This window comes from Pseudomonas sp. stari2, from assembly GCF_040760005.1.
GTDB lineage: Bacteria > Pseudomonadota > Gammaproteobacteria > Pseudomonadales > Pseudomonadaceae > Aquipseudomonas.
Genome location: NZ_CP099760.1, coordinates 2,691,995 through 2,922,680 on the forward strand (window position 1 = coordinate 2,691,995; position 230,686 = coordinate 2,922,680).

Annotated in this window: 168 protein-coding genes and 1 pseudogene (1 of these 169 only partly in view); 90 read left to right on the forward strand and 79 right to left on the reverse strand. The window is 61.3% G+C overall.

All coding sequences use genetic code 11. The features are described 5' to 3' along the window. Positions 1-188: 188 nt before the first annotated feature. The gene (locus tag NH234_RS12320; protein ID WP_367256709.1) at positions 189-1,253 is read left to right on the forward strand and encodes a hypothetical protein; all 1,065 of its coding nucleotides are present in this window, start codon (positions 189-191) and stop codon (positions 1,251-1,253) included. Between the two features lie 18 nt (positions 1,254-1,271). After that, a complete protein-coding gene (locus NH234_RS12325) occupies positions 1,272-1,625 on the forward strand; it encodes a DUF1428 domain-containing protein (protein WP_367256711.1) in 354 nt (117 codons plus the stop codon). Positions 1,626-1,640: 15 nt separating this feature from the next. On the opposite strand, the gene NH234_RS12330 is transcribed toward NH234_RS12325, so the two are convergent. Continuing rightward, positions 1,641-1,835, reverse strand: a complete 195-nt coding sequence (locus NH234_RS12330) for a hypothetical protein (RefSeq protein ID WP_007957125.1) — start codon at positions 1,833-1,835, stop codon at positions 1,641-1,643. A gap of 107 nt (positions 1,836-1,942) precedes the next feature. Here NH234_RS12330 and thpR point away from each other — a divergent pair, with 107 nt between their 5' ends. Further along, on the forward strand, positions 1,943-2,482 hold the full coding sequence (thpR, locus tag NH234_RS12335) for an RNA 2',3'-cyclic phosphodiesterase (RefSeq protein ID WP_367256713.1): 540 nt from the start codon (positions 1,943-1,945) through the stop codon (positions 2,480-2,482). A gap of 124 nt (positions 2,483-2,606) precedes the next feature. On the opposite strand, the gene NH234_RS12340 is transcribed toward thpR, so the two are convergent. From NH234_RS12340 to NH234_RS12360, 5 genes are all read right to left on the reverse strand, one after another. After that, positions 2,607-3,704 (reverse strand): polyamine ABC transporter substrate-binding protein, encoded by a 1,098-nt coding sequence (locus tag NH234_RS12340; RefSeq protein WP_367256715.1) that lies wholly within the window; start codon positions 3,702-3,704, stop codon positions 2,607-2,609. 102 nt (positions 3,705-3,806) lie between these two features. After that, positions 3,807-4,691 (reverse strand): ABC transporter permease subunit, encoded by an 885-nt coding sequence (locus NH234_RS12345; RefSeq protein WP_367256717.1) that lies wholly within the window; start codon positions 4,689-4,691, stop codon positions 3,807-3,809. Further along, a complete protein-coding gene (locus NH234_RS12350) occupies positions 4,688-5,602 on the reverse strand; it encodes an ABC transporter permease subunit (protein WP_085708654.1) in 915 nt (304 codons plus the stop codon). Before NH234_RS12350 ends, NH234_RS12345 begins: the two co-directional genes overlap by 4 nt. Continuing rightward, positions 5,599-6,741, reverse strand: a complete 1,143-nt coding sequence (gene potA / locus NH234_RS12355) for a polyamine ABC transporter ATP-binding protein (protein ID WP_007957110.1) — start codon at positions 6,739-6,741, stop codon at positions 5,599-5,601. Before potA ends, NH234_RS12350 begins: the two co-directional genes overlap by 4 nt. A gap of 219 nt (positions 6,742-6,960) precedes the next feature. Continuing rightward, complete coding sequence (locus tag NH234_RS12360) at positions 6,961-7,722, reverse strand: gamma-glutamyl-gamma-aminobutyrate hydrolase family protein (RefSeq protein ID WP_085686390.1); 762 nt, start codon at positions 7,720-7,722, stop codon at positions 6,961-6,963. A gap of 281 nt (positions 7,723-8,003) precedes the next feature. Here NH234_RS12360 and NH234_RS12365 point away from each other — a divergent pair, with 281 nt between their 5' ends. From NH234_RS12365 to NH234_RS12380, 4 genes are all read left to right on the forward strand, one after another. After that, positions 8,004-9,380 carry a glutamine synthetase family protein gene (locus NH234_RS12365; RefSeq protein ID WP_085698734.1) on the forward strand — a complete coding sequence of 459 codons (1,377 nt, stop codon included), beginning with the start codon at positions 8,004-8,006 and terminating at the stop codon, positions 9,378-9,380. A 78-nt stretch (positions 9,381-9,458) separates the two neighbouring features. Continuing rightward, the gene (locus tag NH234_RS12370; RefSeq protein ID WP_367256719.1) at positions 9,459-10,949 is read left to right on the forward strand and encodes an aldehyde dehydrogenase; all 1,491 of its coding nucleotides are present in this window, start codon (positions 9,459-9,461) and stop codon (positions 10,947-10,949) included. Positions 10,950-11,001: 52 nt separating this feature from the next. After that, the gene (locus NH234_RS12375) at positions 11,002-12,285 is read left to right on the forward strand and encodes an FAD-binding oxidoreductase (protein WP_085733123.1); all 1,284 of its coding nucleotides are present in this window, start codon (positions 11,002-11,004) and stop codon (positions 12,283-12,285) included. A gap of 205 nt (positions 12,286-12,490) precedes the next feature. Continuing rightward, the gene (locus NH234_RS12380; protein ID WP_011333561.1) at positions 12,491-13,039 is read left to right on the forward strand and encodes a cupin domain-containing protein; all 549 of its coding nucleotides are present in this window, start codon (positions 12,491-12,493) and stop codon (positions 13,037-13,039) included. 137 nt (positions 13,040-13,176) lie between these two features. Here NH234_RS12380 and NH234_RS12385 read toward each other — a convergent pair whose 3' ends face one another. Both NH234_RS12385 and NH234_RS12390 read right to left on the reverse strand, forming a co-directional pair. After that, positions 13,177-13,539, reverse strand: a complete 363-nt coding sequence (locus tag NH234_RS12385) for a hypothetical protein (protein WP_367256721.1) — start codon at positions 13,537-13,539, stop codon at positions 13,177-13,179. A gap of 265 nt (positions 13,540-13,804) precedes the next feature. After that, positions 13,805-14,092, reverse strand: coding sequence for a fructose-bisphosphate aldolase (locus NH234_RS12390; protein ID WP_367256722.1), 288 nt, complete (start codon positions 14,090-14,092; stop codon positions 13,805-13,807). A 593-nt stretch (positions 14,093-14,685) separates the two neighbouring features. Here NH234_RS12390 and NH234_RS12395 point away from each other — a divergent pair. Further along, a complete protein-coding gene (locus NH234_RS12395) occupies positions 14,686-15,117 on the forward strand; it encodes a hypothetical protein (protein WP_367256724.1) in 432 nt (143 codons plus the stop codon). A gap of 70 nt (positions 15,118-15,187) precedes the next feature. Here NH234_RS12395 and NH234_RS12400 read toward each other — a convergent pair whose 3' ends face one another. Further along, positions 15,188-15,808: a hypothetical protein gene (locus NH234_RS12400; RefSeq protein WP_367256725.1), complete on the reverse strand. Its 621-nt coding sequence runs from the start codon at positions 15,806-15,808 to the stop codon at positions 15,188-15,190. A gap of 298 nt (positions 15,809-16,106) precedes the next feature. Between NH234_RS12400 and NH234_RS12405 the strand changes: the two genes are divergently transcribed. The 3 genes from NH234_RS12405 to NH234_RS12415 are packed head-to-tail and all read left to right on the forward strand — an operon-like array spanning position 16,107 to position 17,982. Further along, complete coding sequence (locus NH234_RS12405; RefSeq protein ID WP_367256727.1) at positions 16,107-16,496, forward strand: hypothetical protein; 390 nt, start codon at positions 16,107-16,109, stop codon at positions 16,494-16,496. A gap of 15 nt (positions 16,497-16,511) precedes the next feature. Then, positions 16,512-16,934 (forward strand): HD domain-containing protein, encoded by a 423-nt coding sequence (locus NH234_RS12410; protein WP_260523093.1) that lies wholly within the window; start codon positions 16,512-16,514, stop codon positions 16,932-16,934. A gap of 28 nt (positions 16,935-16,962) precedes the next feature. Continuing rightward, positions 16,963-17,982, forward strand: a complete 1,020-nt coding sequence (locus NH234_RS12415; RefSeq protein ID WP_367256728.1) for an AbrB family transcriptional regulator — start codon at positions 16,963-16,965, stop codon at positions 17,980-17,982. Between the two features lie 18 nt (positions 17,983-18,000). Here the strand turns inward: NH234_RS12415 and NH234_RS12420 are convergent, their stop codons facing one another. Genes NH234_RS12420 through NH234_RS12430 form a run of 3 tightly spaced genes read right to left on the reverse strand, consistent with a single transcriptional unit; the run spans position 18,001 to position 21,659 of the window. Then, positions 18,001-19,026, reverse strand: a complete 1,026-nt coding sequence (locus tag NH234_RS12420) for a DUF2955 domain-containing protein (RefSeq protein WP_367256729.1) — start codon at positions 19,024-19,026, stop codon at positions 18,001-18,003. Next, entirely contained in the window at positions 19,016-20,113 is a 1,098-nt protein-coding gene (locus tag NH234_RS12425; RefSeq protein WP_367256730.1) for an HlyD family secretion protein, read from the reverse strand. The genes NH234_RS12420 and NH234_RS12425 overlap by 11 nt, the downstream gene beginning before the upstream one ends. Continuing rightward, a complete protein-coding gene (locus NH234_RS12430) occupies positions 20,106-21,659 on the reverse strand; it encodes an efflux transporter outer membrane subunit (RefSeq protein WP_367256731.1) in 1,554 nt (517 codons plus the stop codon). Before NH234_RS12430 ends, NH234_RS12425 begins: the two co-directional genes overlap by 8 nt. 133 nt (positions 21,660-21,792) lie before the next feature. Between NH234_RS12430 and NH234_RS12435 the strand changes: the two genes are divergently transcribed. Together NH234_RS12435 and NH234_RS12440 are read left to right on the forward strand one after the other, a co-directional pair. Then, on the forward strand, positions 21,793-22,308 hold the full coding sequence (locus NH234_RS12435; RefSeq protein ID WP_249490231.1) for a transporter suffix domain-containing protein: 516 nt from the start codon (positions 21,793-21,795) through the stop codon (positions 22,306-22,308). 272 nt (positions 22,309-22,580) lie between these two features. Then, positions 22,581-23,366 carry a DeoR/GlpR family DNA-binding transcription regulator gene (locus NH234_RS12440; protein ID WP_085733116.1) on the forward strand — a complete coding sequence of 262 codons (786 nt, stop codon included), beginning with the start codon at positions 22,581-22,583 and terminating at the stop codon, positions 23,364-23,366. Positions 23,367-23,417: 51 nt separating this feature from the next. Here the strand turns inward: NH234_RS12440 and NH234_RS12445 are convergent, their stop codons facing one another. The 7 genes from NH234_RS12445 to NH234_RS12475 all read right to left on the reverse strand — a co-directional run bounded on the left by NH234_RS12445 (position 23,418) and on the right by NH234_RS12475 (position 29,723). Then, positions 23,418-24,701 carry an NAD(P)/FAD-dependent oxidoreductase gene (locus NH234_RS12445; protein WP_367256733.1) on the reverse strand — a complete coding sequence of 428 codons (1,284 nt, stop codon included), beginning with the start codon at positions 24,699-24,701 and terminating at the stop codon, positions 23,418-23,420. 33 nt (positions 24,702-24,734) lie between these two features. After that, the gene (locus tag NH234_RS12450) at positions 24,735-26,099 is read right to left on the reverse strand and encodes a glutamine synthetase family protein (protein ID WP_367256734.1); all 1,365 of its coding nucleotides are present in this window, start codon (positions 26,097-26,099) and stop codon (positions 24,735-24,737) included. A gap of 527 nt (positions 26,100-26,626) precedes the next feature. Next, complete coding sequence (gene moaE / locus NH234_RS12455; protein ID WP_367256735.1) at positions 26,627-27,088, reverse strand: molybdopterin synthase catalytic subunit MoaE; 462 nt, start codon at positions 27,086-27,088, stop codon at positions 26,627-26,629. A 3-nt stretch (positions 27,089-27,091) separates the two neighbouring features. Beyond that, the gene (locus tag NH234_RS12460) at positions 27,092-27,343 is read right to left on the reverse strand and encodes a MoaD/ThiS family protein (protein ID WP_085733112.1); all 252 of its coding nucleotides are present in this window, start codon (positions 27,341-27,343) and stop codon (positions 27,092-27,094) included. After that, positions 27,340-27,825 (reverse strand): cyclic pyranopterin monophosphate synthase MoaC, encoded by a 486-nt coding sequence (gene moaC, locus NH234_RS12465; RefSeq protein WP_367256736.1) that lies wholly within the window; start codon positions 27,823-27,825, stop codon positions 27,340-27,342. Before moaC ends, NH234_RS12460 begins: the two co-directional genes overlap by 4 nt. Beyond that, entirely contained in the window at positions 27,822-28,664 is an 843-nt protein-coding gene (fdhD, locus tag NH234_RS12470; RefSeq protein ID WP_367256737.1) for a formate dehydrogenase accessory sulfurtransferase FdhD, read from the reverse strand. Before fdhD ends, moaC begins: the two co-directional genes overlap by 4 nt. 159 nt (positions 28,665-28,823) lie before the next feature. Further along, the gene (locus NH234_RS12475; RefSeq protein WP_085733109.1) at positions 28,824-29,723 is read right to left on the reverse strand and encodes a LysR family transcriptional regulator; all 900 of its coding nucleotides are present in this window, start codon (positions 29,721-29,723) and stop codon (positions 28,824-28,826) included. A 299-nt stretch (positions 29,724-30,022) separates the two neighbouring features. On the opposite strand from NH234_RS12475, the gene moaB reads away from it, so the two are divergent. Together moaB and glp are read left to right on the forward strand one after the other, a co-directional pair. Then, entirely contained in the window at positions 30,023-30,562 is a 540-nt protein-coding gene (gene moaB / locus NH234_RS12480; RefSeq protein WP_065260324.1) for a molybdenum cofactor biosynthesis protein B, read from the forward strand. Beyond that, positions 30,559-31,764 carry a gephyrin-like molybdotransferase Glp gene (glp, locus tag NH234_RS12485; RefSeq protein WP_367256738.1) on the forward strand — a complete coding sequence of 402 codons (1,206 nt, stop codon included), beginning with the start codon at positions 30,559-30,561 and terminating at the stop codon, positions 31,762-31,764. Before moaB ends, glp begins: the two co-directional genes overlap by 4 nt. A gap of 6 nt (positions 31,765-31,770) precedes the next feature. Here the strand turns inward: glp and NH234_RS12490 are convergent. Both NH234_RS12490 and NH234_RS12495 read right to left on the reverse strand, forming a co-directional pair. Further along, positions 31,771-32,568 (reverse strand): annotated as a pseudogene (locus tag NH234_RS12490) (MipA/OmpV family protein). Between the two features lie 100 nt (positions 32,569-32,668). Next, positions 32,669-33,157, reverse strand: coding sequence for a GFA family protein (locus NH234_RS12495; protein WP_367256739.1), 489 nt, complete (start codon positions 33,155-33,157; stop codon positions 32,669-32,671). Between the two features lie 136 nt (positions 33,158-33,293). Between NH234_RS12495 and NH234_RS12500 the strand changes: the two genes are divergently transcribed. The 3 genes from NH234_RS12500 to NH234_RS12510 all read left to right on the forward strand — a co-directional run bounded on the left by NH234_RS12500 (position 33,294) and on the right by NH234_RS12510 (position 36,493). Further along, complete coding sequence (locus NH234_RS12500; RefSeq protein ID WP_367256740.1) at positions 33,294-34,178, forward strand: LysR substrate-binding domain-containing protein; 885 nt, start codon at positions 33,294-33,296, stop codon at positions 34,176-34,178. Positions 34,179-34,277: 99 nt separating this feature from the next. Further along, positions 34,278-35,393 carry an agmatine deiminase gene (gene aguA / locus NH234_RS12505; RefSeq protein WP_367256741.1) on the forward strand — a complete coding sequence of 372 codons (1,116 nt, stop codon included), beginning with the start codon at positions 34,278-34,280 and terminating at the stop codon, positions 35,391-35,393. A gap of 2 nt (positions 35,394-35,395) precedes the next feature. Then, positions 35,396-36,493, forward strand: coding sequence for an extracellular solute-binding protein (locus tag NH234_RS12510; protein WP_367256742.1), 1,098 nt, complete (start codon positions 35,396-35,398; stop codon positions 36,491-36,493). Positions 36,494-36,507: 14 nt separating this feature from the next. On the opposite strand, the gene NH234_RS12515 is transcribed toward NH234_RS12510, so the two are convergent. Together NH234_RS12515 and NH234_RS12520 are read right to left on the reverse strand one after the other, a co-directional pair. Next, positions 36,508-37,134: a DNA-3-methyladenine glycosylase gene (locus NH234_RS12515; RefSeq protein WP_367256743.1), complete on the reverse strand. Its 627-nt coding sequence runs from the start codon at positions 37,132-37,134 to the stop codon at positions 36,508-36,510. 56 nt (positions 37,135-37,190) lie between these two features. Continuing rightward, positions 37,191-38,273 (reverse strand): bifunctional transcriptional activator/DNA repair enzyme AdaA, encoded by a 1,083-nt coding sequence (locus NH234_RS12520; RefSeq protein WP_367256745.1) that lies wholly within the window; start codon positions 38,271-38,273, stop codon positions 37,191-37,193. A gap of 109 nt (positions 38,274-38,382) precedes the next feature. Here NH234_RS12520 and NH234_RS12525 point away from each other — a divergent pair, with 109 nt between their 5' ends. After that, positions 38,383-38,796: a VOC family protein gene (locus tag NH234_RS12525; protein WP_367256747.1), complete on the forward strand. Its 414-nt coding sequence runs from the start codon at positions 38,383-38,385 to the stop codon at positions 38,794-38,796. Here NH234_RS12525 and NH234_RS12530 read toward each other — a convergent pair. After that, positions 38,793-39,413 carry a LysE family translocator gene (locus NH234_RS12530; RefSeq protein ID WP_085733098.1) on the reverse strand — a complete coding sequence of 207 codons (621 nt, stop codon included), beginning with the start codon at positions 39,411-39,413 and terminating at the stop codon, positions 38,793-38,795. The genes NH234_RS12525 and NH234_RS12530 overlap by 4 nt on opposite strands. Positions 39,414-39,686: 273 nt before the next feature. Here NH234_RS12530 and NH234_RS12535 point away from each other — a divergent pair, with 273 nt between their 5' ends. Together NH234_RS12535 and NH234_RS12540 are read left to right on the forward strand one after the other, a co-directional pair. Further along, positions 39,687-40,292, forward strand: coding sequence for a biliverdin-producing heme oxygenase (locus NH234_RS12535; RefSeq protein ID WP_367256749.1), 606 nt, complete (start codon positions 39,687-39,689; stop codon positions 40,290-40,292). Beyond that, positions 40,289-42,526 (forward strand): ATP-binding protein, encoded by a 2,238-nt coding sequence (locus NH234_RS12540; protein ID WP_367256751.1) that lies wholly within the window; start codon positions 40,289-40,291, stop codon positions 42,524-42,526. Before NH234_RS12535 ends, NH234_RS12540 begins: the two co-directional genes overlap by 4 nt. Here the strand turns inward: NH234_RS12540 and NH234_RS12545 are convergent. Further along, positions 42,504-43,289, reverse strand: coding sequence for a type 1 glutamine amidotransferase domain-containing protein (locus NH234_RS12545; RefSeq protein ID WP_367256753.1), 786 nt, complete (start codon positions 43,287-43,289; stop codon positions 42,504-42,506). The genes NH234_RS12540 and NH234_RS12545 overlap by 23 nt on opposite strands. Positions 43,290-43,431: 142 nt before the next feature. Here NH234_RS12545 and NH234_RS12550 point away from each other — a divergent pair, with 142 nt between their 5' ends. Continuing rightward, positions 43,432-44,019 (forward strand): LysE family translocator, encoded by a 588-nt coding sequence (locus NH234_RS12550; protein ID WP_085733094.1) that lies wholly within the window; start codon positions 43,432-43,434, stop codon positions 44,017-44,019. A 357-nt stretch (positions 44,020-44,376) separates the two neighbouring features. Next, positions 44,377-44,748: a DUF6124 family protein gene (locus NH234_RS12555; RefSeq protein WP_085733093.1), complete on the forward strand. Its 372-nt coding sequence runs from the start codon at positions 44,377-44,379 to the stop codon at positions 44,746-44,748. Between the two features lie 41 nt (positions 44,749-44,789). Here the strand turns inward: NH234_RS12555 and NH234_RS12560 are convergent, their stop codons facing one another. Continuing rightward, on the reverse strand, positions 44,790-45,620 hold the full coding sequence (locus NH234_RS12560; protein ID WP_367256755.1) for a helix-turn-helix domain-containing protein: 831 nt from the start codon (positions 45,618-45,620) through the stop codon (positions 44,790-44,792). 35 nt (positions 45,621-45,655) lie between these two features. Beyond that, positions 45,656-46,159, reverse strand: a complete 504-nt coding sequence (locus NH234_RS12565; protein ID WP_085733091.1) for a VOC family protein — start codon at positions 46,157-46,159, stop codon at positions 45,656-45,658. 262 nt (positions 46,160-46,421) lie between these two features. On the opposite strand from NH234_RS12565, the gene NH234_RS12570 reads away from it, so the two are divergent. Both NH234_RS12570 and NH234_RS12575 read left to right on the forward strand, forming a co-directional pair. Beyond that, complete coding sequence (locus NH234_RS12570; protein ID WP_085733090.1) at positions 46,422-46,670, forward strand: transmembrane sensor/regulator PpyR; 249 nt, start codon at positions 46,422-46,424, stop codon at positions 46,668-46,670. A 1-nt stretch (position 46,671) separates the two neighbouring features. Next, positions 46,672-47,826, forward strand: a complete 1,155-nt coding sequence (locus tag NH234_RS12575) for an NnrS family protein (protein WP_367256757.1) — start codon at positions 46,672-46,674, stop codon at positions 47,824-47,826. 5 nt (positions 47,827-47,831) lie between these two features. Here NH234_RS12575 and NH234_RS12580 read toward each other — a convergent pair whose 3' ends face one another. Both NH234_RS12580 and NH234_RS12585 read right to left on the reverse strand, forming a co-directional pair. Then, positions 47,832-48,503: a class I SAM-dependent methyltransferase gene (locus NH234_RS12580; RefSeq protein WP_367256758.1), complete on the reverse strand. Its 672-nt coding sequence runs from the start codon at positions 48,501-48,503 to the stop codon at positions 47,832-47,834. Between the two features lie 38 nt (positions 48,504-48,541). Continuing rightward, positions 48,542-49,690 (reverse strand): GGDEF domain-containing protein, encoded by a 1,149-nt coding sequence (locus tag NH234_RS12585; protein WP_367256760.1) that lies wholly within the window; start codon positions 49,688-49,690, stop codon positions 48,542-48,544. A 108-nt stretch (positions 49,691-49,798) separates the two neighbouring features. Between NH234_RS12585 and NH234_RS12590 the strand changes: the two genes are divergently transcribed. Then, on the forward strand, positions 49,799-50,215 hold the full coding sequence (locus NH234_RS12590) for a GFA family protein (RefSeq protein ID WP_367256762.1): 417 nt from the start codon (positions 49,799-49,801) through the stop codon (positions 50,213-50,215). Positions 50,216-50,230: 15 nt separating this feature from the next. Here NH234_RS12590 and NH234_RS12595 read toward each other — a convergent pair whose 3' ends face one another. Continuing rightward, complete coding sequence (locus NH234_RS12595) at positions 50,231-51,061, reverse strand: alpha/beta hydrolase (protein ID WP_085733085.1); 831 nt, start codon at positions 51,059-51,061, stop codon at positions 50,231-50,233. 227 nt (positions 51,062-51,288) lie between these two features. Between NH234_RS12595 and NH234_RS12600 the strand changes: the two genes are divergently transcribed. The 6 genes from NH234_RS12600 (at position 51,289) to NH234_RS12625 (ending at position 57,281) form a co-directional block, all read left to right on the forward strand. Next, on the forward strand, positions 51,289-52,221 hold the full coding sequence (locus NH234_RS12600) for an acetoacetate decarboxylase (protein WP_367256764.1): 933 nt from the start codon (positions 51,289-51,291) through the stop codon (positions 52,219-52,221). Continuing rightward, positions 52,218-52,901 (forward strand): type 1 glutamine amidotransferase domain-containing protein, encoded by a 684-nt coding sequence (locus NH234_RS12605; protein WP_367256765.1) that lies wholly within the window; start codon positions 52,218-52,220, stop codon positions 52,899-52,901. Before NH234_RS12600 ends, NH234_RS12605 begins: the two co-directional genes overlap by 4 nt. Positions 52,902-53,037: 136 nt before the next feature. Then, positions 53,038-53,493 carry a (2Fe-2S)-binding protein gene (locus tag NH234_RS12610; protein ID WP_010459764.1) on the forward strand — a complete coding sequence of 152 codons (456 nt, stop codon included), beginning with the start codon at positions 53,038-53,040 and terminating at the stop codon, positions 53,491-53,493. Positions 53,494-53,510: 17 nt separating this feature from the next. Beyond that, positions 53,511-55,673, forward strand: coding sequence for a molybdopterin cofactor-binding domain-containing protein (locus NH234_RS12615; protein WP_367256767.1), 2,163 nt, complete (start codon positions 53,511-53,513; stop codon positions 55,671-55,673). Between the two features lies 1 nt (position 55,674). Beyond that, entirely contained in the window at positions 55,675-56,253 is a 579-nt protein-coding gene (locus NH234_RS12620; RefSeq protein WP_367256769.1) for a hypothetical protein, read from the forward strand. Between the two features lie 62 nt (positions 56,254-56,315). After that, positions 56,316-57,281 (forward strand): sensor domain-containing diguanylate cyclase, encoded by a 966-nt coding sequence (locus tag NH234_RS12625; protein ID WP_085733081.1) that lies wholly within the window; start codon positions 56,316-56,318, stop codon positions 57,279-57,281. Between the two features lie 3 nt (positions 57,282-57,284). Here the strand turns inward: NH234_RS12625 and NH234_RS12630 are convergent, their stop codons facing one another. Continuing rightward, positions 57,285-57,710: a VOC family protein gene (locus NH234_RS12630; protein ID WP_085733080.1), complete on the reverse strand. Its 426-nt coding sequence runs from the start codon at positions 57,708-57,710 to the stop codon at positions 57,285-57,287. A 114-nt stretch (positions 57,711-57,824) separates the two neighbouring features. Between NH234_RS12630 and NH234_RS12635 the strand changes: the two genes are divergently transcribed. Beyond that, entirely contained in the window at positions 57,825-58,688 is an 864-nt protein-coding gene (locus tag NH234_RS12635) for a LysR family transcriptional regulator (protein ID WP_367256771.1), read from the forward strand. A gap of 43 nt (positions 58,689-58,731) precedes the next feature. Here NH234_RS12635 and fabI read toward each other — a convergent pair whose 3' ends face one another. From fabI to gloB, 8 genes are all read right to left on the reverse strand, one after another. Then, a complete protein-coding gene (fabI, locus tag NH234_RS12640; RefSeq protein WP_085733078.1) occupies positions 58,732-59,526 on the reverse strand; it encodes an enoyl-ACP reductase FabI in 795 nt (264 codons plus the stop codon). 19 nt (positions 59,527-59,545) lie between these two features. After that, a complete protein-coding gene (locus NH234_RS12645) occupies positions 59,546-61,156 on the reverse strand; it encodes an ABC transporter ATP-binding protein (RefSeq protein WP_367256773.1) in 1,611 nt (536 codons plus the stop codon). Between the two features lies 1 nt (position 61,157). Further along, complete coding sequence (locus NH234_RS12650) at positions 61,158-62,177, reverse strand: ABC transporter permease (RefSeq protein WP_085698849.1); 1,020 nt, start codon at positions 62,175-62,177, stop codon at positions 61,158-61,160. A 1-nt stretch (position 62,178) separates the two neighbouring features. Continuing rightward, positions 62,179-63,252 carry a microcin C ABC transporter permease YejB gene (locus NH234_RS12655; protein ID WP_367256774.1) on the reverse strand — a complete coding sequence of 358 codons (1,074 nt, stop codon included), beginning with the start codon at positions 63,250-63,252 and terminating at the stop codon, positions 62,179-62,181. A gap of 4 nt (positions 63,253-63,256) precedes the next feature. Continuing rightward, complete coding sequence (locus NH234_RS12660; protein WP_367256776.1) at positions 63,257-65,098, reverse strand: extracellular solute-binding protein; 1,842 nt, start codon at positions 65,096-65,098, stop codon at positions 63,257-63,259. Further along, positions 65,095-66,927: an extracellular solute-binding protein gene (locus NH234_RS12665; RefSeq protein WP_367256777.1), complete on the reverse strand. Its 1,833-nt coding sequence runs from the start codon at positions 66,925-66,927 to the stop codon at positions 65,095-65,097. Before NH234_RS12665 ends, NH234_RS12660 begins: the two co-directional genes overlap by 4 nt. A gap of 165 nt (positions 66,928-67,092) precedes the next feature. After that, entirely contained in the window at positions 67,093-68,562 is a 1,470-nt protein-coding gene (locus tag NH234_RS12670; protein WP_085733073.1) for a LysM peptidoglycan-binding domain-containing protein, read from the reverse strand. A 99-nt stretch (positions 68,563-68,661) separates the two neighbouring features. Then, positions 68,662-69,429: a hydroxyacylglutathione hydrolase gene (gene gloB / locus NH234_RS12675; RefSeq protein ID WP_367256779.1), complete on the reverse strand. Its 768-nt coding sequence runs from the start codon at positions 69,427-69,429 to the stop codon at positions 68,662-68,664. A gap of 65 nt (positions 69,430-69,494) precedes the next feature. Here gloB and NH234_RS12680 point away from each other — a divergent pair, with 65 nt between their 5' ends. Continuing rightward, positions 69,495-70,253, forward strand: a complete 759-nt coding sequence (locus NH234_RS12680) for a methyltransferase domain-containing protein (RefSeq protein WP_085708596.1) — start codon at positions 69,495-69,497, stop codon at positions 70,251-70,253. Between the two features lie 90 nt (positions 70,254-70,343). Continuing rightward, complete coding sequence (gene rnhA / locus NH234_RS12685) at positions 70,344-70,805, forward strand: ribonuclease HI (protein ID WP_367256781.1); 462 nt, start codon at positions 70,344-70,346, stop codon at positions 70,803-70,805. Here rnhA and NH234_RS12690 read toward each other — a convergent pair whose 3' ends face one another. Further along, the gene (locus NH234_RS12690) at positions 70,806-71,111 is read right to left on the reverse strand and encodes a DUF2388 domain-containing protein (protein ID WP_367256783.1); all 306 of its coding nucleotides are present in this window, start codon (positions 71,109-71,111) and stop codon (positions 70,806-70,808) included. Positions 71,112-71,299: 188 nt separating this feature from the next. On the opposite strand from NH234_RS12690, the gene dnaQ reads away from it, so the two are divergent. The 3 genes from dnaQ to NH234_RS12705 all read left to right on the forward strand — a co-directional run bounded on the left by dnaQ (position 71,300) and on the right by NH234_RS12705 (position 75,097). Further along, positions 71,300-72,058: a DNA polymerase III subunit epsilon gene (dnaQ, locus tag NH234_RS12695; protein ID WP_085733070.1), complete on the forward strand. Its 759-nt coding sequence runs from the start codon at positions 71,300-71,302 to the stop codon at positions 72,056-72,058. 154 nt (positions 72,059-72,212) lie between these two features. Next, positions 72,213-74,468: an Orn/Lys/Arg decarboxylase N-terminal domain-containing protein gene (locus NH234_RS12700; RefSeq protein ID WP_367256785.1), complete on the forward strand. Its 2,256-nt coding sequence runs from the start codon at positions 72,213-72,215 to the stop codon at positions 74,466-74,468. A 14-nt stretch (positions 74,469-74,482) separates the two neighbouring features. Continuing rightward, positions 74,483-75,097, forward strand: a complete 615-nt coding sequence (locus NH234_RS12705; RefSeq protein WP_085733068.1) for a GNAT family N-acetyltransferase — start codon at positions 74,483-74,485, stop codon at positions 75,095-75,097. Here the strand turns inward: NH234_RS12705 and NH234_RS12710 are convergent. Next, complete coding sequence (locus NH234_RS12710) at positions 75,063-75,956, reverse strand: LysR family transcriptional regulator (RefSeq protein WP_367256786.1); 894 nt, start codon at positions 75,954-75,956, stop codon at positions 75,063-75,065. The two genes, NH234_RS12705 and NH234_RS12710, sit on opposite strands and share 35 nt — an antisense overlap. Positions 75,957-76,041: 85 nt before the next feature. Next, positions 76,042-76,278 carry a hypothetical protein gene (locus NH234_RS12715; RefSeq protein WP_085733066.1) on the reverse strand — a complete coding sequence of 79 codons (237 nt, stop codon included), beginning with the start codon at positions 76,276-76,278 and terminating at the stop codon, positions 76,042-76,044. A gap of 185 nt (positions 76,279-76,463) precedes the next feature. Between NH234_RS12715 and NH234_RS12720 the strand changes: the two genes are divergently transcribed. After that, positions 76,464-77,021 carry an NADPH-dependent FMN reductase gene (locus NH234_RS12720; protein WP_085708589.1) on the forward strand — a complete coding sequence of 186 codons (558 nt, stop codon included), beginning with the start codon at positions 76,464-76,466 and terminating at the stop codon, positions 77,019-77,021. A gap of 99 nt (positions 77,022-77,120) precedes the next feature. Then, entirely contained in the window at positions 77,121-78,404 is a 1,284-nt protein-coding gene (locus tag NH234_RS12725; protein ID WP_085733065.1) for an arsenic transporter, read from the forward strand. On the opposite strand, the gene NH234_RS12730 is transcribed toward NH234_RS12725, so the two are convergent. Beyond that, positions 78,401-79,351, reverse strand: a complete 951-nt coding sequence (locus tag NH234_RS12730) for a DUF1853 family protein (protein ID WP_367256788.1) — start codon at positions 79,349-79,351, stop codon at positions 78,401-78,403. The genes NH234_RS12725 and NH234_RS12730 overlap by 4 nt on opposite strands. Before the next feature lie 115 nt (positions 79,352-79,466). On the opposite strand from NH234_RS12730, the gene NH234_RS12735 reads away from it, so the two are divergent. Genes NH234_RS12735 through pepN form a run of 6 tightly spaced genes read left to right on the forward strand, consistent with a single transcriptional unit; the run spans position 79,467 to position 85,979 of the window. Further along, positions 79,467-80,357, forward strand: coding sequence for an NAD(+) kinase (locus NH234_RS12735; protein WP_085733063.1), 891 nt, complete (start codon positions 79,467-79,469; stop codon positions 80,355-80,357). Next, positions 80,357-81,328, forward strand: a complete 972-nt coding sequence (locus NH234_RS12740) for a metallophosphoesterase (protein ID WP_085733062.1) — start codon at positions 80,357-80,359, stop codon at positions 81,326-81,328. The genes NH234_RS12735 and NH234_RS12740 overlap by 1 nt, the downstream gene beginning before the upstream one ends. Then, entirely contained in the window at positions 81,325-82,194 is an 870-nt protein-coding gene (locus tag NH234_RS12745) for a rhomboid family intramembrane serine protease (protein ID WP_085733061.1), read from the forward strand. The genes NH234_RS12740 and NH234_RS12745 overlap by 4 nt, the downstream gene beginning before the upstream one ends. Positions 82,195-82,223: 29 nt before the next feature. Further along, on the forward strand, positions 82,224-82,484 hold the full coding sequence (locus NH234_RS12750) for a DUF1315 family protein (protein ID WP_085698878.1): 261 nt from the start codon (positions 82,224-82,226) through the stop codon (positions 82,482-82,484). Further along, the gene (locus tag NH234_RS12755) at positions 82,481-83,311 is read left to right on the forward strand and encodes a DUF2797 domain-containing protein (RefSeq protein ID WP_085733060.1); all 831 of its coding nucleotides are present in this window, start codon (positions 82,481-82,483) and stop codon (positions 83,309-83,311) included. The genes NH234_RS12750 and NH234_RS12755 overlap by 4 nt, the downstream gene beginning before the upstream one ends. 10 nt (positions 83,312-83,321) lie before the next feature. Then, positions 83,322-85,979: an aminopeptidase N gene (gene pepN, locus NH234_RS12760; RefSeq protein WP_367256789.1), complete on the forward strand. Its 2,658-nt coding sequence runs from the start codon at positions 83,322-83,324 to the stop codon at positions 85,977-85,979. 67 nt (positions 85,980-86,046) lie between these two features. On the opposite strand, the gene katG is transcribed toward pepN, so the two are convergent. Then, a complete protein-coding gene (gene katG, locus NH234_RS12765) occupies positions 86,047-88,320 on the reverse strand; it encodes a catalase/peroxidase HPI (RefSeq protein WP_367256790.1) in 2,274 nt (757 codons plus the stop codon). A 359-nt stretch (positions 88,321-88,679) separates the two neighbouring features. Between katG and NH234_RS12770 the strand changes: the two genes are divergently transcribed. Next, positions 88,680-90,710 (forward strand): TonB-dependent receptor, encoded by a 2,031-nt coding sequence (locus NH234_RS12770; RefSeq protein ID WP_367256791.1) that lies wholly within the window; start codon positions 88,680-88,682, stop codon positions 90,708-90,710. Positions 90,711-90,758: 48 nt separating this feature from the next. On the opposite strand, the gene NH234_RS12775 is transcribed toward NH234_RS12770, so the two are convergent. Continuing rightward, complete coding sequence (locus NH234_RS12775) at positions 90,759-92,969, reverse strand: LTA synthase family protein (RefSeq protein WP_367256792.1); 2,211 nt, start codon at positions 92,967-92,969, stop codon at positions 90,759-90,761. 400 nt (positions 92,970-93,369) lie between these two features. On the opposite strand from NH234_RS12775, the gene NH234_RS12780 reads away from it, so the two are divergent. Further along, positions 93,370-93,891: a hypothetical protein gene (locus tag NH234_RS12780; RefSeq protein WP_367256794.1), complete on the forward strand. Its 522-nt coding sequence runs from the start codon at positions 93,370-93,372 to the stop codon at positions 93,889-93,891. A gap of 6 nt (positions 93,892-93,897) precedes the next feature. Here NH234_RS12780 and NH234_RS12785 read toward each other — a convergent pair whose 3' ends face one another. Continuing rightward, a complete protein-coding gene (locus NH234_RS12785) occupies positions 93,898-94,101 on the reverse strand; it encodes a helix-turn-helix transcriptional regulator (protein ID WP_367257164.1) in 204 nt (67 codons plus the stop codon). A gap of 348 nt (positions 94,102-94,449) precedes the next feature. On the opposite strand from NH234_RS12785, the gene NH234_RS12790 reads away from it, so the two are divergent. Further along, positions 94,450-94,866, forward strand: coding sequence for an organic hydroperoxide resistance protein (locus NH234_RS12790; protein WP_085733053.1), 417 nt, complete (start codon positions 94,450-94,452; stop codon positions 94,864-94,866). Positions 94,867-94,949: 83 nt separating this feature from the next. On the opposite strand, the gene NH234_RS12795 is transcribed toward NH234_RS12790, so the two are convergent. The 4 genes from NH234_RS12795 to NH234_RS12810 form a co-directional block, all read right to left on the reverse strand. Further along, positions 94,950-95,429, reverse strand: a complete 480-nt coding sequence (locus NH234_RS12795; protein WP_085733052.1) for a copper chaperone PCu(A)C — start codon at positions 95,427-95,429, stop codon at positions 94,950-94,952. Further along, entirely contained in the window at positions 95,429-96,034 is a 606-nt protein-coding gene (locus NH234_RS12800) for an SCO family protein (RefSeq protein WP_085708575.1), read from the reverse strand. The genes NH234_RS12795 and NH234_RS12800 overlap by 1 nt, the downstream gene beginning before the upstream one ends. A gap of 156 nt (positions 96,035-96,190) precedes the next feature. Beyond that, entirely contained in the window at positions 96,191-97,603 is a 1,413-nt protein-coding gene (locus NH234_RS12805; RefSeq protein ID WP_085733051.1) for an efflux transporter outer membrane subunit, read from the reverse strand. Positions 97,604-97,663: 60 nt separating this feature from the next. Beyond that, positions 97,664-98,458, reverse strand: coding sequence for a helix-turn-helix transcriptional regulator (locus tag NH234_RS12810; RefSeq protein WP_085733050.1), 795 nt, complete (start codon positions 98,456-98,458; stop codon positions 97,664-97,666). Between the two features lie 493 nt (positions 98,459-98,951). Between NH234_RS12810 and NH234_RS12815 the strand changes: the two genes are divergently transcribed. The 5 genes from NH234_RS12815 (at position 98,952) to NH234_RS12835 (ending at position 139,637) form a co-directional block, all read left to right on the forward strand. Further along, entirely contained in the window at positions 98,952-105,362 is a 6,411-nt protein-coding gene (locus NH234_RS12815) for an amino acid adenylation domain-containing protein (protein WP_367256796.1), read from the forward strand. A 185-nt stretch (positions 105,363-105,547) separates the two neighbouring features. After that, positions 105,548-121,816 carry an amino acid adenylation domain-containing protein gene (locus tag NH234_RS12820; RefSeq protein ID WP_367256797.1) on the forward strand — a complete coding sequence of 5,423 codons (16,269 nt, stop codon included), beginning with the start codon at positions 105,548-105,550 and terminating at the stop codon, positions 121,814-121,816. Further along, entirely contained in the window at positions 121,813-136,461 is a 14,649-nt protein-coding gene (locus NH234_RS12825) for an amino acid adenylation domain-containing protein (protein ID WP_367256798.1), read from the forward strand. The genes NH234_RS12820 and NH234_RS12825 overlap by 4 nt, the downstream gene beginning before the upstream one ends. Before the next feature lie 66 nt (positions 136,462-136,527). Continuing rightward, positions 136,528-137,676, forward strand: coding sequence for a macrolide transporter subunit MacA (macA, locus tag NH234_RS12830; RefSeq protein ID WP_085733046.1), 1,149 nt, complete (start codon positions 136,528-136,530; stop codon positions 137,674-137,676). A 2-nt stretch (positions 137,677-137,678) separates the two neighbouring features. Continuing rightward, positions 137,679-139,637: a MacB family efflux pump subunit gene (locus NH234_RS12835; protein WP_367256800.1), complete on the forward strand. Its 1,959-nt coding sequence runs from the start codon at positions 137,679-137,681 to the stop codon at positions 139,635-139,637. A 63-nt stretch (positions 139,638-139,700) separates the two neighbouring features. Here NH234_RS12835 and NH234_RS12840 read toward each other — a convergent pair whose 3' ends face one another. From NH234_RS12840 to NH234_RS12870, 7 genes are all read right to left on the reverse strand, one after another. Next, the gene (locus NH234_RS12840; protein ID WP_367256801.1) at positions 139,701-140,474 is read right to left on the reverse strand and encodes a helix-turn-helix transcriptional regulator; all 774 of its coding nucleotides are present in this window, start codon (positions 140,472-140,474) and stop codon (positions 139,701-139,703) included. Positions 140,475-141,389: 915 nt separating this feature from the next. Beyond that, positions 141,390-142,622 carry a glycolate oxidase subunit GlcF gene (glcF, locus tag NH234_RS12845; protein WP_367256803.1) on the reverse strand — a complete coding sequence of 411 codons (1,233 nt, stop codon included), beginning with the start codon at positions 142,620-142,622 and terminating at the stop codon, positions 141,390-141,392. A 3-nt stretch (positions 142,623-142,625) separates the two neighbouring features. Continuing rightward, a complete protein-coding gene (glcE, locus tag NH234_RS12850; protein WP_367256805.1) occupies positions 142,626-143,690 on the reverse strand; it encodes a glycolate oxidase subunit GlcE in 1,065 nt (354 codons plus the stop codon). Further along, positions 143,690-145,189, reverse strand: a complete 1,500-nt coding sequence (gene glcD, locus NH234_RS12855) for a glycolate oxidase subunit GlcD (protein WP_367256807.1) — start codon at positions 145,187-145,189, stop codon at positions 143,690-143,692. The genes glcE and glcD overlap by 1 nt, the downstream gene beginning before the upstream one ends. Positions 145,190-145,227: 38 nt before the next feature. Continuing rightward, a complete protein-coding gene (gene yghU, locus NH234_RS12860) occupies positions 145,228-146,067 on the reverse strand; it encodes a glutathione-dependent disulfide-bond oxidoreductase (protein WP_367256809.1) in 840 nt (279 codons plus the stop codon). A 129-nt stretch (positions 146,068-146,196) separates the two neighbouring features. Continuing rightward, positions 146,197-147,696, reverse strand: coding sequence for a glycine betaine/L-proline transporter ProP (gene proP / locus NH234_RS12865; RefSeq protein WP_367256811.1), 1,500 nt, complete (start codon positions 147,694-147,696; stop codon positions 146,197-146,199). A gap of 142 nt (positions 147,697-147,838) precedes the next feature. Continuing rightward, positions 147,839-148,684, reverse strand: coding sequence for a helix-turn-helix transcriptional regulator (locus NH234_RS12870; protein ID WP_367256812.1), 846 nt, complete (start codon positions 148,682-148,684; stop codon positions 147,839-147,841). 95 nt (positions 148,685-148,779) lie between these two features. On the opposite strand from NH234_RS12870, the gene NH234_RS12875 reads away from it, so the two are divergent. From NH234_RS12875 to NH234_RS12885, 3 genes are all read left to right on the forward strand, one after another. Beyond that, complete coding sequence (locus NH234_RS12875; RefSeq protein ID WP_367256814.1) at positions 148,780-149,736, forward strand: threonine dehydratase; 957 nt, start codon at positions 148,780-148,782, stop codon at positions 149,734-149,736. A 102-nt stretch (positions 149,737-149,838) separates the two neighbouring features. Then, on the forward strand, positions 149,839-151,383 hold the full coding sequence (locus NH234_RS12880; RefSeq protein WP_367256815.1) for a methyltransferase regulatory domain-containing protein: 1,545 nt from the start codon (positions 149,839-149,841) through the stop codon (positions 151,381-151,383). Between the two features lie 198 nt (positions 151,384-151,581). After that, positions 151,582-153,117: a diguanylate cyclase gene (locus tag NH234_RS12885; RefSeq protein ID WP_367256817.1), complete on the forward strand. Its 1,536-nt coding sequence runs from the start codon at positions 151,582-151,584 to the stop codon at positions 153,115-153,117. A 48-nt stretch (positions 153,118-153,165) separates the two neighbouring features. On the opposite strand, the gene NH234_RS12890 is transcribed toward NH234_RS12885, so the two are convergent. Together NH234_RS12890 and NH234_RS12895 are read right to left on the reverse strand one after the other, a co-directional pair. Then, positions 153,166-154,287, reverse strand: a complete 1,122-nt coding sequence (locus NH234_RS12890; RefSeq protein WP_367256819.1) for an alkene reductase — start codon at positions 154,285-154,287, stop codon at positions 153,166-153,168. Positions 154,288-154,396: 109 nt separating this feature from the next. Then, entirely contained in the window at positions 154,397-155,074 is a 678-nt protein-coding gene (locus tag NH234_RS12895; protein ID WP_367256821.1) for a type 1 glutamine amidotransferase domain-containing protein, read from the reverse strand. A 211-nt stretch (positions 155,075-155,285) separates the two neighbouring features. On the opposite strand from NH234_RS12895, the gene NH234_RS12900 reads away from it, so the two are divergent. Beyond that, entirely contained in the window at positions 155,286-155,870 is a 585-nt protein-coding gene (locus NH234_RS12900; RefSeq protein WP_085733036.1) for a TetR/AcrR family transcriptional regulator, read from the forward strand. Positions 155,871-155,874: 4 nt separating this feature from the next. Here the strand turns inward: NH234_RS12900 and NH234_RS12905 are convergent, their stop codons facing one another. Further along, positions 155,875-157,131 (reverse strand): PucR family transcriptional regulator, encoded by a 1,257-nt coding sequence (locus NH234_RS12905; protein WP_367256823.1) that lies wholly within the window; start codon positions 157,129-157,131, stop codon positions 155,875-155,877. A gap of 248 nt (positions 157,132-157,379) precedes the next feature. Between NH234_RS12905 and NH234_RS12910 the strand changes: the two genes are divergently transcribed. Genes NH234_RS12910 through NH234_RS12920 form a run of 3 tightly spaced genes read left to right on the forward strand, consistent with a single transcriptional unit; the run spans position 157,380 to position 160,717 of the window. Continuing rightward, positions 157,380-157,649 (forward strand): YtcA family lipoprotein, encoded by a 270-nt coding sequence (locus NH234_RS12910; protein ID WP_367256824.1) that lies wholly within the window; start codon positions 157,380-157,382, stop codon positions 157,647-157,649. Between the two features lie 9 nt (positions 157,650-157,658). Continuing rightward, on the forward strand, positions 157,659-158,711 hold the full coding sequence (gene mdtN, locus NH234_RS12915) for a multidrug transporter subunit MdtN (RefSeq protein WP_367256826.1): 1,053 nt from the start codon (positions 157,659-157,661) through the stop codon (positions 158,709-158,711). Further along, on the forward strand, positions 158,708-160,717 hold the full coding sequence (locus NH234_RS12920; RefSeq protein ID WP_367256828.1) for an FUSC family protein: 2,010 nt from the start codon (positions 158,708-158,710) through the stop codon (positions 160,715-160,717). The genes mdtN and NH234_RS12920 overlap by 4 nt, the downstream gene beginning before the upstream one ends. Here NH234_RS12920 and NH234_RS12925 read toward each other — a convergent pair. Both NH234_RS12925 and NH234_RS12930 read right to left on the reverse strand, forming a co-directional pair. Then, entirely contained in the window at positions 160,714-161,652 is a 939-nt protein-coding gene (locus NH234_RS12925; protein ID WP_367256830.1) for an AraC family transcriptional regulator N-terminal domain-containing protein, read from the reverse strand. The two genes, NH234_RS12920 and NH234_RS12925, sit on opposite strands and share 4 nt — an antisense overlap. Positions 161,653-161,673: 21 nt before the next feature. Beyond that, positions 161,674-162,507 carry an oxidoreductase gene (locus tag NH234_RS12930; RefSeq protein WP_367256832.1) on the reverse strand — a complete coding sequence of 278 codons (834 nt, stop codon included), beginning with the start codon at positions 162,505-162,507 and terminating at the stop codon, positions 161,674-161,676. Between the two features lie 189 nt (positions 162,508-162,696). On the opposite strand from NH234_RS12930, the gene NH234_RS12935 reads away from it, so the two are divergent. The 6 genes from NH234_RS12935 (at position 162,697) to NH234_RS12960 (ending at position 168,464) form a co-directional block, all read left to right on the forward strand. After that, positions 162,697-163,140, forward strand: a complete 444-nt coding sequence (locus NH234_RS12935) for a TspO/MBR family protein (protein ID WP_119426627.1) — start codon at positions 162,697-162,699, stop codon at positions 163,138-163,140. Between the two features lie 10 nt (positions 163,141-163,150). After that, the gene (locus tag NH234_RS12940) at positions 163,151-164,119 is read left to right on the forward strand and encodes an alpha/beta hydrolase (RefSeq protein ID WP_367256834.1); all 969 of its coding nucleotides are present in this window, start codon (positions 163,151-163,153) and stop codon (positions 164,117-164,119) included. 202 nt (positions 164,120-164,321) lie between these two features. Next, positions 164,322-165,488, forward strand: a complete 1,167-nt coding sequence (locus NH234_RS12945; RefSeq protein ID WP_367256836.1) for a restriction endonuclease — start codon at positions 164,322-164,324, stop codon at positions 165,486-165,488. 128 nt (positions 165,489-165,616) lie between these two features. Beyond that, positions 165,617-166,963 carry an AAA family ATPase gene (locus NH234_RS12950; protein WP_367256838.1) on the forward strand — a complete coding sequence of 449 codons (1,347 nt, stop codon included), beginning with the start codon at positions 165,617-165,619 and terminating at the stop codon, positions 166,961-166,963. 2 nt (positions 166,964-166,965) lie between these two features. Beyond that, entirely contained in the window at positions 166,966-167,613 is a 648-nt protein-coding gene (locus NH234_RS12955) for an HNH endonuclease (RefSeq protein ID WP_367256840.1), read from the forward strand. Between the two features lie 251 nt (positions 167,614-167,864). Beyond that, complete coding sequence (locus NH234_RS12960) at positions 167,865-168,464, forward strand: hypothetical protein (protein ID WP_367256841.1); 600 nt, start codon at positions 167,865-167,867, stop codon at positions 168,462-168,464. Between the two features lie 83 nt (positions 168,465-168,547). Here NH234_RS12960 and NH234_RS12965 read toward each other — a convergent pair whose 3' ends face one another. Beyond that, positions 168,548-170,563, reverse strand: a complete 2,016-nt coding sequence (locus tag NH234_RS12965) for an ATP-binding protein (protein WP_367256842.1) — start codon at positions 170,561-170,563, stop codon at positions 168,548-168,550. Between the two features lie 532 nt (positions 170,564-171,095). Here NH234_RS12965 and NH234_RS12970 point away from each other — a divergent pair. Further along, the gene (locus NH234_RS12970) at positions 171,096-171,458 is read left to right on the forward strand and encodes a hypothetical protein (protein ID WP_085701843.1); all 363 of its coding nucleotides are present in this window, start codon (positions 171,096-171,098) and stop codon (positions 171,456-171,458) included. Between the two features lie 139 nt (positions 171,459-171,597). Here NH234_RS12970 and NH234_RS12975 read toward each other — a convergent pair whose 3' ends face one another. After that, on the reverse strand, positions 171,598-172,554 hold the full coding sequence (locus NH234_RS12975) for a GlxA family transcriptional regulator (RefSeq protein WP_367256844.1): 957 nt from the start codon (positions 172,552-172,554) through the stop codon (positions 171,598-171,600). 106 nt (positions 172,555-172,660) lie between these two features. Here NH234_RS12975 and NH234_RS12980 point away from each other — a divergent pair, with 106 nt between their 5' ends. Then, the gene (locus tag NH234_RS12980; RefSeq protein ID WP_367256846.1) at positions 172,661-173,455 is read left to right on the forward strand and encodes an SDR family NAD(P)-dependent oxidoreductase; all 795 of its coding nucleotides are present in this window, start codon (positions 172,661-172,663) and stop codon (positions 173,453-173,455) included. A 189-nt stretch (positions 173,456-173,644) separates the two neighbouring features. Then, positions 173,645-176,527, forward strand: coding sequence for a winged helix-turn-helix domain-containing protein (locus tag NH234_RS12985; protein ID WP_367256847.1), 2,883 nt, complete (start codon positions 173,645-173,647; stop codon positions 176,525-176,527). Here NH234_RS12985 and NH234_RS12990 read toward each other — a convergent pair. The 3 genes from NH234_RS12990 to NH234_RS13000 form a co-directional block, all read right to left on the reverse strand. Beyond that, positions 176,514-177,128, reverse strand: a complete 615-nt coding sequence (locus NH234_RS12990; RefSeq protein WP_085733929.1) for a response regulator — start codon at positions 177,126-177,128, stop codon at positions 176,514-176,516. The two genes, NH234_RS12985 and NH234_RS12990, sit on opposite strands and share 14 nt — an antisense overlap. Positions 177,129-177,205: 77 nt before the next feature. Then, positions 177,206-177,577, reverse strand: a complete 372-nt coding sequence (locus NH234_RS12995) for a response regulator (RefSeq protein ID WP_085733930.1) — start codon at positions 177,575-177,577, stop codon at positions 177,206-177,208. Then, on the reverse strand, positions 177,577-179,163 hold the full coding sequence (locus tag NH234_RS13000; protein WP_367256849.1) for a PAS domain-containing protein: 1,587 nt from the start codon (positions 179,161-179,163) through the stop codon (positions 177,577-177,579). The genes NH234_RS12995 and NH234_RS13000 overlap by 1 nt, the downstream gene beginning before the upstream one ends. 343 nt (positions 179,164-179,506) lie before the next feature. Here NH234_RS13000 and NH234_RS13005 point away from each other — a divergent pair, with 343 nt between their 5' ends. After that, the gene (locus NH234_RS13005; protein ID WP_367256851.1) at positions 179,507-180,472 is read left to right on the forward strand and encodes a quinone oxidoreductase; all 966 of its coding nucleotides are present in this window, start codon (positions 179,507-179,509) and stop codon (positions 180,470-180,472) included. Here the strand turns inward: NH234_RS13005 and NH234_RS13010 are convergent. After that, on the reverse strand, positions 180,459-181,688 hold the full coding sequence (locus tag NH234_RS13010) for an MFS transporter (RefSeq protein WP_367256852.1): 1,230 nt from the start codon (positions 181,686-181,688) through the stop codon (positions 180,459-180,461). The two genes, NH234_RS13005 and NH234_RS13010, sit on opposite strands and share 14 nt — an antisense overlap. 216 nt (positions 181,689-181,904) lie before the next feature. Here NH234_RS13010 and NH234_RS13015 point away from each other — a divergent pair, with 216 nt between their 5' ends. The 4 genes from NH234_RS13015 (at position 181,905) to NH234_RS13030 (ending at position 185,715) form a co-directional block, all read left to right on the forward strand. Then, positions 181,905-183,251, forward strand: a complete 1,347-nt coding sequence (locus NH234_RS13015; RefSeq protein ID WP_367256854.1) for an epoxide hydrolase family protein — start codon at positions 181,905-181,907, stop codon at positions 183,249-183,251. An 85-nt stretch (positions 183,252-183,336) separates the two neighbouring features. Next, positions 183,337-184,380: an alpha/beta fold hydrolase gene (locus NH234_RS13020; protein WP_367256856.1), complete on the forward strand. Its 1,044-nt coding sequence runs from the start codon at positions 183,337-183,339 to the stop codon at positions 184,378-184,380. Between the two features lie 24 nt (positions 184,381-184,404). Then, complete coding sequence (locus tag NH234_RS13025) at positions 184,405-184,914, forward strand: cytochrome P460 family protein (RefSeq protein ID WP_260523188.1); 510 nt, start codon at positions 184,405-184,407, stop codon at positions 184,912-184,914. 24 nt (positions 184,915-184,938) lie between these two features. Beyond that, positions 184,939-185,715, forward strand: a complete 777-nt coding sequence (locus tag NH234_RS13030) for an alpha/beta fold hydrolase (RefSeq protein ID WP_367256858.1) — start codon at positions 184,939-184,941, stop codon at positions 185,713-185,715. Between the two features lie 46 nt (positions 185,716-185,761). Here the strand turns inward: NH234_RS13030 and NH234_RS13035 are convergent, their stop codons facing one another. Beyond that, complete coding sequence (locus NH234_RS13035; RefSeq protein ID WP_367256860.1) at positions 185,762-186,976, reverse strand: CynX/NimT family MFS transporter; 1,215 nt, start codon at positions 186,974-186,976, stop codon at positions 185,762-185,764. Between the two features lie 134 nt (positions 186,977-187,110). Here NH234_RS13035 and NH234_RS13040 point away from each other — a divergent pair, with 134 nt between their 5' ends. Beyond that, positions 187,111-187,926 (forward strand): helix-turn-helix transcriptional regulator, encoded by an 816-nt coding sequence (locus NH234_RS13040; protein WP_085733938.1) that lies wholly within the window; start codon positions 187,111-187,113, stop codon positions 187,924-187,926. Between the two features lie 134 nt (positions 187,927-188,060). Continuing rightward, a complete protein-coding gene (locus NH234_RS13045; RefSeq protein ID WP_367256861.1) occupies positions 188,061-188,810 on the forward strand; it encodes a creatininase family protein in 750 nt (249 codons plus the stop codon). Positions 188,811-188,872: 62 nt separating this feature from the next. On the opposite strand, the gene NH234_RS13050 is transcribed toward NH234_RS13045, so the two are convergent. The 3 genes from NH234_RS13050 to NH234_RS13060 form a co-directional block, all read right to left on the reverse strand. Next, a complete protein-coding gene (locus tag NH234_RS13050) occupies positions 188,873-190,306 on the reverse strand; it encodes a catalase (protein WP_367256863.1) in 1,434 nt (477 codons plus the stop codon). 141 nt (positions 190,307-190,447) lie between these two features. Further along, positions 190,448-190,864, reverse strand: coding sequence for an organic hydroperoxide resistance protein (locus tag NH234_RS13055; protein ID WP_367256864.1), 417 nt, complete (start codon positions 190,862-190,864; stop codon positions 190,448-190,450). A gap of 21 nt (positions 190,865-190,885) precedes the next feature. Next, a complete protein-coding gene (locus NH234_RS13060; RefSeq protein ID WP_085733942.1) occupies positions 190,886-191,311 on the reverse strand; it encodes a hypothetical protein in 426 nt (141 codons plus the stop codon). 815 nt (positions 191,312-192,126) lie between these two features. On the opposite strand from NH234_RS13060, the gene NH234_RS13065 reads away from it, so the two are divergent. From NH234_RS13065 to NH234_RS13090, 6 genes are read left to right on the forward strand one after another with little or no spacing between them, the layout of a single operon-like run. Further along, entirely contained in the window at positions 192,127-201,135 is a 9,009-nt protein-coding gene (locus NH234_RS13065) for an amino acid adenylation domain-containing protein (protein ID WP_367256866.1), read from the forward strand. Further along, on the forward strand, positions 201,132-205,244 hold the full coding sequence (locus NH234_RS13070) for an amino acid adenylation domain-containing protein (RefSeq protein WP_367256868.1): 4,113 nt from the start codon (positions 201,132-201,134) through the stop codon (positions 205,242-205,244). Before NH234_RS13065 ends, NH234_RS13070 begins: the two co-directional genes overlap by 4 nt. Continuing rightward, a complete protein-coding gene (locus tag NH234_RS13075; protein WP_367256870.1) occupies positions 205,241-214,336 on the forward strand; it encodes an amino acid adenylation domain-containing protein in 9,096 nt (3,031 codons plus the stop codon). The genes NH234_RS13070 and NH234_RS13075 overlap by 4 nt, the downstream gene beginning before the upstream one ends. Positions 214,337-214,350: 14 nt before the next feature. Further along, the gene (locus NH234_RS13080; RefSeq protein ID WP_367256871.1) at positions 214,351-215,007 is read left to right on the forward strand and encodes a hypothetical protein; all 657 of its coding nucleotides are present in this window, start codon (positions 214,351-214,353) and stop codon (positions 215,005-215,007) included. After that, entirely contained in the window at positions 215,004-215,210 is a 207-nt protein-coding gene (locus NH234_RS13085) for an MbtH family NRPS accessory protein (protein ID WP_085733946.1), read from the forward strand. Before NH234_RS13080 ends, NH234_RS13085 begins: the two co-directional genes overlap by 4 nt. Positions 215,211-215,225: 15 nt before the next feature. Next, positions 215,226-216,095 carry a TauD/TfdA family dioxygenase gene (locus NH234_RS13090; RefSeq protein WP_085733947.1) on the forward strand — a complete coding sequence of 290 codons (870 nt, stop codon included), beginning with the start codon at positions 215,226-215,228 and terminating at the stop codon, positions 216,093-216,095. Between the two features lie 34 nt (positions 216,096-216,129). Here NH234_RS13090 and NH234_RS13095 read toward each other — a convergent pair whose 3' ends face one another. The 5 genes from NH234_RS13095 to NH234_RS13115 all read right to left on the reverse strand — a co-directional run bounded on the left by NH234_RS13095 (position 216,130) and on the right by NH234_RS13115 (position 220,679). Beyond that, positions 216,130-216,819: a hypothetical protein gene (locus tag NH234_RS13095; protein WP_367256873.1), complete on the reverse strand. Its 690-nt coding sequence runs from the start codon at positions 216,817-216,819 to the stop codon at positions 216,130-216,132. Further along, complete coding sequence (locus NH234_RS13100; RefSeq protein WP_367256875.1) at positions 216,788-217,822, reverse strand: GSCFA domain-containing protein; 1,035 nt, start codon at positions 217,820-217,822, stop codon at positions 216,788-216,790. Before NH234_RS13100 ends, NH234_RS13095 begins: the two co-directional genes overlap by 32 nt. Positions 217,823-217,860: 38 nt before the next feature. After that, complete coding sequence (locus tag NH234_RS13105) at positions 217,861-218,376, reverse strand: GNAT family N-acetyltransferase (protein WP_085733950.1); 516 nt, start codon at positions 218,374-218,376, stop codon at positions 217,861-217,863. Between the two features lie 237 nt (positions 218,377-218,613). Next, positions 218,614-219,663, reverse strand: coding sequence for an NAD(P)-dependent alcohol dehydrogenase (locus tag NH234_RS13110; protein WP_367256877.1), 1,050 nt, complete (start codon positions 219,661-219,663; stop codon positions 218,614-218,616). A 98-nt stretch (positions 219,664-219,761) separates the two neighbouring features. Beyond that, complete coding sequence (locus NH234_RS13115; protein WP_085708517.1) at positions 219,762-220,679, reverse strand: LysR family transcriptional regulator; 918 nt, start codon at positions 220,677-220,679, stop codon at positions 219,762-219,764. 125 nt (positions 220,680-220,804) lie between these two features. On the opposite strand from NH234_RS13115, the gene NH234_RS13120 reads away from it, so the two are divergent. From NH234_RS13120 to NH234_RS13150, 7 genes are all read left to right on the forward strand, one after another. Further along, on the forward strand, positions 220,805-221,563 hold the full coding sequence (locus NH234_RS13120; protein WP_367256878.1) for a 5-oxoprolinase subunit PxpA: 759 nt from the start codon (positions 220,805-220,807) through the stop codon (positions 221,561-221,563). A gap of 85 nt (positions 221,564-221,648) precedes the next feature. Next, positions 221,649-221,894 carry an acetyl-CoA carboxylase gene (locus NH234_RS13125; protein ID WP_367256879.1) on the forward strand — a complete coding sequence of 82 codons (246 nt, stop codon included), beginning with the start codon at positions 221,649-221,651 and terminating at the stop codon, positions 221,892-221,894. 10 nt (positions 221,895-221,904) lie between these two features. Then, a complete protein-coding gene (locus NH234_RS13130; RefSeq protein ID WP_367256880.1) occupies positions 221,905-223,278 on the forward strand; it encodes an acetyl-CoA carboxylase biotin carboxylase subunit in 1,374 nt (457 codons plus the stop codon). Next, positions 223,275-224,147: an allophanate hydrolase subunit 1 gene (locus NH234_RS13135; RefSeq protein ID WP_367256881.1), complete on the forward strand. Its 873-nt coding sequence runs from the start codon at positions 223,275-223,277 to the stop codon at positions 224,145-224,147. The genes NH234_RS13130 and NH234_RS13135 overlap by 4 nt, the downstream gene beginning before the upstream one ends. Beyond that, entirely contained in the window at positions 224,144-225,118 is a 975-nt protein-coding gene (locus tag NH234_RS13140) for a biotin-dependent carboxyltransferase family protein (RefSeq protein WP_367256882.1), read from the forward strand. The genes NH234_RS13135 and NH234_RS13140 overlap by 4 nt, the downstream gene beginning before the upstream one ends. A 183-nt stretch (positions 225,119-225,301) precedes the next feature. Further along, entirely contained in the window at positions 225,302-226,552 is a 1,251-nt protein-coding gene (locus tag NH234_RS13145; RefSeq protein WP_367256883.1) for a cytosine permease, read from the forward strand. A 521-nt stretch (positions 226,553-227,073) separates the two neighbouring features. Beyond that, positions 227,074-228,915 (forward strand): potassium transporter Kup, encoded by a 1,842-nt coding sequence (locus NH234_RS13150; RefSeq protein WP_367256884.1) that lies wholly within the window; start codon positions 227,074-227,076, stop codon positions 228,913-228,915. A gap of 14 nt (positions 228,916-228,929) precedes the next feature. Here NH234_RS13150 and NH234_RS13155 read toward each other — a convergent pair whose 3' ends face one another. Together NH234_RS13155 and NH234_RS13160 are read right to left on the reverse strand one after the other, a co-directional pair. Further along, the gene (locus NH234_RS13155) at positions 228,930-230,279 is read right to left on the reverse strand and encodes an ATP-binding protein (protein ID WP_367256885.1); all 1,350 of its coding nucleotides are present in this window, start codon (positions 230,277-230,279) and stop codon (positions 228,930-228,932) included. Next, positions 230,255-230,686: the 3' portion of a response regulator transcription factor gene (locus NH234_RS13160; RefSeq protein ID WP_085733959.1), read on the reverse strand. The gene runs 234 nt beyond the window's last position; the window shows 432 of its 666 coding nt (coding positions 235-666); its start codon lies off the right edge, out of view; its stop codon occupies positions 230,255-230,257. Before NH234_RS13160 ends, NH234_RS13155 begins: the two co-directional genes overlap by 25 nt.

Here is a 230,686-nt window from a genome sequence, read left to right on the forward strand (position 1 = left end):
TCCTGCGCCGGACGCGTTTGATGCGGAAGGCAATCGTCGTAATGGTGATCATCGACGTCAGTGATGGTTGGAACAAAAGCTGAAATCCCGCGCCCGGATCGAGGATCGATACAACCGGACAAACGGCTGAAACCCGCACCTATACTCAAATCGTTACCTCCAGATCTGACCCAAAGGACACCGCCACCGTGAACCTGCGTGCGCTGATCGTCGCCGCACTGATGTTGCTGGCCGGTTGCGCGACGACGGCGCGAGGCCCGGCGAGCGCGCCGCCGGTGGTGGTTTCACCGGCTACGTGGCAGCAGATCGACCGGGACATCGTTACGGCGTCCCGCCAGTCCACCGAGCAGGTCAAGGTTTTTGCCCGCGGCTCGATGGAACATTGGCGCATTCGCGTCTATGAGCAAACTGAAGAAAAATTCATCCCGTGGTTCAGCAGTTACTGGACCCAGGAATGGCTGTCGATGAAGGTCAGTTGGTACACCATCAGCGCAGGCGGCGAGCAGGATGCTTCGTCCAAACGCCTGGCCGCGTATTTGCTGGAGCAATATCAGGAGCGAGTCCTGGCGCCGGTGGCGGTGGAGATCGATCCGGACGCGATCCTCGCGCAGTCCACCGGTTATTACGCGCAACTGATGGCACAGCAGATGCCGGTCATCGCCCAGCGCTACGGTGTGCCCATCGCCCAGTTCAATGGGCACTTGCAGAAAATCCCCGCCATTGCCCTTGGCCCGCCGCCGGCCCGGGATGCCTCGCTGTACCAGATCGTCAGCACGGAACCGTTGAACACCTTGCCAGCCTACGCGGCGTTGATCGATAAAATCCACACCGACGGCGGCGCCAAGGGCATTGCCTCGACCGACGCGGGCATGGCTCCGGTGGCCAAGCGTGCCAGCCAGCGCATGGAAGCGGAGATGGCCCCACGCGGTGCCGCCAGTGCGGTGGCTGCTGCCGCCGGCAAACTCGTCGGCGGACTGATTTCGGTGGGCGTGGCGGGCATCCGCGCCATCATCCAGGCCAGCGACCGCCCCGACAGCGAGGCACTGATCCGAAGCAGTCTGGGCAACACCTTTGACAAGGCGTGGCTGAAACTGGTGCAGAACCCGACGACCGGGGTGATGGCGGGCACGCTGCACATGGCGGCGCAGGTCGAAGGCAATCTGGGCGGGGGTGATGAACCGTCGGTCGGCCAGGGCGCCACTCCTGTCGAATGGCGGCCGCCTGAGTCGACTACTCAGCAGATCGACCCCTAAACCCGCAGGAGAACGACCATGGCTTACATCGATGTTTTTGTCGCACCCGTGCCGAGCGCCAATCGTGAACAGTATAAAAAACACTGCGAAATCGCCGAGAAACTGTTCAAGGAGTACGGCGCCCTGGAGGTGGTTCAAGGCTGGGGCGATGACGTGCCGGACGGCAAGGTCACCTCATTCCCGATGGCCGTAAAACTCAAAGAGGGCGAAACCGTGTCGGCCGGTTGGCTGGTCTGGCCGGACAAGGCCACTCGCGACGCCGGCATGGGGAAAATGATGGAAGACCCGCGTATGCAGCCGGACGTCAATCCGATGCCGTTCGATGGGCAGCGGATGATCTTCGGTGGCTTCAAGAACATTCTCGAGTCTTGAGGCCGAACTGCCGGATCACTCCGCCGACGGTGTGATCCGGCAGCCTTTGCGGTTGCGAATCTGTTCGTCCGTCGGCCGCTCGCGCACGAATTCGAAACGCGGCTCGCCCTCGCTGTAATGCACCAGCCAGCCCCATTCCAGCTCGCTCTCATCTTGTCCGGGATTCGGCGGTCGAGCCCACCAGGGTTCTTTGCTGAGGATTTCGCGCATGACGTCCTCCGGTTGATGGCAATCGTTGAACTATAAACCCCATGCCGAGAGTCGCCAGGAATGGCCGTGTAGAATCGACGGATCGACATCGACAAGGGAGCGGGGCCATGACGGATGACAAGCACGGCGAACAACCGTTCAAGCGGCTGTTCTTCGCCCTGGACTGCCCGCCTGCACAGCGCAAGGCGATTGCTCAGTGGCGTAGTGAACTGGGTTTGCGTACCGGCAAACCGGTGCCGGCGGACAATTTTCATCTGACGCTGCTGTTTCTCGGCGCGGTGCCGTTGGCGCAGATCGGTGAAGTCTGCGAGGCGGCATCCAAAGTAAGTACGCCGGGCGAGGCGCTGAGAATTTCGCTGGATCGCTTGCAGGTCTGGCGCCGCGCCGGGGTGTTGTCGCTGGCGCCTGAACAGGCACCGCAGGGATTGCTGCGACTGGTCTATGCGCTGGAGCAGGCGATGTTGCCGTTCGGTTTTGAAGAATCGACGCGTGAGTATCGTCCACACCTGACACTGGCTCGGGACTATCGCGCTCCGGAGCCGGAATCCGCCACGCTGCCGGAGTTCTTCCTGCGGGCCGAGCGCTTTGCGTTGTTCGAATCCCACAAGGGCCGTTATCGGATTGTTCAGGATTGGCCGCTGACCTGAGCCCACAAAAAAAGGCGCCCGAGGGCGCCTGAATTCACCTGAACCGAGGGAGGCCAGGTGAGGCCGTTCAGAGCGAGGGTGCAGCGGTGGTAAGGCGCTGCGTGAACGGGAAATCGATGTGTGTTTACTTGCCGAGTTTCACCCGGGTCCAGCCCCGGGTCATGATTCGTTGCGTGGCAATCGGCTGATCCGGCACCGCATACAGCGTGGCCATCACTTCCTGCGACGGGTACGAGCCCGGGTCGTTGCGGATCGCTTCGTCCACCAGTGGCGTGGCGGCGGCGTTGGCGTTGCTGTAGCCGTTGCTGTTGGTGATCTCGGCGATGATGTCCGGACGCATCAGGAAGTCCATGAACAAGTAAGCGTTCTCGACGTTCGCCGCATCGCGGGGGATGGCGACCATGTCGTAGAAGCTGCCGGCACCTTCTTTGGGAATGCTGTAGTCGATCACCACGTTGTTGCCCGATTCCACCGCGCGGGCCTTGGCCTGCAGCACGTCACCGGAGTAACCGACCGCCACGCAGATGTTGCCGTTGGCCAGGTCAGAGATGTATTTCGACGAGTGGAAGTACGCCACGTTCGGGCGAATCTTCATGAACAGCGCCTCGGCTTCCTTGATGTGCGCGGTGTCCTTGTCGTTCACCGGATAGCCCAGGTAGTGCAGGGCAGCCGGGATCATTTCGGTCGGCGAGTCGAGGAAACTGATGCCGCAAGCCTTCAGCTTCTCGGCGTTTTCCGGTTTGAACAGCAGGTCCCAGGAGTTGGTCGGCGCATTCTTGCCGAGCGCTTCACGCACCTTGTCCGGGTTGAAACCGATGCCGATCGAGCCCCACATGTACGGGAACGCGTGAGCGTTGCCCGGATCACTGGCGGAGGCGTTTTTCAGCAGCACCGGGTTGAGATTCTTCCAGTTCGGCAGCTTCGATTTGTCCAGGGTCTGATAGACCCCGGCCTTGATCTGCTTGGCCAGGAAACTGTTGGACGGCACCACGATGTCGTAGCCGGATTTACCCGCGAGCAGACGCGCTTCGAGGGTTTCATTGCTGTCGAACACATCGTAGGTCACGCGGATGCCGGTCTCGTCCTCGAACTTCTTGACGGTGTCCGGGGCGATGTAGTCCGACCAGTTGTAAACGCGCAGCACCTTGTCGTTGGCCTGGACGCCCGTGGCGATTGCGCCCACTAAGGACAGTGTCAGCAGAGTCCTGCCAAACATTTTCATCGGTACAACTCCATTCTTTTTATTCAAAAGCTTTATTCAAAAACACAAAGCGGAATTTCAGTGAATCGGTGGCGAGGGAGAGCCTCCCTCGCCACCCGGTACTCAGGCTGTCGCTGCCACTCGTTGAGGTTGCGGTTGCTGCCACGATTCGTTGGCGGTCTGATCCATCGCTTCCTGAATCGCACGCTTGCGGTTGGCTTCTGCCTTGCGGCCGAAGTACCAGACCAGGAAGGTCACCAGCGACACCGCCAGCAGAATCAGGCTGGCCACGGCGTTGATCTCGGGCTTCACGCCCAGACGCACGGCCGAGAACACTTCCATCGGCAGGGTGGTGGAACCCGGACCGGACACGAAGCTCGCCAGCACCAGGTCATCCAGCGACAGGGCGAACGACATCATGCCGCCCGCCGCCAGCGACGGCGCGATCATCGGGATGGTGATCAGGAAAAACACCTTGAACGGTTTCGCGCCCAGATCCATCGCCGCTTCTTCGATCGACAGGTCCAGCTCGCGCAAGCGGGCGGAGACTACCACCGCCACATAAGCGGCACAAAACGTGGTGTGGGCGATCCAGATCGTGACGATGCCACGCTCCTGCGGCCAGCCGATCAACTGCGCCATCGCCACGAACAGCAGCAACAGCGACAGACCGGTAATTACCTCAGGCATAACGAGCGGCGCGGTCACCAGACCACCGAACAGCGTACGACCCTTGAAGCGTGTCACGCGGGTCAGCACGAACGCGGCGAGGGTGCCCAGTGCCACCGCTGCAACAGCGGTGTAGCAGGCAATTTCCAGCGAGCGCACCACCGAGCCCATCAGTTGGGTGTTGTCGAGCAGGCCGACGTACCACTTGATCGACCAGCCGCCCCAGACCGTTACCAGTTTGGAGGCGTTGAACGAGTAGATCACCAGAATCAGCATCGGCAGATAAATGAACAGCAGGCCGAAGATCAGCATGAACTTTGAAAATCCGAAGCGTTTCATCCCCGTCCCTCCATCTCTTTGGCCTGGCTGCGGTTGAACAGCAGAATCGGCACAATCAGGATCAACAGCATCACCACCGCCAGAGCAGACGCCACCGGCCAGTCGCGGTTATTGAAGAACTCTTGCCACAGCACGCGACCGATCATCAGGGTCTCCGGGCCACCCAGCAGTTCCGGAATCACGAACTCGCCCACCACCGGAATGAACACCAGCATGCAGCCGGCGATGATGCCGTTCTTGGCCAGCGGCACGGTGATTTTCCAGAAGTTGTTGAAGTTGCTCGAACCCAGATCCTGCGCGGCTTCCAGCAGGCTGCCGTCGTGCTTCACCAGGTTGGCGTAGAGCGGCAGTACCATGAATGGCAGATAGGCATACACGACCCCAATGTAGACGGCGGTGTTGGTGTTGAGGATCTCGATCGGGTGATCGGTGAGCCCGGTCCACATCAGGAACGCATTGAGCAGACCGTTGTTGCTGAGGATACCCATCCACGCATACACGCGGATCAGGATCGCGGTCCAGGTCGGCATCATGATCAACAGCAGCAGGACATTTTGCGCTTCCTTGCTGGCTTTGGTGATTGCGTAAGCCATCGGGAAACCGATCACCAGGCACATCATCGTGCTCAGTGCCGCGACCTTCAGCGAACCGAGGTAGGCCGACAGGTACAGCTCGTCTTCGCCGAGCATGGTGTAGTTGCCGATGTTCAGGAACAGCTGGAATTTCTGTTCGGCGTAAGTGTAGATCTCCGAGTACGGCGGGATCGACAGTGCGGCTTCCGAGAAGCTGATCTTCATCACCAGGAAGAACGGCAGCATGAAGAACAGGAACAGCCAGATGAACGGGATGCCGATGACGAACTTTCGCCCGCTGGGCACCAGGCGCAGGAATTGCTGATTGAAGGTTCTCATGAGCGCAGTACCACGCCGCTGTCGTCTTCCCACCAGACGTAGACCTTGTCGTCCCAGGTCGGCCGCGCGCCACGGCGTTCGGCGTTGGCCATGAACGACTGGACGATCTTGCCGCTCGGCAACTCGACGTAGAACACCGAGTGGCCGCCGAGGTAGGCGATGTCATGCACCTTGCCTTCGGACCAGTTGTAGCGGGTCTCCGGCTTGATCGTGCTGACCAGCATTTTTTCCGGGCGGATCGCGTAGGTGATCGACTTGTCCTGCACCGAAGTGCTGACGCCATGACCGACGTAGATCTTTTGCTGCAAGTCCGGGCTGTGAATGATCGCGTGACCTTCAAGGTCCTCGACCACGGTGCCGTCGAAGGCGTTCACGTTGCCGATGAATTCGCAGACCATGCGGCTGACCGGTGCTTCATAGATGTCGACCGGGCTGCCGATCTGGGCGATCCAGCCCAGGTGCATGATCGCGATGCGCTCGGCCATGGTCATGGCCTCTTCCTGGTCGTGGGTCACCATCACGCAAGTCACGCCGACGCGCTCGATGATCTCAACCAGCTCAAGCTGCATCTGCGAACGCAGCTTTTTATCCAGCGCGCCCATCGGTTCGTCGAGCAGCAACAGCTTCGGACGCTTGGCCAGGGAGCGGGCGAGGGCCACGCGCTGACGCTGACCGCCGGACAGTTGATGCGGGCGGCGTTTGGCGTATTGGGTCATGTGGACGAGGCGCAGCATCTCTTCGACGCGAGCGTCGATTTCGCTGGCCGGCAAACGGTCCTGCTTGAGGCCGAAGGCGATGTTCTGCGCAACCGTCATGTGCGGGAACAGGGCGTAGGACTGGAACATCATGTTGATCGGCCGCTCGTACGGCGGCATGTCGGTGATGTCGACACCGTCGAGCAGAATGCGTCCTTCAGTCGGCCGTTCGAAACCGGCGAGCATGCGCAGCAGGGTCGATTTGCCCGAGCCGGAGCCGCCGAGCAGGGCGAAGATTTCGCCCTGGTGGATCTCCAGGGACACATCGTCCACCGCAGTGGTTTCGTCGAACTTCTTGGTGACTCGATCGACTTTCACCAGAACCTTTTTCGGTTGCTGATGACCTTCAAGAGCCTTCCTGTAAGTGCTGGAGGCGTTTGCCATGTGAAACTCCCAACAGGTTTCAGTCGCCGGGCCAACGCGGCCTGGCTTAAGAGTGGATTGCAGACCCGCACCGTGCGGGTTGTTCGGCGCCGCCGTCCTGGCTGCCGGGTGGTGCTTTTTGTTTTCGCGGTGTGTTGCTGATCGCGGATGACGGATGCGCAAACGCGCAGCCGCCGACCCCGCGGGGGCAGTAAATGGTTTTGCAATCGTTGGGTGGCGTCAGCGCTGGTTGCGTCGCGCCGCACGCTGGCGGCAAGCCTCACCGAACGCCTGGAAGATCCGCAGGTAATTCGGGTTGTCCAGTACCTGCCATTCCGGGTGCCATTGCACGCCGAGGGCGAAGGTCGGGCTGTGCTCCACCGAGACCGCCTCGATCAGGCCATCCGGCGCCACGGCTTCGGCGCGCAGGCCGGGAGCGAGGCGGTCGATGCCCTGACTGTGAATCGAGTTGACCTGGAATTCACCCGGCAGCTCCAGCGCTTCGAACACGCCGCCGGGCAGCACCGACACGGCATGAGCCGGGGCGTATTGCACGGCGACATCCGGGCTGTCGGCTTCGCGGTGATCGAGCATGCCCGGCAACTCATGCACCTTCTGGTGCAGGCTGCCGCCGAACGCCACGTTCATTTCCTGGAAACCCCGGCAGATGCCAAGTACCGGAACGCCCGCCGCGATGGCTGCGCGCAATAGAGGAAGGGTAGTGGCATCCCGGGCCGGATCGTGATCCGTGCCGGGAGCGCTGTCCGGGCCCTGATAGTGGAAGGGTTCCACGTTGGACGGCGAGCCGGTCAGCAACAGACCGTCGAGCTGACCCAGCAGGTCTTCGATTTCAGTCAGTTTGCCAAGGGAAGGAATGACGACAGGCAACCCCAGCGCCGCAACGCTGACAGCACGAACGTATTTGTCGCCGCTGATGTGGTAGGGGTGCAGGCCAATCTGTTTGACGCACGCAGTAACGCCGATCAATGGCTTGAATGCCATTTTTATTCACCTCGAAGTTTGACACTTGAACGAGCTTTTCCGGAGCTTAGCCTCGTTGATTTTAATTAACAACTCCCATGTAAAAAATTCTAAACGCCGTTCATCAAATCGTCACCAAGACCGGGGCTCTGGCGTCTGTGTTGGCACGAGAGTGTTAAAAAAGCCCGAAAAATAAACGCTGAACGGCCATGTGTTCGCTATTGACTTCACTTTGCCGTTCGGGTTGACTGGCTCCGCGAAACAGCAGTGAACATAATAATTAACAGCTAAATAGGTGCATCATGTCGGTCCCTCTGCGTGCCGTTCAACTCAACGAAGCAAACGCATTCCTTAAGAAACATCCTGAGGTTTTGTACGTCGACCTTCTGATTGCAGACATGAACGGTGTGGTGCGCGGCAAGCGCATCGAGCGCACCAGTCTTCATAAGGTTTACGAGAAAGGCATCAACTTGCCGGCCTCGCTTTTCGCCCTCGACATCAATGGTTCCACGGTGGAAAGCACCGGCCTGGGCCTGGACATCGGCGACGCCGACCGAATCTGCTACCCGATCCCGGGCACCCTGAGCATCGAGCCCTGGCAGAAGCGTCCGACCGCTCAACTGCTGATGACCATGCACGAACTGGAAGGCGAGCCGTTCTTCGCCGACCCGCGTGAAGTGCTGGCCAACGTGGTGCGCAAGTTCGACGCGCTGGGCCTGACCATCTGCGCCGCGTTCGAACTCGAGTTTTATCTGATCGACCAGGACAACGTGAACGGCCGTCCGCAATCGCCACGTTCGCCGGTTTCGGGCAAGCGTCCGGTATCGACTCAGGTTTACCTGATCGACGATCTCGACGAGTACGTCGACTGCCTGCAAGACATCCTCGAAGGTGCGAAAGAGCAGGGCATTCCTGCAGATGCGATCGTCAAGGAAAGTGCCCCGGCGCAGTTCGAAGTCAACCTGCATCACGTGTCCGACCCGATCAAGGCTTGCGAATACGCGATCCTGCTCAAGCGTCTGGTGAAGAACATCGCCTACGACCACGAGATGGACACCACCTTCATGGCCAAGCCGTATCCGGGCCAGGCGGGCAATGGTTTGCACGTGCACATTTCGATCCTGGATAAAGAAGGCAACAACATCTTCGCCAGCGAGGATCCCGAGCAGAACGCCGCGCTACGCCACGCGATCGGCGGTGTGCTGGAGACCCTGCCTGCGCAAATGGCCTTCCTGTGCCCGAACGTCAACTCGTATCGTCGTTTCGGCGCACAGTTCTACGTGCCGAACTCGCCGAGTTGGGGTATCGACAACCGCACCGTGGCCGTCCGCGTACCGACCGGTTCGCCGGATGCCGTGCGCATCGAGCACCGTGTCGCTGGTGCCGACGCCAACCCGTACCTGCTGATGGCTTCCGTGCTGGCGGGTATCCACCACGGCCTGACCAACGAAATCGAGCCGGGCGCCCCGGTTGAAGGCAACAGCTACGAGCAGAATGAACAGAGCCTGCCGAACAACCTGCGCGACGCCTTGCGCGTGCTGGACGACAGTGAAGTCATGGCGAAATACATCGACCCGATGTACATCGACGTGTTCGTCGCGTGCAAGGAAAGCGAGCTGGCCGAGTTCGAAAACTCGATCTCTGACCTTGAGTACAACTGGTATCTGCATACCGTCTGACGCTCAAGCGCTTACCTCGCAAGCACCGCCGCTCCCATGTGAGCGGCGGTCACCTCTTTCTCTGTGTGAGTCACCCCCATGACCATGACCCGCAACGACTGGGAACAACGCTTCCAGTCCCTGACCCTCGAATCCCGCGCCTTCATCAACGGCGAATACCGCCCGGCCATCAGCGGCGAAACCTTCGAATGCCTGAGCCCCGTCGACGGCCGTTTCCTGGCCTCCGTCGCCAGCACCGATGAAGCCGACGCGAACCTCGCCGTCGAGGTCGCACGCCAATCCTTCAACTCCGGCGTGTGGGCCAACAAGCCCCCGGCCGAGCGCAAGCGCATCCTGATCCGCTTCGCCGACCTGATCCTGCAACACCAGGAAGAACTGGCGCTGCTCGAAACCCTCGACATGGGCAAACCGATCAGCGACTCGATGAGCATCGACATCCCGGCGACCGCCAACGCGATCCGCTGGAGCGCCGAGGCCATTGACAAGATCTACGACGAAGTCGCCGCCACTCCGCACGATCAACTCGGCCTGGTGACTCGTGAGCCATCGGGCGTGGTCGCGGCCATCGTGCCGTGGAACTTCCCGCTGATCATGGCCAGCTGGAAATTCGCCCCGGCGCTGGCGGCAGGTAACTCGTTCATCCTCAAGCCTTCGGAAAAATCCCCGCTGACTGCGATCCGCATTGCCCAACTGGCGCTGGATGCGGGTATTCCGAAAGGCGTGTTCAACGTCCTGCCAGGCTTCGGCCACACTGTCGGCAAGGCGCTGGCGCTGCACATGGACGTCGACGTGCTGGCCTTCACCGGCTCCACGGCGATTGCCAAGCAACTGATGATTTATGCCGGCCAAAGCAACATGAAACGCGTCTGGCTCGAAGCAGGGGGCAAGAGCCCGAACGTGGTGTTTGCCGATGCACCGGACTTGCGTGCGGCAGCACAAGCGGCGGCCGGCGCCATTGCGTTCAACCAGGGCGAGGTCTGCACCGCCGGCTCGCGCCTGCTGGTGGAGCGTTCGATCCGCGAGCAATTCATCCCGCTGCTGGTGGAAGCGTTGCAGGCATGGAAACCGGGTCACGCCCTCGACCCGTCGACCACCGTCGGCGCCGTGGTCGATCAGCGTCAACTGGACAACGTGCTGCGCTACATCAGCATCGGTCGGGAGCAGGGCGCGGAGCTGATCGCCGGCGGCCGCCGCACCCTGGAAGAAACCGGTGGCACCTACGTCGAGCCGACGATTTTCGACGGCGTGACCAACGCGATGACCATCGCCAAGGAAGAAATCTTCGGCCCGGTGCTGTCGCTGATCACCTTCGACACCGTTGAAGAAGCGCTGCAGATCGCCAACGACAGCATCTTCGGCCTCGCCGCCGGGGTCTGGACCAGCAACCTGAGCAAGGCCCACACCTTCGCCCGTGGCCTGCGCGCCGGCAGTGTGTGGGTCAACCAGTACGACGGCGGCGACATGACCGCGCCGTTCGGTGGCTTCAAACAGTCGGGCAACGGTCGCGACAAATCGCTGCACGCATTCGACAAGTACACCGAGCTGAAAGCGACCTGGATCAAGCTCTGACTCTTTTACAGCGGTGGTCGCCTGCAACCGGCGACCCTCGGAGAATAAAAAAATGAAACAGCAACACGTGAACAGCTACTACGCCGCCACCCGCAACGAAGTCATCGACTTCCCGACGCTTGAAGAGTCGGTGGACTGCGATGTGTGCATTATCGGCGCCGGCTACACCGGTCTGTCTTCGGCGCTGTTCCTGACCGAAGCCGGCTACAAGGTGACGGTGCTGGAAGCGGCGAAAGTCGGCTACGGCGCCAGCGGTCGCAACGGCGGCCAATTGGTCAACTCCTACAGCCGCGACGTCGACGTGATTGAAGAGCGCTACGGCGACAAGACCGCGGAAATCCTCGGCAGCATGATCTTCGAAGGCGCCGACATCATCCGTTCGCGGATCAAGGAATACGACATCAAGTGCGACTATCGCCCGGGCGGGATTTTCGCGGCGATGAACAACAAGCAGCTCAAGGGGCTCGCAGAGCAAAAGCGTAGCTGGGAACGTTACGGCAATAAAAACCTGAAGATGCTCGACGCCGCGGACATCCGCCGCGAAGTCGGTTCCGACGCCTACGTCGGCGGTCTGCTGGACATGCAGGGCGGCCACATCCACCCGCTGAACCTGGCTCTCGGTGAAGCCGCGGCCATCGTGCGTCTGGGCGGCAAGATCTATGAGCAATCCGCTGCGGTGGAGATCAAGTACGGCGAGCCCAACGTCGTGCGCACCGCCAAAGGCCAAGTCCGCGCCAAGTACCTGTTGATCGCCGGCAACGCCTACCTGCCGCAAGGCCTCGACAACCGCGTGACGGCCAAGAGCATGCCGTGCGGCTCGCAGATCTGCGTCACCGAACCGTTGACCGAGAAGCAGGCCCGCAGCCTGATCACCAATAACTATTGCGTCGAAGACTGCAACTACCTGCTCGACTACTACCGCCTCACCGCCGACAACCGTCTGCTCTACGGCGGCGGTGTGGTGTACGGCGCCCGTGAACCGGACGACATCGAAACCCTGATCCGCCCGAAAATGCTCAAGACTTTCCCGCAGCTCAAGGACGTGAAAATCGACTACCGCTGGACCGGCAACTTCCTGCTGACCATGTCGCGCATGCCGCAATTCGGCCGCATCGAGAAAAACGCCTACTACATGCAGGGCTACAGCGGCCACGGCGTCACCTGCTCGCACCTTGCCGGCAAGCTGATCTCGGAAATGATCCGCGGCGACGCCGAGCGCTTCGACGCCTTCGCCTCGCTGCCACACATGCCGATGATCGGCGGCCGCACCTTCTCGGCCCCGCTGACCGCCCTCGGCGCGGTGTATTACTCGCTGCGCGACCGTTTCGGCATCTGATTTACCTCGCCGGCGGCGCCCTCAAAAAGGGCGCTGCCGGCTTTTTCATGTGCCGTCCATCGAACCTGCTGAGCAACACCGACAAACGTGATTTAATAGCCGCCTTTCACGGTTCCGGGACACGGGAGCAACGTGATCCGCGCGCCTTGCGCGGCACCCGCCACCCACCCCCATTACCCTTAAGTCGTTCTCACATAAGGCTGTCATGGATACGGGTTCTCGACTCAAACTAGTACGCGAAAGCTACAAACTCTCCCAGCGCGAGCTGGCCCGGCGTAGCGGCGTGACCAATGCCACCATCTCCCTGATCGAACAGAATCGTGTCAGTCCTTCCGTCAGCTCACTGAAAAAGCTGCTCGAAGGCATCCCGATGTCCCTGGCCGACTTCTTCACCTTCGACCAGCCCCCACGCGAACATCAATACGTCTTCCGCGCCAACGAACAACCCGACCTCGGCCGCCACGGCCTGCGCCTGCTCTTGATCGGCGCCTCGGTCCCAAGCCGCCAGATGCGCTTGCTGCGCGAGCAATACGCACCGGGCGCGAGTTCCGGGGAAGAGCCGATTGTTCACGCAGAAGGCGAAGAGTGTGGGTTGGTGACGCGCGGCACGGTCGAGTTGACGGTGGACGGGCAGGTGAGCGTGTTGAGTGCGGGGGACGGGTATTACTTTCCGACGACGTTGCCGCACAAATTTCGGAATATCGGGGCGGATGAGGCTGAGATTATTAGTGCGAATACGCCGGCGAATTTTTGATGTATCGCTGCGCGTTATGCATGCTCTATTGTTGTCGGTTTTACTCAAAGCCATACCTATCATGTCAAGGGATGGCTTTGATTAATTGTTTGTGATTAGTGGGCTGACGGTCCGAATTTTTCTAGGTTCTGACTTGCTTATTCGCCCCAATTTAGCTCCGCTGCCGTTACCCTTTGTGGCGTGTTTGACTCTTTGAAAAACTCCATCTGAGCATAACCAGCGCCATTTAGAATGGCAGTCCAATTGTTAAAGGATGGCGCGCCGCCGACGTAGTCCGCCTCCCATCTCCAGGAACCATGTGAAGTATTGAATAGAAGTACTGTTTCATCTTGACCTCCCCCGTAGAAGTGGTAGCCGCCTGTCACTTGTTCCCACTTGTTTGTCTGAGCGTCGTGGAAGTAGCCGCTGCACGAACCGGTTGATTCGTTGAATTTTTCAATCACAAGACGGTATATGTTCCCGCTTCCGCCATCATAGTTTCCATTTAGTGGGTATGTCATTTCAATCTCCAGTTTCGAAATGGGCATAGTTTTCGGAATGCATGTTTCTGTGGGTTGATAGTGTCTGAGGTTAGAGGTGTTGTCACCTGTAATAAATGACAGGTTTTAATAACTTTAAATAATGTTAATTATTCCGCTTGGTGCTTATTCAGCGCTTTAAAGCGCAATATGCGCGGCAAGTCTTAAATCGAGCATGAAAAAGCATAAAAGGTGACCATGAAAAGGTGACTGATTTATTTGTGTAAGTCCGTCACCTTCAATCGCTCTAGTCAAGAATATCAAACCGTCGTTGCTCTATAACTCGAAACACATCACTCACGTCCTGAACCAAGATTCTGGCGATGGTACTGATGGTGTTGATGTCATGCTCGGCGTGATCGGGGAGGTGGATGCAGGCCATCAGGTCCAAGTATTTCAGAACAGCATCGAGCCGTTCCCCGAGGCAGGCGTGAAGGTTGCTCAGTGTGGCGTCGGCGTCGATAAGCAGGACAGGGCGGTCAGTAGCGGGGTGGGACATGTTCGCATGGCGGTGGAGCGGCGTTTTGATCGTCATATGGAAAGGTCTCTTGGAGAAAATGAGCCACCTTTCTGCTACGAAACAAAATGGGTGGCAGATGTGTGCGGGTTCGCAGACCGAGGAAGAGACCAAACCCGGCAGACCCGAAAGTCTCCCGCACACAGCTGCCGTAAAACGTAATGCTGGCGAATTTTGCCAGAATTGTAGTTTGACGGTGTTGGTCAATTTTCCTTAGGGCTGCGAAACCCTATCGCCAAATTCGTTCGGCGACAGACCCACTCTAGGCACCGCTCCCCACTGTCGCAATCAGCCTGTAGGACGTGAAATCACCACTCGTGGTCAGAGAGTTCACTCCTGTTCGGCGGCGCGAAAGGCGTAAATCAAGGGCTACAGCGTGTCAGGGAAAAATGACTTGCCTGGTTTCGGCCCTCTTCGCAGCCCCGCAAGAACAAGCTCCCTCACCACGCGGAGTGATTTCCTACGGCGTTTTCAGATCAAAAAAATCCTCACACATTCCACCCCCGGAACTTTCCCCAAAACCGATGTCAATTTGATGGCGTGTCTCGAAGCTAATGTAAATCGGATTGAACAGTCCCAGTCTGCTGACGGGTAAACCAAGGAAGCGTGTGATGAAGAAAATACTTGCAATGCTGTTGATGTTTGCTTTCGCCGGCCATGCCTTCGCTGGCTGCACGGGCATCAACGATCAGGATCAGCGCATATATTGCGAAGCCAAATCCGGCAGCGGCAATTGCAGCGGGATCGGCAATCAGGATTTGCGCAGGATGTGCGAGGCAGAAACCGGCCACGGCAACTGCAGTGGGATCTCTGATCAGGATCAGCGCCGTTATTGCGAAGCCAAGTCAGGCAGCGGTAATTGCAGCGGTATTGGCAGTCAGGATCTTCGAAGGATGTGCGAGGCAGAAACCGGCCATGGCAATTGCAGCGGTATCGATAATCAGGACCAGCGCCGTTTCTGTGAAGCCAAGACCGGAAACGGCAATTGCAGCGGCATTGGTGATCAAGACCTGCGCCGTCAGTGCGAAGCCATGAAGCGCTGATCCATCGGCCTGAGTCCAAACGCAGAAAGGGACACCAACGATGTCCCTTTTTGTAGGCGAAACGTTCGGTTCACTCGTCGCCGTACATTAATTCAAGTCTTTCAATCCACTCACTAGTTGCGTGAAATTTGGAATAGTAGGACTGTTTTTCAGTTTCACTCAGTTGAGTAAAAAAACTGAAAAAGTAGTTGTTGTCGTAATATTCTTGAACACCTTGCATGCTGCCTCCCCACCAAGAAGGCTCGTAGCCTTCAAAAGCAAACCATGGCGGAGGAACCGCAAATTTTTTGCGGTTAAGCATCATTAGGAAGTCGACACTGTTTGTTATCAAACGAATCGTGACGGAGTTGAACTCTCTAGTCGATGCGAAGAATATCAGTCGGTCTCCGCTCAATGCGCTTTCGTATTCAAATACCGGAAGATCATTTAAGGTTCTTTCAATGTTTTTTCTGAAATTGGATTCAACGAGCGATTCAAATTCAACCAAGTCTTCTGGGTCGATAAGGAACTGCGAAAAAAATGCCGAGATTTCAGCATTTTGCAGTGACGTAGTGGGTGGCTGAGTGGGGGCGATGGTATCGGCCAAAGGGCGAGAAAATCGACTCTTCAGCTCCCACATGCTGTAGCCAGCTATTTGTTCTTGCTCAGACGCCGGCTTCATCAACGCCATAATTCTATTGATAAAGCTCATACCGCGCTCACTTTTGCATATATTCATTCGGTCAAACTGCGTCCAGCTCCCCGGCTGTGCCAAGGGCAGCTTCTAAAACGCTACCTCTCGTCCCGAGTCCGCCTGCAGCCAGTTACCATGTCAACTCTGGTGCCTATGATGCCCGTCTTTTGTGAGTTCCTGAAAGATAGCTCCCGGACTCCGCAGTCAAACTTTTCACTCGCCGCAACCCGACTCATCACCAAAGGTTCCCCCCATCCGCACCACGTCGTAGACTGCGAAACAAGTTGTAACGCCTCTCCCACGGACGGAACCGCGCATGATTCACATCGGCAGCCGCAACAACGCCCCCACGCCGCAGCACAAAACCCAAGATATCTACATCTTCAGCATCGACCTGTCGCGCCCGGCGACGCCGTTCTGCTTCGAGCAATCGATCGGCGGCGGGCATGTCGAGCAGGGCGGTGCGCGGTGGTTGGCGCTGGATGAGCTGGATGACTGGCCCGGTGAATGGCGTGAGCATTTGAAGAAGGCCAATTGCGCCTGGGTGGCCGAACTGGTGGACGCGCATGCCGGGGAGGATCAGGCGTCTGTGGTCTCGCTGATTCTTCAGCGATACGCAGAGCCGGTGCAGCCAACCGGGCGTTTGCAGGCGATTGGGCGCTGGTTCAAGCGCCATTTCTATATTGGCGGCCGGTACGGCGTCTGACCCGAGGAAACGCCCATGACTCAGACTCTGGAACGCGCCATCGCGATTGCCGCCACAGCCCACGCGGGGCAGGTGGACAAGGGTGGTGCGCCGTACATTTTGCATCCGCTGAAGGTCATGTTGCGCATGAGTAGCCTGGAAGAACGCATCGTCGCGGTGCTGCACGATGTGGTCGAGGATTGCGGCATCAGCCTGGAGGATTTGCGCAAGGAAGGTTTCAGCGAAGAAGTTCTGTCAGCCATCGAATCGGTGACCAAAGTGCCCGGCGAATCCTACGAGGACTTCGTCGAGCGCGCGGCGCAGAACCCCATCGGGCGGGTGGTGAAGCTGGCGGATCTGGAAGAGAACAGCGACCTGTCGCGGATTGCCTCGCCAAGTTGGGAGGATCTGGAGCGGATCGAAAAATATCGTCGGGCGATTGGACGGCTGCGCGCCTAACGTCATTTGAATAGCCAGGAAGGCGACCATGAAATCCATTCTTTGTCTGTTGATCGCTGCCGGATTCGGCGCGCTGTTGCAGTTCGAAGGCGTGCCCCACGGTTTGCTGTTGGGCTCGATTCTTGTCACTGCACTTGTCGTTACCAAATTCGGCTTCGCACCTAAAACTCCCTACGGCCTGGGTTACATTCAGGTCACGCTGGGCATTGCCACCGGGTTGATGTTCGAAGCATGGGACAGCGCGACTGTTTCGACGATGTTGCCGAGCCTTGGCGTGTTGCTGTTGTGTCTGGCGGTGCAAGTCGCGCTTTCCGCGCTGTGGCTGTCGCGCGGCGCAGGATGGAATCGCACGGACGCGCTGCTGGCGGTATATCCGGGCGCGTTGGCGGCGGTGTTCGATTTGCTGGAATCGCATCAGGCATCGAGCAAGGTGATCATCGTGCACTTGATGCGCCTGCTGCTGATCACGGTGCTGGTGAGTTTGCTGATTCCCGGATCGGCGCCGGTTGACGTGACCGAGGTCCCGCCGCTGTCGACGGGCATGGCGTTGATCGTGCTGTCGGTGATCGGTTTGAGCGTGGTGGTCGGGCGCTTGCTGCTCGCCGTCGGTGTGCCGGCGCCGTTCATGCTGACGGCAATCATCATCACCGCCGTGTTCGTGAAATCAGGATGGCTGCAGGGCTTTCACATGCCGGACTGGAGTTTGAATCTAGCGGCGCTGATTCTCGGTGCGCGGATCGGCTCCCGTTTTCAGGGATTGGGCCTCGCGGAACTGGGACGTCATGGCCGCACGGCGCTGGTGTCGGTCGGTTTGATGATTCTGGTCGCGGCGATTTTTGCATTGGCGGCGGCGCGGTTGCTGGGCAGCGATGCGTTGTCGCTGTGGCTCGCCTACATGCCGGGGGCCATCGAAACCATCGCGATCGTCGCATTCGCTGGCGGGCTGAACGTGGTGTTTATCCTCACTCACCATCTGGCGCGAATGGTGGTGCTGCACTTTGCACCGGCATTGTTGGTGCAGGTACGGCGGGTGCGAGAAGACGCTTGATGATTCCGCGCACGGTCGTCAGGTCACATCCTGACGACTCTCCCGGTGCGACTCCAGCAAATGCATCATCACCCCGGCATAAACAGTCACCAGAACAAACAACCCCATCCGCACCGCAAATGCTGTGTAAACATCCTTGCCCGCCGCGCTGTCCTCCACCGACTGCCCGAGCAGAATAATCATGGTGATCAAAGTATTGAGCCAGAACCCCGGCGTCAGTTGCGTCGGGTGCATCCGATACAGCTTGCGCGCCACAAGCAGCCCGAACAGCAGCATCCACAGAAAGAACATCCACAGGTGCACGAACAGGCTCAACGCACACCAGAACAGCACCGCCAACAGCCCGCCGAGCAAGGTCGAACCAAGCAGTTCGCGCCCGGCGTGATGGGTGCGGGTGGTGGTGCTTTGCTGGCCGAGGCTGACAGCTTTTAGGATGATCGGCAGGTAGCTCGCCGGGTCGATCAACACCAACAGGAAGGTCGGCAGCACGATCAGCGTTGCGCGCATCGCTACGCGGGGCACGTCTTCGGCGGGCAGGGCGGGAGCGGGGGGCGGCGCGGGGCTGTTGACCGGTTCCGGAAACAGGGCGTGGCTCAGACCCACAATGACGACGGCCAGCAACAGGCCTTTGACCAGCGCGCCGATCACCGCCATGGCCAGCTCGAATGACGCGAAACCGGCGGCGGAGATCATGGTCATGCCAATGACCAAAAACGTCATGATCAGCACGTTGCCGCCGCGCAAGCCGTAGGTGAACACCAGAAACAGACCGACGCCGATCAGCAGCACGCCGCATACCGGGTAATACCGCAGCAACGGCACCAGCAACAGGCCGAAACTGGTGGTGAGTGCGGCGACCAATGTCAGCACCAGCGCAGTTTTGACTGGCAATGGCCGGGGCATGCTGGCCAGCAGCAACACCGCGAGCACCGGCGACAGAAACGACAGCGGCAAGGCGAGGCCATAACTGGCGGCAGTACACAACGCCGTGCCGCAAGCCAGGCGCAAGGCTCGTTGCGCCGGCACGCTGCGCTCAATAGGCATACGACAGCCAGCTCATCAGCCAGACAAACACCCGACCCAGCGGATTGAGCAGACTGCCCTCGCTGGGAAACGCCATGACTTCCGCCTGCCCGCCGGCACGAATCGAACGACTATCGAACAGACGCTTTTTTGCCTCGTCGCTGAACTCGACGATCACCGGAAATCGCTGCGCCGGACGCAGCCAGTCGCGGCTGTTCTGGATCGTTGGCAAGGTGCCGGGCGGCGGAGTCTGGCCGACGCTGACGCCATAACCGACGCTGCGCACCCGGCCTTCGAGTACTTCGCCGGGCAGGGCGTCGAGGATGATCGACACCGGCGTGCCGGGCTTGATCCGGCCGAGGTTGTTTTCGGTGAGGTCGGCGCTGACCCACACGTCCTGGATCGTGATCAGCGTCATCACCGGGCTGCCGGCAGCGGCGAACTGGCCGACGTCGGTGCGCAGGTCGGTGATCAGTCCCGCGGAGCGGGCGCGGATGCGGGTGTTGGCGAGATCCAGTTCAGCCTTGGCCAATGTGGCGGAGGCGCTGAGCAATTTGGCGTTGGTGTCGCTGTTGCCGCCTTCCTGCTCCTGCGCTCGCACCACTTCTGCCCGAGCGGCGGCAACCTGGCTGACAGCGGCTTCGCGGTTGGCGCGCGAGACTTCCAGAAGCCGCACGGAAACGGTGCCGGGATCCTGTTTGTACAAGCCTTCGAGCCGTTGATTGTCCTGGCGCGCCTTGAGTTCGTTGGCCTGAGCCGCGCGCAACGAGGCCTGCGCCGAAGCAATGCCGGCGGTGCTGGCGCCGACTGTGCGACGGGTGTTCTCAAGGTCGGCGCGGGCCCGGTCGACGGCGATTTGCAGCGGCTGCGGATCAAGCTCGAAGAGGATATCGCCGGCCTGCACATCCTGATTGTTGCGCACGTTGACCTTGATCACCCGGCCTGCGACTTCCGAGGCCACCGGGATCACGAACGCGCCGACCCGCGCTTGCTGGGTGTACGGCGTGATTCGGTCGGCCAGCAGATACCAGATCAGGCTGAGCACAATCACCAGCAGCACCCAGCGGATGCTTTTTTTCGTCGGATCCGGCGGCGCTTCATCACTCATGGCGGTCTACCTGCGAGGGAATCGGATAAGTCGGTTGTGGCGGCGGGGCGGTCAGCAGTTCACCCCAATCGGTGCGCTGCTGCATCTGCTGCCGGGTCGGTTGATCGATCTGCGGTCCGGTGCTTTGCCAGCCGCCACCGAGGGACTTGTACAGCGCGATCAGGTTGCTCACGGCATTGCTGCGACTGACCAGATAGTTGTCCTGCAACTCCAGCAACGCACGTTGCGCATCGAGCACCCGCTGAAAGTCCGAATAGCCTTCGCGGTATTGGGTGTTGGCCAACACCAGTGAACGCCGCGCGGCGGCTTCGGCTTCACCGAGAATCCGTTCGCCTTCCAGTGCTTTGGTCAGTCCGCTGGCGGCGTCGTCGGCCTCGCGGGCGGCCTGGCGGACTTTGTCCCGGTAGGCTTCGATCAGTTGCTGCAACCGCGCATCTTGCACACGGATGTTGTTGTGGATGCGACCGTAATCGAACAGGTTCCAGCGCAGGCTCGGGCCGCCGATCAGGTCGAGACTGCGCGGGGTGGCGCCGAGGGTGTCGCTGGACCAGACGATGCTGCCGAGCAAGGTCAGCGACGGATACAGATCGGTTTCCGCCACACCGACCAGCGCCGATTGCGCGGCCACGTTCAGTTCCGCAGCACGCACATCGGGACGGCGCAGCAGCAGATTGGCCGGGACATCCTGCAACACGGCACGATCCAGCAGCGGGATCAGCCCAGTCTGCTCTGCGATCATCGTCGCACCACCGGGCGGCTGGCCGACCAGCACCGCCAGCGCGTTGCGAGTACGCAGCAATTGGTCTTCGAACACTGGAATAGTGCTCAGCGTGCCGAGGTATTGAGTCCTGGCCTGTTGCAGGTCGAGTTCGGCGGTCTGGCCGCTGCGGAAGAGTTTTTCGGTGATCTCGAAATTGCGTTTTTGCTGGACGGCGTTTTCCCGGGCGACCCGCAGCCGGGCTTCCGTGGTGCGCAGGGAAAAATAGGTGTCGGCGACTTGAGCGCGCAACAGCACGAGAGCGTCTTCGTAGTTGGCCTGGGCGGCGAAGTAGCTGGCGTCTGCGGATTCGATGGCGCGGCTGAAACGGCCCCAGAAATCCAGTTCCCAGCCGACGTCGAATGCGGCGCTGTGCTGCCAGAAGTGCAAGTCCTGCGGGTTGTTGCCGCCGGACTGGTGGCGGTCGATGTACAGGCTGTCGGCGCTGGCCTGTTGCAGTTGCGGATAACGGCCGCTGTCGGCGATGCCCAGTTGCGCCCGGGATTCCAGGACCCGCAGGCCGGCGATTTTCAGGCTGCTGTTGTGGGCTTCGGCTTCGCTGATCAAACGGTCGAGTATCGGATCGCCAAACACCTGCCACCACTGGCGCAGATCCGGCACCGCACCGCGCTTGCTGGCCTGTGCCAACGCGGCGCTGTGCCACTGCTTGCTCCAGGCCTCGGCCGGTGGCTGAAAGTCCGGGCCCAGGCGCATACAGCCGCCAAGGCTCAAAGCCGCAAACAGCAGCAGCGGGCCGGGTCGGGTCAGCAGGGCTGTCGTTTCAGGCATACCGTTTGGCCCCAGCGGGGAATTTCACTGGAGCATAGACGGCAGATCGCGGGTTGATGGCGTCAATCAGCTGCTACGCTTTTTCTGGCGACGCCAACCGATCCGCGCGCCCTGACGAAAAGGTAGGAAAACCATGGACACTCCTCAAGATCCGGTTGCACCGACCAGCGCTACCTGGCGCTTCAAGGTCGGTGTGGCGATTATTTGCCTGATGCTCGGTTCATGGCTGATGGTGCCGATTGCCGCGGCACTCGGTGTGCCCGGCTCGAAAGTTGCGGCGTTGACCGGCGTGTTGTTCATCAGCAACAAGGTGCTGTTGCTGTTGGTGATCGCGGTGATGGGCAAGGCCGGGTTCGCTGAACTGAAGCGCACGATTGGCCGGCATGTCTCGGGGATGATTCCGACGCCGGTGGCTGAGGTCTCGCCGATGCGGCATCGGGTGGGCGTGGTGATGTTTTGCCTGCCGCTGCTCAGCGCCTTTCTGGAACCTTATTTCGACAACTTCTGGCCAGGCCTGCGGCCGAATCTGTGGCAGATGCAACTGCTCGGTGACCTGATGTTCATCGGCAGTTTCTTTGTGCTGGGCAGCAATTTCTGGGAGAAGGCCCACGCGTTGTTCGTGCGCAAGGCGCGGGTGGTGACGGATTGAAACAAGAAGGACAGTGCCCCCTGTATCACGCGTGTCCCAGGGCTATCGCAAACGACACGACGATCATGCACGCGAACGCGAAATTGAGATTCATGGGGTGTTCATCCTGAGCCTTATTGAAGTGCTGCCATTGTGAACAGGCCGGATGCAAAGAAAAAATTCGGCTTCATGATTTCAAAGATCGAAACAATTGATATCAGCCGGTTTGTGTTTGGCAGATGCATTGGTTAGGCTCGCCAAACCTGCAACTACAAGCACAAACAGGCAAAACCATGCACGATCATTCCGCTTCCGAGCTTCCCTCCCTGCGTCGGCAGAAAATCCTGCTGATCCTCGAACGAGACGGCAAGGTCATGGCCTCCGAGTTGAGCCAGCATTTTGCGGTGTCCGAAGACACCATCCGCCGCGATCTGGCCGAACTGGACAATGCGGGGCTGGTGCAACGGGTACATGGCGGGGCGTTGCCGCGACCGAAGGACACCGGCAAGGATTACTTCACGCGGATCAGTGAAACCGACGAGGTAAAGACCAGCCTTGCGCAGCTCGCGGCGGGGCGAGTGAAGGACGGGCAGATCGTGCTGTTCGATTCCGGCACCACCACCTTGCAGATCGCCCGTTCGTTGCCTTCGGATATCTCGATCACCGCCGTGACCACGTCACCGATGACGGCGATCACCCTGGCTGAATACAAGGGGATCAAGGTGATTCTGGCGGGCGGCCAGTTGAATCTGGCGACGATGTCGGTCAGTGGCCACGAGACCGTGCGACTGCTGCAAAGTATCAAGGCTGACCTGTTGTTCACCGGGGTTTGCGCGATTCATCCGGAAGTGGGGTTGAGTTCGCTGTATTTCGATGAAGTGCCGGTGAAACAGGCGTTGTTCGACAGTGCGGCGCAGGTGATCGCCGTGACCACGGCGGACAAGCTGGGGGCGGTGGAGCCGTTTGTGGTGGCGCCGTGCAGCCGGGTGCATACGTTGATTACCGAGCGGCATATGGCGTCGGGGAATGCCGAGGATTATCGGCGGTTGGGGATTGAGGTCGAACAGTTGCAGGACTGACGTTTTGGAGCGAAACAAAAGGCCCCACCGCTCGCGATGGGGCCTGTTCGGTCAGCGCAGTTTTTCCAGCATCTGGTAGTACCACATGCCCGCTGCCAGCATCGGATTCCCCAGCAGATCCCCCATTGGCACGCGAATGTGTGAGCACGCGGCAAACGTGTCGAACTGCTGCATCTGCCCGGTGATTGCCCGGCTCATGATTTCGCCCATGATGTGGGTCGTGGCGATGCCGTGACCGGAGTAGCCCTGACAATACCAGACGTTGTCCGAGAGCTTGCCCAGTTGCGGGATGCGGTTGATGACGATGCCCATCGCGCAGCTCCACTGGTAGTCGATCTTCACCCCTTTGAGCGCCGGGAAGGTCTGTTCGATGCACGGGCGCAGTTCGCCGGCGATGTCCCGTGAGTCCTTGCCGCTGTAGTTGGCGCCGCCGCCGAACAGCAGGCGGCCGTCGGCGGTGAGGCGGTAGTAGTCGAGGACAAAGCGGCAGTCGTAAACGGCGAGGTCTTCGGGGTTGATCTGCTTTGCCAGATCGCCCAGCGGCTCGGTGGTGACGATGCCGCCCATGGCCGGGAAGATCTTGCCTTTGAGCTGGCCAGGTTCGAGCTTGTGGTAGACATCACCGGCCAGCAGCACCTGATTGGCGTCGATCCGGCCGTGAGCAGTGCGCACGCCGGGACTGTCGCCGTGGATGATCTCCAGCACTTCGCTGTTTTCGAAGATCAACGCGCCAAGGCTTTCCGCCGCCCGCGCCTCGCCGATACACAGGTTGAGCGGATGCAAATGCATGTTGCGGGTGTTCTTGATCGCGCCGTGATAGAGGTCGCTTTGCAGCAGGTCGCGCACCTGGCTGCGGTCGAGCAGGCTGACTTCATCGCCCATGCCGCGACGCACGGCTTCGTCATAATCACTGCGCAAACCGGCCATGTGGCTCGGCTTGTAGGCCGCGTGCAAGTGGCCGTGTTTCAGGTCGCACTCGATCCCGTATTTCTCGACGCGCTGTTTGATGATTTCGTGGCCGCGCCAGCGCAGATGCCAGATGAAATCGTCGACCTCATCGCCCAATGTGTTGCGCATCTGCTTACGCATCGCGCCGTCGCCGGACAGGCTGCCGGTGACCTGACCGCCATTGCGTCCGGTGGCGCCCCAGCCGATTTTGTGGCTTTCGACGATGGCAACTTTCAGGCCTTTTTCGGCCAGTTCGACGGCGGTGGCGACGCCGGTGAAACCGCCGCCGATGATCACCACATCGACCTTGTGCCGGCCTTGCAGGGCCGGGTAGTCGGTGTCGCGGTTGAGGGTCGCGGTGTAGTAGGAATTGCTGCGTTCAGTCATGTCAGTGTCCAAGGCAAAAAAAGGAAAAAAGGATCAGGCTTCGGTCAGGTACCAACGCCAGTCCTGCTCACCCACTTCGGCCATGAACAGCCGGTATTCCGCACGCTTCACCGCCAGATACACCCCGAGAAATTCCTGCCCCAAGGCGTCCCGCGCCCACACCGATTTTTCCAGTGCCGTAAGCGAAGTCAGCCAGTCCGTCGGTAGCAATTCCTTCGCCTGCGCATAGCCGTTGCCTTGCACCGGTTCGCCCGGATCGATGTCTTCTTTTATGCCGCGATGAATGCCCGCGAGAATTGCCGCCGCTGCCAGATACGGGTTGGCATCGGCGCCGCAGATGCGGTGTTCGATGTGCCGGGTGTTGGCCGGGCCGCCGGGTACGCGCAGGCTGACGGTGCGGTTGTCGACCCCCCAGGTCGGCGCCAGTGGCGCATAGCTGTTGGCCTGGAAACGGCGGTAGGAGTTGGCGTTGGGGCAGAACAGCAGCAGCGAATCCAGCAACGAGGCGAGCATCCCGCCAATCGCGGTACGCAGCAGCGGCGTGCCGGCCGGATTCTCGGAGGCAAACAGATTGCGCCCATCGGCATCGGCGAGACTGACATGCATGTGCATGCCGGTGCCGGCCAGATCATCGAAGGGTTTGGCCATGAAGGTCGCTTGCATTCCGTGCTTGTGCGCCACGGCTTTGACCAGCCGTTTGTAGCGCACGGCCTGGTCCATCGCCTCCAGCGCATCGCCGTGTTCAAGGGTGATTTCCACCTGGCCCGGCGCGTATTCCGAGATGGCCGTGCGCGCCGGAATACCGTGCAGTTTGCAGGCGCTGTAGAGGTCGGCGAGGAACGGTTCGATCTGCTCCAGCTCACGCAAACCATAGACCTGGGTGTGCCTCGGTCGGCCGCCGTCGGCATCCAGCGCTGGTTGCGGGCGACCGTTGTGATCGCGTTTGGCGTCGAGCAGATAGAACTCCAGCTCGCAGGCCATCACCGGGTGATAACCCTCGGCTTTCAAGCGGTCGATGACCTTGATCAACAAATGACGCGGATCGGCAATGCTCGCCGGCATGCCTTGTTCCGGGTGCATGCTGACTTGCACCGCCGCAGTCGGAATCTGCCGCCATGGCAGGCGTACCAGACTGCCTTCCAGCGGGTAGGCGCGGCAGTCGATGTCGCCGACGTCCCACACCAGCCCGGAGTTTTCCACGTCCTCGCCGTGCACGGTCAGGCCGAGGATGGTGCTTGGCAGCGGGCGACCGCTTTCGTACACGGCGAGCAGTTCTTCGCGGTGCAACAACTTGCCGCGCGGCACGCCGTTGGCGTCGAGGATGAACAGCTCGATCATGTCGATGTCGGGGTTCTGATCCAGAAAATTGCGTGCGTCTTCAATGGCTGCGAATTTCATAATCAATCACTCACGATGGCGCCGCACAGGCGCGCAGATTCGGGCCGGACGCAGCTCGGCAAAAGGCGCGGGCGTCCTGGCAGGGATATCGAAAAAGAGGGGGAACTGTCGCGATTTTTACCGGCGCGATCAGACGGGCAGGCAGATATCCGGCGGGCGTGCGGAGTGACGCAGCTTGGAACGGCTCAGGGCCATGGGGAGATTGACGATGCGATTCATGCGCGGCCCCTGTGAAGGAGGGCGCACAGTGCAGAGACGTTCAACGATTCTGATTGTTGTAGTGACGTGCTCATGACGCGTGTTTCCGTTGGCGGAAAACGTCGGCGGCGGGAGTGTCCCGCCATGCCGGTGTGGCTGGATAGTAAGGGGGAAGTCCGGGATAAGTAAACGCCTGATTCCGATGCGCGCGGCAAGTCACCGGCTCAGCGCAACAGATGAAACCCCATCCCGACGAGGGCGCAAACGATCAACACCTCGATCACCCCGCGCTAGAAAACAAACAGCCCGAGGCAGCCGACAGTGCTCTGTCAGGCATGCGCCAGACTCCAGCGAAACACGGCATTCTGATCACTCTCCCGAGCTTCAACCCAGTGCGAACCCTCAGGTGTGGTCTCACGTTTCCAGAACGGTGCACGCGTCTTCAGCACATCCATGATGAAGGCGCAGGCCTCGAAGGCTGCATGCCGGTGTTTGCTGCTGACGCCGACGAACACGATCGGTTCGGTCACCGACAGTGCGCCGACACGGTGCACGATCTCCACCGCCAGCAACGGCCAGCGCTCGCGGGCCTGTTCGGTTATCTGTTCCAAAGCCTTCTCGGTCATGCCCGGATAGTGTTCGAGGTACAGTTCGTTAACCGTTTGGCCGACATTCAGATCCCGCACATAACCAACGAAATTCACCACCGAGCCCACCCGTGGGTTGCGCGCATGTAAATCCGCAATCAACTGACCGGCATCGAAGCCTTTCCGCTGGACTCGAACGCCCATGCCTCAACCCCCTGTAACCGGTGGGAAAAACGCGATCTCGTCGAAATCCTCGATGGCCTGATCCGGCTGGCACAACTCCTGATTCACCGCACACATCAGGTTGCCGGCGCCGAGGACTTCACGCCACAGATCGCCACGCTGCATCAGCATCTGCCGCACGTCCTCGACACAAGCGAGGGTGTCGCTGGCCGGAATTTTTTCACCGCCCAGATTGAGCCGGTCACGGTAGCTGGCGAAGTAGTTGATCAGAATCATTGCGGGTTCTCCCATTGAAAGTGGCCGGAGCGGCCGCCCTGTTTGCTGAGCAGACGGATGTCACCGATGACCATCGCCCGGTCCACGGCTTTGCACATGTCGTAGATCGTCAGCGCGGCGACACTGGCGGCGGTCAGGGCTTCGAGTTCGACGCCGGTCTGACCGGTGAGGCGGCAGGTGCTGGTGATCTGCACACGGTCCGGCGCGCAGGCCTTGAGTTCGACGTGGATCGAACTGAGCAGCAGCGCGTGACACAGCGGAATCAGTTCGTGGGTGCGTTTGGCCGCCTGAATCCCGGCGATCCGCGCCACGGCGAAGACATCGCCCTTGGGGTGGCCGTTGGACTGGATCATTTGCAGGGTTTGCGGACGCATCTGCACCCAGGCTTGCGCGGTGGCTTCGCGGCGGGTCGCGGCTTTGTCGCTGACGTCGACCATGTTGGCGCGGCCCTGATCGTCGAGGTGGGTGAGGGTGTCGCTCATTCGGTTGGCTCCTGGATCGGGCTGTAGATTCGGGGGGCGTTGCGGTGCGGGACGTGGATCAGGTTCAGGCGGTGCTTGAGCGCCCAACGCACGGTCAATGCAGTGGGCGCAGACAGGCTGACGAGGGTGCCAAGCCGGGCGCGCACCGCTTTGTGAATCAGTTCAAGACTGCAACGGCTGGTGACTACGACGAAGCCCTGACGCGCATCGAGGCCTTCGAACTTGAGGGCGCCGATCAGCTTGTCGAGGGCGTTGTGGCGGCCGATGTCTTCGCGGCACAGCAGCGCTTCGCCGTCGGCGTCGAAGTACAGCGCCGCGTGCAGGGCACCACTGCTGCGGGCCAGTTGCTGGGCCTGTTCGATGCGCTGGCGGATACCGTCGAAATGCGCGGCCGGTGGCAGCGGCGTCGGCGTCAGGATCTCCAGTTGCGGCAGCGCCTGTTCAAGGGCTTCCACACCGCAGAGGCCGCAACCGCTGGTGCCCGCCATCTGCCGCCGGTGATCCTTCAGGACCCAGAATGCACGGCTGGAAATCTGCACATCGGCCTGGCAGGCCTGGTCAAAGTGAGTCAGACGGATGTCATGGATATCGTCGAGACTGTCGACGATGGAGTTGCTCAGGCTGAAGCCGCGAATGAAGTCCTCGATGTTGCCCGGCGAGACCATCATCACGGCCTGATTCAAGCCGTTGTAGCTGATGGCCAGGGCGATTTCCGCCGCCAGCGCCGCGTGGGACACAGGCGCGTCGTCGAGGTATTCGCGGTAGGCCACTTGCGCCGGTTGTGGCGCGGGGGCGTTGGCGTCGCCCGGCTCGATGAGTTGTTCAACTTGGCACAGCATCTTGAAAGTCCCCGAAGCGCTGAAGTGAGTTCAGGCTACGGGGCAGCGAAAAGTGCGTCCAATCGCTTGTTCCGATGCAGTGATTGGATTGGTCGATCACTGCTGGCGAAGTTGAAAGCGTTGCACCGGAGTGCAACGTTTCAGGCAACTTGGGGAGGGTTAAACGGCGGGTGCTTCGACACCAAACATCTTGCGCGCCTCGGCAAAGCACTTCTCGGCAATCGCCGAACGCGGTTCGGTCTTGCGCATCACCAGCCCCAACGGCGCGAGTACGCTGGCGTCCGGCAAATTGATGAAGGCCAGGTGTTCGATCGGTTCTTCCAGACCGCTGTCCAGCGGCATGATCGAGCAGCAGAAGCCCTGGTGGATCGCCTGCAGCAGTTGATAGGTCGAATCGCTTTCCATGATCGGCTGCGGATTCAACCCGCGACTGCGGAAACTCAGATCGATGGATTTGCGGTAATGCATGCCGGTGGTGATCATCCCCAGCGGCAGTTCGGCGGCGTCTTCCCAGCTCATCTCCGGGCCTTCGAAATGGAAGTGGCGAGTGTCGTAGAGCAGACCGACGCGGGTCTCGCCGATCTCGAAGAAATCGAAATAGTTCGGGTTGACGTGGTCCAGATAACACACGCCGAGGTCCAGCTGATTGTTGCCCAGGCCTTCGATGATCTCGTTGGAACTCAGCGACGAAAGGCTGTATTTCAGCTCCGGATAGATCGCGGACAACCCCTGAATGTAATTGACCGGGTTGAAGTTGCTCAGCGGCACCAGCCCCAGGCGCAGGCTGCCGACCAGTTGCCCGCGGCAGGCTGCGGCTTCGGCAAACAACCCGTCGTGGGCGGCCAGCAGCGTGCGGGCCCAGGCCAGTACGCGTTCGCCGGCCTGGGTGAAGCCTTCGAAGCGCTGGCCGCGATTGACCAGCACCAGATCCAGCTCGTCTTCCAGATTGCGCAGGCGCATCGACAGGGTCGGCTGGGTGATGTGGCAGCGCGCGGCGGCCTGGCCGAAGTGACGGGTTTCGTCCAGCGCGATCAGAAACTTGAGTTGTTTGATGTCCACGATGGCACCTGCTCGATTGAGAATTTTGATTGAGTATTGACGCAGATGCGTACGGCGCACGGAAAGCGCAGGCGGTGACGATCCCACTGATCGCGTTTTACGTCCAATCGGAAGCGTTTAAGAGGCTATCGAGGGCTTCGATGATGGCCGGTTTCATTGGCTCCATCAGTGACCGGAGTTTGATAAAAAGGAGCCGATAGAGCGGGTCGATAATGCGGTTGGTTAGAGTGATTAGACAGTCTTCATAAGTGGCACTTAGGCTCTGGCGCTAATTGAATTGACGACGGCCGGAGTGTGCCATGAGTGTTAAAGCGGATGCCTTGTTTGTTCCCTTGAATATTGCCGTGCTGACGGTCAGCGATACCCGTGATTACGCCAGCGATACCTCCGGTCAGTTGCTGGTCAGCCGTTTGCTCGAAGCGGGTCACACTTTGAGCGAGCGCAACCTGCTCAAGGACGACTTGTACAAGATCCGCGCCCAGGTCGCGCACTGGATCGCTGACGACAATATCCAGGTGGTGCTGATCACCGGCGGCACCGGCTTCACCGGGCGTGACAGTACCCCGGAAGCGGTGGCTTGCCTGCTGGACAAGCAGATCGACGGCTTCGGCGAGTTGTTCCGCGCCATCTCGATACTCGACATCGGCACCTCGACCGTACAAAGCCGTGCGTTGGCAGGCCTGTCCAACGGCACGCTGGTGTGCTGCCTGCCGGGCTCCACCGGCGCGTGCCGCACGGCGTGGGAAGGCATCCTCGCCGAACAACTGGATAACCGTCACCGCCCGTGCAACTTCGTCCCGCACCTCAAACCGGTGCAAGCCTGCGGGCCACGGGGATGAGCAAGGCTGCATTGATGCCGGTCGAGGAAGCGCTCGACCAACTGTTGGCGATGGCCAATGAACGACGCCTGCCGGACAGCGAATCGGTGCCACTCAATGAGGCACGCGGACGAGTATTGGCCAGCGATCTGGTCGCCACCCTCGATCTGCCGCCGTGGCCGAACAGTGCCATGGACGGCTACGCCTTGAACCTTTCCGACTTGCATCGGCAGCCGTTGCGCGTGTCGCAGCGGGTCTACGCCGGACTAGTGCCGGACGCCTTGCTGCCTGGTACCTGCGCGCGAATTTTTACCGGCGCACCGTTGCTGCCGGGCGCCAATTGCGTGGAGATGCAGGAAAACGTCGAAGTGCTGGAAGATGGCCGAATACGTTTCCTGCAGCCGTTGAAGGTCGGCCAGAACATCCGTGCCCAAGGCCAGGAGAACCGCGTCGGCGACACCTTGCTGCGCGCCGGCAAACGCCTCGGCCCGTTCGAACTGGCGGTGGCTGCGGGGCAGGGCATGACCCATCTGCCGGTGGTGCGTCGTCCGCGCGTGGCATTGCTGTCGACCGGTGATGAGCTGGTGGAACCGGGGCAACCACTGCGTCCCGGCAGCATCTACAACAGCAATCGCACCTTGCTCGACCACTGGTTGCGCGAACTGGGTTGCGAGGTGATCGACGCCGGTATCCTGCCGGATCGCCCGGCGCAAACCCGGCTCAAGCTTGAGCAGTTGCAGGTGGCGGCCGATCTGATTCTGACCACCGGCGGCGTGTCTGCCGGTGATGCCGATTGCCTCGGCCAGGTGCTGCGCGACAACGGCAAACCGCTGCTGTGGAAACTCGCGATCAAACCCGGCAAACCGCTGACGGTAGGCCATTTCGGCACGGTGCCGGTTATCGGTTTGCCGGGCAATCCGACCTCGGCGCTGGTGACCTTCGGCCTGCTGGCGCGCCCGTACCTGCTGCGCATTCAAGGCGTGGAAGAGGTGATGCCGTTGAGCTTTACCGTCAAAGCCGGGTTCGACTGGCCGAAACCCGGCAGCCGTCGCGAGTACCTGCGGGGGCGTCTTGAGGGCGGGCAGGCGGCGCTGTATCCGAACCAGAGTTCCGGCGTATTGCTCGGCGCCACCTGGGCCGACGGGCTGGTGGAAATCCCGGAGAACAGCACGTTGCGAATGGGCGATCCACTGCGCTTCATTCCGTTCAGCGAGCTGTTCTGAGCACGATCAAAAGGTGTAGACCACTTGCCCGGCAAGGGACGTCTGCAGCCGACGTTCGACAATCGGGCTGTCGACGGCTTCGTGGTTCAGGTACTGCAGTGCCAGCACCGTCGACACGCTCCATTGTTTGTCCAGCGGCAATGACCACGTCAGGTCTGCACCACGGCTGATCAACCCGGCCCGGGCCTTGTACGCCCGGAACTGGCTGCGCGAAGCCTGGGCATCGCTGACGCCGTACCAGGTGCGCATGTAGTTGCTGTCACCGAACTGGCTGTTGAGACCGCCGGTCACCTTGCCGAAACGTCCTTCGTAGAGCGGCGCGCTGATGCTCAGCTTGAGACGGTTCCAGGACGAGCCGGTGTCGTGGTCATCGTCGTCCTTTTCCAGCGCATGTTCGAAACTCGCGCCGAGAATGAGCGGGCCGAGGTGATACGTCCCGTCGAGGCCGATCACCGGGCGCGACTTGATCGAACCCATGCCGTTGAGTTCGTCCGAGCCCTTGTAGCCGGCCTTGCGATCCTTGCGCACGTCGCTGGCGCCGATGTAGACGCTGAGGCCGAAATCCTCTTCATCGAAACCTCAGCCCAGGCCTCGGCTAGTGTCGAGGAACACGCCGTAGGGGCTGACGATTTCGACACCCACCAATGGCGCCACTACCCGCTCGTCACTGCCGCTGTAGCGCGGCGCACTGGCGGCCCCGGCGCGCAGGGTGGTGTGCCAGTCCTCTGCGCGCAGCGAGTCGCCGGGCAACAGCAGGCAAAGGGAGGTCAGGGACAGCGAAAACGTACGCAGCGAAACCGGCATGGGGCACCCGATTAGGAATATGGATGCACCATGCTAGGCGGGGGGCGGCCGGCAATCTTTGGCAGCTTTGTCGGGAAACTGTCAAAGACTGTGAAGGCCGCTATCGGCTCAATCCCAGCCGTTCGTGCCATTGGGCGATGGATTCTTCGGGGTAGACCTCGAATTGCCGGTCCTTCGCGCTCGCCTGCACTTCGACCCATGGCGCTTTCGAGCCGAGCATCAGGTGAGTGTGTTCCGGCGGCACCGGCAACGGTGTGTCGATGGCCGAGGCGAACGGGTGGATCAGTTCCGGCCATTCCGGGCTGAACAGCCACAGGCCGCTGCCGCACAACGAACAGAAGTGTCGTTCGGCGGTGCTGCGATGGGCGCGTTTGTCGCCATCGTCTTTCATCTTCGCGTGGTAGATCGTGATGTGTTTGCGCCCGCGTACCTTGAGGCTGGCCGCGTCGCCGCCGAGGTTGATCGCATAGCCGCCACCGCCCTGGGTCTTGCGGCAGATCGAGCAGTAGCAGCGCTGATAAGGGTAGGGGTGGGCGCTGTCGAGGGTGAATGAAACCGCGCCGCAGTGGCAGGAGCCTTCGAGGTGCATGGTGGCCTCCGGTTTGGCGTTGTCGATGCGGTTCAGCCTAGAAGAGATGTTGCGCCTGTGCCGCCGCTACCGCGGTGCAACTGGACGCCTGCGAAAAGCCCGGTCAGCATGTCCGCAAAAAAAGGGACCCAAATCCATGCGCCGACTACCTTCCCTGGCCGCCCTGCGAACCTTCGAATGCGCCGCCCGTCACGCGCATTTCGGCAGGGCCGCCGCCGAGCTGTGCGTCACCGACAGCGCCGTCAGCCATCAGATCCGCCAGCTCGAAGAGCAACTGGGCATGTCGCTGTTCATCCGCGAGGGCCGGCAGATCCGCCCGACCATCGCCGCCGGACGCTTGATGCAGAGCCTGCAACAGGCCTTCGAACTGATCGGCGATGCCTGCGACGAGTTGCGCGATCCGTCCTCGCTCGCCGTGTTGCGGTTGGCGGTGACGGCGGAGCTGGCGCAGAAGTGGCTGATGAACCGTCTGACCGATTTCTACGCGCGTTATCCGCACATCACCTTGCACCTCTACGAGCAACCGATCGACGCCGCCGCACCCGGCGAAGACATCGATCTGGCGATCACCTACGGCACCGGCCCGGTGGACAGCAGCGCGTATTTCGTCCGCCCGTTGCCGGCGTTGCAGTTCTTCCCGGTATGCAGCCCCGGCCTGTTCAATCAGGGCAACCTGAAAACCCCGAAGGACCTGGCCCGGCATTGCCTGCTGCATGACGATCAGGACGGCAAGACCTGGACCGCCTGGCTCACTAGCCATGCCGGCGACTTGCGCCCGGAGCGCCAGTTGTATTTCGCCCACGCCGGCCTGGCGCTGGAAGCGGCGGCGCAAGGGCAGGGCGTGGCGATGGGCGACAACCTCACGGCGCAGGAGGATTTGCAGAACGGGCGTCTGGTGCGGCCGTTCACCTCCAGCATGACCGCGTTGGGCCAATACGCACTGGTCTGCGAGCGGGTACGGCTGGAGCGTCCGGCGGTGGCACAGATGTTGGAGTGGTTCAACGATCAGCTGGCGGATTGATGAGTTGAATTCAACTGTTCCGAAATAATCATCGTTGGCGGCGCGACGGCCCGCGACCGTAGCCTGAGGTCATTCCCATCCCGATGACGAGGTTTGACCATGGCACGTTTGCTCGACACCACCCCGAAACAGGACGGCTTCCGTCTGCCCGGCGAATTCGAAGCCAAGTCCGGTTGCTGGCTCGGCTGGCCGGAGCGCACCGACGTCTGGCGCAACGGCGCCAAGCCAGCGCAGAAAGTCTGGGCGCAGATCGTCACCGCAATCTCCCACAGTGAACCGGTGACGGTCTGCGCCTCGGCGGCCCAGTTCGCCACCGCCCGCCGCCAGTTGCCGCCGCAAGTGCGCGTGGTGGAGATGACCTGCAACGACACCTGGTTCCGCGACAGCGGCCCGTGCTTCGTGGTTAACGACCAGAGCGGTGAAGTACGTGGCGTCGACTTTGAATTCAACGCCTACGGCGGCCTCGATGGCGGGCTTTACTACCCATGGGACAAGGACGACCAGATCGCCAGCAAGATCCTTGAAATCGAACGTTTCGACCGCTATCGCGCGCCGTTGATCGCCGAACTCGGCGGCATCCAGAGCGACGGACAGGGCAGCATCCTCACCACCGAGCAATGCCTGCTCAACCGCAATCGCAACCAGCACCTGGGCAAGGACGAAGTCACCCGCCGCCTGACCGATTACCTCGGCGCCGAACAAGTGATCTGGCTGCCGCGCGGTTGCAAGTTCGACGAAACCGATGGCCATGTCGACGACCTCGCGTGTTTCGTGCGCCCCGGCGAAGTGGTGCTGCAATGGACCGACAACCGTGACGATCCGCAGTGGGAAATCTATCAGGAGGCCTACGACATTCTGCGCAGTACCCGCGACAGCCGTGGCCGCGAACTGATCGTGCACAAGCTGCCGCAGCCAGACGTGCTGGAGTGGACCGCCGAAGAAGCCGAAGGCCTCGATCAGCAAGACAGCACCCACACCCGTCAGGCCGGCACCAAAATCTGTGCCTCTTACATCAACTATTACGCCGGCAACAGCTCGATCGTGGTGCCGCTGTTCGGTGATCGCAACGACCAGGTGGCGCTGGCGACCCTCGCCGAACTGTTCCCGCAACACAAGATCGTCGGCATCGAAAACTCCCGAGAAATCCTGCTCGGTGGCGGCAACGTCGCGTGCATCACCATGCCGCAATACGCCGGCCAGAAAAAAGGAGCCTGACCATGGGCCTGCACAAACTGAGTAAAGCGTTATTGCTGGTGCTTGCACCCCTGTGTGTGCAGGCTGCCGAAACGGCGAAACCGGTGGTCAACCTGTACATCTGGGGCGAGTACCTGGCCCCGGATACCCTGAAGAATTTCGAGGCGAAAACCGGAATTCGGGTGGTCGCCGATCACTTTGATTCGCTGGAAACCGTCGAGACCAAACTGCTCACCGGCCGCAGCGGCTACGACCTGGTGCTGACCGCCGGCCAGCACTTGTCGCGGGCTATCGAGAGCGGCGCGATCCAGACCCTGAACAAGCAGCAGCTCCCGCACTTTGCCGGGGTCGGCGACGAGTTCCGTCAGCACATGGCAGTCTTCGATCCAGGCAACCGCTACGCCGGGATCTATGCCTGGGGCACTACCGGCGTCGGCTATCAGGAGGAGGCCGTGAAGCAGCGTCTGCCGGACGCGCCACGGGACAGTTGGGCGATGCTGTTCGATCCGGCCGTGGTGTCGAAATTCGCCGATTGCGGGGTGAGCCTGCTCAACGATCCGAACGAAGTGTTCGCGGCGGTCATGAAGTACATGGGCCTGGACATCAACCGCCAGAGCCTGGATGACCTGAAACTCGCCGAGCAGCAACTGGCGAAGATCCGCCCGTACATCCGCTACTTCGACAACGACCTGAACATCAGCGACCTGGCCAACGGCAACACCTGCGTGGCGATGTCGTGGAACGGCAACGTTGCCATTGCGGCGGGGCAGGCCGAAGCGGCCCACAAGCCGTTCAAGTTGAATTACCGGATTCCGAAGGAGGGCACGCTGATCTGGTTCGACGCCATGGTCATTCCCAAGGACGCACCACACCCCGAGGCCGGGCTGGCATTGATGGATTACCTGATGACGCCTGAGGTGATCGCGCCGATCACCGACACCATTCACTACGCCAATGCGATCACGGCGGCGGACGGGTTGATCGATCCGGCGATTCGTAATGATCCGGGGACTTATCCGCCTGAGGCGGTGAGGGCTTCGTTGTATAGCAAGAATGACAATGGCAAGGCGTTCAACCGGGCTTTGATTCGGGCGTTCAGTCGGTTGAAATCGGGCCTTTGAAAAGCCGCCCTCACTTACGGTGAGGGCGCTTTTGGTACCCGCCACAAATACCAGGCCGCCACGGTGCGATACGGACTCCACCCCAACCCGATCTCAATCATCTGCTTGCGCGTAGGCTGCCTCTCCAACCCTTTCAACCGCCGATACCCCTCGCGCACGCCAAAGTCATCCGCCGGCAGAATATCCGGCCGCTCCAGGCTGTAGATCAGCAACATCTCTACAGTCCAGCGCCCAACCCCGCGCAGGCTGACCAACCGCTCGATCAGCGCTTCATCCTCCATCGCCAGCGCAGTCGAGTAATCCGGCACCACGCCATCCAGGGTCGCCTGGGCAATCCCCTGAATCGTCGTAATCTTGCCTGCCGAAAACCCGCAACTGCGCAACCGGTCGAAATCCGTCGCCAGAATCTGCTCGGGACGCGGAAACGACTGCCCGGGAAACAGCCCCACCAACCGACCGACAATCGCGTCGCCCGCCTTGGCGTGCAGTTGCTGATAGGCAATCGCCCGCACCAGCGATTCATAAGGATCGCGCGCCGGGTGCGGCTGATGCAGGCAAGGGCCGACGGCAGCAATGTGGCGCTGCCAGTCGGCGTCGAGGCTGGCCAGAAACTCGCTGGCCGGTTGGTAGGGATCGGGCATCAGCAACTTCAATGATCCGTTGATTTGAACGCCGGGAGGGCGTGGGGGGTGGTTTGTCAGAACGCCAGTTGTTGCGTCATCTGCACGGCAGCGTTTTCCAGCCTGAGCAGAAACGCCTTGCGCGGTTGCCCACCACCATAGCCGGTCAGCGAGCCGTCCGCACCGATCACTCGGTGGCATGGCACCACGATCGACAGCCGATTGTGCCCGTTGGCCAGGCCCACGGCGCGACTGGCGCCAGGTTTGCCCAGCCGCGCGGCAATGGTGCCGTAAGTGCTGGTGTGGCCGTAGGGGATTTGCCGCAGTTCGGCCCAGACCTGACGGGCAAAGTCGCTGCCGGGCAGATGCAATGGCACGCTGAATTCGCTGAGCTTGCCGGCGAAGTACAGCGCCAGTTCGTTTTCGATCAGCTGCAAATGCGCATTGTGTCCCGGCGCGACGACGTAGCCGTAGCGGTTCTGCAGTTCTTCGACTTCGCGGGTCAGCGCCGGGCGGTCGAGAAACTCCAGCAGCACCAGTCCGCGTCGCTCGGCCATGGCGATCATCGGCCCCAGCGGCGTGGTCAGGCGGGTGAACAGCAGCGGTTCGCTGGCCGCCGCACGGCCCGGCGTGATGTGAAACGACTTCTGGAATGCATCGCGAAAACCACTGAGGGATTCATAGCCGGAGTCGAACGCCGCATGATCGATGGACGTGCCTTGCTTGATCCCGCCCAGCGCCACGCCGAGCCGGCGGGTGCGCAGCCAGGCGTGGAAGGTCATGCCGAAATGCTGCTTGAACCAGCGCCGCAGTTTCAGCGGTTCGATGCCTTCTGCGAGCAATTGCGCGTCGCTCCAACGCAACTCCGGATCGGCGTCGACGGCTTTCAACAGCCGTTGCACCCAGTCCGGGGCGATGGCTGCGGCGTCCAGCGGTTTGCAGCGCAAACAGGCGCGATAACCGGCGGACAGGCAGTCGTCAGCGTGGGCGAAGAACTCGACGTTTTCCGGTTTCGGCTTGCGCGCCGTGCAGGTCGGGCGGCAAAAGATCCCGGTGGTTTTCACCGCCGTGAAGAACACGCCTTCATAGGCGGTGTCGCTTGCGAGCATGGCGCGAACCATTTCAGCGTGAGGGGGCAGGACAGCGGTCTGTATGTTCATGGGCCGAGGATAAAACCAGTTATTCGATGGCTCCACCGAAAAATCGACAGTGAATTTTCGGGCCGCTGCACTACAGTGACCGGGTCGCTACAACTCGGGAAATGAAGGTATGCCACCGTTCACGATTCACCACATCGATCACATCGTGCTGCGCGTTGCGGATCTGCAACGCAGCATTGATTTCTACGACCGGGTCTTCGGTGCCGAAGTGGTCAAGCGCAACGAAAAATTCGGTCTGGTGCACCTTAGCGCCGGCACGTCGATGATTGATCTGGTCGACCTCGACGGCGAAATCGGTCGTAAGGGCGGCGCCGCTGCCGGCAGCGAGCGGCGCAATGTCGATCACTTCTGCCTGCGCATCGAGCCGTTCGATGAAGCGGCGCTGATCAGCCATTTGCAATCCTGCGGCCTGACCGTCGACAAGGCGGCTACCCGCTTTGGCGCGGAGGGCAACGGCCTGTCGCTGTACTGCTTTGATCCGGACGGCAATCAGGTCGAACTCAAAGGCCCGTCCGAAGCTTAGGCCCGCTTGGCCATCAGCAACACCGAAGCCGCCGCCGACAACAGTCCCGCACAGCAACGGTTGAAAATCCGCTTGCCGCGCGGCTCGGCGAACCAGCGGCGCATGTGCAGGCCCATATAGGCGTAGGCGCTGATGGCGATCCATTCCAGCAACAGGAACAGCACCCCCAGCAACATGAACTGCGGGGTGATGGCACGGTTCGGGTCGACGAACTGCGGCAGGAATGCAGTGAAGATGAGAATGGCCTTGGGATTACCTGCGGCCACCAGAAACTCCTGACGCGCCAGGGCCAGCAGCCCGTTCGCCGGCGCCGTAACGGCGTCTTCGGCAGTCGGATTGGCCCGCCACAGCTGCCATGCCAGGTACAACAGATACCCCGCGCCGACAATCTTGATCCCGTAGAACAACAGCTCGGACGTTTGCAGCACCACCGCCAGCCCCGCCGCCGCGAGGGCGATCATCCCGGCGAACGCCAGCAGCCGACCGACCCCGGCCACGCAGGCGCGACGATAGCCGTAGCGGGTGGCGTTGCTGACCGACAGCAGGTTGTTCGGGCCGGGCGCCATGTTCAAGGCGAAACAGGCGGGCAGAAACAGGGAAAGGGTGGCGAGATCCATGGCACGGGCTCCGGTGGCGGGACGGCTATTTTTATCACGCTGGCGGCAGGCCGGAACCGTACAGTAAGGCTGCAGAGTCGCGGTACAGCGATTGTCGGGCGTGAATCCGTTCGAACTTTCCGCCGCCCCGTCAACTCTGAATCCCTCACAGGGTGATGAATCCGCCAGAAAAAATTATCTGCCGGGTCAGAAAGGACAATTGCCGTGTAAGCTTTCGCGCCATGCGTTTCCATTCCCCAATGGCCCCAGGCGGCCCACTCTACGAGCGACTACATGCAAGCAAAGGCCCGCGAGGTTCATGTGCCACCGGTGTTGCAGGATCTGCGCGCCGGCACCGCCGAACTGCACATCGCACTGGAAAAACGCCTTCCTTACTTCTCCGACACCCTTGATCTGCGCGCTTTCGAGCGATTGATGCGCGCCTATTACGGTTTCTATCAGCCGCTGGAAGCCGCGTTGCAGGACAGCGGCGCGATCCCCGCCGATTTTGATCTGGTCTCGCGCCTCAAGGCGCCGACCCTGAAACGGGATCTGCACGCGTTGGGCGCAAGTGGCGGGGATTTTTCGCTCTGCCGTCAGTTGCCCGACATCAACTCCGCCGCCGCCTGCCTGGGCGTGCTGTACGTGCTGGAAGGCGCGACCCTCGGCGGGCAGATCCTGCGCCGGGAAATCGCCACACGCCTGAGCCTGGGCGCGGACAACGGCGCAGCGTTTCTGGACATCTACGGCGCCGCCACCGGCCGGCGCTGGCGCGACTTCATCGAATACCTGGGCAGCCGCCCGATGGACGCCGACGAGCGTGAAGCCGTCGTGGCGGCCGCTCACACCACATTCAGCTGTTTCGAGCGTTGGCTCGAAAGCCAGGAGGTTCTGGTATGACCCCGCAAGACAAAGAAGCCTTTGAAGAGTTGCTGGCCAACTGCGCCGACGAGCCGATCCGTTTTCCCGGCGCCATCCAGCCCCACGGTCTGCTGCTGACCCTGAGCGAGCCCGAGCTTTCGATCATCCAGATCAGCGCCAACGTCGAGACCTTGCTCGCGCGCCCGGCACAGGAACTGATCGGTCAGCCATTGCAAAGCCTGATCGGTGATGCCCACGCCGCGCAGGTTCGCGAGGCCTTGCAACAGCCGATCTTGTCCGATGCGCCGCCGTTGCACTTTCGCCTTAATGGCACCGCGTTCGAAGGCTTGCTGCACCGCCATCAGGATTTGCTGATCCTGGAGCTGGAAATCCACGTCGAAAACTTCCAGCCGCGCAACGTTGCCGGCACTGAAACCCATCTGGGGCGAATGCTCGCGCGCCTGCAAAAGGCCCAGAGCCTGCAAGCGCTGTACGACATCAGCGTCAAGGAAATCCAGGCCATGACCGGTTACGACCGGGTGCTGATCTATCGTTTCGAAGAGGAGGGCCACGGTCAGGTCATCGCCGAAGCGACCGATCCGTCGATGGAAGTTTTCAACGGTCTGTTTTTCCCGGCCTCGGACATCCCCGAGCAGGCCCGCGAGCTGTACCGCACCAACTGGCTGCGGATCATCCCCAATGCCGACTACCAACCGGTGCCGCTGGTGCCCAAGTTGCGCCCGGACACCCAGACCCCGCTGGACCTGAGCTTCGCCACGCTACGCAGTGTGTCGCCGATCCACTGCCAGTACATGAAGAACATGGGCGTGCTGTCGTCGATGAGCATTTCCCTGCTCAAGGGCGACAAGCTTTGGGGCCTGATCAGTTGCGGCAACCGCCAGCCGCTGCACGTGCCCCACGAATTGCGCACCGCATGCCAGACCATCGGCCAGGTGCTGTCGTTGCAGATCAGCGCGATGGAAGCGCTGGAAGTCAGCCGTCAACGGGAAGAAAAGGTCGAGGCGCTGGCGTTGCTCAATCAGGCGATGGTCGATTCGCCGCAGAACGTTTTCGATGGCCTGGCCAACCAGCCGCAGGTTCTGATGGCGCTGGCCAATGCCGGTGGCATCGCGATCATCGAAGACAAACAATTGCACCGTTACGGCAACTGCCCGGAGCCGGAAGAGATTCGTGCCTTGCACAAATGGTTGCAGGAGCGCGGCGAGCCGGTGTTTGCCAGTCATCACTTGGCCAGCGTCTACCCGCCGGCCGCGCACTATCAGCAAGTCGCCAGCGGCGTGCTCGCCATGAGCCTGCCCAAACCGGTGGACAACGGCGTGCTGTGGTTCCGCCCGGAGGTCAAAGAAAACATCAACTGGAGCGGCGACCCGCGCAAGCCGCTGGACCTGGAAAACTCCGACGCCGGCCTGCGTCTGCGGCCGCGTACTTCGTTCGAAATCTGGAAAGTCGAGATGGCCGGGATTTCCACCAAGTGGAGCCACGGTGATTTGTTCGCCGCCAACGACCTGCGCCGCTCGGCACTGGAAAACGATCTGGCCCGGCAGGTGCGCCGCGAGCAGGAAGCGGTGCGCGCCCGCGATGAGCTGGTGGCGGTGGTTTCCCACGATCTGCGCAACCCGATGACCGTGATTTCGATGCTGTGCGGCATGATGCAAAAGGCTTTCAGCTCAGACGGGCCGCACACTTCGCGGCGTATCTCGACGGCCATCGACACCATGCAGCAAGCCGCCGGGCGCATGAACACGCTACTGGAAGACTTGCTCGATACCTCGAAAATCGACGCCGGGCGTTACACCATCGCCCCGCAGAAACTCGATGTCGCACAGATGTTCGAAGAGGCGCAGTCACTGCTCGCACCATTGGCGCTGGACAAGGACATCAGCATCTCGTTCGAGGCCGATCCCGATCTGAGCATCCATGCCGACCCCGAGCGGTTGTTCCAGGTGTTGTCGAATCTGGTCGGCAATGCGATCAAGTTCACGCCGCGTCTGGGTACGGTTGATGTGTTTGCCAAATCGATCGGTGACGACATCGTCTTCACGGTGCGCGACAGCGGCGAAGGCATTCCCAAGGATCACTTGCCGCACGTGTTCGACCGTTACTGGACGGTGAAGGAAGGCAACCCGAACGGCACCGGGCTGGGCCTGTACATCACGCAAGGCATCGTCGAGGCCCATGGCGGGCGGATCGTGGCCGAGAGCGAGCCGGGGCAGGGCAGCGAATTCCGCTTCACCGTGCCACGTCTGGACTGAGCAGTGGCTCGCGACGGGTGGCCTGCAGCAGGGCCACCCATTCGGCGGCGAATCGATGGCAATCGCCGGGCCAACGCGCCGTCAGCAGTTGTTTGTCGCGCACCACAAAACCGATTTGCGGGCTCTCTGCCTGGTCGCGTTTGGCAATGAGGGGGCCGCGTATGAAATCGGCCTTGCTGGCCAGTGCGGTTTTCACTTCTGCCTCGACCGTCTGTTTGTAGGTGCGGTAGTAGCGTCCCAGCCACGCAGCGGTCATCAGCCACGCCGGCAATTCCATGGTTGCCGCCAGCAACGCCGTGACTTTGCGCCCGAACAACACCGAACGCCCGGTGTCGGGATCGAGCGTACGGGCCAGCAACAACACGCCATGACACACCGCTGCCACGGGTTTTTCGGCCTTGAAAAATTGCAGGGCGATCTGCTGGGCCTGCTTGGATTCCAGCAACGTGCGCATCCCCTTGGCGTGGCCGCCGGGAATCAGCAGACCATCGAACTGGCTCGGGTCGACATCGGCATACGCCAGCGGCTGCCTGAACGCTTCGGACTCGATCATTTTCGCGTAACTGTCCAGATCGGCCTTGCGCGTCATCAGCATCGAACTCAGCAGGCCGAAACCGATGTCCACCAGTCGTGAGTCGGCGTGGGCGGGCAAGCCTTGCGGCGTGGCAAAACGTACTTCGATGCCCGCATCGCGCATGGCCTGCCATGGCACGCTGCTTTCGGTGGGGTCGTAATCGGCGGCTGGCAACAGAATCAGAATCATGGAGGGCGACTTCCTGGTCGAGAGCGGTCACTGAGGTAGAGCGTAGTGGGTCTGCGAGTTCGGGGGTAATTTCGTTCAATACCCAAGGGCAGGGCGCTGGTTACCGTGAGCGCCTTGTTCCTCGATTTGAAGCAGGTGTGCGATGAGTCTGATTGTGTCGATGGCGGCGTTTGCCCTGGCCGCGTCCATTACCCCGGGGCCGGTGAACATCGTGGCGTTGAGTTCAGGGGCGCAGTTCGGCTTTCGCGCCAGTCAGCGGCATGTGGCCGGGGCGACGCTGGGGTTTGTGTTGTTGCTGGTGTTGATGGGGCTGGGGCTTCACGAAGTGTTGAAACTGTGGCCGGCGCTGACCCGCGTGGTGCAACTGGCCGGGGTGGCGTTTCTGCTGTTCATGGCCTGGAAACTGGCCACCGATAACGGTCAATTGAATACGGGAGAGTCGGGCAGGGCACCGTCGATGCTCTACGGCGCGGTGATGCAATGGCTCAATCCCAAGGCTTGGCTGGCCTGTGTGGCGGGGATGGGGGCGTTTGTGGCCGATGGCGAGGCACGGCTGGTGTGGCAGTTTGCGGCGGTGTATCTGGTGATCTGTTATCTGTCGGTGGGGTGTTGGGTGTATGCCGGGACGTTTTTGCGCGGCTATATCGGCAATCCGGCAGGGATGCGGTTGTTCAACCGAGTGATGGCGTCGTTATTGGCGATTAGTGCGGGGTATTTGTTACTGCCGTGAGCGTGGCGGACCTTCGGTTTAAAGGTGTTTAAGGATGCTTCCGGCAAGCCACAACACCTTGCGCCATTGCCTACGCATCCGCCAGAATCCGCCGGCTTGTGGGCCTTGGGGCCGGGTTCTATCGTGTGTCGGTCGCTGACGAATCAGCGATCGGGTTTCGCAGCCCGGATCAATCAAGGCGCCCAGAGCGTCGTTTCCGTTCAGCTTTTTTGGCTGATCGCGTAATGGCGGTTGTGCGCGGGATACCTTCGGGTATGCCGGGTTCCTTGATTCCCGGTCTGCGAACCCGCGTACAGCTGTCACCTCCTTTCGTTTCGCAGCGAACCGTGGCAGCTTCATCAATCAGGGAGTTTTACCATGATCAAACCAACGCCAAACCCACCCGAAACCGACCCGACCTCGCCCTACGAAACCCTCGACTCCAAGAAATTCCACGAAGCCGCCGAACGCGCCCTCGACCACTACCTCAATCCGTTCCACCCCAGAAAACCGCTGCTCAAACCCAACACCCGCTACCTCATCGCCCCCGGCATCCCGAATGAAGAGCTGCTCGCCGACGCCTGCGAAACCCTGACCTCGGCCAAAACCATGGCCAGCGATTTCGCCGGAATGATCGATGCGCCGCAGCGGCATGTGCTGTTGGGCATCGGGCAACTGATCATGCTGGCGGAGCTGGCGGTGAATCGGGTGCTGGATAATCTGGAGGTGATGGCTGAGCCCCGTGTCTGAGTGCTGAAACCGAAACGGCCCATTGCGGGCCGTTTTTGTTGTTATCCCCGATACTGCCCCGGCGTAGCCGCCAGATGCTGCTTGAACGCCCGCTGAAAATGCGCCTGATCGGCAAACCCCGCCTCGAGCGCCACATCCGCAATCAACTGCCCGCGACGTAAACACTCGCGAGCGAACTGGATGCGCTGGTTAACCAAAAACGCATGGGGCGTCATGCCGAAGTGTTGTTTGAAGGCGCGGATCAGGTACGACGGTGACAGCTCGGCCGCGGCGCATATGTCGTCGAGGCTGAGCATGTCGGTGCAGTGCCGGCGGATGAAGTCGGCGGCGCGTTCGAGTTTGAAGTTCGGTTCGCGCAACGATGGTTCGATGGGGTTCAGGCGAAGTTGCAGGTCGCTGAAGAATTCCACCGCTGCGCTCTGTTTGCGCAGCACGTCTTGCTGATCGTCGACCAATACCGCGTACAACGCATTCAAGTCGTCAAACAGGCGGGCGTCATTCAGATGAGTATCGGAAAACCGCCGAAACTCAAGTTCCGCACTGAAGCCCAACTGGTGCTGAAGATCCGTCAGCCACGGTGTTTCCACATACAGCATCAGATACGACCACGGCTGGTCATCGATCGGGTTGCAGGCGTGTACATCCCCCGGATTCATCAGTACCACCGTGCCGGCCGCCACTTCAAACGAGGATTGCTCATGCACATAGGTGCTGCGCCCGGCGGTGATCGCACCGATGGAAAAATGCGCGTGGGAGTGCCGTGAGTAGCAGACCTCACGGCCATCGGCGATGGCCCGGGCCTCGATGAAGGGCAGGGCGTCATCGCGCCAGAAGCGCGGGGCTTGTTCAGGGTTCTTGGCGGCGGCTTTCATTGTCGGGGTTCTCGGCAGGCCAGTGCCCGAGTGTATTAGCTCTGGCCGGCGAAGGCTCGCTCGAGTTCGGCGATGTCGAGTTTTTTCATCCCGAGCATGGCCTGCATCGCCCGTTGGGCCTTGGTCTGGTCGGCATCGGTCATCATGTGCATGAACGCCACCGGCACGATCTGCCACGACACGCCGAACTTGTCCTTGAGCCAGCCGCATTGCTGCGCTTCCACTGGGCCGCCAGCAGAAAGGTTGCCCCAGAAATGATCGACCTCTTCTTGGTTCTGGCAATTGACCTGAAACGAAATCGCCTCATTGAACTTGAACACCGGCCCGCCATTGAGCCCGGTGAAAGTGTGGCCGTCGAGTTCGAAACTGACGGTCATCACCGAGCCTTCGGGGCGGCCGTGGAATTCCTGGCCGGCCTTGCCGTAGTGGGTGAGGGCGGTAATTTTCGAGTGGTCGAAGATCGAGCAGTAAAACTTCGCCGCCGCCTCGGCCTGATCGTCGAACCACAGGCAGGGCGTCAGTTTTTGAAAGCGTTGCATGGCAGTCATCCTCGGCAGGTTGGACATGCTGGATTAATAGCGTAGTCAGTCTGTGGTCAGCTGGCGGTGCCGCGGATCGATGGTCGGATGCAGTGAAGATGGAATGTAGTCGTATTGACTTTTTGTCTTGTCAAAATGACTCTTTTTCGTTTTTGTCAAATTGACTCGTATTCTCGCAACTGGCTGATATTGCTGGGCGAATAATCTGGCACGCTAATTGAAGTGCCTTAAGTACAAACTGATCCGCTCAGGAGTACGAAACATGTTCACTTTCTTCGAGAATCCGCTGAACGTTCTGCACCTGTCGAGCAAAGTGCTCGTCGCCGGTCTGGCCATGTTGCTGGCCGGAATCTACGGCGCTTATCTGTATCAAAGCCCTATGCCGATTGCGTTGCTGGTGGCGATGCACGCGATGACCATCGTCGGCCCGACGCTGATCAAGATCGGCTATGTGATGCGTCTGCTGTCGCAATATCGGTTGGCCAACTCTCATGCAGTGGCGGCGGCCTGAAATGCGCGGACTCTCCGTAGCACCTGTGTTCAGCCTGGGATTTCGTCCGCTTTTTCTGGCCGGTGCCGGATTCGCTGCTCTGGCGATTCTGATCTGGGGGTTGTGGCTTTACGGCCACTGGTTCGGTCTGCAACCGGCGGGCGACATGCTCGCCTGGCATCGGCATGAAATGCCGTTTGGTTTTGCGGCGGCAATCGTTGCCGGATTCCTGTTGACTGCGGTGCCCAACTGGACCGGGATTCCCGGTGTGCGCGGCGGGGCGTTGATCGCTTTGGTGTCGGTCTGGCTGCTCGGGCGCGTGGCCTGGTGGATGCCGTTGCCCGTTGGATTGACCCTCGCGCTGCAATGGTTTTTTCTGCCGCTGCTGGCGGTGATGCTGGCGCGGGACCTGATTGCTGCGGGCAAACGCGACAATTACCCGATTGTGCTGGTGCTCGCGCTGATGGCCGGTTGTCAGGCGCTTACCTTGATTGGCCTGTTTAACGACGACACCGGTTTGCAAAGACAAGGCGTACTGGGTGCGTTGTGGCTGATTGCGGCACTGATGACCGTGATCGGCGGGCGGGTGATTCCGTTTTTCATTCAGCGCGGCTTGAACCGTCCACCCGCACCGGCCATCCATCCGTTGCCCACGCGGTTACTGTTGATTGGCAGTCTGCTGACGGCGATGACGTTTGCGGCAGGTCTCAACGATTCACCTCGGCTGTGGCTGGCCGCGCTGTTTGCGCTCACCGGCAGTTTGCAAGTACGGCGGCTGATCTGCTGGCACGATCGCGGGATGTGGCGAGTGCCGCTGCTCTGGTCGTTGTACCTGGCTTACGGCTGGATGGTGTTGGCGACTTGGGCCATGGCGACGTGGCATCTCGGACTGCTCGGCCAGCAAAGCCTGGCGACCCATGCGCTGGCGGTCGGCGGAGTGGGTGGGTTGATTATGGCGATGATCGCCCGGGTCAGCCTCGGCCACACCGGCCGCTTGTTGCAACCGCCGAAAGCCGTGGTGGTGGGGTTTGCCTTGGTGTTGATCGCGGCGGGTTGCCGGGTGTTGCTGGTGCCGTTTTCCAGCCTTGGCCTCGGCTTGTCTGTGGTGCTCTGGTGCGCGGGGTTCGCGCTGTTTTTACGGCATTACACCGCGATTCTGCTCAAGCCGAGGCTGTAGATTCTTTAGCCACGACGCTCGGCAATCATCAACAACGACTGCGGCACGGAGCTTTGCGGATGCTGCGGCTCGCGCAGACTGGTCAACTGAAACCCGGCCATGTCCAGCGCATTCAGCCAACTGGACAAGGTGCGGAAATACCACGGCATCGGCTGCCACTGGCCTTTGAACCCGTCGAAGGTTTCCTCCCGCCAGCCATCCTGATAATCACCCGCTGCCACCGACCATGGATGCAGCGTCTGTATCACCAGCGCGCCGCCGGGCACGAGCAGGGCGTTCATGGCAGCGAGCAGCGGGATGATGTCCTGATGCAGCAGGGAAAAGTTGGCGCAGATCAGGTCGTAATCGCAGCCGATGTCGACTTTCGCTTCCACCAGATCTTCATAGCTGGCGACGTGCACCGGCGCTGATCCTGCGGCTTGCGCTGCCTCGACCAGCGTGGCGTCACCATCCACGCCGACCGCTTCGATCCCGCGTTCAGCCAGCGCCCGCAACAGCCAGCCTTCGCCGCATCCCAGATCGAGCACGCGTTCAGGCTGGCGCCCCATCAGCGCCAACAGCATGGCTTGATCGGTGACCTGCTGGCGGCTTTCGATGACGCCGCTGCGGATGGCTTCGGTCCAGGCCCGGGCGTTATGGTGCCAGCTCTGGAGGAGGGTGGACTCAGGCGAGGACATGGCTAACTCCGACGTTACGGGATGCAGGCAAGGATAGGTCAGGTGTAGTCGGCCAGTTGAATCCGGTTGCGACCGCCGCGCTTGGATTCGTAGAGCGCGCTGTCACCCTGTTCGATCAACGCCGCGAGGCTGGCCGGTGGCTGATCGAACACCTTGGCGCCAATGCTCAAGGTGACGGCTTCAGGCGTGATGTAGGTCTGCGCAGTCATCTGCTGAAACTGCTCACGCAATTCGCTGCCCAGCACCATGATCTGTTCGTGGGAAGCATCGCCCAGCAACATGACGAATTCGTCACCGCCCAGCCTTGCCGCCAGCGCGCCCTGGGGCAGCTGCGAGCGGATCATTTCGCTGAGCGAAATCAGCAGGCGGTCGCCGGCGGTGTGGCCATACAGATCGTTGATCAGTTTGAAGTTGTCGATGTCGATCAGCAGCAGGGCGCCGGGGCGGGCGCTGGAGACTTCCCCGAGCAGGCGCGGCGCGCGGACTTCGAGGGCGCGGCGGTTGTACAGCGCGGTCAGCGGATCCCGGGCGGCCAGTTCGGCGATCTGTTTTTCCCGGCGGTAGCGCTCGGTGCCGGTCATCGACAGCGCGATCAGCATGATTGCCATCGCGCCTTCGACCAGGGAAATCTGGATGATCGTGCCGCGAAACGCCGCCAGGTCGATCAGCGTGCCCGGGAGCACCGCCGTAATCGCCTTGGCGAAATAAAACAGCCCGTGAATCAACAGCACATAACGCAGTTGCACGGCGCCAATGCTCAATGATTTACCGTGAGGGCGCAGCAGCAGACTGGCCCGCAGCATCAGCACGGCAACCAGCAGCGAGTTGGCCACCAGCATGATTTTCGACCACGAGGGATCTTCCGGTAACAGCAGCAACGCCAGCCACACAAGGAACATCAAGTACCAGGCTCGCGATAACGACCGCTGGGTAAACCGCGCGACGCCCAGCAGGAACAGCCAGTGCGCAACGACCAGCAAGCCGTTGGCGAACCAGATCCCGATCAGCGGATAACCGTTGGCTCGCAGCAGGGCAAGGCTCGAGCCGACGGTGATGGTGGCGAAACCGGCGCTCCAGAACAGCAATGAGGATTCGCGGATGCTGCGCCATTCGACCGCCAGGTAAAGGGCGGCCGCCACTGCCAGGGCGGTGGAAATGGTCAACATCGTAAGGGGGTCGAGCGCCATGAAAGGAGTGGTCTGTCTGAATGGTGGTAATGGGCCACGATTGTAAGCGTTCCCCCATTGCGCTGCTATTTTCACTCACCGGATATTCCATTTTGCGGGAGGTGTGCCATGGATCGACTGACCGGCGGTTGTCTGTGCGGCGCGGTGCGGATCGAAATGACGGGCCGACCCTGGCGGGTTGGCGTTTGCCATTGTCTTGATTGCCGCAAACATCACGGCGCACTGTTTGCGTCGGCGGCGATCTTTCCGGCGGACGCGGTGACCATTACTGGCGAAACCCGAGACTACGCCGGTCGGTTTTTCTGTCCGCGCTGTGGTTCATCGGTGTTCGGTCGCAGTGGCGATGAAGTCGAGGTCAGTCTGGGTGCGCTGGATGCGCCCGATCAATTGCAGCCGACTTACGAACTCTGGACGGTGCGTCGCGAATCGTGGTTGCCCGCGTTTCCATTGGCCAGACACTATGTGGGTAATCGCGAGGAGGCGGGGGAGAACCGAAGAGTAGCCGGGGGCAGGCAGGACACCTGACCCCGGCCAATAAAATCAGCCGCGAATGAAGGCCAGCAGATCCGCGTTGATCGTTGGCGCCTCGGTGGTCGGCATGCCGTGGGGGAAGCCCGGATAGATCTTCAGCGTGCTGTTCTTCAGCAGTTTCGCCGAGAGTACGCCGGCGTTTTCGTACGGCACGATCTGGTCGTCATCGCCGTGCATCACCAGCACCGGAATCGAAATACCTTTCAGGTCTTCGGTGAAATCCGTCTGCGAGAAAGCAACGATCCCGTCATAGTGCGCCTTGGCGCCACCCATCATGCCTTGGCGCCACCAGTTGAGCACGACGGGTTCCGAAGGCTTGGCCCCGGGCCGGTTGTACCCATAGAACGGGCCGGCCGGCACGTCGTGATAGAACTGCGAGCGATTGGCTGCCAGTTGTGCCTGAAGATCGTCGAACACCGACTTCGGCAAGCCGCCCGGATTGCTTTCGGTTTTCACCATCAGCGGCGGCACGGCGCTGATGATCGCGGCTTTTGACACCCGATCCTCGCCATGCCGGGCGATGTAATGAATGACTTCGCCGCCACCGGTGGAGTGGCCGACATGCACGGCTTTCTGCGTCCCCAGATGATTGACCACCGCCGCCACGTCATCGGCGTAGTGATCCATGTCGTGGCCGTCCCAGACCTGGCTCGAACGCCCGTGACCCCGTCGATCATGGGCCACGACCCGGAAGCCCTGAGCGAGGAAGAACAGCATCTGCGCATCCCAGTCGTCCGCGCTGAGCGGCCAGCCGTGGTGGAAATGGATCACCGGGGCATCTTTCGGGCCCCAGTCCTTGTAGAAGATTTCGACGCCGTCTTTCGTTGTGACATATCCCATGTTCGCGACTCCTGGAAAATGCGGAACGTGACCCCGAAGGGAGTGATGACAAGCGTTATCAACTCTAGGATTGAAGTGCACTTCAAGGTCAAGCAAGTTCCGAACGGTCATCGCTGGCGTGAATGATGGGCCATAGCCATTGTGCGCTTGACCTTAAAGTTTGGTTGAACCTTAGAGTCTTGCTCACCGGCCATCCGCCGGGTCAATCAGCGAGAAGGTCAGCGAACATGAACAAGCGCTTTACAGAGGTGGAATTCGGAACCCACAAGGTCGAAGTGTTGGAGGGCGGCTACTACGACCGATTCCGGATGAATCCCAACCTCGACGAAGTGGCCCGGGACAAGGCTGCAGGCAACATCGACTTCTTCCGGCGCATTCCCAAGCAGCAGGTCGCGTCGAGAGTCGGGCCGACCTGGGCGCCGAACTTCTATTACCGTTCCGGCAGCGTGCAGTTGCTGTTCCTGGCGCCGTTGGACCGTCTGCGCGCTACCTTGCCTGCGCCGCTTGAACCGCTGCGGGCATTTCCCGGTTATGGGCTGGTGGCGCTGACATTTTTCTCCTACTCGGTTTGCGACAACGACCCGTACGACGAAGTCTCCGTGGCGATCGTCGTGCGTCGCCCCGGCGCTCGTGGCTCCCACGCGCTGGAGCTGATGGACGCCATGCGCCGACGCAGCTTCACCGCCCATGTGCTGGCGCTGCCGGTGAACACCGAAATCGCCCGGGTGCGTGGCGTGCACGGCTATCAACTGCCCAAGTGGCGCGCCGACATCAACGTGACCATCGGCACCAGCGTGAGCGCCCGCATTGACGGGCCTAAGGGCCTGCCGGACCTGGTGCTGAAAGCGCCGCTGCCGACCCTGAAAAACGTCACACCGCAATCACGTATGAGCACCGCCACCATGATTCATCAGGTCGACGGTCTGTGGCATCAGAGCGTGGTGCAGAGCAACACACTATCCTTTGCCCAACACCTGTTTCCGCGCGATGTGCAGTTGGATCGCAATGGCGGCCCGCTGAGCCAGTTGCTCGACGGCCTCGGGGCTACGCGGATCCTGCGGCTGGACGTGATCAAGGACGCGCAGATCGTGCTGAACCTGCCGGTGCCGCTGACGGCTTTCGGTCAGGTCGACGTTACCCCAAGAGAGGCTGCCAAATGACCCGCCGTATCCTGCATGTCGTGACCAATGTCGCTCACTATGCCGACCCGACCGAACCCACCGGGCTGTGGCTGGGGGAATTGACCCATGCCTGGCAGGTGTTCGCGGAAAAAGGCTTCGAGCAGCGACTGCTCAGCCCCAAGGGCGGGCAAAGTCCGTTGGAGCCACGGGCGCTGAAGTGGCCGATGCTCGACCGCTCGGCCAAAGCCTGGCTGAACGATCCGGCGAGTATGGCGCTGCTGGCGAACACCGCCAGCCCGGAGCAGATCGACAGCGCGGATTACGACGCCATCTACTTCACCGGTGGCCATGCGGTGATGTGGGACTTTCCCGATGACCCCGGCCTGCAACGGCTGACCCGGGAGATCTTCGAGCGTGGCGGGATCGTTTCGTCGGTCTGTCATGGTTATTGCGGGTTGCTCAATACGCGGTTGTCGGACGGCAGCCTGCTGGTGGCGGGGCGCAAGGTCACCGGTTATTCGTGGATGGAAGAAGTGCTGGCCGGTGTCGCTAAAAAAGTGCCGTATGACTCGGAACAGCAGATGAAGGATCGCGGAGCGCGCTACGAAAAGGCGTTTTTGCCGTTCACCTCCAATGTGGTGACTGACGGCAAACTGGTGACCGGACAGAACCCGCAATCAGCCAAAGCCACGGCGCAACAAGTAGCCGCGATGCTGTGAAGCCATGACCGGTGGTCGCGGCGGCTGGTCGTCGGGGCAAAATGCGCTTAGCTGAAAGGGATAAGCCGAGGCGTGCACGGTATCGAATGCTGTCGCAACGCCCCTTCAGAACACCGTGAGTCTGAGGAAATCCCCGATGCTGACCTTGAACATCAATGGCAAGGATCAGGAGCTCGATGTCCCCGCGGACATGCCGTTGCTCTGGGTTCTGCGCGATGTCGCGCACCTGACCGGTACCAAGTTCGGTTGTGGCATGGCCCAGTGCGGGGCCTGCACCGTGCATGTCGATGGCGCACCGCTGCGTTCGTGCATCACGCCGGCCACCGCTGTAGCCCATGGCCAGAAAATCCTCACCATCGAAGGCCTTTCGACTGATGGTTCGCACCCGGTGCAACAGGCCTGGGCCGAGCTGGACGTGGTGCAGTGCGGCTACTGCCAGTCCGGGCAGATCATGTCCGCCGCCGCATTGCTGGCGAAAATCCCCAAACCCACCGACAGCGACATCGATCAGGCGCTCTCCGGCAACATCTGCCGTTGCGGCACCTACCCGAGAATCCGCGCAGCGGTCAAACGTGCCGCCGAAATCGGCTAGGCGAGGGGAGGAGAGTGATGAACAGTCCTGTATCCCGTCGCGGATTTCTTAAGGGCAGCGCCGTGCTTGGCGGTGGTCTGGTGGTGGCGTTCGTGGTGCCCGGCGGCAACCGGTTTGCCACAGCGGCGGAAAATGAAGGCAAGGCATTTGCGCCGAACGCGTTCCTGCGGATTGCGCCGGACAACAGCGTCACCGTGCTGCTCGGCCATTCGGAAATGGGCCAGGGCATCTGGACCGGCCTGACCATGTTGATCGCCGAAGAGCTGGATGCCGACTGGTCGAAGATCCGCGTCGAGCATTCGCCGGCCTCGTCTGCTGATTACGGCATGCCGGCGTTTGGCGGGATGCAGATCACCGGCGGTTCGACCTCGACCTGGATGGAGTTCGACCGTTACCGGCTCGCGGGTGCTACGGCGCGGCAGATGCTGATCGAGGCAGCGGCCAAGCGCTTCAACGTGGCCCCCTCGACGATCCGCACCGAATCCGGCGTGGTGATTGCCGGCGACAATCGCGCCACTTACGGCGAACTGGCGGACGCCGCCGGACAACTGCCGGTGCCGGATCCGAAGTCGATTACCTTCAAGGAAGCCAAGGACTGGAAAGTCATCGGCAAACCCACCAAACGCCTCGATACCCCGGAGAAAATCACCGGACGCGCCAAGTTCGGCATGGACGTGCAGTTCGACGGACTGATGACGGCGATGGTCGCGCGCGCCCCGGTGTTCGGTGCCACGGTGAAATCTTTCGAGGGTGCACAGGCACTGGCTGTTCCAGGCGTGCATAAAGTGGTGCAGGTGCCGACCGGAGTGGCGGTGATCGCCGATCATTACTGGGCGGCGAAACTGGGACGTGATGCGCTGAAGGTTGATTGGGATCTGGGGCCACACGCGGATCTCAGCAGCGAAAAACTGCTGGAGAGTTTTCGCAAACTCGCGGCCACACCGGGCATTTCCGCCAGTCATGCCGGCGATGCCAAGGGCAGCTTTGGCAAAGCAGCGAAGAAAATCGATGTCGAGTACAGCGTGCCTTATCTGGCTCATGCGCCGATGGAGCCGCTGAACTGCACGGTGAAAATCAGTGCCGACAAGTGCGAGATCTGGACCGGCACCCAGTTCCAGACGCTGGATCAGATGGTCGCCGGCAAAATTACCGGGCTTAAACCGGAGCAGGTCGAGATCCACACTGAATTTCTCGGTGGCGGTTTCGGTCGCCGGGCCAACCCGACGTCGGACTTTGTCGCCGAAGCGGTGCAAGTGGCCAAGGCTGCCGCGATGCCGGTGAAAACCGTGTGGTCGCGTGAGGACGATATTCGCGGCGGTTATTACCGCTCGATGTTCCTGCATCAGGCGAAGATCGGCCTCGGCCCCGACGGCATGCCGCAGGCGTGGCAGCATGTGCTGGTCGGGCAGTCGATCATGGCCGGCACCATGCTCGAGAAAACCATGGTCAAGAACGGCGTCGATCAGACCTCGGTCGAGGGTGTGGCGGACAGTCCATACATTCAGGGCCTGGCAGATCATCAGGTCGATCTGCATTCGCCGACCACCGGGATCAACGTGCTGTGGCTGCGCTCGGTGGGCCACAGCCACACGGCGTTTGTCATGGAATCGCTGATCGATGAAATGGCCACGGCAGCAGGCAAGGACCCGGTGGAGTACCGGCGAGCGCTGCTCAAGGAGCATGCCCGACACCTTGGCGTGTTGAATCTGGCGGTGGAGAAGGCCAACTGGAAAGCGCCGCTGCCGGACGGCCATGCGCTGGGCGTGGCGGTGCACGAGTCATTCGGCAGTTATGTGGCGCAGGTGGCCGAGGTGTCGCAGGACAATCTGAAGATTCGCGTACACCGGGTGGTGTGTGCGGTGGATTGCGGCATTGCGGTCAACCCGCAGAGCATCGCGGCACAGATGGAGTCGTGCATCACTTTCGGCCTGGGCATGGCGCTGCACAGCAAGCTGACGCTCAAGGACGGCCATGTCGTGCAGTCCAATTATCACGACTATCAAGTGTTGCGCCTCAATGAAATGCCGGTGGTCGAGGTGCACATCGTGCCGAGCACCGACAAGCCCGGCGGCATCGGCGAGGCCGGTGTGCCGCCGACCGCGCCGGCGGTGGCCAACGCGGTGTTCGCCCTGACCGGGCAGCGCCTGCGGGAACTGCCGCTGCAACTGTCGGGGGTGTGAGATGAAACGACATCTGTTGTTGGGCACGGTGATTCTGATTGGTCTTGGCGGTTACGCTTCGGATCTGTTCGCTGACGATCAGGAAGCCTTGAAGGCCTTTGGCACGGTACAGAAAGTGTTCCAGAGCCCGCGTTGCCAGAACTGCCACATCCCCGGCGATTCGCCGTTGCAGTTCGACTCCGGCACGCCCCATGCGATGAACGTGGTACGCGGCATGGACGGCAAGGGCGCCGCCGGTTTGCCTTGCGCCACCTGCCACGCCGAAACCAATCCGCCGGCCAGTTACGGCCCCCACGCGCCACCCGGTGCGCCACACTGGAGCCTGCCGCCGGCGTCGCACAAGATGGCCTGGATCGGCCTGCCGCCGGATCGCCTGTGCGCGATGATCAAGGACCGCAGCAGCAACGGCGACCGGGACTTTGCCGCGCTGATCAAGCACGTCAGCGAGGACAAACTGGTGCTCTGGGGCTGGAATCCCGGAGCAGGGCGGCAACCGGTGCCGGTGCCCCACGACATCTTCGTGAGTCAGTTCAAACTCTGGGCGGACGCTGGCGGGCCATGCCCGGTGGCCGGCGGATGAGCATTTGAGTCATCGCCGAATCGGTCTACGCTAAAGACCACTGATGGCAATGGAGTGTACTGATGCTGGTTCCAGGCAAACCCGCCAATGAGGCGGCTCGGGTTCAGGCGCTGTATGGATTGAACCTCCTCGATTCTGCTCCCGAAGAGCGCTTTGACCGCCTGACCCGTTTGGCCAGGCGCTTGTTCAATGTGCCAATCGCGTTGGTTACGCTGGTAGACAAGGAGCGGCAATGGTTCAAGTCCTGCGTGGGGCTGGACACTACCGAAACGCCGCGCTCGGTTTCATTCTGCGGCCACGCGATTCTCAAGGATGAACTCATGCTGGTGCCTGACGCCCGAGAGGATGAGCGTTTTCACGACAATCCGTTGGTGACCGGTAACCCGAATATCCGTTTCTACGCCGGTTATCCGCTGACCGTGCCCAACGGCAACAAGATGGGCACCTTGTGCCTGATCGACACCCAACCCCGCGAACTCGATGACGAAGAGCGCGATTTGCTGCGCGATCTCGCCGGTATGGCCGAGCAGGAACTGATGGCTGTGCAGATGGCGAGCATGGACGAGTTGACGCTGCTGTCCAACCGCCGGGGTTTCAAGATGCTGGCCCAGCATGCTCTGGACGCTTGCGCGCGATTGGACAAACCGGCGACGTTGCTGTTTTTCGACCTCAACGACTTCAAGCAGATCAACGACCTATATGGGCATGCCGAGGGTGACAGCGCGCTCAAAACCTTCGCCGATGTGTTGCGCATTGCCTTTCGCGAGAGCGACGTGGTGGGGCGCCTCGGAGGCGATGAGTTCGTGGCGTTGCTGACCGGTTCCAGCCATATCGAAACCAAGGCGATCATGGCGCGGCTCACGGAAATCCTTGAGGAGCGCAATGCCACGTTGCACCGGGGTTATGCGATTCGCTTCAGTGTCGGGCAGATCGAGTACGACCCACGGCGGCATGACACCGTGGATAAGCTGCTGGCGGATGCGGATGGGGCGATGTATGCGCACAAGCAGGCCCTGAAGCGAATCTGACACTTATTTGGCGAACAACTGCCCGATGTCCTTGAACGCCTTGAACTCCAGGGCGTTCCCGCACGGGTCGAACAAAAACATCGTCGCCTGTTCCCCCACCTGACCCTGAAAACGAATCCCCGGCTCAATCACAAACCGCGTACCCAACGATTTCAGGCGCTCGGCCAGTGCGTGCCATTCCTCCATCCCAAGCACCACGCCAAAGTGCGGCACCGGCACGTCGTGTCCGTCCACGGCGTTGGTGTGAGCCGCTTCCTGCGAGGCATTTTTCGGCGCCAGGTGAATCACCAGTTGATGGCCGAAGAAATTGAAGTCGACCCAGTGATCGCTGGAGCGACCCTCTTCGAGACCGAACACGTCACGGTAAAAATGCCGGGCGGCGGCGAGGTCGTACACCGGAATGGCCAGATGGAAAGGGCTGAGTGACATAGGCGCGGTCTCAATCAACGGTAGGGGGTGAACTGAGTCTAGCGCTGTGCATTTCGATTGAAAGACGATAGTTTTTGCGCCGAGCTCAAATTATTTCGATCAATCGAGGTATCCATGCTGCGTGAACTGAAAACCTTTCTAGCGGTGGCGCAGCACGGCACGTTTGCCGCGGCGGGCCTGCATGTCGGCCTGACGCAATCGGCGGTCAGTGCGCAGATCCGCAATCTGGAACAGGCCTTGGGCGTAAAACTGTTCGATCGCACCGGGCGGCAGGCGATTCTCAATCCGGCAGGGCAGCGCGCGGTGCCGATGGCGCAGGAAATGCTCGCCACCTTCAGTCGCATGGCAATCAGCGAAGACGCCAGCGAATTTCGCGGCGAGCTGAGAATCGGCGCCGTGGCCACCGCACAGACCGGGCTGTTGCCTCAGGCCCTGCTGCGTTTGCGCCAGCAGGCTCCGGGCGTGGAGCCAAAACTGGTGCCGGGGGTGTCGTTGAACCTGTTGAGCCAGGTGGATGCCGGGGAGGTCGATCTGGCGATCATGATCAAACCACCGTTCGACCTGCCCAAGGAGCTTTCGGCGCAAGTGATCCGGCGCGAGCCGTTTGTGCTGATCGTCCCACACGGCGTCGAGGGTGACGATCCGCTGAAACTGCTGGCTGAGCATCCTCACGTGCGCTATGACCGCAATTCGTTTGGCGGACGGCTGGTGACGCGGTTTCTGCGTGAGCAGCGAATAGACGTCCACGTAGCGCTGGAGCTGGATGAGCTGGAAGCGATCGTGAAGATGGTCGAGTGCGGGCTCGGGGTTTCGTTGCTGCCAAGAGCAGGATTGTGGCTGGAGCAGCCGTTGAATGTGAGGGTGATCGAGTTGGGTGATCTGACGTTTTATCGGGAGATGGTAATGTTGCAGCGCTACAGCCAGCGCAGCCAGCCGATTCAGCAGTTGTTCGCCCGTTGCCTGGAATTGCAGACATGAAAAAGCCCGCCAATAGGCGGGCTTTTTATCGGCAGCGCGAAGATTACTCTTCGATGTTGCCCATGGCGGTGGTGTTGAAGCCGCCGTCCACGTAGGTGATTTCACCGCTGATGCCGGACGCCAGGTCCGAGCACAGGAACGCGCCGACGTTGCCGACTTCTTCGATGGTGACGTTGCGACGCAGCGGGGTTTGCGCTTCGTTGGCGGCCAGCATCTTGCGGAAGCTCTTGATGCCGGAAGCGGCCAGTGTGCGGATCGGGCCGGCCGATACGCAGTTGACGCGAGTGCCTTCCGGGCCCAGGGAGCCGGCCAGGTAACGCACGCCGGCTTCCAGCGAAGCCTTGGCCATGCCCATCACGTTGTAGTTCGGCATGGTGCGCTCGGCACCCAGGTAGGACAGGGTCAGCAGGCTGCCGTTGCGGCCCTTCATCATTTCGCGACCGGCCTTGGCCAGGGCGACGAAGCTGTAGGCACTGATGTCGTGGGAGATACGGTAGCCTTCACGGGTGGTGACTTCGGTGAAGTCGCCGTCCAATTGGTCGCCCGGTGCGAAGCCGACGGAGTGCACGATGCAGTCCAGGCCGTCCCACTTCTTGCTCAGTTCTTCGAAGACCTTGGCGATTTCTTCATCGCTGGCCACGTCGCACGGGAAGCACAGCTCAGGGCTCGAGCCCCAGCCTTGTGCGAATTCTTCGACACGACCTTTCAGTTTGTCGTTCTGATAAGTGAAGGCAAGCTCAGCGCCCTCGCGATGCATGGCGGCAGCGATGCCGGATGCGATGGACAGCTTGCTGGCGACACCGACGATCAGTACGCGCTTACCGGCGAGAAAACCCATGTGTTGCTCCTCTTTCAGGTTATTGCGCAGTGGCTGGTGCCAGAAAAGCGGCTTCCAGCAACTGCTGTGTATACGGATGTTGGGGGGCGGCAAAGATACTTTGCGCGTCTCCCTGTTCGACCACTTGGCCATGCTTGACCACCATCAACTGGTGGCTCAGCGCTTTCACAACAGCCAGATCATGGCTGATGAACAAATACGTCAGGTTGTACTTGGCTTGCAGTGAACGCAACAGCTCCACCACTTGCCGCTGCACCGTCCGGTCGAGCGCCGAAGTCGGCTCGTCCAGCAGGATCAGCGCCGGCTTGAGCACCAAGGCCCGGGCAATGGCGATACGCTGCCGCTGCCCACCGGAAAATTCGTGGGGGTAGCGGTGCCGGGTTTCCGGATCCAGACCTACCTCCTTCAATGCCGCAATAATCGCCGCTTCCTGCTCGGCGGCGGTGCCCATCTTGTGGATCCGCAAGCCTTCGCCAACGATGTCATTCACACACATCCGCGGGCTCAGGCTGCCAAACGGGTCCTGAAACACCACCTGCATCTCCCGACGCAGCGGCCGGACTTCGCTTTGCGTCAGGCAGTCTAGCTGCTTGCCTTCAAAACGGATTGCACCTTTGCTACCGATGAGCCGCAAAATCGCCAGACCCAGGGTGGATTTGCCGGATCCGCTTTCTCCCACGATCCCCAGAGTCTGACCCTGAGGCAGGCTGAAATTGATGCTGTCCACTGCCTTGACGTGATCCACCGTGCGCTTGAGCAGGCCTTTCTTGATCGGAAACCAGACTTTCAAGTCCTCGACTTCAAGCAGCGGCGCCCCGATATTGTTGCTTGCCGGGCCTCCGCTGGGCTCCGCCGCCAGCAGCTCCCGAGTGTACGGATGCTGCGGAGAACGGAACAGCTCTGCGCACGATGCCTGTTCGACGATGCAACCGCGCTGCATGACACATACACGATGCGCAATTCTTCGCACCAGGTTCAAATCGTGACTGATCAGTAGCAACGCCATGCCTAATCGAGCCTGCAATTGCTTGAGCAGGTCGAGGATTTTCAGCTGAACGGTCACGTCCAGTGCAGTGGTCGGTTCGTCGGCGATCAGCAGTTCCGGCTCGTTGGCCAGGGCCATTGCGATCATCACCCGCTGGCGCTGGCCTCCGGACAACTCGTGGGGCAGGGCCTTGAGGCGCTTGTGCGGCTCGGGGATGCCGACCATCTCCAGCAGTTCCAGGGTGCGTTTGGTCGCAACCTTGCCGGTCAGGCCTTTGTGGATGCCCAGCACTTCGTTGATCTGCTTTTCGATGGAGTGCAGCGGATTGAGCGAGGTCATCGGCTCCTGAAAGATCATCGCGATCCGGTTGCCACGGATGTGGCGGATAGTCTTTTCGCTCAGTTTCAGCAGGTTTTGCCCGGAATAGGTGATGCTGCCGGCCGGATGCCGCGCCAGCGGGTAGGGCAGCAGGCGCAGGATCGAGTGCGCCGTCACCGACTTGCCCGAGCCGGACTCGCCGACCAAGGCCAGGGTTTCGCCACGCTTGATGTCGAAGCTGATGCCTTCGACCACCCGGTGTGCGCGATCGCCCGTGCCGAATTCGACGGCGAGGTCGCGGATTTCGATCAGATTGTCCTGATTCATTTCACTTCCTCGGGTCGAAGGCATCGCGAGCGGACTCGCCGATAAACACCAGCAGACTCAACATCAGCGCCAGCACCGCAAACGCGCTCATGCCCAGCCACGGTGCCTGCAGGTTGGATTTGCCCTGGGCCACCAGCTCACCCAGCGACGGGCTGCCGGCCGGCAAACCGAAGCCGAGGAAATCCAGTGCGGTGAGGGTGCCGATGGCGCCGGTCAGGATGAATGGCATGAAGGTCATGGTCGAGACCATGGCGTTGGGCAGGATGTGGCGGAACATGATCGCGCCGTTCTGCATCCCTAGCGCCCGGGCCGCGCGCACGTATTCGAGGTTGCGCCCGCGCAGGAACTCGGCGCGCACTACGTCCACCAGGCTCATCCACGAGAACAGCAGCATGATTCCCAGCAGCCACCAGAAATTCGGCTGGACGAAACTGGCGAGAATGATCAGCAGGTACAGCACCGGCAAACCCGACCAGATCTCCAGGAAGCGCTGGCCGGCCAGATCGACCCAGCCGCCGTAGAAACCCTGCAAGGCCCCGGCGATCACACCGATGATCGAGCTGAGCACTGTCAGCGTCAGGGCGAACAGCACGGAGATACGGAAGCCGTAGATCACCCGTGCCAATACATCGCGGCCCTGATCGTCAGTGCCCAGCAGGTTGTCCGCCGACGGCGGAGCAGGGGCCGGGACTTTCAGGTCGTAGTTGATGCTCTGGTAGCTGAACGGAATCGGCGCCCACAGCACCCACGCGTCCTTGGCCTTGAGCAGTTCGCGGATGTACGGGCTCTTGTAGTTTGCCTCCAGCGGGAATTCGCCGCCGAAGGTGGTTTCCGGGTAACGCTTGATCGCCGGGAAGTACCAGTTGTTGTCGTAGTGCACCACCAGCGGCTTGTCGTTGGCGATCAGTTCGGCGCCGAGGCTCAGGCCGAACAGGATCAAAAACAACCACAGCGACCACCAGCCACGCTTGTTGGCCTTGAACAGTTCGAAGCGCCGGCGGTTGAGAGGGGACAGGTTCATCTCAATGCTCCCGGCTGGCGAAGTCGATGCGTGGATCGACCAAGGTGTAGGTGAGGTCGCCGATCAGTTTCACCACCAGCCCCAGCAGGGTGAAGATGAACAGTGTGCCGAACACTACCGGGTAATCGCGGTTGATCGCCGCTTCGAAACTCATCAGGCCGAGGCCGTCGAGGGAGAAGATCACTTCCACCAGTAGGGAACCGGTGAAGAAGATGCCGATGAACGCCGACGGGAACCCGGCGATCACCAGCAGCATCGCGTTGCGAAACACATGGCCGTAGAGCACGCGATTGCGGGTCAGGCCTTTGGCCTTGGCGGTGACCACGTACTGTTTGTTGATTTCGTCGAGGAAGCTGTTTTTGGTCAGCAGAGTCATGGTCGCGAAGTTGCCGATCACCAGTGCGGTCACCGGCAGCGCCAGGTGCCAGAAGTAATCGAGAATCTTGCCGCCCAGGCTCAGTTCATCGAAGTTGTTCGACGTCAGGCCGCGTAAGGGAAACCAGTCCAGATAACTGCCGCCGGCAAACACCACGATCAGCAGAATCGCAAAGAGGAACGCCGGGATCGCATAACCGATGATGATCGCCGAACTGGTCCAGACGTCGAAATGGCTGCCGTGCCGCGTGGCCTTGGCGATCCCCAGCGGGATCGACACCAGGTACATGATCAGCGTGCTCCACAGCCCCAGCGAGATCGATACCGGCATCTTCTCCTTGATCAGGTCGATGACCTTGGCGTCGCGGAAGAAGCTGTCGCCGAAATCCAGCCGGGCATAGTTCTTGACCATGATCCACAGCCGTTCCGGCGCCGACTTGTCGAAACCGTACATTTGCTCGATTTCCTTGATCAACGCCGGGTCCAGACCTTGCGCGCCGCGATAGGCGGAACCGGCCACCGACACTTCGGCACCGCCGCCAGCGATACGGCTGGTGGCGCCTTCGAAGCCTTCGAGCTTGGCGATCATCTGCTCCACCGGACCGCCGGGCGCGGCCTGGATGATCACGAAATTGATTAGCAGAATGCCGAACAGGGTCGGGATGATCAGCAACAGTCGCCGAAAAATATACGCCAGCATCTGATTACTCCGTGCCCACAGGGTCGGCTTGCAGTTGGGTTTGCACTTCTACCGCAGGTTTCGTGTCGGGCTTGACCCACCAGGTATTAATGCCGATGTCGTACTTGGGGGAGACTTTCGGATGGCCGATGTGGTTCCAGTACGCCACGCGCCAGCTCTTGATGTGCCAGTTGGGGATCACGTAGTAACCCCATTGCAGCACGCGGTCCAGCGCCCGGGCGTGGGCCACCAGGCTTTTGCGCGAGTCAGCGTTGATCAGGCTTTCGACCAGATGATCGACGATCGGGTCTTTCAGGCCCATCGAGTTGCGGCTGCTTGGCTTGTCAGCGGCGGCGCTCATCCAGAATTCGCGCTGCTCGTTACCGGGCGAGTTGGACTGCGGAAAGCTGCCGACGATCATGTCGAAGTCCCGCGAGCGCACACGGTTGACATATTGCGAGACGTCGACGCGGCGGATCACCAGATCGATACCCAGGTCGGCGAGGTTGCGCTTGAACGGCAGCAGCACCCGCTCGAATTCGGTCTGGGCCAGCAGGAACTCGATGACCACCGGTTTGCCGGTGGTGTCGACCATTTTGTCGTCGACGATCTTCCAGCCGGCCTCCTGCAGCAATTGATAGGCCTCGCGTTGCTGCAGGCGAATCATGCCGCTGGCATCGGTTTTCGGGTTCTCGAAGGCTTCGCTGAACACCTGCGCCGGGAGCTGGCGGCGGAACGGGTCGAGGATCGCCAGTTGATCGGCGTCCGGCAGGCCGGTGGCGGCCATTTCCGAGTTCTCGAAGTAGCTGCGGGTGCGCACGTAGGCGCCGTTGAACAGTTGCTTGTTGGTCCATTCGAAGTCGAGCAGCAGACCCAATGCCTGACGCACGCGAACGTCCTGAAACACCGGGCGGCGCAGGTTGAAGACGAAGCCCTGCATGCCGGTCGGGTTGCCGTTGGGGATCAGTTCCTTGACCAGTCGGCCTTCGGTGACGGCCGGAATGTTGTAGGCGTTGGCCCAGTTCTTCGCGGTCATTTCCAGCCAGTAGTCGAACTGCCCGGCCTTCAGCGCTTCCAGGGCGACGGTGTTGTCGCGGAAGTAGTCGGTGGTCATCACGTCGAAATTGTAGAAGCCGCGATTGACCGGCAGGTCCTTGCCCCAATAATCCTTGACCCGCTCGTATCGTACCGAGCGTCCGGCCTTCACTTCGGCAACCTTGTACGGGCCGCTGCCGAGCGGGATTTCCAGATTGCCCTTGTTGAAGTCGCGACTGGCCCACCAGTGTTTTGGCAGCACCGGCAACTGGCCGAGGATCAGCGGCAGCTCGCGATTGTTGTTGTGCTTGAACTTGAACAGCACCGTGAGCGGGTCTTCGGCGACGGCTTCTTCGACGTCGCTGTAGTAACCGCGAAACATCGGCGAGCCTTCTTTGGTCAGGGTCTCGAAGCTGAACACCACGTCTTCGGCGCGCACCGGGTGGCCGTCGTGGAAGCGTGCTTCGGGGCGCAGGTAGAAGCGCACCCAGCTGTTGTCCGGGGCCTTTTCGATCTTGCTGGCGATCAGGCCGTATTCGGTGAACGGCTCATCGAGGCTGTGCTTGGTCAGGGTGTCGTAAATCTGCCCGACATCGTCCGCCGGCACGCCTTTGCTGATGAATGGATTGAGGCTGTCGAAGCCGCCAAAACCGGCCTGACGGAAGACCCCGCCCTTGGGCGCGTCAGCGTTCACGTAGTCGAAGTGCTTGAAGTCGGCAGGGTATTTCGGCGGCTCGTTGTACAGCGTCACGGCGTGTTGCGGGGCGGCGCAGGCCAGCCCGGCGAACAACAGGCCGCAAGCCTGCACGAGCAGGGTGCGAACGGCGTTCATTGACCTTTCTCCGAAGATTTCAGCCACCACGCGCTCAGGCCCAGGGTGTAGGGCGGCGTGCTGACGAAGGCGAACCGGTTGCGGTACGCCAGACGGTGATAATTGAGGTACCAGTTGGGAATGCTGTAGTGCTGCCAGAGCAGCACGCGGTCCAGCGCCTTGCCGGCGGCAACCTGCTCGTCACGGGTGCGGGCGGCGAGCAACTGCTCAAGCAGATGATCGACCACCGGGTTGGCGATGCCCGCGTAATTCTTGCTGCCCTTGACCCCTACCTGGCTGGAGTGGAAATACTGCCACTGCTCCAATCCCGGGCTGAGGGTCTGGTTGAGGGTCATGAGGATCATGTCGAAATCGAACTGATCCAGACGCTGTTTGTACTGGGCGCGGTCCACCGTGCGCAGCTGCGCGTCGATGCCGATGCTGTTGAGGTTCTCGATGTAGGGCTGGAGGATCCGCTCAAGGTTCGGATTGACCAGCAGCAGTTCAAAACTCAGCGGTTGGCCGGCAGCGTTCTGCAAGCGCTGGCCATTGAGCTTCCAGCCAGCCTCGGCCAGCAGCGCCAGGGCCTTGCGCATGGTTTCCCGGGGGATGCCGCGCCCGTCGGTCTGCGGCAGCGTGAACGGCTCGGTGAACAGTCGGGCGGGCAGTTGATCCTTGTACGGTTTGAGCATCAGCCATTCATGACCGACCGGCAGGCCGCTGGCGCTGAATTCGCTGTTGGGGTAGTAGCTGGTGGTGCGTTTGTAGGCGTCGCTGAACAGCGCGCGGTTGGTCCACTCGAAGTCGAACATCAGGCCCAGGGCTTCGCGGGTCTTGACGTCCGAGAAGGTGGCTCGCCGGGTGTTCATGAACAGACCCTGGCTCTGGGTCGGGATCTGGTGCGGGATTTGTGCCTTGATTACGTCGCCGCGACGGATCGCCGGGAAGTTGTAGCCGTTGGCCCAGTTCTTCGCCTGATGCTCGATGTAGATATCGAACTCGCCGGCCTTGAATGCTTCGAAGGCCACGTCGCTATCGCGGTAGAACTCGACTTCCATGCGATCGAAGTTGTACTTGCCGCGATTGACCGGCAAGTCCTTGCCCCAGTAATCCTTGACCCGCTCGAACACCAGTTGCCGCCCCGGCGTCACCGAGGTGATGCGGTACGGCCCGCTGCCCAGCGGCGGTTCGAACGTGGTGGCCTTGAAGTCGCGACCCTTCCAGTAATGCTGGGGCAGCACCGGCAATTCGCCCAGACGCAGGATCAGCAGCGGATTGCCCGAACGTTTCATCACGAAACGGATGCGTTGCGGGTTGAGGATGTCGACCCGCAACACTTCCTGCAGGGCGGTGCGATACAGCGGATGACCTTCCTTGAGCAACAGGCGATAGGAGAAGGCCACGTCGTACGCGGTGATCGGTGTGCCGTCGTGAAAACGCGCTTCCGGGCGCAGATTGAACACCACCCAGCTGCGGTCTTCGCTGTACTCCACCGATTGAGCGATCAGGCCATAACTGGAGGCCGGTTCATCGCCGGACGGCGAGTACTGCCCGGTGCCGATCATCAACGGCTCGTTCAGCTCATTGATGCCGTATTGCAGGAAATTCGGGGTGGTAACCGGGCTGGTGCCCTTGAAAGTGTACGGGTTGAGCGTATCGAAGGTGCCAAACGCCATCACCCGCAACGTACCGCCCTTGGGCGCTTGCGGGTTGACCCAGTCGAAGTGGGTAAATCTGGCCGGGTACTTGAGCGTGCCGAACTGCGCATAACCGTGACTTTCGGTGATCGTCGCGCTAGCGGGGGAGCTCAAGGCCAGGCTGATCAGGAGCAGGAGGAGGGGACGCTTCAAGTCAGATCCGATCCAGGCGGCTTGGGCTTTGTGGGCCGTACAGTAACAGCTTGTATGGACAGGAAAAAGACAAGGGCTTAATGCGCGGTTAATTGCGGGAGTCGCCGGCATCGACAGCAAAAAATGACAGGCAAAAAAAAGCCCCTGAAATTCAGGGGCTCTTTGTCAGTGCGGCTGGTAAACCGTGAGCATTTGCCCAGGCTTGAGCGCCTTGCCGGCGCCCGGGTTCCAGCGCTTGAGATGTTGCATCTCGACGTTGAAACGCTTGGCCACTACGTACAGCGTGTCGCCTTGCTTGACCTTGTATTGGGTCTGTTTCTGGTTGTCGGTCTTGCTGCTGGTCTTGCTGTTGGCCGCCAGCACCGTGTTGATGCGCCCGCCGCCGGTATTGCGGGCCGGCGTGCGCTTGGTGGTGTCCTGCATGACCAGGGTCTGGCCGACCTTGAGGTTCTTGCCGGTCAGCTTGTTCCAGCGTTGCAGGTCCTTGACGTCGACCTTGTTGGCCTTGGCGATGGAGCCGAGGTTGTCACCGCGTTTGACTCGGTAGGCACGCTTGAGCTTCGCGACTTCGGTCGGGTCGGCGCCTTCGAAGACCGGTTTCAGCGAACGAGGGCTGATCAGTTCTTCAGGACGCATGGTCTGCAGGCTGGCGGTCAGCAACTGCGCTTTCGAGGTCGGCACCAGCAGGTGCTGCGGGCCGTCGATGGTGGTGCGCTGCTTGAACGCAGGGTTGAGCTGGAACAGCTCGTCTTCGTCGATGTTGGCTACCGCTGCGACTTTGGACAGGTCCATGCGCTGGTTGATTTCGACGACCTGGAAATACGGTTCGTTGGCGATCGGGTTGAGGTTGACGCCGTAGGCTTCCGGCGACAGCACCACTTGCGACAGTGCCAGCAATTTCGGCACATACGCCTGGGTTTCTGCTGGCAGCGGCAGGTTCCAGTAGTCGGTCGGCAGGCCGAGCTTTTCGTTGCGTTCGATGGCGCGGCTGACCGTGCCTTCGCCGGCGTTGTAGGCCGCAAGGGCCAGCAGCCAGTCGCCGTTGAACATGTCGTGCAGACGGGTCAGGTAGTCCATCGCGGCCGTGGTCGAGGCGGTGATGTCGCGACGGCCGTCGTAGAAACGGGTCTGACGCAGGTTGTAGTAACGCCCGGTGGAAGGGATGAACTGCCAGAGACCCACGGCGTCGGCCCGGGAATAGGCCATCGGGTTGTAGGCACTTTCAATCACTGGCAGCAGGGCCAGCTCCAGCGGCATGTTGCGTTCTTCGAGGCGCTCGACGATGTAATGAATGTAGAGGCTGCCACGTTCGCCGGCGTTCTCGAGAAACGAAGGGTTACTGGCGAACCACAGGCGCTGTTGCTCGATGCGCGGGTTCACGCCCAGGCCGTCCTGGAGCTGGAAACCACCGCGCATGCGTTCCCAGATGTCCTGGGGCACCTGCGGGCTGGGCTTCTCGGACAACCAGATGGGCTTCTGCTTGGCTCGCGCAGCAATGTTCGGCGTATGGGTCGCTTCAGTTTGCGGAGCATGGCTGGAACAGCCCGCCAGTGTGGCGGACACAGCCACCGCGATGGCTTGCGCCAGGCGGGTCAATGCGTCTGAATTGACGGACTTACGTATGGATGACGACATTGGCTGGAAGTAAGTTCCGGGCAAAAATGTCGGGGGATTCTAGAAAGCGGGCCCCCTGCGGTCAACCATTCAGAGTTTCTGTACCAAGTGGTGAACGGCTTAGAACTTATCTTTCCAAGCCCGCAGAGCCGCAAAAACCTCACTCGGCGCCCGGTTTTGAGCGCCATTCCGTTCGTCCACTTTTTGTGTAACTAATATTTCACCGGTGCGCAAAAACGGGTTTGTGAGCTTTTCCAGGGCGATGGTCGAGGGCAGGGTCATGACCCCGTTCTGCCGTTGCTGGGTGACTTTTTCCAGACGGGCGGCAACGTTCGGGTTGCCCGGTTCCACGGCGGCGGCGAATTTCAGGTTGCTCAGGGTGTATTCGTGGGTGCAGTAGACCAGCGTGTCTTCCGGCAGCGACGCCAGACGACCGAGCGAGTGGTGCATCTGCTCCGGTGTGCCCTCGAACAGCCGGCCGCAACCGGCGGCGAACAGAGTGTCGCCGCAGAACAGCAGGCCGTGGTGATAATAGGCAATGTGCCCCAGGGTATGGCCGGGAACGGCGTAGACATCGAAGTCCCAGCCAAGCAGGCGAACCTTGTCGTTGTCCTTGAGCGCGACGTCCCGCCCCGGAATGCTTTCGCTGGCCGGACCGTAGACAGTCGCGCCCGTAGCCTTTTTAAGCGTCTCGACACCGCCGACATGATCATGGTGATGATGAGTGATCAGAATATCGCCCAGCACCCAGCCCGGATGCGCGGCGAGCCACGCCTGCACGGGGGCGGCATCTCCCGGATCGACCACGGCGCAACGCTGGGTGGCATGATCCTGTAACAACCAGATGTAGTTGTCGGTGAAGGCGGGCAGGGCACTGATCTGTATCATCTTCGGATTCGCCAAGCGGGTAACATTGGCGCATCTTAGAGGTTCCTGGCGTGTTGGAGAATGCAATGATCGATAAAGCGTTCGCTCAGGCCGATCCTGACTGGCTGGCCCTGATCGGGGCGGCCCGTGAATGGCTGTCCGGTCCCCTCGGGCAATTTTTGCTGGACGAAGAGCGGCGCATGCTCGAAGACGAGCTCGGCCGGTTCTTCGGCGGCTATCTGGTGCATTACGGGCCGTCCGCCGAAACACCGCCGTCGGCGCCGCAGGTGCAGCGCAACGTGCGGCTCGGTGCGCCATTGCCCGGTGTCGAGATCGTCTGCGAAGAGCAGGCCTGGCCGTTGAGCGAGCACGCCGCCGACGTGGTGGTGCTGCAGCACGGTCTGGATTTCTGCCTGTCGCCCCACGGTCTGCTGCGTGAAGCGGCCAGCAGTGTGCGCCCCGGCGGGCATCTGCTGATCGTCGGCATCAACCCCTGGAGCACCTGGGGTCTGCGTCATGTGTTCGCTCATGACGCCTTGCATCAGGCGCGCTGCATCTCGCCGTCGCGGGTCGCCGACTGGCTCAACCTGCTGGGCTTCGCGCTGGAGAAACGCCGCTTCGGGTGCTATCGTCCACCGCTCGCGTCACCCAAGTGGCAGGCCCGTCTGGCCGGCTGGGAACGCAAGGCCGGTGACTGGCAACTGGCGGGCGGCGGCTTCTATCTGTTGGTCGCGCGCAAGATCGTGGTCGGCCTGCGCCCGGTGCGCCAGGAGCGCCGCGAACCGATGGGCAAGCTGATTCCGCTGCCGATGGCCAAGGTCAATCGGCGCCGTATCGAACCGTAAACCTTCTTTTATTGTGGCCGGGTCTGTCCCGGCCCGGGCCGTTGTCGATCCGTGATCGGCGAGGTCACGCATTTTTCTGGATTGATTGGCATGAGCGAAAGCTTCGATAGCGTAGAACTGTTCACCGACGGCGCCTGCAAGGGCAACCCCGGCCCGGGCGGCTGGGGCGCCTTGCTGGTGTGCAAGGGCGTCGAAAAGGAACTGTGGGGCGGCGAGGCCAACACCACCAACAACCGCATGGAGCTGCTCGGCGCGATTCGCGGCCTGGAAGCCCTCAAGCGTCCTTGCGAAGTGCTGCTGGTGACCGACTCGCAATACGTGATGAAAGGCATCAACGAGTGGATGGCCAACTGGAAGAAACGCGGCTGGAAAACCGCTGCCAAAGAGCCAGTAAAAAATGCCGACCTATGGAAAGAACTGGACGAGCAGGTCAATCGCCACAAGGTTACCTGGAAATGGGTCCGTGGCCACATCGGCCATCACGGCAACGAACGCGCCGACCAGTTGGCCAACCGTGGTGTGGATGAAGTGCGCGGTTACAAGCAGGACTGATCAGAGCATCAGAATGGCCGTGGCCAATTGCTGATCGGTGACGGACAGCTCTGGCAACAGGCTGCGAATCCGTTTGAATGCCGCTTCCATTTGGGCACCACGAATGTCTCCGTCGCTGGCAACGAATGCCGCCGCATCGTCCTTGGCGGCCAGCACGATCTTGTCGTCCTTGAACGACCCGCTGGTGCCTTTACTGGAGCTGAGCGTCAGGCTCAGGGTGATGTCAGTGCTGATGACGAAACTGGTGGCGTGCGCTTCAGTCATCAGTAAGCAGCCGCCGAGCAATAAAATGTGTGCAATCTTCATGAGGTGTTCGAGTCCGTGAGAAACAGGCCGCGCACGCTAGCAAGCCGGTTTGCCCCAGACTTTATGAACATTGCTAATGATTGTTAAAAACTGCATGAGCGCCGATCACCCGGCGGTGCGCGACGTGCGCCACCAGCGTGTTAACATCGCCGCTTTTGCACGATTGACCCGTTGAGAGCTGAACACTGATGGCCACCAGATCCGTTGTACTCGATACCGAAACCACCGGCATGCCGGTGACCGATGGTCACCGGATCATTGAAATCGGTTGCGTCGAGCTGATCGGTCGGCGCCTGACGGGGCGGCACTTTCACGTCTACCTGCAACCGGACCGTGAAAGTGACGAAGGCGCGATCGGCGTCCACGGCATCACCAACGAATTCCTGGTCGGCAAACCGCGCTTCGCCGAAGTGGCCGATGAGTTCTTCGAGTTCATCAACGGCGCGCAACTGATCATCCATAACGCGGCGTTCGACGTTGGCTTCATCAACAACGAATTCGCCCTGATGGGCCAGCAGGATCGCGCGGACATCACGCAGCACTGCACGATCCTCGACACCTTGATGATGGCCCGGGAACGCCACCCGGGTCAGCGCAACAGCCTTGATGCCTTGTGCAAGCGCTACGGCGTCGACAACTCCGGCCGTGAGCTGCACGGCGCATTGCTCGACTCGGAGATTCTCGCCGATGTCTACCTGACCATGACCGGTGGCCAGACCAGCCTCTCGCTGGCCGGCAATGCCTCCGACGGTAACGGCACGGGCGAGGGCGCGGACAACTCTGCCACTGAAATCCGTCGTCTGCCGGCGGATCGCAAGCCGGGGCGGATCATTCGCGCCACCGAAGCCGAGCTGGCCGAGCATCAGGTACGACTGGAGATCATCGCCAAATCCGCTGGCGCTCCGGCGCTATGGACTCAGTTGCTGGAAGCCGAATCCCAGGCTTGAAGATAAAAGGATCGTCCGAAGGAGCTAGCCACGTCCGGACGATCCTTTGTTTTTGGCAGTACTGACAACTGGCCACCCTCGCCACATCCGCTCCGACCCTCTACCCTGAGGACATTGGCAGATCACTCTCCGCCACCTCAGGACACTGAGCACCATGTACAAAGATCTGAAGTTCCCGGTGTTGATCGTCCACCGTGACATCAAGGCCGACACGGTTGCCGGCGAACGCATTCGCGGCATTGCCCGTGAACTTGAGCAGGAAGGTTTCAGCATCGTTTCGGCCACGGACTACACCGAGGGCCGGCTGGTGGCGTCGACCCACCATGGCTTGGCGTGCATGTTGATTGCCGCCGAAGACGCGAGCACCAATTCCCATTTGTTGCAGAACATGGCCGAACTGATCGGTCTGGCCCGGGTGCGGGCGCCGGATCTGCCGATCTTCGCGCTGGGTGAGCAGGTCACTCTGGAAAACGCCCCGGCCGATGCCATGGCCGAACTGAATCAGTTGCGCGGCATCCTTTACCTGTTCGAAGACACCGTACCGTTTCTGGCCCGGCAGGTTGCACGGGCGGCGCGCAAGTATCTGGATGGATTGCTGCCGCCGTTCTTCAAGGCTTTGGTGCAACACACCGCCGATTCCAACTATTCCTGGCACACCCCCGGTCATGGCGGTGGCGTGGCGTATCACAAGAGCCCGGTAGGACAGGCGTTTCACCAGTTCTTTGGGGAAAACACGCTGCGTTCGGATTTGTCGGTGTCGGTGCCGGAGCTGGGTTCGCTGCTCGATCACACCGGCCCGTTGGCCGAGGCAGAAGCAAGGGCTGCGCGCAATTTCGGCGCCGATCACACCTTTTTCGTGATCAATGGCACCTCGACCGCCAACAAGATCGTCTGGCATTCCATGGTCGGGCGCGATGATCTGGTGCTGGTGGATCGCAACTGCCACAAGTCAGTGTTGCACGCGATCATCATGACCGGTGCGATTCCGCTGTACCTGTGCCCGGAGCGTAACGAGTTGGGAATCATCGGCCCGATTCCGCTGAGCGAATTCAGCCGCGAATCGATCCAGGCCAAGATCGATGCAAGCCCGCTGACCAAGGGCCGGGAGCCGAAAGTCAAACTGGCCGTAGTCACCAACTCCACCTACGACGGCCTCTGTTACAACGCCGAACTGATCAAGCAGAGTCTGGGCAATAGCGTCGAAGTCCTGCATTTCGACGAGGCCTGGTATGCCTACGCGGCGTTCCACGAATTTTTTGCTGGACGCTACGGCATGGCCACCTCGCGCAGTGACGACAGCCCGCTGGTGTTCACTACCCATTCCACGCACAAATTGCTGGCAGCGTTCAGCCAGGCTTCGATGATTCATGTGCAGGACGGCGGCGCGCGGCAACTGGACCGCGACCGGTTCAACGAAGCGTTCATGATGCATATCTCGACGTCGCCGCAGTACAGCATCATCGCTTCGCTGGATGTGGCCTCGGCCATGATGGAAGGCCCGGCCGGACGTTCGCTGTTGCAGGAAACCTTCGATGAAGCCCTGAGCTTTCGTCGGGCGCTGGCCAATCTGCGACAACACATCGACGCCAATGACTGGTGGTTCTCGATCTGGCAGCCGCCGGGTGTCGAGGGCATCGATCGGGTGCAGACTGAAGACTGGCTACTGAAGCCCGAGGCAGACTGGCACGGCTTCGGCGAGGTCAGCGACGACTACGTGCTGCTCGATCCGATCAAGGTCACCCTGGTGATGCCGGGTCTGACCGCTGGAGGCGCGCTGAGCGACAAGGGCATTCCGGCGGCGGTGGTCAGTCGTTTTCTCTGGGAGCGCGGGCTGGTGGTGGAGAAAACCGGGCTGTATTCGTTCCTGGTGCTGTTCTCGATGGGCATCACCAAGGGCAAGTGGAGCACGTTGTTGACCGAACTGCTGGAGTTCAAGCGCAGCTACGATGCCAATGTCAGCCTCGACACCTGCCTGAAATGTGTCGCCCAAGAAGCTCCGGCGCGCTATCGCGGCATGGGCCTGCGCGATCTGTGCGACCAGCTTCACGCCTGTTACCGCAGCAACGCCACCGCCAAACACCTCAAGCACATGTACACCGTGCTGCCGGAAATCGCCATGAAACCCGCCCATGCCTACGATCAACTGGTGCGCGGCGAAGTCGAGGCGGTGCCGATCGATGAACTGGACGGCCGGGTCGCGGCGGTGATGCTGGTGCCGTATCCACCGGGGATTCCGTTGATCATGCCCGGTGAACGTTTTACCGAATCCACCCGGTCGATCATCGATTACCTGAAGTTTGCCCGCACGTTCGATGCGAGTTTTCCGGGTTTCGTGGTCGATGTGCACGGACTGCAACACGAAGATGAGGGCAATGGACGGTACTACACCGTCGATTGCGTCAAGGAATGAGGGCGTTTCCCAGTATGCAACCGGTCATGAATCCAAAATACCCAGGGCTGTCGGTGCGCGTTGCCGACGACGGCTTTGCTGCCTATATCTGGGGCAGCGATTTCAGTTTTGAGGTCGCCGCCTATGGTGCGGCCGAAATTGGCAAACCCGTCGCGCAGTGGGGCGTGACGCCGATTGTGCCGTACCGCAAGTGCTACGGCATCGATCCCGAGGAATTCAGCAGTTTTCGCGATGCCGCCGACAGTGCGATTTTCATGGCGTATCTGGAAGATCAGCCGGTGGGGCATCTGGTGATCAGCACCAACTGGAACAGTTTTGCTCATATCGATGAACTGGCGGTGCATGCGCCGGCCCGGCGACATGGTGCGGCCAAGGCATTGCTGGACGTGGCGCAGTTCTGGAGCCGCAAGAAAAAACTGCCAGGGATCATGCTTGAAACCCAGAACAACAACCTCGGTGCCTGTCGCCTGTATGAGCGTTGCGGCTATGTGATCGGTGGTATCGACCATTTGCGTTATCGCGGGATCGACCCGAACACCGCCGAAGTGGCGTTGTTCTGGTATCGAATATTCGATAATCCGCTGGAAAACCTGGTCAGTTCGCCAGCATCGCCTCGGCTTGTTCCGTGACGATACCCAGCAATGTCTGGACTGCCGATGTCGGCGGCGTGTGCTTGAAAGTCAGTGCATAGAGGCTGATTGGCACCGCCGGTGACAGCGGGCAAGTGTCGATTCCACTGGTCCGGGCACCCAGCGCGGTGAACGGGTCGACAATGGCCAGGCCTTCACCGGCCTCGACCATGCTGCGCATCATCTGGTGGGTCTGCACCCGGGTCTGGATGCTTGGCGCCGGGCGCAAGGCCTGAAGCTTGTGCTCCAGCGCCGGGCTCAACGGGTCCTGGCCTTCGAGGCCGACCATCGCCTGTCCGGCCAGGTCCTGCAGTGAAATGTACTTTTGCTTCGGTTGCAGCCAGCCGTGGGGCGCAAGCAATTGCAGCTTGCCTTGGGCCAGCGGCTGGCAATGGATATCCGGATGTTCGGGATCGTGCAGGCTGAGACCCAGATCGCTCTCGCGCAGCAACAGACTGCGAACGATGTGGCGGGTGGGTTCACTGAGCAGCGTGCAGGGCACGTCCGGCAAGCGTCGGCGCAATGCGGCGAGGCTTTGCGGCAACAGCTGCTGGGCCAGCGGCGGGGTGCCGATGATTCGAAGGGGTGGGGCGAGATATTGCTTGAGGCTGCTGGCCAGTCGTTGCACCGGTTCCAGCGCGTCATAGATGTGGGCGATTTCAACTTGCAACGCACGGGCTTCAGTCGTGGCCTGAAGCCGCCCGCGCACGCTGGCGAACAGCATGAACCCCAACTGACTCTCGGCTTCGCGCAGTCGCTCTTCGACATCGCCCACCGGCAGTTGCAGCCATTCGGCGGCGGTGCCCACGTGACCCGTCTGTAAAAGCGCCTGAATCACCTCTATATGACGTAAACGCATGCGTGAAGTCCATGTCCGGCCGTTGGGGGCAGTGGCTGAATCCTACCCCAACTCGGCGCGGATGACTTCTGCTCATAACAATCGGTTATGAAGCGACAGTCGGCTCGGGTTCGCGAATCAACGTGATGCCCGACTGAACCAGCAGGAACTCGTTGTCATCGACTTTATTGACGCGATCGCCAATCGCCAGTTTGTAGGTTGTAACGGGCTCCATGCCGGTGAAACCGTCTGCCGACGGGTTGGATTCCTGGAACTCATGCACGGAATAAACGCGGCCTTCCGCATCTCTTGCATGGAACTGACCGACGAGTACTGCTGCCATCTGCTTAGAACCTCTGGAGATAAAACGCTTGATTTGCGGCTTGGTAGACCGTCATCGAGCGTGGTAAGTTTTCCTACAGGAAAAAAATAATCCGGACGCGGGAAATATCCCTCGTCGTCTGGTGGAATCGTCGTCGGATCATCTATAACTACAGGCTCCTCCCACGGACAGTCGAGAGTCTTCCCATGAGCAATGTCTATAACGTCGCGGTAGTGGTCGGCAGCCTGCGTAAAGCTTCGATCAATCGCAAAGTCGCGCTGGCGCTGGCGGAACTGGCACCGGCCAACCTCAAGCTGAACATTGTGGAAATTGGCGATCTGCCACTCTATAACGAAGACATCGACGGCGATTCACCGCCGGCAGCCTACAGCACTTTTCGGCAAAAAGTGGGCTCATCCGACGCGGTGCTGTTTGTTACTCCGGAGTACAACCGTTCGGTGCCGGCACCGTTGAAGAACGCGATTGACGTCGGCTCGCGGCCATATGGCAAGAGTGTCTGGGGCGGCAAGCCGGGCGCAGTGATCAGCGTTTCGCCGGGTGCCATCGGTGGCTTTGGCGCCAACCAGCATTTGCGCCAGTCTTTCGTTTTCCTCAACGTGCCGTGCATGCAACAGCCGGAAGCCTACCTCGGTGGCGCCGGTACGGCGTTCGATGAGTCGGGCAAGCTGAACGAGTCGGTCAAACCGTTCCTGCAGAGCTTCATCAATGCCTATGGCGAGTGGGTAGCGCAGCATAAGAAGTGATCCACTGATTTTTCTGACAACATAACGAACCTGTGGGAGCTGGCTCCCACGGGTTTTTTTGTGGTCTGATTCTTTCCCTTTTATTGAAGGCTGTCGCGAATGCTTGCTGCGTCACTGATTTTCCTGCTGACCATTACTCTGGTGATCTGGCAACCCAAAGGCCTCGGGGTCGGCTGGAGTGCAACGCTCGGCGCCATCGTCGCGCTGCTTTTTGGCGTGGTGCACCTGAGCGATATTCCGCTGGTGTGGCAGATCATCTGGAACGCCACCGGCACTTTTGTGGCGCTGATCATCATCAGCTTGTTGCTCGACGAGGCGGGTTTCTTTGCCTGGGCTGCGTTGCACGTGGCGCGGTGGGGGCGGGGCAGCGGGCGCAAGCTGTTTGCCTTCATGGTGCTGCTCGGTGCGCTGGTGTCGGCGTTGTTTGCCAATGACGGCGCGGCGCTGATCCTCACGCCCATCGTGATTTCCATGCTGCTGGCGCTGCGTTTTTCCCCGGCGGCGACCCTGGCGTTCGTCATGGGCGCCGGGTTCATCGCCGACACCGCGAGCCTGCCGCTGGTGGTGTCGAATCTGGTCAACATCGTCTCGGCCGACTTCTTTCACATCGGTTTCAACCGCTATGCGGCAGTGATGGTGCCGGTGAACTTTGTCAGCGTCGCCGCCACGTTGGCGGTGTTGCTGTGGTTCTTCCGGCGCGATATTCCGAAAGACTACGACCCCGAACAGCTTGAGCATCCGGAGACGGCGATTCACGACAAGGCCACGTTCTACGCCGGTTGGGCAGTGTTGCTGATTCTGCTGGTGGGCTGTTTTGCCCTGGAGCCGCTGGGCATTCCGATCAGTGCGATCTCGGCCGTTTGCGCGGCGTTGTTGCTGGGCATCGCCGCCCGTGGGCACAAAATCTCTACGCGCAAAGTGATGAAAGAGGCACCGTGGCAGATCGTGATTTTCTCTCTGGGCATGTATCTGGTGGTCTACGGACTGCGCAATGCCGGGCTGACGGATCATCTGGCCGGCTGGCTGGATGCTTTTGCCGGGTATGGCGTGTGGGGCGCGGCCATGGGCACCGGCGTGCTGACGGCGCTGTTGTCGTCGATCATGAACAACCTGCCGACAGTGCTGATCGGGCTGCTGTCGATCGATGCCAGCCAGGCGACCGGTGTCGTGAAGGAGGCGATGATCTACGCCAACGTGATCGGCAGCGACCTGGGGCCCAAGATCACCCCGATCGGCAGTCTGGCGACCTTGCTCTGGCTGCATGTGCTGGAACGCAAGGACATCCGGATCGGCTGGGGCTATTACTTCAGGGTCGGGATTGTGCTGACGGTGCCGGTGTTGCTGGTGACCCTGGCCGCGCTGGCGGTGCGACTGAGCGTCTAACTCTGCCCGGGCACGTTCGGCCACAGATCCGAAACCAGAAACAACCGCTCGGCCTCTTCCCAGTCACCCCGGGCATTTTCGGTCAGGCGCACCATCAGTTGTGCCGGGGCCAAGGGTTCAAGTTCATCGAGCCAGGCCTGTAAATGCTCGTGACTCCAGGTCTGATCCGCCGGGTAATGCGCTGGCGCCAGCCACGCATGGCGGGGCAGGGGTTGCCAGCGTCCGGCCGGGCGCTGGGCGACAAACGCCGGCCAATCCTTTTGATGCAACCAACTGCCGCGCAAATGCTGTGGGTGGGCGCCGCTCGGTGGTTCGGATTGCCCGGGCCATGGATACAGCAGATAACCGCCCAGCCACAACTGCGCACTGAACGTTCCGACATCCAGCGCCGCCAGGGCCTCGCGACTTTCCGGGCGCGCGGAAATCGGCAACTGGTGTTCGCTCAGGTGGGCCAGTTTGCGGTCCAGGCGATCATGGCAGCCGGGGCCGAGCCACTGCGCCGGATCACGGCCGTCGCCGTTCTGCGGGCCGAGGTAGAGCTTGATTGCCAGCTCCAGGTGATGCACACCGTCGCGGTCGCGCAGCAACATGTCGAGCTCGCCGAGGGTGTGGCCTTCACGGCGGATCGGCAGGTTGGCTGCGATCAGTTCGATGCCCGGCGCATGTTCCACGGCAAACTGCCAGAGCCGTTCGTAATACAGGCCCAGGCGCCGGGTGCGGGCCTGGGACAGCCAGTGGAGCAGGCCGTAGCTGTCACGGTCGAGGTCGTGCAGCCAATGCACCAGCCGTTCGGGATCGCGCACCCAGTCGCTGCCCGCCAACGGATGACGTTGCGGCCACGGCGTGGCGGCGAGCATCGGCGGGACGAGGATCACCCACGCCAGATCGCGCACCTCCGGGTGACGTAATTGGTGGGGCAACTGGAGCAAGTCGGGAAATAGGATCATCTTGCGAGCATAGCCTCAAACACGGTCGCACCCTCGGTGCTGAAAGGATTTTGTCTATCCGGCGCTTTCGCCCATAATCGTCGTTTTCGCCGTTGCAGCCCCCCGCAGGAGTCCCATGGAGCAATTTCGTAATATCGGCATCATCGGTCGCCTGGGCAGTTCCCAGGTGCTGGATACCGTCCGCCGACTGAAACGGTTTCTGCTCGATCGTCACCTGCACGTGATCCTCGAAGACACGATCGCCGAAGTCCTGCCAGGCCACGGCCTGCAAACCTCCTCGCGCAAGATGCTCGGCGAAGTGTGCGACATGGTCATCGTCGTCGGCGGTGACGGCAGCCTGCTCGGCGCCGCCCGGGCGCTGGCCAAACACAATATTCCGGTACTGGGCATCAACCGTGGCAGCCTGGGCTTTCTGACCGATATACGTCCCGATGAGCTGGAAGTCGAAGTCGCCAAGGTGCTCGACGGCCATTATCTGGTGGAAAACCGCTTCCTGCTGCAGGCCGAAGTCCGCCGCCACGGCGAAGCCATCGGCCAGGGCGACGCGTTGAACGACGTGGTGCTGCACCCTGGCAAGTCGACTCGGATGATCGAATTCGAGCTGTACATCGACGGGCAGTTCGTCTGCAGCCAGAAAGCCGACGGCCTGATCGTCGCCACGCCGACCGGTTCCACGGCGTATGCGCTGTCGGCCGGTGGCCCGATCATGCATCCCAAGCTCGATGCCATTGTGATCGTGCCGATGTATCCCCATATGTTGTCCAGCAGGCCGATTGTGGTCGATGGCAACAGTGAGCTGAAAATCGTCGTGTCCAAAGATATGCAGATTTACCCGCAAGTTTCCTGTGACGGGCAGAACCACTTCACCTGCGCGCCGGGCGACACCATCACGGTCAGCAAGAAAGCGCAGAAGCTGCGACTGATCCATCCACTCGACCACAACTATTACGAAGTGTGCCGTACCAAGCTCGGCTGGGGCAGCCGCTTGGGGGGTGGAGGCGAGTGATGCTCGATCCCGCGCGTGGTTACGACCTGATCGGTGACGTGCACGGTTGCGCTCTGACCCTTGAGCACCTGCTCGACCGGCTCGGCTTTCACAAACAGGCAGGCGTCTGGCGGCACCCCTCGCGTATGGCGGTGTTCGTCGGTGACATCATCGACCGTGGCCCGCGGATTCGCGAGGCGCTGCACATCGTCCACGACATGGTCGAGGCCGGGCAGGCGCTGTGCATCATGGGCAACCACGAGTTCAACGCGCTGGGCTGGAGCACGCCGGCGCCTCCGGGCAGCGGCAAGCAGTTCGTGCGTGAACACACGCCGCGCCATGCCCGTCTGCTGCACGAAACACTAACTCAGTTCGAAGACCATCCCGGCGACTGGCACGACTTCCAGCACTGGTTCTATGAATTGCCGCTGTTCGTCGATGCCGGACGCTTCCGGGTCGTGCATGCCTGCTGGGATGCCGGCCTGATCGAACCGTTACGCGGGTTGTTCCCCGATGGCTGTATCGATGAGCATTTCCTTCAGGCTTCCGCCGTACCGGGCAGCTTTGCCTGCACGGTATTCGATCGCCTGTTGCGCGGTACCGACATGCGTCTGCCCGATGGCCTGACCATGACCAGCGGCGACGGTCTGGTGCGTTCGTTCTTCCGCACCAAGTTCTGGGAGGACGATCCGCAGACTTACGGCGACATCGTGTTCCAGCCCGACGCCTTGCCGGAGCCGGTGGCGCAGAAGCCGCTGACCTCCAGCGAAAAGAATTCCCTGCTGCGCTACGGCGTCGATGAGCCGTTGCTGTTTGTCGGCCACTACTGGCGCAGCGGCAAACCGGCGCCGATCCGACCGAACCTTGCGTGCCTGGATTACAGCGCCGTGCTCTACGGCAAACTGGTCGCTTATCGTCTGGATCAGGAAACCCGCTTGGATCCGCATAAATTTGTCTGGGTCGACGTCGAGCGGCCGGAGGTGCTGCGATGAGCGCGGTAGCAGTATTGCGTCTGCCATTGGCGGCCGACCTGAGCGGTTTCGTCAAACTGCTGCAACGGATGCAGGTGCCTCACCGCGTCAGCGAAGAATCGGGCGAGCAGGTGCTGTGGGTACCGTCGGAAATCAGCGAAGACGTGCGTTCACTGTACGAGCGCTTCCCGGCGGGTGATCCGGATCAGCAACTGGATATTCCGGTGGCGCCGACCTTCAAGCGGCCGAGCTTCGCCGAGCAGTTGAAACATGCCAAGGCCACCGGGTTCATCCTGTTGCTGAGCCTGCTGGTGGGCGGCCTGACGTATCTGGGCGACAACCTCGACACCATGCGCTGGCTGACTTTCCTCGATTTCCGCGTGGTCGGCGACTACATCCATTTCACCTCGCTGGCCGACAGCCTGGCGGCGGGGCAGTGGTGGCGACTATTCACGCCGATGCTGATTCACTTCGGCATCCTGCACCTGGCCATGAACGGCATGTGGTACTGGGAACTGGGGCGGCGTATCGAGTCGCGTCAGGGCAGCATCAACCTGATCGGCCTGACGTTGCTGTTCAGCCTGGTGTCCAACTACGCGCAGTTTGCCTGGAGCGGTCCGAGCCTGTTCGGCGGTCTGTCCGGCGTCCTTTACGGGTTGCTAGGTCACTGCTGGATCTTCCAGTTGCTGGCGCCGAACCCGGCTTATCGTCTGCCGCGCGGCGTGCTGGTGATGATGCTGGTGTGGTTGCTGGTGTGCATGTCCGGGCTGATCTCGATGATCGGCTTCGGCCAGATCGCCAATGCCGCCCACGTCGGCGGGTTACTCATCGGATGCTTCACCGGTTTGTTGGGCGGTTTGTACAACCGCCGTAAACTGGCCGCCTGAATTTTTGAATAAAGAGCACGGAGACCCTGATGTCCTCTTTTAACGACCTGATCAAGAACATCACCCCGGATATCTACCAGAGCCTGAAACTGGCCGTAGAGATCGGCAAATGGTCCGACGGTGGCAAGCTTACCGCCGAACAGCGCGAGCTGTCGCTTCAGGCGATGATCGCCTGGGAAATCCAGAACCTGCCCGAAGAAGAGCGCACCGGTTACATGGGCCCGCAGGAGTGTGCGTCGAAGTCGATCGAAGTGCCGAACATCCTGTTCAAGTCGGACGCCATCCATTGATCGAGATTGGCCGCGGTGCAATCAGCAAAATGTCGGCGCGCCTGGACGGGCCGAACGTGCAATACGCGTTTCGTCTGGATGACGTCGAGGTGCCGGTCAACCCGTTGATCGGCACCACGGTGCGTCTGGAATATCTGGGGGCGATTCACTGCACCCATTGCGGGCGCAAGACCAAGACCAGTTTCAGTCAGGGTTACTGCTACCCGTGCATGACCAGGCTGGCCCAGTGCGACGTGTGCATCATGAGCCCGGAGCGCTGCCACTTCGACGCCGGTACCTGCCGGGAACCGGAGTGGGGCGAGAAGTTCTGCATGACCGACCACGTCGTCTACCTGGCCAATTCGTCGGGGATCAAGGTCGGCATTACCCGTGCGACTCAACTGCCGACCCGCTGGCTCGATCAGGGCGCGAGTCAGGCGCTGCCGATCATGCGCGTTGCCACTCGCCAGCAGTCCGGTTTCGTCGAAGACCTGTTCCGCAGTCAGGTGGCGGACAAGACCAACTGGCGTGCGCTGCTCAAGGGCGATGCGGCGACGGTGGATCTGGCGCAGGTGCGCGATCAGCTGTTCGACAGTTGCGCCGAAGGTTTGCAGGGCTTGCAGGAACGTTTCGGCCTGCAGGCGATTCAACCAGTCACCGACGTCGAGCCGCTGGAAATCCGTTACCCGGTCGAGCAGTACCCGGCCAAGATCGTCAGCTTCAACCTGGACAAGAACCCGATTGCCGAAGGCACGCTGCTGGGGATCAAGGGCCAGTACCTGATCTTCGACACCGGCGTGATCAACATTCGCAAGTACACGGCCTATCAGCTCGCCGTGCATCAATAAGGACTTCAGCATGCGCACCGAACAACCGAAGATGATTTACCTGAAGGACTATCAGGCGCCCGAGTACCTGATCGATGAAACACACCTGACCTTCGAGTTGTTCGAGGACCACAGTCTGGTCCACGCGCAACTGGTGATGCGCCGTAACCCGGCCCGTGGCCCGGGCCTGCCGCCGCTGGTGCTCGATGGCCAGCAGCTGGAATTGCTCTCGGTGACCCTGGCCGACCAGGAACTGAACGCCGCCGACTACCAGTTGACCGAGAATCACCTGACCCTGCAGCCGAAGAGCGAAACCTTCACGGTAGACACCAGCGTCCGCATCCACCCGGAAACCAACACTGCGCTGGAGGGCCTGTACAAGTCCGGCACGATGTTCTGCACCCAGTGCGAGGCCGAAGGCTTCCGCAAGATCACCTATTACCTCGACCGCCCGGACGTGATGAGCAAGTTCACCACCACGGTGGTCGCCGAGCAGCACAGCTATCCGGTGCTGCTGTCCAACGGCAACCCGATCGCCAGCGGCCCCGGCGAAGACGGCCGGCACTGGGCGACCTGGGAAGACCCGTTCATGAAGCCGGCGTACCTGTTCGCGCTGGTGGCCGGTGACTTGTGGTGCGTTGAAGACAGCTTCACCACCATGACCGAGCGCAACGTGGCGCTGCGCATTTATGTCGAGCCGGAAAACATCGACAAGTGCCAGCACGCCATGAACAGTCTGAAGAAGTCCATGCGCTGGGACGAAGAGGTCTACGGTCGCGAGTACGATCTGGACATCTTCATGATCGTCGCCGTGAACGACTTCAACATGGGCGCCATGGAGAACAAGGGCCTCAACATCTTCAACTCCAGCGCCGTGCTGGCCCGCGCCGAAACCGCCACCGACGCCGCGCACCAGCGCGTTGAAGCGATCGTCGCCCACGAATACTTCCACAACTGGTCGGGCAACCGCGTGACCTGCCGCGACTGGTTCCAGTTGTCGCTCAAGGAAGGCTTCACGGTGTTCCGCGACGCTGGTTTCTCTTCCGACATGAACTCGGCCACGGTCAAGCGCATTCAGGACGTGGCGTACCTGCGTACCCACCAGTTCGCCGAAGATGCCGGCCCGATGGCCCATGCCGTGCGCCCGGACAGCTTCATCGAGATTTCCAACTTCTACACCCTGACCGTGTACGAAAAGGGTTCGGAAGTGGTCGGCATGATCCACACCTTGCTGGGCGCCGAAGGCTTCCGCAAGGGCAGCGACCTGTACTTCGAACGCCACGACGGCCAGGCCGTGACCTGCGACGACTTCATCAAGGCCATGGAAGATGCTAACGGCGTCGACCTGACCCAGTTCAAACGCTGGTACAGCCAGGCCGGTACACCGCGTCTGGCGGTGAGCGAGTCTTACGATGCCGCCGCGAAAACCTACAGCCTGACCTTCCGCCAGAGCTGCCCGGAAACCCCGGACAAGGTTGAAAAACTGCCGTTCGTGATCCCGGTGGAGCTGGGCCTGCTCGACAGCCAGGGTAACGAGATCGCCCTGCGTCTGGCCGGCGAAGCCGCTGCGCAAGGCACTACCCGAGTGATCTCGGTGACCGAAGCCGAACAGACCTTCACCTTCGTCGATATCGCCGAACAACCGCTGCCGTCCTTGCTGCGTGGTTTCTCGGCACCGGTGAAACTGAGCTTCCCGTACAACCGTGATCAGCTGATGTTCCTGATGCAGCACGACACTGACGGTTTCAACCGCTGGGATGCCGGCCAGCAATTGTCGGTGCAGGTGTTGCAGGAACTGATCGGCCAGCAGCAGAAGGGCGAAAGCCTGGTGCTCGATCCGCGACTGATTTCGGCCCTGCGCACCGTGCTGGCTGACCAGACACTGGATCAGGCGATGGTCGCGGAAATGCTCTCGCTGCCGAGCGAAGCCTACTTGACCGAGATCAGCGAAGTTGCCGACGTGGATGCAATCCACACCGCCCGTGAATTTGCCCGCCAGCAACTGGCGGACAACCTGTTCGATGCACTGTGGCAGCGTTATCAGGCCAACCGCGAGCTGTCTAAAAAGACCCCGTACGTGGCCGAAGCCGAGCATTTCGCCCGTCGCGCGCTGCAGAACATCGCGCTGTCGTACCTGATGCTCAGCGGCAAGCCGGAAGTGCTGGCGGCAACGCTGGAACAGTTCGACGCCTGTGACAACATGACCGAGCGCCTCACCGCGCTGGCGGTGCTGGTCAACTCGCCGTTCGAAGACGAAAAGGCCAAGGCGCTTGCCAGTTTCGCCGAGCACTTCAAGGACAATCCGCTGGTCATGGATCAGTGGTTCAGCGTACAGGCCGGCAGCACCTTGCCGGGCGGTCTGGCACGGGTCAAAGCGCTGATGCAGCACCCGGCGTTCAACCTCAAGAACCCGAACAAGGTGCGTGCGCTGGTCGGTGCGTTCGCCGGGCAGAACCTGATCAACTTCCACGCGGCGGATGGTTCGGGCTATCGCTTCCTTGCGGATCTGGTGATCGAGTTGAACGGCTTCAACCCGCAGATTGCTTCGCGCCAATTGGCGCCGCTGACTCGCTGGCGTAAATACGACAGCGCTCGTCAGGCGTTGATGAAAGCGGAGCTGGAGCGGATTCTGGCGTCGGGGCAGTTGTCCAGCGATGTGTATGAGGTAGTCAGCAAAAGCCTTGCCTGAAGTCTTTTCAGGGCAATAAAAAACGCCGCTCAATGAGCGGCGTTTTTTATGGATGGATGAAAAGCCCTTATTGGCGCAGATCAAACCGATCCAGATCCATCACCTTCGCCCACGCAGCAACGAAGTCGTTGACGAACTGCTCCTTCGCATCGGAACTGGCATACACCTCGGCCAGCGCCCGCAGTATCGCGTTGGAACCGAACACCAGATCGACGCGCGTGCCTGTCCATTTCACATTGCCGGTCTTGCGGTCGCGACCTTCGAACTCGTCCGCCGCCTTGGACGTCGGCTTCCATTCCACGCCCATGTCCAGCAGGTTGCGGAAGAAATCGTTGGTCAGTGAACCGGGTTTGTCGGTGAACACCCCGTGTTTGGTTTTACCGACGTTGGTGTCCAGCACCCGCAGGCCGCCAATCAGCACGGTCAACTCCGGCGCCGAGAGCGTCAGCAGTTGCGCCTTGTCGATCAGCAAGGCTTCGGCCGGCACGCGGTAGGTGCTGGCGGCGTAGTTGCGGAAGCCGTCGGTGTGCGGTTCAAGAAAGCCAAACGATTCGACGTCGGTCTGCTCCTGAGTCGCATCGGTACGGCCGGGCGAGAAGGGCACGGTGACCGAATGGCCGGCGTTTTTCGCCGCCTGTTCGACCCCGGCATTGCCGGCCAGCACGATCAGATCCGCCAGCGAGACTTTCTTGCCCGACGCCCCGGCATTGAACTCGTTCTGAATGCTTTCGAGGGCTTTGAGCACTTTGTCCAGTTGCTCCGGCTGGTTGGCCTGCCAGAAACGTTGTGGTGCCAGACGCAGGCGACCGCCGTTGGCGCCGCCGCGTTTGTCCGAGCCCCGGAAGGTCGAGGCAGCGGCCCAGGCGGTGGAGACCAGTTCCGAAACGGACAGCCCCGACGCCAGTACTTTGCCTTTCAGTGCCCTGATATCGCTGTCGTCGATCAGCGGATGGCTGGCCTCGGGAATCGGGTCTTGCCACAGCAGTTCCTCCTGCGGCATTTCCGGGCCGAGATAGCGCGACAGCGGGCCCATGTCCCGGTGGATCAGTTTGTACCAGGCCCGGGCGAAGGCGTCGGCCAGTTGATCGGGATTGGCCAGGAAGCGCCGCGAGATCTTCTCGTAGGCCGGGTCGAAACGCAGGGCCAGGTCAGAGGTGAGCATCGTCGGGTCAATGCGTTTGTTCGGGTCGTGAGCATGGGGAATCGTGCCTGCCCCCGCGCCGTTTTTCGGTTTCCATTGATGGGCACCGGCCGGGCTCTTGGTCAGTTCCCACTCGAAACCGAACAGGTTTTCCAGGTAGTTGTTGCTCCACTTGGTTGGGGTGGTGGTCCAGGTCACTTCCAGGCCGCTGGTGATGGTGTCCGCACCTTTGCCGCTGCCGAAGCTGTTTTTCCAGCCCAGGCCCTGCTCTTCGAGACCGGCGGCTTCCGGTTCCGGGCCGACGTTATCGGCCGGGCCGGCACCGTGGGTTTTGCCGAAGGCGTGTCCGCCGGCGATCAGGGCGACGGTTTCTTCATCGTTCATCGCCATGCGGCCGAAGGTTTCACGGATGTCCCGGGCCGAGGCCACCGGATCGGGATTGCCCTCGGGACCTTCCGGGTTCACATAGATCAGACCCATCTGCACGGCGGCGAGCGGGTTTTCCAGATTGCGTTCGCCCTGGTTGGTGCGACTCTGTTCATGGCCGTGCTCGGCGGGTTCGGCGACCAGGGTGCCGTCGCCCGGTTCCTGCATGGCTTCGGGGTGTTTGCCGTAACGGGTGTCACCGCCCAGCCATTTGGTTTCCGAGCCCCAGTAGACGTCTTCGTCCGGTTCCCACACGTCGGGCCGTCCGCCGGAGAAACCGAAGGTCTTGAAGCCCATGGATTCCAGCGCGACGTTACCGGTGAGAACGATCAGGTCGGCCCAGGAAATATTGCGGCCATATTTCTGTTTGATCGGCCACAGCAGGCGTCGGGCCTTGTCGAGGCTGACGTTGTCCGGCCAGCTGTTGAGCGGGGCAAAGCGTTGCTGGCCGGAGCCGGCGCCGCCACGGCCGTCAGCGGTGCGATAGGTACCAGCGCTGTGCCAGGCCATACGGATGAAGAGCGGGCCGTAGTGGCCGAAGTCTGCAGGCCACCAGTCCTGGGAGTCGGTCATCAACGCCGTCAGATCGCGTTTCAGGGCCTGGAAGTCCAGGCTTTTGAAAGCCTTGGCGTAGTCGAAGTCCTTGCCCAGCGGATCGGAGGCGGGCGAGTGCTGACTCAGGATTTTCAGGTTCAGTTGATTCGGCCACCAATCGCGGTTCGTCGTGCCACCGCCGGCGGCGTGATTGAACGGGCATTTCGATTCATTTGCCATGTTCGGGTCCTTATCAGGTCTTCTGCGGCCGGCTCGTGCCGACTTCGGATTAGTAAGGCTAGACCCGACTGGGCAGGTCAGCTAATAGGCCGACTATTGGTGGCTGATAGGCAAAGTCTTTTACCGCTGTCTGTTCAGGATTTTTCGGAAGAAACGCAGGACGTGTTTGCGCAAGCGGCGATACCGCGTGCTGAAAGACCCGTCCTTGAGCGGTTGTTGTAAACATCGGGCAAGAATCGTGATGGCCATTGGAAATGTTATTGTATAACATAAAAATGATTTCATCTGATCGATGTCACTGACATGTCCGTGTGGCAGCGGCATCGATCCCTTCCTTTCTGCCTTACGGAATACTAGAAATGTCTGCCCGTTTTCCCTCCTTCCCGCCAAGCCTGCTGGCCTCTGCGCTGCTGATCGCATCCCCCGCGTTCGCTGCCGAACCCCTCGAGCTGCAACCCCAAGTCATCACTGCCAACCCACTGGGCAGCCAGACTCTGGCTTCGCCCTCGACGGTGTTGAGCGGTGATGACCTGACGCTTCAGCAGAAGGGCAGCCTGGGCGAAACCCTGAACAAGCAGCCGGGTGTGTCGTCCTCCTACTTCGGGCCGGGTGCCAGTCGTCCGATCATTCGCGGACAGGACGGCGATCGCATCCGCATTCTGCGCAACGGCGTCGGTGCGCTGGACGCCTCGTCGCTGTCCTACGACCACGCGGTGCCGCTGGACCCGATCAACGTTGACCGCATCGAAATCGTCCGTGGCCCGGCCGCGTTGCTCTATGGCGGCAGCGCCATCGGCGGGGTGGTCAACACCTTCGACAACCGCATCCCGACCGAAGCCATCGACGGCATCCACGGCGCCGGCGAGCTGCGCTATGGCGGCGCCGACACCACCCGCAGCAGCGCGGGCAAACTTGAGGCCGGCAACGGTCAGTTCGCCCTTCACCTGGACGCCAGCGCCCGCGAGTTCAATGACCTGAAAATCCCCGGCTATGCCAAAAGCAGCCGCGAACGGGCGGGGGACGATGGCGATTCCAGCAAGCATCGTCTGGCCAACAGCGACGGTCGTCAGGACGGCGGCGCGGTGGGCGGTTCCTACACTTGGGATGACGGTTACGCGGGGCTGTCTTACAGCAACTACGACTCCAATTACGGCTCACCGGCCGAAGACGACGTGCGGATTCGCATGCAGCAGGAGCACTACGCGTTCGCCTCGGAAATACGCAACCTCGAAGGGCCGTTCAGCTCGGTCAAGTTCGACGCCGGCTACACCGATTACCAGCACCGTGAAATCGAGGGTGGCGAGGTCGGCACCACGTTCAAGAACAAGGGTTACGAAGCGCGGGTCGAAGCCCGGCACCAGCCGTTGGGGCCGTTCAACGGGGTGATCGGCGCGCAGGTCAGTCGTAATGAATTCTCGGCACTGGGCGAAGAAGCCTTCGTGCCGCACACCGATACCAACGCCGGTGCATTGTTCGTTCTGGAAGAGCTGCAAGCCACGGATCGCCTACTGTTCACCCTCGGCGGTCGTCTGGAACACACCACGGTCGACCCGGACGCCAAAGGCAACGAGCGCTTCGCCAATGCCGACCGCTCCAGCAGTTTCACCGCTGGCAGTCTGTCGTCCGGAGCGGTGTATACGCTGACACCGATATGGTCGGTTGCTGCCACGCTGGGCTACACCGAGCGGGCGCCGACGTTCTACGAGTTGTACGCCAACGGCGCCCACGTCGCGACCGGCACTTATGAAGTCGGGGATGCGGGTCTGTCGATGGAGAAAGCCGTCTCCAGCGATCTGGCATTGCGTTTCGACAATGGCACGCACAAGGGCAGCGTCGGCGTGTTCTACAGCCACTTCTCCAATTACATCGGCCTGCTCGGCACTGGTCGCACGCTCAATGATGAAGGTGAAGAAGACGCCGCCGGCATTCCCGAATACGCCTATTCCGGTGTTCGTGCGCGCTTCAGCGGCATTGAAGCTCAGGATCGCTGGCAGCTCGGCGAGAGCGCCTATGGCAAGTTCGCGCTGGAATTGTCGGGGGATTACACCCGCGCCAGGAACCTCGACAACGGTCAGGATCTGCCGCGCATTGCGCCGCTGCGCTTGAACACCGGGTTGCTGTGGGAGCTGGATCGCTGGCAGGCACGGATCGATGTGGAGCACGCCAGTTCCCAGCATCGGGTGCCGGACAATGAAAGCAGCACCGATGGCTATACCACGCTGGGTGCGAATGTGGGTTATCACTTCGACGTCGGCCAGAGCAAATGGCTGGCCTTCGTCAATGCCGAGAACCTGACCAACCAGACCGTGCGCTACGCCAGCTCTATCCTGCGCGACATTGCGCCGGCAGAAGGGCGAAGCATTCAGGTGGGATTGCGCACCACCTTCTGATCAGCCCTGCGCCAGCATCCCGCGAACCGCGTGACGCTGGCGTCGACATCAGCTCGACTGAACGGTTTCGTCTTCCGGGAGTTCCTCCCGCAGATCCTGTTGCCCTGGCAGCTCGGTGATCACGCTGAAATCCGTGACCTCCACCGCCCCCAGCCCATAACCCAGCAAATGGAACGAGAAGGCCTTGCGCGGTTGCGGGTTGTCGAAACTGAAATCCATTTCCAGCGGCTGGTCTGCCGTGGCGACCATTTCCGACGGCAGGCCCAGTTGCACGTCCTGTTCGAACTCCTTGGCCTTGAGCTGGATGTACGCCACCTGCTGCGGGTCCATCGAGCGCACGGTCAGGCGCACGCGAGTGTGCGAGCCCTTGGGCATTTCCAGGTACTGCGCGCCGATCAGGTTGTCGGCCCAGTCATCCTTGATCTGCGCTTGCAGCGGGATGATGTTGTCGCTGCCGAACTGATAGCGCTGGTTCAGCGGAGTGCGCAGCAGCGACAGGTCCAGAGCATCGGCGCGGGCCGCAATCTGCCGCGCATTCTGGCCGCTGGCATTGCCCTTGAACGTCGCGCTTTCGGCGATGAAGCCTTCGCTGGCGTAGGCGCGGCAGCGTCGCGGCATGTCGCATTCGGTGAGGATGCCGTGGCCGTCGTGGTAGCGCAATTTGCCGTTGGTGAAGGACATGATTTCGCGCCCGGTGTCGTAGTCGCGAAACAGCGAGCGGCCGCTGAGTGCGGCAGGCACCGGCAGGTCAAAGTAATCGAGGATCGATGCGCTCAGATCGACATGCCCGTAGACCCCGGCATTCAGGTGCGGCAACTGGGCCTGTTCCGGCGCCAGGGTCAGGTTGAAGCCCCAGGACGACGCCAGCCGCACGCCATCGATGCCATGGGATTCGTCCGAGGTGATCACCACCAGCGTGTCTTTCAGCACGCCCTGACGTTCGAGGCCGCTGAGGAACTCGTCCAGTGCGTCGTCCAGATAGCCGACGGCCGCCTGTTTCGGTGTGTCGTAGCGTTGCAGGTAGTCTTCCGGCGCGGAGTAGGGCTGATGGGTGCCGACGGTCAGCAGGGTCAGCATCCACGGCTTTTTCTGTTTCTTCAGTTGGCCGACATAACCCAATGCGCCTTCGAAGAACGCCTTGTCGTCTTTGCCCCATGGAAATTCCAGGTAGTTGGCGTTGCTGAACCACTCGAGGCCATGGGTCGCATCGAAGCCGATGTGCGGCATGATCTTGTCTTTGGCCATGAAGCGCAGACCGGCGCCTTGCAGGTAGTGAGTGCTGAAACCGTGCTGGCGCAGTTGGGCCGGCAGGCAGGCCTGGTTGCGTTCATTCTGGGTCAGCATTTCCACGCCTTTGGGCGTGCCGTTGTTCAGCTTGTCGTAATCGCCGCAAAGCATGGCGTACAGGCCGCGAATGGTCTGGTGCGTGTGCAGCACGTAGTCCGGCGTGTTCATGCCGCGCTCGGCCCAGCGGCTGAGCTTGGGCATCAGGTCTTCCTGATAATGGCTGCCGATGGCCTCGCGATTGGCGCGGATGTAGGCGCCGGGAATGCCTTCGACGGCAACGATCAGCACGTTGCGCGCCTGACCTTTAGCGGCCAGTAATGAGTGGCCGTTCAAGTCGAGGTCGGTGAGCCCGGCCATCGATGGCGCGGGTACTTCGCTGCCACCTTCCAGCCATTCTTCGGCCTGCATCTGCGCGTCGGCCACCTGCGCGGCGAGCAACTGATGCGGCAGGTTGTACAGACGCCATGGGTCGGCGTCGCTCGGCGAAAGATTCTGTGCGCCCCAATGGGCGGCGAACAGCAACACCGGTGCCGACCACACAGCGCGGGGCAGGGCCGGGGCAGGAGTTCCGCGGTTTGCCCACTGCGTCGCCAGCCATAGCAACACGCCCAGCAGCAATGCACCGGCCACTCCTGGATGGGCGAAGCCGCCGCCGGTGGAGTTCTCGACGAATTGCGGGTCGATCAGGTAATGCAGGTCCTGGGGATTGGGCAGGCGCCCGACCGCGCTGACCAGTTCTGCTGTCGCCACCGCCAGCAAACCCCAGAACACCAGCACTGGTAGCCCTAGCCACCACGGTCGGCGATGTAGCAGGACCACCAGCAGGCTGCCGATGGCCAGGTCCGAAAGATAACCGAACAGGCTCGACCAGCCGAGTGCCGCACGCAGGCACACCGGCACGATCAGTACCAGAAAAATCAAAGAGAGAAGACGGGCGTCGGGGTGCCGAAGCCGTTGAAAAAGAGCGCTCACAAAAAAGACCTTCCAGCCATCAAACCGTCATAAAAGTGTGGGCGATGATACCAAGCGTGGGCTGTCTGATCGCCCTTTTAAACACGAGACTGATCCGCAGGCGAACGCGTATACGATCTGGTCGAATTGCCTGAAGCCTTGACCTGCGTTCGTATCAACGGAAGGGAAGGCCGTTTTCGGCCCCAGCGAAACAGGGGATTAATTGTTTCAGGCTGTTTATTGCGCCTTTGACACGCGATACCTGAGGCTATGAAGTCTGGTGGAAACGGCTAAGCACTGGTCATCGAACGCCATGATGAAGGCCACTCTTTATGGACAGGGTGATGGCCACTCAGTAGCATTCGCGCCTTCGGGATCTGCTTTATTCACGTGGTCCGGCGTGAACCCTCAAGGAGTCGACATGCGTAAAAGTGCCAATGGTGACAATCCCACAGTGGTGACGCTGGTGAACGGTGAAATCCGCCGCGAAACCCACATCAGCTTCAGCTCGGCTTCGATCATCAATGGCGAGATTCGGGTCCAGTCTGTGGAAGGCAACCAGATCCAGGTGCAAATGCCGGGTATGGATGTCGCCTTGCGTTTTGATCTGGATGGCGTTCAGCAAGTGCCAAATGTTGAACCTGAACCGATCGAAGACAAACAGACGCCTGCCGGCAAGTCCTTGTCGGTGTTCAACTGGAAGACGTTGCTGATCACCTTTTTTCTGTGGTTTTTTGTGGGTTTGTTTTCAGGAACGCTGGGATTTTTCATGGCCGCGGGTTATTTCGGTTACCAGTGGCGGCAGGTGGTCAAGCGCAAGAAGCTGCTGTTGAATGGACAGTCACTGCCGCCAGCCTCCACTCAAGCGCAAGATCACGCTCAAACCAATACTTCAAAGCTATCCAGGCAGAACGTGCGTGATGCGTTGGCGCGTCATCGTTGAATTCGATCACATGACGCTTTGTCCATCATCGAAAATGCTTTCAATCGGCATTTCGAACGTTCGGGCAATCTGAAAGGCCAGGGGCAGGCTTGGGTCATAGCGTTCGTTCTCGATCGCATTGATGGTCTGGCGCGAAACGTTGAGGCGTTCGGCCAGATCCACCTGCGACCACTTGCGCTCGGCGCGCAGTTCCTTGAGGCGGTTTTTCATTGGTAACGACGCCGGGCGATACGCAGGCCGAATGTGCGGGGCGCCGACAGTTTCCAGAAAACCGTAAGTGAACGTCAACAAAGCCGAGGCCGCGAACGCAAAGCCCAAGGCTTCGAACTGGATCCGCAGGTACATTTCATCGAGGCGGCGCATGTCACGCACGACCGTCCAGCAGAACAGCCCGACCGGAATCATCGGCACCTATTCTGATGCCATCTGCCATACATCCGTTGCACCTGTAGTCCGCAAACCCCCGTCTATAGTGACAAGGCTGTGCGAAACGGGTGGCGTATCCATATCTTGAAAGAGGGGGCGCCGAGAAGACAGGTTGTCTATCAGGAGATCGTCATGAGCCAGATCGAAAAAGTCCTCTACACCGCAAAGACCCACACCACCGGCGGACGTGACGGTGCGTCGCGCAGTTCTGACGGGATTCTCGATGTGAAGTTGTCGTCCCCCGGCACCAACGGCGGTGGGACCAATCCGGAACAACTGTTCGCTGCCGGCTGGTCGGCATGCTTCATCGGCGCGATGAAAGCGGTGGCGGGGCAGCAGAAGATCAGCCTGCCAGCGGACCTGGCGGTGGATGCCGAAGTGGACCTGGGCACCAACTCGGGAGGGTATCTGTTGCAGGCACGGCTCAATGTGAGCCTGCCGGGCATGGAACGCGGCGCGGCGCAGCAACTGGTGGATGCGGCGCATCAGGTGTGCCCGTACTCCAAGGCCACGCGCAACAATATCGAAGTCGAGTTGAAACTGGTCTGACATTCAGATGCAAACGGGGCGGCATGATCGTCGATCTTACCGCCCCGTTTGTTTTTTGAAGCCGTAAAGCCGTCAGCCGGCGATCAATGCATCTTGCTGTGATCGTGGCCTTCCATGTTGGTCAGCGAGCGCACCGGCGCCTGGACTTCGATGGCTTGCTTCTCGCCCTTGGCGTTTTCCACGGTCAGGGTCAGCGGCACGGTGTCGCCTTCCTTCAGTTGACCCTTCAGGCCCATCAGCATTACATGGTAGCCGTTCGGATCGAGCTTCACAGCCTTGCCGGCCGGCAGGTCGACCGCGTTGACCGGGCCCATGCTCATCACGTCGTTCTTCATGGTCATTTCGTGGATCTGCACGTCCTTGGCCACTGGCGATGCAACGCTGAGCAGCTTGCTGTCGCTGTCGGCGGTGACGGTCATGAACGCGCCGCTGGCCGACTGGCTTGGCACGGTTGCACGGACCCAGGCGTCATCGACCTTGGTCTGCGCGGAAACCTGGAAGGCCAGGCCCAGCAGGGACAGGCCCAGTGCGGCACGTTTGATGTTGTTCAGAAAAGGGTTCATCAGCAGACCTCCATGACGGTTTGCAAATCTTCCGTACACTCTTGTGCAGAAAGCGATTGGGACAGACCCACGCGCAGGTTGCCGCGGGTGTCGTAGACATAACTGGTGGACGTGTGCGACAGGGTGTAGGTGTCGCCGGCAGGGACTTTTTCGTAGAAGACGTCGAATTCCTTGGCGGTCGCCTTGGTTTCCTCAAGGGTGCCGTACAGGGCGACGAAGCTCGGGTCGAAGGTCTTGACGTAGGCGTCGAGGATTTGCGGCGTGTCGCGTTCCGGGTCGAGGGTGATGAACACCACTTGCAGGATGTCGCCATCCTTGCCCATCAGCTTCTTGATCTTTGCCGCGCGGGCCAGTGTCGTCGGGCAGACGGCCGGGCACTGGGTGAAACCGAAGAAGATCATCGGCATCAGGCCGCGAAAGCTCGACAGCGTCACGGTGTTGCCTTCGGTGTCCTTGAGCTTGAAGGTGCGCCCGAGGATCTTGTCACTCAGATCCTTGCCGTACTTGTACGACAGTTGGCCGCGGGTGTCGCAGCCGGCGAGCAAGCCCAGACCAAGCACGCCCATTCCCGCAAGCACCTTGCGGCGAGTCAACAAAGCCGTCATCTAATACCGCCCTTTGCAGCCCGCCGGTCAGCAAGACAGGCGGGGGGTTAACCGTAAAAGCGGCGCATGATACCAAAATGAACCGGCAGGTCGGTTTTTGATCACCGACGGATGTCAGATCTGGCGACAAAAGGTGTAAGAAAACATGACCTGCGGTTATTGGGAGGACGGCTCGACCGGGCTCCAGCTGCCGCCCAGTGCGGTGTACAGGTTCACTTGCGCCACCAGTTGCGCCAACCGGTCGGAGATCAGACCTTGCTGCGAACTGAACAGCGAACGCTGTGCATCGAGGAACGTCAGGCTGCTATCGACCCCGGTCCGATAGCGGTGCTGCGCCATGTCGTAATAGTCCTGGGTCGCCTGCACCAGATCGCGCTGGGCCTGAAGCTGTTGCTGATAGGTCTCCCGCGCGGCGAGACCGTCGGAGACTTCCTGGAAGGCGGTCTGAATGGTCTTTTCGTATTCGGCGACGGTGATGTCCTTCTGCAACTTTGCGTAATCGAGGCTGGCGCGCAGGCTGCCGGCGTTGAAGATCGGCAGGTTGATCTGCGGCTGGAAGGTCCAGGCACCGGAGCCACCCTTGAACAGACCCGACAGGTCGCGACTGGAGGTTCCGGCGTTGGCGGTCAGGCTGACACTGGGGAAGAACGCCGCCCGGGCCGCGCCGATATTGGCGTTGGCCGCTTTAAGCTTGTATTCGGCCTGAAGAATGTCTGGCCGGCGTTGCAGCAGATCCGACGGCAATCCGGCCGGGACTTGCGCCACCAGATCACTGGCCAGTGGACGTGCCGGCAGCGTTTCCGGAACCGGTGCCCCGACCAGCAGGGTCAGGCTGTTAAGGTCCTGAGCGACCTGGCGTTGATAGCGGGCGAGGCTGGCGCGGGTGCTGTCGACACTGGTCTGCGCCTGGATCTGATCCAGCGCCGAAGATTTTCCGGCCTCGCGGTTGCGGGTGGTCAGGTGCAGGCTTTTCTCGTCGGCAGCCAGGGTTTCCTGGGCCAGGGCCAGCAACTCCTGATCGGCGCGCCAGGTCAGGTAGGCATTGGCGACGTTGGCCACCAGGCTCAATTGCGCGCTACGCCGGGCTTCTTCGGTGGCCAGCCAGCTCATCAAGGCCTGTTCGCTGAGGCTGCGGACCCTGCCGAAAAAATCCAGTTCGTAGGCGCTGATGCCGAGGTTCGCCGAGTAGGTCGAGGTGATCGCCGCTTTGGTTTTGGTCACGCTGGCCGGCACCCGTTGGCGCAGCTCATTGGCATTGGCTGAAACCGCCGGCAGCAGATCGGCGCGCTGAATGCGGTACTGCGCCTGGAATGCTTCGACGTTCAGTGCCGCAACGCGCAGGTCACGGTTATTGACCAGTGCGCTTTCAATCAACTGCTGCAACGCCGGATCATTGAACAGCCCGCGCCAGTCCTCGACAGCGGTCGTGGTCTGGGTTGGCGCAGGGTAGGCGGGGCCTTTGGGATATTGCGCCGCGCTGGGTGACGCCGGGCGCTGATAATCTGGAATCAACGAGCAACCGCCCATCAGCAACGCCATGGACAGCAGGGAGATCGGCAACCTGGACATCAAACAGCCTCGTTCACATATAGGAGTGGGCGCGAAGGCCCGTGATGAGAAAACGCCGGATCAGGCCCCGGCCATCCATTTCGCCAGACCATGACGACCACTGACCCCGAGCTTGGCGGCCGCGCGTTTGAGGTAGGTCTCGATCGAGCTGTTCTTGACCCGCAACCGTTCAGCCATCTGCGGCACGGTGCCGCCGGTCAGTAGGCCGAGGCAGACTTCCTTCTCACGCACTGACAGGGTGATGTCGCCCAGTGCCAGGCGCTCGTCGAACACCTGTTGCAACGGTGTCTGCTCCTGATCGGCCTGAAGTGGGCGCGGTTGCCGGGCGATGATTTGCCGACGGATCTGCGCGTGACGCTCGATCAACGGCAGCAGGGTGTCGGACAGGCTTTTGAGAAACGACAGCTCCGGCAGGGAAAACACCCGGTGCGTGTGAGGACGACAGAACGAGATGACACAGCGGCGGTTGGAGGTGCGTGACACCAGATTGCACTGGTGGACGCTTTGGTGCGGGTGTCGTTGCTGCAGCGAGGCTTTGAGTTGAATCAGCAGCGAGTCATTCATCTCGATCATCTTCTGCAACAGCGGATGATCGTCCTGGCATTGCAGCGGGTCCGGAGGCGGGAAAGTATCCGGCAAACCGGCGCTGCCCAAGGCCTTGATCTCGACCACGCTGGCCTCGCGCTCGTCGAGTGTCCATTCGCTGAGATCGACCCGGTTGACCGGCACCAGGGTGTCGACCAACTGAAACATGTTGGAGGCGAATCGTTCATTCCCCGTACTGGCGATCAACTCGCCCAGTTGCCAGTAGAAGTGCGGGTTTTCCATGTTGCGAAGACTGCCGGTCAGATTCATATCCTTGTCATCCCTGATTTAAAGCCATTGCCGAATCATCTGCCGTGCATGCACCTGTGAAGCCACCACCCAGTCATTTCTCCTTGAAATCGATCTGGAGCGGGATTTAAGCCTATGCATTTGTCCTACGTCTGTAGGGGAAAACGGGGACACAAAGTGCCACTATTTCCGGATTAATGGCGCCACGTTTCTGTCAGTCCTAGGGTGACAGCCATGTAGGACGTGACTGTGCGGTCTCGTGAGAACCCCGAAAATCGGGGTTCAGAGCGTCAAGTCCGATGATTGCGGAGTCGTAGTCAGCGCAGGTGGATGGCGATTGTCCTACAGGATTTTCAGCCATTTCTTTCCGAACTTTTGGAGGGATGGCCGGCTGGTCGGGGTCTGTCAGCCCGCAGGGCAGCACCAGGAAGGGGGAGTTGTCCGGGTTTCACGTGTCATGCGGGTTTTGGGGCCGATGCTTGAATACGCGCCAAAATCACATGAGACGGATCTTATGAACCAATTTGCTGCCGATGCGGCGGACGGTCTGTCCGCGATTTCCGAAGCCTTCCCGCTGACCGCTGCCCAGCGTGACATCTGGCTCGATCAACTGCGTCAGGGGGATTCGCCGGTGTACAACATCGGTGGTTATGTCGAGATGACCGGTGTCCTTGATCCTGCGTTGATGCACGCGTCCCTTGAAGGCCTCGTGGCCCGGCATGACGCCCTGCGCACCAGCCTGCTGCTGGGCGCTGGTGAGCACGGTCTGCCGTTGCAGCGTTTTGCGCCATCGATGCCGGTGCCGATGCCGTTCCATGACTTCAGTGCCCATCCCAAGCCCGAGGCTGCGGCGCGCCGGTTGACTCAGGAGCGCATCGAACAGCCGTTCACGCTGGACGGCGGGCCGTTGTTTCGTTTCTGCCTGATCCGTCTTGATGATCGCTGCCATTGGTTTTCGCTTCAGGCTCACCACTTGATTGTCGATGGCTGGGGCTTTGGCGAAATGCTCAAGTCCCTCGACGAAATTTACAACGCCCTGGCACTCGGGCAACGGCCGCCGGATTCGGCGCCGTCCTATGTCGACTTCATTCATGACGACGCACGGTATTACGAGTCCGCCCGCTATGCGCGTGACCGTGCGTACTGGCTGGACAAATACCGGCATCTTCCCGAACCGTTGCTGTTGCCGCGCTATCAGGAGCGTTTTGCTGGTGCGACGGTTCCGACGCGGATTTTTTCGCAGGTCTTTCCGGCGCGCCTTCACGACCGTATGAAGCAGGTGGCCGCAGAGTACGGGGCTTCGGCGCTGCACTTCCTGCTGGCGGCGATGCATGTGTACTTCAGCCGCATTGGCCAGCGCGATGAATGGGTGGTGGGCTTGCCGTTGCTCAATCGATCCGGCGCACGTTTCAAGTCGACCCTCGGGCTGTTTACCCAGGTCAGCGCCGTGCGCATGGGGTTCGGGCGTGAGCTGGCGTTCGGAGCGCTGGTCAAGGCCGTTCGCGATGAACTGAAGCAGGATTTCCGCCATCAGCGTTTTCCCCTGAGTGAGATGAATCGCGCGCTGGGTCTGCTGCGCGAGGATCGTTCACAGCTGTTCGAAGTGACTGTCTCCTATGAGCGGGACGCCCATGAATACCGCTACGGAGAGGCGCGGGGGCGGGTGGTCAAAGTGTCCAACCACGAAGAGGGCACACCGCTGTCCGTGCACCTGTTGAGCAGCCGAGGCGACGAAGAGGACAGTTTGTACATGGTGTACAACGAGGCCTACTTTGACGCGGATGAAATCGCGGCGCTGTGCGGCCGATTGCTGTGGGTGCTGGAGCAGGGGCTTGAAGACACCTCGCTGGCGGTGGGCGATTTCAGTCTGAACCTGCCAGCCGAGTCGACGTTGCTGCAAGAGTGGAATGACACGCGCGCTGATTACCCCGATGGGCTGACCATTCATCAGCGCATCGAAGCGCAAGCGGCGATGCGGCCGGATGCGGTGGCAGCCCAATCCCAGGGACAACGGCTGACCTATGCCGAGCTGAACCGAAGGGCCAACGCCCTGGCCCATCACTTGACCGGACTCGGCGTGCGACCCGACGACCGCGTGGCGCTAGTCGCCCGTCGAGGGCTGGACACGCTGGTCGCGTTGCTGGCAATCCTCAAGTCCGGCGCCGGTTACGTGCCGGTCGATCCGGCGCATCCTGCGGAGCGTTTGAGCTATTTATTGAGCGACAGCGCGCCGGTCGTGGTCCTGACCCAGAGCAATCTGCGTGAACGTCTGCCGGTGCTGAATGTGCCGGTGATCGACATCGATCCGCGCACCTGGCCGGTCAACGATCTCAACCCCGACGTCTCGGGCCTGACCACCGCGCATCTGGCCTACGTCATCTACACCTCCGGCTCCACTGGCCAGCCCAAAGGCGTGATGGTCGAACATCGGACCCTGTCGAATCTGGTCGACTGGCATTGCACGGCTTTCGACCTGGGCGCGGGTCGCCACACCTCGAGCCTGGCCGGCTTCGGTTTCGACGCCATGGCCTGGGAAGTCTGGCCGGCATTGTGTGCCGGCGCGACCCTGCACCTGGCGCCGTCCCGCGACGGCGGCGAAGACATCGACGCGCTGCTTGACTGGTGGCGTGCGCAACCGCTGGACGTGAGTTTCCTGCCGACCCCGATTGCCGAATACGCCTTCAGCCGCCACCTCGAACACCCGACCCTGCGCACCCTGCTGATTGGCGGTGATCGCCTGCGTCAGTTCAATCGCGAGCAAACGTTCGAGGTGATCAACAACTACGGCCCGACCGAGGCCACCGTGGTTGCCACCTCAGGGCGGATCGAACCGGGCCGGGCGCTGCATATCGGCAAACCCGTGAGCAATGCCACGACCTATCTGCTGGATGACCGACAGCGACCGGTGCCGATTGGCGTGACCGGTGAGCTCTACGTCGGTGGTGCCGGGGTGGCGCGGGGTTACTTCAACCGTCCGGAATTGACCGCCGAGCGCTTTCTCGACGATCCGTTCAGCAGCCAGCCCAACGCGCGGATGTACCGCACCGGCGACCTTGCACGCTGGCGCCCGGACGGCAGCATCGAGTATCTGGGCCGCAACGACGATCAGGTGAAAATCCGTGGCGTGCGCATCGAGCCCGGCGAAATCGAAGCGGCGTTGAGCAGCCATGAATCGGTGCGCGACGCGGTGGTGCTGGTGCGTGACGGGCAGTTGCTGGCCTGGTTCACCGAAAAACAACCGCTGGACATCACGCAGTTGCATGCCCATCTGCAAACCCGTCTGCCGAGCGCGATGCTGCCGTCGGCTTACGTGCGCTTGACGGCGTTGCCCCTGACCGCCAACGGCAAACTGGATCGCCAGGCGTTGCCGGCGCCGGGGCCGGAGGCGTTGATCCGCCGCGAATACGAAGCCCCGCAAGGTGACGTCGAAATCCTGCTGGCGCAGATCTGGGCTGAGGTGCTGCAAGTCGAAAAGGTTGGGCGTCACGATCATTTTTTCGAACTGGGCGGGCACTCGTTGCTGGCGGTCAACCTGATCGAGCGCATGCGCCAGCTCGGCATGAGCAGCGACGTGCGCGTGCTGTTCGGCCAGCCGACGCTTGCGGCGCTCGCCGCGTCGGTGGGCAGTGGTCGCGAAGTTGAAGTGCCGGCCAATCGCATTCCGCCGGGTTGCACGCAGATCACCCCAGACCTTTTGCCGTTGGTGCAACTGGATCAGGTCACCCTCGACCGTATCATCGCCACGGTGCCGGGCGGGGCGGCTAACGTGCAGGACATTTATCCACTGGCGCCGTTGCAGGAAGGCATCCTCTATCACCACATCACCGCCGCGCAGGGCGACCCGTACCTGCTGCAATCGCAGCTGGCATTCGACAGCGTTGAGCGGATCGAGGCCTATGCGGCGGCGCTGCGTCAGGTCATGGCGCGGCACGACATCCTGCGCACTGCGGTGGTCTGGGAAGGTTTGACCACGCCGGTGCAAGTGGTCTGGCGCAAGGCCGAATTGCCGGTGCAGGAAGTCATCCTTGATCCGGCCGAGGGCGATGTCCTCGCGCAGTTGCACGAGCGCTTCGATGCCCGGCGTTATCGCATCGACGTCAGTCAGGCGCCGCTGATCCGGCTGATATATGCCCGCGATCCGGCCCATGGGCGGATCGTGGCGATTCTGTTGTTCCATCACCTGGCGCTGGATCACATCGCCCTGGAAGTCCTGCGTCATGAAATGCGCGCCAACCTGTTGGGGCAGAGTGAGCCGTTGCCGCCAGCGGTGCCGTATCGCAATTACGTGGCCCAGACCCGGCTCGGTGTCAGCGAGCAGGAACATGAAGCGTTTTTCCGCGAAATGCTTGCCGACATCGACGAGCCGACCCTGCCGTTCGGATTGCAGGACGTGCAGGGCGACGGTCGCGGCATCGACGAAGCCGTGCGAACGCTTGCGCCTGAACTGGACCGCCGCTTGCGTCTGCAAGCGCGACAGGCAGGCGTCAGCGTGGCCAGCCTGATTCACCTGGCCTGGGCGCAGGTGCTGGCGGCGACCTCGGGGCAGGAACATGTGGTGTTCGGCACAGTGTTCATGGGCCGCATGCAGGGTGGGGAGGGCGCGGACCGGGCGCTCGGGGTGTTCATCAACACCTTGCCTTTGCGAGTGGACATGGACCGAGGCGCGCGTGATGCCGTGTTGCTTACCCACGCCCGACTGACCGACTTGCTCGGGCACGAACATGCGTCACTGGCGCTGGCCCAGCGTTGCAGCGGCGTTGCGTCACCGGCGCCGCTGTTCAGTGCGTTGCTCAACTATCGGCACACCGACCTTGAAGTGCAGGAGTCGGCGTCGGACCCGGCCTGGCAAGGCATCCAGACCCTGGACAACGAAGAACGCACCAACTACCCGCTGACCTTGAGCGTCGATGACCTGGGCAGCGCCTTGCAGATCACCACGCGAACCCTGATCAGCATCGGCGCCCGGCGCATCGGCGACTACGTGCAAACCGCGTTGCAGGCATTGGTCGATGCCCTGGAGCAAACGCCGCAACAGCCGCTCAATCGCTTGCCGATCCTGCCGGCGGCGGAGCTTGAACAACTGCTGGTCGAGTTCAACGCCAGCGAAGTCGATTGCCCGATCGATCAGCCGCTGCAGACCTTGTTCGAGCAGCAGGTGCAACGCCGACCCGACGCCATCGCCTTGCAGGCCGGTGAACAACAGCTGACGTATCGCCAGTTGAATGAGCAGGCCAACCGCTTGGCGCATCACCTAAGCGAGCAAGGCGTGCGGCCCGACTCTCGGGTGGCGATCTGCGTCGAGCGCAGCCTGGATCTGATCATCGGCCTGCTCGGCATTCTCAAGGCGGGCGGCGCATATGTGCCTCTGGATCCCGACTATCCGCTGGAACGCCTGCATTACATGTTGCAAGACAGCGCCCCGGTGGCGGTGCTGGTGCACGAGGCCACCCGCAATCTGCTGGCTGATCCGGGTGTGCCGGTCATCGATTTCGACCGTTGCACCTGGCAGCACGCCTCCGCCGACAATCTGCAAGTTCCGGGTTTGAGCGCTGCAAACCTGGCCTACATGATCTACACCTCCGGTTCCACCGGCACGCCGAAGGGCGTGATGATCGAGCATCGAAGCGCCTGCAACATGGTGCACTGGGGTTCGCAGATCAGCCCGCCGACCGGGCACGGTGCGCTGTTGCAGAAGGCTCCGTTCAGCTTCGACAGTTCGGTGTGGGAGATCTTCTGGCCGCTGTGTTCCGGCCTGCGGCTGGTGCTGGCGCGTCCCGACGGCAACCGCGATTCGGCTTATGTGACCCAGGTGATTCGCGAACGGCAGATCACCGTGGTCAAGTTCGTGCCGGCGCTGCTGCAACAGTTCATCGAGCAGGAAGATGTCAGCCAGTGCACCAGCCTGACCGACGTGCTCAACGGTGGCGGTGAACTGACTGCCGCACTGGCCCGGCGCGTTCGCGAGCGCCTGCCATGGGTGCGTCTGCATAACGTTTACGGCCCGACCGAAACCACGGTCGACAGTACCGGCTGGACGCTGGAGCCGGATCAACCGGTGCCGGAAGCCGTGGTGCCAATCGGCAAGGCGTTGAGCAACACCCGGCTCTATGTGCTGGACGCCCACGACCAACCGGTGCCGTTCGGGGTCAGCGGTCACCTGCACATCGGCGGGGTCGGAGTCGCGCGCGGTTATCTGGGACTGCCGCAGATGCAGGCCGAGCGCTTCATCGACAGCCCGTTCGTGGCGGGTGATCGCCTGTACCGCACCGGCGATCTGGTGCGCTACCGGGCGGACGGCAACCTCGAATTCCTCGGGCGCAACGACTTCCAGGTCAAGCTGCGCGGGCTGCGTCTGGAACCGGGGGAAATCGAAGCGCGGCTGATCGAGCATCCGGCCGTGCGTGAAGCCGTGGTGCTGGTGCGTGACGAACGCCTGGTAGCATATTTCACCGTGCGTGAAGGCTTCGACGCGCCACGTATCGAAAGCTTGCGCGCCCACGTGTTGGAGCGCTTGCCGGAGTACATGGCGCCGGGCGCTTATGTGAAGCTCGATGCCTTGCCCCTGACCCCCAACGACAAGGTCGACCGCAAGGCCTTGCCGGCACCGGGGGCGGAGGCGGTGCTCAGTCGCCGCTACGAGGCGCCCGAGGGCGAAGTCGAAATCAGGCTGGCGCAGATCTGGGCCGAGGTGCTGCAACTGGAGCAGGTCGGGCGCAACGATCACTTCTTCGAACTCGGCGGGCATTCGCTGCTGGCGGTCAGTCTGGTGGCGCGCATGCGTCAGGCCGGGCTGCACGTCGATGCCCGCACGCTGTTCAGTCAGCCGACCCTGGCCGCGCTGGCGGCCCAGACTTCGGCGCAGGCCAGACAGGTTGAAGTCCCGCAAACCACCATACCGACGCTCAACCGCAAACGCCGGCTCTGAGCCGACATCGGCGTCGATTCGCGGTTCCCGCGGATCGACGCCATGACTGGCCGGTCACGGGGCTTGTCCCCGCTTCCCATGTCAGACACCCAAGCTCCGATGTTTTAGCTTTTCCGGGCTGCGCGTGGCCGCACGGATTCGCCGCTGCGCGCTCCTTTTTCCCGAATTTACAGCAGGTTACCCCCATGCAATTTCGCGAGCTGATGGCTGTTATTTCCACCCATGCGATCCGCCTTCAACAGGACGATGAAGACCTGGTCATTCTGGGCGACGACGAGGCGCTGGACGACGCGCTTTGGGACAGCCTCGCCAAACACAAGGCGCAGTTGCTGGAACTGGTGGCGAGCCATGGCGGCGACTGGTCGAGCCCGGCGCTGCGCATCACCCCGGACATGCTGCCGCTGGTGCAACTGGATCAGCCAGCCATCGACCGCATCGTCGCCACCGTGCCGGGCGGCGTGGCGAATGTGCAGGACATCTATCCGCTGGCGCCGTTGCAGGAGGGCATGCTGTATCTGCACCTCGCGGCTGGCGAAGGCGATCTGTATGTGCAACAGGCGCAGTTCACGTTCGACAGTCACGAGCGCCTCGACGCGTTTGCCCAGGCCTTGCAATGGGTGATCGATCGTCACGACATTCTGCGCACCTCGTTTGTCTGGGAGCGCCTGGACGAACCGGTGCAAGTGGTCTGGCGCCAGGCGCCGCTGGTCTGCGAAGAGGTGGAAGCCGACACGTCCACGGACGTGTTCAGTCAGTTGCAGGCGCGTTATGACGCCCGCCACCTGCGCCTCGATCTGCAACAGGCGCCGCTGCTGCGCCTGGTCTATGCACGGGATCCGGCGCAGGGGCGGATCGTTGCGTTGCTGCTGTTCCATCACATGATCATCGACCACGTCGCGCTGGACGTGGTGCGCCGGGAAATCCAGGCCTGGCTGCAAGGGCAAAGCGAACACGTCGCGCCTGCGGTGCCGTTTCGCAATCACCTGGCGCGGGCGCGCATGGCGCTCGATGAGCAGGCCCACGAAACGTTCTTCCGCGAGATGCTCGGCGATATCGACGAGCCGACATTGCCTTGGGGATTGCAGGATGTTCAGGGCGGCGGACAGGACTTCGAAGACGCGCAACTGACGCTCAGCGACGAATTGAACCTGCGACTGCGCACGCAGGCACGGCAACTGGGCGTGAGCGTGGCGAGCCTGATGCACCTGGCACTGGCGCGGGTGTTGGGCCAATTGTCCGGGCGCACCTCGGTGGTGTTCGGCACCGTGTTGCTGGGGCGCATGGAGGCGGGCGACGGTGGTGAGCAGGCGCTGGGCATGTTCATCAACACCTTGCCGCTGCGGGTTGATGTCGGTGCGCAAAGCGTCCACGACGGCGTGCTCGCCACGCACCGACGGCTGAGCGCCTTGCTCGCCCATGAACAGGCTTCGCTGGCACTCGCCCAGCGTTGCAGCGCGTTGAATGCGCAGACGCCGTTGTTCAGCGCCATGCTCAATTACCGTCACAGCGCTGTCGGTGATGTTGCCGCGGTGATCGAACTGGCCCCCGGCGTCCAGGTTCTGAGTGGCAAGGAACCGACCAACTATCCGTTGACCCTGAGCGTCGATGACCTGGGCAGTGGTTTCCGGTTGTCCGCCATCGCCCCGACCAGCATCGGTGCCGAACGGGTCTGCGCCTATGTGCAAACCGCACTCGACGCCTTGCTCGATGCCCTGGAGCAATCGCCCCAGACGCTGATCAACCAGTTGCCGATTTTGCCGGAGGCCGAGCGTCAGCAATTGTTGCTGGGCTTCAATGACAGCCGCGTCGAGCTCGATCTGCAACAGACCGTTCATGGCCTGTTCGAGGCTCAGGTCGAGCGTTCGCCGCAGGCCGTTGCATTGCAGGCCGATGCCCAATCACTGACGTATGTTGAACTCAATACCCGGGCCAATCGCCTGGCTCACCGGTTGCGTGAGCTGGGTGTCGGGCCGGATACGCCGGTGGCGATCTGCGTCGAACGCGGGCCGGAACTGGTGATCGGCCTGCTGGGCATTCTCAAGGCCGGCGGCGCTTACGTGCCGCTGGATCCGGCGTACCCGGCGGAACGTCTGAATTACATGCTCAAGGACAGTGCTCCGATGGCGCTGCTGGCGCACGGCGCGACCCGGGCGCTGTTTGAGGCGGGTAGCGTGCCGTTGCTCGATTTCGATCAGGATCACTGGCAGGACTACCCCGATCAAAACCCTCAGGTGCCGGGCCTGAATGTTTCGAACCTGGCCTACGTGATCTACACCTCGGGTTCCACCGGTACGCCGAAAGGGGTGATGGTCGAGCACCGTGGCCTGGGCAATCTGCTTCATTGGAGTTCGCAGGTGTGCCCGCCCGTGGCGGACGGCGCCCTGTTGCAGAAAACCCCTTACAGTTTCGACGCCTCGGTCTGGGAGCTGTTCTGGCCGCTGACATCGGGTCTGCGTCTGGTACTGGCGCGCCCCGACGCGCACTTCGAACCGGCGTACTTGACGCAAGTGGTGCGCGAGCAGCGCATCAGCGTGATCCAGTTCGTGCCGGCGCTGCTGCAACAGTTCCTCGACGTGGAAGACGTCAGCCAATGCACCAGCCTCACGGATGTGTTCTGTGGCGGCGGCGAGCTGACGCCGGCGTTGGCCCGTCAAGTACGCGAGTGTCTGCCGCAGGTGCGCTTGCATAACGTCTACGGCCCGACCGAAACCACGGTCGACAGCACGGTGTGGACGCTGGAGCCGTCGATGCTGGTGCCAGAGATTTTGCTGCCCATCGGCCGTCCCGTCAGCAACACCCGTTTGTACATTCTCGACGACCAACTGCAACCGCTGCCGCTGGGCGTGGCCGGCGAGCTGTACATCGGTGGCGTGCAGGTGGCGCGTGGATACCTGAATCTTGCGTCGCTCACCGCCGAGCGTTTCCTCGACGATCCGTTCAGCGATCAGCCGAACGCGCGGCTGTACCGCACCGGCGACCTGTGCCGCTATCGGGCCGACGGCAACCTCGAATACCTCGGTCGCAACGACGATCAGGTGAAGATTCGCGGCTTGCGTATCGAACTCGGGGAAATCCAGGCGCGGCTGATGCAACTCGACACCGTGCTCGCCGCCGAAGTGCTGGTGCGCGAAGACTTGGCCGGCGATCCACGGCTGGTGGCGTATTACAGCGGCAAGCCGCTGGACATCGGTGTACTGCGCAACCATCTGCTGCAGCAGTTGCCGGAATACATGGTGCCGACGGCATTCGTCCATCTCGACGCCATGCCCCTTGGTCCCAACGGCAAACTTGACCGCAAGGCCTTGCCGGCACCGGATCAAAGCGGCCAGTTGCTGCGCAGGTATGAGGCACCGGTCGGTGATGTGGAATGCCGAATCGCCGAGATCTGGCAGACCCTGCTGAACGTCGAGCAGGTCGGTCGACACGACAATTTCTTTGAACTGGGCGGCCATTCCTTGCTGGCGGTGAAACTGGTGGAGCGCATGCGCCAGCAGGAATTGAGCTGCGACGTGCGGGTCCTGTTCGGCCGGCCAACCGTGGCGGGACTGGCGGCAACCCTGGGCGAGTCGTCCGGTGTTCAAGTACCGGTCAATCGCATCACCCCTGATTGCCGATACATCACGCCAGACATGCTGCCTCTGGCCTCACTCGATCAGGCCGGCATCGACCGGATCGTTGAAAGTGTCCCCGGTGGCGTCGCCAACGTGCAGGACATCTACGCTCTGGCACCTTTGCAGGCGGGGATTCTGTATCACCACATGGCGGCGACGACCGGTGATCCTTACGTGTTGCAGGCGCAGTTCGTGTTTGACGGGATCAAGTCGATCAAGGCGTTCGTCCGTGCCGTCAACGTGGTGATCGCGCGCCATGACATCCTGCGCTCCAGCGTGGTCTGGGAAGGCCTCGAAGAGCCAGTGCAAGTGGTCTGGCGTGCGGCGCCACTGGCGCTTGAGCGGGTGGATGACAAAGCACTGGAAGGTGACGTGTTGCAACAGATGCAGGCGCGTTTCGACCCGCGTCACTACCGTCTGAATCTGGGCCGCGCACCGATGATGCGTTTTGCCTACACCGAGGATCCGCAGCACAAGCGCTGGGTCGGCATCCTGCTGATGCATCACCTGATGCTCGATCACACCGCGCTGGAAGTGCTGGTGAGCGAGATGAACAGCGTGCTGCACGGTCACGCCGCCGAACTGGCGACCCCGGTGCAGTACCGCAACTACGTCGCGCAGGCCCGACTCGGCGCGGATGTCGAGGTGCATGAAGAGTTTTTCCGCGACATGCTCGGCAACATCGACGAGCCGACCCTGGCGTTCGGCGTGCAGGACGTGCACGGCGACGGCAGCGCGGTGGTCGACAGCCAACTTACGCTGGACACCGCGCTGGCCTTGCGTCTGCGCGAGCAGGCACGGCGGCTCGGCATCAGCGTGGCGAGTCTGGCGCATCAGGCCTGGGCGCAGGTCCTGGCGCAGATTTCCGGCCGGGACGAGGTGGTGTTCGGCACGGTGCTGCTGGGTCGGATGCAGGGCGGCGAGGGCGCGGACCGGGCGTTGGGCCTGTTCATCAACACCTTGCCGCTGCGCGTCAGCGTGACCGCCACGGCGGTGCGCGACAGCGTGCTCGCCACCCATGAACGGCTGGCGCAATTGCTCGCGCATGAGCAAGCGTCACTGGCACTGGCCCAGCGTTGCAGCGGGATTTCGGGGGCGTTGCCGCTGTTCGGCACGTTGCTCAACTATCGCCACAGCGCACCGCAGGCTGCCGGCCTGACCCTGGACGGCATTGAATTGCTCAGCTCCCGCGAGCGCAGCAACTATCCGTTGGTGGTCAGCGTCGACGACCTTGGCGAAGGTTTGCGTCTAAGTGTGCAAGCGGTGCCGGGCATCGATGGTGCGCGGGTCTGCGAGTACATCAATATTGCTTTCGACAGTCTGGTGCAGGCACTGGAGTGGACGCCGCAACTGGGCGTCGATCAGTTGACGATTTTGCCTCCGGAAGAGCGGCGGGAGTTGCTGGTCGGGTTCAACGCGACCCAGCGGGATTATCCGTCGGACTCGACGGTTCACGGTCTGTTTGAGCAGCAAGTGAAACGGCATCCGCAAGCTGTGGCTGCGGCGCATGGCAACACCGCGTTGAGCTATGAAGAACTGAATCAATGGGCCAATCGCCTGGCCCATCATCTCATCGGGCAGGGCGTACAGCCGGGCGACCCTGTGGCGATCCTGCTGCCGCGTTCGCTGGATCTGCTGGTCGCGCAACTGGCGATCGGCAAATGCGCGGCGGCTTATGTGCCGCTGGACATCAACGCGCCGGCCGAGCGTCAGGCGTTTATGGTCGAGGATTGCGGAGCGAAAGCGCTGTTGACCTTGAGCACTGAAACGGTTGATTACGACGTACGCCGGATCGATCTCGATGCGCTGAAACTCGACGCGCAACCGACGCACAACCCGGACCTGCCGCAGTCTTCGGAATCCGTGGCCTACATCATGTACACCTCCGGCTCCACTGGTACACCGAAAGGTGTGATGGTGCCGCACCGGGCCATCGGCCGGCTGGTAATCAACAACGGTTATGCCGATTTCAATCCGCAGGATCGCGTGGCGTTCGCCTCCAACCCGGCGTTCGATGCGAGCACCATGGATGTCTGGGGACCGTTGCTCAATGGCGGGCGCGTGGTGGTGATCGATCACGACACCTTGCTTGATCCAAACGTGTTCGGACAGACATTGGCGGCTTCGGGCGTCACGATCCTGTTTGTCACCACTGCGTTGTTCAACCAGTACGTGCAGTTGATCCCCGAGGCACTGAAGGGCCTGCGCATCGTGCTCTGTGGTGGCGAACGCGCCGATCCGGCAGCCTTCCGCCGCTTGCTGGCCGAGGCGCCGGAGCTGCGCATCGTCCACTGCTACGGCCCGACCGAAACCACCACTTACGCCACGACGTTTGAAGTGCGTGAAGTGGCAGAAGATGCCGACAGCGTGCCGATTGGCGGGCCGATCTCCAACACCCAGGTCTACGTGCTCGACGCCCGTCAGCAACCGGTGCCGATGGGCGTGACCGGCGAGTTGTATATCGGCGGGCAAGGCGTGGCGCTGGGCTACTTGAATCGCCCGGATCTGACTGCCGAGAAATTCCTGCAAGACCCGTTCGGTGATCAGCCAGGAGCGCTGCTGTATCGCACCGGCGACCTCGCACGCTGGCTGGCACCGGGGCAACTGGAATGCATCGGGCGCAACGACGATCAGGTGAAAATCCGTGGTTTCCGTATCGAACTCGGAGAAATCGAAAACCGCCTGCAGAGCTGCGAAGGGGTCAGGGAAGCCATCGTGCTGGCCCGTCAGGACGGCCAGGAACCGCTGCGTCTGGTGGCGTATTTCACGGCCGATGAAGGCGTCGACAGCGCCAGTCTGCGCGAACAATTGCAGGCACGCCTGCCGGAATACATGGTGCCCTCGGCCTGGGTGCAGCTCGACGCCTTGCCACTGAACAACAACGGCAAAGTCGACCGCAAAGCCTTGCCGCTGCCGGCTCCGGGCGCCTGGCTCAGCCAGGCATACGAAGCTCCGCAAGGCCCGGTGGAAACCGCACTGGCGAAAATCTGGGCAGATGTCCTCAAACTGGAAAAGGTCGGTCGCCACGACAACTTCTTCGAACTGGGCGGCCATTCGCTGCTGGCGGTGAGCCTGATCGAGCGCCTGCGACGGATCGGCCTGAGCACCGACGTGCGCGTACTGTTCAGCCAGCCAACCCTGGCCGCGCTGGCGGCAGCGGTGGGCAGTGGTCGCGAAATCGAAGTGCCGGCCAACCGTATTCCTGCTGATTGCACTCACATCACCCCGGACCTGCTGAGCCTGACCGAACTGGATCAGGCCGGTATCGACCGGATCGTCGCCACGGTGCCGGGCGGCGCCGCCAACGTGCAGGACATCTATCCGCTGGCGCCGCTGCAGGAAGGCATCCTTTATCACCATTTGAGCGCGGAGCAGGGCGACCCGTACCTGCTGCAATCGCGTCTGGCCTTCGACAGTGTCGAGCGCCTGCGCACCTTCACCGACACCTTGCAGCAGGTCATCGCACGCCACGACATCCTGCGTACCAGCGTTGTCCACGAAGGCCTGGCGACGCCTCATCAAGTGGTGTGGCGCCACGCCGAACTGGTGGTTCAGCACGTCGCGCTGGATTCAGCAAACGGCGACATCCTTGAACAGTTGCACGAGCGCTTCGATGCCCGTCACTACCGCCTCGACATCAGCCAGGGGCCGCTGCTGCGCATGGTGTATGCCGAAGATCCGAAGCAGCAGCGTGTGGTGGCGATCCTGCTGTCTCATCACCTGATTCTCGATCACACCGCGCTGGAAGTGATCGTCGATGAAATGCGCGGTGTGATGTTCGGTGAGATCGACCACCTTTCAGCGCCGATTCCCTATCGCAACTATGTGGCCCAGGCGCGCCTGGGGCTCAGCGAGCAGGAACACGAAGCGTTTTTCCGCGAGATGCTCGGCGACATCGACGAGCCGACCCTGCCGCTGGGGCTGCGGGATGTGCAGGGCGACGGTCATGGCATCGAAGAAGCGCTACAACCGGTAGCGGCCGAGCTCAATGTGCGTCTGCGTGAACAGGCACGGCAACTGGGCGTGAGTGCCGCCAGCCTGATGCACCTGGCCTGGGCGCAAGTGCTGGGCGTGCTGTCGAACCGCCGCGATGTGGTGTTCGGCACGGTGATGATGGGGCGGATGCAGGGCGGCGACGGCGCCGACCGGGCGCTGGGGGTGTTCATCAACACCCTGCCGCTGCGCATCGATGTCGGCGTCGGTGCGCGGGACGGGGTCAAGGCAACTCATGCGAGACTGACCGCGCTGCTGGGGTATGAACATGCCTCGCTGGCGCTGGCCCAGCGTTGCAGCGGTGTCGCGCCATCGTCGCCGCTGTTCAGCGCCTTGTTCAACTACCGTCACAGCGCCCCCGCGCAGCCGTCGCAGAACGGCCAGGGCATCTGGGAGGGCGTGCAGAAACTCGGTGGCGAAGAGCGCACCAACTACCCGCTGACCCTGAGCGTGGACGATCTGGGTGAAGGGTTTGCCTTGTCGGCTCTCGCCGTCAGCCAGATCGGTGCGCAACGGATTTGCAGTTACATGCACACCGCGCTGGAACAACTGGTGCAGGCGCTGGAACAGACGCCGCAAAAACCGTTGAACCGCTTGCCGATCCTTTCGACTGCGGAACTGGAACGTCTGGTCGAGGGCTTCAACCCCCCGGTCACGGCCTATCCCCGTGGTGCAACGATTCACTCATTGGTCGAGGCCCAGGCCCAGCGTTACCCGAATGCCCTCGCCGTGATTCAGGGCGCGCAACAACTGACCTACGGGCAGCTCAATCAACGCGCCAATCAACTGGCCCATCACTTGATCGGCCTCGGCGTGCAACCGGACGACCGCGTCGCCATTTGCGTGCGTCGCGGCCCGCAGATGCTGGTCGGGCTGTTGGCGATCCTCAAGGCTGGCGCCGGTTATGTGCCGGTGGATCCGGCGCATCCGGCGGAGCGTATTGCCTACCTGTTGCAGGACAGCGATCCGGTGGCCGTGCTGGTCCAGGCCTCGACCCGGGATCTGCCGGGCATGATGCCGGTGATCGATCTGGACAGCGACGCCTGGCAACACCTGCCCGACAGCAACCCGCAACTGCCGTACCTGACCCCGGCAAATCTGGCGTACGTCATCTACACCTCGGGCTCCACCGGCCAGCCGAAAGGCGTGATGGTCGAACACGCGACTTTGGAAAACCTCGTGCACTGGCACGCCGAAGCCTTCGACCTGCACGCCGGCAGCCACACCGCCAGCGTTGCCGGGTTCGGTTTCGATGCGATGGCCTGGGAAGTCTGGCCGGCGCTGTGCGTCGGCGCGACCCTGCACCTGCCACCGGAATCAGTGAGCAATGAACACCTGGACGAATTGCTCGACTGGTGGCGGGCGCAGCCGTTGCAAGTCAGCTTCCTGCCGACCCCGGTGGCCGAATACGCCTTCAGCCGCGAGTTGCAACACCCGACCCTGCGCACCTTGCTGATCGGCGGCGACAAGCTGCGCCAGTTCAACCGTGCGCAGAGCTTTGCGGTGATCAACAACTATGGCCCGACCGAAGCCACGGTGGTCGCTACCTCCGGGCCGGTCGAAGTCGGTCAGCCGCTGCACATCGGCCGGCCGATGGCCAACGCCCGCATCTATCTGCTGGATGAGCAGCAACGCCCGGTGCCGGTGGGTGTGACAGGGGAGTTGTACGTCGCAGGCGCCGGCGTGGCGCGGGGTTACCTGAACCGTCCAGAAATGACCGCCGAACGCTTCCTCGCCGATCCGTTCAGCGACCAGCCGCAGGCGCGGATGTACCGCACCGGCGACCTCGCACGCTGGTTGAAGGACGGCAATATTGAATACCTGGGCCGCAACGACGATCAGGTGAAACTGCGCGGCGTGCGGGTCGAACTGGGGGAAATCGAAGCCGCGCTGGCCAGCCATCCGACGGTGCAGGACGCCGTGGCGCTGGTGCGCGACGGGCAGTTGCTGGCGTGGTTCACCGAGCGTGCACCGGCCGATATCGAAGCCCTGCGTAATCATCTGCAAACGCTTCTGCCGCAAGCCTTGATCCCGGCAGCTTACGTGCGACTCGACGCCTTGCCGCTGACCGCCAACGGCAAACTCGACCGTAAGGCCTTGCCGGAACCGGATCAGAACGCCTGGCTCAGCCGTGAATACGAAGCTCCGCAAGGCCCGGTGGAAACCGCACTGGCGCAGATCTGGGCCGACGTCCTGAAACTGGAAAAGGTCGGTCGCCACGACAACTTCTTCGAACTGGGCGGCCATTCGCTGCTGGCCGTCAGCCTGATCGAACGTCTGCGCCAGATCGGCCTGAACACCGACGTGCGTGTGCTGTTCAGCCAGCCAACGCTGGCTGCGCTGGCCGCTGCGGTGGGCAGCGGTCGTGAGATCGAAGTACCGGCAAACCGCATTCCTGCTGATTGCACCCATATCACCCCGGACTTGCTGAGCCTGGCGGAACTGGATCAGCCGAGCATCGACCGCATCGTTGCCACAGTGCCCGGCGGCGCTGCCAACGTGCAGGACATTTATCCGCTGGCGCCGTTGCAGGAAGGCATCCTTTATCACCACTTGAGTGCCGAACAGGGCGATCCTTATTTGCTGCAATCGCGGCTGGCCTTCGACAGCGTCGAGCGTGTGGAAGCGTTCGCGGCGGCGCTGCGTCAGGTCATTGCCCGCCACGACATCCTGCGCACGGCGGTGATCTGGCAGGAGCTGGCCGCGCCGATGCAGGTGGTGTGGCGTCACGCCGGACTGGCGGTGCAGGAGATTGTGCTCGACCCTGCACAGGGCGACATCCTCGAGCAATTGCACGGGCGTTTCGATGCCCGTCATTACCGCCTCGACATCAGTCAGGCACCGTTGCTGCGTCTGGTGTATGCCCGTGATCCGGCCCATGACCGGGTGGTCTCGATGTTGCTGTTCCACCATGTGGTGATGGATCACACCGCACTGGACGTGGTGCAGCACGAAATGCTCGCCTGCCTGCAAGGGCGCGAAGCCTCGCTGGGCGCGGCGGTGCCTTATCGCAATTATGTGGCGCAGGCGCGGCTGGGTGTCAGCGAGCAGGACCACGAAGCATTCTTCCGCGACATGCTCGGCGACATCGACGAGCCGACCTTGCCGTTCGGCTTGCAGGATGTGCAAGGCGACGGTCGCGACATCGAGGAAACGCAACAGGCCCTGACAGCTGCAACCGGTCAGCGTCTGCGCAGCCTGGCCCGGCAACTGGGCATCAGCGTGGCCAGCCTGTTCCACCTTGCGTGGGCGCAGGTGCTGGCGGCGACGTCCGGGCAGGAACGGGTGGTATTCGGCACGGTGCTGATGGGCCGGATGCAAGGCGGCGAAGGGGCCGACCGGGCGCTGGGCATGTTCATCAACACCTTGCCGCTGCGGGTCGATCTTGGTGAAACCCCGGTGCGCGAAGGGGCTCGGGCGACGCATGCGCGCCTGAGCGCATTGCTCGGTCATGAGCACGCTTCGCTGGCGCTGGCCCAGCGTTGCAGCGGTGTGGCCGCGCCGTCGCCGCTGTTCAGTTCGATGCTCAACTACCGGCACAGCGCCGACGAGGCGCAGCAGCAAAACCTGCGTCAGGCCTGGCAAGGCATCGAGACCCTGAGCAGCGAGGAGCGCACCAACTATCCGCTGAGTCTGGGCGTCGATGATATGGGCAACGGTTTTGTGCTCACGGCCATGACCCCGGCGAACATTGGTTCACAGCGGATCTGCGACTACATGCAGACCGCGCTGGAGAAACTGGCGGATGCCCTGGAACAGGCGCCGGATCAGCCACTGAATCGCTTGCCGATCCTTGAAGGCGCAGAACGTCAGCAGGTGCTGTACGACCTTAACGTCACCGACACCGCAGACAATCTGGAGCAAACCGTTCACGCACTCTTCGAAGCGCAAGTGCAACGCACGCCGCAAGCCATCGCGTTGCAGGCCGGCGAACAGCGGCTGACCTACGCCGAACTCAACGCTCAGGCCAACCGTCTGGCCCATCACCTGCGCGAACTGGGCGTGGGGCCGGATTCGCGTGTGGCAATCTGCGTCGAGCGCGGGCTGGAACTGATGGTCGGGCTGCTCGGCATCCTCAAGGCGGGCGGTGCCTATGTGCCGCTGGACCCGGCGTACCCGGCGGAGCGTCTGGACTACATGCTCAAGGACAGCGCCCCGGTGGCGGTGCTGGTGCATGGGGCGACTCGCGCATTGCTTGACGAAAGCACGGCGCTGGTGATCGATCTGGATCAGGATCACTGGACATTCAACCCGGAAGACAACCCGCAAGTACCGGGCCTGAGTGGTTCGAACCTGGCCTATGTGATCTACACCTCCGGCTCTACCGGGGCGCCGAAAGGCGTGATGGTCGAGCATCGCGGCGTCGGCAACCTGCTGCACTGGAGTTCGCAGCTGTGTCCCGTCGTGACGGACGGCGCACTGTTGCAGAAAACCCCGTTCAGTTTCGATGCCTCGGTCTGGGAGCTGTTCTGGCCGTTGAGCACCGGGCTGCGGCTGGTGCTGGCGCGTCCAGAAGGACACCGCGAGCCGGTGTATCTGGTGCAGGTGATTCGTGAGCAGCGGATCAGCGTGATCCAGTTTGTGCCGGTGTTGCTGCAACAGTTCCTTGAACAGGACGATGTCAGCCAGTGCAGCAGTCTCACCGATGTGTTCTGTGGTGGCGGCGACCTGACACCGGCGCTGGCGCGCCTTGTGCGCGAGCGTCTGCCGCAGGTGCGCTTGCACAACGTTTACGGCCCGACCGAAGCTACGGTCGACAGCACGGTGTGGACGCTGGAACCGTCGATGCCGGTGCCGGACGGCGTCTTGCCGATCGGACGGCCGATCAACAACACCCGTCTGTATGTACTGGATGCCGCCGAGCGGCCGGTGCCGATGGGCGTCATCGGTCAGTTGTTCATTGGCGGTGCCGGGGTTGCGCGGGGCTATCTGGGGCTGCCGCAGTTGATGGCTGAACGGTTCATCCCGAGCCTGTTCGTGGCCGGCGATCGGTTGTATGCCACGGGCGACCTGGTGCGCTACCGCGCCGATGGCCAGCTCGAATTCATCGGGCGCAACGACTTCCAGGTCAAGCTGCGTGGTCTGCGCCTTGAACCGGGTGAAATCGAAGCGCAATTGCTGAGCCATCCGGCCCTGCGTGAAGCCGTGGTGCTGGTGCGTGAAGAACGTCTGGTGGCGTACTTCACCTGGCACGCCGAGGTCGGGCAACCGGGGATCGAGGCGTTGCGCGAACACTTGCTCGCACGCCTGCCGGACTACATGGTGCCGTCGGCCTTCGTGGCGCTCGACAGCCTGCCACTGAGCCCCAACGGCAAGGTGGATCGCAAGGCGTTGCCGGCTCCCGGCGCCGAGTCGGTGCTGGTGCGCGACTACGAGGCTCCGCTTGGCGAAACCGAAATCGCCCTGGCCCGGTTGTGGGTAGAGGTGCTGAACGTCGAGCGGGTTGGACGTCACGATCACTTTTTTGAGCTGGGCGGTCACTCGCTATTGGCGGTGAGCCTGATCGAACGCATGCGCCAGATCGGCCTGAGTACCGATGTGCGCGTGCTGTTCAGTCAGCCGACCCTGGCCGCACTGGCTGCGGCCGTGGGCAGCGGTCGCGAAATCGAAGTGCCGGCCAACGGCATCGCGGTCGATTGCTCCCGCATCACTCCAGAGATGCTGACGCTGGTCACGCTGGATCAGGCCGCCATCGACCGCGTGGTGTCCAGCGTCCCGGGCGGCGCCGCCAACGTGCAGGACATCTATCCGCTGGCGCCGTTGCAGGAAGGCATTCTTTACCACCACTTGAGTGCGGGAGAAGGCGATCCCTACCTGTTGCAATCGCGTATCGCGTTCGACAGTCTTGAACGTGTGCAGCGTTTCAGTGCGGCATTGCAACAGGTCATCGACCGCCATGACGTGCTGCGCACGGGTGTGGTGTGGGAAGGCTTGAGCGTGCCAGTGCAAGTTGTGTGGCGTCAGGCTGAACTGGTGGTGCAGGAGGTCGTGCTGGACCCTGCGGCCGGCGACATCCTTGAACAGTTGCACGCCCGATTCGATGCCCGGCATTACCGCCTCGACATCGCCCAGGCGCCGTTGCTGCGTCTGGTGTATGCCCGGGATCCGGCCCGTGGCCGGGTGGTAGCGATGCTGCTGTTCCATCACATCGTGCTCGACCATACCGCGCTGGAAGTGGTGCGCCATGAAATGCAGGCTTACCTGCGCGGGGCTGATGAGCCGTTGCCGGCGGCGGTGCCGTATCGCAATTACGTGGCGCAGGCTCGGCTGGGTGTTTCCGAACAGGAGCACGAAGCGTTTTTCCGCGACATGCTCGGTGACATCGACGAGCCGACCCTGCCGTTCAGCCTGCGCGATGTGCGCGGCGACGGACGCGGCATCGAGGAAGTGCAGCAGGTACTCGACAGCGGCCTGAACCTGCGCCTGCGCAGTCAGGCACGGCAGATGGGCATCAGCGTGGCCAGCCTGTTCCACCTTGCGTGGGCCCAGGTATTGGCGGCGACCTCCGGGCAGGACAACGTGGTGTTCGGCACCGTGCTGATGGGCCGGATGCAAGGCGGCCAGGGAGCCGACCGTGCACTGGGCATGTTCATCAACACCTTGCCGTTGCGGGTTGATCTGGGTGACACCCCGGTGCGTGAAGCGGTCAAGGCGACGCATCAGCGTCTCACCGCACTGTTGGGGCATGAGCATGCTTCACTGGCACTGGCCCAGCGTTGCAGCGGGATCGCGGCGCCGTCGCCGTTGTTCAGCGCGATGCTCAACTATCGACACAGCCACGGTTCCGAGCATGCGGACAGCGTGGTTCAGGCCTGGCAGGGCATCGAGACCTTGAGCAGCGAAGAGCGCACCAACTACCCGCTGAGCCTGAACATCGATGACCTGGGCAATGGTTTCTCGCTGATTGCCATGGTGCCGGCAGACATTGGCGCGCAGCGGATTTGCGGTTACATGCAAACGGCGTTGATGGTGTTGGTGGAGGCGCTGGAGCAGGCACCGACGCAGGCGATGAATCGCTTGCCGGTTCTTGAGAGGGTAGAGCGGCATCGGCTGTTGTTGGACTTCAACGCGACCGATGTCGGTTATGACCTTCAGCAAAGCATTCATGGTTTGTTCGAGGCGCAGGTCCTGCGGTCGCCGCAGGCTGTAGCGGTGCTTTCCGGTGAGCAGCGGCTGAGTTATGCCGAGCTGAATCAGCGGGCCAATCGTCTGGCCCATCATTTGCGGGGGCTGGGCGTCGGCCCGGATGCGCGGGTGGCGATTTGCGTCGAGCGCGGGCTGGAAATGGTGGTCGGGTTGCTGGCGATTCTGAAGGCCGGCGGCGGTTATGTGCCGCTGGATCCGGCATATCCACTGGAGCGACTGGCCTACATGCTGGAGGACAGTGCGCCGTCGGCGGTGCTGGTGCAGGGTTCGACCCGCTCGTTGCTGGGTGAAGTCGCGGTGCCGGTGGTCGATCTGGATCACGACACCTGGCAATCGTTGTCGGCGGACAACCTTTACGTCGATGGACTGACCCCGCAACACACGGCCTACGTGATTTACACCTCGGGCTCCACCGGTCAGCCGAAAGGCGTGATCAACGAGCACAGCGGGGTGGTCAACCGCTTGCTTTGGATGCAGGACGCTTATCGCCTGACGGCTGAAGATTCAGTGCTGCAAAAGACACCATTCAGCTTCGACGTCTCGGTGTGGGAGTTCTTCTGGCCACTGATGACTGGTGCGCGACTGGTCATGGCCCGTCCGGGCGGTCACAAGGATCCGCTGTACCTGAGCGAAGTGATCGAGCAAGAACGCATCACCACGCTGCACTTTGTGCCGTCGATGCTCGACGTGTTCCTTGCCCATGGCGATACCGCGCGTTGCCACGGTTTGCGTCAGGTGATGTGCAGCGGCGAAGCGCTACCGGGCAGTCTGGTGCGGCGCTTCAAGCAGCAATTGCCGGGGTCTGGATTGCACAACCTGTACGGTCCGACCGAAGCGGCCGTGGACGTCACGGCGTGGGATTGCGCTGGGCCGTTGGAGCAAACGCCAGACAACACGCCAATCGGCAAACCGATCGCCAACACCCGGATGTACATCCTTGATGCCCAGCAACAACCGGTGCCGCAAGGTGTGGTCGGCGAGTTGTACATCGGTGGCGTGCAGGTAGCACGGGGTTATCTGAATCGTCCTGAACTCAGCGCCGAGCGGTTCCTCAACGATCCGTTCCAGCCAAACGGCCGCCTGTACCGCACCGGCGACGTCGCCCGTTACCTGGCCGACGGCAACATCGAATACCTGGGCCGTAACGACGACCAAGTGAAGATCCGCGGTTTGCGCATCGAGCTCGGGGAAATCCAGTCCCGCCTGACCGACATCGGCGGCGTGCAGGAAGCAGCGGTGCTGGCTCGCGAGGATGTGCCGGGGGACAAACGCCTGGTGGCCTATTACACCGGGGCCCGACTGGAAATCGATGTGCTGCGCGGCCATCTGCTGGAGCACCTGCCGGACTACATGGTGCCGGCGGTGTTCGTGCACCTTGATGCGCTGCCGCTGAGTCCGAACGGCAAGCTCGACCGCAAGGCCTTGCCGGCGCCGGATCAGGCTTCGGTCATTACTCGCGAATACGAAGCTCCGGTCGGCGAAGTGGAAATCCTGCTGGCGGGACTGTGGGCCGAGCTGCTCAACGTAGAGCGGGTAGGGCGCCACGACAACTTTTTTGAACTGGGCGGGCACTCATTGCTGGCGGTCAGTCTGATCGGCCGGTTACGTCAGGAAGGCATGGAAGCCGAGGTCAGGGCGTTGTTCGAACAACCGACCCTGGCCGGATACGCCGCAATTACGGAAAGAATGGAGATCGTCCTGTGAACGTGATCGAACTGTTGGCAACACTTAAAGCGAAAGACATCCAGTTAGCGGTCACCGACGACCAGTTGCGCGTACAGGGCAACAAACAGGCGCTGAGCGACCCGGCGGTGCTGGCGTTGCTGCGCGAGCACAAACCAGCGCTGATCGAGCTGATCAAGGCCGGGCAATATTCAGCGACCAAGAGCGGTCAGGTCGACGTGCCGGCCAATGTCATTGCACCCGGCACCACGCGCATCACCCCGGCGATGCTGACCCTGGCCGAGCTCGATCAGGCGACCATCGACCGACTGGTCGACGATGTACCGGGCGGCGCGGCCAACGTGCAGGACATCTACCCGCTGGCGCCGTTGCAGGAAGGCATTCTTTACCACCACGTCAGCGCCACCCAGGGCGATCCCTATGTGATGCAGGCGCATTTCGCCTTTGCCGATCGCGGACGTTTGGACGCGTTCGTTCAGGCTTTGCAAGCCGTCATCGATCGCCACGACATTCTCCGTACGGCGGTGGTCTGGGAGGGGCTGGATACGCCGCTGCAAGTGGTCTGGCGTGAGGCCGAATTGCCGGTGGAAGAGATCGACGCCGAAGGTGATGCGCTGACGCATTTGCACGAATGTTTCGATGCCCGGGAATTCCGCATGGACGTGAGCCAGGCGCCGATGATGCGTCTGGCCCACGCCTGGGACGAAGCCGGGCAACGGGTGGTCGCGACGCTGCTGTTTCATCACATGGCGCTGGATCACTCGGCGCTCGACGTGGTGCGCCATGAGATGCGCGCGTTCCTCACGGGGCAGGGCAATCTGCTGGGGCGGCCGGTCGCGTTTCGTGACTACGTGGCGCAGGCGCGGCTGGGTGTCAATGAGAGCGAGCACGAGGCGTTCTTCCGCGACATGCTCGGCAATATCGACGAACCGACCTTGCCGTTCGGCCTGCAGGATGTACAGGGCGACGGCCACGGCATCACCGAACTGAGCGTGCCGGTCGAACCGGCCTTGGGCCAACGCCTGCGGGGGCAGGCACGGCAGCTCGGAGTGAGTGCGGCCAGTCTGTTCCACTTGGCCTGGGCGCAGGTGCTGGCCACGCTTGCCGGCAAGCAACGCGTGGTGTTCGGCACAGTGTTGATGGGCCGCCTGCAAGGTGCAGAAGCCACCGACCGGGCGCTGGGCATTTTCATCAACACCTTGCCGGTGCGGGTGGACGTCGATGCTCAGAGCGTGCGCAACGCCGTGCAGGCAACCCACGCGCGCCTCACCACATTGATGCGCCATGAACACGCGCCGCTGGCGCTGGCCCAGCGCTGCAGCAGCGTGGCTGCGCCGACGCCGCTGTTCAGCGCCTTGCTCAATTATCGTCACAGCCATGGCGCTGCATCGGCCAGCGCACAAACCCTGTCGGCATGGGAAGGCATCACCACCCTGCACTCGGAAGAACGCACCAACTATCCGCTGACCCTGAGCATCGACGACCTGGGCGACGCCTTCAGCCTGACCCTGCTCGCCACCACTGAAGTCGATCCGCACCGGGTGTGCGATTACATGCTCGGCGCCCTGAACGGTCTGGTGTCTGCGCTGGAGCAGGCGCCGGATTCACCGGTCAGCCAGGTGCCGATCCTCCCGGACGCGGAGCGCGAGCAGATCCTGCGCGGCTTCAACGCCACTCGGGCCGACTACCCGCAAGGGCTGACGATTCATCAGCGTTTCGAAGCGCAAGTCATCGAACGGCCGGAAGCGGTGGCGGCGGTATTCCTCGGTGAACAAGTGACCTACGCCGAGCTGAACCTGCATGCCAACGCCCTGGCTCATCATCTGATCAGCCTGGGCGTTCGCCCTGATGACCGCGTGGCCATCGTCGCCCGCCGCGGGCTGGATACGCTGGCGGGGCTGCTGGCGATTCTCAAGGCCGGGGCCGGTTATGTGCCGGTTGATCCGGCGCATCCGGCCGAACGCCTGAGCTACCTGCTCAGCGACAGTGCCCCGGCGGTGGTGCTGACCCAGAGCGATTTGCGCGATCGGTTGCCGACGCTGGACGTCCCGGTGATCGACCTCGACCGTCGTACCTGGCCACTGAGCCTGGCCCTCGATCCGCAGGTGCCGGGCCTGACCGCCGGACATCTGGCCTACGTGATCTACACCTCGGGCTCGACCGGTCTGCCCAAGGGCGTGATGGTCGAACACCGCACCCTGTCTAATCTCGTCGACTGGCATTGCGGCGCGTTCGACCTGTGCGCCGGTCGTCACACGTCAAGCCTTGCCGGGTTCGGTTTCGACGCCATGGCCTGGGAAGTCTGGCCGGCCCTGTGTGCCGGCGCGACGCTGCACCTGGCCCCGGCCCGCGACGGCAACGAAGACATCGACGCCTTGCTCGACTGGTGGCGCGCGCAACCGCTGGATGTGAGCTTCCTGCCGACCCCAGTGGCCGAATACGCCTTCAGTCAAAACCTCGAACACCCGACCCTGCGCACACTGCTGATCGGCGGGGATCGCCTGCGGCAGTTCAGTCGTCACCGGCATTTCGATGTGATCAACAATTACGGCCCGACCGAAACCACGGTGGTGGCGACCTCGGGCAAGGTCGAAGCCGGGCAGGCGCTGCACATCGGTCGGCCGGTGAGCAATGCCACGGTCTATCTGCTGGATGAGCAGCGACGTCCGGTGCCCATCGGCGTGGCGGGGGAGTTGTATGTCGGGGGCGCCGGGGTTGCCCGGGGTTATCTGAATCGTCCGGACCTGACGGCCGAGCGTTTTCTCGACGATCCGTTCAACGGCGGGCGCATGTACCGTACCGGTGACCTGGCGCGCTGGCAGGACGACGGCACCCTCGAATACCTGGGACGCAACGACGACCAGGTGAAGATTCGCGGCGTGCGCATCGAATTGGGCGAGATTGAAACCCGTCTCAACCAGCTCCCCGGCATTCAGGAAGCGGTATTGCTGGCCCGTGAAGACGAGCCCGGCCAGCCGCGCCTCGTCGCCTATTACACCGAACAGGCTCAGGTCGAACCGCAACCGGTGGCTGAGCTGCGTGCCTGCCTGCTGGCGCAGTTGCCCGAGTACATGGTGCCGACAGCGTTCGTCCGGCTGGATGCATTGCCGTTGACTGCCAATGGCAAGGTCGACCGCAAGGCCTTGCCGGCGCCGGATCGCGCGGCGTTGTTCACTCGCCATTACGAAGCACCGCACGGCGAACTGGAAATCGCGTTGGCGCGGATCTGGGGCGAAGTGCTGCAGGTCGGGCAGGTCGGGCGCCGGGATCACTTCTTCGAACTGGGTGGCCACTCGTTGCTTGCGATGCGCATGGTGTCCCAGGTTCGCCAACGTCTGGGTGTCGAACTGGCCCTGAGCGACTTGTTTGCCAATGCCGAACTGGCAGCGGTCGCCGAAGTGCTGGCCCAGGCCGGACGCAGCTCGCAGCCGGCCATGTTGCCGGTGCCACGCGACGGCGCGCTGCCGCTGTCGTTCGCCCAGCAGCGGCTGTGGTTCCTGGCGCGGATGGAAGGAGTCAACACCGCCTACAACATTCCGCTGGGCCTGCGTTTGCGCGGCCATCTCGACGAGGCGGCGCTGCAACAGGCACTGGCACGGATCGTCGACCGCCACGAAACCCTGCGCAGCCGCTTTGTTCCGCACAACGATGACGTGCAGGTGATGATTGCGGCGGTCGACAGCGGCCTGCTGCTGCGGGTCGAGGATCTGCGTCAGCATCCACAGGCCGACGAAGCCTTGCAGGCGTTGATCCGTGAACAGGCCTCGACACCGTTCGACTTGCAGAACGATCCGTTGATTCGAGGGCGACTGGTTCGGTTGGCCGACGATCACCATGTGTTGCTGCTGACCCTGCACCACATCATCTCCGATGGCTGGTCGATGGGCGTGCTGACCCGTGAACTGATGGCGCTGTATCAAGCGTTCAGCCAGGGTGAGGCCGATCCGCTGCCGCCACTGGCGCTGCAATACGCCGACTACGCGATCTGGCAACGCCGCTGGTTGAGCGGCGAAGTGCTGCAGCAGCAGAGCAATTACTGGCAGCAGACGCTGGCCGGTGCCCCGACCTTGCTGGTGCTGCCAACCGACCGTCCGCGTCCGGCGCAGCAGGATTACACCGGCAGCAGTGTCGAGTTCCGGCTCGACGAACCGCTGAGTGCTGGCCTCAAGGCACTCAGCCAGCGCCATGGCGTGACGATGTATATGACGATGGTGAGCGCCTGGGCACTGTTGCTCAGTCGCTTGTCCGGCCAGCCGGACGTTGTGATCGGCTCGCCGGTTGCCAACCGTGGTCGCGAGGAAGTCGAAGGGCTGATCGGCTTGTTCATCAATACCCTGGCCCTGCGCATCGACACCTCCGGCGGGCTCAGCGTCGAGGCGCTGCTGGCCCGGGTCAAGACGCTGACGTTGCAGGCCCAGGCCCACCAGGATTTGCCGTTCGAGCAGGTGGTGGAAGTCACCCGGCCGGCACGCAGCCTGTCCCACAGTCCGTTGTTCCAGACCACCCTGAGCTGGGAAAACAGCGTGGGACCGGAGCTGGCGCTGGGTGATCTGGCGCTGGAAAGCGTGGGCGGCCCGGCTCGGTTTTCCAAGTTCGACCTGTCGCTGACCCTGGGTGAAACCCGCAGCGGAATTCGCGGAGCGCTGGAATACGCCACGGCGTTGTTCGATGAATCGACAATCCAGCGTTTTGTTGGCTACTTCGAGCAACTGCTGCATGCGATGGTCGCCAATGATCAGGCGCCTCTGGAACAGCTGGACATGGTTCAGGCCCACGAGCGTGAACAGTTGCTGGTTGCGTTCAACGCCACGCACGCGGAATTTTTGACGGGGCAGACCATCGCGCAGCGATTCGAAGCGCAAGTGATCGAGCGGCCCGAAGCGGTCGCGGCGGTCAGTCAGGGGCAGGCGTTGACCTTTGCCGAGCTGAACCGGCAGGCCAACACCTTGGCTCATCACCTGATCGGGCTGGGCGTTCGTCCTGACGATCGTGTGGCCATCGTTGCCCGACGCGGGCTGGATACGCTGGTCGGGCTGGTGGCCATTCTCAAGGCCGGCGCCGGTTATGTGCCGGTGGATCCGGCGCATCCGGCGGAGCGTTTGAACTATCTGCTGAGCGACAGTGCGCCCGTGGCGGTGCTGTGCCTGAGTGATTTGCGTGAACGACTGCCGGTGCTGGACGTGCCGGTGATCGACCTCGATTTGCAGGCCTGGCCGGACACCGAGACCGGCAATCCGCAGGTGCCTGGCATGACCAGCGAACACCTGGCCTACGTCATCTACACCTCGGGCTCCACCGGCCAGCCCAAGGGCGTGATGGTCGAACACCACACCTTGAGCAACCTTGTCGACTGGCACTGCAAGGCATTTGCTCTGGGCGCCGGGCGCCACACGTCGAGCCTCGCGGGATTCGGTTTCGACGCCATGGCCTGGGAAGTCTGGCCGGCCCTGTGCGCCGGCTCGACCCTGCACCTGGCACCGGCCCGTGATGGCAGCGAAGACGTGGACGCGTTGCTCGACTGGTGGCGTGCGCAACCGCTGGACGTGAGCTTCCTGCCGACACCGGTGGCCGAATACGCCTTCAGCCAGAATCTCGAACATCCGACCCTGCGCACGCTGCTGATCGGTGGCGACCGTCTGCGTCAGTTCAATCGTCAGCAGTCTTTCGATGTGGTCAACAACTACGGCCCGACCGAGGCCACGGTGGTTGCCACCTCGGGCATTGTCGAAGCGGGACAGGCGCTGCACATCGGCAAACCGATCACCAACGCGACGGTGTACCTGCTCGATGAACAGCAGCGTCCGGTGCCGGTTGGCGTGGCTGGAGAACTGTATGTGGGTGGCGCCGGTGTGGCCCGGGGCTACCTGAATCGTGCGGACCTGACCGAAGAACGTTTCATGCGCGACCCGTTCAACCACGGCCGGATGTATCGCACCGGCGACCTGGCGCGCTGGCGCGTCGACGGTTCCATCGAGTACCTGGGGCGCAACGACGATCAGGTGAAAATCCGTGGTGTGCGTGTCGAACTGGGGGAAATCGAAACTCGCCTGAACCAGTTGCCGGGTATCCAGGAGGCGGTGCTGGTGGCCCGCGAAGACGAACCCGGGCAGGTTCGGCTAGTGGCGTATTTCACTGAACAGGCGCAGGGCGAAGCGCTGGCGGTGTCCGACCTGAGGGCGCATCTGCTCGGTCAACTGCCGGAATACATGGTGCCGGCGGCCTTCGTCAGACTCGAGGCGCTACCGCTGACCGCCAACGGCAAGGTCGATCGCAAGGCCTTGCCGGTGCCGGATCGCGGCGCCTTGTTCACCCGCAACTATCAGGCACCGCAAGGTGAACTGGAAACCACCCTGGCGCAGATCTGGGCCGAGGTGCTGCAGGTCGAGCAGGTCGGGCGTCAGGATCATTTCTTTGAACTGGGCGGCCACTCGCTGCTGGCGATGCGCATGCTGTCTCAGGTGCGCCAGCGGCTGGGGGTGGAACTGACCCTCGCCGAACTGTTTGCCAACGCCGAGCTCGCCGCTGTCGCCGAGGTGCTGGCCCAGGCCGGACGCTGCACGCAACCGGCGATCATGCCGGCGCCGCGGGACGGCACGCTGCCGTTGTCGTTTGCCCAGCAACGGTTGTGGTTCATGGCGCAACTGGAAGGGGCGAACACTGCCTACAACATTCCCCTCGGCCTGCGCCTGCGCGGTCGCCTCGACGAAGCTGCCCTGCAACAGGCATTGGCGCGGATCGTCGAGCGTCACGAAACCCTGCGCAGCCGCTTTGCCCAGTTCAACAATGAAGCCCAAGTGCTGATTGCGTCGCTCGACAGCGGAGTGCTGCTGCGGGTCGAAGACCTGCGCCAGCATCCGCAGGCCGACGAAGCCTTGCAGGCGCTGATTCAGGGCGAAGCCTCGGGACCGTTCGACTTGCAGGATGATCCGCTGATTCGCGGGCGCCTGGTACGACTGGCCGATGATCATCATGTGTTGCTGCTGACCCTGCACCACATCGTCTCCGATGGCTGGTCGATGGGCGTCCTGACCCGTGAGCTGATGGCGCTGTACCAGGCGTTCAGCCACGGCGAGGCCGATCCGCTGCCGCCGCTGGCGTTGCAGTACAGCGACTACGCCGTGTGGCAGCGCCGCTGGCTGAGCGGCGAAGTCTTGCAGCGTCAGAGCGATTACTGGCAGCAGACGCTGGCCGGTGCGCCGGCCTTGTTGATGCTGCCGACTGACCGTCCACGTCCGGCCCAGCAAGACTACGCCGGCAGCAGTGTCGACATCCGGTTGGATGAGCGTTTGAGCGCAGGCCTCAAGGCGCTGTGCCAACGCCACGGCGTGACGCCGTACATGGCGGTAATGAGCGCGTGGGCGATGTTGCTCGGTCGCTTGTCCGGGCAATCTGATGTGGTGATTGGCTCGCCGGTCGCCAACCGCAACCGTGCGGAAATCGAAGGGTTGATCGGTCTGTTCGTCAACACGCTTGCCGTGCGCATCGACACTTCGGGCGCGCTCACCGTCGAGGCGTTGCTGGCCCGGGTCAAGGCCCGCACGCTTGAGGCGCAGGCCCATCAGGACCTGCCGTTCGAACAAGTGGTGGAAATCACCCGGCCGGTGCGCAGCCTGTCCCATAGTCCGTTGTTCCAGACGCTGTTGAGCTGGGACAGCGGCAGCGGTGCGACGCTGGCTCTCGGTGATCTGACATTGGAAGGCGTGGCCGAGCCGAGTCACTTCGCCAAGTTCGATCTGTCGCTGACGTTGGGCGAGGCCCAAGGCGTGATCCGGGGTTCGCTGGAATACGCCACGGCGCTGTTCGATGAATCGACGGTTCAACGTTATGTCGGTTACTTGCAGCAGCTGTTGCAGGCCATGGTCGGTAATGATCAGGCGTTGTTGGAGCAGGTCGATGTGCTGGCGGAGGATGAGCGTCGGCACTTGTTGCATGACTTCAATGCCACTGACGTTGATTACGACCTTCAGCAAAGTATCCACGGCTTGTTCGAGGCGCGGGTCTTGCAGTCGCCGCAGGCTGTGGCGGTGGTCTCAGGCGAACAGCGGCTGAGCTATGCCGAGCTGAACGCTCGGGCTAACCGTTTGGGCCATCATTTGCGCGGGCTGGGCGTCGGCCCGGATGCGCGGGTGGCGATCTGCGTCGAGCGGGGGTTGGAAATGGTGGTCGGGCTGCTGGCGATTCTGAAGGCTGGCGGCGGTTATGTGCCGCTGGATCCGGCGTATCCGTTGGAGCGACTGGCCTACATGCTGGAGGACAGTGCGCCGTCGGCGGTGCTGGTGCAGGATTCGACTCGCTCGTTGCTGGGTGAAGTGTTGGTACCGGTGGTCGATCTGGATCACGACACCTGGCAATCGCTGCCTGCCGATAACTTGTCGGTCGATGGACTGACCCCGCAACACACGGCCTACGTGATCTACACCTCCGGCTCCACCGGGCAGCCGAAAGGCGTGATCAACGAGCACTCCGGGGTGGTCAACCGCTTGCTGTGGATGCAGGACGCTTATCGTCTGACGGCTGAAGATTCAGTGCTGCAGAAAACACCGTTCAGCTTCGACGTGTCGGTGTGGGAATTCTTCTGGCCGCTGATGACCGGCGCCCGGTTGGTGATGGCCCGTCCCGGCGGTCACAAGGATCCGCTGTACCTCAGCGAAGTAATCGAAGCCGAACGCATCACCACGCTGCACTTCGTACCGTCAATGCTCGACGTGTTCCTGGCCCATGGCGACACCGCTCGTTGCAGCGGTCTGCGGCAGGTGATGTGCAGCGGTGAAGCGTTGCCGGGCAGTCTGGTACGGCGCTTCAAACAGCAATTGCCGGGCAGCGGATTGCACAACCTCTACGGCCCGACCGAAGCGGCCGTGGACGTCACAGCGTGGGATTGCTCTGGTCCGCTGGAGCAAACCCCGGACAACACGCCAATCGGCAAACCGATCGCCAACACCCGCATGTACATCCTTGATGCCCAGCAGCAACCGGTGCCGCAAGGCGTGGTCGGCGAGTTGTACATCGGCGGCGTGCAGGTTGCTCGAGGTTACCTGAACCGCCCTGAACTCAGCGCCGAGCGGTTCCTCAACGACCCGTTCCAGCCAAAGGGCCGCCTGTACCGCACCGGCGACGTCGCCCGTTACCTGGCGGACGGCAACATCGAATACCTGGGCCGTAACGACGACCAAGTGAAGATCCGCGGTTTGCGCATCGAGCTCGGGGAAATCCAGTCCCGCCTGACCGACATCGGCGGCGTGCAGGAAGCAGCGGTGCTGGCTCGCGAGGATGTGCCGGGGGACAAACGCCTGGTGGCCTATTACACCGGGGCCCGACTGGAAATCGATGTGCTGCGCGGCCATCTGCTGGAGCACCTGCCGGACTACATGGTGCCGGCGGTGTTCGTGCACCTTGATGCGCTGCCGCTGAGTCCGAACGGCAAGCTCGACCGCAAGGCCTTGCCGGCGCCGGATCAGGCTTCGGTCATTACTCGCGAATACGAAGCTCCGGTCGGCGAAGTGGAAATCCTGCTGGCGGGACTGTGGGCCGAGCTGCTCAACGTGGAACGGGTAGGGCGCCACGACAACTTTTTTGAACTGGGCGGGCACTCATTGCTGGCGGTCAACCTGGTGGCGCGGATGCGTCATGTCGGGCTGACGGCCGATGTACGTGTGCTGTTCAGCCAGCCGACGCTCGCCGCTCTGGCCGCGGCGGTCGGCGATGAGACGGAGGCTGAAATCCCGGCCAACCGGATAGCACCGGACTGCAAACACATCACCCCGGACATGCTGCCACTGGTTGCACTGGATCAGCCCGCCATCGACCGCATCGTCGCCAGCATTCCCGGCGGCGCGGCCAATGTGCAGGACATTTATCCGTTGGCGCCGTTGCAGGCCGGCATCCTGTTCCATCACTTATCGGCGCCTCAGGGTGATCCGTATGTGCTGCAGGCGCAGTTCGCGTTTGCCGATGAATCGCGTCTGCGGGGGTTCGTCGAAGCCTTGCAGACCGTGATTGAACGCCATGACATCCTGCGTACGTCGCTGTTCTGGGACGGGCTGGAAGAACCGGTGCAAGTGGTCTGGCGTCAGGCGTCGCTGGTGTGTGAAACGGTAGAGCTGGACGAGAGTGAAACGGATGCATTGAGCCAGTTGCGCAGCCGGTTCGATACCCGACACTACCGCATGGCCGTCACTCAGGCGCCGCTGATGCGCGTGGTGCACAGCTGGGATGCGGTCAATCGGCGCGTGGTGGCGCTGCTGCTGTTCCATCACCTGGTGATGGATCACATTGCACTGGAGGTACTACGCCACGAGATGCAGGCAGTCCTGCTCGGCCAGGTGCGGCAGCTGGCCGAACCGGTGCCGTATCGCACTTACGTCGCCCGCACACGCTCGGGGCTGAGCGAGGAGGAGCATGAGACATTCTTCCGCGACATGCTCGGTGATATCGACGAGCCGACCCTGCCATATGGTCAGGGCAATGTAGCGGGCGGCGGCAACGGGCATGCGCAGCGGCTGCTGAACACCGCGCTGAGCCAGCGGGTCAGGTCCAAGGCCAGGCGTCTGGGCATCAGCGCTGCCAGCCTAATGCACCTGGCCTGGGCCAGCGTGCTGGGGCAACTGTCGGGGCGTGAAAACGTGGTGTTCGGCACCGTGATGCTCGGCCGCTTGCACGGTGGTGAAGGTGCCGAGCGGGCGCTGGGCGTGTTCATCAACACGCTGCCTCTGCGCATCGATCTGGGCGAGCAATCGGTGAAGGAAGCCGTGCTGGCGACCCATCAGCGCTTGAACCGCTTGCTGCATCACGAACACGCGCCACTGGCGCTGGTACAACGTTGCAGCGCCATGGCGCCGGGGGTGCCACTGTTCAATGCCTTGTTCAATTACCGCCACAGTGGTGGCGGGGGCACGCCGTCCGACGAAGTCGTGGCGGCATGGCAGGGCATGCAGTTGCTCGATGCCGAAGAACACAGCAACTACCGCCTGAGCCTGAGTGTCGATGACCTGGGCGAAGACTTCAGCCTGACGGCGTTGACCACGGCCGGGATTGATGCCGGGCGGATCTGCGACTACATGGATCTCGCAGTCGAGAGCTTGTTGTACGCGCTGGAGCGGACGCCGCAACTGGGCATCGACCAGTTGTCGATCCTGCCGCGGGATGAGCGGCGGCAATTGCTGGTCGAGTTCAACGCCACTCAACGGGACTACCCGGCGACGTTGACGGTTCATCGTCTGTTCGAGCTGCAGGTGACGAAGCATCCGCAACTGGTGGCAGCTGTGCATGGTCACACGTCGCTGACCTACGAGGCACTGAATGAGCGGGCCAATCGCCTGGCCCATTACTTGATCGGGCAGGGTGTGCAGCCGGGCGACCACGTGGCGATCCTGCTGCCGCGTTCGCTGGATCTGCTGGTCGCGCAACTGGCGATCGGCAAATGCGCGGCGGCTTATGTGCCGCTGGACATCAATGCGCCGGCCGAGCGTCAGGCGTTCATGGTCGAAGACTGCGGGGCGAAAGCGCTGTTGACCTTGAGCACTGAAACGGTTGATTACGCCGTGCGCCGGATCGATCTGGATGCGCTGAAACTCGATGCGCAACCGACGCACAACCCGGACCTGCCGCAGTCTTCGGAATCCGTGGCCTACATCATGTACACCTCCGGCTCCACCGGTACGCCGAAAGGGGTGATGGTGCCGCACCGGGCCATCGGCCGGCTGGTAATCAACAACGGTTATGCCGATTTCAATCCGCAGGATCGCGTGGCATTCGCTTCCAACCCGGCGTTCGATGCGAGCACCATGGATGTCTGGGGACCGTTGCTCAACGGCGGGCGCGTGGTGGTGATCGATCACGCAACGTTGCTCAATCCACATGACCTCGGACGTGAGCTGGCCAACACCGGCATTACGATCCTGTTCGTCACCACCGCGCTGTTCAACCAGTACGTGCAGTTGATCCCCGAAGCCCTCAAAGGCTTGCGCATTGTGCTGTGTGGCGGTGAACGCGCCGACCCGGCAGCCTTCCGCCGCTTGCTGGCCAAGGCGCCGGACCTGCGCATCGTCCACTGCTACGGCCCGACCGAAACCACCACCTACGCCACGACGTTCGAAGTGCGCGAAGTGGCAGAAGATGCCGACAGCGTGCCGATTGGCGGGCCGATCTCCAACACCCAAGTCTACGTGCTCGACGCCCGTCAGCAACCGGTGCCGATGGGTGTGACCGGCGAGCTGTACATCGGTGGCCAAGGCGTGGCGTTGGGTTACCTGAATCGCCCGGACCTGACTGCCGAAAAATTCCTGCAAGACCCGTTCGGTGATCAACCGGGCGCGTTGCTTTACCGCACCGGCGACCTCGCACGCTGGCTGGCACCGGGTCAGCTGGAATGCATCGGCCGCAACGACGATCAGGTGAAAATCCGTGGTTTCCGTATCGAACTGGGAGAAATCGAAAACCGCCTGCTGAACTGTGAAGGGGTCAGGGAAGCCATCGTGCTGGCCCGTAAGGACGGCCAGGAACCGCTGCGTCTGGTGGCGTATTTCACGGCCGATGAAGGCGTCGACAGCGCTATTTTGCGCAGCCAATTGCAGGCACGCCTGCCGGAATACATGGTGCCCTCGGCCTGGGTGCAACTCGACGCCTTGCCGCTGAACAACAACGGCAAGGTGGACCGTAAGGCGTTGCCGATTCCGGCGCAGGACGCGCTGCTCAGTCGCGCCTATGAGGCCCCGGCCAATCCGCTGGAAGAGACTTTGGCGCAGTTGTGGGCCGAGGTGTTGCAGGTCGAGCAGGTGGGTCGTCACGACAACTTCTTCGAACTGGGCGGGCACTCGCTGCTGGCGATTCGTCTGGTCAATCTGATGCAGCAGAGCGGGCTGGAAGTGACGCTGGCCGAGCTGTTCCAGCACGCCAGCATCGAGTCACTCGGCACCTTGCTCGGCCAGCGCACAGGCGTTGAAGAGCAGGATGACGGGCTGGTCGTGGTGCGGGCCGGTGGTGCAGGTACGCCGTTGTTCCTGGTCCATGAGTTCAGTGGGATGGACGCCTACTTCCCGGCGCTGGGCCTGCACATCGACGGCGATTTCCCGATCTACGGCCTGCCGGGCATCCCGTTCGGCAAAGCTCCGCTGCGCACCATGGAATGCCTGGCGGCGCGCATGGTGGAGATCATCCGCTCAGTGCAGCCACAGGGGCCTTATCGTCTGGCCGGCTGGTCGTTCGGCGGGGTATTGGCCTATGAAGTGGCGATGCAACTGCTCGGTATGGATGAGGCAGTGTCCTTCGTCGGTCTGATCGACAGTTTCGTGCCGCGCCTGACCGATCAGGGCAAGGCGCGCTGGAGCGACGAGCATGCGCACAAGCGCCAGTTGTTGCAGCACTGCACGATGTACCGGGCTTCTCTTGGTGATGCGGGGCAAGCCGCACTGGCGCATCTGGCGGTGTTGCAGACCGAACTGGAACAGATCGACTTCCAGTCGTTGTTGCAGCGCTGCCGGGACGAGCAATTGCTGCATCCGGAGATGGCCGCCGCCGCACCGCAAGACCTTTGGCATTACCTCGACCGCGAGGTCGCCCACGGGCACGCGCTGGCGCATTACCGGATCAATCCATTGGGCATCCCGTTGCATCTGTTCCGGGCTCAGGAGCATCCGACGGAGCTGTCTCGTCGTCACCCGACCCTGGGGTGGTCGGATGAAGTGCCGGCTGCGCTCCTGCATTGCATCGACGTGCCGGGCGATCACCAGAGCATGATGCAGGCGCCGCATGTGCAGGTGCTTGGTCAGGCGCTCAGTCAGGCAGTTCAGGCCTCGGCAGTGATCGAATCCCGGGCGTATCAGCCGTTGTTGACGATCCAGACCGGTCACGCCGGGCATGCGCCGATTTTCTGTGTGCCGGGGGCTGGCGACAGTGTCACCGGGTTCATCCATCTGACCGAGGCGCTGGGGCCGGAGTGGCCGATTTACGGCCTGCAACCCCGAGGCCTCGACGGCGCGACCGTGCCCCACAGCCGGGTCGAAAGTGCGGCGACGTTCTACCTGCGGGCACTTGAGCAGTTGTACCCGCAAGGGCCGGTGCATCTGATCGGGCATTCGTTCGGCGGCTGGGTGGCTTACGCCATGGCTGCTCAATTGCAGGCCGCGGGGCGCGAGGTGGCGTCCCTGACCCTGATCGATAGCGAATCGCCGGGTGGCAACAGCGTTGTGGGCAAACCGTACACCACGACGGCGGCGTTGTTGCGGCTTATCGAGTCGCTGCAACTGTCCGGCGGCAAGTCTTTGGGCATCGATGCGCTGGCCTTCGCTGAAACCGATGACGCCACGCAAATGCGCTTGCTGCATGACGGCATGGTGCGTGCCGGTGTGCTGTCCGAACGCTCGTCAGCTGATGCGATGCAGGGCCCGGTGCGTACCTTCGCCACGGCGCTGCGCACGGTCTATCAGCCGGCGCTGGCCTATACCGGGCCGGTGCGTCTGGCGCTGGTGGACGACCCGACGCTGGACGCTTCGGGCAACCAGCGCGAACAGGCAGCGATGCTCCAAGGCTGGCAGCGCGAGGCCAGGGATCTGGCGGTGTGGTATGGCCCCGGCAACCACTTCACGATTCTCAAGGCGCCCAACGTCTTCAGTCTTGCGGCGTGGTGGCATGACGGACTGACGGTGGCGGCAGGTCAAGTGTTGTCCTGATTGAAGTTTTTATCCTGGAACCCGGCCGCTGGCCGGGCTCAACCCTGAACGGAATTGTGGTCATTTATGGAACAGTCGAAGTTGCGCAAAGTCGGTCTGGGAATCGCGTTGACGCTGGTGGCCGGGTTGGTGTTCTACACGGTGCAGGCACCGGCCGAAGCACCGCAGTACCTGACCGCCACGGTTGAACGCGGTGACATTGAAAATGCGGTGCTGGCCACCGGATTGCTGGAGGGCATCAAGCAGGTGGACGTCGGTGCCCAAGTCTCGGGGCAGTTGAAGTCGCTCAAGGTCAAGGTCGGCGACAAGGTCAAGAAGGGCCAGTGGCTGGCGGAAATCGACCCGCTGGTGCTGCAGAACACCTTGCGTCAGGCGCAGGTCGACGAGGAAAACCTGCAAGCCCAGCGCCGGGCGACCCAGGCTCAGTTGCGCCAGACCAAGGCAATCTACGAGCGCTATCAGAACCTGCAGGAGGACGCGTCGATCTCGCGGCAGGATTTCGAAACCGCGCAATCGAACTACGAGGTACAGCAGGCCAACCTGTTATCGCTGGATGCGCAAATCAAGAGCGCACATATCCAGATCGACACTGCCAAGGTCAATCTGGCCTACACGCGGATCGTCGCGCCCATCGACGGCGACGTGGTGGGTATCGTCACCCAGGAAGGCCAGACCGTGATCGCCAACCAACTGGCGCCGATCCTGTTGAAACTGGCGGACCTGGACACCATGACCGTCAAGGCTCAGGTGTCGGAGGCCGATGTCATTCACATTGCGCCGGGGCAGGAGGTCTATTTCACCATTCTCGGCGAGGACAAGCGTTATTACGGCAAGCTGCGCGGCACTGAGCCGGCGCCGCAGAACTTCCTCGAAACCCCGCCCGCCGGCACGCCGAAACAGAACACGGCGGTGTTCTACAACGCGCTGTTCGACGTGCCCAATCCCGATCACCGCTTGCGCATCTCCATGACGGCTCAGGTGCGGGTGGTGCTCGATACCGCCAAATCGGTGTTGACGATTCCGGTGGCCGCGCTGGGCCCGCGCAACAACGACGGCAGTTTTCCGGTGCGGGTGCTGGACGCCAAGGGCCAGGCGCAGTCGCGCAACGTACAGACCGGGATCAACAACAACGTCAAGGTGCAGGTCAACGACGGTCTGGCCGAAGGTGACCGGGTGGTGATCGGTGATCCGGTGGCGAAAGTGGCAGGGGCATGAGCATGACCGAACCTCTGCTGCAACTGACCGGCATCAGCCGTAGTTTCACCGCTGGTGATCGTGAATTTCTGGCGTTGAAGAATATCGACCTGACGATCAATGCCGGGGAAATGGTGGCGATTATCGGCGCCTCGGGCTCCGGCAAATCGACCCTGATGAACATCCTCGGCTGCCTCGACTACGCCACGGCCGGCAGCTACAAGATCAACGGCCGGGAAACCCGTGATCTGGACAATCAGGCGCTGGCCGAACTGCGTCGCGACTATTTCGGCTTCATCTTCCAGCGCTATCACTTGCTGCCGCACCTGAGCGCGATGCACAACGTCGAAATGCCGGCGATCTACGCCGGCACGCCAGAGCCGCAGCGCCACGCCCGGGCCCGTGAGCTGTTGGCGCGTCTGGGACTGGAAGGGCACCTGACGCACCGCCCCAGCCAGCTCTCCGGCGGTCAGCAGCAGCGGGTGAGTATTGCCCGAGCCTTGATGAATGGCGGTGAAGTGATCCTCGCCGACGAGCCCACCGGCGCCCTCGACACCACCAGTGGCGAGGAGGTGATGCGCATTCTGCTGGAGCTGCACGCGGCCGGGCACACAGTGATTCTGGTGACTCACGATCCCAAGGTCGCGGCCAACGCCGAGCGCATCATTGAAGTCAGCGACGGCGAGATCCTCAGTGACCGCCGCAACGAGCGCGACACCACGGCGCTGACCAATGAGGACGCGGTGCCGCCCAAGTCCACCGCAGCACGGCGTCTGGTGGCCAGTCTCGGGTTGTTCAAGGAAGCGTTCAACATGGCCTGGGTCGCACTGATCTCCCATCGCATGCGCACCTTGCTGACCATGCTCGGGATCGTCATCGGCATCACCTCGGTGGTGTCGATTTCGGCCATCGGCGAAGGGGCCAAGCGTTATGTCTTGAAAGACATTCAGGCCATCGGCAGCAACACCATCGATATCTATTCCGGCACCAGTTTCGGTGACAGTCGATCGGCGGCCATCGAAACCCTGGTGCCGGCGGATGTGACGGCACTCAATCAACTCTATTACGTTGACAGCGCTACGCCGGTGGTCGGGCGCAATCTGTTGCTGCGTTACCGCAACATCGACCTCGATGCGCAGGTCAACGGCGTTAGCGACCTGTACTTCCAGGTGCGCGGAATCAAGATGGAGTCAGGCATCCCGTTCAGTGAAAGCGATGCCCGGCGTCAGGCGCAGGTGGCGGTGATCGATCACAACACTCGCCATCGGTTGTTCGGGGAGGGCGTCGATCCGCTAGGGCAGGTGATCCTGATCGGCAATCTGCCGTGCACCGTGATCGGTGTGGCGGCGGAGAACAAGAACATCTTCTCGTCGAGCAAGTCGCTAAACGTCTGGGTGCCCTACGAAACCGCAGCCGGACGGCTGTTGGGCCAGCGCTATCTGGACAGCATCAGTGTACGGATCAAGGACGGCCAGCCGAGCAAAGTGGTGGAAGACAACGTCAACAAGTTGATGCTGCAGCGTCACGGCACCAAGGACTTCTTCACCAACAACCTCGACAGCGTGATGCAGACCGTTCAGAAAACCAGCCGCTCACTGGCCTTGCTGCTGTCCCTGATTGCGGTGATCTCCCTGGTAGTGGGCGGTATCGGCGTGATGAACATCATGCTGGTGTCGGTCACCGAGCGTACCCGTGAGATCGGTATCCGCATGGCGGTCGGGGCGCGGCAGTCGGACATCCGTCAGCAGTTTCTGGTGGAGGCGGTGATGGTCTGTCTGCTGGGTGGCGCTATCGGTATCTCATTGAGTTACGCCATTGGCCATCTGTTCTCGCTGTTCATCAAGGAATGGGAAATGGTGTTCTCGATGACCTCGGTGCTCACGGCTGTGCTTTGCTCGACCCTGATCGGCATCGTGTTCGGCTTCGTGCCGGCCCGCAATGCGTCGCGGCTCGATCCGATCGAGGCGCTGGCCCGGGATTGAGGCTGGCACGAAAAAACCGCCGTCCTTAGCAGGAGGGCGGTTTCGTCAGAGGTGTGTGAGCCTTTAGGCCGCGTTCGAAGGGCCGCAGGCTGCCGGGCAGTCCTTCGGCGAATACATCCAGCGCATCAGCGAGTGACGTCCGCTGATGCCCAGTTTGATAGCTGCGCGTTTGAGGTAGCTTTCGACGGTGTTGACCTTCAGTTGCAACTGTTCAGCCAGTTCAGGCGCGGTGCGCCCGGCCAGCAGACCGACACACACTTCCATTTCGCGGTTCGACAGGCTCAACCCCAGTTGCTCCACTCGTTCGCAAAAGCGCAGGCGCAGGGTTTCCAGGCCCAGCAGGTTGGAATCTGATTGTTCCTGGGATTGTCCCTGGGCGTCAGTGTTTGCCGGTTGCAGGGCGTTGATGTGTTTTTCCACCATCGGCAGCAGCACCGGGGAAATGTCCTGCAACAAACTGCGCTCATGAGCGGAGAAGCGTTTTGCCGGGCCACAACGGTAGACCGAGATCACATAGCGATAACCGTCCTTGCGCCGGGTCAGGTGCAATTGCGAGGCGTCGGTGACCGTCGAGGGCTCGGGAGCGGGCAAATCATTGGCACTCGGCAGGGTGCTCAGTTCGGAATACACCGTTTCAGCCGGCAGTGGCGCTTCCTTGATGCATTCGGGTTCGCCGCGCGGTTGCGTGCGTCCGACCGGTTCCACGCGCATCTGCCGGATATGCGTGGCGTCCACCGCCAGTTGGGTCAGGATCAGGTCGTGCAGCATCCGTGGGAAATGTCGGCTGCCAGTGCTGGCGATGACCTTGCCAATGTGAGGAAACAGCTGTGAGTTCATGTCGTTCATCCATGAGTTGCAGTGTGGTACTCGTGTTCCTGAACCACCGGAAAACAGCTCCATGCCCGGCGACAGCGAATCAGGAAATTGGATCCTATCCTAGTACAACGTTTCAGCGACGGTTTAATGAAGGTGCTATTAGCTCATAACTGACGGTGAGGAGGATGTCGGGATGACAGATGTCAGAGAAATGCCTTACAGCAGAACAGGATCAATTTTATAAAAATTCCTACAAGTGACAGTTTTCAAGAACAAAAAAAGCCCGTTTCAGTCGAAGCCAAAACGGGCTTTTTCCCGCATCGACAACCGTTACTTCAGGTTGTCAAAGTGGTCTCGCAGGAACTCGTAAAAGCGAAACGCTTGAAACGATCTCCATACGAGGCTCAGCGTACGCAGCAAAAGCTTCATACGTTTTGGCCTCCAGGTCGGGGGCCAGATCTCCAGCGCACTTACCGGACCATGTGTGCCTTCGGACATAAACGTCAGTTCTGTCCATGAGGTGGCCGGTTGTGATCCCTCCGAGCCATCATTCCGGCACGGGTGCAAAACCGTGTCGAAGGGCATGAAACCGTTATGGTTCCAGCCAAACCTTATGGACATACTGGCGAATGAGCGCTGGCATATTAACCTGTCTTATGGCGGGATTTTGAGGATCATGGATAAAGGTTTTATATGTTTTGTAATTCGTTATTTCTGTCAGCGTGTTTTGGGGTGGTTAACGTCCGTCAGCATCTTCCTTGACTTCGTGTAGCACGCAAAATAACGTTGCAACGAAGACCAAAGATTAATAGTATTCCGGTACGTCAGTTCTGTCCGTGAGACAAAACAGGCCCCAGCCGCAAACTGAGGCCTACCGAAAAACCGCCCCGCAAAGGCGGTTTTTTTTCGCCCATCGTTTGGCTGTCGCCAGCAATCCTACGCGTCGCTCACCAAGGGCATCGCGGCATCCACCAATTCGATCCAGTGCCTGACCGGTGTGCGTCCAGCGCCGTCGAGGTGTGCCTGGCAGCCAATATTGGCGGTAGCGATGACATCCGGATGGCCGCTTTCCAGTGCATTGAGCTTTTGGTCGCGCAGTTGCCGGGCCAGCGCCGGTTGCGTTATCGAATAGGTGCCCGCTGAGCCACAGCACAGATGGGCGTCCGGCACGGTCGTGAGATTGAAGCCCAGCCGGGTCAGCACCGACTCCACCGCGCCGCCGAGTCTCTGTGCATGTTGCAAGGTGCAGGGGCAGTGGAAAGCCAAGCGCTGATCGGCATGAATGCCAAGGGACTCGAGCGGTTCCTCACGCAGTACTTCCACCAGATCTTTCGCCAGTGCACTGACGGCTTTCGCCTTCTCGGCATAGGCCGGGTCGCTGCACAGCAGGTGCCCGTAATCCTTGATGAACGCACCACAACCGCTGGCAGTCTGCACGATCGCTTCGGCGCCTTGTTCGATGGCCGGCCACCAGGCGTCGATATTCCTGCGGGCGCGCTCAAGTCCATTGGCCTGGGCATCGAGGTGATAGTCCACGGCGCCGCAGCAGCCGGCATTCAGCGCCCGAGTAATGCCGATCCCCAGTCGATCCAGCACCCGTGCCGCCGCCGCGTTGGTGTTGGGCGACAGACCCGGTTGCACGCAGCCTTCAAGCATCAACACCTGGCGGGCATGCCGGGTTACCGGACGGCACTCGGTTGCAGAAGTGCTGCGCGGCAGTTTGGTTTGCAGAGTCTCGGGCAGTAGCGCGCGGAAGATCTGGCCAGTACCGAGCAATCCCTTGAACAGAGAGGCATTGGGTGCCACTGCGCGCAAACCTCCTCGCAACAAGCGTTGGCCGATGGGTCGCGGTACGGCGGCATCAACGACGGCGCGGCCGATATCGAGCAGGTTGTGGTAATCCACCCCCGAGGGGCAGGTGGTTTCGCAATTGCGGCAGGACAGGCAACGATCCAGATGCAGTTGGGTTTTGCGGGTGACCTCGTTGCCTTCCAGCACTTGCTTGATCAGGTAGATGCGTCCCCGTGGGCCATCTAGTTCATCGCCGAGCAACTGATAGGTCGGGCAGGTCGCGTTGCAGAAACCGCAGTGCACGCAGGTGCGCAGGATGCTTTCGGCTTCTTCGGCGCGTGGCAGTTGCCGAGCCTCTTCGCTGAAAGTGGTTTGCATGGCTCAAAGCTCCGCGTACAGACGACCGGGGTTGAAGATGCCCCGGGGGTCGAGTTGTTGCTTGAGGCGACGGTGATAGTGCAGGAGGGCGGGTGGCAGCGGATGAAACGGCGCGTCGATCAAGCCATGGCTGTAGCAGGTAGCATGGCCGCCAACAGCCGAAACCACCTGGCGAATCAGAGCAGCTTCGGCGCCTGATTTTAGCCACCGCTGTGCGCCGCCCCAGTCGAGCATTTGTTCACCGGCCAAGGCCAGCAGCGGGGTGTTGTTCGGCACCGACAGGCGCCACAGGGGCTGGTCCTCGTCGAAAAAGTCCAGGCGCTGTTCATTCAGATCTGCCCAATAAGTCCCATCGAGCAGTTCGCCACCGAGCCGATCACGGGCCGCCGCCACCGAGCCTTCGCCACCTTCCAGACGCAAGTGCAGACGCTGCCCATCGTGGCAGGCGGCGCTGATCGGCAACGGTTGTTGGCCCCATTCCGCCAGGCGCTGCAAGGCACGCTCGCTGTCCATTTCCAGGCTGATGCTCAGGCACTCACGGGGTTTGGGCAGGACCTTGAGTGAGACCTCGGTAATCACTCCCAGCGAACCGTAACTGCCGGCCATCAGCCGCGACAGGTCATAACCGGCGACGTTTTTCATGACTTCACCGCCAAAGCGCAGGTGCTTGCCATGACCCGTGATGATCCGCGTACCCAGCACGAAATCCCGAACCGACCCCGACCACGGCCGCCTCGGGCCCGACAGTCCGCTGGCGATCATCCCGCCCACCGTCGCATCGTCGGCGAAGGCCGGTGGTTCGCATGGCAACATCTGTTGTGACGCATCCAGTACCGCCAGCAGTTCGCTCAGCGGTGTGCCGCAACGTGCGGTGACCACCAGTTCCGTCGGGTCGTAGCTGACGATGCCGCGATGAGTGCGAGTGTCGAGGATTTCTCCGGCAACGACCCGCCCCAGAAACGCCTTGCTGTTGGCGCCCTGAATCCGCAAGGGCGTGGCGTCCTGCAACGCCCGATTGACCTGATTGAGCAGCGCGGCGCTGTCGTCGACATCCTTTTCTCGGACCATCAGAAACGCTCCAGCTCGGGAAAGGGCAGTTGCCCGGCATGAATATGCATGGCGCCGAATTCGGCGCAGCGGTGCAACGTCGGGATGTTCTTGCCCGAATTGAGCAGACCGCCGGGATCGAACGCCGCTTTGACGGAGTGAAACAGGGTCAGCTCATCGTTGTTGAACTGCGCGCACATCTGATTGATTTTCTCCCGGCCCACGCCGTGCTCGCCGGTGATGCTGCCGCCGACCTTTACGCACAATTCGAGAATCTTGCCTCCCAGGGTTTCGGCGCGTTCCAGCTCGCCGGGTTGATTGGCGTCGAACAGGATCAACGGGTGCATGTTGCCGTCGCCGGCATGAAACACGTTCGCCACTCGAAGGCCATATTCGCCAGACAACTGCGCAATGGCCTGCAACACACCGGGCAGTTCGCGGCGCGGGATGGTGCCGTCCATGCAGTAATAATCCGGCGATAAACGGCCCACGGCCGGGAAGGCATTCTTGCGGCCGGCCCAGAATCGTACGCGCTCGGCTTCGTCTCTGGCCTGACGTACTTGCGTCGCTCCGGCGTTTTCCAACACTTGGCGCACGCGGATGCAGTCATCGTGGACGTCGGCCTCCACGCCATCGAGTTCACAGAGCAAAATGGCTTCGGCGTCCACCGGGTACCCGGCGTGGATGAAGTCTTCGGCGGCGCGGATCGCCAGGTTGTCCATCATTTCCAGGCCTCCAGGAATGATGCCGGCGGCGATGATATCGCCCACCGCGCGGCCGGCATTTTCCACGGAATCGAACGCGGCCAGCAAAACTTTGGCGGTTTGTGGCTTGGGCAGCAGTTTGACCGTGACTTCGGTGATCACACCCAGCAGGCCTTCGGAACCGGTGAACAGCGCCAGCAAGTCGAAACCCGGAGAGTCGAGCGCATCGGAGCCGAGCGTGAGGTGTTCGCCCTCGACGGTCAGGATCTCGACCTTGAGCAGGTTGTGCACGGTCAGGCCGTACTTGAGGCAATGCACGCCGCCAGCATTTTCCGCCACATTGCCACCGATGGAACAGGCGATCTGCGAGGAAGGATCCGGCGCGTAATACAGGCCGAACGGAGCGGCAGCCTGGGATATCGCCAGATTGCGCACGCCGGGCTGAACCCGCGCGGTGCGGGCGGCCGGATCGATGTGCAGAATGTTGTTGAAGCGCGCCATCACCAGCAGCACACCTTTTTCCAGCGGCAACGCGCCGCCGGACAATCCGGTGCCGGCACCCCGGGCCACCACCGGCACGTTCATCTCATGGCAGGTGCGCAAAATGCCCAGCACCTCATCCGGATGCCGGGGCAAAACCACCAGCAGCGGGGTGGTGCGATAGGCGGACAAACCGTCGCATTCGTACGGGGCGAGATCCTCGCGCTGATGCAGGATTTCCAGTGCCGGCCACCGGGTTTGCAGCACCTGCAACAGCGCGGCTTTATCGACGTCCGGCAGGGCGCCGTCGATCTGTTCGTCGTAGAGAATGTTCATGCGGGCGCCCCTTGGTTTTTGTTATCGGGTGCGAGCGATCAGTCTAGATCAGCAGCCTCATGTCGCTCCGGCACCTGGCTCGCCTCATCGCCCCAGGTCCGATTGACGCGTTGCCCACGAATGACCGCAGGCCGTTTGGCGATGCCCTCGGCCCAGCGTTGCACATGAGTGTATTCGTGCGCCGACAGGAATTCGGCCGCGCCGTACACGTTGTTGCGCACCAGTTGCCCGTACCACGGCCAGACCGCGATATCGGCGATGGTGTAGCTCTCGCCGGCAAGGTAAGGACTCTCGGCAAGACGTCGGTCGAGCACATCCAGCTGACGTTTGGCTTCCATGGTGAAACGGTCGATCGGGTATTCGAGTTTCTCCGGCGCATAGGCATAAAAGTGCCCGAAGCCGCCGCCCAGATAGGGCGCCGAGCCCATCTGCCAGAACAGCCAGTTCAGGGTTTCGGTGCGGCCGGCGAGATCGGTGGGCAGGAAGGCGCCAAATTTCTCGGCGAGGTAAAGCAGGATTGAGCCCGACTCGAAAACCCGGATGGCCGGCTCGACACTTCGATCAAGCAGTGCCGGAATCTTGGAGTTCGGGTTGATCTCAACGAAGCCGCTGGAAAACTGATCGCCTTCACCGATGCGGATCAGCCAGGCATCGTATTCGGCCCCTGTGTGCCCGAGGGCCAGCAACTCTTCCAGCAGGATGGTGACCTTGACGCCGTTGGGCGTGGCCAGCGAGTACAACTGCAATGGATGCTTGCCGACAGGCAGGATTTTGTCATGGGTCGGTCCGGCAATCGGGCGATTGATGTTGGCGAACTGGCCGCCGGACGGAGCGCTGTGTTTCCAGACTTTGGGTGGTACGTAAGGCGCTTTGCTCATGAAACGGACCTCATCGTCAGGTTGCTGAAGGGGCGTGAGCCGGCGGAAAAAAAACCGGCTCCTGACGAACAGAACACCACAGAAGGGCGTTTGAATTCCACCCTGTTGTCCCATCAACTCTTTATATCGTTATTCGATTCGCGGGTGCTGCTGCACAAGGTGCTCGCGTTTGGCCTCCAGCGCGGCGATTTCGGCGTCGATGTCTTCGATCTTCTGTTCGATGTTGTCGTGGTGTTCCTGCAGCAGTTCCTTGGCTTCTTCGATATCGGAGGCCGCAGGTGCTGCGCCGCGTAGCGGTTTGTTGGCGGTTTCCTTCATGGTCACACCGGTGATCAGCCCGATGATGGCGGTCACCATCAGGTAATAGGCCGGCATGTACAGGTTCTGGGTGCTTTCCACCAGCCAGGCGACGACGGTCGGCGTCACACCGGCGATCAGCACCGAGACGTTGAAGGCACTGGCCAGCGCGCTGTAGCGAATGTGAGTCGGGAACATCGCCGGCAGCGTAGAGGCCATGACACCAATGAAAAAGTTGAGTACCACGGCCAGTATCAGCAGGCCGGAAAAGATCAGGCCGATCTTGCCGCTGTTGATCAGCATGAACGCGGGAATGGCGAGGATGAACAGACCGATGCTGCCGAAGATGATGAAGGGACGACGGCCGATCTTGTCGCTGATGAAACCGATCGCAGGCTGCACGAACAGCATGCCGACCATGATCGCGATGATGATCAGCACCCCGCGATTTTCGCTGTAGTGCAAGTTGTGCGACAGGTAGCTCGGCATATAGGTGAGCAGCATGTAGTAGGTGACGTTGGTTGCCGCCACCACGCCGATGCAGGTCATCAGGCTGCGCCAGTGTTTGGTGGCGACTTCCTTGAACGACACTTTCGGGCCGCCGGCCAGGCCTTCGCGGTCACCTTGTTCAAGCTTTTCGACATGCTGCTGAAACGCGGGGGTTTCTTCGAGCGCATGGCGCAGGTAGAGACCGATCATGCCCAGCGGCAAGGCGAGGAAGAAGGGCAGGCGCCAGCCCCATTCCTGGAATTTTTCTTCGCCGATGATCGTGGAAATCAACACCACCACGCCGGCGCCGAGGACGAAACCGGCGATGGAACCGAAGTCCAGCCAGCTGCCGAGGAAACCGCGTTTGCGATCCGGCGCGTACTCAGCCACGAAAATCGAAGCACCGGTGTATTCGCCTCCGACCGAAAATCCCTGGGCCATTTTCGCCAGCAGCAGAAGGATCGGTGCCCAGATGCCGATCGAGGCATAGGACGGGATCAACCCGATGGCAAAGGTGCTGAGCGACATGATCACGATGGTCGCCGCGAGAACTTTCTGCCGTCCGTACTTGTCCCCCAGCGCACCGAAGAACAGTCCGCCCAGCGGCCGGATCAGGAACGGCACCGAGAAGGTTGCCAGTGCCGCGATCATCTGTACGCCGGGATCGGCGCCGGGGAAGAAGACCTTGCCCAGCACGTAGGCAACGAAGCCGTAGACGCCGAAGTCGAACCACTCCATCGCGTTGCCCAGTGCAGCGGCCGTAATGGCTTTGCGCATCTTGGCGTCGTCGACAATGGTGATGTCTTTCAGTCCGATCGGGCTGACGTTTTCCTTTGGTTCCATGGGATTCACTCTGCATCTGATCTGTCTTTGTGCAAACCGCGCGGCCCGGTGAGGCTTTAGCCAGAGCGGTTTGCCGTGACCGATGCCATCTCTGTGATGGCACGGTTTCTTCCTGATCAGATACAAGTGGACACGAAAAAATTCACCACTGATTTGGTTTTTTGCCAATGGCCGGATTGTGACGCGATCCTGCGCGCAATTGTGCCGGACTCACGCCAAGTCGCTGCTTGAACGCACTGGTCATGTGCGCCTGGGAATTGAAACCGCAGGCGAGGGCGATTTCCGCCAGGCTGGCCGTGGAGTCGCGCATCAGCGCTCGAGCGCGGGCCAATCGCCGGTCGATCAGGTAGCTATGGGGGCTTTTGCCGGTGGCCTGTTTGAAGGCGCGAATGAAATAGCCTTCGGACAATTCCAGCAGTTGCGCCATGGTTTGAATGCCGAGCGGACCGTCGAGGCCGGCGTCGATGAATTCGTCGAGCAGGCGCATTCGGTTGCCAGTCATCGCGACTTGGCACGGTGACCTGTCTTTACCTTCGACGCGCTCGGCCAATGCGAGCGCCCAGGTTTCCCAGTCATCGTCCACTGAAGCATTCAACAAGGCACGGCGCATTCGCGAAGCAAGGTGAATGGCCTGCGAGTCGATGCGATTATTGAATGCTTGCTCACCTGCCAGCGCAATGCCGTCGGTGCGGACCACCCGCAGGTATTCACCACCCATCGGTGACTCGGACATCACGTCACAACCGACAGGCACAAACGCCAATCCATTGGGCATGGCATCGAAGGGGCGAACCCGGTCGCTGCCAATGGCGTGTACGCCGCGCTGGCTGTCGAAGGCAAAACCGATGGCCGACTGCGCCGCCACATAGCGCGTCGCGTACGCGGCACCGGGCAGCAATTCGATTGCCCACGGGCCGGTCTCGATACGACGGACCGGTTCCGGGGCAACGGGTGATGGCTGGCGGTTGCGATGGCTCATGAACGCCATAGTAGTGAAGAGCCGGGACAAAAGTCAGGTCAGTTTTTTGAAAGCCGACGTGATGTGCCTGTGCCTAGACTGGGGTCACGCACAAGGAGATTCCCATGCATTCACTCACTCGCGAAGACATCGAACAGGCTGCCCGCCAGGTTTACCAGGTCATGCCGGCCACTGCCCAATACCGCTGGCCATTGCTGGCCGAGCGGCTGGGCTGCACGGTGTGGGTCAAGCACGAAAACCATACACCCACCGGCGCGTTCAAGGTGCGCGGCGGCATCACCTTCATGCACTGGCTGCGCCGCGAACATCCCAACGTCAAAGGCATTGTCTCCGCGACGCGTGGCAATCACGGGCAGAGCCTTGCGCTGGCAGCCAGTGCAGTCGGATTGAAGGCGTTGATCGTGGTGCCTGAGGGCAATTCGCTGGAAAAGAACAACGCCATGCGCGGCTTTGGCGGCGAAGTGGTCGAGTACGGGCGGGATTTCGACGAGGCCCGTGAGGAAGCGGCGCGCCTGGCGCTGGAACATGGACTTTATCTGGTGCCACCGTTCCACACCGAACTGGTCAAGGGCGTGGCGACCTACGCGCTGGAACTGTTCAGCGCGACACCGGATCTGCACACCGTCTACGTTCCCATCGGCTGCGGCTCAGGCATTTGTGGCGTGATCGCCGCCCGCGATGCGCTGGGGCGGGATACCCAGGTCGTAGGTGTAGTGTCGACCGAAGCGGCCGCCGCCAAGTTGTCCTTCGCGGCGAAAACGATCTGCGAGACCGCCTCGGCCAATACCTTTGCCGACGGGCTGGCCGTGCGCAAGCCGATTGCCGAGGCGTTCGATGTCTATGGGGCCGGTGCTGCACGAATCGTGTCCGTCAGCGAGAGCGAAATCGCCGAAGCCATGCGCGTGTATTACACCGATACCCACAACCTCGCCGAAGGTGCCGGCGCCGCCGCGCTGGCCGCATTGATGCAGGAGCGGGACAGGATGCAGGGCAAAAAGGTCGGGGTGATTCTGTCTGGAGGCAACATCGACCGGTCGGTGTATGCGCGAGTGATCGGCTGATAGACGACGGCTGGCTGCGGGTGTCGCTTTTGCGCTTGTGATTCGCCCTGAGTACCCCTTATAAGTTCGACTTTCACTTTCGATATAAAAAGGGTGTCACGCATGAGCAAAGCCTGGAACGAAGGTTATTTCACCGACGAAGGCTACACCTACGGGTATAGCCGGGAGATCAATCCGGTTTTCCAGCGCTATTGTTTGTTGTTGCGTGGTTTCGCCACGCTGGAGAGCACCGACGGCTATCACTGCGAGCTGGGTTTTGGCCAGGGCGTTTCGATCAATATCCATGCGGCGGGTAATCCGGGCACCTACGTCGGTACGGATTTCCATCCGGGCCAGGCCGCCCATGCCATCGGGCTGGCGAACGACTGGGGCAGCGATGCGCGGCTGTATGACGACAGCTTCGAGCAACTGCTGGCCCGCCATGACCTGCCGCAGTTCGACAGCATCAGCCTGCACGGCATCTGGACCTGGGTCAGTCGTGACAACCACAAGTTGATCGTCGAGTTTGCCCGTCGTCATCTCAAACCGGGCGGTCATGTATACATCAGCTACAACTGCTTCCCGGGCTGGTCGCCGCTGGCACCGTTGCGCCAGTTGTTCAGCCTGCATGACCGCTTCGCCACACAAACGTCTGCTCGCCCGGATCAGCGTATCGATGCTGCGCTGCAGTTCTCCGAAGCATTGTTGGCGGCCAATCCGAACTATGCCAATTCGGCGCCTCACCTGGACGCCAAGCTCCAGAGCATCAAAGGCCAGAATCGCCAATACGTCGCCCATGAATACTTCAACCGCGACTGGAATTGCATGTATTTCACCGACGTGGTCGATGCCCTGGCCCCGGCCAAGCTCGACTACGCCACCACCGCCGTTCCGCTGGACACGGTGGACCCGCTCAACCTGAGCGCCGAAGGCATGGACTTTCTGGAAGGCATCGAGCATCCGGTCATGCGCGAGCAGGCGCGTGATTACTTCGTCAACCAGAACTTCCGCCGTGACCTCTACGTGCGCGGGGCCAACCGGCTGTCCGCCAGCGAGCACCGCGAACGCATGCTCAGTACCCGTTTTGTCCTGATGCAACTGGCAGACAGTGTCGCGGGCAGCGTCACGGGGCCCGCAGGCTCAGCCACGTTGCAGGCAGAGATTTACGGCCCGGTGCTCGATGCGTTGGCGGACGACGGCTACGTGCCGAAAACCCTGCGCCACTTGCTGGAGGCTTCGCCTTCGCTGAGTTTTGGCGATGTGGAGCAGGCCATCAATGTGTTGATCGCTATGGGGGCCGTGGCGCCATGCCAGAGTGAAGCGGCCGAGAAGCTGGCGCAGACACGCTGCAATACGCTCAATCTACAACTGTGCAGACGCTCGCTGTTCGATCACAAAATCCAGGTCTTGGCCAGTCCGGTGACGGGTGGTGGCGTGACAGTCAGCCGATTCCAGCAGTTGTTCCTGATATCGATCAAACAAGGCAAGACCCGCCCAGCCGAGTGGGCATTGCTGGCGTGGGGCATCATTGGCGGCCAAGGTGAAGGACTGCTCAAGGACGGCAAAGCGCTGACGACTGCCGAGGAAAATATTGCCGAGCTGACCGAACAGGCCGAGGCGTTTGCCGGGCAGTCGCTGATCATTCTCAAGGCGCTGAAAATCGTCTAGCGGCAAAAAAGTCTTATGGGGTCCGGTTTTTTCATCGAGCCGTCCGATCATCGAACAGTTCATCGGGGGCCCGACACGCCGTTGCTGCGTCTTCGATGGACTGCTTGTATCCTGCGCAGCCCGGGACATACGGTCGCTGTTGTGGCCCCGGTCCGACAACGGCCGTGACGGAAAACGGACTTTCCAAAAGGTACTGATGTGAAGCGTGATACCCACCTCGTGATGCTGTTGCTGTTTATCATCGGTTGCTCCCTGGCGTCGCTGACCATCTGGAAGGTGCTGAGCTCCCGGGAGCGGGCGCTGGACGAGGTGAACGTCCACGGGTTGAACCTGACCCAGGCGCTCGCGACCTATTCCGAAGGCATCGTTCGGCAAAGCTCGCTGCTCTTGCTCGGGCTCGTCGAGCGTCTGGAAACCGAGGGCAGCGGCCCCGCGCAGATCGAACGGCTGAATGCGCTGGTCAACCGTCAGCAACCGCTGATGCCGCAGCTCAGTGGCATCACCGTCTACGATAATCGCGGCCACTGGCTGATGTCCTCCAACCGACCGATTCCGGCCGGGGTCAACAGCAGTGACCGGGACTATTTCATCCATCACCGTGACGATCCTTCCCGCGAGCCCTTCATCGGCCCGCCCATCCGTAGCCGCTCGAATCAGGAGTGGGTGATTACCGTCAGTCGCCGCTTCAATGACGCGCGCGGAGAGTTCGCCGGTGTGGTGGCGGTCACCCTGGGGGTCGAAAACTTCCTGCGACTGTTCGGCAAGCTCGACGTGGGGCAGGAAGGCGCCATCGGTCTGTCCTACACCGACGGTACGCTGCTGGTGCGTTATCCCTTTCGCGAACAGGACATGGGGCGCAATTTCTCCAAGTCGCCCATTTATGCGAAGTACCTGGTGGATCAGTCGGTGGGCACCGCGTCCTTCACGTCCAGCCTCGACGGGGTGGAGCGGCTCTACGCGTTTCGCAAGAGTGAAAAGCTGCCGCTGATCACCACGGTCGCGCTCGGCAAGCGCGAAGCACTGGCGGCGTGGCGGCTGGAGGCGCTGCTGTCGATCGTGGTGGTCGCATCGTTGCTGGGGCTCACTGGCGTGATCGGCTGGTTTCTCATTCGTGATATACGTCGACGGACCCAGGTGGAAGGGGAGTTGCGGCTCACTCAACAGCAGTTGCTGGGATCAAACCGGCAGCTGGAATTGTTGGCGATGAAGGACGCGCTGACGGGCCTCGCCAATCGTCGCTGTTTCGATGAAACACTGGCCATGGAAGCGCGCCGTGCTCAACGTGACAGGACATCGCTGGCCTTGCTGATGATCGATATCGACTACTTCAAGCTGTTCAACGATTCCCAAGGGCATGTTGCCGGCGACGCCTGCCTTCAACGGGTGGGAAAAGTGCTTGAAGCCTGTGTGCGGCGACCGTCGGATCTGGTGGCACGCTATGGCGGGGAAGAGGTGGCGATCATCATGCCCGACACCGATGGCGAGGGGGCGTCGGTCGTGGCACAACTGATTCTGGAGCGACTGACGCAAGAGCACATTGCTCACCCGGCGAGCCCGTTCGGTCGGGTGACGGTCAGTATCGGCGTCACCGCGGCGGCGGGTCCACAACTGGCCGTGGTGCAAGCGCTGATCGAGACGGCAGATCAGGCGCTGTATCAGGCGAAGACCACAGGGCGGAACCGGATGGCAAGGGTAGCTCCCGGCGACAGTTCCCGTTCACCACTGCCAGTGTGAGCGGTGCTGAACGGGCGGGTGTTGCGCCTTACCGATAAGCGGCAGTCATCACGCGTACTCGGGGTAGTCCACATACCCTTCGGCATTGCCACCGTAGACCGTGGCCGGATTCAGTGAATTCAGCGGCCAGTCATTGGCGATGCGCGCCGGCAGGTCCGGGTTGGCCATGAACGGACGACCGAAGGCCACGAAATCCGCCAGCCCCGAATCGAGCAACTGCGCACCGGATGCTGCGGTGTAGCGTCCGGCGTAAATGATCGCGCCGCTGAAGGTGTCGCGCACTGCCTGACGGAACGTTAGAGGCATCGCCGGGGCATCGTCCCAGTCGGCTTCGGCGATGGACAGGTAGGCGATGCCCACGTCCTGCAGCACCTTGATCGCTTCGATGTAAGTGGTGTGCGGATCTTCCTCGACCATGCCCAGGTAGGTACGCGCCTCGTCGGTGGTGGTGAACAGCGGGGCGAAACGCACACCGACTTTTTCACGACCGATGCACTCGGCAACACCAGCCACCACTTCACGTAAAAAGCGCAGGCGATTGTGCAGCGAGCCGCCGTACTGGTCGGTGCGCAGATTGCTGTGGGCCGAGATGAACTGGTTCACCAGATAACCGTTGGCGCAGTGCAGTTCGATCCCGTCGAAACCTGCCTCCATGGCATTGCGCGCGGCCTGGATGTACAGCTGAACCAGTTCCTGCACTTCATCGGTGGTCAGTGCGCGAGGGGCGGACGGTGGCACCAGGGCGCCGGCACCAGGCGCGGTTTCGATGAACACGCTGACCCGGTCGGTGGCTACCGCAGAGGCCGAAACCGGTGCGGCACCGTCGGGTTGCAAAGCCGTATGGGACACGCGCCCCACATGCCAGAGCTGGGCGAAGATCACGCCGTCCCGGGCGTGGACAGCCTCGGTGACTTTGCGCCATCCGGCGACTTGCTCGGGGGTATGAATGCCGGGTGTCCACGCATAACCTTGGCCGCGCGGCTCGACCTGCGTGCCTTCCGTTACCAGTAAACCGGCGCCGGCGCGTTGCTGGTAATAATCGGCCATCAATTCATTGGCAACGTTGCCAGGCTGGGTGCTGCGCTGGCGGGTGAGGGGCGGCAGCACGATGCGGTTTTTCAGGGTGTGCAGACCCAAAGTGCCGGGTTTGAAGAAACTGCTGTGATTCATGGATGTGCCTTGATTGGAATTTATTAGACCAGTCGACTAGTGGTCGGGCCAAAAAAAAAGACGCCGTGCAACACGCGCACGGCGTCCGGGTGGATGACGGCTGAAAATGTCAGCCGAGCAGCTTCAACAGTTTCTCGGCGACAGCGGCGGAGCTGGCTGGGTTCTGGCCGGTGACCAGTTTCCCGTCAGTCACCACGTGCACCTGCCAGTCGGCGACTTTGGAATAACGGGCGCCGAGGCGCTGGAACTCGTTTTCGACCAGGAACGGCACCACATCCGTCAGACCGACAGCCGCTTCTTCAGAGTTGGTGAAGCCGGTGACGTCACGATCCTTGACCAAGGCTTTGCCGTCAGCGCCGAGCACATGCCGCAGCACCCCCGGGGCGTGGCAGACGAAACCATGAGGTTTGTTACTGCGGGCGAAGGCTTCGATCAGGGCAATCGAATGCTTGTCTTCGGCCAGATCCCAGAGCGGGCCGTGGCCACCTGGATAAAACACGGCATCGAAATCCTCGGCGCTGACATCGGCCAGGCGCCCGGTATTCGCCAGCGCTTGTTGCGCCGCCGAATCCTTGCGGAAGCGGTCGGTTTCAGCGGTCTGGGCGTCGGGTTCGTCGCTTTTCGGATCCAGCGGTGGCTGGCCGCCAGCGGGCGAGACCAGGGTGATATCGGCGCCGGCGTCCTTGAAGGCGTAGTAGGGGGCGGCGAACTCTTCGAGCCAGAAGCCGGTTTTCTTGCCGGTGTTGCCGAGCTGATCGTGGGAAGTCAGAACCATCAAGATTTTCATAGAGCACCTTGGGTGGGTCGGGTGTCGTGGCTGTGCGAGGGATTCGCACACGATCGACACCGGGGAAAGGGTTTGTCGGGGCGCAGCATAGATTTCAATTAGACCAGTCGTCTAGTAATTTTTTATCCGCATGTTTTTCATGGACTGGTGTGGCAAACTCCCGTTCCTTCGAGTTAAACGACTGGTCTATTGCCTGGTAATCTGCGCCCCGATGAAACCGACCTACGACGACACCCGCCAACACCTGCTCGACACCGGCCACCGGATGATGGCCGAAAAGGGCTTCACCAGTGTCGGCCTGAACGAGATCCTGCAAACCGCCGGTGTGCCCAAGGGCTCGTTCTATCACTACTTCAAATCCAAGGAGCTGTACGGCCAGGCGCTGCTTGAGGATTACTTCGTCTGTTACCTGGCCGACATGGAGCGGCGCCTGACGCTGCCCGACCTGAATGCCCGCGAGCGGCTGATGGACTACTGGCAAGGCTGGCAGGACCGCTGCACGCTGGAGGGGCATGGTGACGAGTGTCTGGTGGTGAAGCTCAGTGCCGAGGTGGCCGATCTGTCCGAAGCCATGCGCCTGACCTTGCGCGATGGCGCCGAGCGCGTGGTGGCGCGCATCACCACTTGCATCGAGCAGGGCCAGGCCGATCAATGCCTGCCCGACGGCGATGCCCGGCAACTGGCGGAAACCCTCTATCAGCTGTGGCTGGGGGCGAGTTTGTTGAACAAGTTGCAACGGACCGGGCAGTCGCTGGACACGGCGATGACGACCACCAGGCGACTGTTGGACGCCTGAACTTTCAGCGCTCTTGTCCCTTGCTGATCGAATGCCGGCGAAGTTTCAGAGCCGTGTCCAGCCGGCTCACCCAGTTGATGTCATTCAGATCCGCGCCCAGCAGGTTCTCGATGCGCCCTGTCCGGTAATTGAGGGTGTTCGGGTGGATGCCGAGGGTCTTGGCGGTCTGGGCGCGGTGACGGCCGCTTGAGAAAAACGCTTCCAGTGTCAGCAGCAGGTCGGGTTCATGGCTGAGCTGCTCGATGAGCGACATCAGGTATCTGAGAGTGTTGTCGTGGCTGCGCACGCTGTCTTCGATCAGCACGCTTGAATAGCGTCTGACACGTACTTCGGCCCCGTTGAATGGGAACAGGTCGATGGCCTTGATCGCTTCTTCCGCCGTGCCGACCCAGCCGGCGATCCCCTGATTCAGCAGACCGATGCCGATACCACGCAACGACGGCAGCAACGCCGGCAGTGACGCGGCGCTTTCGCTCATGCGCTGGTCGCATTGCGTGAGGGTTTCGCCTTTGATGCCCGGCAGCCAGATCACCAGTCTGTCGCGGTACCAGACGCGGATCAGTTCCTTGACGGGAATCTTCAGGTGCCGGGCAACCTGCAGGGTCATACGGTCGAATTCGTCTTCGCGCTGCAACGGCTGGACAGGGCGCAAGGGCAGTTCCAGCGCGAGCGCCACGCGGGGCGTGCTGGCGTCCAGGCCGAGTGCCAACAGGGTGTCTTCGAATCCTTCGGTATCGTGCGGTGAATGCAACAGGAAGTGATAAAGCCGCTGATGCAGATGCTCCCTCCAGCGAACTTTCTGAATCTGTTCTTCCAGATACGCCTGGACCACTTCTTCGGCAATGTCGTCGAAGAAGTCGAACATGTAGCCGGAAATCTGCAACAACAGTTCCTTGCTTAATGCATCGTCGTCTCTGGCGAGTTCCAGGTAGCCGCTCCAGATCTCGCGAACGCCAAGACTGAACCCGCGCATCAGCGATTGCAGGGGCACACCCTGATGGACGCGCCGGCAACCGATCTCCTTCAGCGTTCGGCGAGTGTCCTGCGACAAGCCCTCGCCGGTCAGCAGCGTTTCGCACCACAGGCGCGCGGTGTAGCTCAGGGAGTTTTCCAGATCCTTGCGGGCTTCGGGTGTGAGGTCTTTGTAGCCTGCCATCCCGTTGAGCTGGTGGTTGATCTTTGCGGTGAGCAGGGAAGGGGTGTTCGCAAACTCTCGGGTGATCGTTGCAAGTCGAGCGCTGAGGGTGGGAATGGGCGTCATTGCGTTCACCTTTTGGCGCCTGAAAGTGTCGATTTCACTCGCGGGCGAGTGTCTGTGCGCGCTCTATACTCTTACGTTCACCAGGCCAGTTCAACAACGCTTTTAGCCCGGTTTTGCGGTTGTTTACTGTCACAACGAAGTTATGTTTTTTTCCAATATCGGGGCCGTGGCCGGATCGGTAAGGTGCGCAGGTCAATTCCTTGCCCAGAGGTTCCGGTTTGCGTCAGTCGTCACTTGCGAAGGTAGACATGCCTTCATTCGATTCCGTCAGGCTGGCACTGATACCTGTCGTTCTCCTGCTCAGTGGATGCTCCACGTCCCCCTCGCTTGTACTGTTCGGTGCGGCTTTTCCCGACTGGCTGTTCTGCATTGTCGGCGGCGTTGTGGCGACCACGGTGATCCACGTGATACTGGGCAGATATTCGCTGCGCGAACGCATTTCTCCTCTGGCACTGAGTTACCCGGCACTGACCGGACTCCTGGCGATGCTGTTGTGGCTCGTCGTCTTCCACGGATGAATGCCCGCCATGAATAAACCCGACGCAAAACCGCATTCAAGCCGTGTGCCGGCGCTGCTGATCGTGCTGGCGGCGTTCCTGCTGCTGGGCTACGTGCTCTGGCAAACCGAAACCCGGCCCAGTACCGATGATGCCTACGTGTATGCCGACACCATCGATGTCGTTCCGGAAGTGAACGGCCGGATCGTCGAAATGCCGGTGCGCGATAATCAGTTGGTCAAGCAGGGCGATCTGTTGATCCGCATCGACGCGCGTCCCTATCAGGACGCACTGGATCAGGCCCGGGCGCGGCTGGTGACCCTCAATCAGCAGATCGGTCTGACCCAACGCAGCGTGAACGCCCAGCAATACGAGGCCGCATCGGCGGTGGCATCGGTCGAACGGGCGAGGGCGCAGGCCACGCAGTCCAACGACACCCTTCAACGTTTGGAGAAATTGCTCGCCAAGGGCTACGTGTCCGTAGAGGCGGTGGACCAGGCGCGGACGGCCCAGCGTTCGACGGCTGCCGAACTCAACGCCACCCGATTGCAGGCGCAACGAGCCGGAGCCGCCGTCAGTGGCGTGGATGCGCTGGTGGCGCAGCGGGCCGAAGTCGAGGCGCAGATTTCCCTGGCCGAACTGAGCCTGGAATTCACCGAAGTGCGCGCACCTTTCGACGGGCGAATCGCCTCCTTGCGCACCACCGTCGGCCAGTTCGCCTCGGCCTACAAACCGATCTTCACACTGATCGATACACGCCACTGGTACGTGGTGGCGAACTTTCGCGAGACCGATCTGAAAGGCATCAAGGCCGGCACGTCCGCCACGCTTTATCTGTTGGGCGACACCGGCAAGCGCTTTCAGGGCCGGGTGGATTCGCTCAGTTTCGGTGTGCTGCCGGATGACGGCGGAACCGTGGTCGAAGGCCTGCCGCGTGTCCAGCGCACCATCAACTGGGTCCGGGTTTCGCAACGGTTTCCGGTGAAGATCTCGGTGCAGGATCCCGACCCGGAACTGTTCCGCATCGGCGCCTCGGCCGTCGCGGTGCTGCGCCCTGACGAATCGGCCAAGACCGGCCAATGAGTCGCTCGGCGGAAGACTGGAACCGGAGCGGTCTGGAGCGCCTGTACCGGTTTCTGGTCGATGAGCTTCAGCCCTATCCCGGTCGTATGAACCTTCTGTTGCGCACGCTGCTGGGCAGTGCGCTGGTGATCATCATTTCGATGACCCTGCAGGTTCCGTTGCTGGCGTTATCGCTGATCGTGGTCTTCTACGTGACGCAGACCAACGTGGTGCTGACCCGCATGGTCGGGGTGCTGTTCCTGGTCGGTGCGACGCTGGCGATCGGCCTGACCATCCTGCTTCTGAAGTTCACCTATGGATACCCGCTGCTGAGAATTCTGGGGGCGAGCGTGCTGTTTTTCTGCAGTGCGTATCTGATACGGGTCACGCGGATTGGCGTGGTGTTTTTCGTGGTCGGCATTGTGGTGATCTATGCCCAGACCTTCGTCGACCTGACCGATCAGGCCGAGGCCGTTTTGCGTCTAGTGCTCTGGGTGTGGGTGGCGGTCAGTTACGCCATCGGCCTGACGTTGTTGGTCAACACATTGCTGTTGCCGGCGGAGCCTGTCAGGCAATTGCAGAATCATCTGCGCTCCCAGTTGCTCACGGTTGCCCGGTGTCTGAGTGGCGAGCAGAGCGGGGCGGCGTTGGGTGCCGCCGCGATTCAGCGCAGCGTATTGGCGTCGCAACAACTGTTGCGATTCGCCTGCATGCGCGACGCCGATTATCGCAGTCAGCAGGCCGCACATCTGGCGCGCATCAGCAGTATTTCCCGACTGCTGACGCTGGCGGCTCACCTGCCGCCGCCCACAGCGAATGCACGGGCCACCGAGTTGTTGCATCAGGCAGTGCTTGATCTGGAGGCTTCTCTGGGAACGGGTCAAGCGCCTGAAGGATTGTCTGCCCTTGATCAGATCGATACGTCCGGTCTGCCCGGCGTGTACGAGGAAATGCGCCTGGAGTTGTTGTCTTTTCTCAATGTGCAGGCGGCTGACAGCGCCCCGGAAACCAAGGCGAAGGGGCCGCCGATGTGGGTGCCGGATGCCTTCGAAAACCCGGTGTACACACAGTTTGCCGTCAAGACGCTGCTGGCCGCATCGCTTTGCTATCTGTTCTACATGGGCACGGACTGGCAAGGCATCCACACCATCATGCTGACCTGCCTGATCGTCGCTCAACCCAGCCTTGGCGCCACCGGGATGCGCGCGACGTTGCGTGTCGGTGGTGCGTTGGTGGGCAGCGCTTTGGCATTGGCGATGGTGATTCTGGTGGTTCCGCACATCGACGGGATCGTCGGCCTGTTGTTCATGTCATTGCCGGTGATCGCGCTCGGCTCCTGGATCGCCGCTGGCTCCGAGCGAATCAGCTACGCCGGTGTGCAGATCGTATTCACCTTTGCGCTGGCGTTACTGGAGCAGTTCGAACCCAGCACCAACCTGACGGAGATTCGTGATCGCATCATCGGTGTGCTGCTGGGTGTCGGGATCTCCCTGTTGATTCACGCCTTTCTATGGCCCGAGGCGGAGGGTGAAACGCTGCGCCAGCGATTGGCGACGCTGGTTGGCCGGCTCGCGGATTCGCTGAAAACGAGGCGAACACCCGATGAGGCACCCCGTGATTTGCGGGTGTGGAGTGAGTTGGCCGATTGCCAGGCGATGGTGGCCCGAGTTGCACTTGAGCCCGGTTGGCAGGTCGCCGAGAGTCATCAGGAAGTGCTGGTTTTTCGTATGCAGGAATTGCTGGTGCGACTCAGAACCATCGCCATGACAATCGATGCGCTTCAGGTGGAACTGGCTCACGGTCAGTCGCAAGGCGAGGCCTGGCTGACATCCCTTGAACTGTGCAACGAAACGGCCGCCGTGCTGGCTGACTACGCGCAGCAACTGAAAGGTCAGCAGGGTTTTGCAGTCGCGAGCGGGGAGCTGGAGCGCTTGCGGGAATACGCCAGCGCAAGGCTGGCAGACGATGTACTGAAAGTGCATTTTCTTCAGTTGTTGGCGAGTGTGGAAATCCTGCCCGCCAGTTAGTGCGACGAAACATACTCCGAGGGTGTAGTCTGCGCAGGCAAGGCGTAAGTCGCCTTCATCCACTCGATCTCCGCCTGCGGCGTTCTGCCAAAGAAGCGTTTGAACTCGCGACTGAATTGCGAGGCGCTTTCATAACCCACGTTGAACGCCGCTGCCGAAGCGGTCATGGCGTTGCGCAGCATCAACAGCCGCGCCTGATGCAAGCGTGTCGACTTCAGATATTGCATGGGTGAGGTGTCCGTCACGCCGCGAAAGTGCAGGTGAAAATTCGGCACGCTCATGCTGGCTTCATGGGCGAGTTGCTCGACGTCCAGGCGCTCCTGATAACAACTGTGGATCTTGCGGATCGCCCGGGTCACCTTGCCGAAATGCCCCTGTCGATTGAGCGCGGCACGCATCGATCCGCCTTGTTCGCCTGTGAGAATGCGGTAGTAGATTTCTCGCAGCAGCGATGGCCCCAGTATCTGCGCGTCCCCCGGAATGCTCATTGCTTCAAGAAAACGCAACGTCGAAGTGCGGAGCTTGTCGTCCATCGGTGAGGCGTACATGCCCTTGGGTTGCGCATCGTTTGCGCCGTGAAGGTCATCCACTTGCTGCATCAGCTCGCTGGCCAACTGGAAGTCGAGGTGCATGTAGATCGCGAGCATCGGCTCGGCCTCGGTGGCATCGGTTTCCATGGTGAAGGGGATCGGCACGGACACCACCAGATAATGCTGGGCGTCGTAAACGTAGACGTCATCGCCCAGATAACCGCGTTTCTGGCCCTGGCAAAGAATCACGATGCCCGGGTCGTACAGCACCGGTGTGCGGGTCAGCGGCCGGTTCGAACGCAGGAAGCGCACGCCTTCAAGCGCACTGAGGTTATAGCCCTCAACTGGTGCGAGGGTTTCCATGAGCTGCACCATGCGCGAGGTGCCTGCGTCGGCCTGCTTCATTGCGTTCTCTCTATTGGCCGCTCAATGGTCGGTGGAGCGAGTCAACGCTTCCCACTGATCGATCTCGCTGGCGGCGTGTTCGAGCTTTTCACGCACCAGGCGCAACGCGTCACTGCCCAGGAGCAGGTGCGCCGGCGGTGACGGGCTGGCGATGATCTGCAACATCGCTTGAGCCGCTTTTTGCGGGTCGCCGAGCTGCTTGCCGCTCTTTTCTTCGCGGGCCTTGCGCACCGGATCGAAACTGGCGTCATAGTCGGCAATGCTGCGCGGTGTGCGCTGCATCGAGCGACCGGCCCAGTCGGTTCGAAATGAACCCGGCGCGACGGCAGTCACGAAGATATTGAAGGGCGCCAGTTCCTTGCTCAGCGTATCGGAGATGCCTTCGAGCGCAAACTTGCTGCCGCAGTAGTACGCGATGCCCGGCATCGTGATCGTGCCGCCCATCGAGGTGATATTGATGATGTGGCCCGCACGGCGCTTGCGAAAGAAGGGCAGGAGCGCCTTGATCACGGCGACCGCGCCGAACACGTTCACGTCGAACTGGCGGCGCATCTCTTCCAGCGGCGACTCTTCGAAGATGCCTTCGTGACCGTAACCGGCGTTGTTGATCAACACATCGACCGGGCCATGAGTCGCTTCAACTTCGGCAATGACGCCGTCGATCCGGTCGAAGTCCGTGACATCCAGCATCACCCCGTAAGCGTTATCCACGGAGAGCGCTTGAAAGGCGTGCAAGTCGGCTTCCTTGCGCACGGTGCCAATGACACGGTGGCCGGCCGCGAGTGCTTCCCTGGCCAGCGCATGGCCGAAGCCGCTGCTGACGCCGGTAATGAAAAGGGTCTTGGTGGTGGTCATGACGGGCTCCGGTGAATGGGGTTTCAGCTCATGGTATCCATCGAAGAAACGCCCACCTATGTCGGTTTGTCTTTGAGCATTGCCTATTCCTATCAGCGAGGCGAGATAACGGCCGATGAACTTTTTGCATGGCTCCGGGCATCCAAGCTGGAACAGACCCAACGCGCTGATATCAGCCAAGGACAGACGATGACCTTTCTAATTTTCCTGTTGGCCTGCGGTGCGGCAGCGAGCACCGGGATGATTTTCCAACCGGGCCCATGGTACCAATCGCTGGTCAAACCACGCTTCACACCGCCCAACTGGGTGTTTCCCGTTGCCTGGACAACGATCTACCTGTTGCTCGCGTGGGTCGGTTATCGTCTGACCCTGACGCCCGGCAGCGAAACGGTCCTCGCCCTGTGGGCAGCGCAAATTGCATTGAACACCTTGTGGACGCCGGTATTCTTCGGCGCCCATCGCCTCTTCGCCGGCATGCTGATCATCACGCTGCTGTGGCTGGTGGTCGCCGCGATGGTGGTGTTGGCCTTGCGCCTGGACGTGATTACCGGATTGATCCTGTTCCCTTACCTGGCATGGCTGTGCGTCGCGGCGGCGTTGAATTTCTCCATCCTGCGCAACAACCGCGAATAAAAAGGACGCAATGAAGACATCAATGGACTGGCCCGCCGACGAAAACGAGCTGGCGCAATTACGCGCCTTCAACAAGAAGCTCGCCTGGTTGCCGCGCTTTCGCATCCGCAATCGCATCACGCCGCGAGTGATTCAGATGCTGCTGCGCCTCAGCCAACTGGGTGGCACGAGAACGTTGCGCAAGCACGGGCTCGAGGCCGAACGCAAAGTGGTGAGCGCTGACGGCGCTTCAGTGCCGGTGCGGATCATCCGACCCAAGACAAAAGCCAAAGGCGTGGTGCTGGATTTTCATGGCGGCGGCTGGGTCATCGGCAATGCGCAGATGAACGATCACCTCAACATCGGCATGGTGAAAGCCTGCGACGTAGCCGTGGTCTCGGTCGATTATCGGCTTGTGGTCTCGACCCCGATCGAAGGCGTCATGCAAGACTGCCTCACGGCGGCCCGCTGGCTGCTGAGCGATGACTGCCACGAGTTTGCCAACCTGCCTGTCATCGTCGTGGGCGAATCCGCCGGCGGCCACCTCGCCGCCGCAACCCTGCTGCAACTCAAACAGTGGCCGGACTTGCTCGAGCGGGTGAGCGGAGCGCTGCTGTACTACGGCGTCTACGACCTGACCGGAACCCCCAGCGTACGCAACGCCGGGCCCGATACCTTGCTGCTGGATGGGCCGGGGATGGTTGAAGCGCTGCAAATGCTCACGCCGGGATTGAGCGACGAAGAACGCCGGCAGCCACCGTTGTCTCCGTTGTACGGTGACTTCACCGGGTTGCCGCCGGCGTTGATGTTCGCGGCGGAGCTGGATCCGCTCAGGGATGACACGCTGGAGTTGGCTGAGTGTTGGGGTAGGGCGGCGGAGGTGGAAGTGCATCTGTTGCCGGAGACGGCGCATGGGGTGATTCATTTTCCGCTGGGGTTGGCGGGGAGGGTGGTTGGGTATAGTTGGGAGTGGGTTGCTGGGCGGGTTGGTGAGGGGTGAGTGTTGGAGTCGTCACCATTTCTGCTCCGTTACGCGGACTCGTCCAATAGTCATATAGACGGGAAGGTGGCACTGGGCTATCGTCGGTTCGCCTGTTGCGGTATTTCTTCTGCGTAGTGTCATCCCCCGAGCCAGTGCGAGCTAATGATTGCAGCGGCGCTCGGAGGGCACCGGAAAAAGATCAATCTAGGAACGGACATCGATGATTTACCAGTGCAACGGATGCAATAAGACGACATTTGAAACCGCGTGCCCATGGTGCAACAGCTCACAGGTCTCTCCCTCGGCTGAATTGCGCGCTCAGTATCTGACTCCCCTTGATCCTTCGTTCTATCCCGATTTTCAGTACCAATCCAAAGGACTCATCAAGGATTTTCTGGGGAAAAAGAAAGAACAGGCGCAGTTGAACGATCTGCTCAACAACGTTTTGAGAAAGTATGCGCAACTCAAGCAGCCGTACTTTACGAACTTCATACATACCACTCGTGAAACTGCTTCTGGTAGCTCTGATGTTGGCGTGCCCGGCCCCAGGTTCGATGGGGTGTACACCGAACGCGAGCTGTTTCGAGAGGTTCTGATTCGCAAAGGGTTTGATGAGCTTGAGGGGCAACCTTCGCTTTTGGACAAATTGCTTCTGACCACTGCGTTCAACTCTGTCTATCTCGGCTTCTCCAGAGAACTCAGCCGACATATCAAAACGGATCTGACAGAGACTCTCCGCTCCTGGATCGAGGAGGCAGGGACAACCTTTCGATCCGACCTCGCTCTGTTTTACTACTATCTCTGGGAAAACGACGTTTCGTACCCAAGCATTCAATTTACCCCTCAGGCAGGAACGACGGCCGGTGTTCCATTACTACCACTAGCCGAATTCCGTAAGGGGCTTGGTTGGTGCGAAAGCATCTACTTCCATATTCTGGTGGAACGCCTTGGAAGTCAGCTCGAACACTTCAATCCGAATCGATTCATCACAATGTATCTCGTGGATGCTATGGACGGCTTTCAGTTTGAGGCATTCCTGGTCGAGATTTTCCAAACTATCGGGTTTGACGTGAAGGAAACAAAAAAGACTGCCGATCAGGGCGCCGATCTTTTTGTCAGTCGGTTCGGCAAAAACATGGTAATCCAAGCCAAAAACTACACAGGCTCTGTTGGAAATGCCGCAGTGCAGCAAGCAATCTCCGCCAAAGCGTTCTATGCGTGCGACGAGGCGATGGTGGTTACCAATTCCTACTACACAAAGTCCGCGAAAGAGTTGGCCGGTACTGCTGGAGTGCGATTGGTTGATCGTGAGGGGTTGCAGAATTACCTTGATGATTACAACCAGAAGCTTATTGAGGTGTTTCAAGCAGAGGCTGAGGAAAGTTAGTTGAGGATGGGCCGTGGATCCGATATTTCATTAAGATGAGAATAGATCTGTCTCCATTCTGTCCTTGTTGTCCCTGCATTCGTGGTAACTTCACTAACGACCAAATTTTACACAACAGCGAGCAAGGAATGGCATTCATTATCGAAGCAGTCGCGACCGATCATTCGTGGGTCCCTTTAACTCTTAAGGCAGATCACTTTGAAAAGAACGTGTTTAGCCTGATCGTTGGACAAAATGCGACAGGAAAAAGTCGCCTTCTTAGAAAAATAGCTAGCCATTACATTTTTGATAATGAACAGGCACTAGATAGAGAGCGTTATTCAAAGAACAACGATTCAACCTCGTGGAGTTACTACAACAGCTTGCCGCCATCAGAGGAAATAATCCTAGCACCTTACTCAGATGAGTCGCCAAGTATCGTAATAGCCGTTTCCACAGGCCGCCATGATCGCTTTCCCAGGCCGCGGGAAACTATGTCGCTTTTTGAGCGCTATCATTATATTGCCCCTTCCGAACATGGTAACCTTTCATCATTAACGCGAAGCCTAACATCCATCATCGGTGGACTCGAAGCCCATCACTGGAAGTTTTCCAGTCTGGCTAATATCTTTGAATACTTAGATTTTGAACCGATCTTGGATTTCAATATTTCTCTTGATCCAAAGTTCAAACAATATTGGCGAAAGCAAACAGCAGAAGAGCAGTCAATAATTGAGTGGGGCGGAATAAATCACTCAGCAAATAAAAAAGCTGGTCAAGATCAATTAATAATAGATCGCCTGTATCCAATGCTGGATTACATAAATAAGCGCAAGAGCATCAATTATGAAATTGATTTAAAGTATGGTAGCCGAACGCACCATGCTTTTGATTTGCGGGAATTAGCTTACGCACTGGAGCATGGCGCCGTCCGGGCTACAGATCTCACCTTGAATCTCAAGTCTACGAAAACACGACTGCGACTTTCTCAAGCGAGCTCCGGACAACAATGCATGTTAGTAATGATTCTGGGTATCGCAGGATCTATACAAGACAATGCGCTGATTTGCATTGATGAACCAGAAATTAGCCTTCATCCCAAATGGCAAACTGATATTATTGGTCATCTGCAAAAAGCGTTTGAAGAATATAGAGGCTGCCACTTTGTCATAGCTACACACTCCCCTCAAATTGTTGCGGGTCTCACCAGTGACAATGGTTATGTCCTGAGCATAGAGGACAGAAATATCTACAGATCGTACGAGTATGCGAATCGCTCCGCCGACTTCCAACTAGCTCAAGTGTTTAACACTCCAGGATTCAACAACGAATATTTGATTCGAATTTCGCTGATGCTACTTTCGAAAATCACCAGCCGCGCCAAACTAAGCTACGAAGACGAACAATACATTGCGATGTTATCGGACATCAAGGAAACACTCTCCTCACGAGACCCGGTACGACACCTCATTGATCAAGTCCAGATGCTGAGGTAAACATGCGACCAGTCGTTTTTTCCGGGAATAATCTGAACTATGTGAACCGTTATGATGGTGTGTCGCATGCAGAGTGGAATCAAACCGAAGGCCCCATTGTCGAGTTGCGAAAAATAATACGCGGGCATTATTTAGTAGAACAAAGATATCGCTGTGCTTATTGCCGTATGGAGAAAAAAGAAAATCATGGACTGACATGGGATGTGGAACACATCATCCCTAAAGCGGTGTACCCACGTTTTCTCTATGAACCTCTAAACCTCGCGATGGTGTGCAAAGAATGCAATATCGCCAAACTGGATAAAAATGTCCTCTGTCGAGGGCTCAGCCGTAATGCCCCTCTACCGGTCAATTCTGAGGCTTATACGATCGTTCATCCACATCACGACCAGTACTCTGAGCACTTTGAAATAATCGTTGTTTCAGGAAGAATTACCCATCGTCCTAAAAACAATCATAAGGCCAAAGAGACGTTTATCATGTGTGATCTGGTGCGATTCTCCTACGCGTTTGGCGAATGGGAGGACTTCAACTATGCGATTGTTAGGACATTCAGTGAGTTTGTTGAAGCCTGTCCACCCAGCGCGACACCTGAGCAGATTGCAGCGTTCATGGGAACCTTGAGGTTCACGGTAAACGCGGACTTCTGATGGAGCGATGAGCTCGCGTCGACTCGGTGTCTATCGCTGCTCGGGGTGACGCGAGCGAACCAAAGAGATAACTAAAAATGGTGACGGATTTATTTTTCGGAAATAATCTGTCCCTTTTTTTGCGCAATTTTTGCATTAATAAATATGGGTGATAAACATTTTAGATTTGTTGGCAGAACCAAACGCTTAGCTCGGCAAAATTCGCTGCGTCAGGTTTGTTAACTGGAAGGCAGGTGCTAAAGGAGAGGGATATGAAGCTTTTAGATATTCAACCGGCAATTGGATCTGTTATCGCAAGTCTTGCGGTAACGGATCTGCGGGAACACACATACTTAGCCACATATCCAGGAATGATATCGATTGGTGCAGCGAGGGGAGTCACGAATGATGTGAAGTTTCACCAGCTTACCACGCTAGTATATGGCTGGATGCCAAGAATTGCGCGAATAGATCCGTTATATACCTCTGCTGCGGTGGATACCCTTGGCGCAGCATTGTGGGTTAGCGACGTGAACTATAAGTCTATTCCAGTTGAGAGGATCTCAGATTGCTTGCACTCGGTTGTTGGTGCCTCAAAACTTTTGCATTTTGCAAACCCTGACGTATTTCCAATCTGGGACAGCAATATTGAAGTGTTTCGTAAAAAAACAGACTCTGACATTACCAGCGTGTCGCAGTACATGGACTATGTTGACGAAGTACATAGTATTCGAAGGGAAACTAGGTTTCCTGAATTCTATATTGAGTTTTGCTCTGCCTATTCCGCTCGCCTAGCAGCTAATGGCGTTCCGACCTATTCAATAGGTCACGTTCGAGCAATTGAGGCTGCGGCGTTTGAGCTTGCCTCGTAGTGTGTACGCCAAACCATTGACTTAAGGAAAGAAAGAGGCTGATTTATTTGTTGGGAAATAAGTCAGCCATTTTTTTACTATAGTCAGTGATGTTCGGCGCTTTCTGTTAGAGCCTCTAACAGCTCGTCCTTGGTGTCCTCAATTTCTAGACTATCTCGTTGTGTTTTCAGGGTGCTCAGCATAAAGTCGTGGGAGATTCTGAATTCTTCAATAATTGTTTGCCAAGTTTTCACATATTTTTTTATTGGGTTGGTTGATGTGCCAGCGCCTATTAGACCCGGATCGTTCCGGTCGGCGAGATTGTTAAGTCGTTCATGAACATCAAAGTTCGAATCTGATATTTTTCGCCCTACAAGGACTATTTCATATTTCGTCTTAATGCCATTGAATTCTGGGTGGCGAGACAAAATAGTCGCATAATCGTCGATTTGTCGTAGATGCTTTGTGCTTAAGGAAATGCTTGGACGTTTTATTTCGATAATTACGCATCTGAAGTATGGCTGATTACTAGAGTCGTACTGCTTTTGTCTTCTTACTAGAAACAAGTCAACTTGCCTGTTGGCACCATCTATAGTGGCAACATCCTCAAGATCATCCACTTCAATGAGGTTGATGTCTTTTACTGAGTCTCTTAAGTTTTTGGCGATTTTTGTAAACGTATCCTCTTCAGCACCAATACTTTCATACTGATTACCAAACAACCAAGTATTGCTCTCGATGACACCCTGAAGATCCGGTGTTTCAAGCGTTTCTTTGTAATGGTTTCGCATTATTTCAGCAATTCTAGCGATTGCGTGCTCACGCTTCTGAAGAGACTCGATAGTCTGAATAATATTTTGGAGTTTTGTACGCCTAATTTGTGCTGCAAAATTTTCTAAAGCAGTATTGTCAAGATTTAAAACGCTATCCAAGATTTCAAGTAAGGAGTTGTTCTCACTAGAGACAGAGATTTTATCTAGCAATCTGATGATTATTTTTCTTTGCTTTTTGTTACTATTTTTGAATAGCTTTGGATCAGCCAGTATAATAGCTTTTACTATTCGTTTGGTATTTCCCAATCTCCAACTTGAATACGCTGTATCCATCCCTCGGTAATCAGGGAAATCACCTTCTTCAATGAATCCCTCTATCTGCTCGTCTGCTAATCGAGCAAGAAACTCTTGGTAATGGTTCTGAGTAAAGGCCGAAAGCAACTTGGAAAATTCTTTCCAAACTTTTGATGCTGATAACTCGCTGAAAGTCAAGCGCAATTCAAACTCGTTGCCAGACAACGCATCAAACCAAGGAGACGAAACTAAGAGGCTTGTATAGTATCCAGGCTTTTGGTTCAAACTGCTCGGCATATGATGCAATGGTATACCTTCGCTACCTCTGAGATATGTGTAGGATTTTTCGGAGTTGAGCTTTTCCTCCCACTGTATCAACTCAACGGAAAAATCGACCCCTTCTGCATGCAACGTGTTTTGAGTTAGTTTATGTGCCGGTGGGCATATTGTGGTTCCATTAAGCACTAAGCTTTTTTCGGGATTGAACGCCAAATGCCATCCAAGCTCCAACTGCAACTGGTGAACTAATTCCTCATGCCCTGGAATATTGCTCGTGAAATTCGTAAGTTCTACGCATGTTCCCTGCGACTTCTCAGATAGAAGGGCATTTTGCTCTGCCTCAGAGATTTCATGTCCACTAATTGTGCTTAAAGATGAACTTTGTATGCCAATTATTGCATTCCGGCCATGATATTTAGTATGCCAAACTGCGTTGGCACAAATTTTGTGAAACGCGAGCCTTCCTCTGCCTTTAGAACCGTGCGTGGAATGGGACCGTTTCTTTAGAGAGTCATTGAAACGTCTGAAATTATCCATTGGCTTGGTAAAATCGATTCCTTCGCCATCATCTATCACTGTGACAGATATGGTTCCCCCCATATCGGCTTCACGAGTTATAACGCGCACGGACTTAGCTCCTGCGTCGAAGCCATTCCAAATGAGTTCGGCGATTGGCTGCCAGGGTTCTAGGTCTCTTTTAAAATGATTTCTAATGCCTTCGTCAGTGATGGCGGTCGAACCTGAAAAATCGAAGATGGCAGATGAAGGGTTCAACTCATTAATCCTTTATTTACGTGTTTTGATCGACGCGATGCGAGCCCGAACATATCAAAATTCCATCGCGTCGTCGCCCGCCTTTTTACCGCAACCGTCCCAATCTGAACGACTGTTTTTGGCCGGAAGCGACTGGCCAAAAACAAAGGGTGAGGGCCGTTCCTGATCCACCCGTTTAACCCTCCAAAAATCCCCGTTTAAAAGACACCATCCGTAACGCCCTCAAGGCTACATAACCTTGCGTCATTGCCTACGACTACGCCAGAATCCGCCGGCTTGTGCGTCTGGGACGCGGGTTTTATCGTTCCATGGTCACTGAAAAACAGTGATCGGGTTTGGTAGCCCGAGTTAACTAGTCGCATAGCGCATCGTTCGCAGACCTCTTCGGGTCTCTGCTTAATGGTGGCCATGCGCAGGGCACCTTCAGGTGCGCCGGGTTCCTAGTTACCGGTCTACCAACCCGCGTATTGGCCGCCACCCTTCGTTTGGTAGCGAGGGTGAAGGCTCCTTATCAATAATTAGGAGTTTCACCATGATCAAACCAACACCCAACCCACCCGAAACCGACCCGGTTTCCCCCTATCAATTCCCCGATTCCCGAACCCTCAACGAAGCCGCCGAACGCGCCCTCGATCATTACCTCACCCCACAACAACGCATCATGGGCAGTCACACCAAACACGATCCCATGTTCCTGGCCAACCCGGCCTACAACAGCGAGTCCCTCCTGGCCAATGCCAGTGAATCCCTCGATTCCGCCAGCGAAATGCTCAGCAACTTCGCCGCGATCCTGGAGCCCGCCCACCGCAAGACTGCGCTGGGTATCGCGCAGGTGGTCATGGTTGCGGGGCTGGCGGTGAATCAGGCGCTGGATCATGTTGAGGTGAAGACGTGATCGGTTGATGGCTGTCGCTCAATAGCCGGAAAGAAAATGGCCGAGGTTGTCAGGTGTGACTGACGACCTCGGCCATTTTTCTTTTTTCCTGCACCTCTCAACGTTCGAACAAAGGGGAAGCCTCGTCAGTCCGCGATATCTACACTTTCCCCACCACTTGACGCGCATCCCGCCGCACCGCCTGCGGAGGCACGCCGAATCCTCGAATGAACGCTTCCCGCATATGGCGCCGATCGCGAAAACCGGATTCGCTGGCGATCACATCGAGGGAATGTCGGCTCTGTTCGATCATCAATCGAGCGGCCTCCAGGCGCAGGCCTTCGATGGCTTTGGCGGGGGATTGGCCGGTTTCTGCGCTGAATATGCGGGTGAACTGGCGAGGGCTCAGGTGTGCCACGCCGGCCAGTTCTTCGACGCTGAGCGGTCGGTTCAAATGTTGCCGCGCATAGTTCAGTGCGCTTTGGATGCGGTCGGATTTGGGTGCCAGGTCGAGCATTTCCGAATGCTGCGACTGGCCGCCGGAGCGGTGCTGGTGCATCACCAGTTTGTGCGCCACCGAGCGCGCGACGTCGGCGCCCAGATCCTTTTCCACCATGCCGACGGCGAGGTCGAGGCCGGCGGTCATGCCTGCAGAGGTCCAGAAGGGGCCGTCGACGATATAGATGCGGTCGACGTCGACGCTGATTTCGGGGTGGCGCTTCTGCAACGCCTGCGCGTAGGCCCAGTGGGTTGTGGCGCGGCGTCCGGTCAGCAGGCCGGCTTCGGCGAGGATGAAACCGCCGGTACAGATGCCGACCGTGCGCCGTGCCTGATTGCCGGCCTGGCGCACGAAGTCGAGCACAGCGGAGGCTGTATCGGTTTTTTCCGGATCGTTGACCCCGACAACGATCCAGGTGTCGGCCAGTCCGGGCGCCTCAAGCGGGCGGGTTTCCATGGCCAGCCCCAGCGAGGAGCGCACCATGCCGCCGTCTGGCGAGAAGTTTTCGATGCTGTAGAAGGGCGCTTCGGCGATCTGATTGGCGAACTCGAAAACGGCTTGAGTCGCCAGGGAGAGCACCTGAAAACCGTCGGTGAGCAAGTAGCCGATGCGATGCATGGTGATTTCTCGGATGTCCTGAATCCATACCATATACGTCATTTGAGATATGGCCAAGCCGTCGCATTCTGTTCTCCAGTACTTCCCACAACCCTGGAGACTCGACATGACTCAATCCCGCCTCGGCACCGCCCTGATCACCGGCGCTTCGTCCGGCATTGGTGCCATCTACGCTGAACGCCTGGCCCGCCGTGGCCATGACTTGATCCTGGTCGCGCGAAATCGCGACCGCCTGAATGTCTTGGCCAAGCGCCTGAACGATGAAACCGGTCGTCACGTTGAAGTTCTGGCTGCCGACCTGTCCGAAAAAGCCGATCTGGCACGGGTCGAAGAGCGCCTCAGAACGGACGCCAACATTTCTCTGCTGGTGAACAATGCCGGGGTTGGCGCGACTCAGCCCTTGCTGGAGTCAGACGTCGACAAGCTCGACGACTTGCTCACGCTCAACGTGAACGTGCTGATGCGGCTGACTTACGCGGCGGTTCCGGGCTTCGTCGCCCGTGGCGGTGGCACGCTGATCAACATCGCCTCGGTCGTGGCCATTGCCCCGGAGGTGTTGAACGGTGTTTACGGCGGCTCCAAGGCTTTCGTCCTGGCGTTCAGCCAATCCTTGCGTCACGAACTGGCGGACAAAAATGTCCGGGTCCAGGTGGTGCTGCCCGGCGCGACGGCCACCGAATTCTGGAGCGTGGCCGGCACACCGCTGGAGCATCTGCCGGAGGCCATTGTGATGCGGGCGGACGACATGGTGGACGCTGCGCTGTCCGGCCTCGACCAAGGCGAATTCGTCACCATTCCGGCACTTCCCGAAATCGCCGACTGGGATGCCTACGAGGCGGCGCGCCAGAAGCTGATGCCTGATCTGTCGCGCAGTGAGCCGGCTGCACGCTATCGCGACTGACGTTCGACGCAGGCATCGATTTGCGAACGAAGGGGGCTACGAACATAGGGGCCGAAATTACCAGCTGAAGTTCTCACTCCGCACGCGTCAGGCTTGAACGACCGTGCAAAACTCCTATGATGCAAAGGGCCTGCGCCTGTGGCTTGCAACCGGCGACGCCCCCTTCGTTTCCCAGTGAGATCGCCCCTCGTGGAGTCTATTCCAGACGCTTTGCATGAATCACTCATGACCCGGTTTGTGTTCGGGCCGTTTTGCGTCGTTCCAGGCAAAAGGCTGTTGACCAGAAACGGGGTTGCGGTGGAGATCGGCGGTCGGGCGCTGGATCTGCTGATTGCCTTGCTCGAGCAGCCGGGGCGGGTGCTGTCCAAGTACGATCTGATCGAAAAGGTGTGGCCCGACAGCGTGGTCGCCGAAGGCAGTCTGCGCTTTCACATGACGGGCCTGCGGCGGATTCTCGGGGATGGCGAGGAGCACGCGCGTTATATCGCGACCCAGGTGGGTGTGGGTTATGCCTTTGTGGCGCCGCTGGAAAGGCAACTGTCCGGGGTTCAGCCGATGCCCACGGAGACCGGGCATCTCAGGGCCGCTTGCAGCCTGCCGCCGCGGGCGAAGTTGATCGGTCGCGAAACCGACCTGCAACTGGTCGTCGATCACCTGCAGCAGCCCAGGTTGTTCACCCTTGTCGGTCCCGGCGGTGTCGGCAAGACCAGCCTCGCCATCGAAGTGGCGCATCGCATCGCGGCCCAGGGTTACGAACGCGTCTGCTTCGTCGACCTGGCCCAGGTGGAAGACAGCACGCTGGTGCCTTCAGCATTGGCCCGGTCGCTGGACATCGCCGTGCAGGCCGAAGATCCGATGTTCGTGTTGCTGGCGCATTTGCGCGAACAGCGGCTGATGCTGGTCATCGACAATTGCGAACACCTGATCGACGCCGTATCGACCCTTCTGGAGCAGATCAGCGACAGCGCGCCCGACGTGGGCATTCTGGCAACCAGTCGCGAGCCGTTGCGGGTGCGTGGCGAATACGTGCATTGGCTCAATCCGCTGGAGTTTCCTCGCGAGTCCCGGCACCTGTCCACTCAGGAGCTGCTGGCATTCGCAGCGATCAAACTGTTTGTCGAACGCGCGTCGTCGAGCAATGCGGCGTTGCTGCTGGAGGCGGATGGCGGGCAAATGATCGCGGACATCTGCCAACGCCTGGAGGGCATGGCGCTGCCAATCGAACTGGCGGCGATGCGGGTCGCCAGCCACGGCCTGAAGGCCACGCATGCCTTGCTCGGCGAGCGCTTTTCATTGGGCTGGTCGGGGCGCCGGACGGCGGTGCCACGGCATCAGACGCTGCGCTCCATGCTCGACTGGAGTTACGACCTGCTATCGCCGACGGAGCGTCTGGCGCTGGAGCGGTTGTCGGTGTTTGTCGGGCCGTTCTCTCAAGAGGCGGCGTCCCAGGTGGTGGCCGAGTCTCAGTCCGAAGGCCCGGCGGTGGCCGCGATCCTCGATGATCTGGTGTGCAAGGGGCTGGTCACGGTCGATCACAGTGATTCGACGGACTCCTATCGGCTGCTGGAGATGACACGCGCCTATGCCCGGGAAAAACTGACGGCCCGGGGCGATGCCGAAGTCAACTCGCTGGCCTTCCGGCATGCGGCGTATTACATGGATCTGCTGGGCTACCCCGGTACCTCGCCCGATGAGTTTTTCCGCTACTTCGGGCGCCTTGCCAGTCAGTTGGGCAACGTACGCAGCGCGCTGGAGTGGAGCTTCGGCCCCCATGGCGATCCTGGCTTGGCATTGCCCCTGGCGGCGGCGAGCGCCCCGTTGTTTTTGCATTTTTCGCTGTTGGTCGAGTGCCGGACCTGGTGTTCCCGGGCCGCAGAACTGCTCGAGCTGGGGTACTACGGCACATCGACCGAAATGGAATTGCAGGCGGCCCTCGGGCTGGTGCTGATGTTCACCCAGGGCAACAGCGAAGCGGCCGAAAAGGCCTTGCTCCGGGCGTTGGACATCGCCGTTGCGCTGGCGGATCACGGGTCACAGTTGAGGCTGCTGGGGCGCTTGCAGATTTTCTACGAGCGCATTGGCGATTTCCGCTCTTCGCTGGCATGGGCGGAGCAGGCCGCCGTGGTCGGCAATGTGCTGAATCAGCCGGCAGCCATTGCGATTGCTTCATCGCTGACCGGCATCTCCCATCATCTGTTGGGCGATCAGCGTCTGGCCCGACAGGAGCTGGAGCGCTCGCTGCGCAACAGCTTGCCGTCCCACCCCGGCAACACGATTTACTACGGCTTCGATCACCGCAATCGCACCGGGCTGGCACTGGCCCGTTCGCTGTGGTTGCAGGGCTTTCCCGATCAGGCCCGACACTGGGCCGAGCTGATAGAAGCCGAAGCGTCGGCGCTTCAGCATCCGGTCACCTACTGCATCGCCATGGTCTGGATTCTGTGCATCTACATCTGGACCGGCGATCTGGAGAAAGCGGCCGCCAGCCTTGAACGGTTCAGTGCCGTGGCCGAGACCAACGCCCTGGGCCCTTATATTGCCGCCGCCCATGGCTTGCGGGCGGCGATTGCGATCCGCGCCGAACAGCCTGGCGATGCGGTGCCGCTGCTGGAAGAAAGCCTGGCGCGGCTGCGTGGCATGCGCTACGAACTGCTTACGACATCGTTTGCAATCGCGCTGGCCGAGGGCCTGATTCTGGGCGGGCAACACGCGAAGGCGCTGATGCTGGTGGACGGCACCATCGATCACTGTCGTCAGAGCGGCGACGCCTTCGCGCTGCCGGAACTGCTGCGGATCAAGGCCGGAATTCTCAAAGAAATCGATGGCGAAAATGTCCAGGCCATCACGACTCTTCTTGAGGCATCCATCGCGCTGAGCCGCGATCAGGGGGCCTGGGCATGGGAGTTGAGGACTTCGATGGATCTGGCCAGGCTCTGGCTGGAACAGGGAAGGGCGGAGCAGGCCAAGGCGTTGCTCAGCGCGTGTCGCGATCAGGTCTCGGAAGGTTTCGACACCCTTGACCTGCGCCGGCTGGAAAGCCTCTGGCAAAGCCTTGGCGTCACGTGGGGGTGATCAGCGCCGCCATTTTCACCAGATCTGCCAGCGAACGGGCTTTCATCTTGCGCATGACCTTGCCCCGGTGGGCCTTGACTGTGATCTCGCTGATCTCGAGGTCTGCGGCGATCAGTTTGTTCAGACGACCGCTGACCACCGCGGCCATGATTTCCTGTTCGCGGGGCGTCAGGGTCTTGTAGGCCTCAAGCACGGAATGCAGGGCTTTTTCACCTTCCAGAGCTGCGCGGCTGCCTTCGAGCGCATCGCCCATGGCGGTCAGCAGCTCATCTTCGTTGAACGGTTTGGTCAGGAACTCCACCGCACCGGCTTTCAAGGCCCGCACCGTGCGCGGAATGTCTCCGTACCCGGTGATGAAGATGATCGGCATGTTGTAGCGCTCGTCAGCCAGCGACGTCTGCAGATCCAGGCCGTTCAAGTCAGGCAGGTTGATATCCAGTACCAGACAACTGGGGACCCGCGCGCGGGGCTCGGCGAGAAAAGCCTGCGCGGATTCGAAGAGTCGCGGCTGCCAGCCGGCGCATCGGATCATCAGCTCCAGCGACTCGCGTACGGAGACGTCGTCATCCACAACGAACACCACAGGCGTGACATCACTCATCGGCAATGCTCCGTGGCCGGGGGACACTGTGTGATTCGAGTTCAACATGTCGATTCCTTTTCTTTACCGCTTCGCGTTCAGTCGAGGGGCAGGGCAGCGCTCAGTGCCTTGATCAGTTGCGCTTCACTGAAAGGCTTGAACAGGCACTCCACCGCGCCGGTATTCAACAGCTTTGCCTGTTGGCTGGCGTCGGCGTGAGCGGTGATGAAAATCACCGGAATGCGATAGCCGCGCCGCAGCAGTTCCTTATGCAGATCCGGCCCGGACATGCCCGGCATGGCCACATCGAGAATCAGGCAATCGGTCAGGCCGAGATAAGGCGACGCCAGAAACGCCTGCGCCGAGGCGAACGCCTGGACAGCGAATCCGAACTCCCTGATCAGGTCAGGCAGCGATTCACGAACCGACTCGTCATCATCGACAACCGATACGAGCAAGTACTTACCCATCAGTGATTCTCCATGACGCGATCACAGGCCTCGCGGTTGTCGGCATTCGGGATTGAAAAGGCAAACGTCGCACCCGGGCCGTCGTGGGCAGAGGCCCGGAGTTGCCCGTCGTGGTGTTCGATGATGGAGCGACTGATCGACAGACCGACCCCCATGCCCGAGCTTTTGGTGGTGTAGAAGGCATTGAAAATCCGTTCCATGTCCTGTGGATCGACCCCGGTGCCGCTGTCCTTCACCGCCAGATAAACGCTCCGGTCTTGCTCCTGGCCGGTGCTGACGATCAAGTCTCTGGAGCGACCGGTGATGCTGCTCATGGCTTCGACGGCGTTCATGATCAGGTTGAGTATCACCTGTTGAAGCTGGACCCGGTCGCCCCTGACCGGCGGCAGGGCCTCGGCGAATCGAGGATGAAGCACCACGCCGTTGCGTTGCAGCTCGCCCAGCAGCATGGCGATGACTTCCCGTGCGGCGTCATTGAGGTCGACGTTTTCAATCGTGATGCTTTTTTTCGAGAACAACGCTCGCAAGCGGTTGATCACATCGGCCGCCCGATTGCCGTCGCGAATGGTGCGGCGTGCGGTTTCCAGGGCTCCGTCGACATTCGGCGGATCGGCTCCGAGCATGCGCAGGCAGGTGCTGGCGTTGGTGATGATGCCGGCCAGCGGCTGATTGACCTCATGGGCAATGGACGCGGTGACTGCCCCCAGGCTGGCGACTCTGGCCAGATGCGTCAGTTCGGAACGGGCCTTGGCCAGAAAGGCTTCCGCCTGCTTGCGGTCTTCGATGTCGGTGTTTTCGCCATACCAGCGCACGATCCGGCCCGCCTCATCGCGCTGGGGCACGGCGCGAATCAGAAACCAGCGATAAATGCCGTCGAAGCGCTTCAGGCGAGCCTCGTACTCACCGGCATTGCCCGAGTGCAGAAGCGCCTGCCAGTAACCGCCCAGTCCGGGAGCGTCGTCGGGATGGATCGATGCCACCCAGCCATCGCCGCACGCCTCTTCAAGCGACATGCCGGTGTAATCGCACCACCGCCGGTTGACGAATCCGACGCTGCCTTCGGGCGAAGCGCTCCAGACGAATCCGGGAACGGCATCGATGATGCCGCGCAGGCGCTCCTCCGAGCTGCTGACCTCCGCTAGGGCTTTGGCGATCAAGACCTTGTCCCGTCGGCGCTCATCGATATCGACCTGCAACACGCACCAGCGAGTGATGGTGCCTTCGCTGTTCCTGACCGGCAGGCCGCGCACATGAAACCAGCGATAGACGCCGTCGGCGCGCCGAATCCGATGCTCGATATCGTAGGGTGTGCCGGTGCCGACCGAGTGCATCCACGCCGCGCTGACCGATGGCAGATCGTCCGGGTGCAAGGTGTCGCTGGCCTGCCAGTTTTTCAGTTCATCGAGCGGGATGCCGATGTAGTCCAGGATTTGCCGGTTGACCTGCTCCAGCTCGCCGGACGGTGTCATGAAGGCGACCATGGCCGGAATGCTGTCGATGATCGAGTCGGCCTCGGACATTGGCAGGCCCCCGTCATTGACGTGGCCTGGACCGTCTTCGATGACGCGCTCCCGCTCGTTCGCCATGTCGATTCTCATTGTGCAGTCACCGTTGAACAAAGATGCGCCTTCTGATGGCACTCGCCCATCATACTTTGGTGTCGCTTGCCGCGAATATCGGCCGCCGTCACGCATTGCGATGCGCATCACAGACCGCCCGGGGCTTTTGTAAGCCACTGTATCTACGGCCCCTCAAGCCACACAAACATGCAAATGAGCCTGTTCGCGAAACTGCGCGGATACACCACCCGGCCACCCTTGGCGCTGGTTTCAACGTCTTCCGACGATTGAATGAAGACAACGTGACGTCCGCGCTCCTGCCACCCGAACGGCAGCAGGACAGGTCGTCCCTGTGGCAGGGCAGAACACAATGAAAGCAGTCGTGATCCAGGCCTTTGGCGGGCCCGAAGTCTTGACGGTGCAAGACATTCAACTGGCTGAACCGGGACCCGGACAAGTCCTGGTCAAGGTCATGGCGGCGGGTATCAATTTCATGGACACCGGTGTCCGTCGCGGCCTCGGCGCTGCCTGGGAGCTGCCGCTGACGCCGGGTGCGGAAGGCGCCGGTATCGTCCTGGCCACCGGCCCGCAGGTGACGGAGTTCGGTGTCGGTGACCGCGTAGCCTGGCATTACGTGCCGGGCAGCTACGCCGAACAGGTGATCGCCCCGGTCAGTCAGTTGGTGCCGTTGCCCGACGAGATCGACTTCAGCACCGCCGCCAGCCTGATGATGCAGGGTCTGACCGCCAGCAATCTGGTGGACAAGGTGCATGCGATCCAGCCGGGCGATGTGGCATTCGTGCACGCGGCGGCGGGGGGCGTGGGGCTGATGCTGACTCAGTTGATCAAACTGCGGGGCGGCAAGGTCATTGGCCGGGTGTCCCAGGCCGACAAGGTGGAGGCGGTGCTCGCGGCCGGGGCTGACTACGTAGTGATCGGGCGCGCGCACAACATTGCCGGACAGGTCATGCGCCTGACGGAGGGGCAACGAGTGAATGTGGTGTACGACGGGACGGGCGCGGAGGGCTTCGCCGAATCGTTGAGCCTGCTGGACCATTTCGGCACCCTGGCCTTGTACGGGCCGTTCATGGACCCGATCCCGCCGATCGATATCTTCAGTGTGCCGCGCAGTATCAAGCTGACGTATCCCTCGGTCATGCACTACGTGCGCAACCGCGAGATCCTGCTGGAAAAGTCCCGGCAACTGTTCGCGTGGGTCAGCACCGGCAAACTGAAAACCTTCATCGGCCAGCGTTATTCACTGGACGGCGCGCAGCAGGCCCATCGCGATATCGAGTCGCGCAATACGACGGGCAAGCTGATCATTGTTCCTTAGTGCCACGCCAGATCAGCAGCGCTGCCAACAGCTGGCTGCCGGCGAAGAACGTGAACAGCTCTTGCGCGGTCCATCGGGCATCCAGCAGAAAACCGGCGACTATCGGCGAAATGATCGCCCCCAGGCGCCCCATCGCCAGCACCACGCCGACGCCGGTCGTACGGACTGACATGCAGAACGCCTGAGGGGCCAGGACATACAGGGCGGCGACCGCACCGTTGAGCATCAGGCCAAGCGTGACGGCCACGAGCGCGGCCAGACCGGGCACGTGCGAGGCCGGCACCATCAGTGGCAGCAGGGCGGCGTTGAGCAGCAGGAAACCCGACGACAATCGCCGGCAGCCATACCGATTGGCCGCCAGTCCCAGTAACAGGGCGCCGAGCATGCCCCCCGACGCCAGCAGAACGCCGATCCGGGCGCCTTGCCGATCGGTAAAACCGTTGTGCACCAGAAGACTCGGGGTCCAGCTCATCACGAAGTAATAGCAGAACATCAACAGAAAGAGTGCCAGCGCCAGCGACGTGGTCTGTTGCCATTGACCGGACGAAAACGGTCGGCGGGCATTGTCTGGCGACGCTGGCGTGACAGGCCCACGGCGTTCAAGTGCCAGAAATGACGGCGACTCTCGCAGCCAGAAGACGCCCGCCAACGCTGCCGCCAGCGTGATACAGCCTCCCGCGAGAAAGACATATCGCCAGCCCATGAAATCATTCAATACGTGAGCCAGCACGCCGCCCAGGCTGGCGCCCATGGCGAAGGCGAGAGATTGCAACGCGATGGCCAGATTGCGCCGCTGCGCGCTGGCGTGCTCGAACGTCAGCACGTTCGCCCCTACCAGCACCGCCCCCGTGCCGATGCCGGTCAACAACCGCAAAAGCATCAATACGTGATGATCCTGGCTCCAGAACGACAGCAACATGCTCAGTCCGCCGAGCAGCAGGCCGGCGAGCAATAACGGCCTGCGCCCGAAGCGGTCGGCCCTGGGCGCGGCCAGCAGCGAACCGAGCGCCATCCCGACCAGGCTGGCGCTCAACAACAGGCCCGTTTGCGCGCCGTTCAACGTCCACTCCGCTGAAACCCGGCTGGCGGTGAAGGCCATGGCCATCACGTCCAGACCGTCGATCACGTTGAACAGCATGCACAGCCCGATCACCCACCACTGCGAAGTGGTCGATGACGTGCCGCACGGGCGTTCGAGCGCTGTTTCCCCACGCATCCGCAATCCTTGTTCTGCCAGGTCATTCGAATGGGCCGGCTCGCCGAGCCGTATCCCCGCCGCATTTTGCCCGTTAACCGCTGCTGAATTCGAGCGCGATTTTGCGCGTCATACCAAGGTATCGACCGACACCATCGTGTAATCGCTGCGAGGGTGGCGGGGTGGTCTGATCCGATTGGCGATGCCTTTCGAATAATGACTACAAGGAGATCCAACATGGTTGCGGTTACGTGCGGTTCCACATGGCGCCATTGCCTGGCGTCAGCCATCAGAAGAGGGGCCCTGGGCCTTGCCGTGCTGGCAGGCAGCAGCGGCGCCTGGGCCACCGGCCCGACAACCGATCAGTCGCAAGCCATTCGCCCGTACCACGTTCATGTAGATGAGGCGAAATTGACTGATCTGCGCAAACGCATTGCCGACACCCGTTGGCCCGACAAGGAAACGGTCAACGACGTGTCCCAGGGTGTGCAACTGGCGCAGGTCGAGGCCCTGGTGAAGTACTGGGGCAGCGGTTATGACTGGCGCAAGGCAGAGGCGAAACTCAACGCCTTGCCGGAGTTCGTGACCACGATCGATGGCGTCGACATTCAGTTCATCCACGTGCGCTCACGCAACCCCAACGCGATGCCGCTGATCCTCACCCATGGCTGGCCGGGTTCGCAATTCGAGTTCCTCAAGACCATCGGCCCGCTGACCGATCCCGTGGCCTATGGCGGCAAAGTAGAGGACTCGTTCGATGTGGTGATTCCGTCGATTCCCGGTCACGGTTTTTCCGACAAGCCGACCGAACTCGGCTGGGGCCCGGACCGGGTGGCGAAGGCCTGGGATGTGTTGATGAAGCGTCTGGGTTACACCCACTACGTGTCTCAGGGGGGCGACCACGGTTCGGTGATCTCTGATGCGCTGGGTCGTCTGGCACCGCCCGGTTTGCTGGGCATTCACTTGAACATGCCCGCCACCGTGCCACCGGAACTGGTCAAGCCGATCAATGGCGGAGACCCGGCTCCGGCAGGGCTGAGCGGCCCGGAACTGACGGCGTTCAACTCGCTCAGCAAGTTCTTCGGGCGCAACGCGGCCTATGGCGCAATGATGGTGACCCGGCCACAGACCATCGGTTATCTGCTGGCGGATTCGCCTGCCGGCACGGCGGCGTGGATGTATGAAAAATTCGCCGCCTGGACCGACAGCGACGGTCAGCCCGAGAAGGTGCTGAGCCGCGATGAAATGCTTGATGACATCAGCCTGTACTGGCTGACCGACAGCGGCGCCTCGTCCTCTCGTTTCTACTGGGAGAACAACAACAATAACTTCAGTGCCGCCGCGCAGAAGACCGCGGACATCAAGGTGCCGGTGGCGATCACCGTGTTCCCTCACGAAATCTATCGTGCCCCCAAGGTCTGGTCGCAGCGTGCCTATCCATCGCTGGCCTACTTCAGCGAAGTCGGCAAGGGCGGTCACTTCGCGGCATGGGAGCAACCGCAATTGTTCAGCGAAGAACTGCGCGAGGCCTTCCGGCCACTGCGCGCGGCTGTGCAGAAAACCACGGCTCAGGCCGCGCGCTAGCCCTTCAATCGGCAATTCCTTCAACGCTAAGCCCTTCAACCAAAGCCCGGAACCGCCGCCCGGCGGTTCTCGAGGGAGACTCGGCATGACTGACCATAACGCTGTAACTCAATCCCGGCGCGTGCTCGCCGTTTCGATGCTGGCGATTGCGCTGGGCATCGCCTCGGCATACGCCAGCGCCGCCGAAGTACCCGGCGGCAAGATCGACGCGATCACCGCCGGCAGCAACGTTTCATTCGGCGCGCTGAAACACGTCAAGGCCGGACTGCTGGACGTGTCGTACGCGGAAGCCGGCCCCGCCGACGGGCCGGTGGTGATCCTGCTGCACGGCTGGCCCTACGACATTCACAGCTACACCGACGTGGCCCCGGCACTGGCGCAGAGAGGCTATCGGGTACTGATTCCCTATGCGCGCGGTTATGGCGATACGCGCTTCCTGTCTGCCAAAACCGTGCGCAACGGCCAGCCCTCGGCGCTGGCGAAGGATCTGATCGATTTCATGGACGCCTTGAACATCAAGCAGGCCGTGATCGGCGGGTATGACTGGGGTGCTCGCACCGCCGATATCGTCGCCGCGCTCTGGCCGGAACGGGTGAAAGCGCTGGTGGCGGTGAGCGGTTACCTGATCGGCAGCCAGGATGCCGGCAAGACGCCGTTGCCCCCGGCGGCGGAGTTGCAGTGGTGGTATCAGTTCTACTTTGCGACCGAGCGCGGTCGTCTGGGTTACGAGAAAAACACCCATGACTTCGCGAAACTGATCTGGCAATTGGCGTCGCCGAAATGGAACTTCGACGATGCGACCTACGACCGCAGCGCCGCCGCGTTGCAGAACCCGGATCACGTCGCCGTGTCGATCTTCAACTACCGCTGGCGTCTGGGGCTGATCAAAGGGGAAGCGCAATACGATCCGCTGGAGAAAAAACTGGCGGCGTTCCCGTCCATCAGCGTGCCGACCATCACCCTGGAAGGCGACGCCAATGGCGCACCGCATCCACCGGCCGAGGCCTACGCCAAACGCTTCACCGGCAAGTACGAATACCGGCTGATCAGCGGCGGCATCGGCCACAACTTGCCGCAAGAGGCGCCGCAGGCGTTCGCTCAGGCGGTGATCGATGCCGATCATCTCTGATTGCCGGCCTGAGGGGATCCGACGATGAAACTCAACCATTGGGCCGTGTTGCCGGCGGCCATTGCACTTGCCGCGCTGGCCGCCACCGGTGTCGCGTTGGGCGAGGCCGACGATGGCGACGCCTCGCCGATCTACGGCGTGAAGCTGCCGAAAAACTATCGCCAGTGGGCGCTGATTGCCCCGGCCCAGGAAGCCGCGCCGCTGGATGAACTGCGCGCGGTGCTGGGCAATGACCGGGCGATCAAGGCTTACCAAAGCAAGACGCTGCCGTTTCCCGACGGCACGGTGCTGGTCAAGCTGGCGTGGAAACACGTGCAGTCGCCGGAGTTCGAACCCGCCTCGATTCCGGGGGCGGCCACCACCGTTCAGGTGATGGTCAAGGACTCGCGACGATACGCCTCGACCGGTGGCTGGGGGTTCGGCCGTTTCATCAACGGCAAACCCGCCGATGAAGCCCAGCACCAGACCTGTTTCGCCTGCCATCAGGCGCGAGTGCAGAACCACGATTTTGTCTTCACCCGATACGCCCCCTGATCCCGTCACACAAGGAGTTGTCACATGAAAAGAACATTGACTGCATTGACCCTCGCTGCCGGCCTGTGCCTGGGCATGAGTGCCTTCGCCCAATCCACCAAACCGACCGTGGTACTCGTGCACGGCGCCTTTGCCGACGCGTCGAGCTGGAACGGCGTGGCGAAGATTCTCGAGAAGGATGGCTACACGGTAATCGCCGCCGCCAATCCGCTGCGCGGCGTCAAGAGCGATGGCGCGGCGGTTTCCGCCTTACTGAGCAGCATCCAGTCGCTGGTGGTGCTGGTCGGGCACTCCTATGGCGGCAACGTCATCAGTGAGGCTGCCAACGATCATGCCAATGTCAAAGCGCTGGTGTATGTCAGTGCCTTTGCCCCCGAGGCCGGCGAAACCGTTGCCGGACTCGCCGGCAAGTTTCCCGGCAGCACCCTCGGCCCGACACTGGCGGCGCCCGTCGCGCTGGCCGATGGCGGCAAGGACTTGTACATCCAGCAGAGCAAGTTTCACGATCAGTTCGCCGCCGATGTCCCGGCTGCACAAGCGGCCCTGATGGCCGCGACCCAACGCCCGGTCACCGAAGCGGCGCTGAACGAACAGGCCGGCACGCCTGCCTGGAAGCACATTCCGTCGTGGTACATCTATGGTGACAAAGACAAGAACATCCCGCCCCAGGCGATGGCGTTCATGGCCCAGCGTGCGGATGCCAAGGCAGTCGAGGTGGTGAAGGGCGGCTCTCATGTGGTGATGGTGTCGAACCCGGCACCGGTGGCCCGATTGATTGAGAAAGCCGCTGCGGCCAACTGAAACCCTGCGCCGTGCCGAGGCGCGTCGCAGGTCTGTCACTTCCCGCTCAGGCAGCGGACACCTGTGGCGATGCTGCCGGTGCCAGTCTGAGCAAGGGGGTGATGCCGAGCATCAACAGCAGAACCGCGAACAGCAAGGTGTACGCCGGGCCAAAGTGTCCGGTGTATTCGCGCAGGGCACCGAACAGCAACGGCCCGAGCGCGGCGATCAGGTAACCGATGAACAGCATGAACACCGTCCACAATCCGGCCTGCTCGCTGGTGCTGGCGTGATCCAGCGGCAAGGTCATGGCCACGGTGAAACCCATGCCCAGCCCGATGGCTGCGAGCACCACATACAGCATCGGCCAGTACGCCGGCAGGAACGCCATGCCGCCCAGCCCCAACAGGGCCAGCAACGCCGACAGCCCGAGCAGGCCGCGCCGGTCGTGGGCCTTGCCTGGAATCAGCCCCGCACCCACGCTGGCAACGGCGAATACCGCCGTAAAAATCCCCAGCAGGATGCCCGGAGACACACTCGACGTGGCCGCTTCCACCGACGCTGGCGCCATCCAGGCGAAGAGGGCGTAGACCACGAATTGACCGGCACCGAAATTCAACGCGATCAACCACGCCTGCGGATTGCCCCACGGCAGGCGCTTGCGCTGGTGCGACGGCGATTTCACCACTGGCGCCGGGGTCGCAAAACGCCGCGCCATCCACACCCAACTGGCGATGGCGGTGACACACAGCACGCTCCAGATACCGGCGCCGACCCGCCAGTCTTTTGCCAGCTCGGCAATCGGCGCGCTGCACACTGCCGCGAGGGTCGCGCCCAAGCTCAGTCCGCCGGCATAGATGCCCATGAACAGTGCCGGCCGTTGCGCAAAGTGAGTCTTGATCCACGCACCGGTCATTGCACCGGCAACCGCAATGCCGACACTGGCAAAGAACGTACTGCCGAGCAGGAAAAATGCATTCGGCGAGAGCGCCCGCAGCAAGGTCGAGGCCCCCAACAGCGTCAGTGCGACAACCACACTGCGATCGATCCCGAAGCGCCTGGCCAGGCTCGGAACCACCAGCGCGAACACGCCCATGCAGATGTCGGGGATCGAGGTCAGCAGCGCGGCCTGGGTGTAGCTCAACTGAAAGTGCTGCTGGATCAACAGCAGTATCGGCCCCACCGAAATGATCGGCGGCCGCAGGGCGATGGACAGGATCAGCAGGCCGATCACCGCCGTAATGGCCTGCTGGCTGCTGGAGAGATTGCGGGTGATTGCCATGGGAAAAGCCTCATTGATGAACAATGAGCGCAAGGCTAACAATGGGCCGGCCATGGCAAATGCCAGGATTTGTCGTCAAAGTGACAATCGTGGCCTTACGACGATCAAGGGCTGTTTTCAGGAGACTCCACGCGATGAAACAAGAGGTGCGCAAGGTCGTCGCCAGGCTTGAGCCCGCGCCGCGCAGCGAACGTTATCCCGACTATCAGGATGTGCCACGGGTGATGACCGTGCTGGTGCGCGATCAGGCCACCGGCGAATACAACGAACCGCACGTGCATCGGCACGGGCAGTTGCTGTATGCCTCGAACGGCGTGATGCGGGTGGCCACCGAACGCGGGTTGTGGATCCTGCCGCCGAAGCGGGCGCTGTGGATTCCGCCCGGAATGATCCACGATCAGTTGATGCTGAGCGCAGTCAAGATGCGCTCGATCTACATCGAGCCGCAGGTCTGCGCCGGGCTGGGCCATCACTGCAAAGTGCTGGAGATCCCCGGACTGCTGCGCGAGTTGATTCTGGCCTTGGCCGACCAGCCGATCGAATACCCGCAGGAAGGGCGCAACGCGCACATCGTGGCGTTGATACTCAGTGAACTGCAGGCGGCGCGGACGTTGCCGATCGAAGTGCCGTGGCCGGTCGACAGGCGACTGGTCACGGTGTGTGAGGCGATTCTGCAGGACCCCGGACAAGACCATTCGATCGGCTATTGGGCAGACCGGGTTGGCGCCAGCTCCCGTACGCTGATACGCCTGTTCGTCAATGAAACCGGCCTGAATTTCCGCCACTGGCTGCAACAGGTGCGGCTGGCGACCGCCATCGACCGGCTCGACAAAGGGCAGTCCGTCGGCGTTATTGCCCGGGACCTGGGCTATGCCAGCCAGAGTGCCTTCAGTGCGATGTTCAGACGGGTGATGGGTGAATCGCCCCGTGAGTTTCTCGTTCGCGATTAGAGCGTTCTGCCGATTCCGATACCTTTGTATTCTGTCGTCGAAGGGAGGCGGGTGTTATCAATGACGCTGCTGTTGCAGGTGCATTGAACGCCAACCCTCGTTCCGCGAGGAACCTTCGAAGAGTGAGAATCCTGATGCTTTTATACCTATCGACCTGGTCCGAAATCGCCCAATTCCTCGAACGCAGCCGCACCATCGTCATCCCGATTGGCTCCAACGAGCAGCACGGGCCGACCGGCCTGCTGGGCACCGACTGGATGTGCCCGGAGATCATCGCCCATGAAGCGCAGAAAAGTGCAGACATCCTGATCGCCCCGACTTTCAATATCGGCATGGCGCAACATCACCTCGGTTTCCCCGGCACCATTTCGCTCAGGCCTTCGACCTTCATCGCCGCCATCGTGGACTGGACCCGTTCGCTGGCCGCCCACGGCTTTGAAAAGATCTTTTTCCTCAATGGCCACGGCGGCAACATCGCCTCGATCGAAGCGGCGTTTTCGGAGCTGTACGCCGAGGCGAGTTTTGCCCGGCGCAAGGCCGGGTTCGCCCTGAAACTCTGCAACTGGTGGGATCTGGAAGGGGTGAACGAGCTGGCGCGTGACCAGTTCCCGACCGGCCACGGCATTCATGCAACGCCTTCGGAAATCGCCGTGACCCAGTGGGCCTATCCCGATTCCATCAAGTCGGCCGTTTATTCGCCGCAGATCGCCAACTGGGGCCCGATCCGCGAAGCCGCGGACTTCCGTGCCCGTCACCCCGATGGCCGCATGGGCTCGGACCCGGCCCAGGCTTCACCGGAAAAGGGCCGGCAATTGGTGGAAATGGCGGCTCGCGGTCTGGTGCAGGAGGTGCAGGCCTTCAGCCGCGAATCATTGCCTGACTGACCCGTACAAGCAACAACGCCCGGTTAATCCGGGCGTTGTTGTTTCGGCTCCGTCATTGCAGATCAGCCCAGTGCCTCAATGGCGTGCGCAATCCCTGCGCCATACGCCGGATCTGCCCGGGTGCAGTGGTCGATGTGTCGTTGTTTCGACGCTGCGCTGGCACCATGAATCGAGCGCGCGGTGTTATCGAACAGGGCCTGTTTCTGGGCCATGGTCATGGCCCGGAACAGCGCGCCGGGTTGCGAAAAACAGTCGTCGTCCTCCCGGTGATCCCAGTGCCCCGCGCTGCCTTTGAGGGCCAGCGGTGGCTCGCTGAAATCCGGTTGTTCGACCCATTGGCCATGGCTGTTGGGTTCGTAGCCGGGGGTGCTGCCTGCATTCGAATCAGTGCGCATCTGGCCGTCCCGGTGATAGCTGTTGACCGGGCAGCGTGGGGCGTTCACCGGGATCTGATGATGATTGACGCCCACGCGATAGCGCTGTGCATCGCCGTAGGAGAACAGGCGGGCCTGGAGCATCTTGTCCGGTGAGAAACCGATGCCGGGCACGACGTTGGCCGGGTTGAAGGCTGCCTGTTCGACGTCGGCGAAGTAGTTGTCGGGGTTGCGGTTGAGTTCGAGTACACCGACTTCGATCAACGGGTAATCCTTGTGGGGCCAGACCTTGGTCAGGTCGAAGGGATTGATCGGGTACGTCTCGGCGTCCAGCTCCGGCATCACTTGCACGTAGAGCTTCCATTGCGGGAAGCGGCCTTCCTCGATGCTGGTGTACAGATCGCGCTGGGCACTTTCGCGATGATCGCCGATCAGTGTCGCGGCTTGCTGATCGGTCAGGTTCTCGATGCCTTGCTCGGTCTTCCAGGTGAATTTCACCCAGAATCGCTCGTTCGTCGGGCTGATGAAACTGAACGTATGGCTGCCGAAGCCGTGCATGTGGCGGTAGGTGCGCGGCAACCCGCGATCACTCATGACAATCGTCACCTGATGCAGCGCCTCGGGCAGCAGCGTCCAGAAATCCCAGTTGTTGCGGGCGCTGCGTAGGTTGGTGCGCGGATCGCGTTTGACCGCATGGTTGAGGTCGGGGAATTTCAGTGGATCGCGCAGAAAGAACACCGGCGTGTTGTTGCCCACCAGATCCCAGTTGCCTTGCTCGGTATAGAACTTGATGGCAAACCCGCGAATGTCACGTTCGGCATCGGCGGCACCACGCTCGCCGGCCACGGTGGAAAACCGGACGAAGATATCGGTGGTTTTGCCCACGCTGGAAAACAGTCTGGCCTTGGTATAGCGGCTGATGTCACGGGTGACGGTGAAGGTGCCGAATGCTCCCGAACCCTTGGCGTGCATGCGCCGTTCGGGAATGACCTCACGATCGAAATGCGCCAGCTTTTCCAGCAGCCATACGTCTTGCAACAGCACCGGGCCTCGCGGGCCGGCGGTCTGCGAGTTGTTGTTATCCACCACTGGTGCGCCGGCGGCGGTCGTCAGCTTTTTCATGCGCTACTCCTGGCTTTTGTCGGTTTGCCGCCATCACATCAAAAGCCTTGGGAGCCCTCTATTGCACCATGGTGTCGCTGCATGGCGGCAGGCGTGTTTGGCGTGTCGGCGTTTGGCCGTTCGGGAGCGGCAGATGGGGGATCAGGCGAGGGTGATGCTGACGTTGATGTTGCTGCGCGTGGCCTTGGAGTAGGGGCAATTCTGGTGCGCCGCTTCGATCAGCTGGAGCGCCACTTCCGGCTCGATCTCCGGCAACGACACGGCCAGGCGGGCCTGCAGGAAGAACCCGTGTTCTGCGTGTACGAGATCGACTTGAGCCTCCACCCCGGCGTTCGCCGGGAAGCCGATCCTGCGTGCGTTGCAGGCATGGCGCAGGGAACCGAGAAAACAAGCCGACCAGCACACCGCGAACAACTGCTCGGGATTGGTTCCCGTCCCCGGTGCGCCCGGTGGAGATAGCCTGAGATCAAGTCGACTATCGTGACTGCGTGCGGTCCCCTCACGGCCTCCTGTGGTGCAGGTCTGTGCGGTGTAGAGCGTTTTTTCGATGTTGATCATGGGCATTCTCTGGTGAAGATTTCACTGCGTCGAAAGATCGATGCAGGCTGAGCGTGGGGTGTCGTGACGTTCTGCGGCAGACGCACCCGCTAGCGGCGTGGGGTGGTCCGGCGCTGTGATGCCCCGATGGCCCAGGTTGTCGAGCAACGTGGATCGTGCAATCTCGATGAGCCATGCCCGAAACGGAAAGCCGGGGTCATGCCGGGCCTGCTCGAGATACAGGGTCTTGAAGGCTTGCTGGACGAGGCGGCCGGTGTCCTCGCGACTGATCCTTCCGGCCTGTACCTGGCCTTCGAAATAGGCGATGAGCAACGGTGTCACCGTCGCGAACAGTTGCTGGGATTCAGCCCTGTCATGCCTGACGGCGCCCGTGACCAAGGCATACAGTTCGTCGTTGCCGAGTCGGTCAGCCTCGCACAGGCAATGTTGGCGATAACCTTCAGCCATGATCGGATCCCTCGCAAAACCATCGTTCGACCGACCGCGACAACCCATGATGTCTGCAGGTTGCCTGACGTTCAGCGGTGAGCGTCAATCCTGCCCCCAGGACCTGATCGACTGCCAGTTATGCGTTGTTAGCGCTTGTTAGCGATGTGTGAATGATGTGATTGAAGTGACGACTGCCTGGCTGTCAGGCCGGGGTCTTGGCGTGGTTTTCCGGCAGTGGATGCCTGAAGGACGGGCAGGTTTGCGCGGGCGCATTTATGACAACCCGGTCGCTTGGCCATCATTCCGATGGCGTAGGAAACAACCGATATTTATTTCGCACTTTTCCTACATTTTGTTTGCCTCTCCAGCAAAAAACGTGGTTATTATCCGGCGGCGCTTCGGGTCACAAACCCGGCGCCAGAAGATTGCCGTGTGTCTACAGACCCGGCAGTCGCAGCCGATCGGGACCACCCTGGCGCTGTCACCCACCGCGCAGGTTGTTCCTCGTCGTTGACCCTCAAATGGAAGTCGAGGTTTCAATTGATCACGCGGTTTGCAATCGACGATGCAATGAGCAGGGCGACGGACGTCGTCAACGATTCAGTCATCTCCCCAGCTGCCTGCGCGGACCGCGCCGCGGTGTTCTTCGCCAGCCTTTCTCCCCCCGGCTTCCTGTGTGTGCCCGCGTGCGACGCGAGTCTGCATGCGCGTGCCGCGCCATCTTCCTGAATTCGAATGACCGAACCGGTACTTGCTGCCGGGGCCTGACTGGCGGGGCGTGTGCTGTCTCTGCCTGATCACAAAAATAATGCAGTCATGGACGGTAGCCTCCGATGCTCGACAACACTTCCTTGCGTGGGACGAATCCCGCGCAGCCCGACGTTTCATCCTCGATTCCGTTCGACACCGATCTGTGCGTGCACGGTCTGTTCGAAGCGCAGGTGCTGCGCAACCCCGAGGCCATTGCCGTCCGTTGGCAAGCAGAGGCGCTCAGCTACCGCAATCTCAATATCCGCGCCAACCGCCTGGCCCATCACCTGTGCAGCCTCGGCGTCGGGCCGGACGTGCGGGTGGGGATTTGTCTTGAGCGTTCGCTGGAGATGCTGGTGGGTGTGCTCGCGGTGCTCAAGGCCGGGGGTGCCTATGTGCCGCTGGACCCGGCGTATCCGCAGGCGCGGCTGGCGCACATGCTGGCCGACAGCGCACCGCCGGTGGTGCTGACCCACGGTCAGGCGCGGCATGTTTTGTTGGCTGCGCTCGAGCAATCGGCCATGGCGCCGACGGTGCTCGATCTGGGCGATTCCACCCATTGGGCTTCACAGTCACCCGAGAATCCTGATCCCCACGTGACAGGCCTGACACCTCGACACCTGGCCTACGTGATCTACACCTCCGGCTCGACCGGCACCCCGAAAGGCGTGATGGTCGAGCATCGCGGGTTGATCGCCGTAAGCGCCGCCTGGGCGCAACTCTATGCGCTGGGCGAGCCGCTCAATCACCTGCAAATGGCCGGGTTTTCCTTCGACGTGTTCAGCGCCGACCTGATTCGTGCGCTGGGTTTTGGCGGCACGCTCGTGCTGTGCCCCCGCGACACCTTGATGGACCCGCCGGCCCTGTATCGCTTGATGCGCGAAGCGCAGATCGGTTTTGCCGACTTCGTCCCGGCGCTGCTCAATCCCTTGCTGGCCTGGGCCGAAGATACCGGCCACGACTTGTCGTTCCTGCGCACCGTGGTCTGCGGCTCGGACATCTGGACTGCCCACAGCGCACGGCAATTGCGCAGGCTTTGCGGTGAGCGAGTGCAGATCGTCCAGGCCTATGGCGTGACCGAAGCGAGCATCGACAGCACCTGTTTCGAGTTCACCGAAAGCAGTCAGGTCGACACTGTGCTGCCCATCGGCCGGGCACTGCCCAATACCCGGATTTACCTGCTCGACGAACAAGGCGAGCCCGTTGCCGAGGGGGGCGCGGGCGAGTTGTACATCGGTGGCGTCGGCGTGGCGCGGGGTTATCTGAACCTGCCGCAACTCACTGCCGAGCGCTTCATCGACAACCCGTTCGTGGCGGGCGAACGCTTGTATCGAACCGGAGATCTGGCGCGTTACCGAGCTGACGGCCAACTGGAATTCCTCGGCCGCAACGATTCCCAGGCCAAGTTGCGCGGGCTGCGTCTGGAACTGGGGGAAATCGAAACCCGGCTGGCGGACATTGCAGGCGTGCGTGAAAGCGTGGTGTTGCTGCGTCAGGACGGTCTCGGTGAACCTCGACTGGTCGCGTACTACTGCGAAAAACCGGGCACAACGCTGAGTCCGCGTTTCCTGCGTGAACAGCTGCAAACCAGCCTGCCGGATTACATGGTGCCGACTGCATTCGTGCGTCTCGACGCGTTGCCGTTGACCGCCAACGGCAAGGTTGATCGGCCCGGTTTGCCGGCGCCGGACGTCGAGGCGTTCGATCAGCAGGAATACCAGGCGCCGCAGGGAACGCTGGAAACCACGCTCGCCGCGATCTGGGCCGAAGTGCTCGGCGTCGAGCGAGTGGGGCGTGAGGATCAGTTCTTTGCTCTCGGCGGTCACTCGTTGCTGGTGATGCGGGTGTTGGCGCAGGTTCGCCATACGCTGGGGCTGGAAGTTGCGCCTTCGACGCTGTTTGCCGCACCCGTTCTGAAACTGTTCGCCGAACGGCTGCAAGCCAGTCAGGTGGCGGCTCGTCCGGCGATTACGGCCCTTGAACGCTCGGGCGCGCAAACGTTGTCGTCTGCCCAGCAGCGCCTCTGGTTTCTGGCACAAATGGAGGGTGGCAACGCGGCGTATCACATGCCGCTGAACCTGCGCTTGCGGGGTTCGCTGGATGTGCCGGCGCTCGAACGCAGCTTCAATCAACTGGTGGCGCGCCATGCTGCGCTGCGCACCACTTTCATTGCCGTTGAAGGGGAAGGGCGGCAGCAGGTTTCACCGCCCGCGCACAGCCTTCGACTGACCGTCACCGATCTGCAAGGGCCCGATGCTCAAGAGCGTCTCACCCGATTGATCGACGAGGAGGGCGCCCGGCCGTTCGACCTGAGCCGTGGCCCGCTGATGCGCGTATGCCTGGTGCGCTTGGCGCCGGACGACCATGTGCTGATGCTGACCCAGCACCACATCATCTCCGACGGCTGGTCGATGGGCGTGCTCACCCGGGAACTGGGGCAACTGTACGAAGCGGCGTTGCAGGATCGCGACGATCCGCTGCCGCCGTTGCCCGTGCAGTATGTGGATTACGCCGTGTGGCAGAAACAATGGCTGACCGGCGACGTGCTGGAGCAGCAAAGCCGTTACTGGCGCGAAACCCTGACGGGCGCGCCGGTGCTGCTGGAGTTGCCGACCGATCACAAGCGTCCACCCGTGCAGGACTACCTCGGCGGCTTTGTCCCGCTGTTCTTCGACGAAGCCTTGACCACGCGCCTGAAAGCCCTAGGCATGCAACAAGGCACCACACTGTTCATGACCTTGCTGGCCGGTTTTTCGCTGCTGTTGTCGCGCCTGTCGGGGCAGGACGATGTGGTGATCGGCGTGCCATCGGCCAACCGTCCGCAGCAGGAACTGGAAGGGCTGATCGGCTTCTTCGTCAACACCCTGGCCCTGCGCATGACCCGATCGGGTACGCCGTCAGTAGCGCAATGGCTGCAACAGGCGCGCAGAGTCGCACTGGGGGCTCAGGAGCATCAAGACCTGCCGTTCGAGCAAGTGGTGGAGTTGCTCAATCCGCCGCGCAGTCTGGCCCACAGTCCGCTGTTCCAGGTGCTGTTTGCGTGGGAGCAGGATCAGGACTCCGATTTGCTGCTGACCGGGCTGGACGTCACGCCGGTCGAGAGCAGTCATCACGTGGCCAAGTTCGATCTGCAATTGGCACTCCATGAACGTGACGGGCAGATTGTCGGTGGTCTGGAATACGCCTCTGGCCTGTTCGAACGCGGCACCGTCGAGCAGTTTGGCGAGTACCTGCGCCGGGTGCTGACGCAGATGGTCGAGGACAGCGAGCAATCACTAACCGCGATCAAGTTGCAGAGCGCCGAACAACATCAGCAGATCGTCCATGAGTGGAACCGCACCGCGCGGGATACGTCGTCACTGCCCGGTTGCGTGGCGCGTTTCGAAAGCCTCGCCCGGCAAACGCCCGACGCCGTGGCGCTGCTCGCCGACCGTGAGCAACTGAGTTACGGCGAACTGAATCGCGCCGCCAACCGTCTCGCGCATTACCTGACCGAACAGGGCGTCGGCCCCGAACATCGCGTCGGCCTGTGCCTGGAGCGCTCGCCGCAAATGGTCATCGGCCTGCTGGCGATCCTCAAGGCCGGTGCGGCGTACGTGCCATTCGATCCGGCTTATCCGAGTGAACGTCTGGCGTTCATGTTCAGCGATGCCGCGCCGACCATGCTGCTGACGCAATCGAGCCTGATGGCCGGGCTGCCGGTGAACGAGGCGCAGATTTGCTGCCTGGACACTGATGCATCGCAATGGGCACAGCACCCGACGGATGATCCGCAAGTCAATGTGAGCCCGGAAAACCTCGGCTACGTGCTCTACACCTCCGGCTCCACCGGCCGCCCGAAAGGCGTCGCCCACAACCGCCGCGCGCTGGACAACCTGATCAACTGGCAACTCGATCAAGTGACGACACCGCAGCGCGTGCTGCAATTCGCCTCGCTGAACTTCGACGTTTCGTTCCAGGAAATCTGCAGCACGCTCTGCCAGGGCGGCAGCCTGCTGCTGATGACCGAGGACAGCCGCAAGGACTTGGCAGCACTGCGCCCGACGCTGGTGGCCGAAGGCGTGCAGCGGGCGTTCCTGCCATTCGCCGTGTTGCAGCAACTCGCTGGCCTGACCGAGGCAGATGCACCGATTCCGGCCGGTGGTTGCGAAATCATCACTGCCGGTGAAGCCCTGCAAATCAATGACGAGCTGCGCGGTTTTGTCCGTGGGCTCGGCGGCGCGCAGTTGCATAACCAATACGGGCCGACCGAAACCCATGTGGTCAGCCAGTTCAGCCTCGACTGCAACGAGGCCGAGTCCTGGCCGGACGCGCCGCCCATTGGCCGTCCTATCGCCAACGCGCGGCTGTACGTGCTGGACGAACATTTGAATCCGGTGCCGGTCGGTGTGGCGGGCGAGTTGTACATTGCTGGCGCCTGTCTGGCCCGGGGTTACCTGAACCGCCCGGACCTGACCGCCGAACGCTTCCTGCCGGACCCGTTCAGCGACGAGCCGGGCGCGCGGATGTACCGCAGCGGTGACCTTGCGAAATTCCAGGCCGACGGCAACGTGCAGTACCTGGGGCGCATCGACCAACAGGTGAAATTGCGCGGCTTCCGCATCGAGCTCGGTGAGATCGACAGTCTGTTGCATCAGCAACCCGGCGTGCAGGAAGCCGCCGTGCTGCTGCGTGAAGACGTGGCCGGGGACAAGCGTCTGGTGGCCTATGTGGTCGGCACCGCGCCCAGCGAGTTCCTCCGTGCCGAACTGCAACGCCAGTTGCCCGAACACATGATCCCGAGTGCCTGGGTCCGGCTTTCGCAATTACCGCTGACCCGCAATGGCAAGCTCGACCGACAGGCGCTGCCGGCACCGGAGCGCAGCGCCGGGGCGACCTACGAGGCGCCGCGCAACGACACCGAACGGCAAATGGCCGAGATCTGGGCCGAAGTGCTCAAGTGCGAGCGGGTGGGCATACACGACAACTTCTTCGACCTCGGCGGCCACTCGCTGCTGGCGACGCGGATGATCTACGCGATCAACCAGCGGATGGGCGCGCAACTGTCCCTGAGCAGTCTGTTCCAAACGCCCGTATTGATGGATCTGGCGGCGCAGGTCTCGCGTGATGATCAGAGCATCGAACCGGCGTTCATCCAGATCGAGCCGGATCGCGCTAATCGACATGAACCGTTCTCCCTGACCGATATCCAGCAAGCGTACTGGTTCGGCCGCGAGGCCACGGTCAGCCTCGGTGGTGTCAGCGCTCACGGCTACGAAGAGCTGCGCATTCCAGAGTTCGACGCCGAACGTTTCGAGCTAGCGCTGAACCGCATGATCCAGCGCCACGACATGCTGCGCGTGATCTTCCTCAGCGACGGCACGCAACAGGTGCTGGCTCAGGTGCCGACCTACCACATGCCCCGCAGCGATCTGCGCGGATTGCCCGCCGAAGAGGTGCAGCGCACGCTGGAGGCAACCCGCGAACGCCAGTCCCATCAGGTGCTGGACGCCAGTCGCTGGCCGCTGTTCGAGTTCAGCCTGTCGTTGCTCGATGACGGCATCACCCATTTGCACATCAGCCTCGATGCGCTGATCGTCGACGCGGCGAGCACGCAGATTCTCGCCCGCGAACTCATGGCGTTCTACGTCGATCCGGCGCTGGAACTGGCGGAACCGGGCCTGACTTTCCGCGACTACGTATTGGCCGAACAGCAACTGCGCAACGGTCGCCGCTACGAGCAGGCGCTGGGCTACTGGCGCGAACGGGTGACCACTCTGGCCCCGGCGCCGGACTTGCCGCTGGTGCGCCAACCCGAGAGCATTGCCAACCCGCACTTCACCCGCCGTGACCGCGACATGTCGGCGGCGCAGTGGGCACAACTCAAAGCCGTGGCCAAGCAATTTGCGGTGACGCCGTCGGTGATGCTCCTGACCGCCTTCAGCGAAGTGCTGGCGCTGTGGAGCCGCACGCCGCGATTCACCCTGAGCCTGCCGCTGTTCAATCGCATGCCGTTGCACCCGGATGTCGATGAAATCATCGGCGACTTCACCTCGCTGGTGCTGCTGGAAGTCGGCATCGACGGGGCGCTGAGCTTCACCGACAAGGCCCGCGCCGTGCAGGCGCAGCTGTGGCGCGACATCGATCATTCGGTGGTCAGCGGTGTGCGGGTGCTGCGCGAATTGTCCCAGGCCCGGGGCGTGCAGCAGACGGCGATGCCGATCGTGTTCAACAGCACGCTGTCGGAAGCGGCGCCGGAACTGGCCGAATTCAACCTGGCCGACGCGTTGAACGCCAAGCACATGCACAGCATCACCCAGACCCCGCAGGTGTGGCTCGACCACACCTTGCTGGAGCTGGAAGGACGGCTGTTGTTCAACTGGGACAGCATCGACGAACTGTTCCCGCAAGGCATGATCGAGCAGATGTTCGTCGCCTATAACACGCTGCTCGACAGCCTGTGCGAGCCGGCAGCCTGGGGCGCCAACACGCCACAACTGCTGCCGCAGGCGCGGTTGCCGGCACCGGTCGACAATCAGCAAACGCTGCCATTGATGCACGAACTGTTCGAACGTCAGGCACTCGCCACGCCGGACGCACTGGCAGTAATCGGCACGCGGCAGCTGACATACGCCCAGTTGCGCTTTGAGGCCCGACAACTCGGCGCCCGCCTGCAAGCGCAGGGTGTGCTGCCAAACCGGTTGGTCGCGGTGGTGATGGAGCGCGGCTGGGAGCAGGTGGTGGCGACCCTGGCGATTCTGTATGCCGGCGGCGCTTACCTGCCCATCGAACCGACCCAACCAGCGGAACGATTGCGGCATATTCTGGAGCGGGCCGAGGCGAGCCTGGCCCTGACCCAACCGGCGCTGCTCGACAAAATCGAATGGCCGGCGCAGGTCACGCCCATTGCCGTGACCGATGCAGTCTCAAACGATGCATTGCCACTGCAACCGGTGCAGGTGAAAGAAAGCGACCTCGCTTACGTGATCTACACCTCCGGCTCCACCGGTCAGCCGAAAGGCGTGGTGATCGACCATCGCGGTGCGGTCAACACGCTGCTCGACATCAACCGGCGCTTTGCCGTCGGCCCGAACGACCGCGTATTGGCGATTTCCTCGCTGAGTTTCGATCTGTCGGTCTATGACTTCTTCGGCACGCTGGCGGTAGGCGCGGCGGTGGTCATCCTTGATCCGCAACTGACTCTTGATCCGGCGCATTGGCTCGAATTGATCAAGCGTCATCAGGTCAGCCTGTGGAACTCGGTGCCGGCGCTGCTCGGCATGCTGGTCGAGTATGTGGAGGGCGAGGGCGGCGCACTGCCTGCCAACCTGCGGGTGGCGATGTTGTCGGGCGACTGGATTCCGTTGACCCTGCCCGAGCGGGCCTGGGCGTTGCAGCCGGATTTGCAGTTGATCAGTCTCGGCGGCGCCACCGAAGCGTCGATCTGGTCGATCTATTATCCGGTGCAGCACGTCGATCCGACCTGGCGCAGTATTCCCTACGGCAAGGCCCTCGACCATCAGCGTTTCTACGTGCTGGATGAAGCGCTGCAAGTGCGACCGACCTGGGTTGCGGGTCAGCTGTACATCGGCGGCATCGGTCTGGCCAAGGGTTACTGGCGTGACGAGAAACTCAGCGCGGGCAGTTTCTTCAATCATCCACTGACCGGCGAACGGCTGTATCGCACCGGCGACCTGGGGCGCTTGCTACCGGACGGCAACATCGAATTCCTTGGTCGCGAAGACAATCAGGTCAAGGTGCAGGGTTATCGCATCGAGCTGGACGAGATCGAAGCCGCGCTCAATCGCCATCCTGGCGTGCAGAGCGCGGTGGTGCGGATTCTAGGCAGCACACTGGGCGAGAAGCGTCTGGCGGGTTATGTGCTCAAGGCCGATCCGGCGTTGCAGGCCAGTGACCTCACCGACTACCTGACGGACAAGCTGCCGGCGTACATGATTCCGACGTCGTTCACCTTCGTCGACGCCTGGCCGTTGTCCTCCAACGGCAAGGTCGACAAGAAGCGCCTGCCGGAACCGGAGCAAATCGAGGAACAAGGGCCGGCGCTGGAAGTCGAGGGCCCGCAGGAACAGCGGCTGGTGGAAATCGTGCAGGGCGTGCTCAAGCGCGAATCCATTGCCGCCAACGCCAATCTGCTGAACCTCGGCGCAACGTCAATCGATATCGTCAGGATCAGCAACGCTCTGTCCGGCGCCTTGCAGTTCCGCCCGCACGTGGCGCAACTGTTGGCCCAGCCGACGTTGCTGCACCTGCTGGGCATGTACCGCCAGAACCGGTCGCGTCAGGAGTTGCTCGGCAACGTCCAGCAGGCGCCGGAGACCCCGCAGGACATCATCGAAGATCCGCAGCAACGGGCGCAGTTCAAGGCTGAGCAACGCGGTCGCCGTGTCTTCGCTCAAGCCTTGCCGGAGGTGGCACTGGACTTGCCGCATAACCCGGCGTTCGCCCGGCGTTTGAGTGATTACCGCTCGGTGCGCCAGTTCGGCGAGCAGCCGATTGCCACTCAAGCCTTCGCGCATGTATTGGCGGCACTGGCCCAGGGGCAACTCGACGGCGAGGTGAAATACCAGTTCCCTTCGGCGGGCGGGTTGTACCCGATTCAGGCGTACCTCTACGTCAAACCGGATCGCGTGCTCGGCGTGCCCGGTGGCGCGTATTACTACGATCCCCGCCGGCATCGTTTGCTGGCGCTCCAGAGCGGACTGCTCGACCCGGACACCTACGACTATTTCGTCAATCGCCCGGTGTACGAGAACGCCGCGTTCTCGCTGTTCTTTATCGCCGACATAGCCGCGATCCGCCCGCTGTATGGCGAGCGCAGCCGCGACTTCTGCCACATCGAAAGCGGTGCCATGGCGCAGCTGTTGAGCATGACCGCCGTCGAGCACGGCCTGGGTCTGTGCGGGATCGGTTCGGTCGAGGAACAGCAACTTACGGCGTTGTTCGACCTCGGGCCAAACCACGAGTTGATCTACTCGATGATCGGCGGCCTGCGCACGGCCGATGAACAACATCGTGCGCCGGTCGAGGCGTTTGCCATCGAGCCCGTGACCGCCAGCCTGGACGACGAAGACATGGAGGAGTTCGAAGTATGAATGCCGATCAATTGCTGGCGTTGTTCGCTCGCCATGGCGTGGCTCTCGAAGTGGACGGTGACAGGCTGCGCTGCAAGGCGCCGCGCGGGTTTCTCACCGAAGAACTGACAGCGGCGCTCAAGCTCCACAAGCAGGAACTGATTGCCTTGCTCGGTGGCCAGGATGACGCAGTGATTCCCCGGCGTGCCGACGGGAAAACGGACTGGCCGTTGTCATTCTCGCAACGGCAGCTGTGGTTTCTCGATCAACTGGAGCCCGGCAACCCGTTCTACAACGTACCCACGGCGGTAACGCTAAAAGGGCAGTTGAACGTCGCGCAGTTGGAGCGGGCACTGAACGAACTGGTTGCCCGCCACGAAGTCCTGCGAACGACGTTTTGCAGCGTCGAGGGTGAGCCGCGTCAGGTTGTGCACCCGTCGATGCCGCTATCGTTGTCGGTGACGGATCTGCGCCAGCTGTCTGCCGATGAGCGCGAGCAACCAGTGCGATTCGCCGTTGAACAGGACGCCCGGGCACCGTTCGATCTGGCCACCGGGCCGTTGTTGCGCGCGTCTTTGTTGCGTGTGGCGGACGATGAATACCTGTGGCTGTACAGCGTGCATCACATCATCGCCGACGGTTGGTCGATGGGCGTGATCCTGCATGAAGTCGCCACGCTGTACGGCGATTATCGGCGTGGTGAGGCCTCGAGCCTGGCGCCGTTGCCAGTGCAATACGCCGACTACGCCTGCTGGCAGCAACAGCGCGTCGGTGGTGCGGCACTGGACGCTCAGCTCGATTACTGGCGCCGCAACCTGGACGACGCGCCGCTCTTGTCGACCCTGCCCGCCGACCGGCCGCGCCCGTTGGTGCAGCGTTATGTCGGCGCCACATTCAGTTCCTCCGTTGCTGGCGGCACATTGCGCGAACTCACGGCGCTGGCCCGGCAGACCCAGGGCACGCTGTTCAACGTGCTGCTGGGCGCCTTGGCAGTGTTGTTGTGGCGCCACAGCGGCCAGCAGGATCTGTGCATCGGCACGCCATTCGCCAACCGCAACCGCGCGGAAGTCGAGCCGCTGATCGGCCACTTCGTCAACACGCTGGTGCTGCGTCAGCGCCTGAATCCGCAGCAGACCTTCGCCGAATTGCTGCGCGACGTGCGTGGCCAGATGCTCGACGTTCACGCCCACCAGGACGTGCCGTTCGACCGCGTGGTAGAGGCCGTCAATCCGCAGCGCGATCCCGGTCATTCGCCGCTGTTCCAGGTGATGCTGGTGTTGCAGAACACCCCCGGCAGCGGCGTGCAGATGCCTGATCTGGAATTGAGGCCGTACGGCACCAGCAGCGCCACGGCCAAGTTCGATCTGGCGTTCGAGTGGGTCGAGCGGGAAGGGCGGCTGGACTTGCTGGTGGAATACAACACCGATCTCTATGACGTCGCGACCATCGAACGCCTGAGCGGGCACTATCGTCACTTGCTCGAACAGATCGCCGCTGATGCCAAGCAACCGATCAATGCCTTGCCGTTGATGAACGAGGCGGAGCGTCAGCGGGTGCTGGTCGACTTCAACCGCACAATGCCGCTGACGCAACCGGCGCAATGCGTGCATCAACTTGTTGAAGCGCAGACCGCGAGCAATCCTCAGGCCTGCGCGGTGGTCTTTGAAGGCGAGTCACTGAGCTACGCCGAGTTGAATGCCCGGGCCAACCGACTGGCGCGGCATTTGCGCACGTTGGACGTCGGCCCGGATGTGCGCGTGGCGGTGTGCATCGAGCGTTCGCTGGAGTTGCCGGTGGCGCTGCTGGCGGTGCTCAAGGCCGGTGGCGCCTATGTGCCGCTGGATCCGGATTATCCACTGGGACGCCTGAGCCATATGCTCGGCGACAGCACGCCGGCGGTGCTGCTGACTCTCGGCTCGGCGCACGGGATTTTGCGTCAGGCTGTGCAAGGTTCGACCTGGGAAGCGCCGATTCTCGACCTCGAAAAAGATGCCGCGAGCTGGGCGTCGTTGCCCGCCGACAATCTCGACCCACGCAATGTCGGCGTCACCCCTGACCATCTCGCCTATGTGATCTACACCTCGGGCACCACCGGATTGCCCAAGGGCGCGATGGTCGCCCATCGTGGCTTAAGCAACATGCTGCTGTGGTGTTTGCAGGTGTGCGGCGAAGCGGGAGCGATGCTGCACAAGATCCCGTTCGGTTTCGATGCCTCGGCGTGGGAGACGTTCTGGCCTTTGGCAACCGGCGGACGGCTGGTGATCGCGCGGCCCGGCGGGCATTACGAACCGGCGTATCTGGCCCGCGAAGTGCGCGAGCAGAAGGTCACGGCGCTGGTGTTCGTGCCGGCGATGTTGCAGCTGTTTCTGGAAGTCGAAGAGGTCAGTCTGTGTACGTCGCTGACCGATGTATTCAGCGGCGGCGGTGAACTGCCGCCAGCACTGGCCCGGCGTTTTCAGGAGCGTCTGCCCCATGCGCGGCTGCACAACGTCTACGGCCCGACCGAAACCACGGTGATCAACAGCATCTGGACCCTTGAACCCGGAGCCGAAGTACCGGCCCGGCAACTGCCGATCGGCCGGCCGATTTCCAACAACCGTTTTTACGTACTCGATGACCGCGACGAGCCGGTGCCGGTGGGTGTCACCGGGCAATTGCACATCGGTGGCGTCGGCGTGGCCCGAGGGTATCTGGGGCTGGCGCAGCTCAGTGCCGAGCGCTTTATCGACAATCCGTTCGTGGCAGGCGATCGCCTCTATCGCAGCGGCGATCTGGCGCGATATCGACCGGATGGCCAACTGGAGTTTCTCGGACGCAACGACTTCCAGGTCAAGTTGCGCGGTGTGCGTCTGGAGCTGGGCGAGATCGAAGCTCGGCTCGAAGCGTTTCCCGGCATCCGCAGCGCCGTGGTGTTGATGGTCGGCGACGCGGCGCAGGACCAGCGTCTGGTGGCGTGTTGCGTGGTTACCCAGCCGATGGATGAAGCGGCGGTTCAGGCCTATCTGGCGACGACGCTGCCTCGTGCGGTGGTCCCCGGCAGTTATCTGTGGCTCGACGCCTTGCCGCTGACCGCCAATGGCAAGGTCGATCGGACTGCCCTGACAGCGTTGGCGGACGAGGAAATGGTCAATCGTCAGGTCAACCTGAGCAGCCCGCGCGATCACATCGAACTGACGCTGTACCAGATCTGGAAACGCCTGCTGCTGGTGCCGCAGATCGGCATTCGCGACAACTTCTTCAACGTCGGCGGCACCTCCATCGCCGCGATCAAGATGGCCCATGAAATCAGCCAGGTGTTCGCGGTTGAAATGCCGGTGCGCGTGGTGCTCAGCTACCCGACCATCGAAGCGCTGGGCGGCTGGCTGCGGGTCGGGGCGAACCCCGCAGTGGCGCAGGGCAATCTGATCGAGTTCCGTCGTGGCGCGGGGCAGAGCAATGTGGTGTGTATTCACCCGGCGGGCGGCACGGCGTTCTGTTACCTGTCGCTGGCCAAGGTGTTGCCGGACGAGGCTGGCGTTTACGGGGTGCAATCGCCGGGGCTGAATCCGGGAGAAGACACCGAACCGACGGTTGAAGCGATGGCCGAGGCTTACTTGCGCCTGATCGAACCGCTGACGACACAACCGCTGATTCTCACCGGGCTGTCGTTCGGTGGCCTGGTGGCTTATGAAATGGCTCGGTTGCTGACGGCGGCGGGGCATCGTCAGGTGACGGTGGTGTTGCTCGATACTCAGGGCAGTGACGATCCGGGTTTCCGCGAGCAGATCGGCACCGTGGACATGGCCGAGTTCCGCGACAAACTGGTGCGCTTCAACGGCATGTACCCCGGCATCGAAGATGCGCAAGTCGAGCGCTATTTCCACATCTACAACCACAACCGTCTGGCCATGGCGGCCTATGAGTGTGCGCCGCAAGCCCAGCGTGTGGTGCTGATTCAGGCCCGGGAAGATTTCCCCCGTCATCAGTTGCATGAACTGCGCGGTTTCTGGCGACGCCGCGCGGGTAGCGGCTATCTGGCGAAACTGGTCAGCGGCGGGCACTGGGACATGCTCGAAAGCGCGGAAATCCATCGGGTCTCGCAGATCATCCGGCAGGAGCTGGAACGCTTCTCCGCGCAGGAGGCGAAATGATGAGCGCATCCAATGACCTGACGTTGCTCGCGCGCCTTGCCGAGCAAGTGCAGCGCAACCCGCAAGCTCCGGCTGTCATCGACGGCTCGGTCACCCTGACTTACGCCGAACTGGCCAGCGCCAGCGAGCGCATTGCCCGAGGGTTGCTGGCACGTGGCGTCGAGCCCGGCCAGTCGCTGGCGTTGTGCATGCCGCGTTGCTGGCAATGGCTGGCGGCGATTCTCGGTGCATTGAAGATCGGCGCCGTGGTTGTGCCGCTGGACCGTGCGAGTCCGCTCAAACGTCGGGAATTGATGCTGGCGGATGCGGCGTGTGTGGGGCTGATTACCCTGGACGAAGAACCTCAGTGGTCGCCTTCATTGTGGCAGTCCAGCGTCGAGGCGTTGCTCGATCAGCCGGACACTCCGCCGCAAGCGCTGGCCGCAGAGTTCGCCGAGGTGATGTTCCTGTTCTACACCTCGGGCACCACCGGCACGCCGAAGGCGGTTGAGGTCGGCGAGCGCGGCTTGTTGCGTTTGGCGCACACCGACGGCTATATCGAGATTCGTCCTGCAGACCGCTTCGCCTGCCTGTCCAACCCGGCATTCGATGCGTGCAGTTTCGAGCTGTGGGCGCCGCTGCTCAACGGCGGCTGCTGTGTGATGATCGCCGACGAGGACGTGCTGGATGCGCGCCGACTGGCCGAGGTGCTGGAGCGGACGCAGGTCGACAACCTGTTCATGACGGTGTCGTTGTTCAATACCTTGATTGCCGAGTGGCCGTCGTGCTTTGCCAGCGCACGTCAGGTGTTGATCGGTGGCGAGCAGATCAGCGCCGCTGCAGTCCGGGCATGGTATCGGGCCAATCCAGAGAGCCAGTGCCGGATTCATAACGTCTACGGCCCCACCGAATGCACCACGTTTGCGCTGTGCTGGCCGATCAGCCGCGACTTTACCGGTGACCTGGCGCCCATTGGCCGAGCGCTGCCGGATACCGGCGTGCAGGTGCTGGATGAACAGCAACGGCCGGTGCCGGTGGGAGAGGTGGGCGAGCTGTATCTGAGTGGCAGCGGCGTCGCCCGAGGCTATCGCAACCGGCCCGAAGAAACGGCTCGCCAGTTCGTCCGTTTACCCGACCTCGACGGGGGGGCGCAGGTGCATTACCGCACCGGCGATCTGGTGCGGTGCAATGCCGAAGGCTTGATCGAGTACCTGGGACGGGTCGACCGTCAGGTGAAGATTCGTGGTTTCCGCATCGAGCCGGGGGAGGTGGAGCAACGGATCCTGGAGCATCCGGGCGTGGCGCAGGTGTTTGTCTGCACCCGGCGTCTGGCGGCGGAAGATCATCAGCTGCTGGCGTTCATCGTGCCGCGCGGGGATCAGGACTATCACGCCTTCGAAGCCCATCTGCGGGCGCAACTGGCGCCATACATGCGACCGCATCAACTGTTCCTGCTGGAGCGCCTGCCGCTGACGGCCAATGGCAAGATCGATCGCGACAGCTTGCTGGGGCAGCCGCTGAATCCGTGGCATCCAGCTTCCGTGGCCATGGAAAACGACAACGCTTCACCGACGCTGGACTGGTTGCTGAGTCAGGCCCGTTCGCTGCTCGGCCAACCCGCTCTGAGTGCGCAGGACGACTGGCTGGGCAGTGGCGGCGATTCGCTCAAGGCCATGCGCCTGCGTTCGGCGATTCGTAACCGTTGGCAGCGCGAGATCCCACTCGACATGTTGCTAAACGAGTCTTTCGCCTCATTGGCCGGACAACTGCTGGGTGAGCGTGGCGATTCGATCTATCCACCTGCGCCCGGGATCAGTCGCGCTGCACGTTTGCCGGCGACCGCTGAACAGCGCCGCCTTTGGTTGTTGCAGCAACGTTCGCCGACCTCGACCGCTTACAGCGTGCCGCTGATTCTGCATCTGGCGGCAGGTGTCGAGGTCGCGGCACTGGGCGAGGCCGTGAACCGTCTGGTGAAGCGCCATCCTGGTTTGCGCACGGCATTCGCATCGGGGGCCGAGGGTCTTGATCAGTTAATCGCCGAGCAAGGTTCGGTCTGTAGCACTTTTGCCGTCGGGCATTTCGCCGAAGACAACTGGCGGGCCTTTGCAGAATTGGTGTTTGGCACACCGTTCGACCTGTCCACGCCGAACCTTTTTCAGGCGTGGCTGTTGCCGTTCGCCGATGGCAGCTGTCGGCTGTTGCTGAACCTGCATCACATCATCGTCGATGGCTGGTCGGTGAACCTGCTGTTCGATGACCTGAAACAGCTCTATGCCGACATCGTGCAAGGTCGCGAAAGCCCTGAATCGGCAGCCCATTTGACGACGCTGGAGTTTGGTCAGTGGCAGCGGCAGTGGAGCGTCGATCCGCATTACCGTGACCAGCGGCGAGCCCTGGCCGAGTTGCACCGTCATCGGGAAGACCCATCGCCCGCGTTGATGCTGATGCGCCCGGTCAGCCCGGATGCTAGGTTGCACCGCGAACCTCTGGGCGCGTTGCGCAGTGCAGCCCTTGAACGGTTCTGCACGCAGCAGCGGCTGACCCGTTTCGAAGTGCTGTTCAGTGTCTTCGCCTGGAGTCTTTACGCCCTGACCGGATGCGAGCGGGCCCGGATCGCCAGCCCGGTGGCCAACCGGCCTCTGGCGGAGTTCGAGGACAGCGTCGGCATGTTCGCCAACACCGTGCTGATTCCCGCCGCCGTAAACCACGCAGCGACCCTGAGCGAACAGCTGCATCAACAGACCGCCACCGTGCGCGAGGTGCTGGCGTTACAGGACGTGGCGCTGGCGGATCTGGTGGAAGATCTGCGGCTGTCCTCGAGTACCGCGCTGTTCGATTTCATGTTCGTGCTGGAAAACACCGATTACGCCGCGCTGGCCGACTCGAACCTGCACGCGACCCTTGAGTTCAACGAACACCTGCACGCCAAGTGTCCGCTGACCTTGTTGATGGTGGGCAGCGGCTCGCAGCTGGAGTGCTGGTGGGAATATCAGTGCAGCTATTTCGATGCCGGACAGATGAGCACGGTGAATGCGTTGTTCCGCCGTGGTCTGGATCTGTTGCTGGAAAGCCCGGCGGCGACGCTCGACAGTCTGCTGGGGCCTTATCGACACGGTCTGGCCCCGGCCAGTGAAGGGCCGAAGGGCGAGCTGCCGTTCAACACCCTTGCGGACTGGTTCGAGCATCAGGTGCATTGCACGCCGGATGCGGTTGCGTTGGTGCAAGGCCTGCGTCGTTTCAGCTATGCCGAGTTGAATGCGCTGGCCGATTCCCTGGCGGCAAGATTGATTACGCGTCATCCATTACCGGAGGGAAAAGCGCCGCCGCATGTCGTGCTGTTCCTCGATGCCTCGGTCGAGCACATCGTCGCGCTGCTGGCCCTGGCCAAACTCAATCTGACCGCCGTGCCGCTGGATCCCGCTTATCCGGTGGCGATCCAGCGTCAGGTGCTGGAACAGGCGCAACCGCATTGTGTGCTGTTCAGCGACACGACGGCGGCCGCACTCGATGCTCTCAATAACGGACGATTCGCCGTTCACCGGGTCGATCTGCACGTCGGTGCTGAAGCGTTCGAGCGTCCACGCCACGCCGGCGAGCGACCGCTGTACACGCTGTTCACCTCCGGCTCGACCGGCACGCCCAAAGGTGTGCAAGTGTCGGAACGCACCCTGTGCAACCTGCTGCAATGGCAGCGCACGGAAGGGCAGTTGCCGGCAAAAGCGGTAACCCTGCAGTTCTCCATGCTGTCGTTCGATGTGTCGTTTCAGGAGATTTTCAGCACCCTGTGCGGGGGCGGCTGTTATCACCTGATCACGCCGCGCTGGCGTCAGGATGCCGAGGCGTTGCTGGATTACATGGTCGAGGCGCGGATCGAACGGTTGTTTCTGCCGTACGTGGCGCTGCAGCATCTGGCGCAAACCGCTGTGGCCCGAGGGATTTACCCGTCGGCATTGCGCGAAGTGATCACCGCCGGAGAGCAACTGCTCTGCACGGACGCGCTGCGCAACTGGTTCGGCGGCATGCGGCAGGCTTCGTTGTTCAATCACTACGGTCCGACCGAAACCCATGTGGTCAGCGCTTTGCGTCTGCCTCCGCAATCCTGTGACTGGCCGTTGCGTGCACCGATCGGTCACGCCGTCGGCAATGCCCGGTTGCTGTTGGTCGATGAGCATGATCGCCCGGTGCCAATTGGCAGTCGCGGCTATCTGTTGGTGGCCGGGCCGATGGTTGCCCGATGCTATCTGGCTGATGCTGATCTGAATGCCAAGCGGTTTGTAGAGCTGCCAGAGGGCCGCTTGTTCTATCGCACCGGCGATCTGGCGTGGGCCGATGCCCAAGGCTGCCTGCATTATCTGGGACGTGACGACCAGCAGATCAAACTCAGTGGCCATCGTCTGGAGCTGGGGCAGATCGAGGCGGCGCTGATGCAGGTGCCGGAAGTGGTCAACGCGGTGGTGGCGGTTCAGGCCGATCCGCCACGCCTGATCGCCTGGCTGCAACTCGACGGTGAGCCTGCGACGTCGCAGCAATTGGATCGTCAGGTCGCGCAACGACTGCCGGCCCATGTGCGGATCGATGAATATCGGCGGATCGAGGTCTGGCCACGGACCCCCAGCGGCAAGATCGATCGCAAGGCCTTGCCGAATGTGGGCGAGGCGCTGGAGCGTCGCAGTACGCCACAACCGGTTGTGCAATTGACCGCGCTGGAGCGGCAACTGAGCGAACTGTTCCAGACAGTCATTGGCCGTGACATCGAACCGGAACAGTCCTTCTTCGAGGCCGGCGCCACCAGCCTCGGGCTGATGCGTTTGCATGGCCGTTACGCCGAAGAGCTGCCGCACAAGGTGACGATGGCCGACCTGTTCGAGCACGTCACGGTACGGCGTCTGGCGGGGCATCTGTCGACGGCTTCGGTGGCCGCAGTGGAGCGCGTCCGGCAAACCGATGCAGGTCACCAGCCGATGGCAATCATCGGCATGTCGGTCAATGTGGCCGGGGCGCAGAACCTGTCCGAGTTCTGGGCGATGGTGCAGGGTAACGAGCTGGGCATCGAACGCTTTGCCGCCGAAGAAGGTCTGGTCGGCGCCCGCAGCCAACTGGCCGGCATGCTCGATTTCGATCCCGAGTACTTCGGCATCAGCCGCCAGGAAGCGCGCCTGATGGATCCGCAACAGCGGCACCTGCTGATGGGTTGTGTGCAGGCCCTGCAACACGCGGGCATCGTCCCGTCGGCGGATGGTCCGCGTATCGGCCTGATCGCCAGTTGCGGCGAAACCACGTACTTCCAGCAGATGCTGCGCGAGACCGCTGAAGGCGACCTGCCGGACGGCTTCCAGATGGCGTTGCATCACGACAAGGACTTTCTGGCGACCAAAGCCGCGTATCACCTGGACCTCAACGGCCCGGCGCTGAGTGTGCAGGCGGCTTGCGGCAGCTCGCTGATCGCCGTGCACATGGCCAGTTCAATGCTGCGCCAGGGCGACAGTGACGTGATGCTGGCCGCCGGCGTGCTGATCGACCCGACCTTGACCGATGGTTATCGTCATCGCTCGCAGCACATCTTTTCCGCCGATGGTCTGTGCCGTCCATTCAGCGACGACGCCAGCGGCACCATCGGCGCCAGCGGTTATGGCGTGGTGGTGCTCAAGCCATTGGCCAGGGCGCGGGCGGATGGCGACCGGATCTACGCGTTGCTCGAAGGCTCGGCGTTGAACAACGATGGCCGGGCCAAGATGAGCTACACCGCGCCGTCGGTGGCCGGGCAGAGCGCGGTCATCAGCGATGCCTTGAACCGTGCAGGATTGACCGGCGCTGACATCGGCTACATCGAAGCACACGGCACGGGGACATTGCTGGGCGATCCCATCGAGGTCGCGGCATTGACCAAGGCCTTCGGCGAAGCGCCGGCCGGCAGCTGTGCGCTGGCCTCGGTGAAAAGCCAGATCGGTCATCTGGGTGCGGCAGCGGGGGTGGTCGGGCTGATTCGCGCCAGTCTGGCGGTGTTCCATGGCGTGCTGCCGCCGAACCTCGGGTTTGGCCGGATCAATCCGCAGATCGATCTGGAGCATTCGCCGTTCTACGTGCCCACCACGTCCCGACCATGGCCGCAAGGGCGCCGGCGCCTGGCGGGTGTCAGCAGTTTCGGGATCGGAGGCACCAACGCTCATGTGATTGTCGGCGCCGCACCCAAGGCGCAGGACTTGACCGAGGAAACGCTGCCTCTGCTGTTGATCTCGGCCCACAGTCGATCCGAATTGCTGCGCGATATCGCGGTGATCCGCGAACACCTGCAAACGCATCCGGAACAGCAGACCACATTGCTGCGGCACTTGCAGTCAGGTCGCCGCCAACTGCGCTGGCGCTTTGCGATGGTTTGCCAGCCGGGTGATGAAATTCCTTTGCAGCCAACGACAATCAAGGAAATCACCACGTCGGGGGCACAACTGATCGCCCGTGATCATTCAGCGCAGGCATTGCTGGAGGCTTGGTACGAAGGCGCCCATATCCAGTGGCCACAGCGCTCGGCACCGCCGCCCTGGGATTTGCCGCCAGCGTCGTTCGATCTTCAGACCTATCGGTTTCAACCCGCCGGCGAAGTCGTTGCCCCCGTTTCGCCTGGAATCGAGCGGCAACCGCTGGCGCAGTGGTTCCATCAGCGGCAGTGGGTGCGTGTCCAGCGCCTGAGCGCGAAGGCATCGCATGCCAATCGAGAAACGGTGATTCTTTGCAGCCATGAAGCGCCCAACTCGACATTGCTGGAGCACCTGCGGGCTGTTTATCGACGCGTAGTTCAAGTGCGCGCCGGCAATGGCTTCAAACAACTGGGCGCGAATCGTTTCGAGCTTGATCCGCTGGATTCCGAAGCATTGGGCCGTTTGCTCACCGAGGTCTTAGAGCCTGAACCCGGCGAACTCGACTGGCTGCACACCTTGCCGCTGGCGGTGTCAGGCGCGGTCAACGAGCAATCGCTGGATCTGGCGCAGTGGGCCTGTCTGGACACGGTCAGTGCGCTGTTGCAGGCCTGGGGGCAAACCGTGCGCACGACACGACTGTGGCTGTGGCTGATGTCGTGGCAGGCGTGCCCGGTGGACGGTGAAGTCCGGCGTCCCGAGCTGGGGGCGCTGGCCGGAATCAGCGAAGTGGTGCCTCAGGAATATCCGGTGCGTTGCCACTGGCTGGACTGGCCGTCGCCGCACCTTGATACCCAGGCCGCAGAGCTGACGGCGCTGCTTGGCGATCCGGCCGCGTTGCCTCGGCGGATGGCAGTGCGCGACGGTTACCTGTGGCAGCCACGATTGATCGCTCAGCCATTGCCGAACCCGATTACGGCTTCCAGCCTGTTGCCGGACGACGGCACATTTCTGGTGCTGGGCGGTACTGGCGGTATCGGCCGTACCCTGTGCGAACACCTGCTGCAAGCGCCTGGGCGGCGTGTAGTGTCGCTCTCCCGTCAAGGTGAACTGCCTGAAGACCTCGCGGCTTACGCCTCGCGAATCGACTGCCTTCAGGCGGACATCGCGGATCTGTCGCGTTGGCCGCAGGTTCTCGATCACCTGGCCCGGCGTTACGGTCAATTGGCCGGGGTGATTCACGCGGCGGGTGTCGGCGCGGGCAGTCTGATTCGCCTCCGCGATGCCCGTCAGATGGCCGAGGCGATGGCCACCAAGACCCGTGGCATGTTGGCGGTCGAAAGCCTGATCGAACAGCTTTCGCCGGGGTTTGTCCTGTACTGCTCGTCGATGTCGGCACTGTTCGGCGGCGCGGGGCATCTGGATTATTCGGCAGCCAGCGGCGTGCTCGACGGCTTCGCGCATTACCGTCCGGATACGTCCAATACTTGCCTGCGCTTGGGGATCAACTGGGACATCTGGCGTGACATCGGCATGGCCACGACCAGCAACGGCGGGGACGCTGCGCATCAAGAGCATCTCACGGTCGGCTTGTCGGCCGAAGAGGGTTGTCGGGTGTTTGAGCTGGCGATGACGGCGCAGTTGCCGCAATTGCTGGTTTCCACCACCGGCATCGACATCGCGCGACGCTTCTATCCGGTTCGCCATGGCGCTATTGCTGTACCGGTCGCAGTGCCGAAGGGCGTGGATCTTTCCGTGCGCCTGCGTGAATGCCTGTGCAAATGGCTCGGCGTGAGCGAGCTGGAGGACGACGACTCGCTGTACGACCTGGGCGCGGATTCGCTGACTTTGCTGGATCTGATCGATGAACTGCAAGCGGCCACCGGCGAGGTATTTCAGTTGTCGCAGTTCAGCCACAAAGTCAGCCTGAACGAAGTGTTGGGGCTGGTGGCAGATTCCACGGCAGAGGCTTCAGATGACGCGCCGCACAGCTGGAACGACGCGGTGCGGATCGATCAATGGCATGCCGGCGCCAGTCGCGAATGGCTGTATTTGATCCATCCGGTGGGCGGCGATGTTCAGGCCTATCGGGAACTGGTCTCGGCGCTGCCAGCTGATCTGGGGGTGTGCGTGATTGCCGACCCTGCGTTGCGTGTACCGGCGCTACCGAACATCAGCATTGTCGAGCGGGCCCGGTTGTATCTGCAGGCAATCAAGTCCCACCTCCCGGACGGTTGCGCCTGGCGCCTGGCGGGTTGGTCGTTTGGTGCCTGGGTGGCGCAGGCGCTGTGTCAGCAAGCCCAGGCTGACGGATTCAGGCAACCGCTGCTGTACCTGATTGACCCGCCGGCTCCGGATGCCGGTGCGGAACTGGCCGGCATCGACGAGCGGACCATCGAGCAGGTGTTCCAGCGTGAGTTTGCCCAGCGCTGGCCTGACGTCGAAGGGCAGGGGATGTCCGAGGAACGTCAGGCTTATTTGCAACGGCTGACGGTGTGCTGCCGCAATAACATGGCCAGCATGGTCGACTTCCAGCCTCCAGCGCTGAGCAACACACGGGTGCAGATGTTCATCGCGGGGCACGCCAACCCTTATGGGTTGGGCAACGCCTGGAACATGAATGACCTGCAACGCAACTGGCAGGCCTTGCTGCCGCAGTTGCAGAGCTGGCAGCGACTGGACACCGACCACTACGGCATCGTCGCGGGTCGTTGGGCGCGGTTGCTGGCCGAGGTCGTTGGCACGGAGGGGCCGTCGAGATGAATGAGCCGATCTTTATGCCCCGGTGGTTGCCGACCTTGGCGCAGGTGCTGTGTGAAGAGCAGCCCGAAGTCTTGCTTCAAGGGATTTACAGGGTTGATGAACCACAGTCGCTTCGTCTGATTCATCGTTGGCAAGCCGATGTTGTCGTGCCGATGTTGTGCGAGGCATTGCCGAAACACCGGCCAGCGCTGCTCGCATTGCAAAGCCTGCATCAACGGGCGGCCCTCGGTTTGTCCGGGCGTCAGGGCGAGTGGCGGGCCACCCTCAAACCGGTGTTGCTGGCGCTGTATCGTCGGGCCTATGCCTACGACGCGGCGTACACCCAAGCCCATGCCAGTGCGATGACTTACGGCCTCGCGCCGAGCAACACCGCCATGATCGCCGAGCACTTCGGCGATGCCGAGGCGTACGCGGTGTATTACGCGCAACTCAATACCGAAGCCAGCGCCTCGGCGTTCGCTCAGGCCCATGCCACCGCCAATGTTGAAATCTCGTCCCGGGCCTTCGCGGCTGAAGACGCGGATGCGTATGCGCAGGTTTGCGCAGCGTCGGCGCGGGTCTACGTCTGGGCCTGTGCCCAGACCGACGAGCAACGGCGTGTGCTGTTCAACCATCTCGCAGAAGGGCTGGTCCGGCACCTGCAGTCCCATCCAACAGGAGAAACGACATGAATGACGCACAGCTGCAATTCGATGTGGTGATCAACGCTCAGGGTCAGTATTCCCTGTGGCCGGCGGGCAAGCCGATGGCCAGCGGCTGGAACGCGGCCGGGATGCGTGGCGAACGCCAGGTCTGTCTGGATTACATCAATGAGCACTGGATCGACATGCGCCCGCGTTCTCTGCGCGAGCAGTCATCGGTGTCGTTCCAATAAGAAAGGTGAGAGAGCATGGATCAGTTGGCACTCAAGGCAATCGAGCGCATCGCCGCAGAAAAACGTGCGCCGTATCAGCGCATCACGGTCGACCGGATCACGCCGATCATCGGTGCGGAAATCGGTGGCATCGATCTTTCGCAGCCGCTGGATGACGCTCAGCTCGCGGAAGTCCGCCGGGCCTTTCTGGAGAACCACGTGCTGGTGTTTCGCGATCAGCATCTGACGGTCGAGGAGCACAAGGCATTTGGTCGGCTGTTCGGCGAATTGCGGGCGTTGCCGGTGGAGGACATCGACGGCGATGACCCGGAACTGGTGGTGATTCGCGCCAATGCGCAATCGCGTTACGTGGCCGGAGAAACCTGGCACACCGACGGCACCGCCGACCTGGCGCCGTCCATGGGCTCGATGCTGTACGTCAAGGAAACCCCGGCCATCGGCACGGGCGGCGATACGCTGTTCGCCAACATGCACCTGGCGATTGAAATGCTCTCGCCGACGATGCAGCAGTTTCTCGGCGAATTGACCGCGATTCACGACGGTGCAATTCCGTGGAAAGGTTATGAGGCGCCGGCCAACCTGCCCAAGACCGAACACCCGGTGGTGGTTCGTCACCCGGAAACCGGGCGCAAGTCGTTGTTCGTCAATTCCGGATTCACGTCGCACATCGTGCAGTTGTCCGGGGGCGAAAGTCAGGTGCTGTTGAACATGCTGTTCGACCTGGTGGCCCGGGAGCCGTCCCTCAGTTGCCGTGTTCGCTGGGCGCCGAACACGCTGGTGTTCTGGGACAACCGCTGCACCCAGCACCACGCGATCTGGGACTATTTTCCGCATTCGCGATATGGCGAGCGGGTGACGATTCTCGGCACGCAGCCCAAGGCTTGAAAACATCGGAGGGAGCTATGCGCTCCCTCTTTTTCTAGACGCCGCGCCGGATCAGCTGCTCGACGATCAACTCACCGAACGCCAGATTGCCGTGCAGCGGATCATCCACTTCGCAGAACGCCTCATGCTGAAAACCCTGTTCATCGTTCGCCGCCTCGCGCACGTCGATCAACTCGACGCCAATCCCTTGCAGGCGCTCGATCAGCAATGATTGCGCCGCCATGAACACGCGCGGGTCGGACAGCTCCGGCACCCGTTGCGGCGGGAGCACGGCGAACACCTTGAGGTTCAGCGCCAGGGCCTGTTCATAGAAAGCCAGGGCGGGACGGGACAGGGTGTCGATGATCGTCTCGAACAACGGCCCGGCGAGAAAACCGTCGTCGAACTCACCCTGCGCATTCTGGTAACAGGTCCAGTTCGGTGCGGTGGCGAGGTAGTGCAGGCTCAGGCCGATTGTGCTCACCAGCGGCACTCCGATCTTCGCCAGTTGCGGCACTTCCAGCGTGGCGAGGGCCTGGCGGTACAGCCGATCCATTTCCGCCTCCCGAAAGGCCACGTCATGGCGGGTCAACTGGAAGAAATCGACGGCAAAGTCCCGACCGGTTCCCAGCGGACCACCGCCGAAAGCTATCTCACGGGCCTGCGCCGCCTTGCCGATAACGCCGGCATGGGAGTCGCCCAGCAGCAGAAACCTAGGCGTAGTAATCGAGTACGGTGTCTTCACAGACAAGATCCTCGCTGGACACACTAGTGGAAGTGGTCGGCGCCTGCACCGACTGGACGGCTTCAAGTCCGGCAAAGAATTGCTGCATCACGAACGCCACACCCTCTGGCGTCACTTCCCGCTGGTTGGGCTGGTAGAACGCGCCCTTGAACGGCGTACCGGTGATGATTTCGTAGGACGGGAAATAGTCGACGTCGGGCAGGTCCTCACACAATTGCCCGGCGACTGCACGCAGTACCGATTTGGAATAGGTCGTCGAGCTCAGCACATGCTGGCCCGTGGCGGTTGCGGTCAAAGGCACCGGTGAAACAGTGAGCAACAGGCGCAGTTGTGGGTTGATCGAGCGCATCAATTCTAGCGCCCTGACCATGTCGCCATAGGTGTCCATAAAGCCGAAATTGCAGAACCGGTGGAGCTGCGGATCGAAGGTGCCGCGCACGGTGCCGGGGCAAACGGGATAGACCAGACCGGTCTGGCGATGCTGCCAGGCTTCGGTCAGACCGAGGGTGAACACAAACACTTTGGCGTGGCGCAGTGCTTCGCGAATGGCGTCCAGGGTGGCTTCGCGCGATTCGAACAGGGCCTGCTCGCTGGCAAAACCGTCGGGCTCCACGGCGGGGCGGAACGGGTCGTAGAAGCGCCCGTCATGAACCCAGGTCTCATCCGGCGGAGCGCTCACGCCCAGCGCCCATTCAAGCCATTGGCACAACATCGCCGGGGTATAAAGATTGCCGGTGCGGAACGAAAACACCCCGTAGTTGTGGGCTTTCCAGTCGGCCTCGGGCAACGCGTCCGGGGCGGGTTCCGCGTCCAGCCAGTTCATGCCGCGCGCAACCAGCGCGCGGCCGATGTGCTGGGCGAAACAGGAACCGGCGGTGACGATGGCGTCCTTGTTGCCGATCTCGAATTGCGGTGTCCACAGTTCACCGATGTCCGGTGCGGACTTGTCGGCGACGGCCGTACGCCAGAAAGCGCGGGGTGGCAGGCATTGATAGGGATTCACGACGAGAGGCCTCCTTGGCGAGTCGTTGAGCGAAAGGCTCAGCGGATTTGATAGTGGTAGATCAGATCGTCGAACCACCGATCACCGATCTGGTAGGCCTGCGGCACACGACGTGCGAACACAAAGCCGCATTTTTCCAACACCTTGCAGGACGCGATATTGCCGTCGGTCACGGTCGATTCCAGCGAGTTCAGCCCGATGGCCGCAGCGTAGTCGATGATCGCTTTTCGCGACTCGGTGCCGAAGCCTTTGCCCTGATGCTCCGGCAACAGCAGGCAACCCACCTCGGCATGCCCCGGCGAAAGAATGCGAAAACCGGTCACGCCCAGCTCGTGCCCGCTGGCCCTGTCGGTCACCACCAGGCACAGCCAGTGCTCCGACTGTGGTCCCCACGCCGGAAGCCGGTGCTCGAAGCCTTGGCGAACCTGTTCCTCGGCAATCTCACCGAACACGTACTGCATGGTCTGCGGCTCGGAATGCAGCCTGAGAAACAACGGCCAGTCGGACTCGACCATCGTGCGCAGGTCCAGTCGATCCGTGGATAGCTCGAGCATCCGCTGCTCCTTGCGAGGGTGGAAAAAAGGAGAGGGTTTTTTACTTGGTGTGAGGGGAAAGATCAATGAGCGGATGGGGGGATGTTGAAGGTAATGGAGGGTGCCGGCCATTGATGGGTACTGGCACGCAGACTGGAGGGCTCGTTGATGAAGGGAAGTCCCGGTTGGCGGGGCGGTGCGGAGAAAGGCGTTCGTGTCCGAACGGGCAGGCGCAACGCCTCTCTCCAGAGGTGCCTGTCAGCCCGCCAAGGTCGCGTTATCAATCACAAACCGATACTTCACATCGCCCTTGAGCATCCGCTCATAGGACTCGTTGATCTGATCCGCGCGAATCAGTTCGATGTCCGACACGATGCCGTGTTCGGCACAGAAATCCAGCATCTCCTGGGTCTCGGGAATGCCGCCGATCATCGAGCCGGCGATGGTGCGGCGCTTCATGATCAGGTTGAACACGTTCGGTGATGGATGCGGCGAGGCGGGGGCGCCCACAAGTGTCAGTGCGCCGTCGCGCTTGAGCAGGACCAGGAACGCATCGAGATCATGAGGGGCGGCGACAGTGTTGAGGATGAAGTCGAAGCTCTTGGTGTGCGCGGCCATTTCTTCCGGATTGCGCGACACCACCACTTCATCGGCGCCCAGTGCTTTCGCTGCTTCGCGCTTGGATTCCGACGTGGTGAACGCCACCACGTGCGCGCCCATCGCGTGGGCCAGTTTGATGCCCATGTGGCCCAGGCCACCGATGCCGACCACGCCGATTTTCTTGCCCGGCCCGGCGTTCCACTGACGCAGCGGCGAATAAGTGGTGATGCCCGCGCACAGCAGCGGTGCGACGGCGGCCAGTTGTGCTTCGGGGTGGCGGATGCGCAGCACGTAACGCTCATGCACCACGATGTTTTGCGAGTAGCCGCCGAGGGTCCAGCCGAGGGCGTCCGGCGTCGGGAAGTTGTAGGTGCCGATCATGCCGTCGCAGTAGTTTTCAAGACCGGTTTCGCAGTCTTCACAGTGTTTGCAACTGTCGACGATGCAACCGACACCGACCAGATCGCCGACCTTGTATTCGGAAACATGGGCGCCGACTGCTGAAACGCGGCCGACGATTTCGTGTCCTGGTACGCAAGGGAATTGCGTGCCGGCCCACTCGGAGCGCACCTGGTGCAGATCGGAATGGCAGATGCCGCAGAAGGCGATGTCGATCTGGACGTCATGGGCCGCAGGGGCGCGGCGATTGATCTGGATAGGCTCAAGGGGTTTGTCGCCCGCGTGGGCACCGTAGGCTTGTACAAGCATGGGAGCGTACTCGATGGATCTGTCGGACAGTCATCTTCCCGCTCTGAAGTAGCATTCCGTTAGTGCATTCCTATCGAATGCTTGCCTGATCCTGTGCGTCAGCGCCGCGCAGAAAGTTGCTGCGGGGCCAGGAACGCATCGTGGAAGTAATTGCGCAAAGCCTGCATCGCCGGGCTGAATTCGCGCTCGCGGTGCCAGGCCAGGCCGACGCTCATCGGGGTCACCTTGTCGGTGATGGTCAGGGTCTCGATGCGCTTGCCTTCCAGTGACCAGGGACGGTGCACCAGGTCCGAGAGAATTGCCACGCCGCTACCATTGGCGACCATGCTGCGCACGGCCTCTACCGAACTGGTACGCACCCGCACGTTGGGTTGTTGGCGGGCGTTTTCCCAATAGCGCATGGCACTTTGTTCAGCTTCATCCACGGTCAGCAGGATGTAGGGTTCCAGCGCGACATCAGCGAGGCTGACGGCCGAGCGCTCACAGAGTGGATGGTGGCTGGGCAGCCACAGACGACGTTCGGAGTTGAACAGGGTTTCCGAAACGATGTCGGGGTGCGTGAGGTTCGCGGTAAGCACCACCGCCATATCGAATTTGCCTTCCAGCAATCCCTGTTCGATGGCCTGCCGTTCCTGCTCGTGGACTTCGATGGCGACGTCCGGGTGCCAGTGTTCCAGCCGTTGCAGATGATGCGGCAGAAAATAGCCGATCACCGTGTAGCTCGCGGCCAGGCGAATCAGGCCGCTGGCGCGGATGTCGGGTAGCGGGCTGTTCAGTGCGTCGTCGACGCTGCGCAAAATCACGTAGGCGCGGTTCAGGAAGTGCCGACCGGCATCCGTCAGGCTCATGCCTTGTGCCGAGCGCTGGAACAGCAACGTGCCGAGCATGCCTTCCAGTTCCTTGATCGCCGTGGTCACCGCCGACTGGGAAATATTCAAATGAATCGCTGCCTGGGATATCTGCCCGATCTCGGCGGTGGCAACGAAGTAGCGAACCTGACGCAAGGTCAACGACATGGGTGTTCCTGTTTTTCAGGTATCTGTTTTTCAGAAGATACCCTATCTGTTAATAGATCTTCCCAAGGGGTTGGCGGGAATTTAACGTGGCCTGCATGAAGTCACAAGCGTCAGGAGCAAGGGTTATGCAGGCAGTAGATTTCAACTCGGACATGGGCGAAGGCTTCGGCCCGTGGACCATCGGCGATGGTGTCGACGACGAACTGATGACATTCATCAGTTCCGCCAACATCGCCACCGGTTTCCATGCCGGGGATCCCGGCACCATGCGTCGCACCGTCGAGCTGGCCAAGCGTCTGAAGGTCGGCATCGGTGCGCATCCGGGTTTTCGCGATCTGGTGGGATTCGGGCGCCGACACATCAATGCACCGGCTCAGGAACTGGTCGACGACATCCTTTATCAACTGGGCGCACTGCGAGAACTGGCACGGGTGCAGGGCGCGGCGCTGCAACACATCAAGCCTCACGGCGCGCTGTACATGCATCTGGCCCGGGACGAAGAAGCAGCGCGTCTGCTGGTGGAAAACCTGCAACGGCTGGAACCCGATCTGTTGCTGTATTGCATGCCGGATTCGGTTATCTGGCGTGTCGCCAAAGAGCTCGGCCAACCGGTTGTTCGCGAATTCTATGCAGACCGCGAATACGACTTGAGCGGCTCCATCGTCTTCACCCGCAATGTTCGCGCCTACGATCCGGGATTTGTCGCCGCCCGAGTGCTGCGCGCTTGCCAGGAGGGCGTGGTGCGCACCGTCGAGGGTGAGGATCTGCCGATCGAGTTCGACTCCATCTGTCTGCACAGTGATACGCCGGGGGCTTTGGCGCTGGTCGAGGCTACCCGCAATGCGCTCGATGCCGCCGGGATTGAGGTGCGCCGACCCCGCTGAATAAAAACGAAACACTCGGCACACAGACGCCGGGGTTCAAACATTTTTTGCCTGCCTTTCTACAACTATTCCAAGAGGAACAGACATGGCCGAACACTCTGTCATCACCCCGTTACCCGGGACTTTCTACCGAAAGGCCACGCCGGATTCGGCGAACTACGTCGAGGTCGGCGATCCTGTCAGCGCCGACACGGTGATTGGCCTGATCGAAGTCATGAAGCAGTTTTCCGAACTGACCGCCGGGATGGCGGGGCGCCTCAGTGCCTTTCAGGTTGAAGACGGTGATCCGGTGGAGCCGGGTCAGGTCGTCGCTACGCTTGATAGCGAGTGAGGGCGTGAACATGACTCAACCCATTCGTAAATTGCTGGTCGCCAACCGTGGCGAAATCGCCGTGCGGATTATCCGTGCAGCCAAGGCCCTGGGCATTCCCACCGTTGCCGCGTGCAGCGAGGCCGATATCGACTCTCAGGCTGCACGCCTGGCTGATGAAGTGCATCTTCTGGGGCCGGCCCGTGCCGATAAAAGCTACCTGAGCATCGAGGCGTTGCTGGGTGCCCTGCAAGCGACGGGCGCCAATGCGGTTCACCCTGGATATGGTTTCCTGTCCGAGAACGCCGGGTTTGCCGAAGCCGTGATTGCCAGCGGTGCGATTTTCGTCGGGCCGGACCCGGACACGATCCGGCGCATGGGCGACAAGGCCGAAGCGCGGCGTACTGCTCAGGCGGCAGGTGTTCCAGTGGTGCCGGGTTCGCCGGGCGAGCTGTTTGATGTCGAGTCGGCGCTTCGGGCGGCGGAATCGGTTGGTTACCCGTTGCTGATCAAAGCCTCGGCCGGTGGCGGCGGGCGGGGTATTCGCCTGGCAGAAAATGCCGCGCAATTGAGTGAAGAATTTCCCCGTTCGCAGCGCGAGGCGCAGGCCGCTTTCGGTAATGGTGCGGTGTATCTGGAGCGCTTTATCGGCAAGGCCCGGCACATCGAAGTACAGGTTCTGGGCGACGGGAAAAACGCCGTGCACCTGTTCGAGCGCGAGTGTTCGCTACAGCGCCGGCGTCAGAAAATTTTTGAAGAAGCACCGTCGCCCGTACTGAACGCGCAGCAGCGGGAGGCACTCTGCGCCAGTGCCGCACGCTTGACCGAATCCCTCGGCTACAAGGGGGCGGGCACGCTGGAGTACCTGTATGACGACGTCACCGGCGAGTTCTTCTTTATCGAGATGAACACCCGAATCCAGGTGGAGCACCCGGTCACCGAACTGGTCACCGGCATCGATCTGGTGCAGACGATGTTGCGAATTGCCGGTGGGGAACCACTGGGCCTGAAACAGAGTGACATTCGCCTGAATGGCGCGGCCCTGCAAATGCGCTTGAATGCCGAAGACCCGGCCCGGGACTTTTTCCCCAGCCCCGGTCTGGTCGAGTCCTTGGTCTGGCCGCAAGGCGAAGGCGTTCGTGTGGACACCCACCTGTATGAAGGTTATCGGGTGCCACCGTACTATGACTCGCTGTTGGCCAAGCTCATTGTGCATGGGCCGGATCGCTCCTCAGCCCTGGCGCGTGCCCGGACAGCGGTGGCGCAAACCTTGCTGACGGGCATGGCCAGCACCTTGTCGCTGCACGCTGAACTGCTGCAACAACCGTGGTTGCAAACTGCCGACTTTCATACCGGGACGCTGGAAAACTGGCTGTCCGCACGCCGCAGCGGGGGTGAAGCATGAGTCGTCCGATCCGCTACAGCTTTGGTGCCGATGAGCATCTGTTTGCCGAAGTCAGTGAAAGCATGTCCCTCGAGGCGTTTTTCAAGGGCATGGCGGTCACCCGCGCCGTGGAGCGGTTGAAACTCGATGGCGTACTCGATGTGTGTCTGGCCAACGCATCCTTTCAGATCCGCTTCGATCCGGATCGCATTGCGCCGCAGACCTTGCTCGAGGCGGTGCAGGGCGCCGAGGCAGAAGCCGTTGCCGAGCGCACATTGCAGACCCGGATCATCGAGATCCCGGTGCTGTACAACGATCCCTGGACCCACGAAACGCTGATGCGTTTTCGCGACCGGCACCAGGACCCGAGCGCCACGGATCTGGAATATGCCGCGCGCATCAATGGTCTGGCGGATGTCGATGCGTTCATTGCGGCTCATAGCGGTGCGCCATGGTTTGTCTCGATGGTGGGGTTTGTCGCCGGTTTGCCCTTCATGTTCCAGATGGTCGAACGCGAACGTCAGTTGCAGGTGCCCAAGTATCTGCGTCCGCGTACCGACACGCCGAAGCTGACACTGGGGCACGGTGGCTGCTTCGGTTGTATCTACTCGGTGCGTGGCGCCGGTGGCTATCAGATGTTCGGTGTCACACCGGCCCCCATCTACGACCCGCAACAATCGCTGGCGTACCTGAAGGACCACATGGTGTTTTTCCGTCCGGGCGACATTGTGCAGTTCAAACCAATGGATCGTGCAGCGTATGACCAGGCCGTTGCAGAGGTGGAGGCCGGGCAGTTCGACTTACGGATCCGGCCGGTAGAGTTTTCACTGGATGCGTTTCTCGCCGACCCGGTCGGTTATCCCGTGTCGCTGCAGGAGGTGTTGGCATGATCAAGGTACTCAAACCCGGTCTCGCCACGTCGGTTCAGGATCTGGGTCGCGAAGGTTACTACCACCTCGGCATCCCGCCGTCCGGCGCGCTCGATCAATATGCGCTGAGAGCGGCCAATCATCTGGTCGGCAACGCGGCGGATTGCGCCGCACTGGAGTGTACGTTGCTGGGCCCTGAGCTGGCGTTTCAGCAAGACGCACTGGTCGCGGTGTGTGGCGCGCACATGGCGCCTCGACTCGATGGTGTGGAAATGCATCACGCCACCGCGTTCGCGGTGAAGGCCGGCCAGGTTCTGCGTTTCGATTTTCCCAAGGCCGGTGCCCGGGCTTATCTGGCGGTGGCAGGCGGAATCGACGTGCCGCTGGTGCTGGGCAGTCGGTCGACTTATGCGCTCGGGGCGTTGGGCGGTTTTGTCGGACGCCGCTTGATCGCCGGAGACGAATTGCCGGTGGGCAACGCCAGCGGCAAGGGGCGTGCCGGGGCCAGTCTGCCCATGGCGCTGCGCCAGTCACTGGGCGGGGAGATCACGCTGCGCGTGGTGCCGGGGCTTTATTACGATCGCCTGACCGACGCGGCAGCGAAGAGCTTTTTCGCCGAGCCGTGGACTGTCGGATCGGAAGCTGACCGCATCGGCTATCGCTTCAAGGGCGGCAGCGCGCTGGATTTCCAGCCGCGAGAGCAACCCTTTGGTGCTGGCTCCGATCCGTCGAACATCGTTGACAGCTGCTACCCGATCGGATCGATTCAGGTACCTGCCGGCCTCGAACCCATCGTGCTGCATCGCGATGCCGTATCGGGTGGCGGTTACGCCATGATCGGCACCGTCATCAGTGCCGACCTGGATCTGATCGGCCAGATGCAGCCCAACCAGAAGGCTCGCTTTGTGGCGGTCAGTCTCGACGAGGCCCTGGACGCACGGCGCTCCTACAAGAAAAAACTCAGCTGCCTGAGCAAGCTTTTCCCTTCCTGACTCTGCCCGCCGCACCGCGCGGGCCCTGCCACACGCCAGGCCAACGCCGCACTTCGGTGCGGTGAAGGCTGCCCGCGCTTCAACCTTTGACTGGTTCTGGAGTACACGCATATGGCTGCTTTATCGCAATCGAGTCAAACCGGGCAAGATCCGGCCCATCATCCTGTTCCCGCCGAAGCCCGCATGGGCCGACTGTCTCTGACCATGGCCTGGTGGGCCGTGTGCAGCGCCATGTTCTACATCGTGGTCGGCGCTTCGCTGGCCTTGTCTTTCGGCGCACGCAATGCGCTGATCGGGATGGTGCTGTCGGTGATCAGTTACGGGCTGGTCAACAGCATTCTCAGCCGTTTCGCCATGCGCAGCGGATGGTCGGTCGCGTTGTTTTCAAGCGTGTTGTTCGGCCGGACCGGGGCATGCCTGGCCACGCTGATTTTCTTTTCGACGGCGATTTACTACGCCGTGTTCGAAGGGTCGGTGATCGCTGTGGCGCTCAATCATCTGTATCCGGAACTGGTCTATCCACTGGCTGCCCTGCTGGTGGTGCTGTACAGCGTGCCGATGATTCTGGGTAGCGTGCAGCACTGGCTGGACAAGCTCAACGGCGTGTTGTTGCCGGTGTACCTGGGCGGTTTGCTGGTGGCGGTCGGGCTGTCGATCAGCCGTTATGGTTACCAGCCGCAATGGCTCGATTTCGGCCCGGAAACCCCTGCGACCTTCGGCTGGTGGGATTGCTTTGTGGCCTACATGGGCGTCTGGATCCTGATGCTGTTCACCTTCGACTACGCCCGCTTCGGCAAGCCGCAGGACGCTCAGTATCATGGGCGCTGGAACTTCGGCATGCCGTTTTATGCCGTGACGTTTCTGCTCAACGGCGCGGCAGGCATCTATCTGGTCAGCAGTATTCCCCATGAAGGCGCGCTGAACGAAGTCTCTGTGGTAATGGCAATTCTTCAGTTGATGGGGCTGTGGGGCCTGCTGTTCGTCTGGGCCACGCAAACCCGGATCAACACCGCCAACTACTATCTGGCGACCCTCAACATGCAGGCATTCTTCGGTCGTTTCGGCATACGCGGTTCGTACCTGCTGTGGGCAGTGGTGGTCGGGGTAATCGTGTACGGCTTGATGCTCGCTGACGTGTTTTCCTACTTGCTCAAGGCATTGGCGTATCAGGGCATTTTTGTGGTCGCCTGGGTCGGTGTGGCATTGGCGCAGATTGTCTATGGCAGCAATGACGAGGGTGCACTTGAACGCAGCCCGGCGTTCAACCCGGTCGGCCTGATGGCGTGGTTCGCTGCCACAGCACTGGGGTTGTTGCTGATGTGGACGGGCGGTGTTTCCGGCAGTTTTTCTGCGCCGGCGACGGTGGTGCTCGCGTTCGGCTTGCAGGCCGGGCTTGCCTATCGGCATCGGTGGGTAGGGCAGAGGGCAAGTTGAGAGGATCGGCGTTGGCCCGCTCGACGGCGGGCCAGCGTCGCGAGTGCATGATCAGGAAGCCGAACGTCGGACTTATGTGATTCTGATATCAGTGCTATCCAATTAATGCTGTTTATCAATCAATCTTCGAAGGGTAGTTTGCATCGCCGCCGCACGGGTGAAGCTGCGCTCTTGCGCCACCGCCGAAAAGATCGCGAGCAGGTCGTAGCTTTCAACGGACATTGATGCGCCCCTGTCATGAACTGCTGGCGATTATGCCATCAGCCATAACAATCGGCCGACTCTAAAAACGTGCGCGACGGCTCGGGTCAGGTGGATTTTTTACGCATTCTTTACGGTGGAGGATTGGGTTCGCATCGATACTGGCCGCGTTTTTTTGACCGCACCTGAGCCTCTTATTTCTGAAGGCCCTGGTCCGCGTATTGCCCAAGGATGGCATGCCACTACTTCCCGCCGTTCGAGAGCCGCGACCCTTGAGTAAAACCAACGAAAATTCCCCAACCAAAACCTCGGGCGCAGCCATGCTGGTGGCCGCTGTCGGTGTGGTTTACGGGGATATCGGCACCAGCCCCCTCTACACCCTCAAAGAAGTGTTTTCCGGCCACTACGGCGTGCAACTCAATCACGACGGTGTGCTGGGCATTCTGTCGCTGGTTTTCTGGTCGTTGATCTGGGTGGTCTCGATCAAGTACGTGCTGTTCATCCTGCGGGCCAACAACCAGGGTGAAGGCGGCATCATGGCGCTGACGGCGTTGGCCCGTCGCGCGTCGGCGCCTTACCCGCACTTGAGCAAGGTGCTGGTGTTGCTCGGTCTGTTCGGTGCGGCGCTGTTCTACGGCGACAGCATGATCACTCCGGCGATCTCGGTGCTCTCCGCGGTAGAAGGGCTGGAGCTGGCGTTCGACGGCATCGAGCACTGGGTGGTACCGCTGTCGGTGGTGGTGCTGGTGGCGCTGTTTCTGATCCAGAAACACGGCACGGCGCGGATCGGCATCCTGTTCGGCCCGGTCATGGTGTTGTGGTTCGTGGTGTTGGGTGCGCTTGGGATCTACGGCATTTTGCAGCGCCCCGAGGTGTTGCAGGCGCTGAACCCGATCTGGGCGGTGCGCTTCTTTACGGCCCATCCGGGCATGGGCGTGGCGATCCTCGGCGCGGTTGTCCTGTCGCTGACCGGTGCGGAAGCCTTGTACGCCGACATGGGCCATTTCGGTCGCAAACCGATTGCCCGTGCCTGGTTCATGCTGGTCCTGCCCGGCCTGGTCCTGAATTATTTTGGTCAGGGCGCGTTGATCCTCGGCAACCCGGAAGCGGTGCGTAACCCGTTCTATCTGCTGGCCCCGGAATGGGCGCTGCTGCCGATGGTCGCGCTGTCGACGCTGGCGACGATCATTGCTTCGCAAGCGGTGATTTCCGGTGCGTTCTCCCTGACGCGCCAGGCCATCCAGCTGGGCTACGTTCCGCGCATGTTCATCCAGCACACCTCAAGCCAGGAGCAGGGCCAGATCTACATCGGCACGGTCAACTGGGCGTTGATGGTCGGTGTGGTGCTGCTGGTGATCGGTTTCGAATCCTCCAGCGCCCTGGCTGCCGCTTATGGCGTGGCGGTGACGGGCACCATGTTGATTACCACGCTGCTGTCCGCCGCCGTGGTGTTGTTGCTGTGGAAGACGCCGCGCTGGCTGGCGATCCCGATGCTGTTCGGTTTTCTGTTGGTTGACAGCCTGTACTTCGCGGCCAACGCGCCGAAAATCCTGCAGGGCGGTGCGTTCCCGGTGATCGCCGGCATCGGCCTGTTCATCCTGATGACGACCTGGAAGCGCGGGCGCAAGATCATCGTCGAGCGGCTCGATGAAACCGCGTTGCCGCTGCCGTTGTTCATCAGCAGCATCCGGGCGCAACCGCCTCATCGCGTGCAGGGCACGGCGGTGTTCCTGACGGCGCGGGCCGACGCGGTTCCCCACGCGTTGCTGCACAACCTGTTGCATAACCAGGTACTGCACGAGCAGGTGGTGCTGTTGACCGTGGTGTCCGAAGACAGCCCGCGAGTGCCAGTGGATCGTCGCTTTGAAGTCGAGTCCTATGGCGACGGCTTCTTCCGGGTCAACCTGCATTTCGGTTTTACCGAAGAGCCGGACGTGCCGCTGGCGCTGAGCCTTTGCCACCTGGCCGAACTGGATTTCAGCCCGATGCGCACCACGTACTTCCTCAGTCGTGAAACGGTCATCCCGACCAAGCGTATCGGCATGGCCAAGTGGCGCGAGTATCTGTTCGCGTTCCTGCTCAAGAATGCCAACAGCAACCTGAAGTACTTCAAGTTGCCGTTGAATCGGGTGATCGAGCTGGGCACGCAGGTCGAAATGTAAGGCCGGGATGCGGCTCAGGGCTGCTCGATTCTGACGGTGACACACAGACCGCTGCGCTCGATGACGTCGGTAAACTCCAGATCAACCTTGAGCCCCGTGCGATCGGCAATCGCCTTGACGATGGACAGCCCCAGCCCCGAGCCCGACTCATCGGTGCCCAGGCTGCGGTAGAACGGGTCGAAGACGCGCGCCTGTTCTTCCACGGCAATCCCGGGGCCGGTGTCGCTGACTTGCAGGACGACCGCCGCTTGCTCGCGCTTGACCGAGAGGTCGATACGCCCGCCGGGCGGGGTGTAGCGGATGGCGTTGTCCACCAGGTTGCGGATCAGGATCAGCAGGTCGGTTTCATTGATGCTGACCTGCACATCCTCGCTGCTCTTGACGCCGATATCGATATTCTTGCGGTCCGCCAGCGGCAGCAGGTCTTCCAGAATCCGACGGTAAATGTGCAGGACTGAAACGCTGGTTGGCGCTGCATTTGAACTCGACTGCGCGGCAGCCAGGCTCAGCAATTGATCGATCAGGTTTCGGCTGCGCTCTATGCCCCGGGACAGCGGCAACAGGCGTTCGCGGGCGGCGGCCGGCATTTGCGTGGCGGCCAGTCGTTCGGCTTGCAGGGACAGGGCAGTCATCGGCGAGCGCAGTTCGTGGGCAGCATCGGCGACAAAACGCCTCTGGTTGTCCACGGACTGGGCGACGCGACCGAGCAAGCGGTTGATGGCCACCACAAACGGCCGGATCTCGCTCGGCACATGGCTTTCGTCCACCGGGTGCAGGGTCTGTTCGTCACGCTGGTCGATATCGGCCGAGAGCGTGGCGATGGGGCGGAACATCTTGCGCACCAGATCGCCCACCACCAGCAACAGCACCGGAAACAGAATCAGGAACGGCAGCAGGCTGCGCCAGGCGCTTTCGCGGGCCTCCTTGTCGCGCACGCCGGTTTCCTGGGCGACGACGATGCGTTCGCCACGGGCGGTGGTTCTGACCAGCACGCGAAAGTCTTCGCCGGTCACCTTCAAGGTCGACAGGCCATCGGACAGGGTCGTGGGGAAGGGCAGCGGCAGCAGGGCGTCGTCATTGCCGTCCGCTTGGCTGCCGTCGGCCAGGTATTGCACGATGACCCTGGATTCTTCGTTGTCGTCGTCCACGGCCTGAGCGGCGGGGTAGTGCAGGGTCATTTGCTGGCGGTCGTACAGGGCCGCCACCTGACGCAAGGTTTCATCCTGCATTTCGTGGGCTTCGTCCAGCGCCGAAACGAACGCAAACGCCGCGGCCAGCAGCGCAACGACCAGAATCGCCAGCGACAGGGTGACCGACAGCCGCAGTTGCACCGAATCCCTCAGGCGCCTTTTGAAACCATCCATCCCATTCCCCTGACGTTCTTGATGACGTGACTGCCGAGTTTGCGTCGCAGGGCGTGAATCAGAAACTCCACCGCGTTGCTTTCCACTTCATTGCCCCAGCCATAGAGCCGGTCTTCCAGTTCACTGCGCGAGAGGATTGCCCCAGGCCGGATCAACAGGGCCTGCAACAGGGCGAATTCGCGACTGGACAACTGCACGTCCGGGTTGTCGGCGGTTGAGGCTTGTTTGGAGACCAGATCGAGGGACACCACGCCGTTGTCGAGCAAGGACAACGCAGTCCCGCCCTTGCGCCGCAATACTGCGCGCATCCGCGCCAGTAACTCGGCCATGTCAAAGGGCTTGAGCAGGTAATCGTCAGCACCGCCATCGAGGCCGCGCAGGCGATCGTCGAGGCCGTCCCGGGCGGT

Excerpts from the sequence above, each read along its gene's own strand:
- NH234_RS12340 (WP_367256715.1), bottom strand. The coding sequence starts at position 3,704 with ATGAAAATGTTTGGCAGGACTCTGCTGACACTGTCCTTAGTGGGCGCA.
- NH234_RS13045 (WP_367256861.1), top strand. The coding sequence starts at position 188,061 with ATGCTTTTATACCTATCGACCTGGTCCGAAATCGCCCAATTCCTCGAA.
- moaB (WP_065260324.1), top strand. The coding sequence starts at position 30,023 with ATGAGTGTTAAAGCGGATGCCTTGTTTGTTCCCTTGAATATTGCCGTG.
- NH234_RS13055 (WP_367256864.1), bottom strand. The coding sequence starts at position 190,864 with ATGATCAACATCGAAAAAACGCTCTACACCGCACAGACCTGCACCACA.
- NH234_RS13035 (WP_367256860.1), bottom strand. The coding sequence starts at position 186,976 with ATGGCAATCACCCGCAATCTCTCCAGCAGCCAGCAGGCCATTACGGCG.
- NH234_RS12630 (WP_085733080.1), bottom strand. The coding sequence starts at position 57,710 with ATGTCACTCAGCCCTTTCCATCTGGCCATTCCGGTGTACGACCTCGCC.
- NH234_RS12890 (WP_367256819.1), bottom strand. The coding sequence starts at position 154,287 with ATGAATCACAGCAGTTTCTTCAAACCCGGCACTTTGGGTCTGCACACC.
- NH234_RS12445 (WP_367256733.1), bottom strand. The coding sequence starts at position 24,701 with ATGACTGAACGCAGCAATTCCTACTACACCGCGACCCTCAACCGCGAC.
- NH234_RS13130 (WP_367256880.1), top strand. The coding sequence starts at position 221,905 with ATGACTCAACCCATTCGTAAATTGCTGGTCGCCAACCGTGGCGAAATC.
- NH234_RS12495 (WP_367256739.1), bottom strand. The coding sequence starts at position 33,157 with ATGCACCTCGAAGGCTCCTGCCACTGCGGCGCGGTTTCATTCACCCTC.
- NH234_RS13050 (WP_367256863.1), bottom strand. The coding sequence starts at position 190,306 with ATGAAAAAGCTGACGACCGCCGCCGGCGCACCAGTGGTGGATAACAAC.
- macA (WP_085733046.1), top strand. The coding sequence starts at position 136,528 with ATGGAACAGTCGAAGTTGCGCAAAGTCGGTCTGGGAATCGCGTTGACG.
- NH234_RS12880 (WP_367256815.1), top strand. The coding sequence starts at position 149,839 with ATGAGCAAAGCCTGGAACGAAGGTTATTTCACCGACGAAGGCTACACC.
- NH234_RS12935 (WP_119426627.1), top strand. The coding sequence starts at position 162,697 with ATGACCTTTCTAATTTTCCTGTTGGCCTGCGGTGCGGCAGCGAGCACC.
- NH234_RS13155 (WP_367256885.1), bottom strand. The coding sequence starts at position 230,279 with ATGGATGGTTTCAAAAGGCGCCTGAGGGATTCGGTGCAACTGCGGCTG.
- NH234_RS12700 (WP_367256785.1), top strand. The coding sequence starts at position 72,213 with ATGTACAAAGATCTGAAGTTCCCGGTGTTGATCGTCCACCGTGACATC.
- NH234_RS12780 (WP_367256794.1), top strand. The coding sequence starts at position 93,370 with ATGCGTAAAAGTGCCAATGGTGACAATCCCACAGTGGTGACGCTGGTG.
- NH234_RS12680 (WP_085708596.1), top strand. The coding sequence starts at position 69,495 with ATGATCGATAAAGCGTTCGCTCAGGCCGATCCTGACTGGCTGGCCCTG.
- proP (WP_367256811.1), bottom strand. The coding sequence starts at position 147,696 with ATGGAACCAAAGGAAAACGTCAGCCCGATCGGACTGAAAGACATCACC.
- NH234_RS13015 (WP_367256854.1), top strand. The coding sequence starts at position 181,905 with ATGGTTGCGGTTACGTGCGGTTCCACATGGCGCCATTGCCTGGCGTCA.
- NH234_RS12435 (WP_249490231.1), top strand. The coding sequence starts at position 21,793 with ATGGACACTCCTCAAGATCCGGTTGCACCGACCAGCGCTACCTGGCGC.
- NH234_RS12975 (WP_367256844.1), bottom strand. The coding sequence starts at position 172,554 with ATGCATCGCATCGGCTACTTGCTCACCGACGGTTTTCAGGTGCTCTCC.
- NH234_RS12650 (WP_085698849.1), bottom strand. The coding sequence starts at position 62,177 with ATGAACCTGTCCCCTCTCAACCGCCGGCGCTTCGAACTGTTCAAGGCC.
- pepN (WP_367256789.1), top strand. The coding sequence starts at position 83,322 with ATGCGCACCGAACAACCGAAGATGATTTACCTGAAGGACTATCAGGCG.
- NH234_RS12360 (WP_085686390.1), bottom strand. The coding sequence starts at position 7,722 with ATGGCATTCAAGCCATTGATCGGCGTTACTGCGTGCGTCAAACAGATT.
- NH234_RS12925 (WP_367256830.1), bottom strand. The coding sequence starts at position 161,652 with ATGAAGCAGGCCGACGCAGGCACCTCGCGCATGGTGCAGCTCATGGAA.
- NH234_RS12785 (WP_367257164.1), bottom strand. The coding sequence starts at position 94,101 with ATGAAAAACCGCCTCAAGGAACTGCGCGCCGAGCGCAAGTGGTCGCAG.
- NH234_RS12980 (WP_367256846.1), top strand. The coding sequence starts at position 172,661 with ATGACTCAATCCCGCCTCGGCACCGCCCTGATCACCGGCGCTTCGTCC.
- NH234_RS12870 (WP_367256812.1), bottom strand. The coding sequence starts at position 148,684 with ATGGCGTTCATGAGCCATCGCAACCGCCAGCCATCACCCGTTGCCCCG.
- NH234_RS12375 (WP_085733123.1), top strand. The coding sequence starts at position 11,002 with ATGAAACAGCAACACGTGAACAGCTACTACGCCGCCACCCGCAACGAA.
- NH234_RS13020 (WP_367256856.1), top strand. The coding sequence starts at position 183,337 with ATGACTGACCATAACGCTGTAACTCAATCCCGGCGCGTGCTCGCCGTT.
- NH234_RS13085 (WP_085733946.1), top strand. The coding sequence starts at position 215,004 with ATGAATGACGCACAGCTGCAATTCGATGTGGTGATCAACGCTCAGGGT.
- NH234_RS12745 (WP_085733061.1), top strand. The coding sequence starts at position 81,325 with ATGAGCGCGGTAGCAGTATTGCGTCTGCCATTGGCGGCCGACCTGAGC.
- NH234_RS12565 (WP_085733091.1), bottom strand. The coding sequence starts at position 46,159 with ATGCAACGCTTTCAAAAACTGACGCCCTGCCTGTGGTTCGACGATCAG.
- NH234_RS12390 (WP_367256722.1), bottom strand. The coding sequence starts at position 14,092 with ATGACGATCAAAACGCCGCTCCACCGCCATGCGAACATGTCCCACCCC.
- NH234_RS12570 (WP_085733090.1), top strand. The coding sequence starts at position 46,422 with ATGTTCACTTTCTTCGAGAATCCGCTGAACGTTCTGCACCTGTCGAGC.
- NH234_RS12820 (WP_367256797.1), top strand. The coding sequence starts at position 105,548 with ATGCAATTTCGCGAGCTGATGGCTGTTATTTCCACCCATGCGATCCGC.
- NH234_RS12990 (WP_085733929.1), bottom strand. The coding sequence starts at position 177,128 with ATGAGTGATGTCACGCCTGTGGTGTTCGTTGTGGATGACGACGTCTCC.
- NH234_RS12950 (WP_367256838.1), top strand. The coding sequence starts at position 165,617 with ATGGCATTCATTATCGAAGCAGTCGCGACCGATCATTCGTGGGTCCCT.
- NH234_RS12625 (WP_085733081.1), top strand. The coding sequence starts at position 56,316 with ATGCTGGTTCCAGGCAAACCCGCCAATGAGGCGGCTCGGGTTCAGGCG.
- NH234_RS12615 (WP_367256767.1), top strand. The coding sequence starts at position 53,511 with ATGAACAGTCCTGTATCCCGTCGCGGATTTCTTAAGGGCAGCGCCGTG.
- NH234_RS12645 (WP_367256773.1), bottom strand. The coding sequence starts at position 61,156 with ATGAATCAGGACAATCTGATCGAAATCCGCGACCTCGCCGTCGAATTC.
- NH234_RS12415 (WP_367256728.1), top strand. The coding sequence starts at position 16,963 with ATGAAATCCATTCTTTGTCTGTTGATCGCTGCCGGATTCGGCGCGCTG.
- NH234_RS12430 (WP_367256731.1), bottom strand. The coding sequence starts at position 21,659 with ATGCCTGAAACGACAGCCCTGCTGACCCGACCCGGCCCGCTGCTGCTG.
- NH234_RS12410 (WP_260523093.1), top strand. The coding sequence starts at position 16,512 with ATGACTCAGACTCTGGAACGCGCCATCGCGATTGCCGCCACAGCCCAC.
- glcE (WP_367256805.1), bottom strand. The coding sequence starts at position 143,690 with ATGGTCCGAGAAAAGGATGTCGACGACAGCGCCGCGCTGCTCAATCAG.
- NH234_RS12705 (WP_085733068.1), top strand. The coding sequence starts at position 74,483 with ATGCAACCGGTCATGAATCCAAAATACCCAGGGCTGTCGGTGCGCGTT.
- NH234_RS12895 (WP_367256821.1), bottom strand. The coding sequence starts at position 155,074 with ATGAAAATCTTGATGGTTCTGACTTCCCACGATCAGCTCGGCAACACC.
- NH234_RS12545 (WP_367256753.1), bottom strand. The coding sequence starts at position 43,289 with ATGATTCTGATTCTGTTGCCAGCCGCCGATTACGACCCCACCGAAAGC.
- NH234_RS12380 (WP_011333561.1), top strand. The coding sequence starts at position 12,491 with ATGGATACGGGTTCTCGACTCAAACTAGTACGCGAAAGCTACAAACTC.
- NH234_RS12960 (WP_367256841.1), top strand. The coding sequence starts at position 167,865 with ATGAAGCTTTTAGATATTCAACCGGCAATTGGATCTGTTATCGCAAGT.
- NH234_RS13030 (WP_367256858.1), top strand. The coding sequence starts at position 184,939 with ATGAAAAGAACATTGACTGCATTGACCCTCGCTGCCGGCCTGTGCCTG.
- NH234_RS12970 (WP_085701843.1), top strand. The coding sequence starts at position 171,096 with ATGATCAAACCAACACCCAACCCACCCGAAACCGACCCGGTTTCCCCC.
- thpR (WP_367256713.1), top strand. The coding sequence starts at position 1,943 with ATGACGGATGACAAGCACGGCGAACAACCGTTCAAGCGGCTGTTCTTC.
- NH234_RS13070 (WP_367256868.1), top strand. The coding sequence starts at position 201,132 with ATGAATGCCGATCAATTGCTGGCGTTGTTCGCTCGCCATGGCGTGGCT.
- NH234_RS12405 (WP_367256727.1), top strand. The coding sequence starts at position 16,107 with ATGATTCACATCGGCAGCCGCAACAACGCCCCCACGCCGCAGCACAAA.
- NH234_RS13005 (WP_367256851.1), top strand. The coding sequence starts at position 179,507 with ATGAAAGCAGTCGTGATCCAGGCCTTTGGCGGGCCCGAAGTCTTGACG.
- glp (WP_367256738.1), top strand. The coding sequence starts at position 30,559 with ATGAGCAAGGCTGCATTGATGCCGGTCGAGGAAGCGCTCGACCAACTG.
- aguA (WP_367256741.1), top strand. The coding sequence starts at position 34,278 with ATGGCACGTTTGCTCGACACCACCCCGAAACAGGACGGCTTCCGTCTG.
- NH234_RS13110 (WP_367256877.1), bottom strand. The coding sequence starts at position 219,663 with ATGCTTGTACAAGCCTACGGTGCCCACGCGGGCGACAAACCCCTTGAG.
- NH234_RS12585 (WP_367256760.1), bottom strand. The coding sequence starts at position 49,690 with ATGGCGCTCGACCCCCTTACGATGTTGACCATTTCCACCGCCCTGGCA.
- NH234_RS12520 (WP_367256745.1), bottom strand. The coding sequence starts at position 38,273 with ATGAACATACAGACCGCTGTCCTGCCCCCTCACGCTGAAATGGTTCGC.
- NH234_RS12955 (WP_367256840.1), top strand. The coding sequence starts at position 166,966 with ATGCGACCAGTCGTTTTTTCCGGGAATAATCTGAACTATGTGAACCGT.
- NH234_RS12875 (WP_367256814.1), top strand. The coding sequence starts at position 148,780 with ATGCATTCACTCACTCGCGAAGACATCGAACAGGCTGCCCGCCAGGTT.
- NH234_RS13075 (WP_367256870.1), top strand. The coding sequence starts at position 205,241 with ATGATGAGCGCATCCAATGACCTGACGTTGCTCGCGCGCCTTGCCGAG.
- NH234_RS12400 (WP_367256725.1), bottom strand. The coding sequence starts at position 15,808 with ATGAGCTTTATCAATAGAATTATGGCGTTGATGAAGCCGGCGTCTGAG.
- NH234_RS12655 (WP_367256774.1), bottom strand. The coding sequence starts at position 63,252 with ATGCTGGCGTATATTTTTCGGCGACTGTTGCTGATCATCCCGACCCTG.
- NH234_RS12710 (WP_367256786.1), bottom strand. The coding sequence starts at position 75,956 with ATGCGTTTACGTCATATAGAGGTGATTCAGGCGCTTTTACAGACGGGT.
- NH234_RS13140 (WP_367256882.1), top strand. The coding sequence starts at position 224,144 with ATGATCAAGGTACTCAAACCCGGTCTCGCCACGTCGGTTCAGGATCTG.
- NH234_RS12730 (WP_367256788.1), bottom strand. The coding sequence starts at position 79,351 with ATGATCCTATTTCCCGACTTGCTCCAGTTGCCCCACCAATTACGTCAC.
- NH234_RS13115 (WP_085708517.1), bottom strand. The coding sequence starts at position 220,679 with ATGTCGTTGACCTTGCGTCAGGTTCGCTACTTCGTTGCCACCGCCGAG.
- NH234_RS12550 (WP_085733094.1), top strand. The coding sequence starts at position 43,432 with ATGAGTCTGATTGTGTCGATGGCGGCGTTTGCCCTGGCCGCGTCCATT.
- NH234_RS12800 (WP_085708575.1), bottom strand. The coding sequence starts at position 96,034 with ATGACGGCTTTGTTGACTCGCCGCAAGGTGCTTGCGGGAATGGGCGTG.
- NH234_RS12600 (WP_367256764.1), top strand. The coding sequence starts at position 51,289 with ATGAACAAGCGCTTTACAGAGGTGGAATTCGGAACCCACAAGGTCGAA.
- NH234_RS13025 (WP_260523188.1), top strand. The coding sequence starts at position 184,405 with ATGAAACTCAACCATTGGGCCGTGTTGCCGGCGGCCATTGCACTTGCC.
- NH234_RS13010 (WP_367256852.1), bottom strand. The coding sequence starts at position 181,688 with ATGCGTGGGGAAACAGCGCTCGAACGCCCGTGCGGCACGTCATCGACC.
- NH234_RS12420 (WP_367256729.1), bottom strand. The coding sequence starts at position 19,026 with ATGCCTATTGAGCGCAGCGTGCCGGCGCAACGAGCCTTGCGCCTGGCT.
- NH234_RS12750 (WP_085698878.1), top strand. The coding sequence starts at position 82,224 with ATGTCCTCTTTTAACGACCTGATCAAGAACATCACCCCGGATATCTAC.
- NH234_RS12325 (WP_367256711.1), top strand. The coding sequence starts at position 1,272 with ATGGCTTACATCGATGTTTTTGTCGCACCCGTGCCGAGCGCCAATCGT.
- NH234_RS12440 (WP_085733116.1), top strand. The coding sequence starts at position 22,581 with ATGCACGATCATTCCGCTTCCGAGCTTCCCTCCCTGCGTCGGCAGAAA.
- NH234_RS12770 (WP_367256791.1), top strand. The coding sequence starts at position 88,680 with ATGTCTGCCCGTTTTCCCTCCTTCCCGCCAAGCCTGCTGGCCTCTGCG.
- NH234_RS12835 (WP_367256800.1), top strand. The coding sequence starts at position 137,679 with ATGACCGAACCTCTGCTGCAACTGACCGGCATCAGCCGTAGTTTCACC.
- NH234_RS12735 (WP_085733063.1), top strand. The coding sequence starts at position 79,467 with ATGGAGCAATTTCGTAATATCGGCATCATCGGTCGCCTGGGCAGTTCC.
- mdtN (WP_367256826.1), top strand. The coding sequence starts at position 157,659 with ATGAATAAACCCGACGCAAAACCGCATTCAAGCCGTGTGCCGGCGCTG.
- NH234_RS12635 (WP_367256771.1), top strand. The coding sequence starts at position 57,825 with ATGCTGCGTGAACTGAAAACCTTTCTAGCGGTGGCGCAGCACGGCACG.
- NH234_RS12460 (WP_085733112.1), bottom strand. The coding sequence starts at position 27,343 with ATGATTCTGATCAACTACTTCGCCAGCTACCGTGACCGGCTCAATCTG.
- NH234_RS12910 (WP_367256824.1), top strand. The coding sequence starts at position 157,380 with ATGCCTTCATTCGATTCCGTCAGGCTGGCACTGATACCTGTCGTTCTC.
- NH234_RS13145 (WP_367256883.1), top strand. The coding sequence starts at position 225,302 with ATGGGCCGACTGTCTCTGACCATGGCCTGGTGGGCCGTGTGCAGCGCC.
- NH234_RS12535 (WP_367256749.1), top strand. The coding sequence starts at position 39,687 with ATGCAAGCAAAGGCCCGCGAGGTTCATGTGCCACCGGTGTTGCAGGAT.
- NH234_RS12905 (WP_367256823.1), bottom strand. The coding sequence starts at position 157,131 with ATGACGCCCATTCCCACCCTCAGCGCTCGACTTGCAACGATCACCCGA.
- NH234_RS12660 (WP_367256776.1), bottom strand. The coding sequence starts at position 65,098 with ATGAACGCCGTTCGCACCCTGCTCGTGCAGGCTTGCGGCCTGTTGTTC.
- glcD (WP_367256807.1), bottom strand. The coding sequence starts at position 145,189 with ATGAACATTCTCTACGACGAACAGATCGACGGCGCCCTGCCGGACGTC.
- NH234_RS12900 (WP_085733036.1), top strand. The coding sequence starts at position 155,286 with ATGAAACCGACCTACGACGACACCCGCCAACACCTGCTCGACACCGGC.
- NH234_RS12810 (WP_085733050.1), bottom strand. The coding sequence starts at position 98,458 with ATGAATCTGACCGGCAGTCTTCGCAACATGGAAAACCCGCACTTCTAC.
- gloB (WP_367256779.1), bottom strand. The coding sequence starts at position 69,429 with ATGATACAGATCAGTGCCCTGCCCGCCTTCACCGACAACTACATCTGG.
- NH234_RS12670 (WP_085733073.1), bottom strand. The coding sequence starts at position 68,562 with ATGTCGTCATCCATACGTAAGTCCGTCAATTCAGACGCATTGACCCGC.
- katG (WP_367256790.1), bottom strand. The coding sequence starts at position 88,320 with ATGGCAAATGAATCGAAATGCCCGTTCAATCACGCCGCCGGCGGTGGC.
- NH234_RS12620 (WP_367256769.1), top strand. The coding sequence starts at position 55,675 with ATGAAACGACATCTGTTGTTGGGCACGGTGATTCTGATTGGTCTTGGC.
- NH234_RS12540 (WP_367256751.1), top strand. The coding sequence starts at position 40,289 with ATGACCCCGCAAGACAAAGAAGCCTTTGAAGAGTTGCTGGCCAACTGC.
- NH234_RS13105 (WP_085733950.1), bottom strand. The coding sequence starts at position 218,376 with ATGCTCGAGCTATCCACGGATCGACTGGACCTGCGCACGATGGTCGAG.
- NH234_RS12715 (WP_085733066.1), bottom strand. The coding sequence starts at position 76,278 with ATGGCAGCAGTACTCGTCGGTCAGTTCCATGCAAGAGATGCGGAAGGC.
- NH234_RS12940 (WP_367256834.1), top strand. The coding sequence starts at position 163,151 with ATGAAGACATCAATGGACTGGCCCGCCGACGAAAACGAGCTGGCGCAA.
- NH234_RS12500 (WP_367256740.1), top strand. The coding sequence starts at position 33,294 with ATGCGCCGACTACCTTCCCTGGCCGCCCTGCGAACCTTCGAATGCGCC.
- NH234_RS12525 (WP_367256747.1), top strand. The coding sequence starts at position 38,383 with ATGCCACCGTTCACGATTCACCACATCGATCACATCGTGCTGCGCGTT.
- NH234_RS13000 (WP_367256849.1), bottom strand. The coding sequence starts at position 179,163 with ATGGCGAACGAGCGGGAGCGCGTCATCGAAGACGGTCCAGGCCACGTC.
- NH234_RS12720 (WP_085708589.1), top strand. The coding sequence starts at position 76,464 with ATGAGCAATGTCTATAACGTCGCGGTAGTGGTCGGCAGCCTGCGTAAA.
- NH234_RS12425 (WP_367256730.1), bottom strand. The coding sequence starts at position 20,113 with ATGAGTGATGAAGCGCCGCCGGATCCGACGAAAAAAAGCATCCGCTGG.
- NH234_RS13040 (WP_085733938.1), top strand. The coding sequence starts at position 187,111 with ATGAAACAAGAGGTGCGCAAGGTCGTCGCCAGGCTTGAGCCCGCGCCG.
- NH234_RS12345 (WP_367256717.1), bottom strand. The coding sequence starts at position 4,691 with ATGAAACGCTTCGGATTTTCAAAGTTCATGCTGATCTTCGGCCTGCTG.
- NH234_RS13135 (WP_367256881.1), top strand. The coding sequence starts at position 223,275 with ATGAGTCGTCCGATCCGCTACAGCTTTGGTGCCGATGAGCATCTGTTT.
- NH234_RS12510 (WP_367256742.1), top strand. The coding sequence starts at position 35,396 with ATGGGCCTGCACAAACTGAGTAAAGCGTTATTGCTGGTGCTTGCACCC.
- NH234_RS12920 (WP_367256828.1), top strand. The coding sequence starts at position 158,708 with ATGAGTCGCTCGGCGGAAGACTGGAACCGGAGCGGTCTGGAGCGCCTG.
- NH234_RS12725 (WP_085733065.1), top strand. The coding sequence starts at position 77,121 with ATGCTTGCTGCGTCACTGATTTTCCTGCTGACCATTACTCTGGTGATC.
- NH234_RS12515 (WP_367256743.1), bottom strand. The coding sequence starts at position 37,134 with ATGCCCGATCCCTACCAACCGGCCAGCGAGTTTCTGGCCAGCCTCGAC.
- NH234_RS12995 (WP_085733930.1), bottom strand. The coding sequence starts at position 177,577 with ATGGGTAAGTACTTGCTCGTATCGGTTGTCGATGATGACGAGTCGGTT.
- NH234_RS12330 (WP_007957125.1), bottom strand. The coding sequence starts at position 1,835 with ATGCGCGAAATCCTCAGCAAAGAACCCTGGTGGGCTCGACCGCCGAAT.
- rnhA (WP_367256781.1), top strand. The coding sequence starts at position 70,344 with ATGAGCGAAAGCTTCGATAGCGTAGAACTGTTCACCGACGGCGCCTGC.
- NH234_RS12795 (WP_085733052.1), bottom strand. The coding sequence starts at position 95,429 with ATGAACCCTTTTCTGAACAACATCAAACGTGCCGCACTGGGCCTGTCC.
- NH234_RS12365 (WP_085698734.1), top strand. The coding sequence starts at position 8,004 with ATGTCGGTCCCTCTGCGTGCCGTTCAACTCAACGAAGCAAACGCATTC.
- NH234_RS13060 (WP_085733942.1), bottom strand. The coding sequence starts at position 191,311 with ATGGCTGAAGGTTATCGCCAACATTGCCTGTGCGAGGCTGACCGACTC.
- NH234_RS12790 (WP_085733053.1), top strand. The coding sequence starts at position 94,450 with ATGAGCCAGATCGAAAAAGTCCTCTACACCGCAAAGACCCACACCACC.
- fabI (WP_085733078.1), bottom strand. The coding sequence starts at position 59,526 with ATGGGTTTTCTCGCCGGTAAGCGCGTACTGATCGTCGGTGTCGCCAGC.
- NH234_RS12450 (WP_367256734.1), bottom strand. The coding sequence starts at position 26,099 with ATGAAATTCGCAGCCATTGAAGACGCACGCAATTTTCTGGATCAGAAC.
- NH234_RS12370 (WP_367256719.1), top strand. The coding sequence starts at position 9,459 with ATGACCATGACCCGCAACGACTGGGAACAACGCTTCCAGTCCCTGACC.
- fdhD (WP_367256737.1), bottom strand. The coding sequence starts at position 28,664 with ATGCTGTGCCAAGTTGAACAACTCATCGAGCCGGGCGACGCCAACGCC.
- NH234_RS12350 (WP_085708654.1), bottom strand. The coding sequence starts at position 5,602 with ATGAGAACCTTCAATCAGCAATTCCTGCGCCTGGTGCCCAGCGGGCGA.
- NH234_RS12590 (WP_367256762.1), top strand. The coding sequence starts at position 49,799 with ATGGATCGACTGACCGGCGGTTGTCTGTGCGGCGCGGTGCGGATCGAA.
- NH234_RS12560 (WP_367256755.1), bottom strand. The coding sequence starts at position 45,620 with ATGAAAGCCGCCGCCAAGAACCCTGAACAAGCCCCGCGCTTCTGGCGC.
- glcF (WP_367256803.1), bottom strand. The coding sequence starts at position 142,622 with ATGCAAACCACTTTCAGCGAAGAGGCTCGGCAACTGCCACGCGCCGAA.
- NH234_RS12805 (WP_085733051.1), bottom strand. The coding sequence starts at position 97,603 with ATGTCCAGGTTGCCGATCTCCCTGCTGTCCATGGCGTTGCTGATGGGC.
- NH234_RS12385 (WP_367256721.1), bottom strand. The coding sequence starts at position 13,539 with ATGACATACCCACTAAATGGAAACTATGATGGCGGAAGCGGGAACATA.
- NH234_RS12605 (WP_367256765.1), top strand. The coding sequence starts at position 52,218 with ATGACCCGCCGTATCCTGCATGTCGTGACCAATGTCGCTCACTATGCC.
- NH234_RS12395 (WP_367256724.1), top strand. The coding sequence starts at position 14,686 with ATGAAGAAAATACTTGCAATGCTGTTGATGTTTGCTTTCGCCGGCCAT.
- NH234_RS12555 (WP_085733093.1), top strand. The coding sequence starts at position 44,377 with ATGATCAAACCAACGCCAAACCCACCCGAAACCGACCCGACCTCGCCC.
- NH234_RS13080 (WP_367256871.1), top strand. The coding sequence starts at position 214,351 with ATGCCCCGGTGGTTGCCGACCTTGGCGCAGGTGCTGTGTGAAGAGCAG.
- NH234_RS12580 (WP_367256758.1), bottom strand. The coding sequence starts at position 48,503 with ATGTCCTCGCCTGAGTCCACCCTCCTCCAGAGCTGGCACCATAACGCC.
- NH234_RS13125 (WP_367256879.1), top strand. The coding sequence starts at position 221,649 with ATGGCCGAACACTCTGTCATCACCCCGTTACCCGGGACTTTCTACCGA.
- NH234_RS13090 (WP_085733947.1), top strand. The coding sequence starts at position 215,226 with ATGGATCAGTTGGCACTCAAGGCAATCGAGCGCATCGCCGCAGAAAAA.
- moaC (WP_367256736.1), bottom strand. The coding sequence starts at position 27,825 with ATGAGCGACACCCTCACCCACCTCGACGATCAGGGCCGCGCCAACATG.
- NH234_RS12530 (WP_085733098.1), bottom strand. The coding sequence starts at position 39,413 with ATGGATCTCGCCACCCTTTCCCTGTTTCTGCCCGCCTGTTTCGCCTTG.
- yghU (WP_367256809.1), bottom strand. The coding sequence starts at position 146,067 with ATGAGCAAAGCGCCTTACGTACCACCCAAAGTCTGGAAACACAGCGCT.
- moaE (WP_367256735.1), bottom strand. The coding sequence starts at position 27,088 with ATGGGCGTTCGAGTCCAGCGGAAAGGCTTCGATGCCGGTCAGTTGATT.
- NH234_RS12930 (WP_367256832.1), bottom strand. The coding sequence starts at position 162,507 with ATGACCACCACCAAGACCCTTTTCATTACCGGCGTCAGCAGCGGCTTC.
- NH234_RS13120 (WP_367256878.1), top strand. The coding sequence starts at position 220,805 with ATGCAGGCAGTAGATTTCAACTCGGACATGGGCGAAGGCTTCGGCCCG.
- NH234_RS12840 (WP_367256801.1), bottom strand. The coding sequence starts at position 140,474 with ATGAACTCACAGCTGTTTCCTCACATTGGCAAGGTCATCGCCAGCACT.
- NH234_RS12815 (WP_367256796.1), top strand. The coding sequence starts at position 98,952 with ATGAACCAATTTGCTGCCGATGCGGCGGACGGTCTGTCCGCGATTTCC.
- NH234_RS12610 (WP_010459764.1), top strand. The coding sequence starts at position 53,038 with ATGCTGACCTTGAACATCAATGGCAAGGATCAGGAGCTCGATGTCCCC.
- potA (WP_007957110.1), bottom strand. The coding sequence starts at position 6,741 with ATGGCAAACGCCTCCAGCACTTACAGGAAGGCTCTTGAAGGTCATCAG.
- NH234_RS13065 (WP_367256866.1), top strand. The coding sequence starts at position 192,127 with ATGCTCGACAACACTTCCTTGCGTGGGACGAATCCCGCGCAGCCCGAC.
- NH234_RS12575 (WP_367256757.1), top strand. The coding sequence starts at position 46,672 with ATGCGCGGACTCTCCGTAGCACCTGTGTTCAGCCTGGGATTTCGTCCG.
- NH234_RS12690 (WP_367256783.1), bottom strand. The coding sequence starts at position 71,111 with ATGAAGATTGCACACATTTTATTGCTCGGCGGCTGCTTACTGATGACT.
- NH234_RS12945 (WP_367256836.1), top strand. The coding sequence starts at position 164,322 with ATGATTTACCAGTGCAACGGATGCAATAAGACGACATTTGAAACCGCG.
- dnaQ (WP_085733070.1), top strand. The coding sequence starts at position 71,300 with ATGGCCACCAGATCCGTTGTACTCGATACCGAAACCACCGGCATGCCG.
- NH234_RS12740 (WP_085733062.1), top strand. The coding sequence starts at position 80,357 with ATGCTCGATCCCGCGCGTGGTTACGACCTGATCGGTGACGTGCACGGT.
- NH234_RS12595 (WP_085733085.1), bottom strand. The coding sequence starts at position 51,061 with ATGGGATATGTCACAACGAAAGACGGCGTCGAAATCTTCTACAAGGAC.
- NH234_RS13150 (WP_367256884.1), top strand. The coding sequence starts at position 227,074 with ATGCTGGTGGCCGCTGTCGGTGTGGTTTACGGGGATATCGGCACCAGC.